Consider the following 230,686-nt stretch of genomic DNA (forward strand, 5'->3'; position numbering starts at 1 on the left):
GCAGGTTCCTAGGAACCTGCTCTTAGTTGTTTCAAATGTTCAAAGAAATCAGGATATGAAACTTTGATTGCTTCAGGTAATTCAAGCTGGACAGACCCCTCTGTAATGCAACCTGCGACTGCAAGCATCATTCCAATACGGTGATCACCTAAACTTGAAACCTGTCCACCATGGAGGCTTGTAGGGCCTTCTATAACCATTCCATCTGGTGTTCCTGTTACAGATGCTCCCAACGTTTGTAATGCTTCAACGACTGCATCGATACGGTTTGTTTCTTTTACTTTTAATTCTTCCGCATTTCGAATAACCGTTTTTCCATTAGCCTGCGTAGCAAGTAAAGCAATAACTGGAAGCTCATCAATCAATCTAGGGATCATCTCCCCTTCGATCGTTGTTCCCGAAAGATCGCTAGTACTAATTGTTAAATCAGCCACTTCTTCCTGATTCACAACCCGCTTGTTTTTAATGGACAAAGAAGCTCCCATCTGTTCAAGAACATCTAATATACCTGATCTTGTCTCGTTAATCCCTACGTTTAATAGGGTTAAGGTGCTATTAGGAACGATTGCTCCTGCTACTAGGAAAAATGCAGCTGAGGAGATATCACCTGGTACTTCTACATTTGTAGCGGTTAGATGCTGTCCCCCTTCAACGCTGACAGATAAACCGTCTCTCTTCACTTTGACACCAAAACTTTCTAACATATTTTCAGTGTGGTTTCGTGAACGATGAGTTTCTGTAACCGTTGTAACGCCATCAGCTTGAAGACCCGCAAGAAGAATACCTGATTTCACTTGGGCACTCGCTACAGGTGAATCATATGTAATACCACTAAGATTACCGCCTCTAATCGCTATCGGAGCAAACGTGCCATTCTCTCTCCCATCAATTGCTGCACCCATTTGGCTTAATGGAACTGTTACGCGATTCATTGGTCGCTTTGCAATTGACTCATCTCCAGCTAATACAGAATGAAATGGTCTTCCAGCGAGTAAGCCCATCATTAAACGAAAGGTCGTTCCAGAATTCCCTACGTCGAGAAGCTCTGATGGCTCACGAAGACCTTCGATACCTTTCCCTTCTACCACTACTGAAGCTCCGTCTTGTTCAATCTGAACACCCATTTGTTTAAAGCAAGAAATCGTACTTAAACAATCTGCCCCAGGAAGAAAATTTGTAATTCGAGTTGTACCTTTTGCAATGGAACCAAACATAATGGCACGATGAGAAATTGATTTATCTCCAGGAATTGTAACTGTTCCTTTAAGACTTTGTGCTTGCACAATCGTTTCCATAGTCACTTACTCCTTATTTATCATCTACATACGTATCGAAGTCATGATCAAGGACCACTTTTGCATTGTCACGGTCTTTTTCTGAGCGAAAACTCACTCTAAGAACACCCATAATATCTTCTCGTGTCTCGATGATTCGAATATTTGTTATTGAAATTTCTTCAGTTGCAAGTTTTTGTGTAACGCTAGCGATGACACCAGGCTGGTCTTGAACGTCGAGAAACAAATCATAAAAAGCAGGGATAGCTCCTCTAGATCGAACAGGTAACCCATCTCGAAAGTCCTTAGCGTCTGAGAAGTAATCGTAAATACGATCTCCGTCTTCTTTTTTAATATAACCTTGAATTCGATCTAACTCGAGCTTCAAGTCTTCAGTCATCTGCAGTAAGACAGATTTGTTTCTTAGAAGAATATCACGCCACATCACAGGACTAGCTGATGCTATACGGGTAATATCCCGAAACCCTCCTGCCGCAAACCTCGCTACATTATAGCTCTGATTATTATTTCGATCACTAACAAAGTTAACCAGACTTGCTGCTAATATGTGAGGGAAATGACTAATTAATCCTACTAAATAATCGTGCTCTTCAGCGTCTAATTCAACAAATGTAGCATTAGTTGAACTTAGTAATGCTATTAGAGCATCTAATTTTGATTTGTTGACCGATTCATCAGGTGTCAAAATATAAAAAGCATTCTCAAACAAATGTGATTTTGCTGCTGTTACGCCGGTTTTGTGAGAACCAGCCATTGGGTGACCACCGATAAAGGTAACGGAAGGACTTAAGATTTTTTTAGCATGAGTTACAATCGAATGCTTCGTGCTACCCACGTCAGAAATAATCACATTGCTCTTCAAATTGATTTTGGCTAATTGTTCTAAAATTTGTTCTGTTTGAACAACCGGGGCAGCAATCATAATAAAATCAGCGGTTTGAACGGCTTCTTCAAGCGAAGAAGCCGTTTGATCTACAACCCGAAGTGCCATAGCTAGATCCAACTGATTCTGGTTTACATCATACCCCGTAATGACAGCATCGTGATGCCCTGCTTTTATGGCTAGAGCAATTGACCCTCCTATTAATCCAAGGCCAATAACCGCAACATGTTTACTCATGACTGTTCCTTTCTCTTTTCATCAAGAAATTGAGAAAGACAGCTAATGATTTCTTTGTTTTGCTCCTCTGATCCAACTGTTATTCTAGCTGAAGTTGGAAAACCAAGCGCAGAACCAGAACGGACGATGTATCCTTGTTTCATCAAGTATTCAAACACTTCGTCTGCAGGTATACCAAAATCAATTAATACAAAGTTCCCTTGAGAAGGATAAATGGATAAATCGTATTGCTCACAAAAAGCATAATAAAGCTCTCTGCCTTTTTCATTTTCTATTCGACACATATCAATAAACTGCTGATCCTTGAGAGCAGCAATTGCCGCAGCTTGCGCCACACGTGAAGTGTTAAACGGCTCTCGTGAAGGTTCAATTGAGGCGATTACTTCCGGGTTAGCTACTCCATAACCGACGCGAAGAGCAGCAATCCCATATGCTTTAGAAAACGTTCGTAAAACTACAAGGTTTTTATACTCTGAGAGCGCTGATAGCGTATCAGGAAAATTCTTCGCAGTAACATATTCTTTGTAAGCCTCATCCATGACAACTAGAACGTGATCTGGAACCTTTTTCAAAAATGAAAATAGTTCTTCTTCTGGAATATGCTCTCCTGTAGGGTTATTTGGTGAACACACCCAAATGATGCGCGTATTCTCATCAATGGCTTTTAGCATCTCTTCTAGTTGATGCTTTCCTTCAGTCAGTGGAACCTCACGAATTTCTGCATCTTCAATAACTGCGTTATGGCGATATTGCGGAAAAGTTGGTGTAGCCATCACTGTATTAGTTCCTTTTTCAAGATAAGTTCTGCAAAGGATTTGAACGACTTCGTCTGATCCATTACCGAAAACAAGCTGATCTTCATTTACATTAAGATGCTTTGCTACCTCAGTCCGAAGAGAAGCTGCATAGCCATCTGGATAAATGTGTAATTGCGACAGTTCCTTTTCAATGGCTTCTTTCACTGTTTGGGAGGAACCATATGGATTCTCGTTTGAAGCGAGTTTAATTACTTGTTTGAGACCAAGCTCTTTTTTTACTTCCTCAATTGGCTTACCTGGCTTGTAAGGGGTTAACCCTTTCATTTGTCTTTTTGGAATCATGCCTGCACCTCACGAATGGATTTTCACTTTCCCATATGGAGAAATCAAATTTCGTACATATGCCCGAATTTGATCTATCCCTTCTTTCTGGGATGCTTCTTTCTTCAACACTTCCACTTGTTCCTCAACTTGACGAATAATCGCACTACCAACAATAACGCCATCACAGTGCTCTTTTAGCTTTTCAACTTGTTCAGGAGCCGAGACTCCAAAGCCAACCGCAACTGGAATCATACTATGCTCTTTCACTCGATCGAGAAATGTAAAGACTGAGGAATGAAAGTCAGTCCTCGTTCCCGTAACACCGAGTGACGAGACGCAATAAAGAAATCCAGTAGCTTCTTTCGAAATGGCCTGCAGTCTTTTATCTGAAGTTGTTGGCGCAACAAGAGAAATCAGCGCAGTCTCATTAGCATTGCAACTTTCTCTCCACTCTTCACTTTCTTCAAAAGGAAGATCTGGAACTAATAGTCCGTCAATATCATTTTCTCGCACTAAAGCGAAGAAGCGTTCTTCTCCTAATTGTAACAAAAGATTGTAATAAGTAAATATCACAACTGGAATTTCAAGTCCTTTTTCTCGCATTTGTTTCACGAGACCCATCGCTTTCTCAAGGCTCATTCCGTGTTCTAATGCACGTAGTGACGCACGCTGAATCACTGGACCATCTGCTAGAGGATCAGAATATGGAATACCGAGTTCAATTGCATTAGCTCCTTCTTCTTGAAGCATCAATGCTAAATTAATAGTCGTTTCTTCTGTTGGATCACCAGCTACAACAAAAGGTATGAATAGATCGTTTCGTCCATCTACATGTTTCTCAAATCGTTTATTCATTAACGTCACCTCCAAGATGTTCCATTATCGTGTGCACATCCTTATCTCCTCTTCCTGAGAGGCATACAAGAATAACTTCATTTTCGTTCATGTCTGGCGCTTGCTTAATTGCTTCAGATAGCGCATGAGCACTTTCAATCGCCGGAATGATACCTTCCTCTTCAGATAGAACTTTTAATGCATCAAGTGCTTCATTATCAGTAATTCCTGTATATGTCACGCGACCCGTTTCATTTAAATAGGCATGCTCAGGTCCAATTCCAGGATAATCGAGTCCGGCAGAAATTGAATGTGGCTCTTGAATTTGTCCCGTTTCGTTTTGCAATAAGTAAGTAATTGAGCCATGAATAACACCGAGACGACCTTCAGAGAGCGTTGCGGCGTGTTCTCCAGTATGAATTCCCTTACCGGCAGCTTCTACGCCAATCAAGCGAACATCATCTTTAAGAAATGGATAGAACATGCCCATTGCATTACTACCACCTCCAACACAAGCGATTACCTTATCGGGTAATACTTCCATTTGTTCGCGTGATTCATCACCGATCACGCGCTGGAAATCCCTTACCATTTTCGGGTAAGGATGCGGGCCAACTACAGAACCAATTAAATAGAACGTATCTTCCACATTTGCTACCCAGTACCGAATCGCTTCATTCGTCGCATCTTTTAATGTTTTGCTACCAGAAGAGACTGGGACAACTTCAGCACCGAGAAGCTTCATTCTGAACACATTCAATTCCTGACGTCTAATATCCTCTTCTCCCATAAACACTTTACATTCTAATCCAAATCGAGCGGCTACAGTTGCAGCTGCAACACCATGCTGGCCAGCACCTGTTTCAGCAACAATTTTTTCTTTCCCCATACGAACGGCAAGAAGAGCCTGTCCAATTGCATTATTTAATTTATGTGCCCCTGTATGGTTAAGATCTTCACGCTTCAAATAAATTTGTGCCCCGCCAAGTCTTTTTGACAAGTTTTCTGCATGTGTAATCGGCGTTGGTCGACCTGAATATTTTTTCAGTTCCTGATGAAAACTCGTCATAAATTGTTCGTCTGCCATTGCTTCGTTTAGCGATTGTTCTAATTCTTCTAACGCATACATCGCTGTTTCCGGAACATATTTACCGCCGTATCTTCCATATCTACCGCGTTGATCAGGTACAGTTGTTGACATTGTTATCCCAGCCTTTCGATTATGGTGTTCATTTTCGTTTTATCTTTCCTATCATCGGTTTCGATTCCACTTGATACATCTATTCCATCTGGATGGTAGCTTATCAATTCTTGAACATTATCTGGCTTTACTCCACCTGCTACAAATAAAGGCACCCTTTGCTCAGCCGCTTCAGCCTGATATGACGGGATAGAATCCCAATCAAATCGTTTTCCGGTTCCTCCCCATTGTCCAGGTAGTTTGGTGTCAACGATATATCCATCAGCGATACCTTCGTACCGTTTCATTTCATCTAGAGATCTTTTGCCATGATGAATCACTTTCCAAATCGTTTTCCCTGTCATTTGTTTAATCTTGGCCGCGAAAGCTGGTGTTTCATTACCATGGAGTTGGAGAATATCAAGCGGTACTTCACTTACCGTTTGCGCTAACTCTTCTAATTCCGGGTTCACAAACACCCCTACAATTTTCGTATCATTCAGCGGTGGATAATCACTTAACCAACCTTTAACTTGTTCATCCGTAACGCGACGTACGCTATTTGCAAAAATAAATCCTGCATATGGGACACCGCTCACTCTTACGCTCTCCCAATCCTCTAACGAGCGATTACCGCACAGCTTAAGTTCAGGCTTTCTCATGAACTGTTTCACCAAACAAATGCTTAATTCCCTTTTCATAAGTACCATCTCTCATAAGGGCCTCACCTACTAGTACGGCTTTCGCTCCCGCACTTTTCACGTCTTTAATATCCTCGTAAGTTGATATGCCGCTTTCGCTAATCATCAATGTTGACTGAGGAATATACTGGCTGAGTGAGTGTGTTTGTTTAGTAGACGTTTCAAATGTTGCGAGATTCCGATTGTTAATTCCTATGACTTCTGGAGTAAAGTGATCAGTAAGCGCTTCAAGCTCTTCTTTGGAATGTACTTCAACAAGGCATTCTAATCCTAAATTTGAAGCATAATCATAAAATTCCTTGGTCTTTGTTGCGCCAAGCGCTCGCACAATTAATAGAATAGCATCTGCACCAATACGTTTACTCTCTTCAATTTGTCTTTTATCAATAATAAAGTCTTTCCGTAAAACCGGTAAAGACACGTGCTTTTTAACTTCTATTAGGAAGGAATTTGCCCCCATAAAGAATGACTCATCCGTTAAAACAGAAATGGCATCCGCTCCTGCTTTTTCATAAGCTTTAGCTACTTCTACAGGATCAAAGTTGGCGTTGATAATACCTTTTGAAGGAGAGGCTTTTTTTACTTCTGCAATCAATCCTAATTCATGGGTTGGCTTACGCAAACTTCCTACAAATGAAACATTTGTCACTTTTTCATCATCCGGCATAATAAACCGTTCCATCTCTTCGTGCTTCACTTTTATAATTTGATCAAGCATGAACATTCAACTCCTTGTTTGCGCTTAATGCATTTAGTTGCTTTCGACCAGTTCCATTCGTAATGGCTTCTTTAGCCATCTGCACACCTTCTTTAATAGTTGAACACGCTCCTGCAAGGTAGAGAGCTGCTCCAGCATTATAGAGAACAATTCCAGTGCTAGCTTCATTTCCTTCATCGTTAAAAATTCGTTCAATTAAACTCGCACTTTCTTTTGAAGTGTTGACCACTAAATCCTGAGCGTTACCTGTTGATAGACCAACTTCTTCTGGTGTGCGGCGATAAGTCATGATCTCACCATTTCTTAATTCGACAAAATCAGTGTAAGTTGAAATAGAACACTCATCGATTCCTTCCCCACCAGTCACCAGTAAAGCGCGTTTTGTTCCTAGACGCTTTAATGCTTTCGCCATTTTCAATGCTTTGTCATGACTATAAACACCAATTAGCTGTGACTGACTACCGGCTGGATTTGCTAGCGGCCCCAGGCTATTAAAAACCGTTCTAAAACCAATCGCTTTTCGAGCACTTACAGCGTGCTTCATAGCTACATGGTAATTCGGAGCAAATAGGAAACACATGTTTCTTTCCTTCAGAGTTGCAACAGCTTCGCTACGACTTGATTGTGTAGGGATACCGAGCTCATCAAGAACATCTGCGCTACCACTCTTAGAGGAAACAGCTTTATTACCGTGTTTCGCAACTTTGACACCCAGACTAGATACGAGTATGGCTGAAGCAGTTGAAATATTGAAGGTAGAGTGGCCGTCCCCTCCTGTACCACAAGTATCGATTAGCGGCAGTCCGCCATGATCAAGCTGAACAACATGGTTTCGAAGGGAGCGAACAAACCCAGTCAATTCATCAACCGTTTCTCCCCTCATTTGGAGAATGGTTAGGAAGCTAGCAATTTGTGCATCATTCGCTCTTCCTTCCATAATAACATCCATGACCTGTTCTGCTATGGATTCAGCCAGCGTGTGCCCCTCCATCATTCTGCTTAATTGTTCTTTAAACATTTAGCTGCTCCTCCTTTTTGTCGAAAATGGCTTCCGCTACCTGAATCGCTTTAATAAGAGCACTCGCCTTATTTCGCGTCTCTTCCCATTCGCTCTCAGGTACGGAATCAGCTACGATCCCTGCTCCTGCTTGCACGTATGCTGTACCGTCTTTGATCACCATTGTTCGAATGGCGATACATGAATCAACATTGCCATCAAATCCTATATATCCAATAGCTCCTGAATAAATGGATCGCGAAGTTGGTTCAAGCTCGTTCAATATTTGCATCGCCCTTACTTTTGGCGCACCAGAAACTGTACCTGCAGGAAAGGAGGCTACTACCGCATCTAAACTAGTAAATCGAGGTGCCAAAACACCTGTTACTTTAGAAATAATGTGCATCACATGAGAGAAGCGTCCAATGTCCATTAACTGTGGTACTGAAACACTTCCGTATTCCGCTACTCTCCCAACGTCATTTCTTGCAAGATCGACGAGCATATAGTGTTCTGCTCGTTCCTTCTCATCTTCAAGCAACTCTTCAGCGAGCTCATTATCTTCTTGAGCTGTTTTTCCACGTTTTCTCGTCCCTGCTATTGGATCGATCTCAATTTTCCCATCTTGTACCTGAACTAATTTCTCAGGTGAACTACCGATGATTTCTACATCGTTCATTTTTAAATAAAACATATATGGTGATGGGTTAATAACTCGGAGAACTCGATAAAGATCTAATCCTCCAATGGTGACATCTTTTTCAAACCTTTGAGATAATACCGCCTGGAAGACATCCCCTTCTTCAATATAAGATTTTATTTTATTAACATCATTTAAAAATTGCTGCTTTTCATAGTTCGATTTAATTTCAGAGAAATCCACCTCATGTGAAGCATCTTCAGGAAGAAGCATCACTTCACCTTGATTAGGCTTTGATGCAAGAGAGACAAGTTCTTCCATAATCGAAAAAGCATCGGTATAAACTCGTTCAACATCTAAAGCCTCTTTTACCCTGGCGTGATGACAAACTGTTAATCGCTTTAAATGATGATCATAGATTAATAAATTCTCACAAACCATAAAATGAACTAACGGCATATCTTCGTCCCGGTCAGGATGAACTGGAATCTTGTCAAATTGACTAACGGCATCATAGCCAATATAGCCAACAGCTCCACCATAAAAAGGGAAGTCGTGATCTGGTAGCTTAGGATTTAAATATTCAAATAGCGCTTTTACTCCTGACTGGAAATCATTTCGTTGAAGGATTCTATTCCCATCCACATCATTAACAGAGAAAACACCTTTTTGTTCAACCAGGGAATAGACTGGATCTACTCCTATAAATGAATAGCGTGACCAGCTTGACTCTTGATCACTACTCTCTAATAGAAAGCTTGCTCGTTTACCTATATTTTGAAAAATCTGAATGGGTGTTGTCGTATCAAGGAAATACGACTTCATTAATGGGATCATCCCGTAAGTTTCGGAATCCCTTTGAAAAGAAGAATAATTTGAAGTCAACTTTCTCACCTCTCCATTGTTAGTCATGGAGAATGGAAAAGCTGAGTAATCCGAGGATAAAAATGTGGTATAACAAAGAACAGACTGTAATTGTCTGAATGTTACCAATATCGAAAAAGGGTATAATAAACCCCCCTAATAACCTCAGGGGGTGTATAAACGTATCCCTCTAAGCTCTCCTCAACTCAACTATCCTATTCTCTGCTCTCTCAACTCGTAATACCTAATCGTGCCTCTGCTCTAAAACTTATTTCTATCCTAGTATGATGAATCTCATTTGTCAACTCGCAAGATCTGGACGAAGTGACACAGCTTTCCCTAAGTAAATGTGATTAATTTCATCCTGGTCAATTGTAGTATTCACCGTCATTAACAGTCGAATACACATCGGTAACGCTCCTTGAACAGGGATTTCTGATGAGCAAAGCAACGGAACGTTAGACCACCCTTTAAATGCTCGAACTGCTTCTGCAGGGAATACAGCATCTAAATCCCCAGTCATCGTAAACTGAATGGACGCCACCATAGCAGGATCTATTTTATTATGTTCGATTAGTTGTTCTAGTAATGTCGTCGTTGCATGAATAATTTCATCTTTTTCATTAAGGTTAACTGTCGTTGCTCCTCTAATCCCGCGAATCAATGTGCTCCACTCCCTTCCATACTAGCTCGAAGCAGTTCAAGGGCAGATTCATCGTCTATCATCACCTTAACAGGCTGACCGATCTTCTTTAATAAAACAAATTGTAATGTTTTGTTTTCCGCTTTTTTGTCTTTCTTCATCCGGCCAACTAATTGGTGAATACTAAGCTCATTCGGAACTACAGTAGGAAGACCGATATCTTGAAACCATTTCGTTATTTCATCCATACGAAACGTTGTTTGAAAATATTCCTCACTTAATTTGAGGGCATAGATCATTCCGATAGCAACCGCTTCTCCGTGTGTCATTTTTCCATATCCAAGCTCTGATTCAATCGCGTGACCTAGTGTATGACCAAAATTCAAGTAAGCTCTGATTCCTTGTTCGCGCTCATCTTCCTTCACAATTGCGCCTTTGACACTAATACCCTTCTTGATAATGAATTGAAGCTCTTCATCTGTGTATTCCTGAACTTTCTTTCCTCTATCCATTAGCCATTGTAAAAACGATTCATCATGTATGAGCGCATGCTTGATCACTTCACTAAATCCTGAACGCCATTCGCGATCTGGAAGGGTTCTTAGACACTCCGTATCAAAAATAACGGCTGACGGCTGATGAAAGGCACCAATTAAATTCTTACCTACTTCATGGTTAATTCCTGTTTTCCCACCAACGCTTGAGTCATGAGCTAGTAACGTAGTTGGAATCTGAATAAATTCAATTCCTCTCATGTATGTAGCGGCAGCAAAGCCGGCTAGATCACCTACTACCCCACCACCAAGAGCGATGATGCAGGCTTTTCGATCCAACTCAGCTTTAAGTAATGCCGTCATTACCTCATGGTACATAGCGAAAGATTTCGATTCTTCTCCAGAAGGAACAACGAAAGTCCGGATATTCTCATGTCCTTGAATTGAAGATAAATATTTTGCTTCAACTGCTTCATCTGTAATAATGAAAAAACTTGAATAAGAAGCGTAATCAATCAGATCTCTCCATTTGTTTCGAATCCCAGTTCCAATATGAACAGAATAACATCCCCCATTTGTATCAATCGTTATACTGTCCATCCTTAAAACTCCCGGCTATATGTCCTGAAGCGTTCAAGCGCATCTGCAATTTCTTCAATACGATCATGACCAAACTTATCAAGAATTGAACACGCTACTTCCCATGCGACAACATTCTCAGCAACAACGCTTGCGGCTGGAACCGCACAGCTATCAGATCGTTCTATACTCGCTTGGAATGGCTCTTTTGAATCGATATCTACACTTTGCAGTGGTTTGTATAATGTTGGAATAGGTTTCATAACCCCTTTCACAACGATAGGCATACCGGTTGTCATACCACCTTCAAAACCACCAAGGCGATTAGTTTTACGTGTGTATCCCTCTTCCTCAGACCATTGAATTTCATCATGGACTTCACTTCCAGGAATTTTTGCTGCATCAAAACCTATTCCAAATTCAACACCTTTGAATGCATTAATACTCATAACAGCTCCAGCAATTTTCGAATCAAGCTTTCGATCATAGTGAACATGACTTCCAAGACCTACAGGCAATCCTTCTACGATAACTTCGACGATTCCACCAATTGAGTCGCCATTTTTCTTTGCATCATCAATTGCTTCCATCATTTTCTGACCAGCTACTTCATCAAGACTTCGAACAGGCGATTCTTCTGAAACACGCTGAATTTCTTCAAGAGACATACCACCATCGTATTGACTCTCAATTCCTCCAATCATGCGCACGTGCCCAGCCACCTTAATACCAAGTGTCTTAAGTAGTTTTTTAGCTACAGCTCCAGCAGCAACTCTTACTGTTGTTTCTCTAGCAGATGATCGTTCTAACACGTTTCTCATATCTCGATGATTGTATTTAATAGCGCCGTTTAAATCTGCATGACCAGGTCGCGGACGTGAGATTTGACGCTTCATGTTTTCTTCTTGTTCTTTTGTTAATGGTTCAGCACCCATGTAATTTTTCCAATGTGTCCAGTCTTTATTTTCTACGACAAGTGCAACTGGAGCACCAGTTGATTTCGCGTGACGAACACCACTTAGAATTTGAACCTGATCCTTCTCAATTTGCATACGGCGACCTCTCCCGTATCCAAGTTGGCGCCTCGCAAGTTCTGTATTAATATCTTCTGCTACTAGCTCAAGACCAGAAGGAAGTCCTTCAAGTATTGTCGTTAGCTGTGGTCCGTGTGATTCTCCTGCTGTTAAGTATCTCATCTCTATCTCCTCCATTTTGCTTTGGCGCTTTTACGTACTACTATATCACACCATCTAAAATTCGTGTAATTATTTTTAACTTTTTCAATAATGGTTGGGCATATCCTAACATAATTCAACTAAAAAAACACAATTTTTTTATTCTTCCTCTCTGTTAAGACCCCCTATTTACTACTACTGTTAACCACGTTATGTTTATGGTTAAAAGCGATACTTGATTGCCTCATGAGCCATATTTCGTTACAGTTGACGGTATAGTTTAACTTAAGGAAGTGTACAGATGGAAATTACAAACCTAACCGCTCAATCCATGGCCAAAAAAATAATGACAAAAGAACTTTCACCTGTTGAAGTAGTGCAAAGTCATCTTGAACGAATAAAACAATTAAATCCTAAATTCAACTTATTTATCACTATTTTCGAAGAAGAAGCTTTAAAAGAAGCAAAAGGAGCTGAGGAAGAGCTGATGAAAAGTGGTGTGCGTGGTCCTTTACACGGAATCCCAATCGCCCTTAAAGACCTCACCCCCGTAACTGGTCGCCTTACTACCTTTGGCTCTCCAATCTTTAAAGATCACATTGCCCAATCAGAACCAACGATAGTTAAAAGGATTCGTGATGCTGGTGCAATCATCATTGGAAAAACGAACACTCCTGAATTTGGACATAAAGGTACGACAGATAACCTTTTAGCTGGGCCAGCAAAAAATCCGTGGGATTCATCTAGAACGGCCGGTGGCTCTAGTGGTGGATCTGCTGCTGCAGTAGCAAGCAAATGCGTTCCGTTGGCAGAGGGAAGTGACGGTGGCGGATCGATTCGAATTCCTTCGAGTCTTAATGGCATTATCGGCCTCAAACCAACATTTGGCCGCATTCCATTCGATAGTTCACCGATCAATCGCTTCGGAACCACACAGCCTTTTGTACATTATGGTCCAATGGCGAGATCTACCGAAGACGCGGCATTACTTCTATCGGTTATGGAAGGTTACGAACCAAATGACCCTTACTCTGTTCCAGTACCAGAAAGTAACCTACAACAAGAAATGCAACTGGGAGTGAAAGGAAAGAAATTTGCCTATACAGAGGATTTCGGGTTATACCCGTATGACCCAATTATTCTAGGCCCAATTGAAGAAGCTATTTCCATATTACGTGATCAAGGGGCTATAGTAGAAAAAATTCCCTTCCAATTTGAGATGAAATTAGAAGAATTAATTTCTTTCTTTAATAAAATGTGGTTTGCGGGGTTAGCGTCTGCTTACGGATCCCTTTACGACCGTTTCCCATCTCAATTTAGCTCATCTGTCTCTGACATGATTGAAGCAGGCAGAAAGCTCAGTGCAGTAGAATTGAGAGAAACTGAAATGAAGAGAACACAAGTGTGGAACATCATCCAAAAAGAACTTAATCGTTTTGATGCCATACTCTCTCCTGTAGTTGGGGTAACCGCTTTTTCACACCAGATCGAAGGACCGGATCGTATTAACGGAAAAGCATCCGCCCCTATCTCTGACTGGATGATGACACAGCTTTATAATTGTACCGGGCACCCGGCTATATCAATACCCGTTGGTTTAGCACATTCCGGCTTACCAGTAGGTCTTCAAGCGGCATCTAAGAAATTTAACGATAGTTTATTGCTTCGAATTGCCCATACTATTGAAATCGAAAAAGGTTTCCAATTTCCAAACTTATAACTCAAGATTTCATGTAATAAAAGAATCCGGACTAGTTGTCCGGATTCTTTATATAAGCGCTTTCATTTTGTTGTAAAAAATCAAACCCACTTTGAGATCGTTTTCGCATACTCATTTAGTTCATTTTCATTAAAAAATAAAGCGATTTCTCTTTCAGCACTTTCTGGAGAATCTGAACCGTGAATGACATTCATACTTACTTGCACTCCATGGTCACCACGTATCGTTCCTGGACTTGCATCTTTCGGATTGGTTGCCCCCATCATTGTACGTGCTGTTGAGATGACGTTCTCACCTTCCCAAACCATCGCAAAGACAGGACCTGATGTAATGAAATCTACTAGTTCGCCGAAGAATGGACGCTCTTTATGTTCGCCATAGTGAGTTTCTGCAAGGTCTTTTGAAACCGTCATCAATTTTGCTCCCACTAAATTAAAGCCTTTATTCTCGAAGCGTGATACAATCCCACCAATTAAATTACGTTGAACCCCGTCAGGTTTTACCATTAGAAATGTTTTCTCCACAAAAATCTCCTCACTTTCAACACTTTATATGTATAGGGCAGAAAGCATTTTTCTGCCCTTCAAAATTCTATCAAATATTCGCAAAAATAACAACATTTCCTTTTTAATGTTTCCGTTTGCCTATATATTCTGCGATTTGTCTAAGTGAGGTTCTAGCAGAATGCGAAGGTAATTGATCCAATTCATGAAACGCCTTTTGAAGATAGCGATCACTAATGTCCCGTGCGTGCTCAATACCTCCAGAAGACTTTACAATGCTTATGACTTGATTGACTTGCTCCTGAGAAGCATAGAGTTCTTCTGAGAACACATTCATGATTTCTTCCTTGTTACCTTGATTCATGGCATAAAGCACCGGTAACGTAATATTCCCCTGTAATAAATCGCCACCAGCGGGCTTTCCAAGCTGCTTAACCGTTCCTGTGTAGTCCAAAATATCATCCGTGATTTGATAGGACATTCCTACGTAATAACCGAACTTTTTAAGATGAAGCTGTTCTGCTTTCGAAGCACCTGCTGCTACCGCACCAAGTTCACAAGAGGTAGCAATAAGTAGAGCGGTTTTCCGCTTGATTCTCCGAAAATAATCTCGTACATTTTGATTCCAGTTAAATTGATCACGAATTTGTTCAATTTCACCTATGCTCATCTCAAGAATCGCAGTAGATAAAATGGTATTGGCAGCTGGTTCTTTCAATTCTGTAACGAGCTCAATCGCTCGTGCAAAAATATAGTCACCAGTATACATCGCCACACGATTATCCCATTTGGCTTTAATCGTTTTAGCCCCTCTTCTCATTTCTGCATCATCGATCACATCGTCATGTACGAGAGAAGCCATATGAATAAGTTCAAGTGCCACTGCCACATTCTTCATAAGTGGCAAATTATAATCCCCGAATTTACCTGAGAGCAAAACGAAAACAGGACGGATTCGTTTCCCTCCAGCTTTTAATAGGTGGTTAGAAGCATCCCGGAGAACAGGATGGTGAGCATCTACCGTTTGCTCCAGTTCGGATTCAATAAAAGATAAATCTTTTTTTAAAGAAGCGTATATCGTTTTTAATTTCATGAGATCCACCTTACTGATTTTCACAAAATATCTGTTCTCTTTTTATGGTTTGATTGGCTTAAATCCTCTATGCATCGCTGCAACACCACCTGAGTATGGCTTTATGTCTACACGGCTAAATCCATTTTGAAAGAAAAGATGCTTTAATTCATCGCGTCCAGGGAATGTGCTTGCTGATTCCTGTAACCATGAATACTCTTCGTAACTCTTCGCAAAAACTTTACCTAGCACCGGCATTACGTGTTTAAAGTAACCATAATATACCTGTCTGAATACTGGAATCGTTGGTTGACTTGTCTCTAGACAAACCACCTGACCACCCGGTTTTACTACCCGAAACATTTCTTTAATAACTTGATTGTAATCCGGTACATTACGGAGTCCAAAGCCAATTGTCACATAGTCAAAGGAATTATCTTCAAAAGGGAGATTCATCGCATTTCCATGAAGAAGTGTAACATTATCTTTTTTCTTTTCCTTGACTTTCACTTGACCTACTTCAAGCATATTTTCGCTAAAATCAAGTCCAATTGCCGTTCCGCTTTTACCGACGGCATCTGCCATAGCCAGTGTCCAGTCTGCAGTACCACAGCAAACGTCTAAAGCTGTTGTTCCCTTCTGAACGTCCATCAGTCGCATTGTATCTTTACGCCATGCTTTATGACGTTGAAAACTAATCACAGAATTCATGACATCATATCGCTTTGATATGGTTTGAAATACGTCGTGAACGCGTTCTTCTTTAGATGAAGCCATTCTTTATCCCTCTTCCGCCATTTTCTTTTCCTGTATGCCCAGTAAACCCCAATTATATTCAAATCGCTTCTGAAACAGATGATGAAGCTCTGAATGGTTATGAAGTAGCTGATCCATCTCTTTCTTCGCATGTGAAATATAAGAGTCCAGTACAATTTTCACTTTAGAAACTTGATTGGTTGTAAGCTTCGCATCTTTAACCGATAGAAGCGTAGCAGCAATCTTATAAAGGACATCGGACCCAGATTGAATGAGCCCCTTCTTACGTTCAACTAGAAGACGGTTCATATAAAAATAGTGAGTTCCAAAATTGCTCCAGTTATTTAAACCATAATGTTCAGCAACTTTCCGAACTAATATAGACTCAATCGTCTTTATGTTATCAAAGACAGATTCAATTGATGTATAGTCCGTTTGATAAAAAGCCATCTTTGCCTCATTTATTTCCTGAATGGCCTCTGAAAGAGTACGAATCAGACCATTATCTCCCCACTTAGAAAGAATATGATAATACATGCTACTAAAATAGTCACCAGCAAGCACCGTTAGCTGACGATTTTTTCGTTCACTTTCGTTCTCAATATTATCGAGTGAGATTAATTCATGCGTATCAAGTGCAATCTGCACAAGCATGATGGACAGGAGCGTATCCTGCTTTCTTTTATGTTCGAGCTTCGCTTGTTCTAATATGCCATAGAACACATATAGCTTCTCTTCATCAATAACTGGAAAATCAATAAATCGAAGCAAATATGAATGGGATAGGCGAGACTGAAGCATGTCTCGAACTCCTGCTATTTTTTTATGTGTACTTTCTTTCGGATTTGTCATATCCCATACCCCTTACATGTCTTCCAATTAGAAAAGTGAGCCAGCCGCGTCTTTTTGCGAAAGCTTACGTTTTCCATATACTTTATTTTGTCGGTTTTTTCATTGTTAAAGTATAAATTATGTATTCATTCCTAGTATAGCACAATAACCCTCTAGCTAAAACGAACGGCTAAGGTTTTGAAATGAAAGAAAAGCAGGTTATAATGTCCTGCTTTACTCTTCCGTACTTATTTCACCATGTTCTGTTTGAATGACAGCTTTTCCTCTCACCTTAACCGCAGATGTATGCTCCGTGAATTGAGCAATCATAACTTCGCCTTTATCTAGTTTCTCTGAATGATGAAATCTTGTATCAGATCCACGCGTCAACCCAATAACGTTCACACCATTTTCAAGTGCTTTAATTACAAAAAAATCGTTGCTATCACTCTTCATATCGATCACTCCGCTTAAAAGGATTAGCCCTTGATCAAACCAAGTACTTCAGATCGTGCAGCAGCGTCATTTTCAAACACGCCTCTTACTGCTGATGTAACGGTTGATGAACCAGGCTTCTTAACGCCTCTCATAGTCATACACATGTGTTCTGCCTCAACTACGACCATAACACCATGTGGATCTAATGTATCTACCATCGAATTTGCTATCGTAGATGTAATTCGCTCTTGAAGCTGTGGACGTTTCGTTACAGATTCAACAGCTCTTGCTAGCTTACTAAGTCCTGTTACCTTCCCGCCTTTTGGAATATAGGCAACATGCGCTTTTCCGAAGAAAGGAACAAGATGGTGCTCGCAAGTTGAGTAAAAAGGTATATCTTTAACTAGAACAAGCTCCTCGTGGTCTTCTCCAAAAATAGTCTGAAAATGCTCTTTTGGATCTTGATGCAGCCCCTGAAAGATTTCTTCGTACATTCTTGCTACACGTTTTGGAGTATCCAACAATCCTTCACGCTCAGGATCTTCACCGATCGCTTCAAGGATCATTTTCACTGCTTCTTGTATTTTTTCATGATTAACTTCGTACATTGTTCTTACTCCTCCATTCAGGGCCTTTATTACCTATCAAGATTCTAGCACATGGAGAAAAAGTTAGCAAAAAAGAAGAGCCGCAGAATGTGCGACTCTTCTTGGCCCTATGTATTTCTTACTTCACTGCATCCTTAAGGGCTTTACCAGGTTTAAATGCAGGAACCTTACTTGCAGCGATTTCGATTTCTTCGCCAGTTTGAGGGTTACGCCCTTTACGAGCAGAACGCTCACGGACTTCAAAGTTACCAAAACCAATTAGTTGAACTTTGTCACCCTCTTGCAAGGATTGCATAATGTTATCAAAAACTGAGTCAACAGCTTTTGTCGCTTCTTTTTTAGAAAGCTCTGCAGATTCTGCAACAGCATTGATTAGATCTGTCTTGTTCATTCTGTTCACCTCCTCTCAAGAGAGATGGATAAATACATTCATTTACTTAATGACCAATATTTATACGTTGCAATGCACGTTTAGTACGTTTGCAAGCCCTATATTATACGAAGATGCGAAAGAATTCAATACGTTTAGCTCGATTTCAACGATTTTTCAATGTTTTTTACCTATTATCTGCTAAATGAGCGTTTTGTAAACGCTCTAAAGGTGACTTTTCTATTGTCTGTTAATTCAAGCAATTCAACACTTTAGATGGACAAATGTTAGATATACTCAAGAGTTGCTAACTCAGCATAACAACTCACTAAAATAGATAATACCCCTATTCTCGGTTTTTCTAAACCACTTAACGTAAAAAACCGACTCCAGGTATTGGAGTCGGTTTTGTTATAATATAATCGCAATTAAACCGCCGGATCCTTCGTTAATAATGCGTTCGAGCGTTTCTTTTAATTTATAACGAGCATTTTCAGGCATTAAACCAAGTTTTGCCTGAATCCCCTCTCTCACGATAGAATTCAGGGAACGACCGAAAATATCTGAATTCCATATTGAAAGCGGATCTTCTTCAAAATCTTGCATTAAATAACGAACAAGCTCTTCGCTCTGCTTTTCCGTTCCAATGATAGGTGCGAACTCCGATTCTACGTCTACTTTAATCATATGAATAGATGGGGCAACTGCTTTCAACCTGACACCAAACCTTGACCCTTGACGAATGATTTCAGGCTCATCGAGGCTCATATCTTCAATCGCTGGCGCTGCAATACCATAGCCAGTTTGTTTAACCATCCGAAGAGCGTCTGAGACGTGATCATACTCAGCTTTTGCAAATGCAAACTCCTGCATAAGTTGGAGGAGATGATCCTTTCCTCGAATTTCAACACCAACAACCTCTTTTAGAATTTGATCGTATAAATCTTCTGGAGCATAAAGATCAATTTCCGCTATTCCTTGCCCCATTTCAATTCCTGCTAAACGAGCATCCTGAATAAATTCAAATTCCTCAAACTGACCTACGACACGATCAACATCCCTTAGACGCTTAATATCTTTCACAGTCTCTCTAACGGATTCTTCATAACTCTGTCGCAACCAATGATCTTGGTGGAGAACCATTACCCAACTTGGTAAGTTCACATTAACTTCTAGAACTGGAAATTCGTAAAGCACTTCTCTCATGACATTGTTAATATCATGCTCCGTCATAGTCTCTACGCTAAGAGAAATAACAGGAATATCATATTTATTACAAAGGTCTCCTCTTAATGCCTCCGTTTGTGGATGGTGTGGGTGGGCAGAATTGACAATCATAATAAATGGCTTACCTACTTCTTTTAATTCCTCCACGACTCTTTCCTCAGATTCAAGGTAGTCGTGTCTTGGGATCTCCCCAATGGATCCATCAGTCGTTATCACGACGCCAAGCGTGGAATGTTCTTGAATTACTTTTCTTGTACCAATTTCAGCTGCTTCTTGAAACGGTATCGGCTCTTCATACCATGGTGTATTGATCATTCTTGGCCCATCTTCATCTTCGTATCCCTTAGCACCAGGCACTGCATATCCGACGCAATCGACAAGTCTAACATTAACATCAAGACCATCTTCCACATGAATTTGAACGGCGTGATTTGGTACAAATTTAGGCTCAGTCGTCATAATGGTACGGCCAGCAGAACTTTGGGGTAGTTCATCCAGTGCCCTCGTTCGATCAGAATCACTTTCCATATTGGGCAGGACGATTAGTTCCATGAACTTTTTAATAAATGTTGATTTCCCTGTTCGAACAGAACCTACGACTCCAAGGTATATATCTCCCCCTGTACGCTCTGCGATATCTTTGAAGATATCTACTCTCTCCACGTGATCGCCTCCTGAATTCCGCCTCATTGGACGAAATGATTCACTCCAGACCGCAGACTTTCTTGAACACTACCATTCTATGATGTTGTCCAATAAATATGACAGTTCACAGTAAAAGGATTTGATGCTTTAAGTAAACTTTTCGTCCTCTATTGAATAAGCCCATAAAAAAGTCCCTCCTCTTTTTAATAGTTGTATTGCTAAAGAGGAGGGAAAATACCTATTTCACTAAAAAAACAGCTTTATCATTTTCAATTGTATACGCAACAGAAGCAACAGGAACATAAAACGAATTGTCTGCTAACAAATCTCGGATATCATCGCCCTTTTCATAGCTGTGATCTGGATTACTTTCGATTGCCTTCGTAAGGTCGCTAGAGTAATTAATATGTACATCACCTTTTTCATCTAAGAAAAATGGAAGTTGCTCATTTGTAAATGGACTTTTAACAGTCGGCTCTTCATCCATCCCCATCGCATCATAATCGATGGAATACCGGTCTTTTGCAAGAACATCTTTGAATGGTGGATAGTTCTTTTTCCTTCTATAATCATTAATACGTAGCTGAAGATCTTTTACTTTTTCAATAGTGACTAAATCAATTAATCTTACTGTAGGCTCTTCTTCTACATGGATAAGTACATATTGAAATACCCCACCACTTTCAAATGAATTCCCAGGTGCTTGCTGTAAGAAAGCGGGCACTAATTTCTTGAAGTCAACTGGATACTTCTGATAGATTGGTGTTTCCTGATCTCTTGTTTTGATAGGAAGAATGGACTTATTTTCTTGGAATTGCTCTACTGCTGTTTGAACAGATTGAATTTGGTCTGTATAAGGAATTTGATTCTCGTTTTTTTGACTCTCTGGATACAGGCATCCTGACAGTAGAGTAACAAGGCATGTCCATAATACAGCTTTAGTAGCTAAACGTTTCATTACACTCATTCCTTAGTTAGAAATTTACTCATTTAGTTAGTAGGTCCAGTAAACACGACGAGAAGCATGAGCACCCCCGCAACGAACATACACATATATGCAAAAGTTGACACAAGCACTCGGAAAATACCTTTAAGCTTCGTGCGACTTAACATGATCGCCATAACCGCTATAAACATTAGTCCTAGTGCCGAAAGTGCTACCCACATCTTAATTAACGCTGGTGACATTTTAATCCCCCTAATATGACAAATCTAGTTTGCACTGCCCACCATTATATCAAATCTTTACTCCATTTACCTCTAAAGGTTTCAACAATTCAATGGTTCTACTTAATTAAAGCTCTTCAAAACATTCCAGCGTACTTCATTTAAAAGGTAACGCTTCCATAAATGACAAATAAAAAGCTGAAGAAAGGGGCTTTTCTTCAGCTTTGACTATTCTAATTTCTTAAAGAAGTATGCTTCTGCACATTGATGGTTCATTATTAGTATATGGTCTTACATCGAAGGCGGTATCGTTGATTAGCCTAAGTTTCTACTAATTTCTTTATTTTTGACTGAAAATTTTTGCAATAGCAGACAAATCGAACGGCATATTCTTATTTACGATTGCCTTTACGATTCGATCTTCTTTTTCTTTTGTGACATTTACGTTAGCAACGCGTGCAACATTCGCAATTAATTTACGCACTGTTTTCTCATCAGTAAAATCTGCTCCCTGAACGGAATTAGCTAACTTAAAAATGTCTTCCTTTTTCACATTGGTTTTCTTTTCTATGTTATCGAACAGATCGCTCACGCAGTTTCCTCCTTACCATTAACGTTCAACATAGTGTATGCAAGGAGGAATACTTCGTGCTTCGCCTATTTAGAGTTCTTTTGGATTCAATTCAAAACGGTCCGCAAGCAATGACGTTAGATCTTCTGTTTCATGAGTTCGAAGCCTACCCATCAGTTGATCTACACCATCTTTCGCATCTTTGTTATTAAATAGCACTTCAAATAACACAGATGTTATAGGCATTTCTACGTTCTGTTTTTGTGCAAGATAATAAGCAGCCTTCGTAGTCCGAACACCTTCTACTACCATCCCCATATTTTCGAGAACCTCATCTAGATTATTTCCTTTTCCGAGAAGATTTCCGGCTCTCCAGTTACGACTATGTACACTTGTACACGTAACTACAAGGTCACCTATACCTGTCAATCCCATAAAGGTAAGTGGATTTGCACCCATAGCTGCACCAAGGCGAGCAATTTCAGCTAAGCCTCTTGTGATGAGGGCAGCTTTCGCATTATCACCATAGCCGAGGCCATCAGATAAACCTGCCCCTAGAGCAATGATATTCTTTAATGCACCACCAAGCTCAACACCAATGATGTCATGATTGGTATATACTCTAAAATTCGAGTTAATGAAAAGATCCTGAACATACTCAGCTTGAGTCATTGATTTAGAAGAGGCCGTTACTGTCGTCGGGTGACGAAGACTCACTTCTTCTGCATGACTCGGCCCAGATAAAACGACAACCGATTTTCTTAAATCCTCTGGGATTTCTTCTTCAATTACCTCTGAAATACGCTTGGATGTTTCTGGTTCAATTCCCTTACTAGCATGAATGAGCGTAACCGGTGTTGATAGGTATGTCTTAAGTTCAGGAAGAACCTCTCTAAGCGCTTTAGTTGGTGTAACCAGTAAGATAGCTTCAGCCTCTTTCACGCTCTCTTCAAGGGAACTGGTAGCCCTAATCCCCTCAGGTAATTCTATACCAGGAAGGTACTTCTCATTCGTATGCTTCTCATTCACTTCATTTGCAAGATCTGTTCTTCTTGCCCATAATGTCACATCATGTTGATTATCTGCTAGTACAATTGCAAGGGCTGTCCCCCAGCTCCCTGCACCTACAACTGATATTTTCGCCATTGAACTTCCTCCTTACTGCTCGACCTTTTGACCGAGCTTGCTTTCAGTACCAGAGAACAGTCGCTTTACATTTGTTCGATGTCTCCAGACAGAAAGAATCGCTAGAATCGTCCCTAACAAAATATATGAAGCTGGATTCCCTCCAAGTAAGAAAATAAACGCTGGAGTTAATACTACAAAAATCAATGAACCAAGAGAAACAAATCTCGTTACTACAATAGCAATAATAGCGATGATACCAGCATAAAGTGCTGGAAAAAACGCAATTGTTGCGAATACTCCTATCGTAGTAGCAACGCCTTTCCCTCCGCGGAATCCAAAAAAGATTGGCCAGTTATGACCTAAGATAGCACAAATTCCCGCAAGGAAAGGAACGATTGGTTCACTAGTGAACCAATACCCTAACCAGACGGCAAGTATGCCTTTTATTACATCAAGTGCAAGAACAGCAATCGCTGGGCCAGTCCCTAGCACTCGAAGTGTATTTGTCGCTCCTGCATTGCCACTTCCGTGATCTCTAATATCTATTTTCTTCACGACTTTTGCAATTAAATAACTAAAACTAATTGATCCTAGCAAGTAAGCAGCAATGCAAATCAGGATCGCGATCATCTCATTTCCCCCTTTGTATTAGCAAGGTTCCCCCGAATGAAACAAGCTTAATTATTCGCTTTTTCTACGTGCAAGAATTCGTAAAGGAGTCCCCTGGAAACCAAATGTTTCACGAATACGATTCTCTAAAAAGCGTTTGTAAGAGAAATGAAGCAGTTCCGGATCATTAACAAATAATACGATGGTAGGCGGCTTAACAGCCACTTGCGTCGCATAGTTAATTTTCAAGCGCTTCCCATTGTCTGTTGGTGTTGGATTCATTGCAACGGAATCCATAATTAATTCATTCAAAACATTCGTTTTCACACGAAGGGCATGGTTATCAGCTACAGTGTTAACAACTGGTAACAATGTATGAAGACGTTGCTTTGTTTTGGCAGATAAGAACACAATCGGTGCATAGCTAAGGAATAAGAAATGATCACGAATTTTTTGTTCAAATTCTCTCATCGTCTTATCGTTTTTCTCAACTGCGTCCCATTTGTTTACGACAATAACAATGGCTTTACCAGCTTCATGAGCATACCCCGCCACTTTTTTGTCTTGCTCGATAATGCCTTCTTCTCCATCAATCACAACTAAAACGACGTCAGATCGTTCAATCCCACGCATTGCACGAAGAACGCTGTACTTCTCAGTCGTTTCATAAATTTTTCCACGCTTTCTCATGCCAGCAGTATCAATAATGACATAATCCTGTTCATCACGAGTAAACATGGAGTCAATAGCATCGCGAGTTGTACCAGCAATATCACTTACAATCACTCGCTCTTCTCCTAAAATCGTATTAACAAGCGATGATTTTCCAACATTCGGACGACCAATTAATGAGAATTTAATCGTTCCTTCGTCATATTCTTCTTCTGCTACTTCAGGGAATGATTTAAAGACTTCATCTAAAAGATCACCTAATCCAAGACCATGTGAACCTGAAATACCAAATGGAGTTCCAAATCCTAAAGCATAGAAATCATAAATCAACGTTTGCTGTTCAGGATTATCTACTTTATTTACAGCTAATACAACAGGTTTATTGGAACGATAAAGAATTTTTGCAACCTCTTCATCCGCATTCGAGATGCCATCTCTTCCGTTAACCATGAAAATAATAACGTCCGCCTCGTCTATTGCAATTTCTGCCTGATAACGAATTTGAGAAAGAAATGGTTCGTCACCTATTTCAATACCACCTGTATCTATGATATTAAATTCACGATTCAGCCATTCACCTTTGCTATAAATACGATCTCTTGTTACTCCTGGAGTATCTTCTACAATCGATACTCTTTCTCCTACTATACGATTAAAAATGGTCGATTTCCCAACATTCGGTCGACCTACTATTGCGACAACTGGTTTTGTCATTTTATGCACGCCCTTTCTAAAAGACTATCTAAGCTTGAAACCAGAAAGTCGTGGACAAACTTTCCAGGAGTTCATTGTAAAAAACCCTCCTCTATAAGAAGGGCATAGTCTTCGATAGCTTTTATATCTTATCAAAAAAGCAACCAATGAACAACAGACGATCAAATGAAACTTGGTAACTTCTCTTCGAAAACTTGCTAATGCTTCACAATAATATAAACACCATTGCTCAATTTATGAGCAATTCCATCTAGTATAGCTTCAAGATCAGCGGCTACGCCGTCCATTTCATCTTGAGATTCACATACAAACACATTCGCTCCTACGGGGGCCTGTGCTAATGATAGTGTAACAGTTGCAAGTATCGCTTTCTCAATAGTCATGATGAGTCACTTCCTTTTTTCTTCGTTTCCGTAGGCATCCTTATCGCATTTTCAAGAGTTGGTACTTGAGAAATGACTTTCATGGCAAGATCCACGCTTTTATTTTGAGGTAGAATAAAAACTCCAATTCGACCATCGTCCAAATCTCGTTTAATTAATGGTACTAATGCAGGCGTTCCTGAATCCCGGTATACTCCAAGAGATATAGCAAGGTCATGAAGGATGGCTTGTCTTTGTCCGAGGTTACCAATCGTCATTCGCGCATCAAAATTCTTTGGAGAAATCGTAAATCCAAGTCCATGTTCTAAAATTTCTTTTTGTCTCGCTGGTATGCCAATATTCATAATATAGATGTTATCAACGTATAGCCCTGCACCTTCAAATTTAACTTCTTTTTGTTCAATATTCGCAATTTTTCCGAGTTTACTTCCAGTCATGTATTTTTTGGCTACTAAAAAAGCAAGAAATGCAGCAACTAATCCAGCCCAAACATTTATTGCAAGATAAGCAAATGACGTGACAAATGAAATGAAAATGACTAAATAATTTCTCCCTTCAAAGGTTACAGCTATTCCTTCTATATAGGACGCTCCACGAGGGACAAGCTCTAGTGAATCCATTTCAGTTAATGTTTTTCTTTCCATATTGCGTACTTCCCGAAATTGCGATGCAGCTAGGGTTAGGAATGTCACCGCTGTAAATTCTTGCTCCATAATTGATGGAACGACGAGAGCCCCGAGTGAAGCTGCAATAAAACCAAGCGCGAGATGTATAATCATACCATGTGGATAAGTAGGGTATTGCCTATAATCTGTTCGAAACATATAAATTCTCGCAAGCGTACCAGCTATCACGCCAAATACAATTGGTATTGTATACTCATTCATGAATATCCCCGTCTTTCTTGATGTTTTTTGACAGTTTTCTCTAGAAGAACTGTTAATTTCACAAAGGAGGACCAGATCCATGTTGCCATAATCGAAATGGCCATTACATCGAAGGAAGCTAACTCGCCAGCAGTTCGCTCAAAACCCATTCCTCGAAAAATCATTGTTAAGATAACCTCACCATGAACGATACTAAGAATTAATAACGAACATCTCTCTGCAAAACCATTCAGTGTTAGATGAATAATAATAAAAAGAATTGCGGCAACCGACCACTTCGTATACAAGTAAGTAAAAACAGGATCATATATGGCAAATAACTGAATCGAAGTATAAGCTGCTGTTAACATAATGAGTAATATCATGGCGTATACCGTTCTTACACCGTTCTTTATCCAGAGGAGATATCCACAAACATAGGCAAGCAATAGTAAAACAGCTACAGAAAAACCCATCAGGATGACGGTTTTATTCACGACACATATTGCCACTAACATTAAGAACGCTGACCCAGTCCTTTCTAAAGATGGCTTTTGAAAAAAGACTGTGATGACAACTCCCATCCATACAAACCAAATAAAAATCGCCCCATCCACTCCGTTACCTCCTCTCATTATGATCAGTATGGGACGTTTTCATGAGAGATAGACTTAAAAAAAGTAAATGAATAACTTTCGAAGCTTTTTTTCATGATAAGAAAAGGTTCAGTTGAAGGGAGGCTAAATGATGGGAAAAGATCGACAGGAAAGAAAACTTAAGAAATCGAAACGAGTAGAGTCTGATCGTGATCAGTCGCTTTCGCATAATGGAGCAGCAATGCTTGAAGGACCAGACCAAGCTCGAAAACGAAATGGACAGGATTAATACGTTTCCTTCTATCTAAAAAATCAAAAAAATCCTCTCTGCATGAATGCAGAGAGGATTTCATTTACTTATTTGTACTTTTTAAGCTGATCACCGATCATATCTCCAAGAGAGAATGGCGAGTTGCCGTCACTTTCTTTTTGATATTCTTCAACTTCATTTGATACTTGTTCAGTTTCGAGGACTTTGATGCTTAATGAGATTCTCTTTTCATCAAGATTAACATCCAAAATCTTCACTCGAACTGTTTCTCCCTCTGAAAGAACTTCTTGAGGAGTTCCTATATGCTTGTTCGAGATTTCTGAAATATGAACAAGCCCTTCTACACCCGGAGCAACTTCTACGAATGCACCGAAGCTAACTAAACGCTTCACTGTGCCTTCGATTTCATCTCCAGTACTAAGTTTTCCTTTTACTTCTTCCCACGGTCCCGGGAGTGTTTCTTTAATGGATAGTGAAATACGTTCGTTGTCACGATCAACAGAAAGAATTTTAACATTCACTTGTTGACCTTCTGTTACAACTTCAGATGGGGTTTCAACACGATGATGAGCCATCTGTGAAATATGAACGAGGCCATCCACTCCACCGATATCTACAAAAGCACCGAAATCGGTTAAACGTTGAACTGTCCCTTCGACAACTTGTCCTGCTTGAAGAGATGCTAGCGTTTCTTGTTTCTTATGATCCGCCTCTTGCTCAAGAACAGCACGATGTGACAGGATCACTTTTGCTTTCTCTGGATCAAATTCCACAATCTTAACGCTCAGGTTTTTGCCTTTGTAATCTGAGAAATCTTCAACATAATGTCTTTCTACAAGAGAAGCCGGGATAAATCCGCGAACACCAAGGTCAACCACAAGGCCGCCCTTAACTACGTCTGCAATTTCAACATCAAATGCAACGGAGTTTTCATACTTCTCCTGTAGAGCATCCCAGGCTTGATCAGCTTCGACTGCTTTCTTAGAAAGCACTAGCTCATCTTCAGAAACTTTGATTACTTTAACTTCTATTTCATCACCTTCTGAGAGCACGTCGCTAACCTTTTCGACGTGAAGGCTTGACAGTTCGCTGATTGGCAGCACTCCATCAACTTTAAAACCTACATCTACTGATGCATGTTTTTCTTCAACCTTGGAGATCTTACCTGTCACCACTTCTCCGATTTCGAATGATTTGAACTCAGTCATTTCCTGATTCATCTCTTCACCCATTGACAAACTCCTCCTTCAATCCAAAAGAAATAAAACTTTTCGATATGATTTATAAAAGTCTTCCACTTATAGCGAAAGAAATTTATTGAAAAGTTAAGCACCCTTTCCTCTAACTTTCACTAAAAATGACGGATTTGTCAAGTATCCTGACACATTTATTTAAATTTTTTAACAATATCGAATTATTTATGATGAATTTCAATAAGATCTTGAATTTCTTTCATGATAGCTTGAGTGGCTTTTTTAGCTGCTCCCTGTTCTTCACGAAGCGGCGATAAGTCAACTGGTTTTCCGTACACGATTTTCAAGCGGCCAAACGGTTTATAAGATCCTTTAATTGCGCACGGTACGACCATCACTTCTGGACGTAATGCAAAAAAACCTGCTCCAGAAAGCCCCTCGCCTAATTCGCCATCTTTGCTTCTCGTACCTTCCGGAAACAAGCCGACAACACCGCCATCTTTCAAAAATTTCATTCCACTTCTTAGAGCTTGTTTATCACTCATTCCTCGTTTTACCGGAAAAGCCCCAACCTTATGAATCAATTTACCTAGTACCGGAATGGTAAACAATTCTGATTTAGCCATAAAATGAACATCTCTAGGAAACATGGCACCTACTAGCGGCGGATCAAGGTTATTAATATGATTTGAGCAAAGAAGAATCCCTTTGTCTTTGGGTATATTCTCACGACCAACAACTGTTACACGATTGAATACCTTGAAATAAAAATGAAATAAGCCTTTTCCTACTCCGTATAAGCTCACTTGATCATGCCCTTTCTTTTGCTAATTGTAAAATTTGGTCCACTACTTCAGAAATTGTCATCTTCGTAGTATCAATTTCTATGGCATCGTCCGCTTTTACAAGAGGGGCTACTTCTCGCTCAGTGTCACGCTTATCTCTTAAAGCAATCTCATCCTTGATACGGTCATAATCCGCTTCAGTCCCGTTTCCAATAAGTTCATTATATCGTCGCGTGGCTCTTTCTTCTACAGAAGCACTTAAGAATACTTTAAGCTCTGACTCAGGAAGAACGTGTGTACCGATATCACGTCCATCCATTACAACGCCTCCACGATCAGCTAACATCTTTTGTCTCTTTACCATTTCTAATCTTACTTCACTTTGTCTTGCTACAAAGGAAACATTGTTCGTGACAGCATAAGAACGTATATCTGTTGTTACGTCCATGTTATCAACCAAGACAAGCTGTTCACTTTCACCAACTTGTAGGTCGATCACTGTATCATCTAGAAGGGCTTTAAGAAGAGGACCATTCTCTAAATCAATGTCCTTCTCAATAGCTTTATACGTTAATGCACGATACATTGCGCCTGTATCAATATAAAGGAAAGATAGGTTATCTGCTACTTTTCTTGCAACTGTACTCTTACCGGCCCCTGCTGGACCGTCAATTGCTATATTTATTCGCTTGTTCATATTATTATTGCCTCCAAATTCCATTCATCCATCCGAATTAGATCATATAAATGACAATTTAACGTACAAAAAAAGCAGGAGAACCTGCTTTCCTCAGTACGACCAAAATGTCATATTTATCATAACACAAGACATTTTATCGGTCTATTCACTATTGGCGTCTAATCAGGGGAGGCATATCCTTTAGCACACCTTCATAATAAATCGCTTTGCTTAGATAGATACGAAACTCTTCTTGAGTTAGAAGAACTTGAGAAATAATAAGAAAAACAAATTGAATGACGATGAGTTTTATTAATAATTGTTCCATTCTCGCCATACATTCGCTCCTCTCATAGGGTATCGTAATTCATTTCGGTACCGTCCATTTTTTCAACTCTTTCTTCTCTTTCGTTAGATGCGTTAATAAAAATGCGATACGTTTCATTATCAATCGTACCCATAAACTCATAGCATAATACTTCTTCTCCAAGATCGTTTTGAATGACACCTAATCCTTCTTCCATTATTTGAACATTTGGATTCACTTGTTCTAACGCTTGATCCCTGGAAATAGTTGGGGAGTCCAAAGTTCTTTCATGGTGATTTGTTAAATACTCTAAGGATTCATAGCCGGAAATATCACCATTATCAAGCGCAACTTTAATATGAACAGCATCTGGATAAATTAAAACGTCTTCCTGATTGTATACAAAAGTAAATACACCTACTCGATCATATTGACTACTTTCTGAAATGCTCATATTTGTTATATCATGCTCTTTTAGAAATGCTCTTGCTCGATCAGCGGCTTCATTTAGACTAAGCTTCTGATCTCCTATTTTTCTATCCATCAAAATCCAGATTGGTTTTGCCCCTTTTTTTGTAACATCTAGATTGATACTAGATTTCGAATCTGGCTCTTCAATTGATAAACTATAGGCTTTGTATTTTGACTTCTCCCCAGTAGTCGTTATATCAATGCTTGCTTTAGGATCAAGATCCAGAAAGTCAATTACATGTTCCTTTGCTTCTTTTTCAGTCAGTTTTTTCCCGACTATATTTTTGTCCAGGTTTTCTTTCTTTTCATTTAATTGAGTAATCTCAGGTCCCCAGTTTACTTCACTATACCCTTCCACTTGTTTATCAACTGTTTTAAATCCATCAATAATCGTGTTATCTTCAGCCTGTGTTTCTGAAGCTAGAGCAAGCTCCACATCCATCCAACGTAAGTTATGATCAATGACCATCGCCTGCACTTTTCTCAGTTCATTTTTAATATCTGTAGAATGACTATGCAATTCCTTCAATGTTTTATATTCTTCATCTGACAGAGGGTTTTCATCAAGATCACGTACAGCTACACGATAACTAAATGAACCTATGTTTGTTAAAAATTCTTCCGTTTTATTAAAAGGCATTAGCGTTAGCGGGAGTTGTCCAACATCATTTTGAGCTTCAGACGTTAAACGCCATACCTCTGCAAGGGCAGGTGATAGACTGCCACGGGAGTTCATCGCCAATGTCGACCCTATCTTCTCCTCTAGTGCATCCATATGAAAGTTTAAGTCATGGAAAGCACGCTGATACGTGTTTTCCGCATTAATTAACACGGCATTTTTTTCTTGATGTTCCTTGTACCCCCAGTAGCTAGTTCCAGCAACGCCTACTGCGAGCGCACCAATTAAAATCGAACGAATCATTTTAACCACCTCCACTATTCACAGAATATATGCTTACCAATTTGTTTGATTTGCGGCCTTGTCCAAATCCATCCAGAAGTTGCCGTGTTTGGATTGAAATAATACAATGCTTCCCCAGTTGGGTCCCATCCGTTTATTGCATCAATCACAGCTTCTTTCGCTCTTTCATTTGGAGTAAGCCATATTTGTCCATCTGAGACGGCCGTAAAAGCTCTCGGTTCAAAAATCACTCCTGAAACTGTGTTTGGAAATGAAGCACTTTGAACACGGTTTAGTATGACCGCGGCTACCGCAACCTGACCTTCGTAAGGTTCCCCCCTTGACTCACCATAGACTGCGTTTGCAAGCAGCTTAATGTCGTTCTGGGAATAACCGGACGGCACGTTTTTCGCCTGAGTAGTTGAGTCTTTTGGCTTATTCGTTTGATTATTTTGATTTGATTGTGAAACATTAGGACTTTTGCCACTATTCACCTGCTGTTGAATGGAAGGATCATACTTCGTAGACTTGTTTAACTTTGCTTTCATTTCAGGACCAACTAGTCCATCAACATCCATTCCAAATTCATACTGAAAGTTTCTAACCGCCCAATAAGTCCCCCATCCAAATACGCCGTCAATTGAGCCTGTATAGAACCCTATATGCTTTAAGCGTGCTTGAAGTTCAATGACATCATTGCCTGTTGCACCCTTCTGGATGATTTGGTTAGAAAATGCATCTGCTCGATTCTCCATATCAAATACCATGACAAGCGGTGCACAGACCAGACCAATTATTAGAGGGATTTTTAGAATAAGAACTGTCTTTCTCATGATGTGGACCTCCCTGATCATTCTGTTTTCATAGGTGTAGTTTTTGTATCAGAAGGTATTTTATACAAAACAAAAAAGATGCCTTTTCGGCATCTTTCAAACTGTTATCATATTGGCATGTTTTCTTTCGTTTCCATTAATTCTGCTTGATTAAGGTTTGCAGCCTTGATTTTCCTTACACCTATAAACCATAGAACAAGCACAAATGGAATCATTAAATAGATGGTATTGCTGTTCACCTGAAGAACTAAATAATTATATGTTCCGTGAAACAAAAATGGAACGAAAAGAGATAGAGAAATCCACTTTCCAATCTTATTTTGCAATGAGAATTTTCCCCTTCCAAGATAAGAACCCATAATTAAGCCAAATAAAGCGTGGCTTGAAACAGGAAGAAGCGCTCTCCACCATGCTTCTTGAATGCCATATGCAAAAAGATAAAAGACATTTTCAACAGATGCAAATCCTAGTGAGATAGCAACACCATAAACAATCCCATCATAAAACTCATGAAACTCTATATGGATGTATACAGTAAAATAGAAAATAAACCATTTTAGAAATTCTTCAAGCAGTCCAGACATCAAGTACGCTTGACTGAATGGTGATTGCAAGAAGTTTTCGACCTCAAAACCATGCTGAATCACCATTACTGGAAATACTAGCATAGCACCAAACACAAAACTTCGTACAACCGGGCCTATTGGCTCAGATTCATACTGATGTTGTTTCAAATAAAAAAAACAAAGAAGCGCAATGCCTGGTGCTATTCCAGCAGTTATTGCTGCTAACATAGGCTTTCCCCATTTCTATCCTGAACCTCATTTTTAAGCAGGATCAGTCATACCTATACTTTTATAATCGTATCATGTTACTTTATGTAAGGAAACAATTATTAGGAAAACAATGAGGTGACGCAATGAGCAAGCTATTGATCATTCATACCGGAGGAACTATCGCTATGGAGGAAAATAAGAACTCTGGTGCTGTTAGCCCAGGTAAAGAAAATCCTCTAAATGCAACACTGAGCGAATTACTAATTGGAAATGACGTTATTATTGATGATTACATTAACATTCCCTCCCCCCATATGACACCTGAGGTCATGTTTACAATTGCGGAAAGGATTGAAACTAGAATCAAACAAGAACACATCAGCGGAGTGGTCATAACGCATGGAACCGACACACTAGAAGAGACGGCTTACCTTCTAGATCTTGTTCTGCAAACAGATCTGCCTGTCGTCGTAACAGGTGCGATGCGCTCAAGCAATGAGCTTGGCTCTGATGGACCTTATAATCTTCTCTCATCCATAAAAGTAGCTTCTTGCCATGAAGCAAAAGGAAAAGGCGTGCTTGTTGTGTTGAACGATGAAATACATACGGCAAAAAATGTGACAAAAACGCATACGAGTAATGTTTCAACTTTTCAAAGTCCTCAATATGGCCCTATCGGGATCGTAACAAAACAACGTGTCTTCTTTCACCATACTTTAACGATGAGAGACCGCTATCATATTTCTGGACTAACGAAAAATGTCATGCTTCTAAAGGCTTATGCAGGGATGGATTCACAGCTACTATTTGCTGCTGGAGAAATTGGCATTAATGGCATCGTAATAGAAGCGCTTGGACAGGGGAATTTACCACCGGATATGATGGAGGGAATCAAACATCTAAGAGAAAAAGGAATCGCCATCGTCATGGTTTCTAGGTGTTTTAATGGCATTGTACAAGATGTTTATGGTTATAAAGGCGGTGGCAAGCATTTAAAAGAACATGGAGTAATTTTCTCTAACGGATTAAATGGACAAAAAGCGCGTTTGAAATTACTCGTTGCACTCGAAGCAACAGAAGACCCCAAGGAATTACACAATTTCTTTTTACGATGATGAAACAGAGACCTTCCTTGATTGTTAAAAGCACAAAAACCTACCTTAATTGGTAGGTTTTTGTGCTTTTCCTATAATTGACTGAGCTATTAATGCACCGTGTAGCCTGCCATTCTCAATAAAGATCTCATTGGCGTTATTTCCAGCGGCAATCACGCCAGCAATATAACAATTCTCTACATTTGTCTCCATCGTATCTTGATCAAAAGCAGGTCGCCCGCTTTGTTGATCGATTTCTATACCGATTTTTGTCAAAAATGAATGATCAGGATGATAACCGGTCATTGCGAATACAAAATCATTCGGTATGCTCTTCTGTTCACCCTTCACTTCATATACGACTTCTTTTTCTTTCACTTCCACTAATGAAGCATTAAACTCCATTGTCACTTTCTTATTTCTAACGAGAGCTTCAAATTCCGGTAAAATCCATGGTTTTACACTTTTTGAATATTCCGCTCCTCTATAAAGAATCGTAACCCTTGCCCCAGCTTTTTCAAGCTCTAATGCTGCGTCAACTGCTGAGTTTTTACCGCCTATCACTACAATATCCTGGTCAAAATAAGGGTGCGGCTCTTTAAAGTAGTGCAAAACCTTATCGAGGTCTTCTCCTTTAACACCCATAAAGTTAGGACTATCATAATATCCTGTTGCAATGATTAAATGCTGTGCGCGGTATGTTATTTTTTTGGATTCGTGCACTTTCTCCGTTTCAATAATAAATGCACCATTCTCCTTTGTTATCAAATTTGCTTTTTCAAAGGAATGAATACGAAGATCTTTTCTTTTAGCAACGTCCCGATAATAAGCAAGGGCCTGATTTCGTTTTGGCTTCCGCTCTTCAATTATGAAAGGTACTTCACCAATTTCAAGCTTTTCACTTGAACTAAAAAATGTTTGATGCGTTGGATAATGATAAATAGCATTCACGATATTTCCTTTTTCGATAATTAGAGGATCGTATCCCTCATTCATTAATTCAATTGCCGCAGACATTCCACAAGGACCTGCGCCAATGACAACCACTTGTTCTTCTCTCATCTCACTCACTCCCGAACCTATCCATAAGAAATGGAACATTTCTTTTTATTATTCTACTCTTTGCAATAGAAAAATTCCCTACCTGAATGATAGGGAATTTTCATCGGATTGGCAACTATTTATATCCATCCTCTAAATCTAGAGGCTTCAGCCATTTTACGCACGCCGACCATATATGCTGATAGTCTCATATCAACGCGACGCGTTTCAGAAGTTCGGTAAATTGAATTAAAAGCGTTTACCATTACTTTTTCAAGCTTCGCTTCTACCTCTTCTTCTGTCCAGTAGTAACCCTGGTTGTTTTGTACCCACTCAAAATAAGATACCGTTACACCACCAGAACTTGCAAGAACATCTGGTACGAGTAAAATACCACGATCCGTTAAAATTTTTGTAGCTTCAATCGTTGTAGGACCGTTCGCTGCTTCCACAACAATACTTGCTTTAATTTGATGTGCGTTGTCTTCCGTAATTTGATTCTCAATAGCAGCTGGAACAAGAATATCACATTCAAGTTCAAGAAGCTCCTTGTTGCTAATTGTTTCTTTAAAGAGCTTTGTAACTGTTCCAAAACTATCACGTCGGTCTAATAAGTAGTCAATGTCAAGACCTTCAGGATCATGAAGAGCTCCATATGCATCTGATATTCCTACAATCTTAGCACCCGCATCGTGCATGAATTTCGCTAGAAAACTACCCGCATTTCCAAAACCTTGAATAACGACACGTGCACCTTCTATTTTGATATCCTTTTTCTTAGCAGCTTCGCGAATACAAATGGTAACGCCTTTCGCGGTGGCGGATTCACGACCATGAGAACCACCTAATACGAGAGGTTTACCAGTAATAAATCCAGGAGAATCAAATTCTCTAATTCGACTATACTCATCCATCATCCAGGCCATAATTTGAGAGTTCGTAAATACATCTGGTGCAGGTATATCTTTTGTTGGACCTACAATTTGACTAATTGCTCTTACATACCCTCGACTCAATCGTTCTAGTTCTCTAAAAGACATCTCACGCGGATCACAAATAATTCCACCTTTACCTCCTCCATAAGGAAGATCTACAATCCCTGCTTTAAGGCTCATCCAAACAGATAGCGCTTTAACTTCTGTTTCTGTCACATCTGGATGGAAGCGAACCCCACCTTTAGTGGGTCCAACAGAATCATTGTGCTGCGCACGATACCCAGTGAATATTTTTATAGAACCATCATCCATTCGAATTGGAATCCGAACTGTCATTAATCTCATTGGTTCCTTTAATAGTTCATAAACTTCGCTCGGATAGCCTAATTTGTCCAGCGCTTCGTGAATGACTGATTGCGTCGACTCTAATACGTTCCGTTTCTTCTTATTTCCTTGTCCATTATCTGTTTCGTTTTTGTCGACCATTGCTTTACCTCCCATTACTGTGCACTTACTCTGCTGTTTTTGTACTTTTTAGGCTAAATGAAGCATAGCCTATTCGATTTTAATTGTTAAAGTTCATATGTTGTTTATAGAATGTTCCATTGCTCTGCTTTCAAAACATAGTATACACGTTTAGGTAAGCTATGAGAAGGCATTCATGCTACATTTATGCAAATTGTTCCATAGTAATGAAAACGCTTACCAAGTAAGGGCGTAGTCATGTCAATTAAAAAGAAGACCTCACAATTTGTGAGGTCTCTCCTTTTACTATTTTTTTAATCCTAATTGAATAAGGTTTTCAATCATCTGTTCATAGGAATATCCAATCTCTTTAGCCGCGTCAGGAAACAAGCTTGTCGGTGTCATACCTGGCAATGTATTTACTTCGAGAAAAACAGGATTCGATCCATCATTCGGCACAATATAGTCTACTCGAGAATACGTCTCACAACCAAGCAGTTCATGTGCCACTATCGACTGCTCTTGGATAAGTGTCGTATAATCAGACGATATACGTGCAGGGACAATATGCTCGCTTCCCCCTTCAGAATACTTCGATTCATAATCATAGTATTCATTTTTCGGAACAATCTCTACGACTGGAAGTGGCTTAACATCACCTTTAGCTCCCATTACGGCAACAGTCACTTCTGTGCCAGAAATAAATTCCTCAAGGATTACAGTATCATCAAATCGAAATGCCTCTTCAATCCCCTGCTGAAGCTCTGCTTCGTTCTTAGCAATTGTTAAGCCTATCGTTGAGCCCTCACTGTTTGGTTTTACAACAACTGGATATCCAAAAGGTAATTCCAAAGAACGGTGGTCATGCGATTTATGAAGAACGAAATCTTGAGCAAGGCGAATGCCTGAATCTCTTAGTACTTTCTTACTTTTTGCTTTGTCCATCGCAACGGCAGATCCAAGTACTCCGGATCCTACATAAGGAATTTGTAGCATATCGAGTAAACCTTGAATTCTACCATCTTCCCCATACTTACCATGAAGACCAATAAAAACAATGTCTACATCAAGTTCCATTACTTCAGCTAAGCGATCTGGATGGAAGTCAATTCCAACTACTTCATGACCGTTATTTTTTAGAGCTCTCATAATTCCTTTTCCGCTAGATAAAGAAACTTCTCTTTCTGCAGAGGTTCCTCCATAAAGTACTCCAACTTTCATTCTTTATACCTCCTGGGCTACATTTATGTATGTCATTATATTCGATAGTTAATCGAGTGGAACTAATCAAAACTTCTCTCATCATACCATGTTTTTCGAACACTATGTTATCCCTAATGACCATCGATAAATAATATTATTGGAAAAAAGTCTTTTACTTTTTGTATACTGGCAGTAATCTTATTTATGAAAGGAAATGCCCTTATGTCTCAAACATTTATGTTTGTCTTCGCTCACCCTGATGATGAGAGCTTTACTTGCGGAGGAACATTATTAGAGTTAGCGAACAAAAAAGATATTAAAACCGTTTTATATAGTGCAACACCTGGTGACGCTGGTAAATGCGGCGAACCAGCTATTTGTCGCCCCGAAGAACTCGCATCCGTTCGACGGAAAGAACTTGAAAAAGCTTCTAAGCTACTTGGCATCGATGAATTATATATCGGTGAATATCAGGACGGGAAGTTAAATTCTTTGCCTCCAAATGTGCTTAAAAATGATGTAATCAACCGAATCAAAGAAGTTAAACCTGACGTTGTCATCACCTTTCCACCCCATGGATTATCAGGGCATCCTGACCACAAAGCGATTCAAGCTGCAACGCTCCAGGCAGTACAAGAAACAAACATTGTGAAGGAATTATACTACACTACCTTCCCACAGTCATTAGCTGATGAAACAGGCCATCCTGCTTTTTCTGACCCTGATGATTCGATTACATTGATGAAATCATTCTCAAGTGACCATATAAATCCCGTAAGAGAAGCTCTTCTTGCGCATCGAACGCAACACCTCTCCGTTGAAAGAGCTTTTCCAACCATATATAATCAAGAGGGTTTCATGAAATACAACAATAAAGAATATTTCATTAAAGCGTGGGAAAACGCCGAATCTTCATCTAAATCCCTGCTCACCTAAAAAAACCTCCTTTGGGAGGTTTTTTCGTGTTCAAGAAAGCAATAACTGAATCATTTCGAATGTTAAGAATCAAATTGGAATGATACAGATAGCCTCCAGAACCTTATTTGAAATAATGATTTAACTGCTCGATTGCAGTTGTCTTCATAATCTGTTTGCCGTATTCCATCACCCGGTAGCTTGTAATTGTGGAAGGATTCCCAAATTCAGCCAGTAAAGCGACTAGAGAATCTAATTCATACTCTGCAAATTCCTCTTCATCAAACTTAAGATAAAAATGGTTTTGATAGGAATAAAGTGTTCCTCCTTGTATACCCACATTGATCAATCTTTTCGAAAGACCAATCACATCTTCAAAAGAACGAAACTCATAGAAAACTTCATCGCTTTCATCAAGGGTCACTTGCATTTCAATATACTCATCGTTGTAGTCCTCTTCAAATTCACTCTCACCGGAACCTTTTGTGACAATGACTACCATTCCCTGAGCAGGAAGTGAAAATACTTCTACAGCGATAGGACCATCGACTTTAAATCCAAGTTCATCATCAGCTTCCATGATCATCTCACGAAAAAGCCTATGAACTTTCGGTACGTCCTGCCAGAGCTCTTCTTTCGTAATTCCACGCTCATTTAAATCGTCATAAGTTAGAAATATTTTTATTTTATCATATGCTAAACGTTCAAGACGCATCTAATTCCCCCCTACCGTCTGTCACCCGCAAATCCTTTATTCATACTATATGTGATAATACAAAGATGGTTCTTGGTTGACGATATTCTTCTAGTTTACACTGTCAAAGGAAGCTTAGACAAGTCATGTCCACTTTCAACTAAGTAGTAAGCTTTTGAATTTTATCTTTGATCCAGGCATCCCATTCTTCTTTATTATTTCCAACTAAAAACGGTTCGTAAGCCTGTCTCTTTTCATCACGTAAATGTCCAATAGCTGAACCACCAACTCCAATGGTTAATTCAGAGAAACGTTGGTTCAATCGATCAATCATACCTAGACACCTTGGTAAATTCGTCATCAACGTGCATGATAGAAACAGAATTTTGGGGTCAGTATCTTCTACGACGATCTCAATATCCTCTTCTGGTATGCTCGATCCGAGGTAAATGACTTCGAACCCTTTCCGTCTAAGATACAGAGTGAAAATTAATAATCCAAGCTCATGGTATTCACCAGTTGAGCAAACAGCCATTACTTTTGGGAGGTACCCATCGACAGGAAGCGTATGGAAAATCATACCGATTCTAGAACGAAGGAAAGCGGTAGTAAAATGCTCATGCGCTATTGTTATTTTGTCATTTTCCCATAGGTCTCCAACCCTCACAAGTAGTTTAGCCAATATATCATGAACAACTTTATCTATACTGAAGACAGAGAAAGCCTGGTTCAACAAATCTTGCGCTTTATTCTCATCAAAAGCTAAAAGGGCTTCAAGGATTTCATCAGCTAAGATTTGAGCCCTATCCTGAACCATATCAGTGCCCATACTATCTGTATCTGATGAATCATTTCCATTCTCAAGCAATTCAACGGCCTGACTAATTGTAAAGCCTTGCGTTGTTTTTTGGACCAGCCATTTTAATATTGACATATGCTCTTCCGAATAAAGACGATGACCAGCTTCATTTCTTATTGGAGAAATAATATTATAACGCCTTTCCCATGCCCTCAAGGTCCCGGGTTGAATACCTAATTTTTTCGAGACCGCTTTAATATTATACTTACCTGCAGACATAGTCATCTTCCCCTCTAATACAGCCATTATCACACCTAGTATAAAGGGTGAATGATGTTTGTGTAAACTTTGTATAAGCGTCGCTTTGTTTTTTTGTATTTATTTCCTTTTTAATATAAAAATATGTGACTCAGCTGGCGCCATCAATCTTAACGGTAAAGTTGTAGTGCCATATCCATTGCTGATTACTACGGTTGTCCCATTAATATTCTTAATTCCACCTTTTTCTCTTATCCCCCATCCAAACAGTCGAATCTGACCTCCATGAGTATGTCCGGATAAAATCAATTGAATCCCACTCTCTTCTGGCCAACCTTGTTTAATGTCCGGGTTATGACTAACCAGGATCTTAAGGTCTTCTGACGCTCCATTAAGCGCTTCCTGAAGTGAAGCGTTTTCTGTTGAAAGGTCATCAATTCCTAATAAACTTATTCCATCATTATTTTTCATTACCGTTTCTGCCTGGTTTTTTAAGATGTGGATTCCGTGATCAACTAGAATTTTTTGTAGCTTTGCAGGATTTTCTTCATAATCGTTATTCCCCCAAACGAAATAACAAGGGGCGAGAGCGCTAAGATTCCTCATGTTTTTAGCAACCTTATCAAAAGATACCCCTTTTTCCATAACGTCTCCACCTATTATTACAATATCAACCTGATCTCTCACCTTTTCTAAAATTTTCTCAGAAACCAATCGATTGTGTAAATCTGAAATGAAAAAAATCCGAAATGATTCAAAGCTTTTTGGTAGTTGTTTAATGTAAAGTTCCTTCGTGTGGACTCGATTTAGATGAGCTTCAACCCACATATAAATTAATAACAGTACACCTGCCAAAAAGATCCCAATGATATAGTTCATGTTTCATTGCTCCTCTGAAAGCGTTTCACTTCTCTTGCAGCCCTTATATTAGCAGACAAACCACCATATATAAATGCCATCACGAGGGAAGCTAGAGATAACCACTTATTATTTTGAAACAATACCCAGTATACGCCAATTAACAAACTAGCTTCAATGCAGAACGTTATAAGGTGAGCTTTGTTTTTGATTCCGAATGCAAGAAAGCTCTCTACATGCTCCCTGATTACTCTTGCCACGACTAAAAATCCAAATAAAAAACAAATCGCCCCAAAACCATAGCGCGCACTGTTTAACATTAAATCAGTGAAGGTCATACTTTTTAAATTCAAGTTACTTTCAGCTAAATACAGTAAACAAAATATTGTCATAACCCTTATCAAGAGAAGCGGCATAGTAAAACCCCCCACTCTAACGTATGTAAGAGTAGGAGGCTTTATGGGTACTAATCTCTCATACTTCTTTAATATCGAGTACTTTAAATCCATTCTGTTCAAGTTTTGCAATAAATTGATCGATATTTTCTTTTTTCTCGATCTTCATTACAATCCTTCGTACATTTTGGTTTGACTCGTCAAAAGTAGAGAGGGAAATAATATTTTCATGAAAACTCTTTGCTATTTTAGCTAGTCTTGCAATTCTTCCCTCTGTTTCAGAAGATGCAAAGGCAATTCGAATTCCCGGCTTTCTCATACCAAAAGCACTTTGGAATTGATCAAGTATATCTGATCTAGTAATGATTCCAATGAAATCTTCCTTTTGATCAACCACGGCTACAAGTGGTGCATTTTTTGCTAAAAGGAGCGTATTCTCAAACACTTCCTCCTGATCAACCGTAACATTTTTTTGGAAAGCAATATCCCCTGCATTGGTTTCCTTAAGAAACATTTCTTTATCTGTTGCATCACTTTTGAAAAACGCTTTGTAAATGCGATTAAAAGTAACGATACCAACATATTTCGTTCCCTGGATAACGGGGACACCATCAATTTCACGTTCCTTCAATAATTTCAGGGTTTCATCCAACTTTGTGTCATGATTCACATAAACAGTTTCTCTAATTGGTTTCATTGCACTACGTACATACACTGCTATCACCTCTTTGTAAGATCATTACTCTTAATTAATACCACATTTCAAAGATAATATCCTTCTAATTGAGAAATTCATGTGATATTGAGGCGATTTCTTCCGTAAATTGGGCTTTTTAATTGCTTGAAGATTCAGTCTTTTTGAGGTAAGATTAAAGCATAACCAGACCAATTGGGACGGAAACAATAAAACGGAGATGATGGATCTATGATAAACAAACTTAAAACCAAATCATTGTTACGTAATGAAGATTTGGATTTCAACCGTCGTTTAGGTATGCCCGTAGAAGTTTTCTGCCCAAAACTTAAAGATACTGTTGCCTTCGGAAAAATTGAAATGTTTGCAGAAGATGCGCTTTCTATTAACGGAAATCATTTCCAAATTGAACAATATTTATTTTTCGGTTGTCCTGAACAAAGATAAAGTTCACTTGTAATAAAGGTTAATTCCATGTTGATCTTTCAAATACTTAAAAACAGCATGACGATTTTGCCACTGTAATTGTCCTTCAAACAGTTCATCACTTCGGTCTAATATCTCCAATCTTAAAGATTCAAATTCTTCCTCGGCCTTTTTGCATTTTTTTGCAATCTTTCTTAATTGAAAATATGCTACTATACTCAAACTAACCATCAACATAAAAAATGGCATCAATGACGGGGAGAACCCATTTACAAATAAAGATGAGTTCTTTTCTAGCTCGTACCAGAATAGGCCGCCTATACCTAAAAGTAAACATGAAAGAACATACCCATAAAATTGAGATTTTCCATTAAACTGTATTTCAGCATTTTTTCTTTCCACTAACTCTTCTAACAAAACGTTTGTCATTTTAGATTGTGGCTGTGGAAGATTCCATTGTTTGAACGCATCCACTCTAGTCCCCCCTTTTATAGAAACTAGTTTATGCAACATATACGCCAGATAATACAGGGGGGCATTGAATAAGGAAAACATATTAAGAAAAATAAGAATATAAAAGAAATATGGCAACCATGCTTATAAATAGCAGCGCGAGCACTCGGATTAGCGCAAGAGATGGAAGTTCATTCTCTTCACTACCTTTGCTTCGTGACTGCTTTTTTTGTTTTTCCTTTTTCCGATGGAATTCCTTCCTAGAGGGTAGCGGACGATCGTTTTTCATAAGACTCACCTTTCATGATGTAGTTACTCACAGACGTGTTTTCCTTTTTATCAAACAACCCATAATAAAATCAATAAAAAAATGAGCTGACATCGTGACAAGAACATTACCTGTCACCTCATATGAAATGCCTAGCAAAAAACTGATTCCTACAACAGATGTGAATAATACTGGCTTAGCAAGATACCTAACATGTATCATTGCAAATAATACACTTGAAAGTATTAGTCCGAAGTGTGTTTGAATGACTCCTCGAAACATCAGTTCCTCACTAAAAGATATAAGAAATGACAAAAAGAAAATATGATGCACAGAAAGCTTGGAAAATATCCGTTCGTTAATCCCTCCATCATCTAATTTCTCATCCGGAAGAGATTTCATCAAAAGAAGATCAGCTAGAACAACGAGTAAGCCTGCACCACCTCCTAGGTAGACTATGTCACTCCAATTAAATTCTACAATTTTAGGAAGAAACCATACCTCCCCAAATAGAAAAGCTCCCAGTACAAAGGCTAGAATAAGCATGATCGCCTGTGTTAAGTAAACATTTAATACCAGCTCACGATCAGTTAATTGTTTTACTATTTCAGCCTGTCGGTTTCTCACTGGTATCCTCCCCGCCCACTGTCAGCATCCGTTTCAGTTCAGCATCCCAGTCAAATTCTTCTTGTGGTGAGGAATCACTGTGATCATGACTAGCCGCATAATCTTCAAGGTTTAAACCACAATAATCACAACATGGGTTAATAATATGATTCGTTTCACCGAACCTAGCTAATAAACCTTTTCTTCGACACTGCTCTTCTTCTAACCAGCTTTTGAATCCAAACCACTTAACAAGTTTTTCTTTACGCCGGATTTCTGTTTCATCTATTATTTTCATTAAAGTAGAATCGACCTCAAAAGAGCGAATAACTTTATCCTCTATCACTCCTTCAACTTCTAGACGGTGGAACAAATAACGCCACGCCGTTTCATTCAACCCAAACTTCGCGCCTTCATTTTCTATTTGGCTACTTGAATATGTTTCACCTGATCGGCTAGATAAGTCTCTCATAACTTCTTTAATTTGCACCTCTTTAGGCAGTTCTCCATCAATAAATGAAAGGGGTAGAAATTCATCTTCTTCTGTATACAAGTGAATAGCTATCGCTTGATTTTGATCCCTTCCCGCTCGACCAATTTCTTGCAAATAGCTTTCGATTGTAGCTGGGGGATGAAAATGAATCACAAATCGAATGTTGCTCTTGTTAATGCCCATTCCAAAAGCATTTGTCGAGCAAACAATGGATAGCTCATCATTTAGAAACTGCTGCTGTATTAATAACCGATCTTCCTGCTCCATTCCTGCGTGATAAGATGCTACGGTTTTCACGTCATCATTTAATTCTTTTGCAATTCTATCTGCCCAGTTCCTGCTTGAGAAATAGATGATTCCAGGCCCTTCTAACTCATTAGCATACCGCTTTAACGCTTGGATTTTCGTTTCAAGTGAAGGCAATTTATCTAGCTTAATAGCAATGTTAGGTCGATCGACGCTGTGTATATGAATAGCGGGTATCTTCATGTGCAATTGATCCATAACATCATTCCGCACTTCATCTGTAGCTGTAGCTGTTAACGCAAGAACCGGAGGTTTACCAAGCTTGTCTCTAATCACACCAAGTTTTAAATAGTCTGTTCGAAAATCATGGCCCCATTGAGAAATACAATGTGCTTCATCCACGACCATTAACCCTAAATCCAATTGAGTTAAAGCATCTTGCACAAACTTATTTTGAAGAATTTCTGGTGATACGTAAATAAAGGTGTAACGCGATAAGTTTTTTAGAATCGAGATTCGTTTCTCAAAGGGAAGAAAACCATTTAACGCAACGACTCGCTTTTCTCCTTGTGCTTTTAATTGCTGTACTTGATCTTCCATTAACGATATGAGAGGCGAAACAATAAGAATATGTGCCAGGCCTGCATATGCTGGAAGTTGATAACATAGCGATTTACCTGCACCTGTAGGAAGCATTGCAAAAACGTCTTTTCCTTCTAGCACATCCAAGATGATTTCCTGCTGTCCTTGACGAAATTCGCGGTATCCAAAATGCTTGTATAACAAGTCTGTTAAAGCCATTAAATCCCTTCCTTACAAAGTGTTAATCGGATTTCAAAGTATGAATAATTATCATCTAAATACTGTTTGATTGTTTTTAAACGCTGACTGTTTAATTTCTCGCTCGCTAATCGTATTTCCCTCTGTGCATCTTGAGATACAAAAGGATCAATTGAGAAGCCAGGTACATTTATTGCAATTTCTACGAGGTGATCCTCGATCGTGCTTCTCTTTAATCGACGCCTTTGAGCTATTTGTTCAAGTGACACTCCCGATTGAAGAAAGGTATACGTCTGCCTCGTTGAAGACGTCAACGGCCACTCGCCCTCATACCCTTTCGCCACTGTTCCCAATATAGGGAATTTAAGAGGATTATTTTGAATATACGTTAGAAAAGCATGAATTACATTCTGAAATTGTACTGTAGCTTCTTCCACACTAATCTTGTTCGATGTACTCATTTGAGCAAAAGTAAGTCCTGTCCTTCCTTTACCACTTAGCCGATTGACAAATAATGCCGCATGATGTGATGGGAGTTGGAGTAAAATAGCTGATATTTCTTTGTACAAATCATTTGCTAAAATGGCTCGCTGTTCTTTCACGCTTGGAAAGTGAAGCCTGACCCAGTTTTGAATATTCTCTTCTTTGCTTATAGGATAAAAATTCATGTTTCCATGGATTGAATAAGATAGCGTTTGAACGTATAAACTAAGCCGCTGCCAGAATAAATCACTAATAGAATGATACTTCCATCCTTCTAAGTATGTGGGAATAGGATTATCTACCAGGAAAGCGCCCAATTTTTCTTTGCCTTTTAATGTGACCTTAAAACCATTATGTTGGTTAGGCTCAATCAATTTAACTTTTTGAAGCTTAGCGGAATGATCTACGAGTTGAGATCGTTTGATTTGATTCAAAACACCAAAAAAATTTGAAACGTTAAATAGTTTTGCATCCTGAATCGTTTGTGAAGATTTTTTCCCAGTAAGGAGATGGAAAACGGCTGATAGTGAACGCTCTCCTCTAAAACGGTCAAAAATATATAATAGCACACCATCTAAATATTGCATGTATCAATCACCCAATTCCTTCTTCTTTATATTGTATCAAATTTTTTCATCTGTTTACTTATTTTAAAACCGGGTAACATTCAATTAGGCGGTAATAAAAGGATTAAACTATTGAAAAGTCAAGGCGCGACCTTTACAATAAGGTTATTAAATACTTTCATTTACGCATAAAATGACGATGAAAGGCATATAGAAGTATTGAATAGGAGGTTAAATCATGGCTAAGTATACTATTGTAGATAAAGACACATGTATTGCTTGTGGTGCCTGCGGCGCCGCTGCACCTGATATTTATGATTACGACGACGAAGGTATCGCATTTGTAACCCTCGATGACAACGAAGGTATCGTTGAAATTCCAGATGTACTTCATGAAGATATGATGGATGCGTTTGAAGGCTGTCCTACTGATTCTATTAAGATTGCTGATGAGTCATTTGACGGAGACGCTACAAAATTCGAATAATAAAGAATGGAATCCCCGGTTTAAATACCGGGGATTTTTTATTTTCGCATCTTTTTCACTAAAAAATGTTCCTAATGAAATTGACACTTTAGTGCTTTCATGATAAAAAGTAAGTTATTAAGTTTTCTAAAAAATGAGAAGAGAGAGACAAAGGGAGTGGAGAAGTTGGCTTACGTTTTAGTAACTGATGGTATTAAAGAAGATGGCTTACAGCCGCTTTTAAATGAAAGCACGATAACATGTGACATTGGATCATTAAATGACTTCAATGATCGTCTGGATCGGTATGAAGCCCTGCTTGTAAGAAGCGCGACAAAAGTAACAGCAGAAGTGCTCGATCTAATGCCTTCGCTTAAGATTGTTGCAAGAGCAGGTGTCGGTGTTGATAACATCGATATTGATGCCGCAACGAAACGAGGCGTCATTGTAGTTAATGCACCTGATGGCAATACTATCTCAACAACAGAACATACTTTTGCTATGATGGCTTCACTCGTTCGAAATATACCTCAGGGAACATCGTCATTGAAAAATGGACAATGGATGAGAAAACAGTATGTCGGAACAGAGTTAAGTGGAAAAACCCTTGGTATTGTAGGAATGGGACGTATCGGTACAGAGCTTTCTAGACGCTCTAGAGCGTTTGGTATGGATGTCGTCGTATTTGATCCATTCCTAACAAATGATCGAGCGGAAAAACTCGATGTAGAGTCCGTTGATTTGGATCAGCTGCTTCAAACGGCAGATATTATCACTGTTCATACTCCTTTAACTGATAAAACACGTGGACTCTTAAATAAAGAAACGCTAGCAAAAACTAAAAAAGGTGTTTTCTTAATTAACTGTGCTCGTGGAGGAATTATTGATGAAGAATCACTCATTCCTTACCTCGAATCAGGTCACATTGGCGGCGTAGCACTTGATGTGTTTGTGGCAGAACCACCAGAGGCTGACCACCCTCTCTTAAGCTTTGATCAAGTTATTGCAACTCCACACCTTGGGGCTTCTACAAAAGAAGCTCAACTTAATGTTGCTGCACAGGTAGCAGACGAAGTACTACACTTCCTGAAAGAGAAACCAATTCGAAATGCGATCAACCTCCCTGGTTTTTCAAAAGAAGAATACGAAAAAATCAAACCATATTACGAACTAACTCGTAAGATGGGAAGTATACTCTCACAATGTATGAAATCAGCAGTAAATCTCGTAGAAGTCACTTATGCCGGAAAGCTAACTGAATTAGATACAGCAATCTTGACAAGGAATTTAATGGCTTCCTTCCTTAAATCAAGACTGGACACTACCGTTAATGAAGTAAACGCCCCTTCTATCGCAAGAGAAAGAGGGATCACTTACGGTGAGAAACATAGTTCTGAAACACAGGGATACTCAAATCTTATTTCTGTAACAGTAAAAGGGGATAAAGAGGCCTTCTCACTTCAAGGAACATATATTAAAGAATATGGAGATCGCATTACTCAGTTAAATGGATTTGATATTGACTTCCATCCTCAAGGTCACCTGCTCTATATTCAGCACAATGACCGTCCTGGTGTCATTGGAAACGTAGGAAAGGTTCTAGGGGAACATAAGATTAACATCGCCACCATGCAAGTTGGAAGAAAGACAGCAGGTGGGGAAGCGATTATGATGTTATCTTTTGATAATGCATTACCAAAAAATATTGAAGAAACTCTCGAAGAAGTGCAAGATATCGTAAAAGTAGAACAAATCGGCGGAGTTTAATTCATCTAAAAAGGAACGGGAGCAATTAGCTCCCGTTCTTTTTTTGTTGCATTTTTATCCCTCTGATTTGTGCGCCCATTTGAGCAACAACTTATCTTCACTCACCTATATTTATAACGATATCGACTTCCGCTCTCCTTTTTCGAACGTCATTAATTTAGAATATCCAACTGATTTAGCAAGCTCAACTGCCTTATCATAGTCTGCACCAACGTCTCCCGGAACGTGCGCATCTGATGAGAGGACAATTGGAATATCTTTTTCGTAACACATTTTAAGAAGTTCAGGATCAGGATACAATTCTCCTACTGGCTTACGCAACCCCGCTGTACTAATTTCCACGCATGTTTTGGAATGAGATAAAGCATTTGTCGCTCGGTCATATTGTTCAAGTAGAAAATCACGGCTTTCAGGTTTGTATTTAAATATCTTTACAAGGTCGAGATGACCTACGATATCAAACAAATTTGATTCTGCCAGTGTGACAACTTGATCAAAATATTTGCGGTAAACCGTATTAATATCACGTTCATCCCAAAGATGACGATATTCTGCTAGATCAATCCCAAAGTCTTCAACCCAATGAATGGATCCAATGACATAATCAAATCGATAGCTAGAAATAAAATCTTTCATTTCTTGATGTTTACCTGGGGTATAATCCATTTCAATGGACATCTTAACGTCCATCCCCTGTTTTTCCGCTTCCTGAAAAAGACGAACGTAATCATCCATGTTGTACCATCTTCTTTCGTTAACCCACGGATTGCTTAAAATATTTTCTGTTTCATAAAAATGATAAGCATGTTCGGAAATCCCAAAATGGCTTACATTTTTGCGCTTTGCTTCTTCAACAAACTGAGATAAATAATCAAGAGTTAATGTACCTTTTTCTAAGTGATTGTGATAGTCAGTATACATAGCTTCAGCTCCTTTTATCGAACTAGTTTGACTCTTCCACTTGTTATTGTAACGCATTAACGGGAAACAAGGATACCTATTCGTTACTCTTTTTCTTCGGTATAAAATGTCACAAATCAAAACAAAGAGCTTCCGGTTAATTCGGAAACTCTTTGAGTATATCGACGGAGTGCCTGTCACTCTTTCCCTTTATCAGGTATATAGAAAGAAAACGTTGTTCCTTCTCCGCTCTTGCTGTGAACGGAAATGTGGCCATGGTGAGATTCCACAATGTTACGAGCAATGGCAAGCCCTAGACCCGTACCTGACCTTCCTCTTGTACGAGCTTTGTCGGCTTTGTAGAAACGCTCAAACACGAATGGAAGATCATCTTCAGGAATGCCAGAACCAGTATCTTTCACATCGAACTGAACGCCTTTCTCAAGGGAAGTAATTAATAATCTTACTTCCCCTCCTCCTGGTGTATGTCTCACAGCGTTGTCTATTAAATTCGTTAATACCTGTTCAATTCTATCAGGATCAATCTTTAACATTCTTTCATCATTTGAAACATGGAAATTTAATTCCACTTGTCGATCTCGAGCAAGTCCGGAAAATTTCCTTACTATTCTTTGTCCAAAATCTTGCATATGAATACTGCTATAATGCAATTCGTTGTGACCGGCTTCCATTCTAGCTAAATCGAGCAGTTCATTCACTAGCCTTCCCATCCGCAAGGATTCATCGTAAATGATTTGAGCGACCTCTTTCTTTTCCTCGTCACTACTTGCGATATCATCTACGATCGCTTCACTATATCCTTGGAGCATCGCAATTGGGGTTCTAAGCTCATGAGACACATTCGCGATAAAATCCTTCCTAAGCTTATCCAAACGACGTTCTTCTGTCATATCCCTAAAGACAGCAACCGCTCCCCGAATAGCAGATTGGTTATAAAGTGGCGTCATTACAACAACCCAGCTCCGCCCCTGTAGTTCAACTTCTGTTAACTGTTCCCGCTCAAGTGTTACAACAAGACTAAACAATTCATTGATATCCTCAGGTACTTCATTACCAGGCTTTTCTTCCATTCCCTGCTCGTAATACCAGGCTTTCAAAAAACGTTCAGCAGGGGGATTCGTGCTTAATATGGCACCAGTTTTATCAAAGGTAATAACGCCATCCGCCATACTGCTTAAAATACTAGAAAGCTGTTCCTTCTCTTGATTCAACGCTGTAACATAGTTATTGAGTTGGCGCCCCATACGGTTAAACGCAACAGAAAGTTCGCCAATTTCATCGTGGGTCACCATCGGAACTTTTGTATCGAACTTCCCTTTTGCAACCTCTGTAGCTGCTTCTCTCATTTTCAGAAGTGGAGCGGTAATACGAGTAGATAAGAAGAAGGCAAAGATTGTCGTTAAAACAATGGCAATCCCGGCAGCTATGTAAATTAAATTTCTAGCCTGACTCGTTGTCTTTGCTATAACGTCAAGGGATTGGTAAAGAAATACCTCTCCGTTATCTTCTCCATCAAGTTCCATGGGCACACCGACGATTAGAAGTTCATTATGCGATGCGGCCGCTTCATCTGTAACGAAATCTCCCTTTTTAACAACCGTTTCCCGATCAGTAAATACCCCTTTTAAGATGGGGTCTTTTTTAAACACATCCAATGACAGCTCTGGTAACCCATGGGCATTGGGCGAATACCTACTATCCCCCTGGCTGTCATTTTCAACGATCATAACCCTAGTAGGATAAAAATCTGTGATTTCCCAGGCTGTGTCAAGCGCCTGCTCTCGATCATCATATCGTTCAATAACAGAAGCCACTTTATTAGCGAGTCGCTCCATTTGCTCTGCTTCTTTTTCAACATGAAAGTCTTCAAAAAATTGAAGCAATAGAATTGTTAAGATGGATAGCACAAATGCTACAAGTAAGATGATTGTAAGCCACAGCTTACCAACAACGCTTCTCCAAATCATTATTCTTTAACTGCCTCGAATTTATAACCCACTCCCCATACTGTTGAAATCATTGCAGCAGCATTTGGTGATACTTTATTTAGCTTCTCTCTTAGTCTCTTCACGTGCGTATCAACTGTTCGGAGATCTCCAAAAAATTCATAATTCCAGACATCTTTTAACAGCTCTTCTCTCGAAAACACTTTATCTGGAGCTTTTGCAAGATAATACAATAGCTCATATTCTTTCGGTGTTAAATTAATAATTTGTTCCTCCGCTAACACCCTATGAGCGTCATGATCGATTGTTAAATACGGAAATACAATTACGTTTTTAGTTGTGGTTTCGGTTTGTAAAAATTTCGTCGTCGATGATCTTCTTAAAAGTGCTTTAACGCGAAGAACGACTTCTCTTGGACTAAATGGTTTTGTAATATAGTCATCAGCCCCTACTTCAAACCCCTGTACGCGATTAGCTTCTTCCCCTTTTGCTGTAAGCATGATCACAGGAGTGGCTTTTTGTTCACGCATTTGCTGACAAACTTCTGTACCATCCATTCCCGGAAGCATTAAATCAAGTAAAATAAGATCGAAATCATCCTCAATTGCCATTTCCAGGGCTTGTTCTCCATTTTCAGCTTCTTCTATTTCATAATTCTCTCTCTCAAGGTACATGCGCAATAGCTTTCTAATACGCTCTTCATCATCTACTACTAATATTCGTGCATCTTTTTCCAAGAAGATTCCCTCCTACATGAGCTCATGTGTTCTATTCTACCATGCCTATAGCAATCCAGACCAGTGATGAGAAACCGCATTCACCTCTCACCTTATAAGAAAACCTTCACAAATCGTGAAGGTTTTCGAAGTTATGCATAAGAATGAAGTCCAGAAATAACAAGGTTGACGACAACAAGGTTGAGCATAATGATGACAAAACCTACTACAGCAAGCCAGGCTGATTTCTCACCTTGCCATCCTCTTGAAAGACGAAGGTGAAGATATGCAGCATAAAAAAGGAATGTAACAAGAGCCCATACCTCTTTTGGATCCCAACCCCAGAAGCGTGTCCAAGCAGCCTGCGCCCAGATCATGGCGAAAATAAGTGCTCCTAATGTAAACACTGGGAAACCAATCGCTACTGCACGGTACTGTATTTCATCTACCAATTCTTCATTCACATTTTTAAGTGCTGGTTGAATGGCAGCTCCAATTCGTTTCCTTAAAATTAATCGGACCAGACCATACAAGATCAGACCACCAAATATCGACCAGATTAACGTATTTAACTTATGTGCAGCTTTTTCCCCTTTCATCCATCCGGGTGCTTCAAAAAGAGGTCCAAATTCATTTCCACTAACATATTGGCCGCCTGTCGGCCCTGCTATGGCTGGCAATGTATAATCCACTGTTATCTGCTGCTCATTTTGATCAACAAATTGATAAGTAGAAGAATACCCAGCAGCTTCAAATCCAAGTGATAGGACAACAAATGCAATCGTGCTAATGAGAGAGTACATGACAAACTCAAGCCAGAAAGTTGATTTGCTCGCTTTAGATTGATTGACTGTTTTAACTAGATAAACAAGTCCTGCTGCAAAGCTAATGGATAGAATCCCCTCCCCAAGAGCAGCTGTTGTAACATGAATTTTGAGCCAGTTACTTTGTAAAGCTGGAATAAGTGGCTGAATATCTGATGGGAATACACTTGCATAAGCAATCACAATAATTGCAACAGGCATTGCAAATACTCCGATAACATTGCTCTTATATATCAGATAAATGATTAAGAAAGCGAATACCATCGCCATCCCAAAGAATGTTGTAAATTCAAACAAGTTACTAACTGGTGCATGCCCTGCAGCAATCCACCTTGTAATAAAATAGCTCAGCTGAAAAAGAAATCCCACTGTGGAAAGAGCAAATCCCCACAACCCCCATTTTTTTGAATGGGTCACTTCATCCGACTTTCTCCACTTCTTACCAAACAAAGAAATAGCGAATACAATACTTGCTGCAAAGTAGATAAAGAAAGCAACATAAAGCAAGTTACTGCTTAATTGAGCCATCTTATCTTGCCTCCTTTCGTGCTAAACATCTATTTCTTTTCTTCCGACTGATCAAGTGGCATATCCAGACCAGTCTCTTTTGTAATGCTTTCTAGCTCTCGTTTCAAACCATACCAGTTTTTATTCGTGTGACAGGATAACCACATTTCGTCATTCCCTTTTCGAATCCAAATTCTTCGATGGTTCCAATACATCCCTTGAATAACACCAATCATGAAGATTGCGCCGCCGATCGCTAAAATCCATAATGTATTGTCTTTCCTTACGACTAAACCGGAAACATTTTTTGTATCTACATTTTGAAACGACATTTTGTAATCATTTTCTCCAAGAGGCTCTAAGTTCTGCTTAATCGCAACAAAAGCTACTTCTCCGTCAGGATGTTCTGGAGAAACCATATTAAGTATAAATGCAGGATTATTCGGAACTTTAGATTTAGTTGTTGGCTCACCCTTGTCATTAAATTCAAAATCTGGGAAGTAGTCCATTACTTCAACGCTGTAGCCGTTTTCAAGGTTGTATTCTTTCTCAGGATTATAAAGATCAATAGTAAGGTCACCTATAGACTCTCCGGACTCTTTATTGTCCATAGTAAATGACATCTTCTGAAGTTCATTCAATTTATAATCTACCTGGTAAATGGCATACCCTTCAAACTTAAGCGGTTTATTAACTTGAATCGGATGTTCTTTCACTTTCTCAAGTTCTGGATCCGTCCCAGCTACTCTTTCACCAACCTGCTTGTATAAAATAGCATCCGTTTGATAGTTCTTTGCCACGACTGCTTGTCCAGACTCTTCAATCGCATCTTTAAATTTCTCATCTTCATTATCATAAGTTTCTAGAATAAAACCATCACTTTTTAAATAATAGGCTTCTTCCGTCCCTTTGATCTTCTCTGTTTCACCTTCTCTTAACCAGAGCACCTCATCGACATACATTCCAGGGAAAAAGCGGAGCATTCCGCCGATGAGAAAGAGAATGAGTCCGATATGATTTACGTAAGGTCCCCATCTGGAGAAGCGATTTTTCTCAGCAAATAAATGACCATTTTCTTCTTTAACATTGTACCTTTTATTTTCTAATGCTTGTTTAATGCCGTTTAAGTCAGGCGAATCATGGCTGATTTCCGTCTTACCAAAATACTTCTGGCGCTTCATGAAACTTTCATGGCGAATGACTCGCTGCTTCTTTAATGAGCGATAAAGCGGGACAAACCGATCGAGACTGGCTACAATGAGCGAAAGTCCCAATGCGGCAATTAATAACATATACCACCATGAGCCGTATAAGTTATGAAAACCCAGGTCATAATACAATTGACCAAGTACGCCGTATTGTTCCTTGTAATAAACTGTCGGGTCTGACAGCGGTGGTATGTACATTTCTTGAGGGAAAATAGTGCCTATCGCTGAAGCTACTAGCAACAAGACGATGATCCAGATTCCGACCTTAACAGATGAGAAGAAATTCCAGATCTTATCGATGATCGTCGTTTTGTACGTTTGAGACCTCCGTGCACTTCCCTCGTATCTCATATTAAGCAGTTTCTTAGATTCTAAATCTCCTTGAAGCGGTTTACCACATACTTCGCATATCTCAGTTCCATAAGGGTTCACATGTCCGCATTCACAGGTGATGTTATTGTTGCTCATTGGAACACCCCATTACGGTTGGATTTGCTTCATATAGCTATCAATTACTTCCTCTGAAAGGCTGGCTTCCGTTTTTTGAACGACCTTGCCATTCTTGTCAATTAAAAAGGTTACTGGAATTGGCCCAACTCCATAGTGATTAGTTACATCATTGCTTTTATCAAGCAACACCGGAAAACTAAGGTTATACCGATCAGCAAAGCTTTCGGCAGTCAATTTAGGTTCCGAAACATTTACTGCAAGTATTTCGACGCCTTTTTCTTTGTATTCTTTATACTTCTTGTCCATCGCTGGCATCTCATCTTTACAAGGCTCGCAATAGGTTGCCCAAAAATTCAGAAAGACGCCTTTCCCTCTGTAGTCCTCAAGCTCTACTTCATTTCCGTCTAAATCCGTTAAAATAAAGTTTGGCGCTTGATCTCCGGCCTGTACGATTCCGCTTTCATTTGCAAAAAAGTTTGTATAGAACGTATAGCCGACTGCTATAAAGACGATAGTCAATATAACAGTCCGCACGATCAGCCGGTTTTTCTTTTTCATTCAACCAACTCCAATCAAACAAAGCAATACTACTCTCACTATAACGTGTCGATAAGGGGTCACCTTATCGTTTTTTTGAATTTTGTGTGACAGCTTGGTTACGAAGCTGCTTCACTTCGTAAGGTTTTAGCTCACGATAATCTCCAGGATTCATTCCAGTCAACTCAAGAAAACCATATCGTTCTCTCTTTAACTTTTGCACAGGGTAACCTAATGTTTCGAACATACGGCGTACCTGGCGATTCTTACCTTCATGAATGGTCAATTCTACAATTGATTTTCCTTTTTGTTTATCAACGGATAGAATTCTAGCTCGTGCTTTCGAAGTCTTTCCGTCTTCTAGCTGCACACCTCGCTCAAGCTTTTGAATGGTCTCTTTATTCATTAAGCCTTTCACTTTAGCAACGTACACTTTGTCTACATGATAACTTGGGTGCATCAGCTTATTCGCAAAATCACCATCATTCGTTAAGAGCAAAACACCTGACGTATCGTAATCAAGTCGTCCAACAGGAAAAACCCGTTCTTCGATTTCATGGAAATAATCGGTGACAGCCTTTCTTCCTTTATCATCTTCTACTGTTGAAATGACGCCTGTTGGTTTATAAAACAAAAAATAAACCGGCTCTTCACGTTCTACCGGAATCCCGTTTACTTCAATTTTACAGCGCTCAGACACCTTTGTACCGAGTTCAGTTACGACTTTGCCGTTAACTTTCACTCTACCTTCTTCAATCAATGTTTCTGCTTTTCGTCTGGACGTTACTCCAGCTTGAGCAATTACTTTTTGCAAACGTTCCATCAAATTCACCTCACTAAAACATCATACTCTTGTCACAGTCAAACCTCAAGCACAGATTCATTCTATCATTTATTATGCTCAAACAGGAATGTTCCAAACATTCCGTTACAATAAAAAAAGCCATCGAATAAGATGGCTTCTATCCAAATACGAGAGTGACAAATATAATCGCTGCTGCCATCCCGACTAAATCTGCTAACAATCCAACTTTAAGAGCATTTCCCATTCGTTTGATGCCAATCGCCCCAAAGTAAACCGTAATGACATAAAGCGTCGTATCTGTACTTCCTTGCATGGTAGAGGCTAGCCTCCCAATAAAGGAATCTGGCCCATATGTGCTAATAATATCCGTTGTCATCGCAAGCGCACCGGTACCAGAAATCGGGCGAATGAGAGCCAAAGGAACGATTTCTGTAGGTACCCCAATCGCTTCTAGTGGTACTCTTAATAATCCACTAAGAAAGGCCATTGCACCAGATGCTCGAAAAACAGAAATCGCTACCATCATGCCTACCAAATAAGGAACGATCGAAACTGCAATAGAAAGCCCTTCTTTACCTCCTTCTACAAAGGTTTCATAAGTTGGTACTCTTTTCCACGTTCCGTACGCAAGAATAAACCCGATCAATAAAGGGATAATCCAGATCGATGCATTCACAGAGATCCTCCCCTTTTGCTTCTTCGATAGAAAAACCGATCAATGAAGAGAGCTCCAATTGTAGAACATGCTGTAGCAGCAATTGTTGTACCAACAATTTCCGTTGGTGAAACTGATCCATATTTCATCCGAATAGCTATAACACTAGTTGGGATGAGAGTTAAACTTGATGTATTGAGCGCTAGGAGGGTAATCATTGACCTTGTTGCATTATCTTTCATATCATTGAGCTTTTTTAACTCTTCCATTGCCTTTATCCCCATTGGCGTAGCTGCATTTCCAAGGCCGAACATATTCGCCATCATGTTCGAGAGAATATATCCCATTGCAGGATGATCAGGGGGAACTTCCGGAAACAGCTTCCGAGCTATCGGTTTAAATCCTCTTCCCAAAAGGTCTAACAGTCCTGCTTTCTGAGCAATCTTCATCAATCCAAGCCAGAAAATAAGAACACTTAACAACCCTATACAAACAGCTATCGCTTCTTCAGCCCCAGTAAATATTGCTTTATTGACCTCTTCCATCGTTCCATTAATTAGAGCAAATAGAATACCAATGAGAAATAAGCCAGCCCAGATGAGATTAACCATTCGGCTCACGTCCGATATCTAATGAAAATAACCCTTTAAAAAATCCCCATAATCCTTTTTCCTTTTTTTCAACGGAGTCAAAAGTAATTGGTGCTTTCACAATTGTCTTGTTATTTAGTTTTACAACATACATTCCAACAGGATCATCTGTTGACCCCATTTCATCCCACTTACTTTCATCTGGAGGTTCTACAAGTTGGATGGTGGAATCAATTTGATCTCTTTCTTCTGAGGTTAAAGGATAGGAAAGATCTCGATTCAATCTCACATTGCCTTTGTAAGGTTCATCCTTCACATCTTTAATAATCCCTTTAGGCTCAAGTAGAGTCAGCTCATAGTTACTATAACCCCAATTAAACATCGAAATATGATCATTCCAATCATCAGGCGCATCTAAGGTAACAGCAATAAGAGTCATACCATCACGTTCAGCAGTAGAAACGAGTGTACGCTTAGCTCGCTTTGTGTATCCCGTTTTCCCACCAGTGGAATCAGAGTATAAACTAGTTAACAGCTTATTTTTATTACGCCATACATAATCCCAATCCTCTGTCGCATTGGGTGCCTTATGTACTTTAGTACTTGAAATAATACGGTAAGTGTCATTATCCATGGCGTACTGTGTTAGGATAGCCATGTCATAAGCTGTCGATAGATGATTCTCATGATCATCAAGTCCATGAGGATTCATAAATATTGTGTGCGACATCCCAATTTCTTCTGCTTTCTGGTTCATCAATGTAACAAAGCCTTCTAAACTGCCTCCAACTTCTTCAGCAATTGCCACAGCAGCATCATTACCAGAACGAAGCATTAAACCGTATACCAAATTTTCAAGTTTTATTTTCTCTCCTTCTTTTAAATAGAGAGAGGAACCTTCTGTCCCAGCAGCGTTTCCACTGATTTTTACTGTTTCATTCATCTTACCTGACTCAATCGCAATGATCGCAGTCATAATTTTTGTGATACTCGCTATTCGTCTTTGTGTATAGGCATCTTTTTCGTAAAGAACTCTTCCTGTTTCTTGTTCAATTAGTATGGCACTTCTCGCTGAGACGCCTACTCCCTCTGCTACTACACCTCTTGGAATCATGAGAAACAACAGAGCAGCAATTAAAATAAAGACGCCAATTTTTGTCTTAAGCGATTTCATCATGACAGCCACGTCCCTTAAGCTCTATATTTGTACAAGTCTATGAGCAAGAGACGCAGTATATGTCTTTCATTCCTTTTCGGCATTCGGAAACATCACGGGATAATTGGTCGACTCTTTTAACGCTTTCTCTTCAGCGGGAATACGAACTCTCAGAAGTAATACTGCATTTAGCACGGTAAAAACAATCGCAGTGAAGTAAGAGGAGAAAATAAGTGGCAAAGAGAGAATTTCTAGTGCCACAATTAAATAGTTAGGGTGTTTCAAAAATCGGTAAGGACCCTTTTTTACAACATCTGCATCTTGTAGGACGATTATTTTTGTATTCCAAAAGCGGCCCAGACTTCTAATTGTCCAGACTCGAAGGCATTGAGCCAAAAGAAACACAAACAGCATAACAGACCAGACGAAGGAGAGAGTGAAACCTCGTAAAATCGCTTCAATCGCTACTGCGAAAAGAAAGAAAATGTGTAGCAGCACAATGTATTTATAATGATTTTTTCCAACTTCTCTTGCTCCCTGCTCTTTCATCCACTTTTCATTTTTTTTAGCTATATATAGTTCAATTAATCTTTGAAACACAAGAAGGATAAAAACCCCAGTAAATATTAGCCCCATTTTTTATGCTCCTTTTTTCCATTCTAGCAGCAGCAGTTCTGAACAAAAACCAGGTCCGAGAGCTGCCATTAATCCAAGATGTCCATGTTTACACCCATTTCTCAAAAACTGGTCTAGTACGTAAATAACGGTAACTGAACTCATATTTCCATATTCTTTTAATACATTTCTCGATACTGCAGTCATCGACTTATCGAATCCGAGAGCTTCTTCATATGCTGTTAATACTTTTGTTCCTCCTGGGTGGGCAATAAAATAATCTATTTCTTGCGTGGTCTTCTCTTGAATAGAGAGGAATTCCAGAACATTAGGTTCAAGCCAACTTGACACAATCGCGGGAATAGACTTAGAGAACACTACGTGCAAGCCTTCGTTGCTAACTTCCCATCCCATCACATCTTCTGAATCTCTCATTAATGTGGAGCGTGTGGCGACGATGCCTGGAATGCTCGGCAAGGTTGAACGCCTAAGAAGAGATGAAGTCTCACCTGTCAAAAGTACAGCTGATATCCCATCAGCAAAAAGTGCTGTTCCAATAAGGTTGCTCTTGGAAAAGTCACCATGTTGAAAAGTAAGACTACACAGCTCAACATTCACTACTAGAACAGCTTGATCAGGATGGGCAAGACAATAATCATTCGCTCTTGCAATACCTGCAGCACCACCTGCACAACCAAGTCCCCAGATGGGGATCCGTTTTGTATGTGGAGAGAATGGTAGGACATTCATAATTCTAGCCTCTATACTCGGTGTAGAAATACCTGTTGTTGACACAAAAAATATTGCATCGATATCTCTACAATCAATCATTTCATTTAAGTAAAAGGGATTGTTCAGACAGTCCAATATTGCTTCTTTAGCGTATTCAACAGAAAGAGAAACGTATTTTTCGTTTTTTTCTTCAAATGTTGGGCCACTACTATACCATTCTAGTGGCATAGCGAAATATCTTTTATCTATTTCAGCACTTTGAAAAACAGGTAGCAGACGATCTATATTTTTAAAATGTGGACCAAATTGCCTTTTAGCAAAAGTCGCAGCTTCTGTTTGTAGAAGACAATGAGAGGGTAAAGATTTTCCGATCGATAGTATCATTGATCTGAGCTCCTATTCCTACTCTTTTCAATTAGTGTTCGAAGTTTATTTCATTTTTATTCTAGAACCGTTAATAACTAGAAAAGAATGGAAGATTCACTCATTTGAGCCAAAAATGATACATCAATATATGCGAACATAGTCAAAGCATAAAAAAGATGCCTCAGTATGGAGGCATCTTTTCTTTGTTTGAATGTAAATACGTACCTGTTGTTTTTATCTCATGGATGATCGCGAGAAGCTCTTGTAAATCCGCCTTCTTAAGCGGATCAACAAACTCATTTTCACTACTAATATACAAACGTTTTCGATTCGGATAAGATGAAAGGAGATTCAGTGCGATTGCTTCGTGAATGGGGGTCTCATAATCCCAAAATTCTTTAATGGCAGTTTCTGCAAAAACACCAGGATATAAAACATGAAATCGCTTTACCTTTCCATTCTCCTCATACGTTATTGTAGAACGAACGAATGAATCTTCAGGGGAGTTTGCACGATCTTTTTGAAGCTCCTCGAAAGCAACATGAGTTAACCGCATCGATTGTCCTCCTTCATCATGATCGAACTTAGCATCTACTCAGAGATTTCCTGAAACTTCTCAAAAAACAAGTCTGCTTCCTCATCTTCCTTATCTTCTGTCCCATCAGGTAAAGGGGGTAGATCCTTGATTGAGCTTAAACCAAAATGAAATAGAAACTCTCTAGTTGTTCCATATAAAATCGCTCTTCCAGCTTTTTCGGCTCTGCCCGCTTCTTTAATGAGCAATTTACTCATTAAAGTTTGTAAAGGCTTATCCGTTTTAACACCGCGAATTTCTTCTATTTCTACCCTTGTTATTGGTTGCTTGTAGGCGACGATCGCAAGTGTTTCAAGAGCTGCCTGCGATAAAGTATGATTACCTGGTGTCGCTACTAGTTTTTCGATATAGGGAGCATTTTTAGCATTTGTAGTGAGCTGATAGCCACCACCAATAAAACTAATTTTAAAACCGCGATCTTTTTCATTGTATTCATCCTGCAAATCACTTATTGCACTTAGAAGGGTGTCTTCTTCCAATGAGATGGTTTCACAAAGATCTTTCACTGTGATCCCTTCATCACCAACTACAAATAGAAGACTTTCGATAATGCTTTTTATTTCTTCGTTTGTCACACTGATGCCTTCCCTTCTCGTTCAAAAATCATAATTTCGCCAAAGTTTTTATCTTGTTCACAAGCCACATCTCTCGTTTTCATTAACTCAAGGACTGCAAGAAACGTCACAATCATATGCCCACGATCCTCTTCACTAAAAAGATCACTAAAACGCGTCTTTCCACTTCCTCGTAGCTGGTTCCGAATAGCGTTCATTCGATCTTCAATAGGAACATCTTCACTTTGAATCCGTGTACGCTTTGGTTTCTTTTCCTTTACACGTCTGGACATTTTTTGAAATGCCGCAAGCATATCATACAATGTAACGTCGCCAATGGAGGTTTGACTATCCTCATGACTAAATTCACTAGTATCCACAGGTGGCCGAGCATAAATAAGGCTTCGACTACTTTCTTTTTCCTTTAAATCATTCGCAGCCTCTTTAAACCTTCGATACTCAACAAGACGTTGAACGAGTTCATCACGGGGATCATCTTCAAACTCAGGGTCCTGTTCGAAAATTTCTTCTTCTTTTTGAGGAAGAAGCATTTTGCTTTTTATCGCAAGCAACGTCGCAGCCATAACAAGATATTCACTTGCCACATCAAGTTCTAACTCTTGCATTGTATGGACAAACGTTAAGTATTGATCTGTAATTTGCGAGACTGGAATATCATAAATATCCACTTCGTACTTATTTATAAGGTGGAGCAAAAGATCCAATGGACCTTCAAATGCATCAACCTTTACACTGTATTGCTTCATTTTCCATCTTCCTTTATCCAAGTCCATCTAGTATTCCGATTATATCACATTTACAATAGGGGCTTACAGCAATGCAAGAAAACCATCCGGTTCATTTTTAACGTAAATTGATTTCCATTGATCGTTAACAGTTTGATAGCATCCTGACGACTGATCGCTATTTTGATCCATAAGAGCACTCGCTTTATCCATTTAACACACATGTGCTACACTACTAAAAGAAATGGAGGAATCAGCATGTATTCAAAAGCCTATATTGATTATTTGGCTCATTTCCATGGACTTCGTGATTATTTTGAATGCCATGAAATCCTCGAAGAACATTGGAAAGAGGATCCGCGTGGAAGTCGTAAACTTCATTGGGTAGGTCTTATCCAAATTGCTGTTGGCCTCTACCACCATCGACGCGGTAATTTCACAGGGGCAAAGAGAATGATTGCTAATGCCATACGCATTTCCAAAAGCGAAAGTGAAGAACTCGATAAATTAGCGATAAATATTGATCAACTTTCTAAAAACCTATCAAAAGAGTTACAACTCATCAACAATCACTCTCCATACCAGGGATTTGATATTCCTCTCACAAGCTCCACCCTTCAAACGGCTTGTGAAGAAAGATGTCGTGAACTTGAATGTACTTATGGTAGTAAAAGCGATCTTTCGAATATAGAACTTATCCATCGTCATACGAGACGTGATCGATCAGATGTAATTGAAGAAAGAAAACAACAATTTGAAATAAAACAACAGAAAAGGAACGGCTAAGCCGTTCCTTTTCTTTGCATCTTACTTCATATTTTCTTCCAAGTGACACCTTTCAAAAAATGTCCCCGTATATTCATTACCCTTAATAGATATTTCATCACTTAGCATTTCTCGAAGTGCTTCAACCATTTGTTTTCCAATTCCTTGATGGCGATGGGAAGGATTAACGCTAATATCCTTTAACTCTACTTCGTTGTCGTTTACCCATTCAATTCCGAGCAATCCAATAATATCTTCTTCTTTCCAAAGAAAAAGCTGCAAAGAATCCATATCCTCATAGTCTTTAATCGATTGTTGCAGTTTCTTAATATCTTTTTCGTTCGGCATGAAGCTTAATAGCCCCATGGCTATTTTCTCATGAGCTTTCTTATAACGAATTAGCATGATTATCCCTCATTAAAGTAATTCTTGGCTTTCCGTTTAATAACTTATTCTAAAATCAATTAGAATGTTAAAATGATTCGACGAACAAGCTCAGCTAGCATGATAATGACAATGATCACACAGACCTAAGAATCAACCATTTTCTTTCTCTCTTCTTGGCTTTACGATTCCAAACTCTTTTGCCCTTCATCGCATACCATACTCATCATAGCCAAAAATGAACTGATAATCAACCTTCAAATGATTTTGATAAATTAGCCATTTCAATTGCTGCCGTTGCAGCATCCCAGCCCTTGTTACCAGCCTTAGTACCTGCACGTTCAACAGCTTGTTCAATGGTATTTGTGGTTAATACTCCAAAAATAACAGGTACACCCGTCTGCATCGTTAAATTCGCCACGCCTTTAGAAACTTCTCCACACACATAATCAAAGTGTGGTGTCGCCCCGCGAATAACCGTACCAAGCGTAACAATTGCATCATATTTTCCCGTTTCAACCATTTTCTTTGCGGCAAAGGGAATTTCAAATGCTCCAGGAACCCATGCTACATCAATGTTTTCTACGGACAAGCCATGACGCTTCAATGCGTCTTCAGCACCTCCAAGTAACTTACTTGTAATAAATTCATTAAATCTTCCTACTACTATACCCACTTTTAACCCAGATCCAACCAAGTTTCCTTCAAATGTTTGTCCCATTATTAATATCCTCCTATTTTCATACGTAAATTTTTAGAAATGAAGCATGTGTCCTAGCTTGCTATGTTTTGTTTTTAGGTACTTTTCATTCTCTTTTCGAGAAGCCATCTGAAGAGGTAGCCTAGATGCTACTTCAAGACCATAACCTGTTAACCCAGCTATTTTACGAGGATTGTTTGTCAGAAGGTTCATTTTAGAAACACCAAGGTCTCTCAAAATCTGTGCCCCTATTCCATAATCCCTTAAATCAGGCTTAAATCCAAGCTTCTCATTCGCTTCAACTGTGTCGTAGCCCTGTTCTTGCAGTTTATAGGCTTTCATTTTATTAAGAAGCCCGATACCTCTTCCTTCCTGGCGCATATACAAAAGCACTCCATGACCTTCCTCTTCAATTTGTGCCAATGCAGCATGTAGTTGTGGACCACAGTCACATCGAAAAGATCCAAACACATCACCAGTTAAGCATTCAGAGTGAACTCGCACAAGAGTTGGTTGATCTGGTAAGATTTCTCCTTTAATCAAAGCTACGTGCTCTTTCTGATCAAGAATGTTCGAATACCCTACCGCTCTAAAAGAACCAAACTCAGTCGGAAGTTCTATTTCTACTTCTTTTCGAACAAGAACATCTTTACGGTTACGATATTGGATCAGATCTTTAATCGTAATCATTTTCAAATCATACTCTTCAGCAATTTCCTTTAGATCAGGAACGCGCGCCATTTCACCGTCTTCTTTCATAATTTCACAAATAACACCAGCCGGGGCAGAGCCAGAGAGTCGTGCCAAATCGACTGCCGCTTCCGTATGACCTGCTCTTCTAAGGACCCCTCCATCCTTAGCAATCAATGGGAAAATATGACCTGGTCGATTAAAGTCTGAAGGTTTAGCATCCGGGTTAATTAAGTATTGAATTGTAGATGCTCTTTCAGCTGCCGAAATTCCTGTAGTTGTACTTTTGTGGTCGACACTCACTGTAAACGCTGTACCATGAGAATCTGTGTTATGATCTACCATTGGACTCAACTTCAGTTCATTTGCACGCTCTTCCGTAATCGGCGTGCAAACAAGGCCTCTTCCTTTTGTAATCATGAAATTGATTGTTTCAGGTGTGACTTTATCGGCTAAAGCGATAAAATCCCCTTCATTCTCCCTGTCTTCATCATCACAAACGATCACCACCCGGCCTTGCATTAAATCATAAATCGCTTCTTCTATTGTATGGAACATATACGATGACCCTCCTGATAGTACCATTATTTAAATCCATGATCTTCAAAAAACTGACTCCCAAGTGAAGCAGTAGGTTCGGGTTTTGAACCGCTTCTTTGCTCCAAGTACTTCATAATGTATTTACCAAGCATATCGCATTCTATATTCACTGTATCTCCCACTCTTTTTCTCCCAAGCACCGTTTCCTCTACGGTATGGGGAATAAGAGATATAGTAAGAGAGTGCTCCCCTATTCCAAAGACCGTAAGACTAGTACCATCAACAGAAACTGAGCCTTTTTCAATAAAGTAAATTAAAAGGTTTCGCGGAATCGAGATGTCATAATAAACAGCATTATCGATTTGTTCTACACGAGTAATTTTCCCCACACCATCAACATGTCCAGAAACAAAATGACCACCAAAGCGTCCATTTGCGGACATAGCTCTCTCAAGATTCACCGATGAGTTTGGCCCTAGCTGACGAAGACTGCTTGCACGAAATGTTTCAGGCATAATATCTACGGTAAAAGAAGAGTCTGTATACGTCGTAACAGTTAAGCACACGCCGTTTATCGAAATGCTATCTCCTAAATGAACGTCTTTTAAAATAGTCGACGCCGCAATTTGCATTGCAATGGATTCTCCTGATTGTTGAACACTTTCAACTCTTCCGATTTCTTCCACAATACCTGTAAACATTAAGAAAGCCTCCTTGATGAAATAATTCGAATATCATTTCCAATTTGTTCTACGCTATCCACTTGTAAATCGATCGCTTCATTCATCGTTTTAAAACCTGCACCTCCGAAAGCCGTAGGAGATTGACTCCCACCAATTAGCTTCGGCGCAATGTATGTAATAACTTGTTGAAAAGAGCGTGATTCAAGAAAGCTACCGTGTATTTCTGAACCACCTTCAACAAATACTGATGTAATTTCTCGTTCCCCTAAAAGGTCAAGAACTTTATCCATTGGGAGCAGTGGATCTGTGACAGCGATGATTTGGACATGTTTTGGGAAAGATCGCTTATTTTTTAGCGCAGCTCGTTTTGTTGTAATGATCCATGTTTCTGCATTCTCATCACTTATTACTTTAGCGTCAGAAGGCATCCTCAATTGACGATCTAACACGATTCTAATCGGCGATAGCCCTTCACCGAAACGAGTCGTTAGTGATGGGTCATCAGAGAGGACGGTTCCAATACCTACAAGAATGGCATCATGTTGATGACGATAGGCATGAACATCTTTTCTCGAGTCTTCCCCCGTAATCCATTTACTATCACCTGAATGAGTTGCTATTTTGCCATCAAGCGTTGTAGCAGCTTTCAACGTTACAAATGGTCTTTTTTGTGTAATGTAATGGAAAAACATCCGGTTTAGCTGTAAGGCTTCTTCTTCCATAAGCCCAATATGGACAGCTATGCCTGCTTTCTTTAGTTTAGTCACACCATTTCCTGCGACCAGGGGATTCGGATCTTGACTTGCAATAAATACCTCTTTGACTCCTGCTTGAATTAAAGCATCAGCACAAGGAGGCGTCTTTCCATGATGACTACATGGCTCTAGTGTCACATAGGCAGTACTCCCACTTGCTCGATTGCCCGCCATCTTGAGTGCTTGAATTTCGGCATGGCCTTCTCCAGCCTTTAAATGAGCTCCCATCCCTACGATACGCCCACTATTAACAATGACAGCTCCTACGGAGGGATTCGGACGCGTTTGACCTATCGTACTTCTAGCTAAATCGATCGCTGTTTTCATAAAATCCGTATGATTCATCGTATTTACTCCTGTTCCACTCTCCATTATTGGTTGAGAAGGAGAACAAAAAAAGCCTCCCAAAACACAGCTGTCCCGGGAGGCAAAAGTATATGCCAAATAAGCCTTTTGAATCTATGATTCAAAAGGAAATTGGTCACTTTTATTCCTTCTCCCATCCAGACTATACTGTCGGTTCTGGTTTCTCACCAGATCCACCGTTTGCTTACGCAACCGGGTCACGGACTTAGCTAGCATAAGCTAGTCATCACCGCCGGTTGGGATTTTCACCCGACCCCGAAGGAAAGTATTAAGTTTTTAAGAGTCTGATCTATTCTTCGTCCCAGACTTTTACTTCTTTCATTACGTCACCCTGTTTAACGCGAAGGACCGTATCCATTCCTTCTGTTACTTGACCAAAAACGGTATGAACGCCGTCTAGATGAGGCTGAGGTTCATGAACTAGGAAAAACTGACTGCCGCCCGTGTTTTTACCAGCATGTGCCATAGACAATGAGCCTGCTACGTGCTTATGAGGGTTACCTTCTGTTTCACAGTCAATTGTATATCCTGGTCCACCCATTCCAGAACCTGTAGGATCTCCACCTTGAGCAACAAAACCAGGGATTACACGGTGAAAATTCACACCGTTGTAGAAACCTTCATTTGCAAGCTTCTCAAAGTTAGCAACAGTGTTAGGTGCTGCTTCTGGATAAAATTCAATTTCAATAACTTCTCCATTTTCAAATGCAATTGTTCCTTTTTTCATAAATAAATCCTCCTGCACTAACAATTTTCTTAAAAGCTCTTTCATTATAGCACAGACTGAAGCTGTTCCATATCATTTATGCTTTTCAACTATTATTTTGATATAATCGCTTGTTTTAATGGCAAATCATGTCGAACTAAATCCTCGTATGACTCTCTCTCAACAACAAGGTTGGCCTCACCATTTTCAACAAAGACAACAGCTGGTCTTGGTAATCTATTGTAGTTATTTGCCATGGAATAACCATATGCCCCCGTTGAAAAAACAGCCATCGTATCACCAGCAATCGCTCGCTGTAACTGGCAATCCCAAATTAACATATCACCTGATTCACAACACTTTCCTGCTACAGAGTATAGGTGGTCTTTTGCTTCATTCATTCGATTTGCTATTGTGGCTTCATATTTTGCCTGATAGAGAGCAGGGCGTAAATTATCCGTCATCCCTCCATCTACAGCGAGGTAACGTCGCAACTCTGGAACATTTTTGTGTGAACCAACCGTATATAACGTCATTCCAGCTTCTCCTACTAGTGAACGACCAGGTTCAATCCAGATCTCAGGCATGTTCATTTGCCCTGTTACCTGATTTCTGATTGTTTCAATCATAGCTTCGATGTAGTTCCCTACTGGTAATGGGTGATCTTCACTCGTATATCGGATTCCAAATCCTCCACCAAGGTTAAGGACTTCAGGCTCAAAACCATAGGCATCATACCATGTTGTAAGATAGCTATAAATCTTTTCAATAGCCATTACAAAACCATTTGTTTCAAAAATTTGTGAGCCTATATGACAATGAAGTCCAAGAAGATGAACAGCACTCATTTTTGTTACATCCAATATCGCGCGTTCTACCTGACCACTCTGTAAATCAAAACCAAATTTAGAATCTTCTTGGCCTGTTAAAATATAATCATGCGTATGTGCTTCAATACCTGGTGTTATACGCAACAGCACATTAGCTTTCACATTTTTTTCTTCTGCAATTTGCTCAAGGAGAGATAATTCGTAAAAATTATCAACAACGAAGCAACCTATTTCTGCATCAAGCGCCATTCTAATTTCAGATTCACTTTTGTTATTTCCATGAAAATGAATACGCTCCACGGGGAAACCTGCCTTCAAAGCAGTATAAAGCTCTCCACCGGATACAACATCCAAACTTAATCCTTCTTCTTCTGCAAGTTGGATCATTGCCATACATGAAAAGGCCTTACTAGCATAAGCTACTTGATAGTTTACATTCTCACGTTCAAAGGCACTTCGAAACGCCCTTGCTTTGTCTCGAATCATAGCCACATCATAAACATATAACGCAGTGCCAAATTTTTTTCCTAATTGGACCGTATCGATCCCTCCAACTGTTAAATGCCCCTCTTCTGAAACTGCAGATGTACCGTATAAATTCACAATCATTTCTCCCCTCTCGCTTATATAAATGCGAGCTCCCTCCACACAATAAGAAAAACAGCCAACTTTATAGATAGGCTGTTTTCTCCGTATCCTCACGAGTTGGATTAGCTCACCACTGAAAGAAATTCATCCTCCAGTGACAGTCTGCAACTTATTCAGCAGCAGCCCAGCAAGAAAAGGATGGGTCCTTTCTCACTTCGGCAAATTGACCTTTCTGATATCGTCTTCGCATTCCATTCTATGCTCAGATATCTTACTCATTCGTTTTGCGCCTCTATCCCCATTACGTTCAATGAGGTCTATTCAATTAAGAAATAAATTATCATACTTTTTAAGATTCGGCAAGTGGTTTGTCCGGCTGCTTCGTTTCATTCTGGGGCTCTGTAATACTTGGACGCAATTTTGTCAAAGGAACAGAAACGCGAATTAGCACTTGAATAAACGCTTTTGCATTAAAAGGAATGAATGGCCATAAATAAGGTGTATTTAATGGCTTTAAGGCGACTAGGAAGAGAATAATAGCTGTCACGCCTATTATATATCCTGGAACTCTGAAGAAAAAGACAAGGAAAAGTAGTAATAATCTAACTAGTTTGTTCGCTATTGATAACTCATAACTTGGCGTTGCGTAAGAACCTATAGCCGCAATAGAAACATACAGAATAACTTCTGGAACAAATAATCCTACATCGATGGCAATTTGACCAATTAATACAGCCGCAATTAAACCCATCGCTGTAGAAAGCGGGGTAGGCGTATGAATGGCGGCCATTCTCAGTGTTTCGATCCCAATTTCTGCAAGAATGATTTGAATAAATATCGGCACATTCGTTTCATCATTTGGCCCAATAAAATCAATCGATTTAGGCAACAACCCAGGTTCATATACCGCCAATAACCACAGGGGAAGTAACAATAGCGCTGCTAGCATTCCTCCAAAGCGGACCCATCTCAAGAATGCACCTGGTAATGGAGCTTCCCTGTATTCTTCTGCATGTTGAACATGGTGGAAAAAGGTTGTTGGCGTAATAATAACACTCGGAGAAGTATCGACGATAATCAAGACATGCCCTTCTAACAAATGGGATGCGGCTACATCTGGCCTTTCCGTATATCGTACAAGTGGAAAAGGATTTCCCGCCTGATGCACTAAAAACTCTTCAACAGTTTTATCAGCCATAGGAATACCATCAATATTAATTTCTTTTAGTTTTTTCTTAATGATTTCAACTAAGTTTGGGTTAGCTACATCCTGAATATAAGTGATACACACATCCGTTTTGGAACGCTCTCCGACTTGAAATATTTCATTACGCAAACGACCATCTCTAATACGCCTTCTAGTAAGTGCAGTATTCTCAATAATATTTTCTGTGAAACCGTCTCTAGAACCTCTGATCACTTTCTCAGTGTCTGGCTCTTGAGGCGTTCTACCTGGATACTTTCGAACATCAATAATGTAAGCAATCTCTTCGCCTTCCATAAATACAGCGATCAGTCCAGAAAGAACTTGATCGACGACCTCATCGAACGTCTCTACTTTTGTTACTTGCTGATGGGGTAAATGATTATGGATAACTTGCTCGAATTTAACGGTCAAGCGATGATGATCATCTAATTCCATCAATTCACGCATGATTTCAACAATGATTGATGTATCACATAAACCAGTACAATAATAGAATTGTATTTCTTTATTCAAAATCTTGAGTTTACGTACACCTACGTCAAAACTTTCCCCAATGCCAATTGATTTTTTCAAGAAGTCTTCATTTTCTTTTAATTTTTTAAATATTTTTTGTTTGTTATTCATTTTTGTTGTCATAGAAACCGCTCCTTTCAAGCAGAATTTGAACGGCTTTCAATGTTATAGGCGACCCAACCTCCGGATCATCAAGCCCAGACATTTTACCTATATCACCGACACCTATAATAATTGGGACATTCAGTTTATCTAAAATAGATACAGTATCCCCATCTATTCTCCCAGCTTCCATATCAGCAAATCCATTCTTATCAACACCGAAATGCGTTAATTCACCATCCCTGTCGATGGAAACATCTACTCTCGTCCATTCAGAGAAGTGTGTTCTCGAGGCAACTGCAATCGCACCAAGTAGTTCAACATCTTCATCCTCAGCCACAGCCTGCATCGCTAGTTCTCCATAACCTTCACCCGGAAAACCACTGTCATCAAACATTACAAAGATTGGATCATGTGGAGCTTCTTTAATTAGGGAAACAATTTCATAACCAGCAAGCGGGGTTGGATTTCCTGCTGATTGGCTAATGCATCTCCCGCCAATATCCGAAGCCACTTTTTCAATTGCTTTTTGCGCGTAAAGATCTCCATCAGTAACGAAAATAACCCGCCGCTTGTTCAATTCATTCACCCCTTTGGCTTGAATATAATGGCTATGATAAATCCGAAAACAATAGCTGATGAAATTCCAGCTGAAGTTAACTGAAATATCCCCATTGCAATGCCTATAAATCCATGTTCCTCTCCTTGCTGCATCGCCCCATGTAGCAAGGAATGCCCAAAGCTCGTAATTGGGACTGTCGCACCTGCTCCTGCGAATTCAATCAGTCGATCGTATATACCAAAACCGTCAAGAATCGCTCCAGTCACCACAAAAGATGACATTACATGAGCAGGCGTTAATCTAAAAATATCGAGCAATAACTGACCAACAACACAAATGGCTCCTCCTACTGCAAAAGCAATGAAGTATTCCACTATTCCTCACCTCCAACTCGCTCAAAAACCACTGCATGAGCGATAGCAGGCATACTTTCTTTCTGTTGCACCATAACGGGGCTATGCAAGCATCCTGTAGCAGTAACTAGAATTTTTGAATACTTCCCTTGTTTTAGAAGCTCAATGAGATGACCATACGTAACAACCGCCGAACAGGCACACCCGCTTCCACCTGCGAATACTTCCTTCTGATCAGGTCGATAGATCATTAACCCACAGTCATTATGATTATTAGTAATGTCAAACCCTTTCTCAAGCAATAAATCACGAACAATCGGAGAACCAACTGCAGATAGATCTCCAGTAACAATTAAGTCATAATCTGAAGGTTTTACATTTAGGTCCTCAAAATGTGTGGCCAATGTATCTGCTGCCGCTGGCGCCATCGCACTCCCCATATCAAACGGATCCTTGATTCCCCAGTCAACTACTCTTCCAATCGTTGCCGCAGAGATTTGAATGTCCGATAACTCCTGACTAACTAACGCAGCTCCAGCACCAGTTACAGTTGATGTCGCAGTACCAGGTTTCTGACCTCCATATTCTGTTGGATAACGGAACTGTCTTTCAGCAGTTGCATTATGGCTACTCACTCCAGCAATAGCCCTCTCAGCAAAACCACCATCAACTAGAGAAGATGCAATCGCTAGGGATTCCATGGATGTCGAGCATGCTCCAAAAACACCTAGAAAAGGAATATGATTAGACCTTGCTGTATAAGTTGCGCTTACGATTTGATTTAATAGATCACCCGCTACAAAAACATCAACTTGATCAGGAGCTAATTCTTTTTTCTTCAAACAACTCATTACTGCATCTTCTAACAATTTTCTTTCAGCAAGCTCCCAATTTGCCTGATTACAATGAAGGTTAGCATAGGTCACATCAAACGAATTTCCAAATGGACCTTCTGCTTCCTTTGGGCCTGTTGCTGTACCTACTGATTGTAAATAAACATTTGAAAAACTCCATGTTTGCTTTCCTGATTTCATACAGGTTCTCTCCTTATATCAGGGCTTTAAAAACCATTCTGACCATCCCTACAATGTAAGCCGCAACGACGCCAAACACGATGACTGAGCCAGCAAGTTTAAACATATTGGTTGCTATACCAAGTACAATCCCTTCGCTTTTATGCTCGAGAGCAGCACTAGTAATCGAATTAGCGAAGCCTGTAACTGGTACAGCTGAACCTGCTCCCGCAAATTGACCAAGCCTGTCATACCAACCGAAAGCCGTTAATAAAGCTGCGATCAATATGAGAGTGGCTACAGTCGGGTTTCCAGCATTTTCTTTAGAAAAATCAAAGACATTGATATAGAAATTCTGAACACCTTGCCCGAACATACAAATAAACCCGCCTACAACAAACGCTTTTATGCAGTTGAAAAAATACGGCGGCTTTGGCTGATACTCTTTAATGTTCTGACTATACTTTTCCTGATCGTTTAATGATTTTTTCATTACTTGATCCCTCCATCCACAAAAATTGTCCAATGAAACAATGATCCGAATACTTTACCAAGTACTATAGCCATTAGTAAAACCAAAATTTTATCTATAAACCCAATCCGTTTCGTTAATATTGGCAAGACATTAAGTACTTCTGTTAATGCTGCTGCTAACATCCCAATAAATATACCTGCACCGAGTCCAATTGGGATCACTACAAATTTGGGCAGGCCAAGAGTTGGATTTCTTAACGATAACCAACTTGCCACTACAGCACCTACAATGATCCCCCATTCATAAAAACGAATGAGGTGTAACGTTTTGGACAATTGAGTGAGCCTGGGGATAATGCCAAGAACTGAAAGAAATGCAACAAATCCAGCCCCAACCGCAATCCCTTCAGCAAATCCGATTAACATCACTAAGAGAAATTGAGCATTCATGGTTTCGAATTTCCGTTTTCTTCGTTCTCATGAACGATTACATATTGATCAAGGTCCTGTTGATAATTAAACATTTCCACTTCAAGTGGGCTAGGTTCTTCGTTAAACCGCTTTTTGAAAAGATGGTTAAAGAACAGGACCATCCCAATTCCAAGTCCAAATGAGTATGGTACTTGTAGAAGCAGTGGTTTTGGATTGTCGATTCCAGTCACAATTTTATATATTTGCTGATGAACCTCTCTCATACTGACGTCTTCATGAAAATTCATAATAGCGAGGGCCGCACCAATAAATAATAAAAACCAGATAAGAACAAAATAAACGGGTGCTAATTTCTTCTTTGGATACTGAACTTCTACAATCGTTTGTGTAGGACCGACTACTTGAATCTCAACGTTTTCCATTTCGCTATGGATGGACATAATGACTTTCATAACATCGATTACGACTAAGTTCTTATCCTCTTTCGTCACATGGTAAATCTGGATATTCTCCACCTTACTACAACAAGAATCTTCTCCTATGAGCTGAGCAATATCACCAATCAATAACTTCTTATTAGGTGGTACTTTCTTTTTTTGCCTAAGTCGAAGATATATTATCTGACTATCCATGATCCTCCACCTCCTTATTCAAGGGGCATATTGGTTATAGTATGTTTCTACCAAATGACTCTCATTCTTTAGCAACCTAAGTACCATTAATTCCCTAGAAGTTTGGGTCCTTTTTATATCATCCATTCATTAATCTTAGTGATAGCTCTATTATTATTCTGGTAAAAAAATCCTTTCCAAACAAAAAAGAACAGAATGAGCTATTTGCTCATCTGTTCTTTAATTTGTTTTAATATTTTCTTTTCAAGTCTCGATACTTGAACTTGAGAAATCCCCAGTCTTTCTGCCACTTCAGACTGAGTTTGATCTTTATAATACCTTAAATAAACAATTAGTCTCTCACGATTATCAAGATACTGCAATGCTTCCTTAAGGGCTAATTTATCAAACCAAGCACTATCTGTATGATCGGCAATTTGGTCGAGTAAAGTGATAGGATCTCCATCGTTTTCATAAACCGTTTCATGAATAGAAGTTGGTGCCCTTACAGCTTCTTGTGCCATGACAACTTCTTCCGGCGTGACTTCTATTCGTTCTGCAATTTCATTAATTGTCGGCGTTCTGCCGAGCGTTTTCGATAACTCATCCTTCGCTTTCCTAACTTTATTGCCGGTTTCTTTAAGGGATCGACTCACTTTCACTGTTCCATCATCTCTAATGAAGCGCTGAATTTCCCCGATAATCATTGGTACCGCATAGGTGGAGAATTTCACATCGTAACTTAGATCGAACTTATCCACGGATTTTAACAAACCAATACAACCGATCTGAAACAGGTCATCCGCTTCATACCCTCTATTTAGAAATCGCTGCACAACGGACCAGACGAGACGCATATTCTTTTGAACAATGAGGTCTCTGGCTCCCTGGTCCCCATTCTGGCTTTGTTTAATCAATTCCTTCACTTCATCAGGCTTCAGTTGCGACTGCTTCCCTTTTCTAACCTCCACGTCCATATGCAGGTCCCCTTAATTACATAGCGCTTTATTTTTTGATAGATACTTCATTAAGTGAATGGTCGTACCCTGGCCACTTGCAGACTCCACTTTGACCTCATCCATAAAATTCTCCATAATTGTAAAGCCCATCCCTGATCGTTCTAGTTCAGGCTTTGTTGTAAACAAAGGTTGTCTTGCTTCCTCAAGGTCAAGAATTCCCATTCCATGGTCACGAATGGTTAAATTGACCGTGTCGTCATTTAACTCGACCGAAATGTAAACCTTCTCTTCAGAATTTTGCTCATATCCATGAATAATGGCATTTGTAACAGCTTCCGATACAACTGTCTTGATTTCAGTAAGTTCATCAACAGTTGGATCGAGCTGCGCAATAAAAGCTGCTACAGTTACACGAGCAAATGATTCATTTTGACTGAGCGCAGAGAACTCGATATCCATACGATTCCTCATTATGCCACCCCCAAAGTAGCGAGGGCATGCTGCTCATCAGCCTCAAGCCTCACAATTTTAAAGAGACCTGACATTTCAAATAATCTCTTAACAGGTGGAGAGATTGAACATACGACCATTTCTCCTCCAAAACTCTTCACTTTATTGTACCGCCCTAGAATAACACCGAGACCTGAACTATCCATGAATGAAAGACCTTCTAGACTTAGCACAATATGTTCAATTTTACGCTCTTCAATAATCGAATCTACCCTGTCTCTTAGTTCTTCTGATGTATGATGATCCAACTCTCCATCAAGACGAATCAAAAGAACGGGATGGCGCACTTCAAGATTGATCGAAAGACTCACGTCACATTCCTCCTCATGTTTGCTTGTGAGTTTTTTCTCTCTTTACAGGGTTAATTCCTTCTTCGTGACAAAACTAGTGAGATTTCGATGAAAGAGGTGATCACTTGACAGTTTGAGTAGGCGCTTTGGCGAACTGTGCAGCTGTTCGTTTCATCAGCTGCCACCAGGAAGCTTTTTGAATGTCTTTGGCTGCAATAACCGGAGATGTAGCTGTCACATGACCATCTATTTTCACAGACAACTCACCTACCTCTTCCCCTTTCTTAACAGGTGTTTCTATATTCTTATTGACTTTGATGCTTGTTGTAATTTTACCGTTTTCTTGCCCTTTCTTAAGAAGAACGGAAACTCGCTCAGAAGTTACAACAGACATGGTAGGTTGATCTCCTTTATTTACCTTTACTTCTTTCACGATGTTGTTTCGATCGAATAACTTATGTGTTTTATATTGAGAAAATGCATAATCAAACAGTTTAGTAATATCTGCATTACGTACTTTTGGAGATGGAGCACCCATTACAACGGCCACCACTCGCATGTCATCTCTTTTCGCCGTTGCCGTAAGACAATACTTTGCTTCACTTGTAAATCCTGTCTTCAACCCATCTACACCAGGATAAAATTTAACAAGCTTATTAGTGTTAACGAGCCAGAATTTCTTATCTGTATCCTGCCTCAGGTAGTCTTCATATAATCCAGTATATTTTGTAATCAATTCATATTTAAGAAGCTCTTTAGCCATAAGGGCCATATCATTTGCAGTGGAATAATGACCTTCCGCTGGTAATCCAGTAGGATTTACAAAATGAGTGTTTTTGAGTCCCATTGATTTTGCTTTTGCATTCATCGAATTAACAAATTCTTCTTCCGAACCAGCGATCGCTTCAGCCATTGCTACCGAAGCATCATTACCGGAAGCAATTGCAATACCTTTTAACATATCGTTAACCGTCATTTCTTCCCCTGCCTCAAGAAAAATCTGTGAACCACCCATCGAAGCAGCATATTCACTTGCTCTAACTTTCTGATCGAGGCTTATTTTTCCACTTTCAATCGCTTCCATAATTAAGATCATGGTCATGATTTTAGTCATACTTGCAGGAGGAAGCTTTTTATCACTATCTTTTTCAAACAATACTTCACCTGTATCTCGCTCAATCAAAATAGCGGAAGAAGAATTCTCTGCGATTTTTAGCTTTGCTTCTTCTGCATGCGCAAAAGAAGGAACAATAAGAGTTACTCCCAGCAAGAAGGCGAGCGCTGTTGCAACAACTTTCATTGGTGATCCCTCCATTCTTAGTATTACAAGGATTTCCAACATCTTGGAAAAATATACGAATTCTATATCCTCTATTGATAATCGCATTCAATCTCCTTAAATCTTTTCACGGATGTATACACATGGACATGTTAATGAAGTAGTTGATTATTGCCTTAATTACGCTCTGAGATGAAGATGTCACGTGAATGAGCCAAAAAGATAAGCTCACATAGCTAAACACATAAAAAAAAGAAGCCTCCCAAAAGAGACTTCTCAAGATACTATCTTTTTTTATTAGTTAATAACTTTATAAATTAGCTGTGGCTTTTCAGCAGCTTGCTTAGAAAGAGTATAAGCTTCATTAATTTTATCGATTGAGTTCTGAACGTCTTCTTCATCACTGTGAAGAACAACTAGTGCTTCGCCTTTCTCCACTTTATCGCCGACTTTTTTCTTCAGGGTGATCCCAACACCGTGATTAATTTGATCGTCTTTTGTCGCTCTTCCTGCACCAAGATACATAGCAGCAACACCAACAGATTCAGCATCAATTTCTGTTACATACCCATCTTGATGTGCCGAAACTTCAATATCATGCTTTGCCTGTGGAAGTTTAGAAAGATCATCAATGACGGATACATCCCCACCTTGAGCTTGAACGAGCGTTCTAAATGATTCAAACGCTTTTCCATTTTGAAGATTCTCTTCAAGTGTTTTATACGCCGTCTCAAAGTCATCGAAAGCACCAGCTATCACTGTCATATGTGAAGCAAGTTCTAGAGAAAGCAGGCGAAGATCCTCGATATTTTCTCCTTGAAGAACCTGACAAGCTTCTCGAACTTCATTTGCATTTCCTACTTCAAAACCAAGCGGCTGACTCATATCACTAATAACTGCCACAGTGTTTCGTCCAAGGTTGTTTCCGATGTTAACCATTTCTTTAGCAAGAGCTTCTGAGTCTTCAAGCTTCTTCATGAAAGCACCGGATCCGGTTTTGACATCAAGAACAATACCATCTGCTCCAGAAGCAAGCTTTTTACTCATGATAGATCCTGCGATCAATGGAATGGAATCCACAGTAGCTGTTACATCACGAAGCGCGTATAATTTTTTATCTGCTGGAGCGAGGTTCCCTGTCTGACCAGCTACAGAAAGTTTATGTGTATTCACATTATTCACAAATTCTTCTTTGGTCATCTCAATGTGGAATCCTTTAATAGACTCCAGCTTATCTAAAGTTCCACCGGTATGACCTAAACCTCGGCCAGACATTTTTGCAACTGGTACACCTACAGAAGCAACCAATGGACCAACGATAAAGGTTGTCTTATCCCCTACTCCTCCAGTTGAATGCTTGTCCACTTTATGACCCTCTATAGCAGATAGATCGATTGTTTCTCCAGACTCTACCATTGCTTGGGTAAGCATAGCTGTTTCATTAGACTTCATCCCATTAAAATAAATCGCCATCATTAAAGCTGACGCCTGGTAATCAGGGATGTCCCCCTTTGTATATCCTTCAATAAAGAAATTAATTTCTTCTTTTGTCAATTCATTTCCATTACGTTTTTTTTGAATAACATCAACCATTCTCATTCGAATAGCTCTCCCTTCTACTTTAACCCATTTTACTTACAATTGTTTTAACTAAAAGAAGGAAGTTTGCCTTTACCTTCTCTGTTGTTTCAATTACTTCGTCGTGGTGAAGTGGTTGATCCAGAATTCCGGCAGCCATATTTGAAATACAAGAGATACCAAGTACATCCATGCCCGCATGTCTGGCAATGATAACTTCTGGTACAGTTGACATTCCAACGGCGTCTCCACCTAGCGTTCTTAGCATTCTAACTTCTGCTGGGGTTTCATAAGTTGGTCCAGTATTTCCGACATATACTCCAGATTGTAGTTTCATTCCAAGTTCTGTTGCCGTATCTTGTGCTAAACGTTGAAGATCCATTGAATAAGCGGTAGACATATCCGGGAAACGTGGTCCAAACTCATTGCTATTTGGTCCAATTAATGGATTTGTTCCGAAGTTATTAATATGATCAGCAATAACCATTAAATCTCCAGGTTGGAACTCTTCATTTATACCACCTGCAGCATTCGTTACGATTACTTTAAGAATCCCAAGTTCTTTCATCACTCGAACGGGGAATGTTACTTTATCCATTGAATATCCTTCATAAAAGTGAAAACGCCCCTGCATGGCTGCTACTGCTTTTCCATTTAACGTTCCGAATACAAATTGTCCAGCGTGCCCTTCTACTGTTGAGACGGGAAAATTCGGAATGTCACTATAGGGGATTTGAACTGGGTTTTCAATTTCTTCAGCCAGTACACCAAGACCAGAACCTAAGATCAGCCCGATTTCTGGACGAAACTCTCCAACTTGACTTTGTATATAGGATGATGCATCTTGAATTTCTTGTTTAATTGTCATTTTCGTTCCTCCTCTTGATTCTTAAAGCTTTTTAAGAAAGCTTGTCCCGTGTTTTGGTAACGTTACATCAAAATTATCCGCAATAGTTGCTCCAATATCAGCAAATGTGTCACGAATACCGAGATCTACCGCTTCTTTTATCCCTTTATGGTAGGCAAGTAATGGAACATATTCACGTGTATGATCTGTTCCATGATGAATTGGATCATTCCCATGATCAGCTGTGATCAATAACAAATCATCTTCTTCCATTCGATCGAGAACTTCCTTTAATCTCTCGTCATACTCTTCTAGCGCTTCACCATAGCCTTGTGGGTCTCTTCTATGCCCATATAATGCATCAAAGTCCACGAGGTTCAGGAAGCTGATTCCTTCAAATTGCATTTGTTGAGTTTCAAGCAACTTATCCATACCGTCCATATTTGATTTCGTACGAAGAGACTTTGTTACACCTTCTTCGTCATAAATATCTGAAATCTTTCCGATTGCAATAACGTCTTTCTCATTGTCTTTTAATTCATTCATAACCGTATGTCCAAACGGCTTAAGCGCATAATCATGGCGATTGGAAGTGCGTTTAAAGTCGCCTGGCTCTCCTAGAAATGGTCTTGCGATTACTCGTCCAACCATATATTCTTCTGCTTTTGTCATTTCTCTTGCAATCTCACAAATATGATAAAGCTCATCCAATGGAACAACATCTTCATGGGCCGCAATTTGAAGAACTGAATCTGCAGAAGTATAAACAATAAGTGCACCGGTCTTTACGTGCTCTTCACCAAGTTCTACAAGAATTTCTGTCCCTGAAGCAGGTTTATTTCCAATGATTTTTCTTCCAGTTCTGCTTTCAAGCTCGGAGATGAGATCGTCAGGAAATCCATTAGGGAAGGTTCTAAAAGGCTGTTCTATGTGAAGGCCCATAATTTCCCAATGACCAGTCATCGTGTCTTTCCCATTCGAAGCTTCCATCATTTTAGTATAATGTGCCATTGGCTTATCTGCTTTACTAACCCCATTAAGTTCCCGAATGTTGCCAAGACCCAATTTCTCCATATTTGGCATCTTCAAACCATTCATATGATCTGCGATATGACCTAGAGTATCTGCACCTAGGTCGTCAAATTGATCAGCATCAGGAGCCTCACCAATACCCACCGAATCCATTACAACCAAAAATACTCTCTTAAATCGTTTTGTCATTATGATCCTCCTCATTCAATGTCTATCTATTGTTACTATTCCCTTCAAAAACAAAAAAACTCACGCATGAATGCGTTTACGAAAGCAGAAAAAAGAAAAAATCTGGCCAATGACCAGATCTCTTTCTGGAGAAAGCCTCCTATTAGGCCCTTGGATGGTAAGTTGAATAAATATCCTTCAACCTCGCTTTAGTTACATGTGTATAGATCTGTGTTGTTGAAATATCTGCATGTCCGAGAAGCTCCTGTACTGCTCTAAGGTCCGCTCCATTTTCAAGTAAGTGTGTTGCAAATGAATGTCTAAGTGTATGGGGGGTAAGAGGTTTTAAAATGTTAGCTTTCAATGCAAGCTTTTTAAGAATTTTCCAGAAACCTTGTCTCGATAGGCTTTCACCACGATGATTCAAGAAAAGCATTTCGTTTTTATTCTTCTTCATTAATCGCCCTCTACCTTCATCCAAATAAATGGTTAAGGCATCTCTTGCCATCTTACCTAAAGGCACAATTCGTTCTTTATTCCCCTTACCAATCGTTCGAATAAAACCCATTGTTAAATGAACATCTTCCATTTTCAAATCAATGAGTTCACTCACACGCAAACCTGTTGCATACAATACTTCAAGCATAGCGCGATCGCGTTTACCAAAAGGAGTCGAATAATCGGGTGCCTCTAGCAGCTGCTCTACTTCAGTTGTTGACAAAATCTTAGGTAGTTTCCGCTCTGTTTTTGGTGTTTCAATATGTACAGAGGGATCTTGATCCACTGCCTTTTCTCTAAGTAAAAATTGATGAAAGGCACGAATAGAAGCAATGTTTCGAGCAATTGTAGTAGATGCTTTTCCACTGTCTCTTAGCGTATAGAGATAATTAACAATATGCACACGTCGCACTTCATCCAAAGTGGAAATGTTCTCATTTTCTTTTATGTGTTTTAGATATTGAGCGAGATCTCGCCTGTATGCATCGAGAGTATTTTTGGACAGGCTCCGCTCAACTATCAAATAGTGCAAAAAATCCTGTACCTGATCTTCCATTGTAAACGCTCCTTATTCACCTGTCTGGTAAAACAAATTGAGCCTTTCAAGGAAAGTGTGTTGAATACCCGATTCCATTTGAACGACTTTCACTGCTTTTCCTTGTGGCACATCATACCGATGATAATTCTGGTACTCTTGATTTACCCAGAGAATGCCAAAGTAAAACAGTAATGTACAACCTGTGAACAGTAAGAAAACTTTCATTGTATCTAAAACAAGCAATAAACCCCTTCTCAAACTAACGCACCTCCATCTCTAGTAAAAGATATGCCAGGGATAGAGAATTTTATACATCGTTAGGAGATACAGGTTCTTAAATGTCTTCTATTACAATTATGAATGATTAACGGCTTGCTCCGGCTGTTCTTTATCTTCCTGTCCTTGACAACGGTGACAGATCCCATGAAATGTAAGGCGATGATCTTTAATTTTAAAGTTCCAATCATTCTCAACTACCTTTTCTACATCACCAAGTAAATCATCTTGTATTTCATCTACTGCACCACACTCAATACAAACCAAGTGATGGTGAAAATGGGCAGCGCCTTCTTGCCTGAGGTCAAACCTTGAAACACCGTCACCAAAATTAATTTTATCAACGATTTTCAATTCAGCTAATAACTCAAGCGTTCGATATACAGTTGCTAATCCAATTTCAGGAGATTTTTCTTTTACTAAAAGATACACATCTTCAGCGCTTAAATGGTCTTCTTCGTTCTCAAGAAGTACCCGCACGGTTGCTTCTCGCTGGGGCGTTAACTTATAGCTTTGAGAATGAAGATGTTTCTTAATTCGATCGATTCTGCTTTCCATGTCCCATTTCCCTCCCTCGATCGATGCCATTTTCATTATAAGCAGTAGGGAAATCGGTGTCAAATTAAAATCATTATCAACCTAATGTTGTAATGATTTTAATTTGATAATGAATATAATTTACTTCATTTCCACTACGGCCTTTATCAATCCTGGTGATAAATAAGCTTCAAACCATGCTGCTAGACAAAGAAAACTTAGCGCACATATAACTAGTCCTGAAAACCTTAAGAATGGAGGAAGAATCGGTTCTATTCTGCGTTTCATAAATAATTGCCTCATCAGTCGAAGCGAAAAAGTTAGAGAAGCCGTTGCAACGATCACCATCGCGGGTACCGCTATAATATTCTGTGGAAAGACTGAAACAAATGCCAATAAGAAGCCTTTCCAGCTCATTTGATTCACAAGAAAACCTACTGTAAAACCAACAACTATCCCTTTTAGAAAGAGCATAATTAGTACAATTGGAAGACCAATAATCGTAAGTCCTAGAAGCCACATCAAACCAATATATTTGGCATAATGAGTTAAGCTTTGATGAAACATTTCAGATGATGTTGCGAACTGTCCATCTGATACCTGTCCAAAAAAACGCCCCAAGTATACAGCAAGATCTTCTTTTTGAGTGAAGCTTAGACTATTGACTATAACGGCTCCGAATACAATGCCCATGAGGAACAATACGGCAATAAATGTGTAAAGAGATAAATGATCTGATAGATGAGTTGATATCATTTGCTTCAGATGTCGGCTACGATTCATACGATTTCCTCCTTCATACGACCTTTGGTAAAGTCTATGAAATGGATTTTGAACGTATGACTGATCGATAGATTATCTCTTTTGGTTTACAACTTTACCGTATGTTCCACCCCCACCTTGTTCTAAAGTAAGCTGCCCATTCCTTGAAAGGACGATCATATGAGCGAGTGACTCTCCCACAACGCCGGTCAGATCACTCTCAGTCACCCGGTGAAGAATATTCATCTCCGTACTAAAAGAATCTAATAGACGCTCGAAAGTTTTTGGTCCAACCCCTGGTAGAAAGTCTAGAGGAACGTGATGTACATATGGAGGACGAACAGGGCACGTCGACGCTGAACTCAATTCTTGAATTCGATTCGCCACCCCTTTTATAATCTTCTTACTTCCGCATGAATCGCAAACCAACTGATTAACTGGAGAATTACATTTAGAGCATATGGTCTCATAATATTTACCTAATTTTGGGTCCAATCCAAAATTCGCTGCAATTTTCCGGTCATATTTGCCTTGTAATGCCTTTTTCCACTCAAGAAATGTGGGTTGTTTTAAATATAAGCATTGATATTCTCGAGCTATTTTTTGTGTGGAATGTGCGTCTGAATTCGTCAAAAATGGGTAACGATGAAGTTCTTCAATTTGGTCTGCCATCTGTGTGTTAGAAGAAAGACCTAATTCAATTCCATCAATATTGTTTAGGTCAAAAACTTCGCTTATTGACTGATGGACTCCCTTCCCAAATAGGCTCTTAAATGGTGTGAATATATGGGCAGGTATAAATAAACCATCAAGCTCTTTTGCCTTTTCTTGAATGACCTCCGCTCTTTCATATATGCGTTGAGAACTTAGAGTAATGTTCGTCATTCTAGCTCTTAGCCAATCTGAAAAATGTTTCATTTTTGTTAAATCAGGCAAATAAACTAGTACATGAATAGGACCCTGACAATTCTCATCATAGATTTCGATTTCTGTACCTAAAATGAGAGTGAGAGATTCAAACCGAATTCCACCCTCACTCAATTCATAACATTCACCCTTCTCCAAATAATCTTCTATCTCTTTCATAACTTCAGGAACGTGGCAATCGATCACGCCAACCATATCAAGCCCTTTTCTTGCACTAGCTTCATTAAGGATATGAGATAGTGTTAACGTTTTTGAACCAGTTATCTTAACAGGTTTGTTCGTTCTAGTTCTCCCGATATGAATATGAAAATCTGCATAACATGATTTCATGTAATCACTTCAATTTCATTTGTAAATACATGAGAGCATAAGCGGTTTTAGCATCATGAATTTCCTGGCTTTCTACCATCTTTTCCATTTCTTCTATTGTTAAATGAAGAACATCAAGAAACTCATCTTCATCAGCCGATTGTTCTCCTTTTTTCTCTAATCCCTTTGCTACGTATAAATGAACAAGTTCATTTGCAAAACCAGGTGATGTGTAAAATGAAATCACTTTTTCAAGTGAGTCACACGTATATCCTGTCTCTTCTTCTAATTCACGAACTGCTGTAACTTCAGGTTTCTCCCCTGGTTCAAGTTTCCCAGCTGGGATTTCCACGATAGCTTTATCAAGGGCTTTACGATATTGTCTGACAGCTAAAATTTTATGATCCGACGTCTCTGCAATAACCGCAACAGCACCAGGATGATCAATTAATTCACGCTTGCTTTGTTTCCCATTTGGTAACTCAACATCTTCCACTCGTAAGTCAATAATTCGACCTTCGTAAATCGTTTCTGAATGCAAGGTCTTTTCATATAAATGGTCCATTTGTTCATCATCTCCTGGTTCTAAAAATTCAAATCGATACATAAAGTCTATCACATGAGACAGATAATAGGGAAAAGACTAAAACCATTAATGTATCGAACTATTTAGGAGGTTCTGTTTATGAAAGTCTATATTCAGCCAAACGGTGTCACAATGGTAGGAAAACCAAAGCAGATTCAATTAATGATTAGACATTATATGAATCATTATGAAACGATTGAAGAATGGATTCAGGCTCCTGCTGTTCGAACTAAAGCACACCTAAGGTTAATACAATAAGAAAACAACAAGAAGAGGCTGGGACAAAACCCGATAAATTAAAAAAAGAGTGGCCCGCGAACAACGTAGTTGTTCGCGGGCCACTCTTTTTATGTTTTTCATCTCATTTTAATAAGAAAATAAGGACACCATCTGATAAAATTAAAGTTACCACACAATAACCATCGGAGGTGCCCTTATGTTTAAAGAGTATAACATGAATCAAGTGATTTTACCTATGGATTTAGGAATGAAACTTCAAGAAAATGATATTGCCTATGCCGTTCACGACCTGGTCGAACAGATTCCAGATGAAGCTTTCTCACGTTTTTTACGCGATACAGGATGTCCCTCTTATCATCCACGTATGATGATGAAAGTGATTCTATGTGCGTACACGCAATCGGTTTTTTCAGGAAGAAAGATTGAAGCCCTTCTTTACGATAGCGTTCGCATGATGTGGTTGTCTCAAGGTTATGAACCGAGTTACCGTACGATCAATCGCTTCCGTGTCCATCCCGAAGCTATGGAGCTTCTTCGCGAGTGCTTCGTTCAGTTTCGATGTCATTTGGTTAAAGAAGAGGCGATTGATCAGGAAGCGATTTTTATTGATGGAACCAAAATTGAGGCGAACGCCAATAAATTTACGTTTGTTTGGCGCAAGTCTGTTGAAAGGTATAGTGCCAGTCTGATCGAAAAATCGAACCAAATGTATGATGAGTTGGTTGAAAACGAAATCATTCCTGAGATCAAGCGAGAAAATCCGGAACAACTCTCCATTGAAGAGCTTTTAAAAATCGAAGAAAAGCTGGAAGATAAGGTGGAGGAATTGAGTGAGAAGATTGACGCCAGTGAAGAGGTAAACGAGCGAAAAAAACTTCGGTCCGAGCGAAAAGGGCCGAAGCAATCCCTCAAGCAGTTGAAAGATATCGTAGGGCGCAAACAGAAATACGAGACCGACATGGCCATTTTCGAAGAACGCAACAGTTATTCGAAGACTGATCACGATGCCACTTTCATGCGCATGAAAGAAGATCACATGAAAAACGGGCAATTAAAAGCTGGTTACAATCTCCAAATTGCGACAGAAGGACAATATACGCTCGCTTACGATATCTTTCCAAACCCGACGGATACACGTACATTACGTCCCTTTCTCGACCATATCGAGAACGACTTTTTTACACTCCCTGACTATATCGTCGCCGATGCCGGTTATGGAAGCGAAGAAAATTATAAGGATATTTTGAAGAATCGTGAGCGCAAGCCACTGATAACATACAGTACCTATCGCACCGAGAAAAAGAAGCGTTTCAAGCAGAATGAATTCAACACAGCCAACTGGGCCTACAACGAGGAAAGGGATTCGTTCATATGTCCGAACGGACAACAGTTGATGTTCCGTCACCTCTCTCATCGCACCGATCGTGGAGGTTTCACACGGGAATTCAGGGTTTATGAATGTGATGACTGTTCAGATTGTCCTCTTCGTTCGCAGTGTACCAAAGCGCAGGAAGGGAACAATCGAAAGATCTATTATAATGCCCAATGGGAAGAGCAAAAGAAAATCATTCGAGAACTGCTTTCAGAAGAAAAAACGGGAAAAATCTACGGTCAACGGAAAATTGACGTAGAACCAGTTTTTGGATTTCTGAAGGCTAATTTGGGTTTTACTCGAATGTCCGTTAGGGGCAAAGAAAAAGTCAAAAATGAATTAGGCTTTGCGCTCATGGCGGTGAACTTGAGAAAGTACACCGCCAAGATTACCGACAAAGCTAAAAAGAATAGGAACAAACACGCCAAAAAAGGTCCCGTTCATCAAAAACCGATGAACGGGACCTTTTTTTCAGTAATTTAGGCTATTTATGTCCCAGCCTCTTCTTGTTTAACGAATCTCCGTTTTGAAAATATTTTTCATTTGCTCAAGGAATACGTTATGATGCTCGGTAAACGTTGCCATACACGATGAATGCGCAACTGTTCTAAATCCTCTTGCGTAAGCACCATAAGCAGTTAGAAAATCGCAAATATCTGTACATACTCCTGCTAGATGAACAGTTTCTACGCGACGTGATTTGAGTATTTCTTCCAGAGTCGTTCCATAAAATGCATCATATTCTGGCTTAGGAACAAACGTGACATTCGGAAGCTTCTTATTGGATTCATACCACTGCTGTAATTCACCATATAACTTCTGTCCCCACGTTCCTCTTACATTATGTACGGGCCAGATATTAAAGTGATCATCCTCTTCTTCATGCTCATCCATACAAATCACAACTTCCTTGCCTTCCTCAATAAACGTTGTGGCAAGTGAAATAATGCTAGGAACAATCTCCTGTCCCTTCTTGCCTGAAGTAAGTCCTCCCTCATCATGAACAAAATCATTGCTCATATCAATAATTAAAAGCGCTTCTGTTGCCATTCTACCGCCTCCCATTATGTTTACTATAGCAGGTGTGTTATCAGGTAACAAGACATCGTAATCAGCATATGATTGGCATGAATCCTCCTATCACGATACACTTAATACAGGTTAAAAATGGGAGGTATGGAATGCAATGAAAACCAATCAACTCGGAAGCTCAAAACTGAACGTTAGCGAAATTGGATTAGGTACTATGTCACTTGGCACTGATCGAGAGAAAGGTATTTCGCTTATTCATGAGGCAATTGATAACGGCGTTACATTTATCGATACAGCTGATTTGTATGACTTCGGTCTAAATGAAGAAATAGTAGGAGAAGCCCTTCGTGATCGACGGGATTCAGTCGTACTTGCTACGAAAGCAGGGAACCACTGGGAAGAAGGAAAAGAAGGCTGGTACTGGGATCCATCAAAAAAACATATTAAATCAGCACTAAAAGCTAGTTTAAAACGATTGAAAACAGATCACATTGATCTCTTTCAGCTACACGGTGGTACAATCGAGGACCCATTCGATGAAACCATTGAAGCTTTTGAAGAATTAAAACAAGAAGGATTAATTATCGAATATGGTATTTCAAGTATACGGCCAAATGTCATCCGAGAGTTTGTAAAAAAATCTTCTATCGCATCAGTTATGATGCAATACAGCATTCTTGATCGTAGACCCGAAGAAGAAATTCTAGATTATTTGCATGAAAACAACATCAGTGTCATTGCTAGGGGACCGCTTGCTAAAGGCATGTTAACTGATCAATATGAGGAAAAAGTAAAAGAAGACGGATTTCTCGACCATTCTAAATTCGACGTTCTTGAAACTGTTAAGCAAATTTCTGAAATAAAAGGGGATAAGCGCAATTTAACTCAAACGTCACTAAAATATGCTCTTGCTCATCCCGCTGTAGCTACAGTAATTCCTGGAGCTAGTCGCAGTGAGCAACTTCTCGCAAATATTACAGCACAAAATGCTCCAGACTTAACACCTGATGAAGTTCAGAAAATACGTGACGTTTCAAAAGTGAATGTGTACGATAAGCATCGGTAATTAAATAAAGAGCGCAGTCAAATGACTGCGCTCTTTCCTTCTCTTTTCATAAATTAAAAGGCATCTAATATTGGATCGCTAATAATAATATCCGGTTCTGTTGAAGCTTGAATTTGCTCAATGCTATAGCCAATGGCAACTTCTTTTAACACAAGCCCTTCATCCGCTATGTCAAAAACAGCCCGATCCGTAATGATTCGATTAACAACGCCTTGACCTGTTAGGGGGAGGGTACAAGAATTCAAAATTTTCGGATCTCCGTTTTTGTTCACATGATCCATAATGACAACAATCCTTTTCGCCCCATGCACAAGATCCATGGCCCCCCCCATACCTTTAATCATCTTTCCAGGTATCATCCAATTAGCGAGGTTACCATCTTTTGAGACTTCCATTCCGCCTAGTATTGCAACATCAATATGTCCTCCACGAATCATCGCAAAAGACTCTGCACTATCAAAATAGGATGCTCCTTGCATCGCTGTAACTGTTTCTTTCCCGGCGTTAATAAGATCAGGATCAACTTCACCTTCAGTTGGATAAGGTCCGATTCCAAGAAGGCCATTTTCCGATTGAAGCACTATTTTTTTGCCTTCTGGTATATAGTTAGCTACCATCGTAGGCATTCCAATTCCTAGATTCACATAAAAGCCATCCAGAATTTCTTTTTCAGCACGTCTTGCAATCTTTTCACGAACTGCTGCTTTATCTACTTTCACCATTATGATCCTCCTATCGCGTTGTTAATCGCTCAATCTTCTTTTCCTGATCACCCACAATAACCTTTTGAATATAAATACTTGGAGTATGAATTTGATCAGGGGATAACTCTCCTACACCTACTAATTCCTCTACCTCAGCTATGGTCACTTTACCTGCTGCAGCAATCATAGGATTAAAATTACGTGCCGTTTTGTTATAGACCAAGTTCCCCATTATGTCCCCTTTCCACGCACGAACAAATGAGAAATCTGCCTGAATGGCTTCTTCAAGCAAGTACTCTTTACCATTGAATACTCTGACTTCTTTTCCTTCTGCTATCGGTGTTCCCACGCCAGCTGGAGTATAGAACGCTGGAATGCCAGCACCGCCTGCCCTTATTCTCTCTGCTAGCGTTCCTTGAGGAATGAGCTCAACTTCTAATTCACCGGATAACACCTGTCTTTCAAATTCTTTATTTTCTCCAACATAGGAACCTACCATTTTTTTTATTTGTCTGTTTTTAAGGAGCAATCCCAGGCCCCAGTCATCAACTCCACAGTTGTTCGATATGACTGTTAAGTCCTTTGTTCCTTTCTCTTTTAATGCAAGAATTAAATTTTCTGGTATACCTACAAGGCCAAACCCACCAACTAGAATCGTTGCTCCATCTTGAATGTCTTGTACGGCTTCTTCAAACGTATCAAGTACTGGCTTCATTTATTTAAACCTCCATATCTTTTTTAAGTTCGTTCAACGATTGTTGCTACGCCCTGTCCTCCACCAATGCAAAGTGTAGCCAGACCAAACCGCTCATTTCTACGTTTCATTTCATGTAGTAGAGTAACTAGAATTCGAGTGCCACTTGCGCCAATCGGATGACCAAGTGCAATAGCCCCACCGTTTACGTTTAAGATTTCTTTATTAAAATCAAGATCTCTTCCAACGGCAAGAGACTGTGCAGCAAAAGCCTCATTTGCTTCTACAAGATTCATTTGGCTCATAGAAAGCCCCGCACGTTCAAGTGCTTTCTTCGTAGCAGGAACTGGACCTAACCCCATTACGCTTGGATCTACACCTCCACTTGCATTTGAGCGAATAACAGCAAGGTATTCTATTCCAAGCTCATCAGCCTTTTCTTTACTCATTAAAACAACAGCGGCTGCGCCATCGTTAATACCAGAAGCGTTTCCTGCCGTAACCCCACCGTTTTTCTTAAAAGCTGGGCGTAACTTTGCAAGTTTATCAGCCGTTGTTCCTGGTTTAACGTATTCATCGGTATCAAATAAAAGAGGGTCACCTTTTCGCTGCGGAATAGAAACCGGGAGAATCTCTTCTTTAAAACGCCCCTCTTCAATTGCAGCCTGTGCTTTTTGTTGACTCCATGCAGCAAATTCATCCATTTCTTCTCTTGTTAGCTGATAATGATCGCACAGGTTCTCAGCAGTAACACCCATATGATAATCGTTAAATGCGCACCATAATCCATCTTGAATCATGCTATCCACCATCTTTTGGTCACCCATTCGTAAGCCTTCTCGTGCTCCGTTTAATAAATAAGGTGCCTGACTCATGTTCTCCATCCCACCAGCGACAACAATATCTTGATCGCCAAGCATAATAGATTGAGCTCCTAGATGAACGGTTTTCAATCCTGAACCACATACTTTATTGATTGTCATCGCAGGAGTTGAAACTGGGATTCCCGCTTTAATCGCAGCCTGACGTGCAGGATTTTGTCCGAGACCCGCTTGTAGAACGTTTCCCATAATGACTTCTTCCACCTGATCTATTGATAAGTCAGCTTTTTCGATCGCTCCCTTAATGACAGCGGCCCCAAGTTCTGTAGCTGATATAGATTTTAGTGAACCATTAAATGAACCTACCGGCGTTCTGACAGCGCTTACAATTACAACATCTCGACTCATTTCGATTTCCTCCTTATGTATCTATGACTCTCTTCTACATAATTCTTACTTAATTCAAAAAACTCCTTCCTCCAAGCGAGAATTTCCATTATTCAAACGATTATCTTGCAAGACTTCCGATCCTTTGTTTTAATTAAAGATAGCGCTTACAAAGAAAGGTGATGAATGTTTTGCTACCACAACATGCAACAATCATTGAAGTTGGTCCAAGAGATGGACTTCAAAATGAACTAAATCAGATCAAAACAAATGATAAAATCCGTTTCATCAAAGCCTTAAAAACAGCCGGAATGAAAGAAATGGAGATTACCTCATTCGTATCACCTAAATGGGTTCCCCAAATGAAAGATGCCAGTGAAATAGTAAGTACTTGCCTTGACGGTACAAGAAACTTCGTTTTAGCCCCTAACCGTAAAGGGGTCGAGAGGATTAAAGAAACGAACGTGAAATCGATAGCACTTTTTGCTGGTGTTAGTAACTCCTTTAATCAAAAGAATAGCAATAAAGAGACAAAGGATCTACTCAATGAGCTAATTCCTTTAGTCAAAGAATTAAAAGCAGAAGGTTATTTCGTTCGTGCATGCATCTCTACTGCTTTCTATTGTCCATATGAAGGAAAAATAAAAGTAAATGATGCGGTTGACGTTTGCCGTCAATTTGTTGATGCAGGCGTAGATGAATTAAGCGTAGCAGATACTAACGGAATGGCCACTCCTGATGAATCACACAACCTTTTTAGCCAACTTGTAAAAGAATTACCGTCAACATTGTTAACAGCTCATTTCCACGATACAAGGGGTATGGCACTTGCTAACATCTATGCATGTCTCCAAGCTGGAATTTCAAGATTTGATACGTCAGTAGGCGGACTTGGCGGCTGCCCTTTCGCCAAAGGAGCGACAGGCAACGTTGCAACAGAAAGTGTTGTCTATATGTTGGAGAGAATGGGTATCAAAACAGGTATTGATCTAGAAAAACTAATGAGAGCTATTGATGGGATTGAGCCTCACCTATCAAGACCCATCCTAACACCTTATCGAACGTTATATAATAAAGAAAAGGAAGCTTCCCTAAAGTAGTCATAAAAAAATTATGGTAAACTAAATAAAATAAGCACACAGACGTGTGCTTATTTTATCCTTTTACTATAGTTAAAATAATACTATAGATTAGAGCTAGAATTAGTCCACCGATAACCGTAATTCGATCCATCTTTTGACCTTTAAATAAATTCAAAACTCCCTTTACGATCATAAATACTACGAAAAAAATAACAAAATACATCAAAAACGTCACTCTAGTAAATCCCCCTAATCGTTATCCTTTGTTTATATATCGCATTCTCGGGTTAATGATTTCACTATCACTTATAAGCATAAAACACTGGTGTTTCGGAAGAAAATCAATTTTCATTTCTTTATCAAAAAACACTTTATATTGTTTCTGAATCAATACAGGTCTGAAATTTGACTCAAGCGTCATATTAAAATCACCCTGAGCGGAATCATTTACTAATTGCGTAACACCGTTCACTACACACCCGCAATCTTCGATGTCATAATGTAACTTCATATAACCCTCAGAATCATGTTCTAATTTCTCGATCGCTTGATCTGTGAAAGTCACTCTCATGTTATCTCTCCTCTCCACTATCTTCTATAATAACGTCTATAAACTCAATAGCCCAGTCACACCACTCAATCCAGGTTTTCATCTGACGCCTACCGTATTCAAGCGTAAGGTATTCCCCCAGACGATCTTTCTCTATTCTATGATCAACTGCATTTACTTCTTTCCAGCTGTTCATATGATCAAGCACCATTTGGTGATGCTCTTTACTCTCTTTTAGGAATTGGATCGCTTCTTCTTTTGGAATAAGATGAAATAAAGAAACACGCATCAATTGTTCGTTTTTCATTTTTGGTGGGTCTACAGTATGATGAGCAAGCCATTCAATGAGAAGACGGTATCCTTTATCTTCAATAGAATAGATCTTTTTATCTGGAAGATCTAACTGCGGAACAATTTCAAAGCTTACTAGCTTCTCTTTCTCCATCTTTCCAAGTTCACGATAAATTTGTGTATGATGCGCAGACCAAAAATGGATCATCGTTTCTCTAAATTGTTGTGTTAGTTCATATCCGGTTGATGGTTTCTTTGTGAGTAATCCAAGAAGAGCATATCGTAAAGCCATATCATCATTTCCTTTTCAGCAATTTGCTTCTTCTCCATTATAAACGTCTTTACAATATCTTTGCACATTTGAAGTTGCAAATCCACATTTGACAATTAATTTGAATTTTATTTTATCAGAAATGACAAGAAAAACCACCGCCGATCATATGCTTATACATTGCTTAAGATGAAATCTGATAAAATACCGGACAAATCAAAAAAGCAGGCTGTCTATTTAGACTGCCTGCTTTTTCAATGGTTTAAACTATTCTTTCGTATTGATATTTAGTAATCCTTCCGCTGTTTTTCGTGTCTCGTTGCCAAAAGAATCTTTCACTTTCACTTCGATCTCAGCACCTTCAGCCACCACATTCGAAGTAGCTGTCCAGTAACCGACATAATGCCCTTCTGATACTTCCATCATTGGAAATTCAGTCATACTTGAAGGCATCATCGTTGGATTCACTAGCGGCATACGAATTGAGAAAGTAGCCTTTATTCCTGGAGAGCTATCGAATTCAATTTTCACTGATTCTCCCGCTTGAAGATCTTTATTTTGATCTGGTTTTAATTGATTAATGACCAATTCTTCTTGCTGGGAATAAACTTTGATCGACTTTTTCGTTTTATTTCCTGCTTTGTCTTTCGCCACTACTTTTATAATGTTCTCACCTTGCTCGAGAAGCATCCGATGTGAAAATGCACCATTTTCTACTTTCGCTTTCGTTCCGTTAACTTTTACCCAAGCAAGATTATCATCATGAACGTCACCTTTAACTGTTACGGATCCTTTATTTGTTTTCCAGTCATCTTTAGGAGATGTGATCGTTAATTCCGGTTTTGTTTGATCTAAAGTAACCATAACAGTATCAGATTCTTCCGTCATCCCACGATCAGTCGATGCACGAGCTGTTAACTGATTTTCACCATTGCTCAATTGGATTTCTGTTGTAAAATCACCTTCTTCATTAGAAGTTGTAACAGCTTCTTCTTCGCCATTTTTCATAACATGAACGTCTGTCATTGGTGCCGTTTCACCGTCAACTTCAATGCTATTCTTGTTTGTATACGAACCGTCTTTTGGAGATGTAATCATTGGTGCTGTTAGTTCATAATCCACGACTGCACGGATCATATAGTTCCCTTCTTCTTCAGGAGCCTTCGACCATGCGCCGCTAACATATTGAAAGCTTCGGTCGACATATTCTCCGTCTTCATCTGTTGCAAGACCCGGAGCATTTGGATTGGCATCCGCTTGAATATAAGTGAGATAAAAATCACCTTCTACGATCACTCCTTGATCAGACAGATCAACCATCGTCCATTCGCCATTTCGAAGAGCAGTCGCGTCAATTGGACCAGCGAGTTTCTTACCTGGTGCTCCATCCGGACCTGATGCATCATGAATTTCGACTTTAAAATTTGTGCCGCCTGGATTTGGCCATTCCGTATTCCAGAATCTAAATAACCCTCCAGTCACAAGCGCACGTTCTTGACCTTCTGCTAGCGACATTTTCACAGCCCAACCGTTCCCAGCATCATAGAACGCTCTTGCGTTTTCAGCAGTACCATCGTCATACCCGATTTCCCCTGCATATCCGATGAATGGGGAAAGATCAGCATTCTGTACAACGGTCTCGTTCGCTTCCACAGTGACGTTAAATGTATCGCTATAGTAACCGGCCGCAAGAACTTTTAACGTATACTCCCCTTCATAACCTGTTAATGAATAATGTCCTTCTTCATCCGTTTGCACGGGTGCTATAGCAGCATCTTCTACTAATAAAACAGTTGCATCTTGGATTGGCTCTCCTGTTTCACTATTCGTGACTGTTCCTTCGATTTCTCCCTCTGGTATCGCTTCTAATGTGAAGTCAGCTTCTGTCACTTCATCATCTACGATCGTCACTTCCTGAGTCTCTGACTGGTAGCCATATGCTTCTGCAACAGCTGTATAGTCCCCTGCTGCATGAGTCATGGAATAGCTTCCATCTTCCAAGTTCGTTGTTGCAGAGCGCCCTGTCTCAAGAATAGACACTTCTGCTTGAAGCGGCAGAGCTTGAGGTGTAGGTGATGGTTTCTCTTTAACTGGATTTGCAACAAGCGGTGAAGGTTTTAACTTGTCAGGATTAACTTTTTCTTTCGCTTTGGCACTAGCAGATTTTTCTTCAGGCTGAACAGAAACTTTCGCGCTCTTTTTCTTAGCGGCGACTTCCATCGGCTCTGCTGATAAACTTACATCGTCAATATACCAGCCCTGCTTCATCACGCTACCATCCGTCTCGACGTGGAAAGCTAAATAAATCCGCTGATTTTCATAGGCTGATAGATCAACCTCTTCACTCACCCATTCATCAGAAAGATTATTATACTCCGCAAGAGCTTCCCAATTTTCCTGATCGGTTGAAACGAAGAGATGACCATAATCATAGTTTCTTTCTAGTTCATACCATTGATTGAATTGAAGATAAGCTTCACCTTCTGGTAAATCGATAGGAGGCATCATCAGCGTCATGTTAGCACTGTTGTCATAAGCTCCATCAAGGTTGGTTCCATAAACCTTTTCTCCAGAGTAAGCTTCAGGACCAACCGTTGGCGTCCCCCGCTCCCATGAATTATTTTCTCCCCAGCTCATCCATCCAGCTGGCTCTGATTCAAAGTCCGTTTCGTATCCTGTTGAGATACCAGGGATAATTTCTACCTGATATTCGTCCGTTGTGACAACATGTCCACCATAGTCTTCGATTTTAAACCTGTAACTAACGGAAGGTTCACTGACGGCGTCACCTGGGATAATAGCTTGATAGGATCCAGAAAGATAGTTCCCATCAATTCTTGTTGCTTCAGTTGACGTCCACTCTCCGTTATGATCATATTCAAGCTCTACACTCGTTACGCTCACATTATCTGTCGCTGTGACGGTAAGAGGAAATTCCATCTGAGCATAAGCTTCTGCAGGAGCATCGTGTTGATACGTGGGCTCTTCTTCATCGCTTCCTTCTTTCATCACATCACCCTCTAATGTACCGAGCCCACTCATAACAGAAGAAACAGCGTCAAATGCATTCACTAATCCATAACCGTAACCATTATTCGGAGAATCTGGGAATTCATCGTCTGTAAGTGGTGTGACGGTGTTTAAAAAGATGTCTTCTATATCATCAACCGTCAACGATGGATCTGCTTGACGAAGGAGAGCAGCGATCGCTGATACGTGTGGCCCAGCCATCGACGTACCATTCCACCCTCCTTCATAGCTACTCCCTGGTACCGCAGAACGGATATTAACTCCAGGAGCTGAAACGTCAGGTTTTATTTCATCATATGGGGATGGTCCCTGTAGAGAGAAACTTCCAAGAGCATCATTGATATCTGTAGCTCCCGTAGCAAATGACTCAGGATAATTTGCTGGTGTTGCGATTGACTCCGGACCTCCGGGATTAAATAGTGTTGTATTACCCGCAGAAAATTCTGGGAATATATCTGCATTTCGCCAATTTTGAACCATTGGGCGATACCATTCGTCAAGCCCAGGTCCGCCTCCCCAAGAATTGTTCACGACATCAGGAGCCTTCTCAGGGTGTGGATTGCCTTCTGCATCCTTAGGAGCAATAATCCATTCTCCTGCTTCAAGAAGATCGATATCTGTTCCACCGTCTTCGCTAAAAGCTTTTACCGCTATCCATTTTGCCCCAGGAGCGACGCCAATCTCATTCGAACCATCCGGTTCAGCGCCAACCATAGTTCCCATTGTATGAGTCCCATGTGCGAGATCATCATATGGGGCGGCTTCTCCGCTTACAGCGTCAAACCAGTTAAATTCATGATCTACTCCTTCAGAACTATATCCTCGATACTGTTCCATAAGAGCGGGATGATCCCACTGAACACCGGTATCAATGTTAGCGATCACCGTCCCTGCCCCATCAATTCCCATATCCCATACTTCAGGAGCACCTACTCGATCAATATTCCACTCAATTGAGTTCGTATCTGCAGTCGTTTTAGCCTTAGTTTTCGTTTTATCTGGAATTGGCTGAATCTGCCTGATCTCGTTAGGAAGTATTTTATCCACTTCAGGAAATGATGCTAGTTGGTTCATCACTTTTTTTGTTGCTGTTACTGCCATACCGTTTACGATGTAAAATGATTTTATGTCTTCTGCATTGCCTTTTTTCTCTTGTTGTTCTAAGTATGTGGACACAGAGTGTTGTGTTTCAATAGACGTAGCTCTTAACGCATTAACAACAGCTGATCGCTTAGTGATTTCAGCTTGAAAGGAAGTTAAGTTGTTTTTCTTAGCCTTTTCTTCAGCTTCTTTCGCAACCTTTGTCGTATCAGCTTGTTCTGCAAATTTAATCAAGAACGTTACTTTTTCGTTCTTCTCAAATGCTTTCGCTACCTTCTGATCAACGCGTTTCACTTCATCATTCATGGATACAGAAGAATCACTTTTCGCGTTCACTTGCATCGCTGGTTGTATGAAGCTCGTGATGAGGAGAATAAAACAAGCAAAAAGAGCTACGATTTTACGTTTGCTTCGTTTTCTCAAATTTCTTCCTCCCTAATTATTAGTTTTGTGTTTACACTCTGCCCTCCTTTTGTATTGCCGGGTTCACTTAATATGCTATACCAGGATTTGTCACAACCCAAACAAAAATGACGAAATTTTCAGAAAATGATTCAATTCTCTCAAAGTACTTTTAATATAAAAAAATGACGATTGTCCTGCTTCTGAATCATTTTGATGAGTAATATCGTTTTTTAATAGTCTTTAGGGGTTAAGGACTATAGAAGCATCGATTCTTACTCAAGTAATTTACTTATGACAAAGTCCCTAAAATTCGCTTTTATATCTTTCGGATGTCAGCATAAAGGAGGAGTTTGTTCAAATAGCCTTTTATCGAAATGCCAAAAAAATTGAAAAGGCACTCCAATTTGTCATTTTTCGCTAGCAATCGTTTCGTCAACCCCTCTTTTTTCAGCACAAATATCCGACAGAATTTGCTCACCTCCACTCATAAAGTCGCGGTCTTTATGTATGAATTAATGAAGATTATACCTATATTTTTTATCAACAAACTACATTAGCTTATACTTTTGATTCTCGATTTTTGGCTCATTCGAGTGCAATTTAATCACAGAGCGTACATGAGCCAAAAATCAGCAACGTTCATTAACATCCTTTTTCAATAAAAAAACTCTCTTTCTTAAAGAAAGAGAGTTTTTTATGAAGAAGACCTCTTAAAGTCCTATTGTAATACACCTCTAAGTGGGGCGTTACTCAAACATTCGTCTTGTATGTGGTCATAAACTTTTGATCTATTCTATTTTTTAATTTCCATGAGAGAGGATGGTGAAGAACTATTCTCCCATATAACAGTAATCCCTGTTTTTGACCAGTAGAAAGAATCGATAAGTATGCATTCTTAGGTTGGAAACGCCGTCCATTCGCATCATTCAGAAACCCCTTAATGTTTGCCCAAAGGATATCTGATTGTCGCACGGCTACTACACCGGCTTTAGGAAGGTCCGGATACTGGCGGATAGAAGCACAATCTCCTGCCGCAAAAATGGCCGGATACTCCTTCACTTGTAGTGTATCTTCTACAAGTAAATAACCCGCTTCATCAACTGGTAATTGAGAAGTTCGAAATATACCTGGAGCTTTTGGTCCAGTTAACCATAGCACTTCATCATAAGCAATTTGATTACCAGTTGTTGTGATAATCTGACTTGACGTTACATTTGCCACTTTTTCTTGCAAATAAAGTGGCAAGCTTTTACCTTGCATAATTTGCTTGATTTTTTCCTGCGCTTTAGCAGAAGTATTTTCTAACAATGGTGAATGAGAAATTAATGCCACCGGTTTTTTATCCTCAAGTTTTCTTTTTGCAGTGAGAGCTAAAGCCATTTCAACACCTGCAGCGCCACCACCTACAACGACAGGGGTTTCTGCCGCCTGCATTGCCTTCGCGACTTCCTCGATACGATAGTTAGGTTTGATGCGGAGAGCATGCTTTCTAGCGCCAGGTACTTCAATTCCGGCTGTTAATGAGCCGATATCTACGGAAAGAACATCATATGAGAGAATATCGCCCTTTTCCGTTAACACAACTTTTGCTTTAGCATCTATAGATAACGCTGCACCCTCCGTAAAATGAATGCCTGCCGCTTTTGCTAATGTTGGAATATGTATTCGCATATCTTCTTTGTTATATAGCCCTTCAAGATAGCCTGAGAACATTCCAGAATAATATTGATACTCCGATGGAGAAATGAGTGTCACCTCATGCTCTCCATTTTCTTCCTGAAGTTTCTTCATTATGTGAAGATGAGCATGTCCCGCTCCAATTAACAACAGTTTCTTCAACCTTCTCCTCCTTTAATTCTTTATCGAACCCATTTAATGTATTTTTCTGACACCTTCGGAAGCCAACCATCAAATAATTTTTCTCTCCAGAATAAATCAGCGGCTTGATTTAGGATAGCACCTTTCGTTGGGTATGGGTGAATAACTGTAGAAATGTCTCCGATTTTATGACCATGTTCTTTCGCAAAAACAATTTCTTGCATCCAGCTTCCAGCATCTTCACCAACAGCATGAGCACCTAGAATATGCCCTTTCATGTCTGTAATGACCTTTAAAAGTCCATTTTTTTTGCGCTCAGCTATAAATCGATCGACATCTTCCGTACCAACCTTGAAAACGCGAATTTGATCGCCATGTTTCTCTTTCGCTTCTTTCTCAGTCATTCCAAGGTGAAAGACCTCAGGATCTATATAGGTAACCCATGGAACGTTCTCATAGTTTACTTTTCTCTTTAATCCAAACACTGCGTTTTGTACAATAAGTTTCCCTTCCATACCAGCTCCATGTGTAAAAGGAAAGGCACCATTCACATCACCAATTGCATAGATGTGGGATTGGCTAGATTGTAATGATGCATTAACTTTAATAAATCCATTGTCCTCATCTACTGAGGCCGCTTCTAAATTCAATTTATCTGTATTAGGCTTTCTACCAGTTGAAAACATAATCATTTCTGATTGGATAGTTTTCTCTTCGCCATTTTCTATATACGCCACAACTTTATAACCGTTTTCCTCTTTAATCTCTTTTACTTCTGCTTTAAAAATAAATGAAAGTTCTTTCTCCAATTCCTTCGTAGCAATTGGAATAATATCATGATCTTCTTTTTTCAAAATGGTCTCAGAGGTTTCTAATATAGTTACATTTGAGCCGAATCTTGAGAGAGATTGAGCAAGCTCAAGTCCAACAGGACCGCCACCTATAAAAACGATGCTTTCAGGCAAATGGTCTAAATTGAAAATTGATTCATTCGTAATATAAGAAACATGTTCCACTCCGTCAATTGGGGGAACTTTCGGGCTTGATCCTGTGGAAATCACAATACGTTTCCCTTTGATGGGGTTCTTGCCATCAATGAGGACTGTATGACTATCTTTAAATGAACCTTTGCCTCGATAAATATCTACCCCTAATTTCTCAAAGCGCTCATCACTATCAATTTCTTGAATTTCACTAATCGCTTCTTTCACGCGATCTATAGCACGACTAAAGAGCACTTCACCGCTCACCGTAAGGCCAAATTCTTTTGCCCCCTTGTAGACAGCATGAACTTCTTTAGCAGCTGTAATAAAAGCCTTTGATGGGACACACCCATAATGAAGACAGTCACCACCTAAACCTGGCTGATCATCGATTAAGGCCACATTGGCTCCCATATTGGCTGCACCAGATGCAGCAGTCAGTCCACCAGAACCCCCGCCTATTACAATTAGATCATATTCTATCATTCGTCCCATCTCCTCTATCCTAATATCCTTTTGGCTTCTGCTAGTCTTTGAAAAGCAGTGAATAGTTCAATTGCTACAAACGCTAGTGTCAAGATAACTAAAAAATTGTGAAACAAAATCATTGCTGTAAAGAGAAGAAAACCTTCTGTTCTCTCCGCAGCTCCCGCTTGATAATAGAATGATTTGATGCCTTTTTTCTCTGACACAGCACCTACTGTAAGGAAGATCGTCATGGCAAAAATGATGGAAGTACTTAATAATAACAAGGCCCACATCGCTTCAGGAAACCGAAAAGCAAGCCCTAATATGACACTAATTTCAACAACGCGATCAAAACTCACATCCAATACGGTGCCAAAAGGAGATGGCTTTGTTTTACGTGCCATTGTTCCATCAACAGCATCAAGAAAACCAGAAGCCCATAATACGATAACCGCCCAAACGTAATAATCAAAATAAATAAATATCCCCGATGAAATGCCAATAATGAATGAAATAACCGTTACTTGATTAGCTGTAAGACCTAATCGAAGCAGCGATTCTGAGGTCCGATCCATTAGAGGCTGAACATATTTCCTTGCATGAGTGTCAAGCACGACAGCACCGTCCTTATTTCAGTTCTTCTTCAACAGAAGGTCCGAATGCTTTTCTGCGAATATATAGACTTACGATAAGTAATAGTAGTAATACGGCAGCAGCAATAATGACCGATGATAAATTATTTGATAAAAAACTTGCCCCCAGAAAATTCAATGCAATGGCACCTGGTAACATCCCCAGCAGCGTTGCTAAATAGTATTTCCTCCGATTCACATTAGAAACCCCACAAACATAGCTAACTAAATCAAAATGAAGAAAAGGAACGAGACGTAACAAGAGTACATAAAGAAAACCCTTTTCTGATAATCGTTTCTCAAGGTTTTCTCCCTTCCGCTTCCATGATTTCGGTAGAATGTTCATTCCTAATTTTCTTGCTAATGAAAAGAAAAGAAGAGCTCCTGTTGAACCACCTACCACCGCTAGAACTGTACCAAGTAGAGGCCCGAATACTAAACCACCACTGATCGAAATGATCGATGTAGGAAAGAGCACAAAGGGTCTACCAATACAAATAAGCAAGAAAATGAGCGGAGCATAAAAGCCGAATGATGAAATCCAACCACGAATGTGAGAGGGTCTAAAATCAAATACATATTGATTAAGTAAGTAAATAACAATGATAAGTGCCGTCAACGATAATCCTTTTAGAAGTGTTTTAACAGTCATTGGGCAAGACCCCATTGATCTTTGGGATATTCTTTCATGTCTTCCCTCTTAGCACTTAATAGAACTTCTTGACCCGCAACTAAACGACTGTCTGACATGACAAGAATACTTCCCTGTTCCCAGGATATACGATAGCATTCTATGTTGTTTTTTACTGTAACCGCGCTTACCTTTCCTGAAACAAAGGTACAATCCTGGTTACTTTCTTTATCTTGCACAGAAATGGCTTTTAATTTACTAAGCGGAATAAACCCTTCTTCTAGAGCTAATCCTTCTCCAATAATTTTAGCGCTCTCCATAGATGAAGGATTCGTGACAACATCATAAGGATGACCGATTTGGATGAATCTCCCCTCATACATAACAGCAAGCCTATCACCCATTTCGATAGCTTCGTCACGGTCGTGAGTAATAAACAGTGAAGTAATCCCTTCTTCTTTTAATAAATCCTTCACCTCACTACGAAGTGATTCTCGTAGTGCAGCATCAAGTGAGCTAAACGGCTCATCTAATAAAAGAAGATCTGGTTTCAGCACAAGCGCTCTTGCAAGTGATACTCTCTGCTTTTGACCACCTGATAATTCATGAGGAAAGGTATCTTTCCATTTAGACAGCTTTACTTTATTTAACATTTGTTCAGCTTGCCTAACGCGTTCGTTTTTTGATACTTTTTTTCTTTTCAAACCATAAGTTACGTTTTCTAGTACTGTTAAATGAGGAAATAATAATGAATCCTGAAACATCAAAACGACCGAACGATCTTCTGGTTTCAGCCTTACAATTGATTTTTCTCTTAAGTAAATGTCTCCTTCATTTAGTGCTTCCAAACCAGCAATACACCTGAGGAGTGTACTCTTACCGCATCCTGATGGTCCTACTACTGTAAAATGCTCACCTTCTTCTAAATGAAACGAAAGGTTCTGCAAGATGGATGTATTTGAAAATTTCTTATGAAGGTTTCTGCATTGCAATAGCTGGTTCAAAACAATCTTCCTTTCAAACGCGATTAACAGCTCGAATAACCAGCCTCAACATAACTTCCACCAGGCCAATAAATAGAAGGGGTAGCAAAGCAAAAAGTATTGAAAATCCTGCAATAACTGCTTCATTCGAACTTGAAAAATAGGGATAATATAATAATGGGAGGGTGATCACTGTACCTCCCCCAATAATTGCTGTAAGCGCATATTGTCCTAAAGATATAACAAAAGTTAATAACATTAAGCTTCGAATACTTGGAAGTAATAAAGGTAGGGCTACTGTCAAAAAGCGCGTCAACGGACCGGCTCCTAGTACAGCAGCCTGCTCATTTAGACTACTTCCCATTCTCTCATAGCCTGCCCTCATGACACGAATGGCATAAGGTAGCGTAGGAATCAAATGAACAATGACAACGCCTATCATCTTATCTGCTAAGCCAAATTGTATCATCGTAAATTGAAGCCCCATTGCGAGTAAAATGCCAGGTATTAAAATAGGGGATAGCAATAGTCCCTCAATAATGGATTTTCCTTTAAACGTATAGTGAGAAAGAGCCCTGGCCGCTGGTATCGCGAGCAAAATATTTAATATTACAACTAGAAGAGCAATCTTGAACGTTGTAACAATTGATTCGATTAATGAAGGATCTTTCATAATGCTACGCCACGCATCCAAACTTAGTTCGTTTGGAAATAACGCAGGCCACCTCCACCCTTCGGAGACGCTTTTCATTCCTATTGTTACAAAAGGTAGGATGAATAAAATAATAAACAAAACAAACACGAAACTAGTTGCTAACTCTCTTTTCCCTAAACGCTTCAAAAATAACCTCATCTGTTTCTCCCCTTTATCATTCTAAGCCTATGTTTTTGCACAGCTCCGATTGAAAAGGTCGCAAGAAGAAGGGCGAGCACTCCTGGAAGAAGCATAGCAGAAAATGCAAGTGGTCGCTTGCTCCAATCCCCATCATAAAACCATTCGTACGCTCTAACTGGTAACATTTCTGGTCGTGTGACACCTAATAAATATGGGATTTCAAACGCAGAAGCAACAAATGCTAATAAGATTACTGCTGTTTCGATGAGAATCGGGAGTATCCAGGGTAGTTCAACGGTTTTAAAAACATCCCACTTACTTCCACCTAGCGTTCGAACGACTTCAGAATAGCGATGATCGATCTCATAATAAACAGGCAACAGCATGAGAATTACAAAAGGAACTTCCTTCCAGACATATGTTAAAATGATCCCCAACCCAAATTTCTCTTGAACAAGAACTAGAAAATTCCCTCGACTCTCTAATACTCCAATTTGATAAAGTAGAGAAGAGAACAGTCCACTTTGCGAGAAAAACAAAAATACTAAATAACCTGCAACAAAATGAGGAATTAACATCGGTATCCATACAAGTATCTTCAACGTTGAATCTTTAAATAACTCATATAACATTCTAGTCATTACTAATCCTATCACTAACGATAGTAAGGTGGACAGGACGGCAACTCGAAACGTTAATTTAAGGGAATGAAAAAAAGCATGATTACTAAAAAGTTCCGCGTATGTTGCAATAGTCCATTCCCCATCTATTGTTTGAAAACTTTGAGCTACCGCTGACCACATTCCATGCCCTACAAGTAGCAATGTAACCGCAATCGCAGGTAATAAATATAAACGTAATTTCCACTTATTGCTCAATAACCCGATTCGCCCATTCATTATTAATCCACTCCGTGTAACCTGTATCTAAGTCTGGTAGCTTATATTCATTTAAAACCTCTGTGGAAAGTACGCTTTCTCCCCGGTCAAGGTTACCAATAATCTTCTGATCCTCTTCACTCAATTTATCGAAATTTAATACCGTACCTTCCCCCCACATTGTAGGATCCATTTTAGCTATTTGAGCTTCTGGCGATTCAAGAAAATCAATAACTGTCATAGCTCCCTCTGGATTCGGACTATTAAATGGAATACTGAGATAGTGTGTATTTGAAACCGATCCAGGATCTTTTAGAACAAATGACTTCGTGCTTTCAGGAAACGTCCCATTTTCAATTAAACTTTCTGCTCTTGCTTCGTTAAAGCCCATAGTCATTAGGATTTCCCCCTGACTATAAAGCGTATCAAGTTTAGTCAATGATTCAGGATAAGTTTCACCATTACGCCAAAGATCAGACTTTATATCATCAAGATAGTTCCACACGTATTCTTCGGAATCTTTAATAATTTCTTTGTTAAATTCCTTTGCCAGAAGACCCGACTCTTCGCCTGAACCTTTTATGAGTAGGTGCTTCACGAACGTATTACCAGTAAAATCCGAAACGTTAGGATACGTAAACTTCCCAGGATTATCGTGAATCCACTGCTTTAACTCCTCAAGTGTACTTGGAGGTGTATCGATCTTGCTCGAATCGTAATGAAAAACATATTGAACATTTCCCCACGGAGCTTCTAATCCATCAATTTCCGTCCCTTGATCATATTCAGCATTCTGATCCTTTGATCCAATGTATTCTTGAAAATGAGGCAGCTTCTTTGAGAAAGAACCTAGTAATAAATCAGCATTCTTAGCATTTTTGAAGTTTGCGCCATTGATCCATATGACATCAATTGTACCTTTGTTTTTATTTGCTTTTTTCTCTGTTAAAAGTTTTTGCATAAATTCTTCGGTATTCATCGGCTGACGATTAAGCGTAATATCATACTCCTCTTTTAATCTTGGTGCTGCCCATTCATCAATGTACTGATTAATGCCTTCATCTCCTCCCCACATAAAGAGATTTACCTCTGTTCCATTAGAAGAGGATACGATTTCATCCCACTCCTTTGATAACACCTCTGTTTTACCAGTTTCATTGGTTTCACTATTCCCACATGCAACAATAAAAAGTAGCGTTGCGAAAATAAATGTAAACTTTCGCTTCATCTAATTTCCCCCTCATATAAACTATCCTAGCAACTGAAAGACATATTTGACGAACTTGATTGTGTTTCATAGTCAGGCATCATCTATTTTCCCATTATCAGTATACCTTTTTTATAAACATGATGCTGTAACGCTCCTTACATCTCAAACTTTATTAAAACCATTTCCTATAGCGTAAGTACGACAAGTTCATTGTCCTTTTCACGAAGAAAAGCAATAGCCACTTTGGCTATTGCTTTTCTAGCGGGTATGTTAGGCTACCCTATCATCTATTCCCTTAGCTTTTCTGCATTTTTCTACGAACAATTACGCCACTTGCAGCCATAGTTGCAAGAATGGCTGCAACAATCCATTCGATTGGCATTTGCTGTTCAGCTGTACCACCCATACCTGTTTTAGGCATACCAGTTGGCATAGCTTCCATAGCGAATTTGTCCGGGAATTGGTTTACGAAAGCACCAGAAAGTCCCTTTGCCGGCTTATACATATGAGCATAAGCTTCACGAACCGAATCATAAGCTGCATCGTAGTCTTCCGTAGTGTAGCTATCAAACGCAGATATTAATTGATTCACATGCATTTGTAAACCTTCAGATAATGGTCCCGCTTCTAATCTACCTTCAGTTGCTGTTTCAAGAAAACTTGAGAAGTCTGCACGATAGTCTTCCAGCGCTTTTAGTGCTTTTTCTTGAGCAGCTTCATCTTCAGCTCCTGTCGCTTGAACATATTCTACAAAGTTACCGATATGTCCAGACCACATTTCTTTAAATTGATTTCCTGCTTCTTCACCATATACAGAAGTTATCGCAGCAGCTAGATCATCCGTATTCTCGCTTAGTGCAGCTGCAGATGCATCAAAGTCTTCTGATCCGTCGATTCCGTTCTGCATTGTCATCATTGCAAGACCAGCATGTTCAGATAATAAATGACCTAATGTTGCACGAAGATCAGATGCTGGTGTTACGGCTTTTGTGTTCTCGAACTTGTCTGGGAACTGATCAGTAATGGCACCAGAGAATCCTTTAGCCACCATTTGCATGTGAGCAATCGCTTCACGTTCTTTCTCGTAAGCCATCTCATAATCACCTGCTACATAGCTATCAAATGAACCAATCAACTGATTAATGTGAGCTTGAAGTCCTTCAGACAATGTTTCAGCTTGAAGTCGTTCTCCTGTTGCATTTTCCAAGAAATTAGAGAAATCTTCTTTATAACCATCTAAGCTATCTAAAGCTTTTTGTTTTGCATCTTCATCTTCATTACCTGTTGCTTTCACATAGTCAACGAAGAAACCGATATGATTGCTCCAAATTTCATTAAATTCAGCTCCTGCTTCTTCACCATAAACGGATGTAATCGCAGCTGTAAGGTCTTCCGTGTTTTCACTTAAGGCACCAGCAGAAGCTTCAAAATCTGCAGAACCTTCAGCTCCTTTTCTCATTGTTTCTACTGCAAGATAAGCATGCTCACTTAGTAAATGGCCAAGATCAGCACGAAGATCAGCACCTGGTGTTTCTACTGTAGGCTTGTCCATTTGCTGGTCGTGGTCAGAGGCAAATGCTCCAGCAGTTGGTATTAAAAGTGAAAAGCTAAGCGGAACAATTAATAGTCCCTTTTTCCAATCGATCACTTTCTTTTTCATATTCTTGTTCGTATTCATTTTCAAATCCACTCCCCTTAATTTTGATTTACACTTAGCTAACGGAGGGAAGATCCATTTAGATCATTCTTTTTTAAAATTCTTCTCTTTTTTAATTACCAGAGAATAAAAAGTCAGCAAAACCCACACATACTAAGGTTCTGCTGACTTTCAAGTTTAAACTATTTTTTTATAGATATGATGATATTTAGAATGTGATAATAAACTACCTTTTCCTCAATCAATTCTATATGTGTTAATCACGCCCGCTTTTTTAAGAAAAATTAATCAAACTCTTTTTTCTCCCATTCATCTTCCGGTAGTCCCAAATCCTCTCCAGAAAACCTTTCTTCTTTAAATGGATCGGCATGGTTATGAAATCCGTTTTGTTCCCAAAAACCAGGTTTGTCTTCATTGATAAATTCTATACCTCTGATCCATTTAATACTTTTCCAGAAGTAAAGATGCGGTACAACTAACCTGAGAGGCCATCCGTGTTTTGCCGTTAATTTCTCTCCATCGACTGAGTGGGCAAGAATAACATTATCTCTCATTAAGTCAGTGAGGTGAATATTCGTTGTATAGTTATAGTCACCATGTAGCATAACATGGTTCGTTTTCGGTACTATCCCATATGCGTTCATAAAATCCTTAATCAAAACCCCTTCAAAAGTATTATCAAACCTAGACCACCTTGTGACACAGTGAATATCACACTTTACTTTCTTCTGTGGTAAGGCAAGTATGTCGCTATAGGAAATGATCACTTCCTTATCAATTTCTCCAAATACACTTAGGTTCCATGTCGACATCTCATACACAGGTACATCACCTTCATGTAGAATAGGGAACCTTTCTGTAAGTACTTGCCCCGGTGGCAGACGATCACCATACTTTTCACTTGCATCTGGAACTTTCATTTTGCGAATACGGTCAGCTTTTTTCAAATTCTTCACAACCCGTCTCTCATTTATTGAATCGTCTAAAAAAAACTCTTCCTAACTAATAAGGAAGAGTTCGCTTCAGAGCTCTTCCTTATCTCTCAGAGCATAGACTCTGCTGGATTTGGCACCTTGTCTATCAGGTTGCCGGGCATCAAAGGGCCAGTCCCTCCGCCTCTCTCAATAAGGAAATTAAAAATCTAATTTTGATTCATTCTATCGGTCTATTTAGTATTTTGCAATTATTGTTTTAAACGAGGTTTTTCTTCATTTCAACAAATTGAAATGCTCCCCCATTGGTTTGTTGCATAAACAGATGAGTGATTTGAAATCCAGCCCTTTGATACACTTTTATGGCTCGTTTATTAAATTCAGCTACTGCCATTCCAAAGGAAGTTGGACGATACAATTCAACTGCTTTTTGAAGGCCAGCCTCTAAAAAAGAAAAGCCTTCTCCTTTTCCAACATTATCGGGACACATTCCTAGGCCAATTTCTATATGGTTGTCTTCATGCACATGAAAACTAAAAAAACCAATAAGATGATCCCTATGGTAGACGCTCCAATAATTTTCATTGCTGGCTGCATCTTCCCGGAACTCTTTTAGATCTTCAAGATCCTCGTCCATATTATAAAATGAGTATAGCCCATCATAGTTCCACGAGATAATTCGCTCGACTTCTTCTTGACTTATTAACTTAAATTGATATACCAATACTCTCCCTCATTTCTGTGTGATTGAAAAGGAAAAGCCCCATGCTGGGAAATGCATGGGGCTCACACTTTATATTTTAAGGGGGGCAGGAACCGGGGAAGTCCCTGCAAAAATAGTGTAGCAAGTTCCAAGGGCATGATGATTGATTATGAGTTGTTTTTCACATTCTTTTAATAAATGAAAAGAAGCTGGACAACTATTTATAAACCATGATCGTTTGAAGTTCTCGAAATCCAATGTCTTTATAAATGTATTTCGCGAAGTTAGAGGAATACACATTCAAACGAATTTCCTCATATCCCTGTTCTTTGAAGTTTTCAATACTCGCTTGAACGAGCTGCTTAGAATACCCTTTCCCACGAAACTTTGGAAAAACAAATACATCATAAATGAACCCATGCTTGCTTTCTGTAAAATAATCCGTGTTTTCTCCAAGTAATACCCAGCCAGCAATTTCCCCTTCGTCGCGATAAATGAGGTGGTAACCACCTCGATCAAGAATGGATGATACAATTTCAAGTGCTTTCTCTTCTTTTACGATACCGGGATTTGTCGTTCCTTCATTAACAGATTGAATGGAATTCGACAAAATAAAATCTCTTTCTTCTATCGTCGCTCGTTCGATCACATAGTTTCCCTCCATCATCAAAATCATTCATTACTCGTTTATTCTTGATGCAAGAACCTTATTCCTCCCATAAGTAAGATGCATATTCTTACCAAATTTATTTTTTTGTTAAAGCATAGACGCATGTATCAGTTAGTTTACTGCCATCAATTGAGACATGGTCGTTTCGTAAAATAGCCTCAAGTTGAAACGATTGTTTCTCGGCAATTCGCCGACTTCGCCAATTTGTCGCATTACAACGAATTTCTAGCCTTCTAGCGTTTAGCTCTGAAAAGGCGTAATCTACAATGCCTTGGACCGCTTCAGACATATAGCCTTGACCAGCGTATCTAGAATCAATCCAATAACCGATTTCAAATTTACGAACGTTCCAATCTATTCGATGTAACCCTGAGGAACCGATAAAATCACCCGTCTGTTTATGGAAGAGTAATAGTCGAAGATCCTCCCGCTTTAAAAACGCTACGTGAGATTCGCGGATATTCGCTTCAACATCTTCTTCCGTTTGATCTATATGTGCGAAAGGCATCCAGGATTTAAGCTCTTCTAACGAGGCATCAATTGATTGATGAACCGAAGCACCATCCCCAGGTAGTGGAGAACGTATATGTAAACGGTCAGTGCTAAATTTATTTGGTATATCAAGTAAAATGGGTTCCATGGAACTATTCCTCCAACAACACTAAAAGATGTCAGAATTATATCATTAATGAGAAACCTGTCAAGTTATTGGTCTTTTCCGGCCAATGTCCCGCTACCATCTAATTGAAATCGAGAGACGAATTGACGGATCACTTCACGAGGATATGGTTTTCTTGCCCTCTCTTCAGGACTACTTGTACATATTGCTGCTACCTTAGGAATTTCTGCCGTCCTTTATCAATCCTCTCTCGCCTTTTCGATTGTTACCGCGGGGCAGCTTACTTACTTTTCATGGCATATGAAGCTTTTAAAGATAGCGGATCCGCAGCTAAACCCCTAAGTCAACCTAGCAGACCTTATTTTTCTTTATATCGAAAAGGGATTGTTATGAATATTTTAAATCCAAAAGTCTCTTTATTCTTTCTCGCCCTTCTTCCACAGTTTGTAAACCAGCAGGCGAATTCATCCGCTCTTCAAATGTTAATTTTAGAAGGGGTTTTCATTCTACAAGCCTTTCTTATCTTTAGTGCAATAAGCTTTTTTGCAGGAAAAATCGCATTCTATGTCGTAGAAAATCATGCCCTAGCTAGAAAATTCAATCTTGCAAAAGCTTTATTGCTTGCTTTAATTGGTCTTCAAATAGCCTTTAGCGATCAATAAAAAAGCAGCGCTTCTCATTAGAAAGCGCTGCTTTAATATTTTTTTAGTAAAATCTAAATTTACTGAGCTGTATAGCCACCATCAATTAGTAGGGCTTGACCTGTAATGCTCTTCGCTGCATCACTTGCGATAAACATTGAGTAATCAGCTATCTCTTTCACTTCAAGAAGTCTTCTTTGTGGTACAAGTGGATAGATTACTTCTTCTAGTACCTTTTCTAGCTCTACTCCGCGTTCTTTCGCTAGATCTTCCATCTGTCCTCTTACGAGTGGTGTATCAACATATCCTGGTGCCATGGCATTTACTGTAATACCGTGTTCCGCACCTTCAAGTGCAGAAACTTTTGTAAGGCCGATGACCCCATGCTTGGCACTATTGTAAGCCGCTTTCCCTGCGAAACCGATGACACCATTGATAGATGCCATGTTAATAATTCGCCCAAATCCTTGTTTCTTCATGATTGGAAATACATGCTTTGTTGCTATGAAAGGAGCTGTAAGCATAATATCCTGCATCATACGAAACTTCTCAGTTGGGAAGTTTTCTAATGCAGATACGTGCTGAAGTCCCGCATTATTTATTAACACGTCTAAGCGACCGTATTCTTCTACAGTACGGTCAATTGCTTGTTTAATTTCATCTTCATTAGTCACGTCTGCTTTAATACCAATAGCGTTATAACCTTTATCTCTTAGTTTCTGAGCAGCTTCTTCTGTTCCTTCTTCATTTATGTCAGATAGAACAACTTTTGCTCCATTCTCTGCGAACGTTTCACCAATTTCAAAACCAATACCTCTAGCTGCGCCTGTAATAAATACAGTCTTGTTGTTAACCATGAATATTTCCTCCTATTGTCAATCCTAAATTAAAATTATACTGTCACACCTCTCTATTCCCGCTCTACCTTTTAATAAACTAATCATTTTTGATTTATTTTCATAGCTCCCACTTCAAGTCACTTCATTAAGGATTAGTTAGCCTATATTTAGATGTATTGATTTCTGGTTTATTCGAATGAAAGCTTAGTTTCAATCGCCCCATCAACATTTTGCTCAACAAAAAATAACCCGGTGCGTTACTGCTCCAGGTTACGATTTGTATTAAAATGATCAGATGCTTCTTTATTCTTTATTGAGCCAAGTTCCTTCCCTAATATCAATAGTGACTGGTTAATTCTCCATATATAATAGAGGTCATTTACAAACTTTTTCAAATTTACATCTGCATATTCAACTTTTTCTGAAAGACCTTCAATATGCTCTCTTTCTTTATTTAAACTATACATCGTTAACCCTGTTTCACCTTTTAATAGTTTAAGTAATGTATGGACATTATGTTTAATCACTTCATTAACCTCGAAAAGTGTGTTCTCTGATCCTTCTATGATAGTTGAACGGTTATTTCGATTTGTCGAAGCCAATAGATGTTTAGCAAAATAATTAATCGCTGTTAGTACAGTTAACCAGCGTTCAATCCCTGATCGGGCAAGAATAGCAGGTCGATTACGAAGCGGCCTCGCATCTTCAACGATTTTTCGCATTTGTTCATCAATACCAAACGCCTGATTTGTAAAATTAAAATTCTTTTCAGTATGTGAAAAGGATTCAAGATAATCCGACACATACTCATTTAATTTATTAAGAAAATCTTCCGCAGTATCTGCAACCTTTTCACGTGTAGTTTTAGGATAGATCACTGCTGCCGCTAGAAAGCCAATGAATGCTCCTGCTAACGTATCAAACACGCGAGCTATTAGAATCTGTTCTGTAATCCCACCTAGGATAAAATCGTACATAATTGCGATTAGCATTGTCATCCAAAACATCATCATCGCATACGAAATGGATAGCAAATAAAACGCCATAAAGATACAGCAAAATAATGCAATTAACTCTAAGACAAGCCTTCCTTCAAGAAGATGCGCCAGGCCAAAACCTGCAACCGCGCCGAAAATAGTTCCCAGTGACCGTTGAAAAGCTTTTTGTAACGTCATTCCAACGGTATCCGTTCCTAAAAGTACTACAAATGCAGAGAGGAGAACCCAGTACTGGTGAGTAGGTGAAAGAAAATAACCTAAGAAAATAGCCACTGCGCCTGCTACGATAGCTTGGAGCGCCTTCTTTGTAGCTGCTCTTGGTTGATTTGATTTTTCACTTTCTTGAACATTTTCTTTCTTTACTTCTTCTGGATCGTCTAATCGAACTTGTTCTTCAATATTTGCCATCCGTCTAGCTCCGAGTTCGTTTGAACTTTCAATAAGATGATTGGCAATCGACTCTATTCTCCTAATTAACCATAACCAATCTTTATTTTGATGATTAGATATTCGTAATTCGATCAGCTGATTTTTTAATTCTTTGATAACGGTCTGTGTTTGCTTTAAGTTTCCAACGATATCGTGGCTTCGTAACACCTCAGCGTCTCTAATGGATTCAACGACTTTATATAGCAATTTTCTCACTTCATTATGTTCAAGTGCATGAAGTTCTTTCATTCTTTTAACTGCTGGGTAAAGTGTTTCAATTAACATTTCTGCATCAAAGACGTACATTCTAAGTTGCTCAGCGTCTATACCACTCCAGACTTCTCCTGGATCAGTCGTTGTTAATTGGCTTGAAATAACCTGTGCATACTCATTAAGTTTTCTTACATCTCGCTTTAATAACAAGGCTCTATAGCGATTCGGAGTCGGATCTGCAATGGCATCAAGTACGAGATCTAGCGTTAGATTTGTTTGAATATGAAACGACTTCATACTTCGACTGAGCTGTCTTTTAGGACGATTTCTGAACAGAATAAAGTGATAAAGATACGAGTATGCTCCCCCGACAACAATTCCGAGGATAAAACCGAGCAAATCGGATGGTTGAAGTTTCAATAAGGTTGAAAAATAGATTGATAAAAAAGCAATCATAAATAGTCCAAAATATCGAAAACCATAATGTTGTAAGTAGTAAGCAAAAAAGATCACAAGTAAAAACAAACCATCCGTAACAAATGGAATAGAACTAAGCAATGTTCGAAGTGTTAGCCAAATTATACTAGAAATAACTAACAAAAGGGCAGTGATTTTTTTCTTTTTATCTGTGTCATCATTCACAAGCAATAATGATAAAAGACTTACCACCCCAGCAAGAATAGCTGGGGTAAATGATATTCCAAGTACTGTGGTCAACCACAGCATTGTCATGACGGAAGAAAAAACGCTAATCGTTATTCTTGCTGCTTGATGTAACCTAGTCCTGCCGGGGTCTGTAGCAGCCAAACGAGACCACCAGCTTTGTATGATTGTTTTCTCGTTTTTAGTCCACATACATTAATAATAGCGAAATTTGATTCATTCTGCCAACATTGCGTATTCCATCCCTGCTTTTATTTGATCGGAAGTTAATGTTAGACCGCTCATATTGCTTATCTTCTTTTCCTCGGTATCTAGCTCTATTTAAAAAACCTTTGGAGAATGTTCTCCAAAGGTTTTATTTTAAACCGTTTTTAGATCTTTTTTGGACTTGGCTTTCTTATCCGTACTACGTTGCTTTCTTGGTACTTCTTCATTAAATGATTTAATCATTCCCCAGCACGTAAATAACAGAATAATTGTAAGTGGGAAAGCACTAACGATTATAGCCGTCTGCATACTTTCAAGTCCACCCGTAATCATTAGAACGATTGCTGATGCTGATAACAAAAATCCCCAGGTGAATTTCACATAGTTCGGAGGATTCAAACTTCCATTTGTTGTTTGCATTCCAAGCACAAATGTAGCTGAATCAGCAGATGTAATAAAGAATGTAGAGATTAACAATAGTGTAACGATAGTTAAAATACCACCGAGCGGAAGTTGTTCGTATAAGAAAAATAACCCCGTCTCAAGGCTTTGACCTGCTATATCTGTTCCTTGAGTAAAATCAAAGAAAATACCAGATCCTCCAAATACGCCAAACCAAAAGGCACAAACGACTGTTGGTACAACTGTTACGGCTATCATAAACTCTCTAATCGTTCTTCCTTTCGAGACCCTTGCAATAAATGTCCCAACAAAAGGAGACCAGGCAATCCACCATGCCCAATAAAAGATTGTCCAATCTTGAATCCACGTTTCACTTTCTGCATTCATTGGAGCAAGTCTCATGCCCATAGCAAATATATTTTGAACGTATTCTCCGAAAGTAGTGACAAATAAATCTAACACAAATTTTGTTGGTCCGAGAATGACAAACATGATAAGCAATAATACAGCAAGCGCCATATTAGCATTACTTAAATACCTTATCCCCCTCTTTATTCCTGTTCCTGCTGAAACAGTAAAAAGAACAGTGATAATCGCAATAATAATTAATTGAATTGTGAAATTATTAGGTATGTTTGTTAAATAACTTAAACCACCGTTAATTTGTTGAGCCCCAAGCCCTAGAGAAGCGGCAACGCCAAATATTGTCGCAAATACTGCAATAATATCTACTGTAATCCCGATAGGGCCTTTCACTTTATCTCCTAATAGTGGATAAAGCGTTGCGCTCATTAATCCCGGCGCCCCTTTTCTAAATTTATAATAAGCTAGCGCTAAAGCGATGGTTGCGTATATAGCCCATGCATGGAATCCCCAATGTAAATATGTATATCGAAGGGAAAGGTGCGCGGCTTCAACCGTTCCTCCTTCACCATATGGCGGGGTAGAAAAGTGGGACATTGGTTCTGATACACCAAAGAACAATAGCCCTATTCCCATCCCGGCGCTAAAGAGCATAGCAAACCAGGTGAGCCTGCTATATTCAGGCTTATCTGTATCCTTTCCTAGCTTGATATGCCCAAACCGACTAAAAATCAAATAAATTGCAAATATTAAAAAGAAAGTTGCGGCAAGCTGATAAAACCAACCAAATTGATCTAAGAAGAAATTTTGGGATACCGTCATAACCTGATTAAGGTTATCTGGCATCAGCACCCCCCAACCAACGAAGACAATCGCAATAGCGATTCCTATCCAAAAAACGTTAGTAACTTTGTTCATTCTCTCCACTCCTACATTTATTATGTGGACCTCAAAAATATTTTAAAATAATAACCACATCGTTACTAATCATAAGCAAAACCGAACTTATTTTCAAATTTTTATAAGAATTTAGTATAATATACCCCATACTCCTTTACTAAAAACCCTTTCATATATTGTATTTGTTTTACGTTATATTCTATAATTCAGCCGTTCTCTATTATTATATAAAAAAAAGAGACGTATTTTACGTCTCTGCTTTTTGTGTTCTATAAACCTGAACTTAATATAATTTTCCCTTTAGGCGTTTCACTTGTATTGTCCGGTTCAAGGGTAATCGCGACAGCATCCCAGTCGTGCTCACCTTCATAATCTACCTGATAAGCTACCTCACCTTTTCCTTCCTGATTCGGAACAAAAGAGCCTGCGCGGTATGGTTTTTCATCTTCAAGTAACCAAACTTGATACACTTGATCACCTTGAACTCCTGATACATCGTTCACTTGTACCACTAAATTCATTTTACCATCTTCGTTCATAAGCGCTGCAGATCCTGCTGAAGCTTCTGCTTCAGTTGGCTGTAGTTGTACAGCTTTGATGAGAGATGAAATTTGTTCTGAATTATCTATCTCGCCATCAGATTCGTTTATATACGTATACAAATTTCCACCAAGGGAGAGAAAAAGTGCTGCTGCTAATGCGGGCGCTACCCACTTCCTCTGTCTTGATTTTCTTTCTGTCTGCAGATCTATTACTGTATTACTTTGTTTCTCTTCCGGATTTTCGACTTCATTGTTACCTACTTCTTCAGCATCGCTCTCAAACACACTTGTCAAAACACGATCTTTCATGCCAGCGGGTGGTTTTTCTGGTATAGAGAGATAAGGAAGGTCACCTGTCAATTCTTCCAGCTCCTTTAACTCCTCTCTGCACTCTTCACAAGATAAAAGGTGAGTTTCGAACTGTTCTTTCTCTTCTTCTGATAAGGTTTCATTAAAATAGTCAAGTAGTTGCTCACAATTTGCTTTCATCTGAGACCCCTCCTTTCTCTCTGAGACTGGTATTTAAATGTTTGAGCGCTAGCCGAATTCGGCCTTTCACAGTACCCAGAGGGAGGTCGAACTCTTCAGAGATCTTTTTGTGCGTCATTCCTTTAAAATAGAACATTTCAATTATTTTCTGTTGCTCATCTTTAAGTTTTGATACAGCTGTACGAAGTATCTGTCCTCGCTCTTTCCATTCAACCTGATCTTCCACTGAAGATTCATCGCTATGAAGAGAGTCTCGTTCATCCAGTTCAAAATCTGGCTCTTTTGATTGCTTGCGGAGCAAATCAATTGCCGTATGCCGCGTCATTGTAAGGAGCCAAGAAGAGAATTTCCCTTTGTCAGCACTATACTCGGCCTTCCCTTTCCATAGCTTTATGAACACTTCTTGCATAACTTCTTCTGCAAGTCCTCCATCTTTTACAATTCGATATGAGAAAGAATATAACAACTTTTCATATCGATCGTAAAGAGATGAGAGAGCTTCTTTATCCTTTGCCTGCACCTTAACATACAGCTCGGCATCGTTAAGTTCTCTCATATCATTCTCCTTTTCATCGCAACTGACGCTAGCCTGAAGAGGCAGGAAGCTTATGTATAGCTAACGTTACTCAGTCTACTTTGGATGTGTTTTTCATAAAAAATCATCTTACCAATCCACGAAAGCGCTTTTAGTTTATAATGCCTCCCCTAAAACAAAAGCTGCAATTATACATAATGTCTGTCTCCAACACTTCTCTCAAGTATTGGATCCCTAAACCAAGGAGACTCATCACATCCAGACTTTCCCTAAAAAAGTTTTCTCCAAATCAGCTCCCTAAATAAACAGTTTACTGGCAGTTTTGACCAAAACTGATTTTAATACTTTCACTTTCATCTCCATGCTCCACTCAACTATTTAGCATAATTTGTTTCTAGATGAAAGTATATCATAATTGTATTCTTTCCCAATGAATACACCCTCTACCTTAAAAGCTTTTCCTACCAATTCTCCTCAGTTTGATTTCACGAAACTTTTCACATGCTTCTTGTTCCTGTATGATAGGTTGGAGTAAATATTGAAGAGGTGACTTATGATGAGTAATAAAGTAGCGCTAATCACAGGCGGAACAAGAGGTATCGGTAAAGCAATAGCACGAAAATTTGCTTCCGAAGGCTACAACCTTGTTCTCAACTTTATGAGAAAGAAGAAAGATGCGGAACAAACAAAACAAGAATTAGAAAGCGAATATGGCATTACAGTACATATCGTTAAAGCAAATGTTGGTGAAGTGAAGCAAATCACTTCTTTATTTCATGAAACAGAAGAAACATTTGGTCGACTTGATGTATTTGTTAACAATGCCGCTTCAGGTGTTTTAAGACCTCTAATGGAAATAGAAGAAAGTCATTGGGATTGGACACAGAACATCAATGCTAAAGCATATCTATTTGCTGCACAAGAAGCCGCTAAAATCATGGAGAAAAATGGTGGAGGAGCGATTGTAGCCCTATCAAGTCTTGGATCAATCAGGGCACTTCCAAATTATGTTGCTGTTGGCGTATCTAAAGCATCCGTAGAAGCGATTACTCGCTATCTCGCTGTTGAATTATCACCAAAAGGAATTGTCGTGAACGCTGTTTCTGGTGGCGCTGTGGATACGGACGCACTTAAACATTTTCCAAACAGAGAAGAATTATTAGAATCTGCTAAGGAAAGAAATCCAGCTGGACGCCTTGTAGAGCCTACAGATATGGCAGATGCCGCTTATTTCTTAACAACTCCAGCAGCACGTATGATTCGTGGGCAAACGATTATTGTCGATGGTGGCTTATCTTTGCTAGGGGAATAAATGTAAAGCACGACCGCGGTATTTTCTGCTGTCGTGCTTTATTTTGTCGCCTTCTCAATAACGACAAGCTAAAATATTATTCCTCGCTGTATGAAACATGCTCTTTTACTTACATAAAATCAAAAAAGTACCGAATTACATGAAAGTAAACAGGTGATGTGTATGCAAGACTATCCACTCTATTTAAGTAATTTCCCTCCAAAGCTTTCATTCTTCGATCGTCACCAAGTAAGAGGTCCCTTTTCAGCACGGAAATTGTTAGACTACCAAGAAAGCCAGCGACGCTGATTAGTACTCCTGATAAAACTCCAAACAACGTACCAAAAGGGGTTAAATAAGGAAATAACGTATAGGCTAGTGCTGTTGTAACGATAATTGCGCATAAAAATCCTTCTAAGGTAAGATAAGGATTGGAGGATGGAACGACTTTACGCTTGCCTACATAAAGAGAAATGATGTAATGAACTGCATCATTTACCTGAGTTAGTAATACAAGAAATAACACTAAATTGGCTCCATAAATTGGGCTAGCTATTTGGAAATAGGCAAGGTGGCTTAGACCAAAAACCATTAGCATTAAACCCCATTGAGTCGAACTAACTGATCTTAGAAAACCTAGCGTCCCTTTTCCTATAATACGTGGAAGCGGTAGCAATAAGAAAACATAAACTGGTATAAACACAATGAACATTCCATACCAATCGATTAGGACCCAATAGAATTGGAGTGGGATAGCGACATAGGACCATAGAAAAATCCTTCTATCAGCTTTCCGAGTTTTCATCATTGAGTAATATTCTTTTAATGCGAAAAAGCTTAATATCATTAAAGAAAACAAGGAAACAATTGGGTTAAATAGTGTGGCAAGACAAAAAACAACAAACATGCCCCACCACGTTTTTACTTTTAACGATAGTCCCGTAAAGTCCTTGTTTGGCTGCTTATTCTTCGCAACAAGAAAAACAGCCTGTGCAAATAAAAGACCTATTAAAATAGTTGCCAATATCCATATTGTGCTTTCCAGAAGAGGTACCTCCTTATCAATCTATTTATGTATAATGAGAGTAAACGTCAAATGTATAAGGATGCCATGATGAGTCAAAAAATATATATTTTACTTTCTGATACCGGTACGCTCTTTACAAAATCGATTAAAAAATATACTAAAGCTCCTTACAATCATGCATCACTTGCCTTCGATGAAGAATTAAATGATATGTATAGCTTTGGAAGAAAAAAACCTGGCAATCCTCTAAATGGTGGATTTGTGAAAGAGGATGTCCTAACGGGAACATACCGTCGATACCCCAAGACGACATGTGTGATCTATGAACTCAACGTAACAGAACGTGATGTGCACAAAATGAAGCGCTTGCTAAAGATATTCATTCGAAACAAACAGCGATTTTTGTACAATATTCTCGGCGTTCTGGGGGTTTCAATAAATGAACCTATTGAGTTTAGTAATTCTTATTTTTGTTCTCAATTTGTTGCTGAAGTTCTTCATCGTTCCGGCATTCAACTTTGGGACAAGCTTCCAGCACTTGTCACTCCAGATGATTTTCGCAAATGCGAAAGGCTGTTACTAATTTACGAAGGGAAACTTTTTGATTATGAACCTATTAGAAAGCAGTTTCATAAATTCTGACGTGTATATTTAGTATGACTTTTATGGTGTTTTTTCACAATAAATGAATAAAACGTGGACAGATCCCCTTAGAATCTGTCCACGTTTGGAACGATCATTAAGCTGTAAACGTTTCTGTTAGAACAGGAACGATTTGTTTCTTACGAGAAACAACGCCTTCAAGTACAGCAAGGTTTTCAATTAATGTGACATCAAAAGCCTTCTCGACTTTATTTGCTTGTTTACCTAGTGCTAAAGCCGTTGAGTTATTTGTAAGAATGTCCGTTACAACAAGTAAGAAAAGATCAAGACCCTTAGCTTCGATCGTTTTCCTCATTTCCTCTTCAACCACATCCTGACGAGCAAGAACATCGAGAGTATCAACAACGTTAACTTGAGCTACTTCCACTTTAGAATCTCCCATACCAAATTCTTTCGCATCAAGAGAGATCAGTTCAGCAGGCGTTTTACTGCTCATATCCGCCCCAGCCTTAAGCATTTCAAGACCATATGTTTCGGCATTTACCCCCGCTATTTCAGCAAGTTCGCTAGCCGCAGCTATATCTTCCTCCGTACATGTTGGTGATTTGAAAAGAAGAGAGTCAGAAATGATCGCAGAAAGCATAAGACCAGCTATGTTTTTATCAACCTGAACATTCTTCTCTTTGTATAACTTATTTAGAATCGTTGCTGTACAACCAACCGGCTCTGCTCTGTAATAAACAGGATCAGCTGTTTCGAAGTTCGCAATGCGATGATGATCAATCACTTCTAGAATCCGAACATTTTCAATATCCTCAGCACTCTGTTGACGTTCGTTGTGGTCCACAAGAATAACCTCATTTGTTTCATTCGAAACGGTTTGAACCATTCGTGGAGCTTCCACATTAAATTGATCTAATGCGTATTGTGTTTCTCCATTGACTGCACCAAGGCGGACTGCCTCTACATTCATGCCAAGCTTCCTTTTTAAATCGGCATAAACGAGAGCAGAAGTGATCGTATCCGTATCAGGATTTTTATGTCCGAAAATCAATACTTTTTCCATAGTTAGACTCCTTTTAGATGAAAAGATTTATGTACTCAATACATATTGTAAAGATCTCTTACCGTAAACTCAACAGCATTTTGTATTCTTTAAATAAGAAAAAGTAAGGAAACCGATTCTTTCGCATAAAGAATCGGTCACCTTATTATTATAGAGATCCTATTGACTGAGTAATCAAGCTATCCCCACAAATCAAATCGAAAGATCGGCGAATCGTATTTTGCTTCATTAGTGTAGACACGATAACCTCAGCTACATCATCACGTGGAATCGATCCACGTCCTAGATTCTCAGCGATTGACACCTTGCCAGTTCCTTCTTCGTTTAAAAGACCACCTGGGCGCACAATAGTATAGTCCAATGAACTTGCTTCTAACGCTTTATCAGCGTAATGTTTTGCAGCGTAGTATGGCAATAATGCCTCACTCCAATTTTCTCTGTTGTGTGCTTGAAGTGCACTCAACATCACATAACGCTTAATGCCAAGTTTTTCAGCTGCTTCGATCGTTTTTACTGCTCCATCTAGATCTACTAATAATGTTTTATCTGATCCAGTACTTCCACCAGAACCAGCAGCAAAAATAACGGCGTCGCTCCCTTTCATAGCCTCAGAAATGGTATCGACTGAGTCTTCAAGACTCGCTACTACTGATTCAATTCCGCGGTTTGCTAATTCATCCGCCTGTTCTTTCTTTCGGACCATCGCCTTTAAGGAATGGTCTTTGTTATTATCAAGTAGATTAACAACTTTCTGACCTACCTGGCCGTTTGCTCCAATAACCAATACATTCATGAGTAAACTCTCCTTTTGGATTGTCTATCCATATTATTTCAAAATCAATTCTTAATCTCAACTAACCTGCTTGATTGTTCAATTGCGTTGACGCTTTCCTGCTATCTCTCTTCATAGAAAATACCGCGGCAGCAAGTGAAAGTAAAATAAAGGCACTTCCAACAGTGGCATTCATTTCAACTGAACTGTTTTCAATGACAAAAGCTCCAACCGAGGAGCCCAGTGCAATTCCGAGGTGAAGAGCAGAATTATTCAGGCTTTGTTGAATATCAGATGATTCTGGCGCAAGTTCAATTAAATAGCTTTGTTGTGCAGGTGTGATCCCCCAGCTCAGCATACTCCAAATTACCATTATGATAAGAAAGACCGGAAAGGAGAAAGTTGAAAAGGGAATAATAAACATTGCAACAGCAAAAACCATAATCGATATAAGTATTGTTGGTCTTGTTCCAAATCGATCTGAAGCCATTCCACCTAGTCCGCCCCCGGCAACTGCAGCCACTCCAAAGATCAGATAAACAATACTTACCCAACTTCCTGATAATCCAAGCGTTGTTTTGAGAAACGGCGTTAGATATCCATAAAGAGTTAGGTGACCTGTTAAAAACATTAAGGATGTTAACTGTGCTGAAAATACACGGCTATCTTTCAGGGTTTGTAGCTGTTTTCGAAGTGGAATCGCGGGTTTAGGCTGAATCTTCTCCATAAACAAGGTAACTCCCACCATTGATAACAGTGTGAGAACTAGGATTAAAATAAAAGGCGCTTTCCATCCGAAAGCATTTCCAAGCATTAATCCAATTGGCACTCCCAAAACTAGAGAAGCGCTAATCCCCATAAATACAACCCCTATAGCTCTTGCGCGATATTCCTGTTTTACTATATTTGAAGCAATAGTGACACATAGCACAACAAGAAGAGAACCACTTGCCGCCGAGATGATTCTCGCAGTCATTAACAGACTAAACGTTGTACTAATGACTGCGATTAGATTTCCTATTAAAAAAATAACGAGTGAGAATAGCATCAATTTTTTCCGTTCTATCTTTGCAGTTACAGAAAGTAGAACTGGACCCATTAATGCAAATACGATAGAGAAAACACTAATTAATAAACCTGTCTTCCCTAAACTTATTTGAAGATCTTCTGCTACAAGATCAAGAATTCCTCCTATAATTAATTCCACCATTCCTACTACAAATGAAACAATCGTAAGTAAGTAAACACGTTTATTCATTACCTCTTGCACCTCTCTTATTAAGTTACCACTAAAAGAGTAACTCTTTTTAGGATGGAAGGCAATAGGTAAATGAAGGACGCTTTTGACTGGTCAGTTGATGTGCTATCATTATAGAAAAGATTAGATGAAGCAAGGAGAATCGATAAATGCTGCAAGAGTTTGGATTTACTCAATATGAAAGTCAAGTCTATGAAGCACTGATTACAATAGATGAAGCACTGGATGCCACGGCTATTGTAAAACGTTCTGGTGTCCCTCGTTCCAAGGTTTATGACGTTATCCGTCGTATGATTGAGAAAGGGATGGTGTTAGAATCAACCACTGAGAAAAAAAGACTTTATACCGCTCTTCCAATTGATTCAGCGATTACCAAGCTTAAAAGTGATTTCAACGAAAATATTACACAATTAAAATCAATTCAAACTCGTAAGAAGCAAGCAGATGATCGCGTTTGGACACTTAAAGAAGATCAGTCGATTCATTCCCTTGTCTCAGAGTTACTTCAACAATCATCGAGCTCTATTATCTTTTCGGGCTGGGCCGATGATATCGAGCAACACCTCTCCTTGCTTGCGGAAAAAGAAGCTGAAGGCGTTATCGTTGAATTACATTCAATTGGAGAGATAGATTCTAATCTTAAAAATGTAACAACTTTAATTCCCGACAGCGCTCACCAAAAGTTAGAGCGGAGTCGTATTGTTATTGTAGATAATGAGGACGTTCTATTTGCCGGAATTGAAGATACAAGCTGGCAGGCCATTCACACCAAATCACGACCACTAGTTACCTTTTTCACAGAGTTCTTCTATCATGATATTGCATTAACTGAAATTACAAGAAAATTTGGGTCTTCAATGATGGAAGATCCTCATTTAAGAGAGCTATTATTGAAATTACGTTATTAGCCACGCTTATCTTTTTATCATTTTAACTTACATTAGTAGAAAAGTTCCCGCGCTATCCTATATGATCTTTATAAAGAATCTCAATTGTTAGAAGGTATATTAGCTTATATGATAACCCCCCCAAATTTTCAGCTATTCTATTGGATATCCAACAACTTTCATTAACTTACTGTTAACAAAAAACACCCTTCTCCTTTGGAAGGGTGTTACAGATAACACTTATTTCGCTTTAAGTATTTCCTCATTTTTCTTTCCTAACTTCATTTCCAATTCTTCTCTCAGAAGCGCCATTCCTTCTGGACTAAGAACAATGTTTCCATTTCCAAATGTTTGATTTTCGTCTAATATCTCTCCAGTAACCATACATGCCATATCTGCCTGATACTTTTGTAAGACCACCCTGTTTTCACTTGTGAAGATTTCAATTGGATCTTTCACGTTAATATCTAAAGTTCGTCGGAGTTCTTTTGGAATGACAATTCGGCCTAGTTCATCAATTTTTCTAACAACACCAGTACTCTTCATTCTCATTCCTCCCTTTCGTTTTAGCGAACAAGCGATGGTTTCTTTAATCATAATACCGCCGATCGTATTATGCAATACATATTGTGCCAAAATTCTGCAAATTTACATTTTATTTTATCATTTGGTAGATTTCTCGTGTATTGAAAAAGAAAATCAGTGAACAGAAACAGAATTTCAACATACCCTACTGATCTTATTGAAAGTTATTTAAAATGAGACCTATTCTTCCGCTCCACCTTATCGTTAACTTAAAACGTTATCTTGAAATACTCCCTTTCACTGACCTTCACACTTCATGCGTATTAAATAGTTGCAAAAACCATAGTTTAGAGGGTAAACTAATAATGTTTAGAGGGTAAACTAGTGGAGGAATGGTAAATGAATAAGAAGTTATGTGAAGCCGTTGAGCTTTTCGAAGAAGTAATCATGTATGGAACAGAACGAATTATTCGTTCTTTTGAGCATCAACTATTTGAAGAATATTCTTCAGAGCAGCTTCAGATGCTTCAAATTATTTCTAAATCAGGTCGTATTTCACCTGGGAAGCTCGCTTCTTTACAAGGCGTTCACAAAAGCGCTATTTCAAACCGTTATAAAAAACTTGAGATGAAAGGACTTGTGGTCACAGTTGATTCCGAAGAGGACCTAAGAGGGAAATCGATTACGCTTACTGAAAAAGGAAATGACGTAGTCGACTTATTTGATAAAGTGATCTATGAACATGTCGAGAATATTGTTTTAAACGATTTTCATGAAGAGGAAATCGACGAATTCCTTCGTATTTTCCGCAAGTTAAGTTCAATTTTAAAAGCAGAAGGAGATGCAAAATGAGACAAATTTTAAAATTCAAATGGCCAATTGCCATTGCACTTATTGCTCTAACAGCCGTACTATTTGTTTTATCCCCTAACCTTACGAAACAGGCTGAAGATGCTGGAACCTTTCAATTACCTGAAAATGCAGATTCGAAAATAGCCGCAGACATTCTTGAGGAAGCTGGTGCGGGCGATGAAACCATTTCACTTGTCTTTACCTTCAATGAACCAGTAAATGAGGACTCTAAAGAAAAAGTTTCTTCAATTGCAAAAGAAATTGCTGAAGAAGGTTCACTCATAAAAGAAGTACTTGATCCATTTGAAAGTGAAGAGATGTCTGATCAACTTGTTTCAGATGACGAACAAACCATTCTTCTTCCCATTACAGTCGATGGAACAGACGATGAAGTGAATGAACTCGCCAATCATATTCGTCAGGATCTAATTCCAGACAATACGACCGCTTACCTTACAGGTGAATCCATTATTAATCACGATGTGAATGAAAGTGCTCAAAAAGGACTTGAACGTACTGAAATCATTACTGTTGTGTTGATTTTCGTTCTACTATTGGCCGTTTTTCGTTCGATTACAACCCCTTTCATTCCTTTACTTGCAGTAGGGGTTACGTATCTCTTAAGTCAATCAATCGTAGCCTTTTTAATTGATTGGATCGGCTTTCCTGTATCCAACTATACTCAGATTTTTCTCGTTGCCGTCCTGTTCGGGATTGGAACAGACTATTGTATCCTCCTCTTAAGCAGGTATAAAGAAGAATTAACTGAAGGGCATTCTGTAGAAGATGCGATTGTGAATACGTACAAAACAGCAGGCCGTACCTTATTAATTAGTGGATTAGCTGTATTCATCGGTTTCGCAGCGATTGGCTTTGCAGACTTCCCGATATTTAAATCAGCTGTTGGGGTTGCTGTAGGAATCGCGATTCTTATGCTCGTCCTCTTTACGCTTGTGCCATTCTTTATGGCCTTATTAAAAGATAAGTTGTTCTGGCCTTCAAAGAAATCAGCGTCCCACAAAGATAGTAAACTGTGGACTTCGTTCGGTCGTTTCTCTATTAACAAGCCCATTTGGTCTATGCTCGTTGTCGCTGTTATTATGGTTCCACTACTTTTCACTTACGACGATCAACTGTCGTTTAATACAGTAAACGAGATTGGTAGTGACTATGAATCTGTTAAAGGACTAGATGCAATTGAGGAAGGGTTCGGCCAAGGTGATTCACTTCCGGTTAAAGTGATCATTCAGCAGGATCAAGATATTGTTACAGAAGATTATCTTCCTTATATCGAAACAATTAGTAAAGAAATTGAGAAAAATGATAACGTTGATTCCGTTAGGTCCATTACAAGACCAGCAGGAGATGTGATTGATGATCTTTATGTTGATTCACAACTTGCACAAGTTGGGGATGGGCTCAACGAAGCAACGAATGGCATCGATGATGTTCAAAACGGCCTAACCGAAGTTCAAAATGGATTGGATAGTATTAGTAACCAAATTCCTTCTAGCAGTAATGCTGGTGGACTTGAAGAAGCCGTAAGTGGACTGGGGCAAATTAACGATCAACTTGGCTCTATTTCCGCAGGGCTTCAACAATCGCAAAATGTTGCTGCTGCTTCCGAACAGCTTGGGCAGGTGCAACAACAGCTCGGACAAATCCAACAGGGCCTCGCTGGCGCCTCTTCGGATCTACAAGGTCAGGCTGGTCAGGCGTCTGAGCTAAGCGGTGGCATTACTGAACTATCTAAAGGTGTGGGTTCATCCATTGATGGTCTTGATGAAATAAAGAACGGCTTACAAGATGCTGCAGACATCGTGACCGATATGGGTAATTCGAAAGCTCTTCGGGATACAGGTGTATTTATTCCAGATGGAACCCTTGAAGACGAAGAATTTGAGCCTGCCATCGATCGCTATGCCTTCGATGAACAAAAAGCGGTAACACTTGAAGTTATTTTAAAGAAAGATCCTTATTCTACGGAAGCTATTGATACTGTAAGAGAAATTAAAGAAACAGTATCACGAACGATTGACGGTACGCCGCTTGAAGATGCAACTGTCGCTTATAACGGCGTAGCAAGTATTAACAGTGACCTATCTGACATTTCAACAAGTGATTTTACTAGAACAGTCATTATCATGCTTGTCGGTTTGTTTATTATTCTAACAATCCTTTTCCGCTCCATGATCATGCCACTTGTTATGATTGGTTCGCTGTTACTCACATACTTTACGTCAATGGCGATATCGGAGTTAATCTTTATTAACCTACTAGGCTATGATGGCATCACATGGGCAGTTCCATTCTTTGGATTTGTAATGTTAATTGCACTAGGTGTCGACTACTCCATCTTCCTACTCGACCGTTTTAACGAAGAAGCTTCCATTGGGATTAGGGAAGCAATGCATCGCTCTATGGCAAAAATGGGTACGGTAGTCATCACGGCCGCTATTATCCTAGCCGGTACATTCGGGGCCATGATGCCTTCAGGCGTTCTTAGCTTAATGCAAATTGCGACCATTGTCATTACTGGCTTACTTCTTTACGGCCTAATCGTTCTACCACTTCTAATTCCTGCTGTTGTTGTCTCATTCGGTAAAGGAATTTGGTGGCCTTTTAAACCTAAAAAATAATCATTCACATTTTCATCGATCAAAAAGGCTCAGAGCGTATCGCTCTGAGCCTTTTAAATAGAAGCAACATTGTGTATCACTACTTAATCTACATAACACCCTATTTCAATTCCATAATATTCAAAATATAGTCTCTCAAAAATAGAAATCATCCTATAAAAACAGCTATTATAACTCATGCCTTCGACTGTCCACACTGTCGCGAGTACGGTATGACAATATCCCCACAAAAAGAGTCGCTCTAGATTCAAGTTCAGTTCATTTGTTAAAATTTCTATCCGCTTTTTCGTTACTTCATAAACCCCTTTATCAGGAAGACGATTTAAAAGAAATTGGATCAAATCATACTCTACTTCACCGATTAATCCCTTTGGATCAATCGCAACCCAATCTCCCTGTTCTGATGCCAGTACATTATAATGATGAAAGTCTCCATGAAGCAACTTATATTGAGCGATTGTTTGATTCAGCTTAGCAAAAATGCTTAGTGCATTTACGAGAACATGTTGGGAAAGCGGACCGTATCCTTTCTCATTACGATTGACCGTATCTCGAAGCTCCTCTTCCCTTGCTCTCGTCGTTTGAATTCGAGTGTTTCTTGGAGCAGGAAAGGATAGCCTTCTAACAACTTGCGCTGCTAAATAACAGGCTGTTTCGTCGTCCTCTATTTCAGCTAACGTATATCCAGGTGACAATTTCTCTAAAATGAGAATTCCTTTTCCTGGTTCATAGTCAAGAACTTGCACCATCCCCTGATGTTTAAATAAACGTAGTGATTCTAGCTCATTAAGAAAGTCAGCTCCTGGTATACAAATTTTCACCACTATTTCTTTTCCGTTCCTAAGCTTAGCAGGAGCAACATAATTAATAGAGAGACGGTAAGGTTTTTCCATTTTCATTGACCATTTTTCTTCACAGTAATGGATGATTCCAGGTAACTCCTGTAGCCATGCTTCTCCTTCTTCCTTAAAATAAAGACGAACCGATTGCACAAACTGCTTTTGAAACTTCACCTTGCACCTCCTATTCTTCACAATGATTCTAGTAAAGAAATAAAGTGAGATAAGCGATCAAAACGCCAATAAAGCCACACATCAAACTATATGGGATGTTTTTTAAGACGATTTTATATGGATTCATTTTTAATCCAACTGAAGTGAGTGTAACAATAAGCCCATAAGGAGCCGAAGGAACGGTAGCAATCGCGCTACTTGCAAGCAGGAGGGTTAACGTCACAGAAGGAAAAGTGTTTAATAATAGTTCACTTACCCCACCAAAGATTCCCATTGTTGCAATGGGATGGACACCTAATAGTGTCATGATAAGAAAAGTTGCCTGAATGAAAAGCATGATAAAAACTTGATGCCCTTCTAATGCCACAAGAGGGTCCTGTAAATACCGTAAGTACGGAGAACCATTTAACGTTTCTGTAAAAAAAGAGAGTGTTAGTAGTAAGACAATAAAATTATGTAAATGATTGGTTTGTCTTTTCCAAGTTGGCCAGCCAATTTTAAGGAAGCTTCTTTTTCGTTTCAGGAGTACCGCCCAAATGTAAGCAAACGGGAACAGAGCGATCGTTACAGCAAACAAAAAGTTAAACTGAACAACATTGGTTAAAAATACAACAACGACTAAGAACAGTACAAGCGCCAGAATAAATTGAATTAACTTCTTCCGACTCCCTCTTCTCAAATTCGTAGAAGCCCCAGTTTCTTCAACGACTTCGTTTCGAAAGATGATTTTTCCAATACTCGAATCGATCGCAAAACCAAGAAAAGCAATAAGTAACATCCATGGTAATACTTCTAAATAATTGGCATTCGTAATGAAAATTGAAGTAGCTAACAATATTTCTAACGGACTCCATAACAGAGCAAGTGAGTATCCTCTCAAAGTAGACCTTGCTATAAAGCTATTTCTAACGTTTGTGTTAGCATTCTTCAACTGTTTTTTTAATAGGTCTTGAGAAATGGTAGCGGACGATAGATTTAAAAATGCAGCGAGAGAAACCATAGTCGCTTCTCCACGCACATATAATTCTCCCATCCCTTTCACATTGCCACCAAGTAACGTTTGTAGTAGCTTATTATATCTCCCCGCTTTAACAACGGTATTCATCCATGGAAGCATCGATATAAGAAAAAGCAATCCTATATTCCCCGCAAAAAAGGAGGGGATTTTTGTGATAGACTCATTGCTAGATAAGTAGAAAACTGCCCCCGCGGATAGAAGGATGATGCCAAGTATTTTAAATACACGATCGGCTTCCTTAAAATTAATGACAATCATTACAATTGCAAACAAGCCAATTACGGTATAAAGGGAAGAATTAGACCAGAAAAGGTAAATCACATCCAATAGAAAAACAAATAAATAAAATACATACAAATACTGAGTAAAATTACGGTTCCACATGATATTCTCCTATCCAATAGCGAACGGCAAAAGGTTAAGTTCGTCTACTTCCCTGTTGTTTGGTTGCTGTTCTTATCCTATCGATAACAGCTGGAATTTTCAAGAATTTAGAAGGTTTCAACCGCTAAGAGTTTTATGTCTCATCATTTACATCTCCATTTGAGAGAGATTTACACTCACTCTCTTTCAAGCACTCTTAGCAAAAAAAAGTACCGCCCGATTTAACGGACGGTACAAAAGGGGGAAAATTATGTTAGTTTGAATTTACCCCTTCTCCAAATACCTAAACCTCTTTTTTAAAAAATCCTTACTATTATTTTTTTCGTTCGAAGTTAGCCTGTTTAATGAACTCCTGTGTTTCAGGGTGCTTAAGCATGAGCAATAACTCTTTTTCACCAACAAAACGTAACTGATCAATTTCCTTATCAAGCGGACTAAGATCCTGTTCATCCCCCTCGTACTCATAGTGAAACATGGTGGTAACCTGGTTGTGATAGCCAATTTTATTTTGAACCTCAGCTGGAAATTCAAATGTGATCGATTCATCAAACTTTTTCATCAGCTTGTATTTTATTGATCCAGTTTCCTCTAGCAATTCTCTTCTAATCGAAGCTTCAACGTCTCTATCCTCGTCTTCTACTCCACCTTTAACGAAATCCCACGTTTCACCCTGAGACTCTTGTCCCGCTTTGGTATTCAGCTTTGTTTTATGAACGATCAAAAAACGGTGCTTATACGTTACGATAGCCCCCACAGCCTGTCTTGTTCTCATAACCACATCACTCCAAGCTAGTTTGTCGCATATTCACTCTCATCTGGCCTATGACCATTCTTTAACTCTCGCATTGTGAAACCAAAATCCATTTGAAGATGAGGGTAATCTTTGAAGCTACTCCAATCGCCTCCCCATTCAAAACCAAGGTCTTTCGCCATAGCAACAACCTCCATCCAATCTGACTTCCCGTTGCCATTATCGTCTCGCTCCATATCCCAAACGACGTCACCATCATCTAACTTTAATGCAAAATCAATTGCTAGTCCGTAGTTATGATAGGAACCGCCGCCCGCTACGTTCGTCACCACCTGGCCCCCAGTAGAACGTCCCTTTTCATAAAGAGCATCCTGTTCTTCTTTCGTTCGATGCCCAGCAGTTATCACAATTTCTATTCCAGCTTCAGCAGCTCGATTCATCAACGCCTTTTTTGCTTCATTAACCTTTGGGTGAAGATCAGTTGGTAAGGGCACATCCTTCTTTATGAATTGTCTTTCAAGATCATCACTTATATAGATACAAAAGATACCGACTCCTATTATAAAAAGGAAGGTTATAAGTTTTTTCGATCGTCGTTTCATAACAAAACCTCCCACATTACTAATCTTGTCATTTGATCATAACATAGCAATCTGACATAGGTTAATACGGACGTTCGCTTCATGAAGCGACTTGTCTGTAATACCTGCGCCACAAGGAAGATTTTCTTTAACAAGCTGTTTTGCTAAAGAAATAATGGTTTGTAAGCTGCTCAACTTTTTGCCTTCTTCACATTTTTTTGGGTTTTCGATCCATTCGATAAACAAATGTCCTCTTCTGCTCTTCATCATTTTTTAGGCCTGTTTGCTTACGTTAATTTTTGGTAAACTTTAGTAGTGTATAATAATGGAAGGAGCGAGGATATGAACCGAATTATGGTAATGGGATCTTCCGGCGGGGCGGGTAAATCCACCTTCGCCCGTCGGCTTGGTGAAATTCTAGATCTGAAAGTTTTTCATCTTGATACCCTTTTCTGGAAGCCCAATTGGGTGGAAACTAGTCTTGACGAATTCCGTGATACCCAGGAAAAGATTGCTATGACTGAAAAATGGATCATGGAAGGGAATTATAGCAATTCTTACGATATTCGGGTTGCACGAGCTGATACGATTATTTACTTAGATGTTCCGAGATTGCTTTGCATTTACAGGGTGCTAAAACGATGGGTCACTCATATCGGGCAAACTCGTCCTGATATGGGCAAAGGGTGTAAAGAGAAAGTGGATTGGTCTTTTTTAACTTTCATTTGGACGACCTATTATCCTCGTAAAGAAAAAATGAGAAGTAGATTCGAACAGTTAGAACAAACTTCCCCCGATAAAACCATAATACATTTAAAAAACAAAGCAGATATCGCTAATTTTCTTCATGAACTTCATTCAAAGCATACAATTTTGTCATAAGCCATGATAAGATAAGGTGCAGTATGTTTGAATTGGAAGTTTCCTGTTCAAAATGAATATAGAAAGACTATTGAAGCACATGGAGGCATTATGCTAACTTTTGAAGAAAAATTAGAAATTATTGAATCATCCTTTCCTGAACTGACACGAAAAGACGTTTCTCTTGGACGTGTGAATTTTCACTATGAAGAAGCGGTTATTGATAAGAAAAATGTTGTTTATCATCTTCACCCTAATGGCAACGGCTATGTATTTGGTGACCTTATTGAAGGGTATCCATTAGATGAAAGAGGAATGGTTAATATCCGTGATTTCTCAAGCAACGAGCTTCGTAAAATCATAGGCGAATCCATTCAATCACTTTCTGTTCTTCCTGGTTCAGATATTGAGATCCAAGTTTGGGTAAACGATGAAGATCAAACTCTGGAATTAATGTATGAGCCTGAGCTCGAACTATGGAATGTTTATGCTGGAGATATCCTTGATGGTACATTCCCTTCTCGTAACGAAGCGATCCAATATCTTGATGAAGAAGGATTTACTAGAAAGTAAACCTTAAGCGCCTGCCACCTTTTAAAGGTGGCAGGCTTTTCCTATTATCAATCTATCGGTTTATAAAACCCCGTGGATTTCCCTGTAAACCCACACGCTTCATAAAAAAGGTGTGCAGACTTCCTTTCATCCCGATTCCCACTATTTAAGACGATGGTTGAGGCACCCTTTTCACGAGCTAGATTTTCTGCTTCCAAAAGCAGAGTCTTCCCAACTCCCTGCTGCCGGTAATCTTTTGCCGTTACCATTGTAATAATTCTTGCAACAAGAATATTAGCAACATAAGATCGTTCATAATGCATTCCAAGCAGTCCAATCAAAGACTCCTGTTTTTCACTTACAAGCGTGACGTACAAAGGATCTGACAAAATTGGTTTTAGACGCTCCGTCACTTCGCAGACAGAGGTCTCATACCCCATTTCTGAAAGCAAATAAGTAAGCCATTCCTCATCACCTTTTCTAGCCCTTCTAATGTTCATCGTGCTTTCTCTCCTCGTAAGTCTTCATAATGATATCTTTTTGAAACCTGTTTTTGTGAAAATAATAATAAAAGCGGCACAATTAAAATAAGTAAGCTCACTACCCCTATCCATCCCAAACCGTCCCATAGGATACCAACGCCCGAACTACCTGCTGCTACTCCGGCATAGTAACTAATCAAATAAAAACTAGATGCCCCACTCTTATGATGCTCTGCCGTCTTTGCAACAGAAGCTGATGCCATCGAATGAGAAATAAAAAACCCTGCACAAATAACGCAAAGCCCAATCATTACCACAATCAGTTCTTGATATAGTGTAATGGCAACTCCTAACGTTAATAATAAGAGGCCCGTTACCATCGTGCGCCGTAAGCCAATACGAGATGAAATTCGTCCTGCAATTGGTGGTGAAACTACTCCGAGAATATACGCAAAATAAGCAAGGGAGATCCATTTTAACGAAAGAGAAAATGGATCTTGTTTAAGGAAGAAAGGCAAATATGTCCACACGCCCGTAAAGATCACTTGAATGAGAAAGCCAAGCGTAAATAGCGATAAGAGCCGACGATCTCTTAAATGTACAAACATTCCTTTCATATCCTTTATAACACTGCTATTCCCCCCCTTAAAAAAGCGAGAGGGCGGCAGAAGCCAATAAAAGCAAATGATCGCTATAATAGCAAACCCTGCAAGGATGATAAAACTTACTTGCCAACTATATAAGTCAGTCAAATATCCTGTTGCGACTCGTCCACTAAGTCCCCCCATTGCATTGCTCGCAATAAAAATGCTCGTAGCAAGTCCTACGTTACTTGGAGTTACTTCATCTGCAAGATAAGCCATCGCCGATGCCGGTATACCTGCAAGAAAGAATCCCTCAATACACCGAATAATAAGCAGAAGAAGGAATGAATTCATAAACGGCATTATTAGTAATGAACTAAGGACAAAAAGGAGCGATATTTTCATCACTACTGTTCGCCCATAGCGGTCTGAAACAAAGCCAAGTATAAGAAGTCCTGGTATCATCGTGATGACGGGCATGGACATAAGTAAGCTTGACGTTGTTGCCGTTAAATGAAATTCACTTGCAAATATTGGAAGCAATGGTTGAAAAGCATAAAGTGCCGAAAAGACTAATAATGCTCCACATCCAAGACTAACCGCCGCTCGCCAGAAACCCGCATCTTTTGATGTATATGGCTGATTGTTATTTAGAACAACTGACACTTGATCATCACCTTCAATTTTCTATCTTACTTTTATTTTAACTGATTGGGAATTTGAGTGAGATCAATTCCCCACACCACTGGCATATAAAAATAAATCGCCAGTGTAATAATGACGACAGATGTTAGGTTTAGCCAGAAACCTGCTCTCGCCATATCTGGGATTTTTAAATAGCCTGACCCGAATACAACGGCGTTCGGAGGGGTTGCAACCGGAAGCATAAAAGCACAGCTTGACGCAATTCCTGCCCCAATCATTAGAGCATAAGGATGAACTCCGATCGCGGATGATAGAGACGCCATGATTGGAAACATCATTGTCGCCGTCGCCGTATTTGATGTAATCTCCGTTAAGAAAATAACAAGCGATGTGACAAGTAGTAAAATGACGAACAGATGGATGCCTTCAAGAACCGTTAATTGCTCCCCAATCCAATTCGCAAGTCCTGATTCCTGAAAGCCAGAAGCAATGGCGAGTCCAGCTCCAAATAATAGAAGAATTCCCCATGGTAATCCTTTTGCTGTATCCCAATCTAAAAGAAAGGCACCTTTTTTCGAAGGGGCAGGTATAAGAAAAAGTAATAGCGCTGCAGTCATCGCGATGACAGTGTCATTTATATTCGGATTAAGCTCACTTAAAACAAAGGAACGGCTAATCCAGGCAACCGCAGTGAAAGAAAAAACTACCATAATGACCTTTTCTTCCATAGACATTTTCCCAAGATCCGCTTTCTCCTTATTAATCACCTCTTTCCCGCCTGGCAGCTCTTTAACATTCATCGGAAATGCCATTTTCACAAGGTAATACCAGCAGCCGAATAAAAGAAGAACAGTTAAAGGTACGCCAAACATCATCCAGCGGGCAAATGAAATCTCGATGCCATATAGCTCATTGACCACCGCTGCAAAGATGGTATTAGGAGGTGTTCCAATCAATGTTGCTAAACCACCAATTGAGGCACTGTACGCGATGCCAAGCATAATGGCTTTTCCAAAATTAAATTGCGGAATCCCTTCTTCTTGTTTCATATCAAGCTGCTCGGATACTTGATAAATCACCGCCAGCCCAATTGGCACCATCATCATAGCCGTTGCCGTGTTTGAGATCCACATTGATAAAAAGCCTGTTGCAATCATAAAGCCAAGTACAATTCTCTCTGTACTTGTTCCTATTGCTGATATAATGAAAAGAGCAATTCGTTTATGTAAATGCCACTTCTGCATTGTAAGCGCGATCAAAAAACCACCCATAAAGAGAAAAATGGTGTTATCGCCATAAGCTGATGCTGTTAAATCACCTTTTAGTCCGCCCGTTAGTGGAAATAAAATTAATGGTAAAAGAGACGTCGCCGGTATCGGAATGGCTTCTGTAATCCACCACGTTGCAATCCACGCCGTACTTGCTAAGATGGCCAAACCTGCTTCTGAAAGACCATTTGGATTAAAAAACAACATTATGCTAAGAAAAAGGACCGGTCCGAGGATCAACCCCGTCAGTTTCCTTTTATCATAAGCAGGATCTGGTCCAGATGCATAACCTGGATTTTTTTGAGAACTTTTTGAAGGGATTTCCGGCGTGTGTGAAGAAGCGAATGTTAAGAGATCTTTTGCTCGATCATGTTCTTTCCATAATTGGTTCCAAAGGTGTTGTTCCATAGTCATACCTCCTATCGTTCATTAAACTATAGTGTAGAATTCGCTCGCCACATCTGTCAATAAATTCACAATTTTGGTACTTTATTACTCTCTTTCAAGAAAGGACTTTTGATTCGTTTTTCCATTTCCATACAAGTAATTCATTTCAACCCCCTTAAATTTCCATTTGGGGCGAAAATTATAAGTTGATGATATGTTTTTTATAATTCAAAATAAATAAACTCAATGATTAAATGTAAGAATAGATACACAATCCACAACAAGTTGCTCAAAATCGATCCAGGGGGTATATGATGAGAAAGATACAACAGACTACTATTAATTCGGTTGTGAAATACGGACAAACAAAGCTTCCAAAATCAGCTAATACAGAATGTCCAGAATGCGGAAGCGATGCTTCATTTCAACTGAAGTTCGATTATCAAATTAATCAGGCTGTGTTCTCCACGCTTTCTCGCTGCTCTATTTGTAAAGAAGCTGTGCTTTTCATACTCATTAAAACGTCCCATAATGATCGCGGAGAAGAAGTTGAGCTATTCGTGCATCAAACCTCTTTTACACGAGAGCCGCTCGGCAGACTGACTAGCACAGCTAGATTACCCGATGACCTTGAGCGTGTTTATCGCTCAGCAGTGAATGTACATAACATGAAGGATTGGACCGCAACGGCTGTAATGGCTAATCGTGTTCTTGAGAGCATTACAGGTAGTTTTCTATCTGAAAATGAGCTAGGACAGCCACTTTCTAAACAGCTAGAAACACTTGCTAAACAGATTGATTTAGAAGAACCAATTGTAAAACTAGGACACCTACTAGGCAAAGGTAGTAATTTAAATAACCTCCTTTGTCTTGAGAAAGCTACAAGCGAAGAAACGGCCAACTTAATTATCGACTTACTAGATTCACTTATTGAATACTTGTACATTCTTCCTCAACGAATTGTGCATCTTCAAAAACAAATCGAAGGATAATAAAAAAAGCAGGTAGCTCAAATTAATATGTACCCTGTGTAAAGGACAGTTTAAAAAAGACTAGGCAACATTAAGAAGATGATTCCTGTATTGAACAGGGGTCATCTTTTTTAAGTTCCACTGACATCTATCCAGGTTGTAATACATCATATAACTCTTAACTTCACGTTTTAATTCGATTAGTGTTTGACAAGGTTTTATTGAGGCTTCGTCTTTAAAGTGACCAAAGAAAGATTCCTGTGGGGCATTATCCCAACAGTTTCCTCTTCTAGACATAGACTGATCTAAACCGTATTTCTTTAGCTGTTTTTGGTAGGTAGGGTGAGTATAGTGAAAGCCTTGATCAGAATGAATAAAGGCATTCGCATCTAGTTTTGCTTTACGGTTGTTTTTAAGTTTTACTAACGTATCTGTCGCTAGATCGAGCGTAATTCGGTCAGACACATGATAAGCTAGGATCTCATTCGTAGAGCCGTCCTTTATGGTAGATAGATACGCTTTCTTCTTATTTCCATAAAACAAATAGGTAATGTCAGTTAGAAGTACTTTCCCTGGGATGCCTTGTTTGAAGTTTCGCTCAAGTTTGTTTGGTACAACGCTGTGCTCTTTCGTTGCTTTCGCCATACGACGATAGGGATTCGCTCTTCTGATCGGACATACGATTCCGTATTTTTTCATGATTCTGCGTATGCGTTTTAAGTTATAGGTTATTTGATACTGGTTAGCTAGCGTCATCTTGATTTGACGTGCCCCTTTTTTTCGCTTTTTAAAGGCATAGGCTTTTAGGATCCAGTCTTTTAAAACTTGGTCTCGCGCCTCGTTTTCTGTTCGACGCTTTCGAGCACCTTCAGTGAAATAACGATAATAACCAGATCGTGAGACACCCACTACGGAACATAAGTATCGGACCATATTTTTAAGTTGATACTCATGGATGATATGGCGGATTAATTCAAACTTGAGAGAAGCAGCTAATTTTATCTCTTTTTTCCCATCCCCTTTTCCATCATTTCGAGCTTTTTTAGGAGATCATTCTCTGCTTTTAATAGGTTATTTTGAGCTTCTAAACGTTTGTATTTTTCCTCTAAAGACAGTTCCTTATCTTTGGATCTTCCGGAGCTTTCTTTACGAGTGTCAGTAAGTCCATTAATCCCTTTGTTTTTATAACCCTGTCTCCACCTTCTCGCGGCAGAATGTACTCTTTCGTGTCCGAGAGTATCGACATCAAATCCATTTTCTTTAAAAATCTGACTCGGTAGTTTTCCTTTTTCATACTCCGTAATGAATATTCGCTTAAATTCATCACTGTATGTGATTCCTTTTTCACTAACTGATTTCACAAATTTATTAGAGGCAAGTGTTTTGACATCTTCCTCTGAGAATACTTTCTTACTCATTAATAATCATTTCCCATCGTAGAATTTGTCCTCATTATACATAAAAGTACCCTATAGGGCAGACTTTTTTTAAGTGTCTACTCTATAGGGTACATATTAAATTGAGCTACCTGTTTTTTAAATGCTCATATCAAATTTTAATTCAAGATTCTGTTTACTATCACTTTAGCCCTTTTTCGAAATAGAAGGATAGTTGATGAAAATCGCAATAATTCCTGCAATAGCAATGAGGATTGGATAAATTGAATACGGTAGTAGAGCGAGTGGCGAAATCGACGCAAGACCTGCTACTGCAAGCACCTGTGCCCCATATGGGAGCATGCCCTGTATACTACCTGAGAAAATATCAAGAATACTAGCAGACTTTCGTGGGTCTACCCCATATTCTTCGGAAATGTTTTTCGCAAGTGGCCCCCCCATTATGATCGAAATGGTGTTGTTAGCTGTTGATAAATCAAGCACGCTTGCGAGACCGGCGATACCAAACTCTGCTCCTCTACGAGAAGTTACTTTGCTCAGGATTTTGTCCAATACGTATTGTATTCCTCCGTTATGCTTAATGACTTCAATCATCCCTCCGATGACGAGAGCAATCATGGCAAGGTCTTCCATCCCTTTTATGCCCTCTGTAACCGTGGAGATCAGTTCACTCATTCCAAATGTTCCGTTATATAAACCTACAATCCCAGCAAATAAGGTACCACTTACAAGTACAATAAGAACATTAACACCAGCGATCGCTGCGATCAGTACACCTAAATAAGGGATAATTGTAACGAAATCAAATGCGTGTTCTCCTCCAACCGTTGCTTGCTCTCCCATCGTTAAAGCACCATAAATAATGGCTGTTACAATAGCAGCTGGCAAGACTATAAAAAAGTTTACTTTGAATTTATCTTTCATTTGCGTATTTTGTGTGCGTACTGCCGCAATCGTAGTATCTGAAATCATAGAAAGATTGTCACCAAACATTGCCCCACCTATGACCGCTGATAAAGCCAGTGCCGGGGCAACTCCGGTTTGCTCTGCAATTCCAATTCCAATGGGAGCAAGTGCTACAATCGTTCCCATCGATGTACCCATCGAAATAGAAATAAAACAGCCAATGACAAACAAACCTACGATTAAAAGATTAGCCGGTAGAATTGATATACCTAAATTAACAATCGAATCTACTGCTCCAATTTTTTCAGCTGTTCCGGCAAACGCCCCAGCCAGTAAAAAGACCAAAATCATTAATATGATATTCGTATTACCTGCTCCACGACAAAACACTTCCACTTTTTTCATAAAGCTTTCTTTTCGATTCATCGAAAGAGCTACGCCCGCCGCAATTAGAGAAGCGAGAATAACAGGCATACTATAAAAGTCCTTTGTTATGATAGCTGTACCAATAAAAAGCACAATAAATATTCCAAGGGGAAGTAAAGCCAGGCCGTTCCCCTTTATTTCTTTCTCCATTATTCATGTCTCCTTCATCTTTTATTCTGTCTCAATAAAAAAAGCCCACTTCAAGAGAAGAAGGCTTTTGCACTTATCTCTCAAGATTTCTCTTGCTGGAAGCAGCACCTTTCTGATGATCAGAGGTTGCTGAAGCTTCTTTGGGCCAGGTCCCTCCACTTCTCTTAATAAGAAATATACAATTATTAATGAGCGCATGCTTCATTTTACTTTTTCATAACGAGCTTTACTTTATCACGCATTATTCTGATGAGTCAACTTTGATTAACTGCATCAAAATAAACTCCTCATCCTTTAAGGAGTTTACCTGATTAACTAGTCTGGTTCAAGCTTTGTATGACTACCAATTTTTGCAATAGATCAATCTTTATTTTCCTAAAAACCACTCAATATCCTTCATAATCGATTCCGGTTTTTCTTCTGGTAGAAGGTGACCGGTTTTTTCATAGATGATCAGTTTAGCATTTGGGAGATCCTTACTGAGACGCTTCCCAATTTTCAACGGCACAACTCTGTCATTTTCTCCCCATATTAGTAGGCTAGGTGTATGAATTTGATTTAGTTCAACTTCTGACAAATCTCCTTCGCGATCTCGAATCATCCTAACTAATGACCGAAAGATACCCTCATTGAAGAAAGGTTGGATATATCCATCCATCATTTCTTCATCGATAAGGGAAGGATCATAAACACAATTAAGCAAATTTCCTCTAACACCTTTTCGATAAAGCCACCTTTTCAAGTATACCGAGAAAAAAGGTAAGTACGATGTATACACTAGACTCTGTTTAGCCTTTTCAAGATATCCTGAACTGCACAGTAAAATATTCTTACTAACGAGATCATCTTTCATAGCCGAGGCTCTCATTGCTACTTGCCCACCCATAGAATGGCCGATCATAACAGTATGATCAATTGAAAGCCTTTCTAAAAGTTCAACCACCACTTCCGCATAATTATGATAAGAGTGGACAAAACGATTAGACTTTTCACTTTTTCCGAACGGAGGAAGATCAATGGCAACAACAGTATATGCCTTTGTTAATAATGGTATCAATCTTCTGAAGCTGAAGCTCGACGATAGAAAACCGTGAAGAAGCGTTAATACTGGCCGATCGACGGCTGTGTCATTTCTATAGTATTCATAGTGAATATCAATTCCTTTGATCTTTTCCGTATTTTGTTTAAGATTTTGAGCTAATAGCATCTTTCATCTCACTCCGGATTTTGAATTCATCTGATCTGATTCACCCTTCGTTTCTAACCAGACAGGATGGTCTCACTTATTCAGGTTTGACTTTATAATTATTTTACCCCAATCCTGAAATGAAAAACTTTTTTTACATCCGAGAGGATACTCCATTTTTTTCATTCTAACTCTACGTGCACAAGGTCCAGCAGCTTTATCGTTGTCCTTTTTTCATTATGGTCAATAATACGCAGTTCTTTCGTAAGTGGATCTACATAGTCCACATATCCAAAGAGAGTTTTCGTTTCTCCCCCACTAAAGTGTTGAAAACAAAGCGAGTTGTGATTGGCCATTGCTTCACATATTGTTTCATTCATTTCCGCCATTCTTTGTTCATCAAGTACCGGCTTTTCACTTTTTTTCTCTTCGGTTTTCCAATCTCTTAGCTCTTTCACATGCTCAGGTAACATCATTGACGTCCATTTTATATTTCCGCGATCACGAATCACGCTTCTTCCCCCTTCTATGCTTTATGACCACCCACAAGTTTACTTCTATGCAGTGCCGTACCGGCCTTTGTGTATGAAACGGCACGAAGCAGCGCATCTGAGCCATATTTCTCACGGATCGAATCCATCACATATCCGAGATCCCGCTGCTTTGGGCGTGACGCGTTAAATAAGTCCAACTGCACTTCTTCATCATTGCAAATATTTGAAAGGGTAATGGAAATCTTACGAACCGTTTTTCTTCCAAAGAACTCCTCAAATAACTGAAGACATACATTGTATATTTCGAGCGTAATAGCAGTCGGGCTGTGGATACTCCTTGAACGGTGAAAGCCACCCCCGCCTTCTTCTTTACTATAACCAATCCCAAGGCTAATCGTACGCCCTGCCTTCCGGGCTTTTCTCGCACGTCTTGCAACTTCTTCACTCATCTCAAGAATGACGTGTTGAATGTCTTTTTCGTCATGGTAATCTCGCAACAAAATTTGGCTTTTCCCATAGCTAATCTGTCCCTGCATAATCGGCGCACCCATTTCAGAAAGATCGATGCCCCACGCATGATGATAGAGCTGATTTCCCATAATACCGAATTTTTCTTCTAGTAGATGTAGCGGGTAATGCGCAAGCTGCTTTACATTCATAATCCCCATTCGATTTAACGTTCGCTCGACACGCGATCCGATACCCCACATTTGACTTAGCGGGGAAAGCGGCCAGAGTTTTTTAGGAATATCTTCATAAGTCCATTCTGCAATCCCTTTTTCTTTCGCTTCCAGATCGAGACAAAGCTTTGCCATTAAAAGATTTGGGCCAATCCCTATGGCACATGGTAATCCGAATGTCTCTCTTATTTCATTTCTGATCTTGTGAGCTACTTCAAATTTGTTCCCCCAAAGTCGTTCTGTCCCATCAACCTGCAAAAACGATTCATCAACGCTATACGTATGGATACATTCTGATGGTACATAACGATGAAAAAGCCTCGTTATTTCCATTGATTGTTTTAAATATGAAGACATTCTCGCATTAACGATATGAATGTTTTTATTATTTGGAATTTCAAATAGTCTGCTCCCTGTTCGTATTCCAAATTCCTTCTTTAGTGCCGGAGACGCTGCTAGCACAACACTTCCCTGTCGCTCGGTATCACCAACAACCGCGAGATAGCATGTAAGTGGATCAAGCCCCATCTCTACTGCTGAACAACTTGCATAAAAACTTTTCATATCAATACATAGGATTGTTTTCTTTGGAAATTTAGAATAATCCATTTGTATCCCCCCTTCTCCTAATCAAAAGAACGTTTGTTCCCTTTATATATACCCGTATTTTAACCGAATATACGTTCTCTTTACAATAAGTACTTTCTTCCAATCATAAAACGATTCACTTAGCATCACCCTTTTTTCTAAAGTAACGAAAAGTACCGGAAGAAGAGTAACAATGAACTTAACGATATTCACTCCAAAGTTAGTCATCAGAGCACATACGTATTGGAGATCCTACACTTGTTCCATTAACAGATAGGGAAGTAGAAATACTCGCGCATCAATCTCTAAACGCACAGAAAAAGAACCAGGATATGCCGTTTCATATGGTCATTAACGCCATTATTTATTAGCACACCACCTCCTGAGTCTAAAGAACCAATACCTTTTTTTAAAATAACAGGTATATCTCCCTATAACTCTATCCAAAAGGATAGGTCTTAACTATCAAAATAGTTTAAATAGTTTGAATACTAAATCTTTTATGGTAATGTTAGCTCATCTTAATCACGAGGGGGATATAGAATGGGAAAGAAAAAAAATTTACTTTCAATCGGTTTATCAGTGGGGCTCGTTAGTACCATGCTCGCACCATCCTCAACATTTGCAGCAGCAGATACGAATATGAATAAAGAAACAGGAACACCTACTTTTGTTTCAGGAAAACTAACAAAAGCAAGCTCTCAAAATGCCAATCAAGTACTATTTGATTACTTGAACGAACAGAAAAACCTGTACAAGTTTAGTGGATCTTCCGCTAAGGATTCCTTTAAAATCCTATCAAAAGAAAAGGACGATCTTGGTTTTACGGTTTTTCGATTACAACAACTTCATGAAGGAACACCTGTTTATGGTTCAACTCAAACGGCTCATGTTGATGAAAGTGGTATTTTAACAGCCGTATCAGGTACAGTTATTCCAGACCTTGGGTCGAAGAAAGAGCTTAAAAAAGCAACAAAATTCAAGAAACAGGACGCCGTTAAAAAAGCAGAAGAAGATCTCGGTTTTTCACCAGCCTATGAACAAAAACCCGAATCCAACCTTGTCGTCTATACTGAAGGAGAGTCTGCAACGTATGCTTACCATGTGACCTTGAACTTCCTCTCGCCTGAACCGGGTAACTGGCAATACATAATTGATGCAACAAGTGGTGAAGTTCTAACAAGCTTCAATGCTCTACACGAAGCAAAAAAAGAAGGAGTCGGCAAGCCAGGTGGTGGTGATAATGTTACCGGAACAATTAAGACGGCAAGTGGAACTGGTGTACTTGGTGATCAAAAAACGTTCAATACGCTACTTTCCTCTTCAACTTATTACTTGAAAGACACTACGCGAGGTGGCGGAATCTTAACATATGATGCGGCAAATCGCACAAAACTGCCAGGCTCTTTATGGGCAGATTCGGATAACTCCTTTAACGCAAGCTATGACGCGGCTGCAGTCGACGCTCACTACTATGCAGGAGCGACGTATGATTATTATAAAGATGTCTTCAACCGAGATAGTTATGACGGAAACGGTTCACCACTAAAGTCCACCGTACATTACGGACGCAACTACAATAATGCGTTCTGGAACGGAAGCCAAATGGTCTATGGTGATGGAGATGGCTCAACTTTTGTATCCCTTTCAGGTGGTGAAGATGTTGTTGCTCATGAATTGACACACGCTGTCACTGATACAACAGCTGACTTAATTTATCAAAATGAATCAGGAGCACTGAATGAATCCATGTCTGATGTATTCGGAACGCTTGTAGAATACTACGACAGCAATAACCCTGACTGGTTAATCGGAGAAGATATTTATACACCAGGTACATCCGGGGATGCTCTTCGTTCAATGTCAGACCCATCCCAATTCGGAGACCCTGATCATTACTCTGTCCGCTATACTGGTTCTCAAGATAATGGCGGCGTTCATATCAACAGCGGCATCATGAACAAAGCAGCTTATCTGCTGAGTGAAGGCGGTACATTCTATGGGGTAACCGTATCAGGAATTGGAAAAGACAAACTCGGCGCTATTTACTACCGCACCCTTACGCAATACTTAACCGCTTCTTCAAACTTTAGTCAGATGAGATCAGCAGCAGTACAAGCTGCCACTGATCTTTATGGAAGCGGAAGCTCAGAAGTTCAATCTGTAAAACAGGCTTTTAATGCAGTTGGAGTTCAATAGAAAGAAGTTAGGCAGGCAGCCAATGGCTACCTGTCTTTTCGTTATGTCAGGGTTTTATAAGTATTCAAACGGGTAAAAGGGTGCTAGACCTTAAAAGGAGGAAGGAGGAAGGACAAATGGGAATTTTCAAAGAGGATACGCTTAAGCATGAACATGTTCTCATTACCGGAGCCACGGGTGGTATTGGATATGAAACCGCAAAGGCCGCCGTAAAAGCCGGTGCTACGATTACGATAACCGGAAGAAATAAAGATAAATTAACTCAGCTGAAGCAGGAGTGCGAAGAGTTAGTAACGGAAGCAACGGTTGCTGTTCTTCCTGCTGATTTAAACAATGAGAAAGATCGTTCTACTCTTATCGAAAGTGCTATTAAATATAACGGAAGCATCACAGGGTTAGTTAACTCAGCAGGAATTGGCGGCGGCGATACGCTTGATCAATTAGAAGAAGAAGATCTTCGCAAAGTAATGGAGCTAAATTATACCTCGACTGTTTTACTGACTCAACTTGTGTATAAGCGAATGCGTGAGGATAAGAAGAAAGGGGCGATTGTAAACCTCTCTTCTCTCTCAGGTCTTAGAGGAACTTTTGGTAACACGGCCTATAGCGCTTCAAAGTTTGCTATAACTGGCTTCACGCAGTCGTTTGCCCACGAGGCTATCCGTGATGGAATTAGAGTTAACGCAGTATGTCCCGGCTTCGTTGATACAGAAATGGGCCGAAACAGTATTGCTTCTAAAGGGGAGAGACAGAATAAAAGCTTTGAGGAAGAATTAAAGGCTGTAGAAGCAGCAATGCCATCTGGAAGAATTACGCAGCCTGAAGAAGTCGCCAATAGCATCATTTACCTTCTCTCAAATGCGTCAGAAAACATTATTGGCGAATCGCTCAAAATTTCAGGTGGAAGCGTTATGCGCTAGGTGCTTTGGAGAAATTACCTACAAATCAAAAATGACTCATGCTTGAAGAAAGCATGAGTCATTTTTGATTGGAGCATTCACAAAGCCATTAAGTAATACTCGCGTAGATACAAGTATCTGTTATCTGTGTTCCGTCGATCGACATATCTTCGTTTTTGAGAGTTCCTTCGAAATCATAGTCCAATCGTTCTGGAATCGCACGACTTCGCTCGTTTTCTCGATCGCATCTAATCTCGACCCTTCTGCACTTCAAGTCCTGATGCGCATATTCAGTAAGTTTCTGAACGGCCTCAGTCATATAGCCATGACCACTTTGCTTAGTAGCCACCCAATACCCAATTTCAAGCTTTGGAACATCCCATTCAATGTTATGAAACCCAGTGGATCCAACAAACTCATTTGTTTCTTTCAAAAACACCAGGAACCTTAAACTTTCACGCTTTAGGAATTTAATATGCGCCTCTCGTGTATTAATCTCTGTATCCTCAGGAGTCGGCGTTTCTCTAGCAAAGCCAAGCCAGGGCCTCAGTTCACTTATAGAAGATTGAATGGCTTGATTAACTATTTTACCATCCCCGTATTCAGGCATTCTTAACATTAATCGTTCTGTTTCAAGTACTGTTTCAATTTCCATTAAGATTGGATTCATTTCTATCCCTCCGACGTAAGTAAAGACATTCCCTCAAAAAAGAAGGAAATTTACAAATAAGCTGGAACAAGCGATTAACTTTTCACCTTCAACTAGAATTTGAACCGCCAATCAAGGAGATTAGCGGTTCAAATGAGAGCAGAATAATGGAAATTGAGCTAACTATACTACTTTAGGATTTTTCCCAAAACGGTTTTCTTCCACATCACTATCTAAGCAAGTGAAGACCAGAATGACAATACTACCAATTAGAGGAATAAGTCCAATGAGCACCCACCAACCGCTTCTTCCAGTGTCATGCAATCTACGCACAGTTACAGCTAGCGAAGGTAAAATAATGAACAATGAATAAATACTTGTCAAAAATGGGGAAATATCAGCTAGAGACTCTACTATCGTTAAGACAATAGAAAAAATAACATTAAAAAGAGTAAACATCCAATATTCTTTACGCCTTGCTCTTCCTTGGAAATTCACATAATTCTTTAATACTTTCAAATACCAGTTCATACTGCTTCTCCTTTAGCGAATAAGTTTAGTAGATTAGTACCTTTTTCATACAAAACAGTATAACATAAAGGCTAACAATATTAGGTAAACAAATCAATAATTGGATATAAAATCTGCTAATTAACTTCTCTTCTCAAAATACTCATTCTAACCCGGTCGACATACTTTCCTTCTCTATACCGATCCTCGCGCAATATCCCTTCTTCAACAAAGCCACACTGCTTGTAAGACTTAATTGCTTTATCATTATCCACTTCTACTCTTAGCCAGATCTTATTTAAACTAAGCTCCGTAAACCCTAAATGAAGCATAGCTTTTAAGGCGCTCATCCCATAGCCTTTCCCCCAATAGCGTTTATCACCTATGGCAATACCTAGCTCTGCATGACCGTTTAACTGATCAATATTCTTTAAGTCTACCCAGCCAATATGTTGACCTTCACCAGTTACAATAGCTCTTTGCTCATACCCGTTCTTTCGAGTGATGCACATTTGAATCCAGTTCATTGTTTCTTCTCGTGTAAAAGGAGGATATTTCGCCGGCATATTCAGATGCTTCGTTACGTCTCGATCCAGGCACCATTGATAGCGATCTTCCACATCTAATAGAGATAGTTCTCTAATCGTAACAAAAGGTAAGGTTTTTGTTTTCATATTCTGCTCTCCTACTTGATCGATTTTAGTGGTGCATTTCTCCCGTTGCAGAAACTTTAATCTTTACTCCCAATAACAAGCCTGAAGGTAGGGAAAACAAGTTACCATTGGCTCGGCTGGACCATACTTTATGAAGAACCAAAGAATGAAGTAATAAGACAGCATTACCCGATTCTTTTTAGAGACCCCTTTTACCTCCTCAGATTATCTTCACTCTGTGTGAAGTTTTTTTCTATCTCCTTCACAACCGATTGATAATAAGAGACTTCATGTGGCACAAAATGAAGTTTATTGATTTTTTCATTCACGTTTATTCTCTCTTCATCGTCATTCAAGCAAAATCCTTTTACATCCACTTCATCCCGCTCTCCCAACCAAAGGTCATAAAATTGATCAAAATCAGCTTGTACGATTCCAGAAACTTCTTCTTTTTGAAGTTTAAACTTCTCCAATGGCTGATTACACTCATAGAGGAAGATATTCGCGATTTCATTATCAAAAAAGTGGTCTTTTTTAATCGAAGCTTTTATGACCTTTAGTGGGGTCAATTCATTATAGGAAACACCAATTCCGAGCTCTTCCTCGACTTCCCTCACTCCGTCTTCAACAGACTCATCAGCCATTAAGTGACCAGCCGCTGTGATGTCATACAGCCCTGGAAAATCCTTTTTCCGATCACTTCGAAGCTGAAAGTAAATCTTTCTAACACCATTTTCGATCCGCACAAACCAGCATTGAAAAACCTCATGCCAGTAACCTTCTCTATGTACCTCTTCTCGAGATGCGTTGCCGATCGCTTCTCTATTCTCATTAAATATCCTCACTAGTTCACTTTTCATTTTACACCCTCGCTTTTTATCTTTAGCTGGATAGATAAACTTCTATTCCAGTAAAATCCTCTTCCTTATTTTAGCATTATTACTATTGACTACAATTATTATTTCATCAACGTTTCCATTCACATATCTAATAAGCTAGATTATTCCGAAACTTCTCTACTGTATTAATCGTATAAATGGAGGAGGGGGTGATGATTAGTATGAATCAATTATTTTTTTCGGATAACTTTTTTTCGGCAGGAAGAACAGACATCTACAATAGCGATCGCGAGACGGTAGGGGCACTTAACCTTAGAAGCGCGTTCTCTTCTAAAGTCGAAATAGAAGACGTCAATGGAGACGTTACTATGGAGGGAGCCTTTACGTTTTTCGCTAACAAATGGATAGTTAGAAGAAAAAATGGCGATGAACTCGGTTACGTGAAAATGTCTTTTACTTTTCTATCAAAGAAATTCCATTATTTCAAAGACGGTAAGAAATTCACTATAACGTCACCTGCATTTTCAAAAGCATACAGCATAACCGATGACTCCAATCGTGAGATAGCTACTTTTCAAAGAACAAATAGCTATTTTGAATCAGCGAATTATGAACTTAAGAATATGTCAAGTAACCTTTTAGCAGAAGAGTTGATTTCAATTATTATGGGCGTGAACGCCTTTCAAAAAAATGTTAGTGCAGCCGGAGCAGCTACTTAGCCAATAGGAAGTAAAGAAAGGGGAAATCACGATAGTCAGCTAAAATCCAAATAATCATCACTGTAGCAGGCATATTGTTTCTCTCTACGAAAGAAAGAGTGGCTCTTTCTAATGAAAACACCACTAGTGCCTATATTTTCATCATACTCGATCCACTTAACCTTAGGCAGGGGCAAATGAACGAACGGCTTCTAGAAAAGAAAACCTAAAAAAGAAGAGCACTTTAAAAGCGCTCTTCAAACAACTCATTATTTTTGATCAAAAAACTTACCCGCCACTTTTTCAACCACGCCTGGAGCAGTATGATAAAGTTTTGCTCCTACGTTCATCCAGCCTGGGAGATTGACTTCTCGTCGACCTTTTTCAATAGCTGCTATGATTTCCTTTGATACCTTCTCTGAAGATAACATCATTTTTTCAACATTTTTAATATAAGTCCCACTACTATCGGCTGTCTCAAAAAAGCTTGTATTAATTGGACCTGGGTTAACTGTAGTAACAAAGATGTTATGTTCCTTCATTTCCATTCTTAAACTATTCGAAAAGCCAAGCACAGCATGCTTGGAAGCAGAATAACCGGAGGATTTTGGAGTAGCAAGTTTACCTGCCTGTGATGCTACGTTAACAATGTGTCCCTGTCTTTTTGCAATCATCCGAGGCAGCACATGAGATGTAAAGCGCATCAGTCCCAATACGTTCACATCAAACATTGCTTCAATATCTTTCATATCTGCATCTACAAAAGCATCGAATTTCCCAAATCCCGCATTATTAATTAATACATCTATAGGTGGCATTTCCTTCAGCAAAGAAGGCAATAGTTGATCAACCCGCTTACGGTCACCTACATCCAGGCTCCATACAGCTGGAGGGTATGCTCCACTTTCTTCGATTTGCTTCTTAACGTCCATTAATTTATCTTCGGAACGAGCAACGAGGATGAGTTTAGCGCCTTTTCTAGCTAAGTCAACAGCCAGCTGTCGTCCTATACCGCTTGACGCTCCGGTGATCAAGATTACTTTGTTTTTTAATTTCTTCATTAGTTCCTCCTCTTACAGCTTATACCGATAATAAGTTTGTTCTTTATCCTTTATTTTGACGATGACATTTTCCGACTCTAAATAATCTAAGTGACCAATTGTCTCTGAAAGTGTCAGGCCCACTTGCTTCTTATAAACACCTGGAAATAATTCCTTACATACTTCGAAAGCAGTTAGCGGCTGTTTTTGCAAGAGCAACGCTACTTTATCAGAGCGTTCTTCTTGCTTCCTTAGGCGCTCCTTAATTAAATCATCCGGATTTAAAATAGGCTCTCCATGTCCCGTATATACATATTGCAAATGAGCATCTAACGTTTTCCGATAAGAATTACGCTGCTGAATGAGTGGTTTTGGACGCTCTGTTCCTTTTACATAGGGCGGTTCAAGAAGCGGATTAGATGAGATTTTCTTAATAAGATGATCGCCAGCGATCATCGTTCCTGTTTCCTTATGCCATAGAGAAATATGACTTTGTGCATGACCAGGAGTTTCCATGACCGTCCATTCTGAACATCCAGGGACGCCATCCCCTTCTGATAGATGGATATCGCACTTCGCTCGATCTGTAAAAGCAAGATAATCACGCGTGTCGCGAGCATGATCAAAATACTGATCAGCCACGCCCGCTTCTCGATAGATACTTGTCATAAATGTATCATTTTCTTTCAAAAAAGAATCGCTCATTTGAAGCCAGCGATCATTTTTCCAATGTCCAAGCACGCGTACTCCTCTTTCCATCATACCCCCAACCAGTCCAATGTGATCTGGATGATGATGAGTTAGTACTACTTGTTCAATATCCTCGAACGCATAACCATTATTTACCAACTGCTCATTGAGTTCTCGCTGTGCCTCAGGTGTTCGCGGACCTGTATCTACAAGCGTCAGCACATCTCCTTTTATTAAAAAACAATTAACAGGGCCAACTGCAAATGGTGTTGGTACCGTCATTGAAAGAACGTCAGCTTTCGTTATATTCAAATTACCCGCCACCTCTACTTTTCTTTCGTTGCATGAACTAACTCTATTCTACCGCTCTTCCCTCTATTTGTCATTATAGCAAGATAATTAAATTTGAATTTTCCGACAATAACTATTGACAATTATCCCTGTTCGTTGCATACTATGTAAAATTAGATTGAACGTATTGGCTTTGAACGGGACTAGTAAAAGACTAGATAAGTGTCAGAGAGAGGAATTCACCGGCTGAAAAATTCCTTCACTTCGCCTACTTTGAACCTGCCCCGGAGCCTGCTGTGAAAACACAGCCGCTTCCCACGTTACAGGGTACTTGAGGATATCGCTATGATATCAAATGAAGGTGGTACCACGGATAACGCCCATTCGTCCTTTAAATAAAGACGAATGGGCGTTTTTATATGGAAGGATGAGTAAGATGAAGAAACACACCATCGCATTCATAGGTGCCGGATCGATCACAGAAGCCATCATCGAAGGTATGATCAAAGAAAAATTTATTCATGCAAATCAAATTGTTGTGATGAACCGCTCAAACTTGGATCGCCTTGAAGAACTTAAAGACAAATACAATGTGCAAACTACACAGAACATAGAGCAGCTATTAAAGAACAATAAAGTAATCATCCTCGCCATGAAGCCTGCTGACGCAGAAACTGCCTTAAAAAATATTCAACCATATATTAATGAGAGCCATCTTATTATCTCTGTACTCGCCGGAATCACAACCTCTTATGTTGAGGAGGCTATTGGAACGTGCACACCTATCGTTCGAGCTATGCCTAACACATCAGCTATGATTGGATTATCCGCAACAGCGATTTCTCCAGGTCATTTCGCTAAGAAAGAGGACCTGTTATTTGCAGAAAACTTATTCCTTACAATCGGAAGTGTTGTACAGGTTACAGAAGATAAAATGAACGCTGTAACAGGGTTATCTGGTAGTGGCCCAGCTTATTTTTACTATATGGTTGAATGCATGGAAAAAGCTGCGATTCAAAATGGCCTAGACCCGGATACAGCACGCGAGCTGCTGCTTCAAACAATGAATGGAGCCGCAAACATGCTCCGTCGCACTAATCAATCTCCAACTTTATTAAGAGAAAAAATTACAAGTTCAGGAGGAACAACACAAGCTGGAATAACTTCTTTAAAGGAATATCAATTCGAAAGAGCAATATTGTCTTGTATTACGGACGCAACTAAAAAAGCAGAAGAGCTAGGAAAAGCGTTTGAGAAACAAAAATAACTAGCTTAACTAACCCGGACATTCGTACAATGTCCGGGCAAACAAAAATAGAGCGCCATTTTAATTACTTTAAAAGCCCCCTTTTTCTATTTAAACACTCTTCTTCTGAACAACTTCACACCTCTTTTTCAAGTGATATAAAGCCTCTTCACTGTCGAGTCCATTTGCAATAATTTTCATTGGCCCAAAATGAGTTGTTAACCGTCCCATACTTAATATACTTTTAGCATTTAATCGTCTTCCTTCAACTTCAACAATAATATAACTACTAAACTCATTCGCACTTTTGACAAAATCCATTAAAAAGGTCATCGTCACTTTACCTGTGATCAAAACGGTTTCTTTATATACCATTGCAACATCCTCCTTAATAATATATACAACCGTTTGCACATTTCTATATTGACACCCTCTTTGGGTATCCGCAAGTCTTATGGCACCTTTCCTTACACACTCATTGCGAACAATACATAACATACGTTAGGTATTCTAACATGTAATACATTTTCTTTTAACGCTTATGCTATAATCAAAGTAGATTGCCAGTTTAGAAGACTTCAATAGTATATGTAGCGGTAGCTGCATTATGAATATATCCACAGGGAGTGACTGGAGATGTCATATAAAGATAAAAAAGTTCTGCCAATCGGTTCAGTTAGTGAACTAACGGGACTATCTTTACGAAAAATCCGCTACTACGAAGAAAGAGGACTAATCTTGCCAGAACGATCTGGTGGCGGAACTCGAAAATTTTCATTTACGGATGTAGAGAAATTAATGGATATCGCCAATCAAATTGAAGATGGCATGCAAACATTTGAAATCAAAAAGCTATATAAAAAAGAAAAGCAGAAAGACAAAGATAAAATCAGAGATGAAATGATTCGTGGTCAATTAAATGCCGCTTTCAAAATGACGAAATAAACAAAACAGGCGACAATCGCCTGTTTTTTTCATATGAACTCGTTTAAAATATACGATGCCGGGTATACCAATAAAGCATAACGATATTTATTTTAAGGGGTTGTTCTAAATGAGTTTTCATTACACAGTTGAAACATCCAAAACAGTCGAACAGGCAGTCTCTGATTTAAGTACGGAACTTCAAACAGAAAAATTCGGTGTATTATGGGATTTCGATCTATCTGCTAAGTTACAAGAAAAAGGAATGGACTTTCATACACCTTATCGTGTTCTAGAAGTTTGCAATCCTAAAGAGGCTGAACGCGTTCTAAATGAAGACAAATTAGTTGGGTACTTTCTCCCATGTAAAATTGTTGTATATGAAGAAGATGGTCAAACTAAAATCGGAATGCCCAAGCCAACAACATTATTAAATTTAACGGGTGATGACAACTTAAGCGATATTGGCTCTGACATTGAGAAGCGCCTTGTTTCATGTATTGATAAAAGCAAATAGAATTACTGAACAAGAAGAGGCTGGGACATAAATAGCCTAAATTACTGAAAAAAAGGTCCCGTTCATCGGTTTTTGATGAACGGGACCTTTTTTGGCGTGTTTGTTCCTATTCTTTTTAGCTTTGTCGGTAATCATGGCGGTGTACTTTCTCAAGTTCACCGCCATGAGCGCAAAGCCTAATTCATTTTTGACTTTTTCTTTGCCCCTAACGGACATTCGAGTAAAACCCAAATTAGCCTTCAGAAATCCAAAAACTGGTTCTACGTCAATTTTCCGTTGACCGTAGATTTTTCCCGTTTTTTCTTCTGAAAGCAGTTCTCGAATGATTTTCTTTTGCTTTTCCCATTGGGCATTATAATAGATCTTGCGATTGTTCCCTTCCTGCGCTTTGGTACACTGCGAACGAAGAGGACAATCTGAACAGTCATCACATTCATAAACCCTGAATTCCCGTGTGAAACCTCCACGATCGGTTCGATGAGAGAGGTGACGGAACATCAACTGTTGTCCGTTCGGACATATGAACGAATCCCTTTCCTCGTTGTAGGCCCAGTTGGCTGTGTTGAATTCATTCTGCTTGAAACGCTTCTTTTTCTCGGTGCGATAGGTACTGTATGTTATCAGTGGCTTGCGCTCACGATTCTTCAAAACATCCTTATAATTTTCTTCGCTTCCATAACCGGCATCGGCGACGATATAGTCAGGGAGTGTAAAAAAGTCGTTCTCGATATGGTCGAGAAAGGGACGTAATGTACGTGTATCCGTCGGGTTTGGAAAGATATCGTAAGCGAGCGTATATTGTCCTTCTGTCGCAATTTGGAGATTGTAACCAGCTTTTAATTGACCGTTTTTCATGTGATCTTCTTTCATGCGCATGAAAGTGGCATCGTGATCAGTCTTCGAATAACTGTTGCGTTCTTCGAAAATGGCCATGTCGGTCTCGTATTTCTGTTTGCGCCCTACGATATCTTTCAACTGCTTGAGGGATTGCTTCGGCCCTTTTCGCTCGGACCGAAGTTTTTTTCGCTCGTTTACCTCTTCACTGGCGTCAATCTTCTCACTCAATTCCTCCACCTTATCTTCCAGCTTTTCTTCGATTTTTAAAAGCTCTTCAATGGAGAGTTGTTCCGGATTTTCTCGCTTGATCTCAGGAATAATTTCGTTTTCAACCAACTCATCATACATTTGGTTCGATTTTTCGATCAGACTGGCACTATACCTTTCAACAGACTTGCGCCAAACAAACGTAAATTTATTGGCGTTCGCCTCAATTTTGGTTCCATCAATAAAAATCGCTTCCTGATCAATCGCCTCTTCTTTAACCAAATGACATCGAAACTGAACGAAGCACTCGCGAAGAAGCTCCATAGCTTCGGGATGGACACGGAAGCGATTGATCGTACGGTAACTCGGTTCATAACCTTGAGACAACCACATCATGCGAACGCTATCGTAAAGAAGGGCTTCAATCTTTCTTCCTGAAAAAACCGATTGCGTGTACGCACATAGAATCACTTTCATCATCATACGTGGATGATAAGAGGGACATCCTGTATCGCGTAAAAAACGTGAGAAAGCTTCATCTGGAATCTGTTCGACCAGGTCGTGAACGGCATAGGCAATATCATTTTCTTGAAGTTTCATTCCTAAATCCATAGGTAAAATCACTTGATTCATGTTATACTCTTTAAACATAAGGGCACCTCCGATGGTTATTGTGTGGTAACTTTAATTTTATCAGATGGTGTCCTTATTTTCTTATTAAAATGAGATGAAAAACATAAAAAGAGTGGCCCGCGAACAACTACGTTGTTCGCGGGCCACTCTTTTTTTAATTTACCGGGTTTTGTCCCAGCCTCTTCTTGTTTTATTAACCATTGTCTCGCAGAGCTGGCTCATAGCGATAGACAGTTAAATCAACTTTTGAATTAGGAAGAAAGACAATTCCTTCTCCTTCAAGCAACATTTTCTGATCAATAGAACCTTCTTCTGTTTTGATACCAATTTCTCCTTTTGCGTTGATCACACGATGCCATGGGAGTTTATACTTCTGACTCATTGAATGGAGAATTCTAACCACTTGTCTTGCTCCTCTTGGACTTCCCGCACACTTTGCGATTTGTCCATATGTCATCACTTTACCAGATGGGATTTTACTAATAATCGAAACGACTTTCTCAGTAAATGACTCCAAATACTTCACCCTCTAATGTCACTTTCTATCCACTTATTATAACAAAACCGACGTAATTCCAAAAAATAAAAAGCGTTGTATAAAAAAATGTTCGTGCTAGAAACTAAGCTTAGTCCGCTATTGCAAAGGAGCTTAAATGTAATGGATAAGCGAATAATTGATTGGCCTACCTTTCTGGGTGCTTTAAGTTTATTACTGCTCGTTACCGTCCCACTTACTCTTTTTCCCGAGAGTGGAAAGGAATTCGTCAATAAAGCAAATGAGTTTGTTACAACCCAATTTGGTGTCCTTTATTTAATTGTCGGTCTCGGTATTTTTTTCTTTTTAATCTATGTGGCATTCAGTGATAATGGACGTGTGCGATTAGGTGAAGAAGGAGAACGTCCTGAATTCAATAATTTTTCTTGGGCAGGAATGCTATTCTGCGCAGGAATAGGATCAAGTATTTTATATTGGGGAACGATCGAATGGGCCTATTATTATCAAGGACCACCGTTTGGATTGGAGCCTGGAACAGAAGAAGCTATCCTTTGGGCAAGTACATACGGCATCTTCCACTGGGGACCAATCGCATGGGCGATCTACACCCTTCCTGCTCTTCCTATGGCTTATTTCTACTATGTTCGTAAAAAACCCGTTCTCAAAATAAGTGAAGCGACAAGACCGTTAATTGGAAACCTTGTTGATGGGCCTTTAGGGACTATTATTGATGTTCTATTCATGTTTGGACTTCTTGGCGGAGCAGGTACAACGCTTGCCCTTGGAACTCCTATGATCGCTGAGGGAATCGATGCTCTGACAGGTATTGGAGTAACAATGGGCTTAAAGACGATGATTCTTATACTGGTCACAGCCATTTTTGCCATTAGTGCCTACTCAGGTTTAAAGAAAGGAATTAAGGTGCTATCAGATATCAACTTAGTTCTCTCGATTTTTCTGCTTCTCTTTGTTTTAATAGTGGGTCCGACGCGGTTTCTCGTTGAAACGGCAACGAACAGCGTCGGATTATTGTTAGATAACTTCTTTCATATGAGTACATGGACAGAGCCATTCAATGCTCTTGGTCCATATGATAAAACTGGATTTCCAGAGAGTTGGACCGTCTTCTACTGGGCATGGTGGCTTGTTTACGCACCTTTTGTTGGGCTATTCGTTGCCAAGATTTCAAGAGGTCGATCTATTAAACAAATGATCCTTGGAACCATTAGTTACGGAACACTAGGAAGTTTATTATTCTTTGGTATCCTTGGAAATTATGGACTTCATATGCAGTTAACAGGTGAATTCGACGTCATTAAAGTACTCAATGATCAAGGAGCACCAAGAGCGATAATTGAAACAATTGCTCAGCTTCCCCTTTCATGGTTTATGATTCTCGTTTTTGTTGTGTTAGCGATCATCTTTCTTGCGACGACGTTTGATTCTAGCTCCTATATTCTCGCTTCCGTTGTCCAAAAAGAGGTAAAAGATGAACCCCTCCGTTGGAATCGACTCTTCTGGGCATTTGCTCTTTGCTTAATGCCACTGGTGCTGATGTTTGTTGGGGGACTTGGAACTCTCCAAACCGCAAGTATTGTCGGTGGGTTTCCCCTTCTATTTATCATGATTATGCTAGGTTGGTCGTTTATGCGTGCTTCAACAGCCGATATTAAAGCTTCAGAACACTATGAGCCTAAGACTTTTTCATTAAATTACAAAAAGATTTTACAGACAATTCGCCGTAAGAAAAATAAGCCGCAAAAAGGACCAGTTGATGCGCATTTTGAAGACGATAAAAAAGACAACTAACTTTTCGGCACCTGATTCAAACTAAAAACATGTTCTTGATTATTTTTCCATATCGAAATTCATATTGACACTTTCAGTTGGTCATGATAAAAATTGAATAACTCTATAATAATTGAACTGCTTTGAAGGAAATTAAGTAGCCACCTTTTCCCTATTGAAGAGAGCCGATGGTTGGTGAGAATCGGTATATAAAAGGACGTGAATTTCATTTCTGGAGCTTCTTTTGCAATCGCAAAAGACGGTGAAGATCGTTACACTATGAAGTGGTGAGTTCATCTCACAACCAGGGTGGTACCGCGATAACAATCGTCCCTACGGATAACGTAGGGACGATTTTTTTGTGGCATAACGTGATCAGCATTCAATACAAATTGAAAGGAGAAACAGCATGAGTCAAAACGAACAGTGGTCATCAAGACTTGGATTTATCCTAGCTGCAGCAGGTTCTGCCATCGGGCTTGGCGCAATTTGGAAATTCCCTTATACAGCAGGTCAGAACGGAGGCGGGGCTTTCTTTCTGATCTTCATCCTATTCACCTTAATTCTCGGTCTCCCTCTTTTGCTTGCAGAGTTCTCTATTGGAAGAACTGCTCAAAGTAATGCGGTAGATTCTTATAAAACCATTTCTCCTGAATCAAAATGGTATCGTGTAGGAATTTTGGGCATGATTACATCCTTCATCTTGTTATCCTTTTACAGTGTTATTGGGGGGTGGATTATTGCCTACCTGTATAAAGCAGTGACAGGAGAGCTAAATGGACTATCTTCAGATGAATACGCTCAGGTTTTTGGGACGACCATTTCGAATTCATTTATTAGCATATTCGCACAATTTATTTTTATTATATTAACAATTCTTGTTGTAGCAAGAGGTGTTGAAAAAGGAATTGAACAAGCAAGTAAAATTATGATGCCTGCATTATTTCTTCTCTTTATTATTCTTGTCATTCGTGCGGTAACGTTAGAAGGTTCGATGGACGGGATCTTATTCTTGCTTCAACCCGATTTCTCAAAAGTTACATCACAAACCATACTTGAAGCAATGGGGCAATCTTTCTTTACATTAAGTGTTGGTGTATCCGTTATGGTTACTTACAGTTCTTATTTACCAAAGACGCAAAGCTTACCACGCTCAGCGATCTCGATTGTCGCAATGAACATTTTCATTGTATTGCTTGCTGGTCTTGCGATCTTTCCTGCTGTATTTGCTTTCGATCTTGAAGCAGGCGCTGGTCCCGTTCTATTGTTCAATGTCCTTCCGACAGTCTTTGGGCAATTACCGTTCGGCATGCTCTTTTTCATTGCATTCTTAGTTCTTTTCTTATTTGCAGCATTAACCTCCGCCTTCTCTATGCTTGAAATCATTGTATCGGTGATATCAAAAGGCGATCTTAAGAAACGAAAAAAATGGGCATGGATTATCGGACTTGCGATCTTTGTTGTTGGAATTCCATCTGCCCTATCATACGGCGTTTTAAGCGACGCGACATTATTTAATAAAACGATTTTTGATTTAGCTGATTATGCAGTAAGTAACGTTTTGTTACCAATAGGAGCTTTGTTAATTTCACTATTTGTTCCATTAAAAATGAAGAAGTCAGCACTCTATGAGGAATTAAAACGTGGAAGTGGCTTGAAAAAAGGATTGTTTGAAACGTGGTATTTTCTTATTCGCTTCGTTGCACCTCTTCTTATTTTGTTCGTCATGTTAGATGTCCTTGGTATCTGGTAGTATGAGTAAAAGCCTCACCAATCTGGTGAGGCTTTCTTGTTATATCATAATCTGTTATTCAGCATCTTCCTCTTCACCAGGAGAAGCTGGTTTTGGTTCGTCTTTAAGATCAAAATAAGCTTCAAATAATCGTCTAGCTATGTCTTTATTTACTGATTCATTTCGATCACTACTTAAGCTAGGGACTACAACGGCTAAAGCAATTTCAGGGTCCTCATAAGGAGCATAGCCAACAAAGGTTAAATTAAAACCCTTAACCTGATTATCATTACCGAATGACACCTGAGCAGTCCCTGTTTTACCCGCATGAGTGAAATCTACTCCCTTAAAATACTTTGTCGCTGTACCATTGCTAGCATTCGTCACTCGCCATAAACCATTTTGCACTCGATTTATATCACTTTGACTCATTTGAATACGATTCATTACGTTTGTATCGAACTGATCCACGATAATATTGGATAACCCATCGACATTTGAAGCTTCATGAACTTCTTTTAAAAAGTGTGGTTGAATTCTTTTCCCATCATTTGCAATCGTTGAAATATACTGAGCCATCTGCAAGGGGGTATACGTATCAAACTGACCAATCATTAAATCCATTAAGTTACCAATTTGCTGAATGCCTCCATTGATTCCTGTTGTTTCAATTGGCATATCAATTCCCGTCTTATTACCTAATCCAAATTGATTGAAGTGATAACGAACAGCATTATAGCCATCTCGATTCCAAGGAATCCCGCTTGTGTCTGGAACATAATCAAACCCTGCTATCATCATAGCGATTCGGTACATATACACGTTGGAGGATCTCTCTAATGCTTCCACATCATTTACCCACCCTAAGTTTGCATATGACGCTTTCTTGGGGGTAGAAGGAATAGATATTGGAGTATCGAATAGAGTTGTCCCATGGCTAATCACACCCGTTTCATAACCCGTTAGGACGGACGCCCCTTTCACCGCTGATCCCATTTCATATGATTCTGAAAGGGTCCCATAGGAATACTCGATATACTCATTTTCTTTCGAGCTATATTTTGTTCCACCAAAGGCTAATACTTCACCCGTTTCTGGGTCCATTCCAATCGCATACGCACGATCAGCGTATGGGTTCCCACGCGCTCTAGCCTTTCTTAATTCCTCTTCAAGAATTGTTTCAAGCTTCTGCTGAAGATCTATATCTACTGTAAGAACGAGATCATTCCCTCTTTTTCCTGGAGTCACCTCAGGTTCACCTATTGGTTTGCCTGATTTATCCGTTACGTACTTCTTCATCGCTTTCTGCCCTCTTAATAAATCCTCATACTGCTTCTCAAGATAGCTGATGCCTACAAGATCATTATTGTCGTAGCCTTTCATTGTATAGGCATCTAAAGATTCTTTAGGGATTTGTCCTAGATTACCAAACATCGTCTCCATCGTTTCATCGTATGGATAGACACGTTCGGCATCTGGTGAGATATCAACTCCAGGAAGCTCTTCTAGGTTCTCGCTCACTTTTGCGATTTCTTCTCTCGTTAATCCTTTTTTAATTGCCTGAGAAGAAAGCGCATACCCAGTATCCATTTGTCTTTTAATTGCAGCTATTTTTAGTTCCTCTTGATCACTCGTTATCTCTTTAAGATCTTCTTCTTTAATCCGATCAATTTGCAATTGATATGCTTTTTTAGAATCAAGATCATTCCATTCTTCTTCCGATAACTTCTCCTTTGCCTTTTCTGGTCTCGTGATAATCCAAAAATCCTTTAAATCTCGTTCAGTCACTTTATCTGTATCCATTTCAATAAATGCTGCTAACTTACGAGCTACATCAAGTCTTTCCTGCTGTTTCGTGTTCTGATTTCGGATATACGTTAATGTAAACGTTGGTTCGTTATCAACAAGTACTCTTCCATATCGATCATACATCTTCCCTCTTGGTGCTGATGATTTCGCTGTCACATTTTCTGTTTGCTCTGAAATTCGCTCAAAATCCTCCCCTTGCACAATTTGGATCACACCAAGTCGTAAGATTAAAACAGAAAACAATAAAAAAACAAAAAGAAATAAGATATTCAGCCGAAATGGCACATGTGTTTTCTTCATTTTTTCTTTAATCATAAAGGCCCCCCCACGACATTTCCTTATCTTCCCAACTATCATAACATAGGTTTATTAGGACTTTTTTCCTTATTAGAAAATAAATACAATTTCATAACACCTAAAAAAAACGCTTACTTTCTCTATAGTTAGACGATTCAATACGTTTGAATGGTTCAATTTAAAGTGTAAAAGTAGCTATGTGTGATCAATTCAGACCTTTTTACGCTTGTTTCTCCGTAAAGACATAACAAAAGGAGCGTGTTTCGTTAACACACTCCTTTACGTATTTCTATTAAGATCTTATAGTATTGGCGAAAGCAAGCGTGAAATTGATTCTTTAAAACGTATCCAAAGCGAGCGTTCAAGATATCCCACTTCTGTTAGTTCCTCACTCTTCTTCATATCGTTTATGAAAATATTCTCCAGTTTCTTTGAGATTTCCTCATCATAGATAAAGGCATTTACTTCGAAATTAAGTCGAAAGCTACGAACATCAATATTTGCTGTTCCTACTGAAGATATTTCGCTATCAACCGCAATGGTTTTAGCGTGAATAAACCCGTTCTGGTAAATGTAAATTCTAGCTCCCGCTTTCAGTAATTCTCCCACATAAGAATAGGTTGCCCAGTATACAAACAAATGGTCAGGTTTGTTGGGAATCATTAACCTCACATCAACCCCGCTAAGAGCCGCTATACGTAAAGCATCTAACAGACTTGCATCTGGTATAAAGTAAGGGGTTTGAATGAATATGGTGCGTTTTGCTGATGTAATAAGTTTAATGTACCCATTTTTAATTTGTTCCCATTCTGAATCTGGTCCACTACTGACGACCTGCACACCTGCTTTTCCAATCGATTCGATAATAGGAAAGTAACAAGATTCATACCCTACTTTGTTCCGAGCAGCATGATTCCAATCTAAGAGGAACCGTGTTTGCATAGCGAGCGTTGCACTTCCTTCTATTCGTAGATGTGTATCACGCCAATACCCAAACTTCGGATTTAAACCTAAGTACTCATCACCAACATTAAACCCACCAACATAGCCAAGTTTCCCATCAATAATAACGAGCTTGCGGTGATTTCGGTAATTCAAGCGAGTATTGACATATGGAATTCGAGAAGGGAAAAACACCTCCACTTCTCCTCCCGCTGCAATTAAATCTCGGAAGAATCGCTTCCTTGTTTTTCTTGAACCCATCTCATCATAAAGAACACGTACCTTCACACCTTCTTGTGCCTTTCGAGTCAACTTTTCTACCAGTTTCCTACCAAGATCATCTTTTTGAAAAATATAGTATTGAAAGTGAATATGATCACTCGCACGACCAATATCCTCAATTAGTGCGTTGAATTTTTCTTCTCCATCTGTAAAAACGCTTATTGCATTATCCTGAGTAAGTACTGCGTCATCATTTACAAGATGCATATAAATAAGATCTTTATATCTGGAAATTTCTTCATGTCTAAATGGATAAATCCCACTTTTAATCTCACTAACTTGTTCCTCAATTAAATCCTCGATTCCTACTTTTTTAATATTATCCCAATCAAATAATCTTCTTCGACTAAGGTTTTGTCCAAAAACTAAATACATCACAAAACCAAGGAGCGGAATAAAAAGAAGGACCATTAGCCAGGCCCATGTGGCACCAGCATCCTTCCGTTCCAGGAAAATAACGAGCGCAGCAAAACCAAGATTTAGAACGAATAATATTCCTAATAAAATCGATATAATGTGCATAAATCATAACTCCTTTATTAACCACAATGACAAATTTTACTCTCTAATCCCTTAAGTTTACCTTATTTCTAAACTGTTATTAAGATTAATTGTGAAACAAGTGAATCCTTTCCATATTTCATCTCATTATTAAGTGATTTTATCCATTTTCTCTTGTTAGTTGAAACAAAAAAATATTGAATTTTATTACATAAAAGCTATTCCACTTCTTCTTTTTTCCAAGTAAAATAGAAGCAACAAATACAAGGAGGAGTTTAAATGAATGGTAAACCAATTCATTTCGATGGAAGCTCTGTTCCCTCTGTAACTTCAGCTAAGAATCAACCTCTTAAAATCACTGATGACGTTCGAAAATGTATCAGCTGCAATCCATTTCAACTGCCACCAACTAAATAATTCTTCATAAAAGCCTTGCTCATTTAGCAAGGCTTTTATGACTTTAACATTGATTTAATTACTATGAGGCAAATTCCTTGAATCAATCTTACGTCTGTTTTATAATTTGTCTTGAATTAAGAATAACTCAATTCGAGATAATCGGAACGAATAGGAAAGGAATGAATCTGTAATGGCAAAAGTTTTATACATCACTGCTCATCCACACGATGATACTCAATCTTATAGTATGGCAGTAGGTAAAGCATTTATAGAGACGTATAAGCAAGAAAATGAAAACGATGAGGTAATTCATATAGATCTTTATAGTGAGCATATTCCTCAAATCGATGCTGATGTGTTCAGCGGCTGGGGAAAATTGCAGTCAGGAAAAGGGTTTGAAGAACTATCAGCAAGTGAGCAAGAAAAAGTACAGCGTCTTAATGAATTAAGTGAAGAATTTATTGAAGCAGATAAATATGTATTCGTTACTCCACTCTGGAATTTCTCTTTCCCTCCAGTAATGAAAGCCTATTTTGACTCTGTATCTGTGGCTGGTAAAGCCTTTAAATATACTGAAAATGGCCCTGTAGGTCTTTTAACAGATAAAAAAGCCATTCATATCCAGGCACGTGGTGGCGTGTATTCTGAAGGTCCCGCTGCTGAAATGGAAATGGGTCATCGTTACTTCACAACGATGATGCAATTCTACGGTGTTCCAGAATACGAAGGACTCTTTGTAGAAGGTCATAATGCTATGCCAGATAAAGCAGAAGAAATTAAACAGGATGCTATTGCTCGTGCAAAAGACACTGCACATACATTCTAATCTCGATATTTATTCACGAAAACCAGCTGAAGAATTAATTTCAGCTGGTTTTTTTATACCTTCACATCATACCCCTGCTTTTCCACTACTTTCTGTATATCTGAGGTAGACACTTCATTTTTATCATAGGTTACTTTAGCATTTCCTTCCTTGAGATGAACTTCTACAGCCAAAACTCCATTCAATTCTAGTAAAGCAGTCCGAACGATCACCATACAATTTTCTCCAGTCATTCCTTTAATCTTCAAAGTTGTTTTTTCCACTCCTTGTTCACCCCTCCAGTTGTTAAGTTGACTCTATTCTTCCCCTATTCTTGTTAAAGTACTATGTCCAAAAATTCAAAGCTAGAACTTTCAATTATAGCAAAAGACAGCAGGGGAAATTCCCTAACTGTCTTTTTGAGCTGCGGCCCAGAATACCCACCAGATCAATAATGGTTGGAAAAGTAATCTCACCCATAATAATACTTGATTTGCTTCATCTTGCCCTGGAGCAGGTACGCCAGCAATTGCTGCATAAATATTTGCTGGAAAAATGGCGATTAAATATATGACCGTCCACAATCTAGCCTGTTTTCGTGTGGAAGGAACAAGTAGAAGAATCGCTAATACGATTTCTATGATTCCAGTTAAATAAATGAGGCCGAGTTTAAACGGAACCCAATCGGGTACCATTGCGGCAAAACCTTCACCCTGAAGAAAATGAGCAAATCCTGCAAAAATAAAGAAGAAAGCAAATAAGACGAGCGCTATCATCCGAATCGTTTTTTTCATAAATTATCTCCTTTTCACTTCGATTCTTTCATGATAGCAAACTCACCTTCATTTGTTGAAGGAAAACGCTTAGCGAAGCAGCTCCTTAATTGTATAAGGAAGCATTTCATGAAGCGTTTCAAAAGAATAGGTGAGTTCAAGGCGTTCTGTCCATTTATGCGCATCTTTACCCTTAGGGCCAAGGTTCATGACGGGAACTTTTAGCTGCTCTAAAGCTTCTAGAGGCAATTCGTATGATTGACCATATAACGGCATGTTGCTCATTAATGGTTGGATTGTTTCTTTCGTTCTTTCAAGCCCTACGAAGCTTAAATCAGAAAGTCCTGGAAAATAATGTTGAGGTTTCAGCGTCACCTTATGTTTAGTTGAACTATAAGCGACCACTCGCTGAATGGTTTCCTGAATAAAAGAATCATGCCTGGAAGATACAGCCGGATAAAATGGCGGATTATAAAAAAGGATAATCATCGGACCATCATCTTTACAAAGTGCGGCTAAATCAAAAACCATTCTTGTTGAAAGATCTCGATCGCCTAGATCTTTAAAATTGGCAGATATATAATCTTGCCGACGTTTAATTTCTGCCTCCCCAAACAGCATAACAGCACGTTGGTGCAGCTGCTCATAAGTCAGAACGTTAACCTTGAATGGTTCAGGGACATAGTTTTGGAGCATGGAGAACGCTGTAGCTTTCTCCAAATAGTGATTTTCAATGCGTTTGGCAGCAACTTTGACTGCCTCCATTAATTGATTTGTAATATGCTGAATGCTCCTCTCCATACCAAGAACATTGAAAAGAGTTACACCCACATGCGGAATCTGTACGGAGTATCCTTCTTTTAAATCCTTTTGCATTAAGTTAGTTGGCGGAGGTGTTACCTCCCCATCGACAACTTCACAAAAATCAGCGTTAAGCTCAAGCTCTCTTGTTACTTCAGCAGCCATGTAGTTAGCGTTCAATCCTGAGAACGGCTCACCAACGTGCGTTTCTTGACCGTAACAGAAAAAGCCAGGTAATAGCTTTCCAATTGATCCTGAATAAACATACAAGTTCTGGTCGCCAGGATAATTTGTAAAAACAGGTTCTGAATTTAAGCAGGCAGTATAAATTAAATCATGCTGTTTAGCCATTTCGACAAGTACAGGAACAGCTTCGATCATGCCAAGTGAATTCGCTTCTTCATCAGGAACGGTAAGGAATAAAATATTCCCATCAAATTCACCAAAATTTGCTTTTTCAAGCATACTCATTTGAAGGGCAATCCCAGCTTTCATATCCATGACACCACGCCCAAACATCCACTCGCCACTTGTAAGGTCGTTTTGAACTTCAACCGGCATTTTATCAATATTTTTGTATATTTCTTCTGTAAGATCATATGGACTAAAAGCTAGATTTTTGAATTGTCCGTAGTCTTCTATGTCTACCACATCAAAATGGCTAATTAAAATAACTGTTTTCTTAGACCGTCCTTTTTTAATAAGTCCTGTAACGAAAGAGCGACCATCACTTGTTGGATGAAGAGCGAGCATATTAGGATTGTCTTTGAAATAGTCCAAATCCTGAAGCTGAAGGTGAATATATTCAGCAAGTGCTACCTCCGGATATGATCCCGTTACACTCTGATGTTCAACTAGTCTGGATAGTAAGTACATTAAGGTTTCTTTCGTTTGCCATTTCCCCATCTCATCGCCCCCTCATATGTCTGTTATTTTTGCAAATCCAACCTGTTTTTGGTAGGTTTAATGGGAATAGACGGACTTTTATGAACTCTTTTTCCGTTTATCATATTTTATACATACTAAACCCGAAAAGACCAGCAGAAATGAGGGGAACAATGACAATTATATTCGCTCACAGAGGCGCAAGTAGACAATGCCCCGAGAACACAATAAGTGCTTATCAACGCGCTGTTCATCTTGGAGCAGGCGGAATTGAAATTGATATTCAGCTTTCAAAAGATGGGATCCCTGTCGTCATTCATGATCGAACGCTGAAAAGGACAACATCCGGAAAGGGGATTGTGACACAAACCACTCTCTCTGACCTCAAAAAACTTGATGCGGGAAGTTGGTTTTCTCCCGATTTTAAACATGAAAAAATCCCTTCGTTAGAAGAGGTTTTGTTATGGGCAGCAGACTACCCAGACGTTTGGTTAAACATTGAATTAAAATACTATCGAGAAGACGACGAACAGCTTGCCAAAGTGGCGATTCCACTCATTAAGAAATATCGCTCTGAGAAGAATACAATGATTTCTAGCTTTGAACACCATCGGCTGATAGATGTGCATAAGTTATGGCCAAAATTAGAAACAGCACCTCTTTATAAGGGGAATTTACATGAGCCATGGCATTATGCTAAGAAATTAAAAGCAAAAGCGATCCATCCGCAATTCAAATCAATCCATGCATCACTCGTAAAAGCAGTGCATTCACATGGCATTAAAATACGTCCTTACACGGTCAATGACGAAAAAGGACTCAGACAATTCCTCGATTGGGAAGTGGATGGAATTATGACAGACGTCCCAGACCTGGCGCTTAATATCATGCATAATAAACAAATTCCTCAACAAAAGAAATCATGGTGGAAAACTGTCTGGAGTGTAGTAACAAAGTAGATCAAGATTTGCGACATCTATTTTAAGACATGCTATACTTTTGGGGTCACGAAAGAAGTAATAAAGGAGCGATTGCATGTCTTCAGCATTATTTACACCATATACTATTAAAAATGTCACCTTCCCTAACCGGATTGTGATGAGTCCCATGTGCATGTATTCATGTGAAGCACAGGATGGTAAAGCCACAAACTTCCACTATATTCACTACACTTCCAGAGCTGTAGGAGGAACAGGCTTGATTTTCACAGAAGCAGCAGCCGTCACAGAACAAGGTCGTATTTCTCCACAAGATCTTGGAATCTGGAGTGATGACCATATCGAAGGATTAAAAAAAATTGTTCATCTTTCTCAAGAACAGGGATCAAAAGTTGGCATTCAACTTGCGCACGCAGGTCGAAAAGCCATTCTGGATGGACCGATTATTGCACCATCTTCCATTCCTTTCAATGAGGAGATGAAAACACCAGAAGAAATGACGGTCGAACAAATTAAGGAAACCATCGTTGCTTTTAGAAAAGGAGCGGAACGAGCGAAGGAAGCAGGATTCGATGTGATTGAACTACACGGCGCTCACGGATATTTAATCAATGAATTTCTATCCCCACTCACTAACAAACGTAAAGATGAATATGGCGGTTCAAAAGAAAACCGTTATCGTTTCTTAAAAGAAACCATTAATGAAGTAAACAAAGTTTGGGACGGACCACTATTCGTTCGAATTTCTGCTGAGGAATACCATGAAGAAGGTAATACAATGGAGGATTTCATTTATTTTTCTGACGAAATGAAAAAGCAAGGCGTCGATCTTGTTGATTGTAGTACTGGTGGAGTTGTTCCTGCGCGTATTCAAGCCTACCCAGGTTATCAAGTAAAGCATGCCGAACAAATCCGAAAGGAATCTAACATTGCGACTGGAGCCGTTGGATTAATTACCCATCCTCTTCAAGCAGAAGAAATCATTCAAAATGAACGCGCGGATCTTGTTTTACTCGCTAGAGAAATGTTAAGAGATCCTTATTGGGCTAGAACTGCCGCAGTTGAACTTGGAGGAGATTTAAAAGCTCCTAAACAATATGAACGTGGTTGGAACTAATGTGTTGAAATAAATATAGATAAAGCGAGCTCAAGTTGAGCTCGCTTTTCTTAATGGAATTTGTACCGATGTCTGGTCCTCCATTAAATCGGTATTTTCAAAGATATTTCTCGCTTCTTCCACCAGTCCGACAACATCAGATTCCTGGTAGCGAGAACTAATATGATTTAACAACAGTTTCTCCACCCGAGCATCCTTTGCAATTCGAGCTGCTTGCACTGTAGTGGAATGATAATACTCATACGCTAGTCTAGTGTTTGCCTCAGAAAAAGTAGCTTCATGAATCAAAACGTCAGCATTTCTGGCAAAATCAATGGTCTTTTCTGTAAATCTTGTATCGCCACAAACGACAATGTGCCTCCCTTTAATGGTTGGTCCTGTCACGTCACACGCATGAATCGTTTGCCCATTCTCCAGTTTAATTGAACTACCGCTTTTCAACTTTTGATAGATCGGTCCAGGCTGTACGCCGAGAGCCTTTAATTTTTCAACATTTAACGTACCTGCTTTATCCCTTTCTTCAATGCGATAACCAAAGCTATCGATTCCGTGCTCCAAAAGAGCAACCTTAATGGAAAAATGAGATTCATTCACTTGAATCCCGTCCTCTACTTCTACAATACGCAGCGGATAACGTAGGTAGGTACCACTAATCCGAATCGCTGTATCAATAAAATCAGCTAATCCTTTTGGACCGTATACAATCACCTCTGATTCTCCTCCCTGAAAGGAGCGACTTCCAAGGATGCCTGGTAATCCAAAAATGTGGTCTCCGTGCAAATGAGTAATAAAAATTTTTGTCATTTTACTAAGAGTAATGGATGAAATAAGAATTTGATGTTGTGTCGCTTCTCCACAATCAAACAACCATACTTCTCCAGAATCCAATCGCAGGGCTGCGGAACTGACGTTGCGTTTTGTGGAAGGAACACCGGCACCTGTCCCAAGAAATGTGATTTCCATCTTAATCCTCCTTTTCATCGTCTCTTTGTCGCAAACATTTCAATGATCAGCTACACTGTATGTATGAATTCTATATAGGAGCTGAATCTCATGTCTTCGAAAAATAGATTAATAATTGCATTGTTCCTATCTCATATCCTTTTATTCTTGTCTTTCTTTTTGTTAAATGACATCTTCTGGCCGCTCTTTACCGTATCTCTTCTCTTACTCGGTAGTTTTTCATTCCGTCATGTTAAATGGAGGAAACCTTCTTTCGCTCAACTCATAATCGGAATTGGAAGCGGTGGCTTGCTGTATCTTATTTTTTATGTGGGTAAAGTGATGATGCTCTACATACTCCCTCAATCGATTACTCAGGTTGAAGCACTCTATCAACTTGTATCGCCTGATCAAACCTGGCATTATTACAGCCTAATTCTTATCATTATTCCGGGAGAAGAACTGTTTTGGAGAGGATTTGTACAAACACAGCTAAGAACGATTCACATCAAGTATCCAATCTTACTAGCTGCTCTGCTTTATATGAGTGCACACATATATGCAGGCGCTTTTCTATTGCTAATAGCTGCTGTTTTAGCAGGAATTGTATGGGGATACCTGTATAACCGCACAGAAAATATGATCGTTCCGCTGCTTTCACACCTTGTTTTCGACTTATTTCTTCTAGTTTTCTTTCCGCTTCTCTAGTTTATACGAAAACTTTACTTCATGAAGGAGGTTCTTCACATGCTTTTTATACAGAAGAGCCTCTTTGTGATCTGGATGTTTCTCTCCATAGCGAACCTTCTCGTAAATTTTAACAATAAACTCTTTGTTTTCACGACTACCAGGAATCCTTCGCAACCATTCACTTAACGTTTCATCTTTTTGGCGACCATTACGATATTTGAAAGCTTTTATTTCAAGATCATAGAGCTGTTTTCTTATTTGATCAGAAGGTGGCTTTAATTGCTTCATTTGCTTACCTTTTTGTGAATACAATGTTTCACTTGTCGAAGTTGCAAACGATTTGACTTGAAAACGAGTAAGAGCCAACCTTTTCTTATACAAAACGATCACAACAATAACGAAGCAAATGAAAAGTAATGTATAGAAAATCATCTCTATCGGAATATCCATCCCTTGATTCAGAATTTTTTTATCGTTCATGATTTCTTGAGTCTCACTACTCGAGCTCGTCTGTAATAATTCCTGACCATCTTCAGTAAAGCGACCTTCAAGAAACGATGTTAACCAGTAAATCGGTAGACCAATAACATAACCTAGTCCGCTTATCGAATAAGAGATTGCTTTTACTATCGGTTCTTTCACCCAAATCAGGATACTAAACAGAACACTTGAAGCAGATAACAAAATGAAGATAAAGCTTATCGCCCACCTTGCCTGCTTCTTCCCTCCTGTTTTTCTAACTTCTACAGCGGCTCTACAAATAAGAAGCATCACAAACTGCACAAGAGGCAACAAAAAAATAACCTGTCGAAGCTCAGATGAATTACTAAATAAAAAGAATAGAAACGCCCCAATTAAACTCAAGAAAAATATGAGCGCATCATTACTTCGCTCGATTTCCCACATGTTTATATAACTCCGCCAGGCAATGACTATTGAAAGAAGAACCGTATATAGGAACGGAAAACCTAGCACTGCTACTCCCGCAAGAGTCGTCAAAACCATTAGCAGCAACATCCATGTAAACGAAATGTATGCTCGGTTTCGGGCGTAGACACCGAAAAATACTAAGCCTCCCCCTATAACCATGGTCAGAAAGGGAAATATCGGTGGAAAGGTTTTTTCATACAAATAAAAAAACGAAATGATAAGATACACAAACAACATGTCATAAACGTAATAAAGAATATGAGGGAGTTCCTTTCGTAAACTCATGACTCCTTCTTCCTCTCTAAATGGCTAAGATATGCGTCATCACCTGACATTTTCACTTCATAGCATTTATGTCCTTTCCTTTCTAATAGATGGTAAAACGCTGCTTCTTTGCTCTCTTGGATCGGTTCTCCTAATCGAATGATAACAGAACGATCTGTTATTCGCTTCCGCAGCCATGCACTCATTCGCTCAAAAGATAACAAAGGTCTCGTTTCGTCAATTCGAGCTAGCATTTCAAGCGCATTACTCAACTGAGCATTTCCCTCACCTGCTTCCAGTGTCATACATGGGGACGGTCCCTCTGGATCTAAATTGATATGTAATTCGAATGACACTCCTCTTTTGGTAGCAAGCTTGCAGAGAAAAGCAAGTTGACTAATATACGTCTCGATGTCTTTAGAGACCTGCCCAGGACTATTTTTCTTTTTAACAGATAAATCAAGAACAAATATCCACCTCAAATCAATCGAACGTTCGTATACTTTTGTTTTCAATTCTGAGGTTCTAGCTGTGGCTTTCCAATGAATGCGATTGAATGGGTCCGAACTTTCGTATTCCCTGGCACCTGCTGGAGATGAGAGGTTTTCATATAGCGAATGTTCATATGAATGGCTTCCCAATTCGAACATCGAAAGTTGCTCTACACCTTTCACCTCTAAAAGTTCGGGATATATCAGAATTTCTGTCTGAAATAAACTTTCAAGAATGGATAACTGTTTCCCCCATCCAAAGAGATCTTTAATCAAAAGCTCTACTTTTCTTATCCGAGTCACTCCTCTTTTATCTGCATAAATCGGAAAGGAAATGGTTTTCCTTTCCTTTTTACCAAGATAAAAAGGTATGGAATAAAATTGAAGGTATTTGGTATTTTGGACTAGATCAACGTTTGAAACATGCAGAATAGGCTCTAGAGAAAAATGGAGCTGACCATTCCATATCGGCAATTTCCCTGTATTGTTTAGTGTAAAAGAGAGGGTTTCTTGCTCCCCTTTGAAAAGCTTAATCGTTCGACGGTTATTTTCTAACTCAACTTGCTCACCTGCCTTTTTCAAGTACAGACGAGTAAAAAAGGTTAATAACAATAGCGCAATGGTGATTAAGAAAAGTTCAAAAGATTGAAAATAAAATGAGGAAAGAAGCACAATCCAGCTCAGGGCAAAAAATGAAGTTAGAAACAATGAAAGCCTAGTTGACGATCTCCACCTCATGTTGCTGATGTCCCTAACACTTCCACAGGCACTTCAATTTGAGTGAGAATTTCATTAAATACTTTTTGTTTCGTCATCCGCATGGATCCTTCCATCGTAAGTACAAGACGGTGACTAAGAACATAAGGAGCCACGAACTGGAGATCATCAGGAGTGACATATCGTCTCCCTTCTAAATACGCTTTTCCCTGTGCGGCTTTCATAAAGGCAATTGTGCCCCTTGGACTAACGCCAACACTTATGTACTCTGAATTTCTTGTGGCTTCCACAATATTAAGTAAATAATCTTCAATCACATCAGAAAGTTCAACTCGTTTTACTTCCTCTTGAAATGATTCAATCTCACCTTCTTCAAAAAGACACGTCAAATCATCAAATGGATTATGTAATCTCATCATTTGAATCATCTGTTTTTCTTCTTTCATGGTTGGGTATCCACTTTTCATTTGCATAAAGAAGCGATCCATTTGTGCTTCAGGTAATGAGAAGGTGCCCTGTGATTCTAATGGGTTCTGTGTCGCCATGACGATAAAAGGAGTAGGGAGCTTTAACGTTGTTCCTTCAATGGTTACTTGCTTCTCTTCCATAACTTCCAATAAACTCGACTGGGTTCTTGGAGTAGCTCGATTTATCTCATCTGCGAGTAATACATTCGTCATAACGGGTCCGGGTCGTAATTCAAAATCTTGTTTCTTAGGATTGAAAAATTGAATACCTGTGACGTCACCTGGAAGAACATCAGGAGTAAATTGTATTCTCTTAAATTCCCCTCCTAGTAAAACGGCCATTGACCGGGCAAGAAGTGTTTTCCCGGTACCTGGAACATCTTCTAATAAAACATTCCCATTATTCAACAATGAAATCACTACAAGTTCAATCGTTTTTTCTTTGCCGATCAGCACCTTTTGCATTTCTTGTTGAACAATCTTCATTTTTTCTACAATTTTCATTTTGTCAGCTCCCTTTCAGACCAGATGAAAAATAGGCTATTCTTTTTCTTTTTTATAATTCCAAAGAAAATCACGATCTAGACTCGTCCCACGTCTTTTCTCGTCTCGCAGTTTATGGCTTCCATCTTCGCCAAGCTGGTTCCCTTTTAGAAGAGCACTATCTCCGTATTTTGATCGGATAGATCCAATGGTTTTCTGTAAGCTATCTCTTCTTGAATCAGCTTCAAAAGAAAATAAATCAAGCTGAACAGTGGCTTCGTTTCGATCTACTAATTGCTGTCCAGTTATTCCGAGTAATCGAATTGGCTGCCCGGACCAGTTCTTTTCAAATAGTCGCTGAGCTGCATCTAAAATATCAGCAGATTGAGAAATCGGGTTTTGAAGCTTCTTGCTTCTGGTTACAGTTGTGCGATCATTGTAGCGAATCGTCAGCTGAATATTAAAGCTCAAAACATTTTTCTTACTCATACGCTTCGCGACCGAATCTGATAAATTAGTCAGCGCAGTATTAATACGATGATGATCAATGAGGTCCTCTGGAAAAGTGGTTGAATTCCCAACGCTTTTAAACTCATCTATGGCGTCAGGATCAACCGGACGGTCGTCCCTCCCATTTGCGCGGTCATGTAACCTTCTTCCGTTAATACCAAGCTTCATTTCAAGCTGCAGAGGATTCGCATGAGCAAGATCGTGAATGGTTTTAATATTGAGTTCATGCAATTTTCCCTTCGTTTTCTTGCCTACGCCATGCATTTCACCAACATCTAGCGGCCAGAGTAATTTATCTAGCTCTCTTTTACGAAGAATCGTTATACCTAAAGGCTTCTTCATATCAGAAGCCATTTTAGCCAAGAATTTATTAGGGGCAATTCCGATACTACAAGGAATACCAATTTCAGAATGAATCCGCTGTTGAATTTCCTTTGCAATAGCAACAGGACTTTTCTCACCACAATCTTCCGTAATATCTAAGTAACCTTCATCAATCGATACTGGCTGAACGAGTGGCGTGTAGGTTTCTAACAATTCGAATATTTGGAGGGAGGTTTGGCGATAAAGGGGAAAGTTAGGTGGCATGATGAGAAGTTCTGGACAGTACTTTTTCGCTTCCCATACCGGCATTGTTGTTTTCACACCTTTCTTTCTCGCTTCATAGCTACTCGTCACCACAATGCCTCGCCTTTCCTCAACATTCCCGGCAATCGCAAGAGGTTTTCCGCGAAGCTCAGGATTATGAGCAGCTTCAACTGACGCATAAAAACTGTTCATATCCACATGAAAAATAATTCTCCCTCTTCCCTTTGCACTCCTATCCATTCCACACATCTCCTTAAACCTAAATCGACTCCGTTCGAGTCTATTCGGGCGGTGCCTGTCACTAATAACTAACAAAAAGACAGGAGTGGCCCCCTGTCTTACGTCGTTTTAACTTGTTGTCTTTCAACCCATTTCACAAATTCATTTCCGTGAAAATGCTTATTGAACTCCAACTGAAATTGATACATTGCTTCAAGAAATTCAGCGTTTTCTTCTGATTTGGAGCGATATTCTTCAAGGTATTTCATAACGGAGTATGAATACTGGTCACTCGCTTCTACTTTCGTTAGTCCTTCTTCAGTCAAAGTAACGTATGATACGCGTCGATCATCCGTTTTCTTTTCAAGTTTAACGAACATTTTGTTTTTCAACCGCTTTAATACCTGCATAACGGTGGAGACATCCCATAAACCGATTTCCGATATTTTGGTTATCGTTACCTCTTCCTCAAAGTAAACAATCCACATGACATGTTGTTCAGCCTGAGTTAATCCAATCTCTCTTGCATTTTTTTGCCATTCATTTTCGAGAACTTTATATGTTCCGCGCATATAGTTCATTAGTTTATGAGTTTGAATAGAGTCCATCTTAACACCGCTTCCACTTCTTAAATTGTAATCATACGAATCTATTTTAACATAATATAGGAATCCTGCCACGAAGATGAGAACAACAAAAAAAGAACATTGTCTAAATTCGACAATGTTCTAAACAATGCTTTACTTACTATGCATTTGCAACTTCTTTAATAATAGATACAACGGCTTCAGAAACTTTCACTAATTCTTTAACCGGCATCCGTTCATTTGTCGTATGAATTTCTTCATAACCTACCGCAAGGTTAATTGTAGGGATACCGTGTCCAGCTATAACGTTTGCGTCACTTCCACCGCCACTAGTTAATAATTCTGGGGAACGACCAATCTTTTCCATAGCTTTTTTCGCTATTTCTACAACGTAATCACCATCGTTGAACTTAAATCCAGGGTACATGACCTTTATATCAAGATCAACGGAGCCTCCCATATCTGAAGCTGTTGTCTCAAATGCTTTCTTCATTTTTTCTACTTGAGCTTCCATTTTCTCTGGAACGAGCGAGCGTGCTTCTGCAAGAACTTCCACATAGTCGCATACAATGTTTGTTTGTGAGCCACCTTGAAAACGACCAATATTCGCTGTCGTTTCATTATCCAAACGTCCAAGAGGCATCTTAGCAATAGATTTTGCTGCCATCGTGATTGCAGAAACTCCCTTTTCAGGTGCTACTCCTGCATGAGCCGTTTTTCCATAAATAGTTGCCTTGATTTTTGCTTGAGTAGGAGCCGCTGTGATAATTTTACCAACTTCACCATCACTATCGAGAGCGTAGCCAAATTTGGCAATTAGCTTCTCTGGATCAAGAACTTTTGCACCTTGTAGCCCAGACTCTTCTCCAACAGTTATAATAAATTGGATCGTTCCATGCTCGATATTCTGTTCTTTTAATACACGAATAGCTTCAAACATCGCAGCTAGTCCAGTTTTGTCATCGGCACCAAGAATCGTTGTTCCATCCGATACAACATAACCATCTTTAATTGAAGGCTTAACTCCTTTTCCTGGGACAACTGTATCCATATGCGAAGTGAAGTAGATCGGATCTGCACTTTCGACGTTGCCTTTTAGTGTACAAATTAGGTTACCGGCTTCATGTTCCGTTTTTTCTGCTGCATCATCTTCTTCTACTTCCACACCAAGTGATGTGAACTTTTCTTTTAAAATGGCAGCTATTTTCTTTTCGTTTTTTGTTTCAGAATCAATTTGAACGAGTTCTAAAAACTCATCCACAAGTCTTTGTTCATTAATCATGATGTCGTGCCTCCTGTAATTCATTTTATAGCGGAATGTTACCATGCTTTTTCTTTGGACGTTCTTCTCGCTTATTTCTCATTAATTCCAGTGCTTCAATCAATTTCATTCTAGTCTCTCTCGGATCAATGACATCATCAACCATCCCGCGTGATGCGGCTATGTATGGATTAGCAAATTTCTCCCGATACTCTTCAATCTTTGAAGCGCGCGTTTCTTCGGGATTATCGCTCCCATTAATTTCTCTCGCAAAAATGACGTTTGCGGCTCCCTCTGGACCCATTACAGCTATCTCTGCATTCGGCCATGCATATACAAGGTCAGCTCCAATGGATTTCGAGTTTAGGGCAACATATGCTCCACCATAAGCTTTTCTTAAAATAACTGTAATTTTGGGAACCGTTGCTTCAGAATATGAATAAAGAATTTTTGCTCCGTGACGAATAATGCCACCATGTTCTTGCTTGATCCCAGGGAAAAATCCTGTAACATCCTCAAACGTGATCAATGGTATATTAAATGAATCACAGAATCGGATAAACCTTGAAAGCTTATCAGAAGAATCAATATCAAGTCCTCCTGCCATTACCTTAGGCTGATTGCAAATCATTCCAACTGTTTCTCCCTTGATTCTTGCAAAACCGATGACGATATTCTTCGCAAAATACTTTTGTACTTCTAAGAAAGAATCTTTATCAACCACTGAATCAATTACGGCTCTAACGTCATATGGCCTCGTGGAGTCAAATGGGACAATATCGGCAAGATCTGAACAAAAATCATCTCGTTCCGGACTTGCCACGATTGGCGTCTTCTCCTCGTTATTGGATGGTAAGTAAGTGATCAAATCGCGAACGTTTGCGAGAACTTCTTCCTCAGTTTTTCCTGTGAAGTGCGCATTTCCACTTTTAGAACGGTGAACTTTCGCACCGCCAAGATCTTCAGCAGAAATTTTCTCACGCGTAACCGTTTCGATTACTTTCGGACCAGTAATAAACATCTGACTCGTATCTTCTACCATAAAAACAAAATCAGTAATTGCTGGTGAATAAACAGCCCCACCTGCACATGGACCCATAATCACAGAAATTTGTGGGATCACTCCGGAATAGATCGAATTTCGATAGAAGATATGTCCGTACCCGTCCAATGATACCACACCTTCTTGAATTCTCGCACCTCCAGAGTCATTCAAACCAATGATTGGAGCACCATTACGAGCAGCAAGATCCATAACATGGGTTATTTTTTTGGCGTGCATTTCCCCTAATGCGCCACCAAACACAGTGAAATCTTGGGCAAAAACATAAATGGGACGACCATCTACTTTTCCATAACCTGTCACAACACCTTCTCCAGGTGCTTTTAAATCTCCCATTCCGAAGTCTTGAGAACGATGTTCAATGAACGAGTTCAACTCAACAAAGGTACCTGAGTCAACCAGCAAGTCAATTCGTTCCCTGGCGGTTAATTTACCTTTCTCGTGCTGCTTGTTAATCCGTTCATCACCACCGCCCATTTCAACTTCTCTTCTGCGATCATACAGTTCATTAATTTTATCGTACATGTCCATTATTCTGCCTCCTTCGTTCCCTTTTCACAAAGTTCGTATAGTACTCCTCCTGCTGATTTAGGATGCAGAAATGCAATGTTCGCTCCACCAGCTCCTTTAACAGGTGTTTCATGAATCAGCTTAACACCGTTTGAAGAAAGCTCTTTCAATCGTTCTTCAATCCTGTCATCAGCTAGAGCAATATGGTGAATACCCTCGCCTCTCTTCTTAATGAATATGGCCACTGGACTAGACTCACTCATTGGTTCGAGAAGTTCGATTCTCGACTCACCGATTTTCATAAAAGCGACTTTCACACCTTCAGAAGCGACTTCCTCAATCGCTTCAAGCTTCAAGTGAAGCTGATTCACATAAAAAGGTAGTGCTTCTTCAAGAGAAGAAACGGCAATCCCAATATGATCAATTTTCTTTGGTGGTTCTTTAACTGTTTGGTCAATTCCATCACGCTCATATACTGCTTTTTCAATAAAAATGGCTGTATCTTTTGTAGGTGTTCCAGGCGTGAAAACTTTTTGAATCCCTTTTGATTCAAGAAACGGAATGTCTTCCCATGGAATTACGCCCCCTCCCACTACAATAATATCCCCTGCACTGCGCTCTTCTAATAATGAAACAATCTCAGGGAATAATTCATTATGGGCCCCAGATAAACAAGATAGGCCAATTGCATCTACATCTTCTTGTACAGCAGCTGCAACGATTTGCTGTGGCGTCTGTCTTAACCCTGTGTAGATCACTTCCATTCCATAGTCTCGAAGGGCCTGCGCAATAACAAGAGCACCTCTATCGTGTCCGTCAAGACCTGGCTTCGCAATCAATACTCGAATCTTCTTCATATCGTTCAACTCCCAGTTTGTTTAGATTCCTGTGTACTCACCAAATTCTTCCCGAAGTACCCCGCAGATTTCGCCAACCGTGCAATAGTCTCTAACACAGTTAATAATAAGAGGCATTAAATTGCTAGTTCCTTTAGCTCCCATTCTCAATTCTTCCAACCGAGCGCTCACTCGATTCGGTTCTCTCGTTGAGCGCAGCGATTCAAGTTTCTCGATTTGTTTGCGCTGAAGCTCCGGATCAATACGATGTAATTCAGGCTTTGGTTCATCTTCTAGAGTATATTGATTCATTCCAACAACGACTTCTTCGCCGCTTTCGATTTTCTTTTGAGTTTCATAAGAAGCTTGATGAATTTCCCGCTGCATATAACCTTGCTCAACAGCTGAGACTGCACCACCTATATCATCAATCTTGCGAATATAATCAAACACATACTCTTCTAACTGATTAGTTAGTTTCTCAATAAAGAAAGAACCTCCTAGCGGATCAACCGTATCCGTAACACCACTTTCATTCGCGATAATTTGCTGCGTTCGAAGAGCAATCCGTGCTGAATCTTCTGTTGGTAACGCTAATGCTTCATCCTTTGCATTCGTATGCAAACTCTGGGTACCACCTAATACTGCTGCAAGCGCCTGAATGGTAACTCGAACGATATTGTTATCCGGTTGTTGGGCTGTTAGCGTTGATCCTGCTACTTGAGTGTGAAAACGTAGCTGAAGGCTTTTCGCTTTTTTAGCTCCATACCGTTCCTTCATAATCTTTGCCCAAATTCTTCTCGCAGCTCTGAACTTCGCAATTTCTTCAAGGAACTGATTGTGTCCGTTAAAGAAGAAGGCCAATCTTGGTGCAAAGTCATCGACCTTTAACCCAGTTTCAATGGCTGCGTCAACATAAGCGATTCCGTTAGCAATTGTAAAAGCTAGCTCTTGGGCCGCTGTCGATCCCGCTTCTCTTATGTGATAGCCTGATATACTAATCGTATTCCATCGCGGTACATGCTCAGCACAATAAGCGAAAATGTCTGTGATAAGTCTCATAGATGGTTTTGGTGGAAAAATATACGTGCCCCTGGCGATGTATTCTTTTAAAATATCATTTTGGATCGTTCCAGAAATTTGTGCCTGTGACACTCCCTGTTTTTCTGCAACGACAATATACATAGCAAGCAATACAGATGCTGGAGCATTAATGGTCATGGAAGTACTGACTTTATCAAGAGGGATATCTCGTAAAAGCGCTTCCATATCATTGAGTGAATCAATAGCAACACCCACTTTACCAACTTCACCTTTGGCCATCATATCGTCTGAATCATAGCCGATCTGTGTAGGAAGATCGAAGGCTACTGATAATCCAGTTTGACCTTGATCAAGTAAATATCTAAAGCGACGGTTGGTTTCCTCAGCTGATCCAAACCCCGCATACTGTCTCATTGTCCATGTTCTACCTCGGTACATCGTTGGTTGAATACCTCTTGTATATGGATATTGGCCTGGTAAGCCCAATTTCTCCATGTAGTTCTTATCCAAAGTTTCTGGATGTCCCAAACGGTCTATATCAATTCCAGAGCTCGTCTTAAACGCTTCTTTCTTCTCCGGAAACTTCTCAATTAGTTTTTCAGTTAGTTCTTTCCATTCCTTAAATTGAGTTTGAAAATCTTTCTTCTCTGTCTCCATCCCCATTCCTCCCTAGTTGTCTTGCTATAGAATTAATTCGAAATTTAGATGTCTAACTTATATCTAATTCTTCATTAAGTAAGCGTTTTCCTTCTAGAACTACAAAATTTGTCGATACTCGCTACCGTTTCATGAAGGATTGTCTTGTCCAATATAAGAAATCCATGTAAAATGACAATAGAATGTTTATTTTGGGAGGGACTCTCATGCCTCGTAAAGCCACAAAGATTGTTGTATATATTATGATTATCTCGATGCTTCTTAGTTTGTTTGCTGGAGCAACTGCGATGTTGTTTTGATAACGAATTGTTTTTAGCAAAAAAATCATTCTCAAATAAAGAAATAGTTTTTATCCTATACAAAGAAGAGGCTGTCAGCTGACAGCCTCTTCTTTGTATAAGCAATCTCTTTTAGTATCTATCATTATTCATAGCTATGAACGAAGTTAATTTTGGGCTCCTTTATGATCTAAAATAGCTTTATCCTTAGATAGGGCTCCAGATTCAACCCCAAGCTTATAAAAATCATTCTCACTCGTAGTAATCATGATTTTCGTTCCAATTGGAACGACCTCAAAAAGCGACTCAACCTCTTTATTTAAAAGACGTATGCAACCCGCCGTTATATATTCACCAATTGAATATGGACGATTAGTACCATGGACACCGTAAATCCGACCATTTGTGCCTTTTGCATCAAACCCAATCCATCTTGTACCAAGTGGATTGTCTTTCGCACCACCTTTTATGTTTTTCTTTCTGTAATAAGGGTCTTCGGCTTTTATAATGATTGTAAAAAGCCCTTCTGGTGTATCTTCTATACTTCGACCGGTCGCTACTGGTAAAACACGTTGAATTTCATTGTCATTAATGAAAGCAAGCTCATTTGTCATCTTGTTAACGATAAGAAACGGATCTCCGGCGTTAGGCTGATTACCGAATGGGAAAAGAATGGACACAGAGAGATATATCGATAGTAAGAAAGAAGTCATAGTCTAACACCCCTTTTAGTATCTATCATGCATCTATTTATTCAATTCATTCGGATTTTGAGAAAGCTCCCGGTTTAAAGTATCGTTTTAATAGCAAATATTGTTCGATTTCATTTAGAAAATATAGAAGAGCTGACCGCGTTTCAAATTCGTCTCGAGCAACAGGTAACGGCGAATTCCTAAATTCTTCTCTCATGGATTCAAGCTCTTCTAGAAAAAGATTCGCAGTATTTTGGGGTTTAACAGCTTCACTAAGCTTTTCCATAAAATCGGCAATTTTACGACCGTGAATATATGTTTGATCGAGTGAAGAAATAATCGGCAACACTCTCTCTAATATCGTAAATTGTTTTTCTCGCATTTTGAAATAAACATAGTACTTATCATCATCGCGAATCATATGATTTTCGATATCTTTAAGAGCTAAGTTCTTCGCATACTGAAGCAAATCACCTACTTCAATGATTTCTTTACCGTCCCAGTTGCTTTCACCTTCTCGAAGATAAACCGCGTATTCCATTAAGATCACAGAAAACTTCTCTTCAATTTGTTTTCTAATATTCAATAAATCTTTCTCAAGACTTGGCATATAGAGGTTAAATAGAAGAGCAACACCTATACCAATAACAATAATAGCTACTTCGTTCCATACAATGTCCCAGCTTACTTGATTAAAATTATAAATATGGAGAATGATAACTGAGCTTGTAATAACGCCTTCGGTTGCCTTGATGGCGACAACGGCTGGTATAAAGAAAAGCAACAATAGTTAGATGCTAAACGGTGTATATCCGATTCCTTCAAAAAATACAGCGCTAAACACAATTCCGAGTAAACAAGCTAGAAATCGTTCCCATGAACTTCGAAAAGACCGTTTAGTCGTCGGTTTTATACAAAGAATGGTAAGTATGCCAGCAGAAACGTAGTTATCAAGAGAAAACAATTGGGCGATTGTTATCGCAACACCAGTACCTATTGCCGTTTTTACCGTTCTATAACCAATTTTCACTTTCAATAAAGATACTTCCTTCCAAATATGACTTACTACTTTAATATCCTTCAATTATCAGAGTCTAAACCATTTTCGAATCGTTGAACAGCAAATTCTCTTTAAATAGCGCTTTCAAAAAAATATTTTCACAATAAAACCTTACATTCTATAGTTGTGATAGTCCGATTATATATCCAATTCAGACGCTTTATCTTATACTCAACAAAAAAAGTGAGCCATAGGCTCACTTCATAACACTTTTTCTAAGAATGCTTTTGCTCGATCTGTTTTTGGTTCATTGAAGAATACTGCAGGTTCACTTTCTTCCACAAGCTTTCCTCCATCAAGAAAAAGGATACGATCAGCTGCTTCTCTTGCAAAAGCCATTTCATGTGTAACAATCACCATAGTCATCCCTGATTGACCAAGATCCTTCATTACATCAAGAACTTCTTTTACCATTTCAGGATCGAGTGCAGAAGTCGGTTCATCAAACAACATATACTCAGGTTCCATAGCTAGGGCTCTAGCTATGGCTACACGTTGCTTTTGACCTCCAGAAAGCCGTTTCGGATATTCATTCGCCTTCATTGAAAGCCCAACTTGCAATAGGAGCTCATGTGCTTTTTTCTCAGCAGCCTCTCGCTTTAATCCTTTTACTTTCATTGGGGCATAAATAAGATTTTCCAATACTGTTTTATGAGGAAAAAGGTGAAAATGCTGGAACACCATCCCAATAGACTGACGTAACTCCATGACGTTTGTAGTGGGATCTGTTAATTTTTTATCATCTACCCAGATTGTTCCGGAGGTTGCATTTTCTAATTGATTCATACATCGAAGAAGAGTTGATTTACCAGATCCAGAAGGTCCAATAATTGCAACTACTTCTTCTTTTTGAATCGTTGTTTGAATATCAGTTAATACTTCAAGAGTTCCAAACTTCTTGTGTAAATTGTCTATTTTAATCACTCCGGCTCATTCTCCTTTCCACCATTTTTCCAACTAGAGTTAATATCATAACGAGTAAGTAATAAATGATCCCCGCAATAAGTAACGGCTCAAAATACTTGAACTTCTCTGCAGCCACTATTTGACTTCTTCTCATAATATCAAACACACCAATAACAGATACAATCGCTGATTCCTTCGTTAATGTAATAAATTCATTCATGAGTGCAGGTAAAATGTTTTTCATAGCCTGTGGTAGAATGATATCCTTCATCATCGGACGATAAGGTATACCTAATGCAGCAGCCGCTTCATTCTGTCCGCTGTCTACTGCACGAATTCCAGCCCGAATAATTTCGGAAATATATGCAGCTGAATTTAGACCAAATGAAAGGACACCGGCTTCAAAAGCTGAAATATCATAACCCGTTAGCTGAGGAGTTGCATGATAGAATAATAGTAGCTGTAAAATAAGTGGCGTTCCCCGGAAAACGGAAGTATAGGCATCAGCTATCCAAGTTAGAACCTTTACTCTACCAATTTTAAATAATGCGAGAACCGTACCAAGCACAAATCCTACTATTGCAGATACACTTACAAACTTTAACGTGACCAATATTCCTTGCAGGATGTAGGGAATATTAGGCACGAATTGGCTGAAATCCAAATCCATGCCTGATCATCCTTTCTTCTAAGGTGTTATTCTACAGTGTCTTGACCAAACCATTTCTCAATAAGCTCGTCCATCTTGCCATTTTCTTTCATTTCTTTAATTACTTCGTCAAATTCTTCAGTCAGTTCACTATCTTTTGGAAAAGCGACAGCTGACCCTGCTTCCTCGGTATTAGGAAGGTTCTCACCAGTTAAATCTTCATTACTTTCTAAGTAGCCCTTCGCTACCGTATCTTCAATAATAATGGCATCGTAACGTCCTGACTTAAGTTCTTGAATCAGTTCTGGAATTCGATTTAATGTGATAATCTCCATATTTATTCCACTGTCTTTTAGCTCATTCGCTTTATCTTCTTGAATCGATCCAAGCTGAACACCAACTTTTGCTCCGTTAAGGTCTTCTGGCTTTGACATTTTATTATCTGATAAAGAAACAACCATGTGATTAGCTGAATAATAAATTTCTGAGAAATCGACATTTTCCTTACGTTCATCTGTAGGCGTCATTCCTGCAAGAACGAAATCAACACGTTCACTACTTAGTGCTGTAATTAATCCGCTAAAATCCATATCTTTAATTTCCACATAATATCCCAACTCATCAGCGATGTAGTTTGCAATATCGACGTCAAAACCAATAATATCTTCTCCTTTTGCAGAATCAATGTATTCAAACGGCGGATAATCAGCTGAAGTTCCCATAATGAGCGTTTCTTCAGATGAACCTCCACTTTCTTCTTCGTTCGAATTTTCATTTGAAGATCCGCATGCAACTAGTGCCATCACCATGAATAATCCAACCATAACCATTAGCCAATTTTTCTTCATTTTAATTCCCCCTGATCAATGTATAATAATTCGTTTTTTTGTATATTGATTACTATAGCAGATAATAATTTAGATTTCTACATATTTATTCATATTATTTCATATAAATTAAAGTTGTTAAATTCGGTTTATTCTGTATTATTAAACAAAAAAACCTCTTGTTCCTTCTTAATTAAAGAAGCAGAAACTAATATTATATGCAAAAAAGCACCAGGCAAGTTTGCCTGGTGCTTTTGAGTAAATGAGTTCAATTTAACAATATTTATTAAATAAGTATTGTAGCATTCCAGATACTTCTTCAGGATCGCTACCTTCGATTTCATGACGTTCAACCATATTAATAATTTCTCCGTCTTTTAATATAGCAAACGATGGAGAAGATGGTGCAAAACCTTTGAAGTATGAACGTGCTGTTGCTGTAGCCTCTTTATCTTGACCTGCAAACACAGTTACAAGTTGATCTGGCACCTTCTCGTTTGTAATAGCCATTTTTGCAGCCGGTCGCGCAACCCCTCCTGCACATCCACATACAGAGTTTACCATCACAAGCGTTGTTCCTTTACTTGTCACAACCTCTTCTACTTCTTCAGAAGTTGTTAATTCTTTATATCCTGCTGCTTTGATTTCTTCACGAGCTGTTGCAACAACGTCGTTCATAAATAAATTAAAGTCCATAGACATTTTATATTCCTCCCTTTATCATGAAAGCTTCTCTCTTATTGTATCGCGAATCCCTATACTTTTCCAAGAAACGCTTTCAAACTTTATCAAAAAAAACAGCCATCCGAGTAGGGACGGCTGTATTTCTTAATAAACGGAAGTATTGTCTTTTGAAATCGTCTCTAGATTTTCTTTTACCCGAGCAAGAAACTTACCGCAAATCATGCCATCTAGAACTCTATGGTCAAGAGAAAGGCAAAGGTTAACCATATCACGAACAGCAATCATACCGTTGTTCATAACTACAGGACGCTTCACAATACTCTCAACTTGAAGAATGGCTGCTTGAGGATAGTTTATAATCCCCATGGATTGAACAGAGCCGAAAGACCCAGTGTTATTCACAGTGAATGTTCCACCCTGCATTTCTTCACCCTTCAATTTACCCGTTTTGGCTTTTTGAGCAAGCTCTTTCACTTCGCGAGCAATGCCTTTAATTGATTTTTCGTCTGCATTTTTAATAACAGGGACGAAAAGAGATTCATCTGTTCCTACAGCAATGGAAATATTAATATCTTTTTTCTGAACGATCTTATCGCCAGCCCACATTGAATTCATTTGAGGGAATTCTTTCAGAGCTTCTACGACAGCTTTAACAAAGAACGCAAAGAACGTTAAGCCATATCCTTCCTTCTTCTTAAAGTCATCTTTTATCCCATTTCGATATTCAACGAGATTCGTTACGTCAACTTCAATCATCGTCCATGCATGTGGCGCTTCATGCTTACTGCGAAGCATATTGTTGGCAATCGCACGACGAACACCAGTAACAGGAATTTCAATATCCCCTTCTGCTACAGGAACATCTGCTCCTTTTCCTTCAGAAGTTTCTTTCACTGGAGCTTTTGGAGCTTCTTTCTTCTCTTCCTTCTTGCTAACAGCTTTAGGTTCTTCTTTAGGTGCTGGCATTTCACCTGACTCAATCACCTTCTGGATATCTTTACGGGTAATACGCCCACCTTTACCAGAACCGCTTATTTGTTCAAGATCAAGATTGTTTTCCTGAGCCATACGGAGAACAGCTGGTGAATAACGACGTTTCATCGGCTGATCTACTTCTTCTTGATCTTTTTTATCTTCAGATATATTCTCTATCGCTTTTTGACCAGTAGATTCTTCTTGCTTTTCTTCTGATGCTCCACCTTCAATATCGATATAGCAAACCAGTTCGCCTACTTCAATCGTATCGCCTTCTGCAGCTACAAGCTCTTTAATTACGCCTGTATAAGATGATGGAACTTCCGCATTCACTTTATCAGTATTTACTTCCGCAATTGGATCGTACTTATTAACAGTATCGCCAACTTCAACTAGCCATTTCTCAATTGTACCTTCTGTGACACTCTCGCCCAACTGGGGCATGAGTATTTTTTCAACTGCCACTCTAATCCCTCCTATTCATCCCACGGTTTAAAATTCAGCTAATTCACGCATCGCTTTCTCGACTTTATCAGGATTTAACATGAAATATTTCTCCATCGGAGGAGAATACGGCATTGATGGGACATCAGGTCCTGCAAGGCGTTGAATTGGAGCGTCAAGATCAAAAAGACACTCTTCCGCAATAATCGCTGAAACTTCACTAATAATGCTTCCTTCTTTATTATCCTCTGTAACAAGAAGAACCTTTCCTGTCTTCTTCGCCGCTTCTACAATCGCTTCACGATCAAGCGGGTATACTGTTCGAAGATCAAGAACATGAGCAGAAATACCGTCTTTCTCAAGCTTCTCGGCTGCTTGAAGGGCAAAGTGAACGCTTAGACCGTATGTAATAACCGTGATATCGTCACCCTCACGCTTCACATCCGCTTTTCCTATGGGAAGCGTATACTCTTCTTCAGGCACCTGTCCTTTAATTAAACGATAAGCTCGTTTATGCTCAAAGAAAAGAACTGGATCGTCATCACGAATCGCTGCTTTTAGTAATCCTTTTGCATCGTAAGGAGTTGATGGCATAACAATTTTAAGTCCCGGTACATTAGCAAAAAGCGCTTCGACAGATTGCGAATGATAAAGAGCACCATGCACTCCACCACCATAAGGAGCACGAATGGTAATTGGACAGCTCCAATCATTGTTAGAACGATAACGAATTTTTGCCGCTTCTGATACGATTTGATTGACCGCAGGCATGATGAAATCAGCAAACTGCATTTCAGCTACAGGACGCATCCCATACATTGCAGCACCGATACCAACGCCCGCGATAGCAGACTCTGCAAGTGGAGTATCAATCACTCGTTGTTCTCCAAACTCATCATACAAACCATCAGTAGCGCGGAAAACTCCACCTCGTACCCCAACATCTTCACCTAATACAAAGACTTTCTTATCACGCTGCATTTCTTCTCTTAGGGCCTGGGTTATCGATTGAATATATGAAATAACTGGCATAATGGTTCCCCCTTACTCTGCGTATACATGCTTCATTGCATCTTCGGCAGGTGCATAATCCGCATTTTCTGCGTATTCTGTTGCTTCATCGACCTCTTTTTGAACACGGTCGTGAATTTCTTTTTCAATCTCATCTGTTAGAACGCCAACCTCTTTTAAATAAGCTGCAAAGGTAATGATCGCATCCTTTTTCTTAGCTTCTTCTACTTCCTCACGCGTACGATAGGCGCGATCGTCGTCATCACTTGAGTGAGGCGTTAAACGATAAGAAACTGTCTCAATCAATGTTGGACCATCACCGCGACGTCCTCTTTCAACTGCTTCTTTTGATGCTTCATATACAGCAAGTGGATCATTTCCATCAACAGTTACTCCTGGCATACCATAACCGATCGCACGGTCTGATACTTTCTCACAAGCTAACTGCTTAGAAACTGGTACTGAAATCGCATATTTATTGTTTTCACATACGAATAGAACTGGTAACTTATGAACACCAGCAAAGTTTGCTGCTTCATGGAAATCACCCTGGTTCGATGAACCTTCACCGAATGAGCAGAATGTGACAAGATCTTTCCCTTCCATACGCCCCGCAAGAGCAAATCCTACCGCATGTGGTACTTGCGTTGTTACTGGAGAAGACCCAGTAATGATATTATTCTTCTTCTGTCCGAAATGCCCAGGCATTTGACGACCTGCAGAGTTTGGATCTTCTGCTTTCGCAAATCCAGATAGCATAAGGTCTTTTGCAGTCATACCGAACGCAAGGACAACTCCCATATCACGATAATAAGGAGCGACAAAATCTTTTTCTGGATCCATTGCAAAGGCAGAGCCTACCTGTGCTGCCTCCTGCCCTTGACAAGAGATTACAAATGGAATTTTCCCAGCTCGGTTAAGTAACCACATGCGTTCATCAATTTTACGAGCCATTAACATTGTTTCAAACATTTCGAGCACTCTTTCATCAGAGAGACCTAATGCTTCATGACGATTTTCAGCCATAATGTTTTACCTCCTTATATAACCTTTATTAAGAATGAATTGCTTTTCCATCCACTGCAAGCGCAGCTTCACCAATTGCCTCGGATAATGTAGGGTGAGGATGGATTGTATGTGCCACTTCCCATGATGCAGCATCTAGTACTTTTGCAAGACCAGCTTCAGAAATCATATCTGTTACATGAGGACCAATCATATGTACGCCAAGGAGATCCTCGTTATCAGCATCAGCTACAATTTTCACAAAACCATCAGACTCCCCAAAAACAAGCGCCTTGCCAATCGCTTTAAAAGGGAATTTCCCAACCTTAACATTATGACCTTGTTCTTTTGCCTGATTTTCTGTCAAGCCTACACTTGCCATTTCTGGACTGCTGTAAATGCAGCTAGAAACCATTGTGTAATCAATTGGTTCAGGATTTTGATCCGCTAAATGTTCAACGGCGGTAATCCCTTCATGAGAAGCCACGTGAGCTAGCTGCATTCCTCCAATAACATCACCAATCGCATAAATATGAGATTCTTTCGTTTGGTAATATTCATTGGTCTGGATGACACCCTTGTCTACCTCGATCGTCGTGTTCTCAAGTCCAATGTTTTTCACATTTGCCTCACGCCCAACTGATACAAGCATTTTGTCAGCAGTAAATGTTTTGGTTTCCCCTTCATGCTCAGCATCAATGGAGACACCATTATCTATTGTAAGAGAATCACCCATCACCTTTGCTCCAGTGAAAAGCTTGATTCCTTTTTTCTTCATAAGCTTATGCGCTTCTTTAGAGATATCCTTGTCTTCTGTTGGTACGATCCGATCCGCATATTCTACAACCGTAACGTCTACACCAAAATCAACAAGCATTGAAGCCCATTCAATCCCGATTACGCCTCCGCCGACAATGATGATCGAAGATGGTAGACTTTCCATACGAAGCGCTTCATCAGAAGTCATAACATATTCGCCATCTATTTCAAGGCCTGGAAGCGTACGCGGTTTAGAACCAGTTGCAACAATAACGTTTTTGGGAATTAGCATTGCATTTTCTTCTCCGTTATTCATCTCGACTGAGACCGTACCAGGCATTGGAGAAAAGATAGATGGTCCAAGAATTCTACCAAAGCCCTCAAATACATCAATCTTCCCCTGCTTCATTAGGTGTTGAACACCTTTATGAAGTTGGTCAACGATACCTTGTTTACGTTCTTGAACTTTCTTAAAGTCTAGGGCAATTTCTTTAGCCATAACGCCAAACTCTTCACCGTGCTTAGCAGTAGCATACACTTCAGCACTTCGAAGCAATGCTTTACTAGGAATACATCCACGATGCAAACATGTTCCACCAAGTTCACGTTTTTCAACAATTGCCGTTTTGAGACCAAGTTGTGAAGCCCGTATAGCGGCTACATAGCCACCAGTACCTCCACCCATAATGACGAGATCATATTCTTCAGCCATTCAAATTCTCCTTTATAGAACAATTTATTCCCTTTTACAGTTAAGGTCGTAACAATCATATGAAAAAGTTAATAACCATTACATGACAGTCGATTCTACGGAAGAAACAGGGTATACTTTTGCCTTTTCTTCTTTTCTCAACACCCGTAATCCACCTTCAGCTAAAGCCTGGAGCTCATTTTCTCCAGGATGGACAATAACGTCAGCGATCCACTTAATCTGATCTGTTATTTGAGATACAAACTGCTTACCATATGCTAGTCCACCCGTTAATACAATCGCATCGACCTCTCCAGCAAGAACAGCGCTAGCAGCACCGATCTCTTTTGCTACTTGATATGCCATTGCGTCAAAAACGAGCTTTGCTCTCTCATCACCTTCACTGATTCGCCGCTCTACTTTCACAGCATCATTCGTCCCCAGATAACCAACGTAACCAGCTTGTCCAACGACCTTTTTCATAATTTCATCTGCATAGTATTCTCCGGAGAAGCACATAGATACTAATTCTCCTACCGGAACTGTACCGGCACGTTCAGGTGAGAAAGGACCTTCCCCATGCAAACCATTATTCACATCAATAACTTTCCCTTTATGATGCGCGCCTACCGTAATCCCTCCACCCATATGAGTTACGATAAGGTTCAACTCTTCGTATTTACTATTCAGTTGGGATGCAACTCTTCTAGCAACAGCCTTTTGGTTTAAGGCATGAAATATACTTTTGCGCTCTATTTCAGGCACTCCCGAAAGACGGGCCACATCTTGAAGCTCATCCACAACAACCGGATCTACAATAAAAGAAGGAATATTTAGCTGTTCAGCAATCTCAAAGGCAATAATTCCACCTAAATTTGAAGCGTGTTCACCTGAGAAACCGTTTCGAAGATCTTCGAGCATCATGTCATTGACTGAATACGTCCCCCCTTCAATGGGACGTAATAAACCACCACGGCCTACTACTGCCGATAACCTCGAAATGTTAATATCTTCTTCATCTAACGCTTCAAGAATAGTGTTTTTTCTGAATTCATACTGATCGATGATGGTTTTGTATTGATTAATCTCATCCGTATCGTGCCGTAATGATTTCTCAAATACGGCACGTTCATTATCAAAAACACCTATTTTAGTCGATGTTGATCCCGGGTTGATTACCAGAAGTCGATATTCTTTATCTGTCACTCGAAACCCTCCGTTTATCTGCGATGACCTAGAATGTGCTGAGAATTCATTAAGAATTGGCTTCTTGATTGCTTCATTTGCTCAATTCTTTCTTCAGCAAGGCGGTCAGCTGCTGCATAAGTAGGAATACCATCGCGTTTAGAGATTTCAATGACTTTCGCAATGGTGTCATAAATGCCATCAACACGTTTCATAGCGCGATCGCGATTATAACCATAAAGCTCATCAGCAACGTTAATAACGCCACCTGCGTTAATTACATAGTCCGGTGCATATACGATACCCATTTCGTGAATCTGATCACCATGAGACGTTTCGCGAAGCTGGTTGTTAGCCGCTCCTGCAATAACTTTTGCTTTAATTTTCCCTATAGTCTCGTCATTAATAATGGCACCAAGTGCACAAGGAGCGAAAATGTCGCACTCTACTTCGTAAATATCGTCCGGATCGACTGCTTTCGCTCCAAAATCAGCAACTGCACGATCAACAGATTCTTTGTTAATGTCAGTGACTACAAGTGAAGCTCCTTCTTCGTGAAGATGTTTGCAAAGGTTATATGCAACATTCCCAACTCCCTGAACTGCTACTGTTTTACCTTCTAACGAATCGGTACCGAATGCTTCTTTTGCAGCTGCCTTCATTCCAACATAAACACCGTATGCTGTTACAGGAGAAGGGTTACCAGAAGAACCAAATGCCGGTGAAATACCCGTTACATACTCTGTCTCTTCGTGGATCATATCCATATCTTGAACTGTTGTACCTACGTCTTCCGCAGTAATATAACGACCATTTAGACCCTGAATGTAACGACCGAACGCACGGAACATTGCTTCGTTTTTGTCTTTGCGAGGGTCACCAATAATAACAGTTTTTCCCCCTCCAAGATTCAAGCCAGCCGCAGCATTTTTGTAAGTCATCCCTTTTGCAAGACGAAGAGCATCTTCAAACGCCGCTTCTTCGGAAGCATATGTCCACATTCTTGTACCACCAAGAGCTGGTCCTAGTGTTGTATCATGAATGGCGATAATCGCTTTTAACCCTGAAGCTTTATCCTGACAAACTACCACTTGTTCGTAATCATATTTCTCCATATAAGTAAAAAGTTCCATTTAAATCTCCCTCTCTGTTTTCCTAAAAATTTATTTAGCTGAACTAACCGCAAGCGCGATACTATAAACTTTACTTTGTGCACTATCTGCTCGAGAAGTTAAAACAATTGGCGCCTTTGCACCTGCAATAACTCCACCAACTTTTGCATTTGCAAAATAAACGAGTGATTTATATAGTGCATTCCCCACTTCAATTGAAGGGACAAGAAGAATATCTGCTTTACCTGCAACTTCACTCTTTATCCCTTTATGCTCAGCTGCCTCGACAGAAATAGCATTATCTAGTGCAAGTGGTCCATCAATGATACAATCAGCAATTTGACCTCTATTATTCATTTGTGTAAGTGCTGATGCATCAAGCGTCGCCTGCATAGCAGGATTGACCACTTCTACTGCAGCAAGCGGTACAACTTTAGGTAATGTAACACCAATGCTTTTCGCAATATATACAGCGTTTTTAACAATTTCAACCTTTTGCGTTAAATCCGGGGCAATATTCATACCTGAGTCTGTCACGAAGATCAGGCGTTCGTATCCCTGAACGTCAAACGCAGCTATGTGAGAAAGTACTTTTCCTTTTCGTAACCCATATTCTTTATTTAAAACTTCTTTTAAAATAACCGAAGTGGAGACCATTCCTTTCATTAACACATCAGCTTCTCCATTTCTAACCGCCATAACAGCAGCTCTCGAAGCCTCCTGGTCTGATCGAGCCTGGACAACCTTGATAAATGTTGATTGAGATAATCCGTGATTATCTAGCATTTGCTCGATTTTGTTCTGATCTCCGTAAAGGATGAATGAAGCAAGTTGTTTGTCAATGGCTTTATGAACTGCTTCAATCACTTCTTGATCTGCCGCGGAGGCAAGCGCAACTGTTTTAGTCGGCTGTTCCGCTACCTTCTTCACAAGTTGATCTAGATTCATTGATGTCCCTCCTTTTACGCCATCATACTATTATGCAAGTTCCATGCCAATTCTCACTTGTTGACGCAACAAGGATTCGCGGTTATTGAACTATGCAATAATTCGCAACCCATGCAAATTATTGCATGCTAGATTTTTCAATTTCGTGTTTTTCCATTTTATAATACAAATTTCGAAGTGACACTCCTAACGCCTTTGCCGTGGCAGTTTTATTCCCACCGTAATGCTCAAGAGTTTGCTGAATCGTTTTCCTCTCAAATTCATCAACTAACTGGGATAGCATTTTGTCAGGGGTACGTTCTACCGACAATAAATCAGCGTCTTTCTTTTCGCTTAATAAGGACGGAAGATGTTCAAGGTCAATCATGGTTTCAGATGTATCCATATGAATAACAATTCTACCAAGTACATTTTCAAATTCTCTAACGTTTCCAGGCCAATCATAGCTTTTTAAATAATCAATAGCTGATGACGTAATCCCCTCAACGTTTCTTCCATAATCTTGGTTGATTTTTGTAAGAAGATGCTCAGCAAGTGAAGCAATATCTTCTTTGCGTTGCCTTAGTGGAGGGATTTGGATCGGTAAACGATTTAATCGATAGTATAAATCTTCCCTAAATGAACCATCGATTATTCTTTTTTCAAGTTTTGCATTGGTGGCTGCAATAATTCTTACATTGATGGAAACCGGCTTCGCTCCACCCACTCGAACAATTTCACGTTCCTGAAGAACGCGAAGAAGCTTCGCCTGTGTACCTAATGACACCTCTCCAATTTCATCAAGAAAAATACTTCCGCCATTCGCTTCTTCAAAAAGTCCTCGTTTCCCCCCTTGACGGGCACCTGAAAACGCACCGTCCTCATAGCCAAAAAGTTCACTTTCAAATAGTGATTCTGAAATAGCCGCACAGTTCACTCTAACAAACTTGTTGTACTTACGATCACTGGCATTATGTATGGCATGTGCAAATAGTTCTTTCCCAGTCCCGGATTCTCCACGGAGGAGCACGGTTGCTGGTGTAGAGGCTGCAAGCTTTGCTTGCTGGACAGAAAACGTCATTTCTTCTGATTTCCCTATAATATCTTCAAATGAATATTTCGCTTCAAGCGTTCGAATAATTTGTCTTGCTCTCTGCAGTTGACTATTCAATGAATGAAGTTCTGAAATATCGTGAATGACGCCTACACTGCCCTTCAATCTGCCATCGACAATAACCGGAGAAACATTAACAACAACTTCTCTCTTACTCGGTCCAACCTTCATCTGAACACCACGCACAGGCTTCCTGGTCCTTAATACACGCATATGCATGCTTTCACCTTCAGATATGTCTGTACTCGCCGGCTTGCCAATAACTTGGTCATGTTCAAGACCCGTTAACCTCGTATAAGCCGGATTGATCATTAGACCTTTCCCTTGTTCATCAACAACAGAAATCGCTTCATCAGATGATTGAATAATGGCTTCAAGCATTGACTGCACGCTTTTTAAATTAGTAACTTCTTGTGCCATTTGCTCAATAGCTGTCATGTCTTTAAAAACCGCTAATGCGCCAATTCGTCTGCCTTCATCATCAAACATCGGGATTCGTGTCGTAATAATTTTTTTCCCATTTGGAAGAAGCTGCTCTTGATTAATTTCCGGCTGGCCGGAAGATAAAACCCGAGGCAACATGCTAGAGGCCATGAGAGACCCAATTATTTTTCCACCAGCATGTGTTTTGGAAATTCCAGTAATTTTCTCAGCACTCCGATTAAATAACGTCACTTCTTCATTTATATTGACCGCAATCATACCGTCATGAGTAGAATCAAGAATAATTTCCTGCTGTTTTGATTGATGGCGTAAAGTGTCAATTAAATCTTCTTTTTCTTCAATTAACTTAAGGACGATGTTAGCAACTGAACCTGGAATCAATACAGTATGCTTCTCTCGCATGTCTCTAATCTCTTCAAAAACACTCTCATTTCCAGTAGCTTCAACAATGACATCGATTTCAAAACGCTTTAGTGCAACTTTCCAATTGTCAAAAACAGCAATGCCGCTTTGACGAGCTTTAAGAATACCAGGCGCATCTAAATTACAATCAACCATTGCAATAACATTCATCATTTCAGTCTCTTGTAAGATATCCAAAAGTGCTACCCCGCCTTTTCCGGCACCTACAATCATACATGTTCGCAAATATTCATCACCTGCATCCTATACATGCAATATATTTCATACCTATCATACATCTCTTTTCTTATTTTGACAAATCATGCATGGTTCACTTTTTTGACTATGTTAACTTATCGTGTTGATTATCCATTTAGTATTTCTCAATGCCGTTGTAACAAAATCCGGTACAAACACGCATAGACACTTTATTCAGAGTTCGCTACAATAACACTAGTGATGTCTAGAAAGGGTGCGCGGGTAATGAGGTTAATCGCTTTACTTATCGTATTAATACCAGGGATTTTAGGAGTAATCGGTATTAAATTAATGAGAGACGTTCTTTTCGGTGTACTTAACCCACCGTTCAATTCTCTTATTGTTCAATTCATTCTCGGTCTAGTCTTTCTTATAGCCGGTCTTTCTTTTGTCGGTGGGTTTATTTTCTATCGTGATCGTAAGCGAAATAAAGTGCAGCAGAAATTTTCTTCAAAGAAACAATAACAAAAAAACAAAGCCCTTTTGATTTCGGGCTTTGTTTTTCGTTATAAATTATTTAATAGTGCACTTTACCTGCTATGAGAATAATTATCCATATTGTGCTCAATGCGAAGCTTATCGGCAACCATCGCAATGAATTCACTATTTGTTGGTTTTGCTTTTGACATGCTTACTGTATAACCAAACAGATTGGAAATAGACTCCACATTCCCTCGACTCCATGCTACTTCGATTGCATGACGGATAGCCCGCTCAACTCTTGAAGAGGTTGTATTGAATTTCTTTGCGATATCTGGATACAAGACCTTCGTAATAGATCCAAGTAGTTCAATATCATTGTAAACCATCGTGATCGCTTCTCTCAAATACATGTAACCTTTAATATGTGCAGGAACTCCAATTTCATGAATAATACTAGTGATACTTGCATCAAGGTTTCTTGGTCTGTTTTCTCGTTGCGGGCGTTTGTATGATCCGCCATTTGTGGTAAACGTTGTTTTCTTACCACTTACCTGCCTCACATGGCTTGCCAAATTATCCATATCAAACGGCTTCAAAATAAAGTAGGATGCTCCAAGGTCCACAGCTTTTTTGGTTACATCCTCTTGTCCGAACGCAGTAAGCATAATAACGCTACAAGTGTAATTCATTTCACGTAAGCGTTCCAGAACTGCTAGGCCATCGAGATGAGGCATGATAATATCTAGAACAAGTACATCAGGCTCGTGATCTTCAAGCACTTCCAAGCACTCCTGACCATTGGAAGCGGTTCCGACTACCTCCATATCCTCCTGTCGTGACATATATTCCTCAATCAAATTAACTAATTCGCGATTATCATCAGCTAAACATACTTTTATTTTTTGCACGGTTCCGTCTCTCCTTCCACAAGTTTGGTTACCGTAGTATAGACATTCAACGGATTTGGTAAATTTCCTCTAAAATTTCTAAAAACTTTTAAAAACAATATTTATTCCACATAATTCTTAGCTATTCTTCAATTTACTACACGTTACTCTTTTTTCTGAATACTCTTTCAATTTTGTCGAATTTTCTTCATCCACAGTATATCATGGTTGAAAAACGAAAGAAAGCGAACAGTGAGCTTTTTTTAGCTCGCTGTTCGCTTCTCATGACGACTTTCTTCATAAATATTAATCCCAGCCTCTTCAAGCATCCATTCAATGTGAACACCATAGCCTGAAGTGGAATCATTGACGAACACATGCGTGACTGCACCGATTACTTTTCCCTCTTGAATAATCGGACTTCCACTCATTCCCTGTACAATTCCACCTGTTTCTTTTAATAGTTCAGAATCCGTTACCTTAATAACCATTCCTTTTGTAGCTGGAAACTTCTGTGGTATTGAACTGATCACTTCTACATCGTATTCTTTTACTTCACTACCTTTAACCACTGTTAATATTTTGGCAGGACCTTCCTTCACTTGGTGAGAAAGTGCAATAGGCATTGGTTGGTCATACATGCCTTTTTTGACTTCATCATTCATTTCTCCAAAGATTCCAAATGGACTGTTGCGCGTAATCGTTCCAAGCTTTTGGGCCGTATTAGAAAATCTAGCCAGCTTCTCACCTGGATGTCCATTGCTCCCTTTTTCAATAGAAGTGACAGATGATGGATAAATTTCTCCATGGTTCACTACAATTGGCTTTTTTGTATCCATATCAGATATAACGTGTCCGAGTGCACCATACTTCTTTGTATTAGGATGGTAAAATGTTAATGTTCCAACTCCAGCTGCAGAATCACGTATATATAATCCAATCCGGTATGATTCATTTTGTTTATCTTTCACCGGAATCAGCTTCTTACTTAATTCTTCATTTTCTCTCACGATTGTAACTTTTAGTGCATTACCGTCGCTACCGGCTTTCTTAACAATTGTTCCAATATCACTCATTTTCTTAACGGTCTGACCATTGATCTTAGTAATAATATCGCCAACTTGTATATCTGCTATTTCTCCCGGAGAACGATCTCCCTCATTTGTATGAATTAAATGGTGGCCAACTACTAACACCCCACGTGTGTTTAATTTAACACCTATAGACTGTCCTCCAGGTATAACCTTAAAATCAGGAAGAACTTTCACGCCAACTTTTTTGACCGGGAAATCGCCTACCGTTAAATCCAGAATATCAGAACCGCTTTTTTTGCCGTTTATCGTAAGGTTGCTTTGCTGCTGATCTAGGCTTGCCACTTCTGTACTTCCTAGCGAAGCAACAGCGGGTATTACAGATGAGATCCTAGTTTGATCTCCTTCGAACATGATAATCTCGTCTGGGATAGTTAAAAATAATTGTACTGGCTTTGAAAAACCAAGTGCAATTAAAAAACCAAGGAGAACTACGCCTAACAATTTACGAAACATCTCTATCTTCAATCCTTCACTCTCCTCGCTCTTGCTCACACCTCCAACATGGCTGTATCTATAATTTTGCCTTGAGTCGCGGTTATTATAACCTCTAAAAATGAAAATGCTACCCTGAGTTGGATAGCATTTCAAATCATGATTTTATTTGGTTCGCTTGATGCAATAATTCTCTCGCATGTTTCTTTGTTAGCTCTGTCATTTCAGCGCCAGATATCATTCTTCCAAGTTCTTCAATTTGTTCTTCATCACTTAAATTACCAACACTTGTCTTTGTTCGCCCTTCACCCGTTTCTTCTTTAGAAATATAAAGGTGATGGTCAGCCATTGCGGCAACCTGAGGAAGATGTGTAATAACAAGAACTTGTGAACCAGAAGAAAGGCGCTGAATCTTCTCAGCCATCGCTTGAGCAACTCTTCCACTAACACCTGTATCAACCTCATCAAAAATAATAGAGGTTATTCCCTGGTGTTTTGAAAAGATGGATTTTAACGCTAGCATTATACGTGATAATTCTCCGCCAGATGCTGTTTTTGAAAGCTCTTTAAGCGGCTCACCTGGATTTGTAGAGATCATGAAATCAATATCATCTTGTCCTGATCTGTGAAAGGATTCTTTTTTATTATTTAAGTCGTTAAAATGAATAGCAAATTCTGTCTTTCCCATATATAAATCTCTAAGTTCATGATGAATCGCCTCTACAAGATCACTGGCGACCTTTTTACGAAGTCTTGTAAGGTTTTCCGCTTCTACGGTCAGGTCCGCTTTAATACCTTTTAAATTGGATTCAAGCTCTTCTACGCGGTCTTCTCTATTTACAAGTTCATCGACTTCATCTTCAATAGAAGCAGCATATTCCAAAATTTCTTCTACCGATTCACCGTATTTCCTTTTGAGCACCTGTATTTCATTAAGACGCTCTTCTACAAAATCTAGACGAGCAGGATCAAATTCAAGTTGATCTCGATATGTATTTAACTTTCCAGCCGTTTCTTCAAGCAGATAAAATTGATTAGCTACTTCTTCGTGGTATCCTTGTAATTCCTCATCAAGATCAGTTACTGATTCAAGTTGCGCCATCGCAAGTCCTACCCAGTCTAATCCTTTATTATCTCCATGCAGAGAATGATAGACATCTTGAAGAGCAGAAAATAATTTCTCAAAATTGCCAAGACGTAGCTTCTCTTCCATTAATTCTTCATCTTCATTTGGAGATAATTCTGCTTTTGAAATTTCTTCAAGTTGGTATTGAATTAAATCTAATCTATGTGCCATTTGTTGTTCGTTTTCTGTCAGATTCTTCATCTGCTGCTGAATTTTCTTGTATCTTTGAAAAATGTCTCGATATTCCACTAACGCCGGACTAATAGCACGGTCACCAAATTGATCGAGCAACGTTAAATGTTTGTCTGATTGCATCAAATCTTGGTGTTCATGCTGCCCATGTATATCAATAAGTGTTTGACCAATTTCCCTTAAAATCCCGAGTGTGACTAACTTTCCATTGACTCGACAAATGCTCTTACCAGTATTTGAGATATCACGTCGCAATACGACCATATCATCAGTAAACTCAATCCCAACGTCCTCAAGTTTTTGAACTGTTGGATGCTCAGGTTCAATGTGAAACAACCCTTCGATTTCTGCTTTTTTTGTTCCATAACGAACGAATTCAGCAGAACCTCTCCCACCAACTAAAAGTCCAATGGCATCTATGATAATGGATTTACCTGCGCCCGTTTCTCCAGTAAGGACTGTTAATCCACGATCAAATGAAACGGTGATCGCTTCTATGATCGCAAAATTACGAATGGATAGTTCCGCTAACATATTCTCCCACCTTCAAAAGATCCTCTTTCATTTTCCTAAAGCATGTCAATAAAGCGTTGTGATAACATAGGTGCAGCATCAGCACTTTTGCAAATGATTAATATAGTATCATCTCCGCTAATGTTTCCCATGATTTCTTCCCAGTCTAAATTATCTATTAGCGCACCAATCGCATTCGCATTACCAGGAAGCGTTTTCATAACGATAAGATGATCCGCATGATCTATGCTAATAAATGCATCTGTTAATGTTCTCTTCAATTTCTGAAGTGGATTAAAGCGCTGATCTGCAGGAAGACTGTATTTGTATCTACCATCAATTGTTGGCACTTTAACAAGATGAAGTTCTTTAATATCCCGTGAAACAGTGGCTTGAGTTACATTAAAGCCAGCGCTCTTCAGGCAATACACAAGTTCATCTTGTGTTTCAACATCTTGATTGGCAATCATTTCACGAATTTTGATATGACGTTGTCCTTTATTCATTGTATAACCTCCAGAAGTTCCGGTAAGTAAAATCTGACAGCCTTATTATATAGCCACGCTTCTCTTTTGTATAGACCCTCATAAATATTCACTCGTAAAAAGATATTTTCTGGACTAAATACGAATAAACTTCTCTGGTACAGTGACGAACGAGAAAAAGGACACACAGCGTGTATCCTCTATAACTTTTGATGCGCTTCTTCTACAACTTCTTCAGGCGTAGGAATTGTTTCGTTAACCATATCCTGCTGCCAGCCCAAGTATAATAAAAATTCGATATTTCCTTCACCACCGGTTATTGGAGAAAAAGAGATGCCTTTGATCTGATAGCCTTCTTTAGTCGCGAAGTCCATCATTTCTTTTAGTACACGTAAGTGAATTTTTTTATCACGTACGATTCCTTTTTTCCCAACTTCTCCTCTTCCAGCTTCGAATTGAGGTTTTACAAGTGCAATCACTTCTCCATTTTCTTTTAAGATCTGCTTAAGAACTGGCAAAATCAATTTTAAGGAAATAAAGGAGACATCTATGGTGGCAAGATCTGGCAACCCCTGTTCAAAGTCTGCTTTCTCTGCATATCTAAAATTTGTTCTTTCTTTAACAACTACTCGGTCATCTACACGTAATTTCCAAGCTAATTGATTATAACCAACATCAAGTGCATACACGAGTGAAGCACCATTTTGCAGCGCGCAATCCGTAAACCCACCTGTAGATGAGCCGATATCCAATACAACTTTGTTTTCGGTGAGAAGAGAGAAGACGTTAATCGCCTTCTCAAGTTTTAAACCACCGCGTCCAACATAACGAAGCGTATCACCTTTTATTTGTAAACTAATGTCTTCTGCTACTTTCACACCCGGCTTGTCCATTCTTTCTGTTTCCGAAAATACAAGGCCAGCCATGATCGCTCTTTTTGCTTTTTCTCTTGTATCGATTAGTCCACGATTAACAAGGATTACATCAAGTCTTTCCTTCTTAGCCATTCTCTTTTATGCCCTCTTTTGTTTTGCTGGAATTATTTTCTTTGCTTTCGCAACAATATCATCTGGAGTTAAGCCGATTTCTTTTAATAGTTCATTGACACTGCCGTGTTCAATATATGCATCTGGTATGCCCATTCTTTGAATTGTACCGTGTTGATAACCGCTGTCATTCACATATTCAAGTATAGCACTACCAAATCCACCTTGAAGAATCGCTTCCTCCACTGTTAACATCGGAATTCCTTCTTGCATAAGTTCAGCCATCATTTTCTCATCAAGAGGCTTAATAAAACGAGCATTAATTACTCGAGCTGAGATGCCTTCTTGTTCAAGTTTCTCTGCAGCTTTCAAAAGGTCTTGAAGCGTAGGACCAAAAGAAAGGAGTGCGACATCTGTTCCTTCGCGAATCACTTCCCAAGTACCAATTGGAATTTCTTTTAAGTCTTTATCCATCTTCGTACCGATGCCATTTCCTCGCGGATACCGAACTGCAATCGGTCCTTGATTATACTTCATTCCAGTATTCACCATATGTTGCAATTCATTCTCATCTTTAGCCATCATTAAGACCATGTTCGGTAAATGACGAAGGAACGAGATATCGAATACTCCCTGATGTGTTTCCCCGTCTGCTCCGACAAGACCAGAACGATCAACTGCAAGAAATACGTTTAGATTCTGCCTGCACACGTCGTGAACAAGCTGATCATAGGCTCTTTGGAGAAACGTGGAGTAGATAGATAAGACAGGCTTCAGATTTTGTGTAGCAAGTCCTGCAGCCATCGTTGTAGCATGCTGTTCTGCAATTCCTACATCAAAAAGTCTTTCTGGAAATTGCTTTTCGAACGCTTCCCATTTTGAACCAACTGTCATAGCTGGCGTAATAACAGAAATGCGATCATCTTTTTCAGCGAGCTTCCGTACTGTTTCACTTACTACCTTACTGTAGCCTGGGGCAGCAACTTTCGGTTTAATCTGTTCACCAGCTTCGATTTTATAAGGACTGACACCGTGCCATACACCGATCTGATCGCTTTCAGCCGGTTGATAACCTTTTCCTTTTTTTGTTAACACGTGGATAAGGACAGGCCCTTTTGTTTTCTTAGCGTACTTAATATTCTCCATTAGAGCTTCAACGTCATGCCCATCTACTGGTCCAAGGTAGGTAAATCCAAGTTCTTCAAAGAAAATACCAGACACCAATAGATATTTTAGAGCATCTTTAACACGCTCAGCAGTCGATGCAAGCGCACCACCGAAAGCAGGGATTTTCTTAAGCAAATATTCAAGCTCTTCTTTCGCTTTATGATATTTACCTGCTGTACGAAGTTTTCCTAGAATATTATGAAGTGCTCCAACATTAGGAGCAATCGACATTTCGTTATCATTTAAAATCACTAGCATATCTTTCTGCTCATGACCAATATGGTTGAGCGCTTCTAAGGCCATTCCACCTGTTAATGCGCCATCCCCTATGATCGCGACAACACTCTCGTCGCTTCCTTTCATATCACGAGCAGCAGCCATACCCATCGCCGCAGATAATGATGTAGAACTATGACCAGTTTCCCAAACGTCATGCTCACTCTCATTTCGCTTAGGGAATCCACAAAGACCTTTGTATTTTCGCAAAGTATCAAATCTAGAAGCTCGTCCTGTCAGAATTTTATGAACGTATGCTTGGTGTCCTACATCCCAGATAAATTTATCTTTTGGACTATCATAAATTTTGTGAAGAACGATTGTCAGTTCAACCACACCAAGGTTAGGACCAAGATGTCCACCAGTTTCAGACAATTTATTAATTAAAAAACTTCTAACTTCTTCTGCAAGCTCGGTCATTTCATTGATATCATAATTTTTGAGAAACTTAGGATTCTCAATCTTTTCTAAATCCATGGGAATGTCCTCCCCTTCTTATTTCGATTTACGGTTTCCCTTTTTCTTTTTGGATTGGTTGCCTACCATTTTAATTTTAAATGTTTTTTCTACATAATATAAGAACCGACCTACTTGAAAAATGATTCCAGTAGAAAAATGGATCGCAAACGTTTTTCCGAGCGCTTTTCCTCCGACCGTCAACGCAGCTATGACGCTGGTAAATACTACTGATACTATATATTGAAACAAAGATCCATCGCTATGTCCAAGTTGAAGTGTTAATTGTACGACAACGGTTGCGGAGGCTGTACCACTTATAATACCCGAAATATCACCAATTACATCATTACAGAAGCTTGCTACGCGATCTGCGTTACGTGTAACAAAAATTGCATGCTTCGCCCCGGTTAGGCGTTCAGCAGCCATGGCGTGGAAGGGTACCTCATTTGCTGCTGTTGAAGCAACCCCAATTGTATCAAAGAAAATACCAATTAGAACGATTAATAATACTACAATCATACCAATTGCCCAAGATACACCACTTAATACTGCCGTCGATATAATTGAAAAAATAGCCGCTAACACAAGTGTGATAACGGCAATAGCTAAACTCCAGTTTATGGATTTTGATACGGAAGCTTTCATATCTACTCCTTGTCCATTATATAATTACATAAAAATAGGTATCCATCTGGCAGGAATTCATGGGGTCAGTTCGTTTCCCCCTGTTCCCTGTCAGTTGAACACCCCTTTACTCATATGTATTGAAGAGTGGTCACTTAAAGAGTAAAGACTGCGGCTTAGGTCCAGTAGGTTTTCCCAGATAGATACCTGAACGTCGCCATTCAGGCGGTTTCCCTTTATATCTATCTTAGCGTAGTCACCATGCGCTAGACTGGATTACCACTTAGTCCGCACTATAATCCCCTTTAAGTGTCACTCGGAACAGTCTAGGAGTTTTCCTCAACAGTTCCACACATTTCCTAGCCTCTTTTGCAGAGCAGATTTCATATGGGTGGTAGGAAAAAAGCGGCCGGCCGAGCTGCAAATTTCCAATAATCCATAATCCCCTCTAGCTCCACTCAAGGCAGGCTACGCTGTTCAACTGCGTTCCCATGCAGCTGCAACAGGTTCATACCCCAATTCATAGCAGGCAGCGTTAACCGCTCTACTACAAGAATGGGCCTCCGCGGAAGCAGGGTCAACGCCCACATGCCTTTGTGGATCGCCCTGCGACCTTAACTCCCAGCATCGACCCAAGTCTGGGCGACTCAAGCCAACACCAGGAACTTCATCGATGTGCCCTATGGCGGATTTTTAGGCCCGCCTTCAGAAATGGCGAACTGACTAGAATACTGCACCACTCAATCTTAACTTATTATACCACAGGTTATGATTATGCTCAATTATATGTTAATGATCACGCTCTACAATAAACTTTGCAATCGACCTTAATCTATTTTCCTTTATGTTAGCGGCAGAAAGGTGAGATAATCCCTCATCAAAATGATGCTTTAATTTTTCTTTAGCGCCCTTTAAGGACAGAAGCTTAGGATATGTGCTTTTCTCGTTATTCTCATCACTTCCTGGTTGTTTACCAATCTTGCCTTCATCTCCTTCAACATCAAGGATATCGTCACTTATTTGGAAAGATAACCCGATGTGCTCACCGAATGCTTGGAGATGTTCCCGTTGAAGTGGCGAAGCATTTCCAATAATCGCCCCTGCCATAATGGAAAACATAAGAAGCTTCCCAGTCTTATGATGATGAATATACTCAAGTTGTTCTAACGTTAATGCTTGTTTTTCACCATCCAAATCTGCCATTTGCCCCCCAACCATACCCGAAGGTCCAGCAGCATGAGACAATAACTTAATAAGCTCTACTTTTTGCTCGCTCGTTAAGTTGGAGTCTGCAATAAGTTCAAAGCTTTGGGTTAAAAGGGCATCACCAGCTAGAATAGCCGCCGCTTCGCCGAAAACGATGTGGTTTGTAGGTTTTCCTCGACGCAAATCATCATTGTCCATAGCGGGCAAATCATCATGAATTAGCGAATACGTATGAATCATTTCTACAGCACAGGCAATGGGAATTGCTTGATCAATCGATTCGCCAAATGCTTCTACAGTAGCAAGCATTAATATCGGGCGGATCCGCTTCCCTCCCGCATGAATCGAATACAACATCGCTTCTTTTAATGATTCTGGCATTTCAAGATGATTAATATATGAAGGCAGTTCTTGATCAAGCAGTTTTTTACACTCATTCATATAAGAGCTAAGATCTTGGATCACGCTTCATCCTCCTGCACAGAAAAACGCTTGATTTCACCGTTTTCCTCAACAATTTGATCCATTTTCCCTTCAACGGATTGTAGTTTTTCATGACAGATGTTTGATAAGTTCATCCCCTCTTGAAAGAGTGAAATAGCTTTTTCAAGAGGAACGTTTCCCTCTTCTAAGGCCCCTACGATTTGTTCTAACTTTTCCATTGCTTCTTCAAATGTGACGTTCTCATTTTTCTCCATTCGAATCACTCTCCTCTAATCCCCATACATGGCAATCAATTTTTCCATCTGTCATTTCAAGTTTAAGAACATCTCCAGGTTGGACCTGACTAACAGACTTAATGAGTTCTTCTTCTTTATATGCAAGACTATACCCCCGCTCCATTACTTTCAATGGGCTTAATGCATTCAATTTCCCAGCAGCAAGTGAGAAATCACGTTGTTTTCCAACTAAAACACGTTGCATTTCCTTATTCAAAGAATTCTTGAGCTCTACAAGCTCTTGACTCGCTTCTTTTAGAAGTTTTTGGGGGTGCTGCTTTTTTAATTGCTTATGGTTTCGATCGACTTGTTCTTTTGTATACGACAATAACCGCTTCATATTTCTCTGCAATCGCTCTACTTGCAAATCAAGCTCTTGTTCCTTTTGCTTCAATAGTTGATCTGGATAGCGAAAAGCATAAGACTTTTGGAGGTTTGACAGCCGATCTCGATCGGAGACAAGTTTTTCTTGCATTACTCTCATGAGTCTATGTACTCTTTGATCAACTCGCTCTTTCAATTCCACTACACTAGGGACTGCTAATTCAGCAGCACCAGTTGGTGTCGGCGCTCTTAAGTCAGCAACGAAATCCGCAATCGTAAAGTCCGTTTCATGGCCTACCGCAGAAATAATCGGTACGTGCGACCTAGCAATACTTCTTGCGACTTCTTCTTCATTAAATGCCCATAGTTCTTCAATAGATCCACCGCCACGCCCCACAATCAGCACATCAATCATTTTCATCGCATTCGCCATCTCTATGGCTTGAACAATCGATCCCTTAGCACGATTTCCCTGCACGAGAACGGGAAAAACCGTAATTCGCGCAGCTGGATACCGTCTTTTAATTGTCGTGAAAATATCTCGAATGGCCGCTCCAGTAGGGGAAGTAATAACGCCAATTTCTGTAGGATAGCGTGGAATTTGCTGTTTGAGGTTATCAGAAAACAATCCTTCAAATTCGAGTTTTCGTTTCAGCTCTTCGTAAGCTAAATAAAGATTACCAATTCCATCAGGCTGCATTTCTTTTGCGTAGAGCTGATATTGGCCATATGGCTCAAACACAGATATTTCTCCACGGATCAGTACTTTCATTCCGCTTTCGGGTTTGAATTTCATATGCCGATTATTTCCTGCAAACATGACAGCCTGAACACGTGATTTATCATCTTTAACTGTAAAGTAAAGATGTCCTCGATTGTGAAGCTTCACATTGGATAATTCGCCACGCAACCAGACATCTTGCAGTGCAGGTTCATTATCAATCATTCGCTTAACATGTCTCGTAAGCGCCGTTACCGAAATATAGCGATCCGCTTTCACAACTATCCCCTCCTACTTAAATTAGCTTTTTTGGATGATCTTAGAGAGGACACCATTCACAAAACGCCCTGATTCTTCTCCACCGAATAACTTCGCAAGTTCAACGGCTTCATTTAAACTAACGTTAACGGGTATATCATCTCTGACTACCATTTCATAAGAAGCCATGCGTAGTACTGAACGGTCAACATTTCCGATCCGATTAAATGTCCAGTTCACAAGATTTTCTTTAATGACTTCATCAATTTTTTCGAGGTTCTCAAGCGTTCCGAAGACAAGCTCAGATAGAAACTCGTCACCTTCTCCCTCATTTAAAACGTGTTGAAGAGCCTCACGTGGATCGGTGTCTGTTACATCTATTTGAAACAATACCTGGATGGCTTTTTCTCTTGCATGTCTTCTTTTCATTGCTATACTCCCTTTACGCTAATATTGCTATACCAATAAATAATAGCATACTGTAGAGGACAAATACAGGTTTTGCAATGTCCAATTGTTTTCACAAACAAAAAAGCAGGGGGACAATCCCCGCTGCTTATTCTTCGTTCTCTGGTTCTTTTTTATCAAATGTAATGCCTACAACACTCACGTTGACGGCACTGATTTCTAGAGCAGTCATTGTAAGAAGGGCCTGACGGATATTTTCCTGAACCTTCTCACATACTTCCGGAATGGATAAACCATAGCTTACCACCACATAGGCATCTAAGATGATCCCATCTTCATCAAGTTCCACCTTGACGCCTTTTCGATGATCCTTTCGCCCAAAGCGTTCTACAACACCAGAGGCGAAATTCCCTCTCATCTCTGCTACACCATCAACTTCAGAAGCTGCAATACTTCCAATGACTTCGATAACTTCAGGTGAAATCTCTACTTTTCCAAGACCAGTATCGTGCTCTTCCATTTCAAATGATTGAAGTTCATTCATTCTGAACACCTCACTTAGAATTCATTGATTGCTCTGTTAAATCATATTTCTCAAGAAACTTTGTATTGAAATCGCCGCTTACAAATTTCTCATGATTCATAAGGCGCATATGGAACGGAATAGTTGTTTTAACACCTTCAACGACAAATTCTCCTAGTGCTCGCTTCATTCTAGCGATAGCTTCTTCTCGAGTATCAGCATAAGTAATCAGCTTTGCAACCATTGAATCATAAAAAGGTAAAATATCATACCCTGGATAAACAGCTGAATCAACTCGAACTCCAAATCCACCCGGCGGCAGGTACATTTCAACCTTACCAGGGGACGGCATAAACTTTTTGTCAGGATCTTCTGCGTTGATACGGCACTCAATCGCCCATCCTTTAAACGTCACATCTTCTTGTTTGTATCGAAGTTCTTCATCAGAAGCTGCTCGGATTTGTTCCTTAATTAAGTCAATACCCGTTACCATCTCAGTCACAGGGTGCTCAACTTGAATGCGCGTATTCATTTCCATAAAATAAAAATTCCCTGTTGGCTCAAAAATAAACTCCACAGTTCCTGCACCAGAATATTGAACGGCTTGAGCAGCTCGCACTGCCGCATCTCCCATTTTCTTTCTAATTGTTGCGTCAAGAGCTGGAGAAGGGGTTTCTTCCACTAGCTTTTGTAAACGCCTTTGGATAGAACAATCACGCTCACCTAGATGGATCGCATTCCCATGATTATCTGCAAGGACTTGGATCTCTACATGTCGGAAGTCTTCAATAAACTTTTCAATGTAAACCCCAGGGTTTCCAAATGCGGTAGAGGCTTCTTGTTGCGTAATATTGATTCCTTTTACTAATTCATTCTCATCCTTAGCAATACGGATTCCTTTACCGCCACCGCCAGCAGTCGCTTTAATAATGACGGGGTAACCCATTTCGTTCGCAAGAGCTACTGCCTCGTCAGCATCTTTAATAATCCCTTCAGAGCCAGGTACAATCGGAACTCCAGCTTCCTTCATTGTCGTTCTAGCAACGTCTTTCGTGCCCATGCGATTAATGGCTTCAGGACTAGGACCAACAAACGTCACATTGCATTCTCTACAAAGTTCAGCAAAATCGGCATTTTCAGCTAGAAAACCATATCCGGGATGAATGGCGTCAACCCCTGTCACAGTAGCAATACTCATGATATTTGTAAAATTTAAATAGCTGTCTTTTGCTGCTGTGGGTCCGATACAATAAGCTTCATCAGCAAGTCTAACATGAAGCGCATCTTTATCTGCCTGGGAATATACGGCTACTGTTTCTATTCCGAGCTCTTCACAAGCTCGTATGATTCTTACTGCTATCTCTCCGCGGTTAGCTACTAGTAATTTCTTAATCTCCATCCTATCATCACCTATGCTTTCACTAAAAACAGAGGCTGTCCGTATTCAACCAGCTGACCATCTTCAACTAGCATTTCTACGATTTCTCCATTTACCTCTGCTTCTATTTCATTAAAAAGCTTCATTGCTTCAATGATGCAGACTACGCTATCTTCCGAAACTTTTTCTCCTGTTTTCACATAAAGATCTGACTCTGGATTTGGACGAGCATAGAACGTTCCCACCATTGGGGATTCTATCTTATGTAATGATTCATCCTGTTTCTCTTCTTTTGGTTCTTCAGTAGCTTGCTCTTTTGAAGAAGACGCCACTTGCTTCACTGGCTCAGGTGCCTGTTGTGCAACGGGCTGCTGTACAGGCTGCTGTACAGGTGCCTCAGCATATTGTACGTCGTTTTTCTTTAAAACAATTTTAGACCCATCATTTTCGTATTCGAATTCATCAATGCTTGATTGATCAATAAGTTTGATCAATTCGCGAATTTCTTGAACTTTTAACAAGACTTCCACTCCCTGTCATCTTTTTTCAAATTTAGTATTTAGGAGGTTTTTCTGTGCAGAAGACACGCTCCAACTTATAGCAATTATAGCATAATAAAGATGTGTATTAGTATCTCCAGCATTCCATCTAACAAATCAAACCTCAGAATTAAGACCATTATATAAAAGCAGGTCCTAAGCCTATTCATCATATCATATCTTCAGTTTACTTGGTAGAAGGCATCTTTGCACACCGCCCTATTATAAGGGTAACAAACACAGAAAACGTTTTCACCTATAAAATATTATGTGGATTATCTATGTACGCTTACTTTAAAAATTGGTGCTTTATCTACTTTTTTTTATTTGGCAATAACCCTTCATTCTGAACGAAACTTTTTTCACAATATTTTCAGAGCATAAATGGGTCAAAACAAAAAAGATGGAGTGAACTCCATCTTTACTTTGCTGCAGCCTGAAATTCAACCGCTATTCTATGGCCTTCTCCTAACTGTTCTTCTGCTAGTACCATAATGTTGTTGGCCTCTTCATTCGAGAGTTGATCTGCTTTAACAATAACTCTTACTTTATCATCATCTAGCGTATAAACTACCGCATCGCTATACCCTTCTGACTTTATCACATTTTCCAATACAGATTCTTTTTGAGATAATGCCATCAATTCTTGACGTTGCTCATGTGCCTCATTTCTAAGGTCAGCAGATGCTTCGCTTGCAATAACTGCCGTATAGTCTTCAATCGCTGCATCTCGTTGTTCTTGAATCTCAAGTCTTATGGATGCAAAACCTTCCTCACTTGAAACACTTGAAGAAACAGTATCTCCTTCTTCTGCGTTCGTTTCTTTTGCCTCTTCTCCCTTACTTTCCTCACCACTCTGCTCTTGATCCTGATCCCCTACAAACGCTACATTATCAGTTCCAGGAGTCATAATATAATAGGCTGATAAAACAATGATTAAACTTAACATCGTTAGTAACCACACTGTTTGCTTTTTCAAAACCATTTAGGATTCCCCCTTTAATTTTTTCGGAAGCACCATGACACGGTGACTCTTGACGTCTAGCAGTCTTGTTACTGCATCCACGATCATTTTCTTTACTTCCATATTCTCTGCTCCAACCGCTACCACTACAACTCCTCGTACGACAGGCTTCTTTGTACTAACAATGATAGGCTCCTGTCCGTTGTCATTTTGAATGACGACAACTTGTTCTTCACTTGACTGTTCTTCAATCTTTCTTGAACCTCCATCATTTGGAGATTCGTCCGTATATTTATCAGTAGAAGTGCTGTTTTTCTCAACGATTTTTTCTTCTGTAGAATCTAAATTTACAATAACTGTGGCATCAGAAACTCCTGCCACTTCATCTAAAGCTTCTTTCAGCTGTGTTTCGTATACATTCTCGTATTCAGCCATAGACGACGGATTGGACTTCTTTTGACTAAAGGTAGGTTCACTATCCTTTGAGCTCGCCTGCTCTAAAAACACTTCCTGGACTTGTTCAGGTGACTGGAAAAAGCTTCCGGAAAACATGAAGATAACGCCAATCCCCGCAGCAATAATCAAATATAATAACGGGATTCCCTTTTTCTTTTTAGGCTTCTTCAATTGATCAAGCCAGCTAGTTGGTTTTTCATCCACGTTCCCTACTCTCCTCCTTTCACCTGAACTCCGACTTGTTTTGGATACAGCTCCCACTCATCTGCAAGAAAGTATGCAACCTTACGAGAGAGAGTATCCGTTGCTTCGACCTCTTCCTCCTGAATATCAATTGATACGGATACAGCATCCACTTCCTGAACAGATTTTTCTGCTCCTGCTTCATTTACTGTTACTGCAATTTGATCAATATCCTTTTCCCCATCAAGATTCTTTAACTGAAGACTAACGCTTGTGATCTCGAGGTTAAACTGGTCCCTCAACTCCTTTTCTACCTGGCTTTTCATTTGGACAGCCATTTGTTCTTCAATATATGCAGCATTGGATGCTTGTATTTCACTTTTCTTTGATTCTATCTGATTTTCCATATTTGCATTTTGAGTTGAGTCAGTGAGCGTTACTGTTCGGAGCATGGCATCAAAGTCTTTAGTGAAAATCGTGAGTATAGGAGATAAAATAACCGCCATTAACATTAAACCTATAACCATCTTTACATAACGCTGCATATTTGAATTTGGCAACAATAGTTCTAGAACTGTTGCTAGAAGAATTAACACAATAATATTTGTAATCCAGCCTGTAATAATATCCACACGACACCTCCTAACGCACCATTAACGTAATATTGCCAGATGCTATAATAATCGTTACAGCAAGAAAGAACATCAATGAAACAATAGCAAGGGCCGCAAATATGAACAAAATGCTTTTTGATATAACATTTAGGGATTGAATAATTGGACCACCGCCCAATGGTTGAATCACCGCTGCAGCAATATTATAGATTAGTACTAGTGATAATACTTTTAGCGCCGGAAAAGCGCATATCATTAAGAGAATGACAACCCCAGCTAAGCCCACCGTGTTTTTTAATAGAACAGAGGCGCTTAACACCGTGTCGGTGGCATCTGTAAACATCCGACCAACGACTGGGATAAAGTTACCCGTTACAAATTTCGCAGCTCTTATCGTAACGCCATCCGCTACCGCAGTTGTCGCACCTTGTACTGAAATAACCCCTAAAAAAACCGCAAAGAAAACGCCAAGAGTTCCTATCGCTACATTTCGTAATAAATTAGAAAGCTGGGTAACCTTGTACTGCTCACTGATAGTACTTACAATAGCGAGGACCGCTGATAGAAAGAGCATTGGAAGTACAAACTTCTGAATAAGTAATCCACCAGTATTTACAAGAAATAAGACGATCGGATGAAAGAAAGCAACAGAAGCTACTCCACCCACAGATGCCATTAAAGCTAAAAGCAATGGAATTAATGCAAGTAAGAATCCCATCATGTTAGCTATAGCATCTTCTGTATACTGAATCGCAACATGAAAGCTATTTAGTGCCAGGATAATTAAAACCATATAAATAATGCCATACGCTACTGTACTAACTGCTTTATGTTCAAATGCATTTTGCATGTTCTGCAGAAGGATACTAAAGATTGTAAGAAGGATCAGACTCCCAAGAAGCTTTCCATGCACAAGCAGTTCATGGAAGAGAAACTTTAGTAGGCCAATAAAATACGCTTTTAAAGATATCTGCTTTTCTCCTTTAATGAATTCCATAAAGGAGCCTTTCTGACTTTCAGGTAAAAAACCCCCGTATTCTTCAATGACTTCATCCCAATAATCTTGTATTTCTTGTAAACCAAGCGTATTTAACTGCTTGTCTACAAATTGACTTGAAAGAGGCTCCTCTTCCCCTTTTGCCGCTACGGAAGATTCAAAAAACATAAGAGAAAAGCAGAGGAATAGCAGCATCAACAGCATTTTTTTCATGTGAGGCATGTCCCTCTCCCCCTCTTATGATGGTAATAATTTCAATACTGTTTCTATGATTAACGTTAAGATTGGAATTGCCATAGCAAGAATCAACAACTTACCAGCAAGTTCAATTTTCGATGCAATTGCGCCTTGACCCGCATCTCTTACAATTTGCGCACCGAATTCTGCTATATAAGCGATTCCGATAATTTTTAAAACCGTTTCCACATACACGATTTCAACATTCGCTTTTGCTGCAAGACTTTCAAGCATTCGAATAATGTGTTGAATTTCTCCTATTAAGTAGAGAAAAATTAAAGCGCCTGTGAAAACCGTAATCGTGAAGGCAAACACAGGCTTTTGCTCTTTGACCACAATAACTAGGAAGGTAGCGATTAATCCTAAGCCGACTATTTGTAAAATATCAATCGCAGTCACCCCCTACCCTTGAAAAAGGAAGACTCCTCGTATTTTCTGAAAAAGATCATCTATAATTGTAATGACCATATAAAGGACAACAATAAATCCTATTAAAGTGACCCAGTGCGCGTATTCCTCTTTTCCCATTTGCTTTAAGATTGTATGAAGCATGGCAACGATAATACCAATACCAGCTATTTGAAAAATCGTATTTACATCATGATTCATCTACGCTTCCTCCCAATGACTAAATCAAAAGTATGACAAGAAGAATACCGCCAAGTACACCAAGGCTTTTAAACATTCTTTCATATTTCATCTGATTATCTCTCGCTTCACTTTCTTCTCTCTCTAAGTGAATTAATGCCAGCTTCAGTTGCTTTTGCTCATGTTCTCGATCATGCTGACCAATGGTAGCGCCTAATTGCTTCATCACTTCTTTTTCCTCATTTTTAAAGGCAGTGTATTTCCAAACTTCCTCCATACTTTCGATCCATGCTTCATACGCAGTAGCATGGCCTGCCTTAAGCTTCCTCCTAAATGAATCAAAAAACCACGATACAGGATGACCAACCTGTCTACATATATGACTACAAGCAACGCTTAAAGGTGTCATTCCGTAAACAATCTCTGCTTCTAGTGACTGTAATGCCGCCTTCAACTGACGTAATTGGCGTGACCGTTCACTAACTGTCCTGGACCATTCCACACCTGCCCATGTGCTTGCCATAATGATGAGCACTGCACCTAGTAACTTCATGCTAGATCACCTTTTTACGTCGAATTTCCTTACCGGTTTTATCTTTAATCGCACTAATTGTTCCTGGACCATCTTCTCGCGACAGTTCGACGATACGATCAAAGCACCCCGACTTTAATAACCCCTGCATACTTGGCCTACGGTTTAAATCATCCAATTTCGTCCCATGGACTGTCACTACGAGATTAATCCCAGCATTTATTGCTTCGATAATCGCTTCACTGTCTTCTTTTCGTCCAATTTCATCTACAATCAGTATTTCTGGACTCATGGAGCGAATCATCATCATCATTCCTTCCGCTTTTGGACACGCGTCGAGTACATCAACACGGTCTCCCAATCGATGTTGAGGGATCCCCTGTACACATCCAGCTATTTCTGAGCGCTCATCGACAACGCCTACCTTTGCTGATGGAATCCTTCTTAATTCATCTCCTTCAGCCATAAGTCGAGTTAAATCACGAAGCATTGTCGTTTTACCAGACTGAGGTGGCCCTAATATAATCGTATTCATCCACCTTCCAGCATATAGATATGATACTAGCGGTATAGCTATTCCAAGCTTTTGCTTCGCAATTCTCACATTAAATGAAGCAATATCTCTAATGGCTTTGACATGTCCATTTAGTGTAATAACCTTCCCTGCGAGGCCTACACGATGCCCTCCCTCAATCGTTACAAAACCTTTTTTAAGTTCTTCTTCCAGAGCATAGAGAGAGTAGTGACTTAGCTTATTTATCATTTGTAGACCATCATCTTTTGAAATAAAATAGCCCTGGCCATTTAAGAGAGGAAAATCCGGCTTCCCGTTGATCATGATCTCAAGTGGACGGTTAATACGCATTCGAATTTCTTCAATCGTCGATCTTTCAACAATTGAATACTGATTCAAGATTTTTTGTACATTTTCCGGAAGCACGCGAAGAACTTCTTCCAAGAATGTCCCCCCTCTCTAAGCTTGTTTCTCCCTACACTACTATTCCTGCCTTGATTAAATTATGTCTCTACTAAATCTATGAAAGGGTTCCAATTAAAATAAAGGCAACCCCTATCATGATAAAAATAATTTTCATAATTGATAGATCACCTGCTAGACCAATCAACCCCACTGACATGGTAACTACTAAAATAATTGGACCAACTATAGCGAGAATGGCATTAATCATCATGGCTGTTCTTAGATCCTGAATAAAAAGAATGAGAATCGCTGCTGTAAGCTCAATCACACCAGAAAGTATTCGAAGCACTCCCATGACAAGAACGGAATGAATCATCTCTAGCCTCCCACAAATTGTTTGTACAACTTATGATGAATTTATGATTTTCAGAAGAAATTCGTAAATCATATAACTCATTTCATTATTGAGAAATCAGCTTCATAATGCACCTGAGGCAAATAGTATGTTAGCTAAATTGTTGCATTTAAAATATTGAACTTATTGGAGGAAAACAAAAAAACCACCCAGCGAAGGCTGGATGGTCATTTTGCTTTTAAACCATTTAATATAAATTGAACTGTCAGTTCAATCTCCTGCTCATCATCCCACTCACTCTCCGGCACCATAATATACCGTGCAAGAAAAAACCCGAGAACGGCTGTTATCGAAAGTCTGATCGCAGAGGAAGGCGGAATTTGGATTAATTCGCCTTTCTGTTGGAAGTGAACGATCACTTTTTCAAATCGATCAAACAAATCCTTCGCTACATGCTCGATAAATTGGGTACGAAGTTCTTCATGAAAAGGAATCTCCTGCATCAAAATTTTAACAATTGGTAAGTGCTTGTGTATGAACGCCTGTCTATTTTTTACAACAGCTCTCAAAAAATCCTCATAGTGCTCATAGTCTGGTTTTAATACTTTGTCTAAATCTTTCACGATGAAAGGGGCAACAAGATGGCTCATAACAGGTGTAACAATAGCGAGCAGCAAGTCTTTCTTTGTATTATAATGGCGAAATATTGTTCCTTCCGCTACACCAGCACGTCTCGCAATTTGACTTGTTGAGGAAGCGGAGAATCCTTTTTCCTGGAACATTTCAACTGCCGCTTTAACAATGCGTTTTTGTTTCTCAGTTAAATCTCCGGACTCGCTTACCTCTTCATCAAATAGCCATTCCATGCTGTCTTCTATCTTTTTCATAAACTCCCCCTGACTCTAAATGCGTCGGTGTTTTTTTAGTGCGTATATATTTAAAATCATAAAAGCGATTGAGAATCCAAATAAAATAAGTAAATCAATCCATATTTCTGTTATTCCCTGTCCTTTAATCATAACATTTCTAAGAGCTTCAGCTCCATAATACAAAGGAGTTAACGGACCAATCCAGCTTAAATAATTTGAAATCGTATCAAGATTAAATAACCCAGAAAAAAAGAGTTGCGGTACAACAACAAGTGGTATAAACTGAATCATTTGTAATTCATTCTTTGCAAATGATGAAAGTAAAGTTCCTAAAGTTAGGGCACTTAATGCTAGCATGAGTGTTATAAGTAGTACATAAAAGAAAGCGCCTTCCATTTTTAAATCAATCACATAAATACTATATAGGGCAATGATCGCTGATTGAAACATAGTAAATAATCCAAAGCCGATCACGTATCCAATTACAAGTTCCCACCTTTTAATAGGACTAGCTAAAACTCGTTCGAGCGTCCCCTGGGTTCTCTCTCTCAAGAAAGAAACTCCAGCAATTAAAAACACAAAAAAGAAAATAAAGAAACCAACTAGTACAGGACCAAAGTGATCAAATGAAGTCATGTCACTCGAGCCAAAAAGATAAGATACATCTAAATCCACTTCTTCGTTGTTTACCATAGAATTACTTCTAACAAGATTAATTACTGCTTGATTAATGGAGGGATCACTGCCCTCTAGATGTAGTTTCTTTTCCCCATTGCTGAAGTCAATGACTGCATCATAATCTTCTTTCAGTAGTGACTCAATGGTATCTTTTGACGTAACTTTTTTAACAATAGCATGCTCTTCTATTCTTTCGACGAGTTGCTCAGGTATATTTAGTGTGCCCACTTTCAACTCCAGGTCTTCCCCGTTAAACACTAGCGATAACATGGTTAAAATGATAATTGGTGCCACAATCATTAGGCCCATCGTTCGCTTATCATGAATGAACTGCCTCAATATACGTTTTACAACGGCTGTAATTCTCATTCCTTAACACCCCCATATGAAAGAAAAGCTTGCTCAATTGTCGTCGAATCTGTTTGCTTTTTCAATTCTTCTGGGGTTCCAACAGCAATCAACCGACCATCTCGAATCATCCCAAGCCTTGAACATCTATCAGCTTCATCCATTACATGAGTCGTAACGAGAATAAGCACGCCCTTTTGTCTCAGATTTTCAAACGTATCCCATATCTTTTGTCGCAAGGACGGATCTATGCCAACAGTCGGTTCATCAAGCAACAGAACTTCAGGGTCGTGCAATAAAGCGATAGCAAGTGATAAGCGACGCTTCATTCCTCCTGAGAAGTCTTCCACTCTTTTCTGAAGTTCTTTTTCTAAATCTACTAGCCTCATAGCAGATAAGATACGATCTTTTCGATCACGACGACTCACACCGCTAAGCGTTGCAAAGAATTCTAAATTCTCATAAGCGGATAGTTCACCATACAAAGCATCCGCTTGTGCCATATAGCCGATCCGCTTCATTATCTTTAAATCAGGCATTCGTTCACCTAATACTGTTACCTTTCCTTCTGAAGCCTCTTCAATACCACAGAGCAGTTTGACAAATGTCGTTTTTCCAGATCCTGATGGTCCTAGCAGACCGAAGATCTCACCTTCCTTAAGTGAAATGCTAATATTATCTAAGATCGTAGTCGTGCCAAATCGTTTTGTAACACTTGCTTGGATAGCATCTTTTTGCATATGATCCCTCCTAAAATGAGTGATTACTCACTTTATTATACCATCCATCGCTTTGTTGTAAAGTGAGTAATCACTCATTTTTATTTTTAAAAAAAACCGCTCAAACAGAGCGGTTTAAAAATGTTTATCCTCTTGATACATACTCCCCTTTAGAAGTATCGATAATTAAAACATCTCCCTGGTTAACGAAGAAAGGCACTTGAACAGTTAAACCTGTTTCAACAGTTGCAGGCTTAGTTCCACCGGAAGCTGTGTCCCCTTTAATACCAGGCTCAGTTTCAGTAACAACGAGTTCCACCGTATTCGGCAATTCAACTCCGATCGTTTCTTCACCATAAGTACGAATTGAAATTTCCATGTTTTCTTTTAGAAATTTAAGTTCATAACTAATTTGCTCTGCAGGAAGTTCAACTTGCTCATAAGTAGTAGTATCCATAAACGTATGCATGTCGGCACTTGCATAAAGATACTGCATTTTACGATTTTCAATATGAGCTTTTGCTACTTTTTCTCCTGCTCGGAAGGTTTTCTCTTGAATTCCACCAGTACGAAGGTTACGTAGCTTCGTTCTTACGAAAGCTGCTCCCTTACCAGGCTTCACATGCTGGAAGTCCATTACCGTCCAGATGCCATTATCCACTTCAATTGTAAGTCCAGTTTTTAAATCGTTAACAGAAATCATTAATAGTCCCTCACTTTCATTATTCGCCGAGGATCAGCAATTCCTTAGTAGAATGAGATAACGTCTCATTGCCAGTTTCAGTAATTACTGTATCATCTTCAATTCTTACTCCGCCTTTACCAGATAGGTAAATACCTGGTTCAACGGTTACTACCATACCTGGCTCTAATACTGTATCAGATTTGGTTGAAAGACTAGGTCCCTCATGTACTTCAAGACCAACCCCATGGCCTAGTGAGTGCCCAAAGTATTCTCCAAAGCCTTTAGAAGTAATTAAGTCACGTGATAGAGCATCTGCTTCTTTCCCGCTCATTCCAGGCTTAATTTGTTCCATCGCCTTTAATTGAGCTTCTAGGACAGTATGATAAACACCTTTAAGCTCTTCTCCAGGATCCCCAACAGCCACAGTACGTGTAATATCAGAACAGTACCCTTTATAATAAGCACCAAAATCAAGTGTTATCAGTTCGTTCTTTCCAATGATTTTATCACTTGCGACGCCGTGCGGAAGAGCTGAACGTATACCCGACGCAACTATAATATCAAATGAAGACGAGGTTGCGCCATTTTTTCTCATGAAAAACTCTAGTTCATTAGAAACGTCCAATTCAGTTAGACCCGTACGAATGTATGATGTAATATGTTGGAAAGCAGCGTCTGCTATTTCGGTTGCTTCTTTAAGAACCTTTAATTCACTCGAATCTTTAATCATACGATGTTTCTCAAGAATACCATTAATCGGTACAAGTGTACCGTCTACTTTATTCTCATATGCTTTAAAAACTTGATATGTAACCTGCGTTTCTTCAAAGCCAAGTTTTTTAACTCCTAGTTCATTCGCAAGCTTTGCTACTTCTCCAACAATCGGGCCTTTATGCTGCACAATATCAAACCCTTGTGCTTGCTCTCGTGCCTGATCCATATAGCGGAAATCTGTTACAAACTTCGCTTCTTTCTCAGTAATGAGAACAACACCTGAGCTACCTGTAAACTGGGAAATATATCTACGATTGCTTGCTGAAGTAATTAACATCGCATCTATATCATACTCTGTAAATGACTGACGTAGTTTCTCAATACGTTCCACTGTTTCGTCCCCCTTTAAAATGATGGCTATGTTAATGAACGTTGTTTATTATTGGCTCATATACGCTCTGTGACGACCAACCGTCTGAACAAATTTATTTGCTCGAAGCGATTGATCGTCACAGAGCGACCTTTCAATAGAGCTGAAAGGCAAGTGAAATGAAGATTTCACTCGAGTGAGCCAAAAATCGAGAATCAACAGTATAAGCTAACATAGCTAACTAAAATTATAGAAATGACCGCAATGCCAGTTCGTACCCATTCAAACCAAATCCTACCACTTGCCCTTCCGTTACTGGTGAAATAACAGATGTATGGCGAAAAGGTTCTCGCTTATGTACATTCGAGATGTGTACTTCCACAACCGGTACAGGAACACTTGCGATAGCATCTCGTATGGCGTAACTATAGTGAGTAAAAGCACCAGGATTTAAAATGATACCTGAAGCACTTTCTGCTTCGTGAATCCAGTCAATGATATCTCCCTCATGGTTTGATTGACGAAAAACAACAGCAGCGTCATTCTCACTAGCAAATTGTGTTAACCGTTGTTCAAGCGTCTCTAACGTGTCATTACCATAGATGCCGGGTTCACGCTTGCCAAGTCGATTTAAGTTAGGTCCATTTATTACGTAGAATGTTTTCATCCCGGTCTCCTTCATCACGATCTGACTTCTATATTAAATAGAAAAAAAAGAGAATGTTCCATGAACATTCTACCATAGCTTCATTTATTTGAATAGGAAGCGCCCTTCTGCTGGTTTTCATGATATTCAAAAGAAATCGAATACCCGATAAAGACGCCGTAAAGAAGATAAAGGCATATCGTAGTAATGACTGTGTTGCGATCAAGTTTCGTAATCGTTGGCAGATCGATGAACATTGGATTGAGTAAATAAAATACAATTATCCATAATACAATCCCATAAGCAAGTCCTGCAAGCATGTTATTTATTTTCACAAGCGTTACTTTGTACAAAAAAGCTACAAGTATGGATACAAGCCCAAGGGCAAGAATTCCAATCCACTGCCCTAGCTGTTCATTTTTCCATTCGCCAAGTGCCCATGGTGACAAAATGAGAGAGGGTGGTACCTTAGTAAATTTAAATAAGTATGTGAGATAACCAATTACACCCCAAAAAAGTCCTCCAGCAATCCCGATTGTAATAACTTTTGATGTAAAAGATAAAGGTTGCTCCTGCTTATTTTGTTCAAGTTGCTCATTCTCTTTACCATCTTTCTGCTTCTCTTTATCCATAACACTCACCTCCCCCTTAAGCATTCCCTGTTGATGATGGAATTATTTATTAGAAGAATTGTCTATTGAAAAGATTAAAATTGCCGGTGTTGGGGAAAATGATTATTACAATCTATTACCTAGAGGTTTTTGCCTATTTCTTGTAGAATGGTATAAAGTACAATTTGTTAGAGTTTGATCGCTTCAAAACATTCTACTTCATACAATAGGTTGGTGAGAGATATTGTCAGATACAAATAAGCCTGCTTATGGCGGGCAAGCGGTTGTTGAAGGTGTTATGTTTCAAGGGAAACATACGTCTGTAACCGCCATTCGGCGCAAGGATGATTCAATTGATTATTTAGAAGTTCCGAAGCAGCCGAAGCCTATCCGAACAAAGCTTAAGAAAATCCCATTCATACGTGGTGTTGTTGCGATTATCGACGCCAGTGGCAATGGAACTAAACATTTGAATTTTTCAAGTGAACGCTATGATGTGGACCCTTCGGAAGATGAGGAAGTGTTAGGTAAGGAAGAGCCTTCCAAAATAACGCTTTTATTAGGTGCAGCAGCCATAGGCGTTATCTCGTTTGCATTCGTAAAAACGATTTTCACTATATTACCCGCCTTAGCCGCAGCCTCACTTGAGTTTATATTTCCAGGGCACGTTGTACAGAACTTGATTGAGGGTTTCATTAAGCTCATTCTATTGCTTGGGTATATTTATTTTATTTCGTTAACCCCAATTGTAAAAAGAGTCTTTCAATATCATGGCGCTGAACATAAAGTCATCAACGCTTATGAAGCAGGACTTCCTATTACAATAGAGAATGTTCAAAAGCAATCGCGTCTTCATTATCGATGCGGAAGTAGCTTCATCCTTTTCACAGTATTCATTGGGGTATTTATTTATCTTCTTGTTCCTACTGATCCATTATGGGTAAGGTTACTCTATCGTGTTGCATTAATTCCGGTAGTTCTTGGAGTTTCATTCGAAGTTCTCCAATTAACGAATAAAGTTAGAGAAGTTCCTGTATTAAAAGTGCTTGGCTATCCTGGGTTATGGGTTCAGCTACTAACAACCAAAAACCCAGATGATAAACAAGTTGATGTTGCAATCCACTCATTTAATGAACTACTTTCTCGAGATAAACAACGAGAGGAAGACGATTCAAGCACAAAAGTTGTGTAAAGATGAACAGGAGGTGAATCATTTGTCGCGCCGTGTTGTTCAACCTCTAATTTATTTATTAATTGGCCTAGCAGCTATTGGTTTTGTTTGGAAAATGGTCACAGACCCTCAAGGACTTTTCATGCAACTTCTTATCACTGCTGCGATTGCTGCGATCATGATCTTCGTTGTCAGAAAGTTAATGGCTAGAAGAATGGGTCAACAATCAACTTCCTATCAAAAGGCCGCTAAACAATCAACCAAAATGAAAAAGAAAAAAGCTACACCAAGAAAAAATGCACCTCACCTTCGTGTCATTCCATCTAAACGTCTTTCTCCTAGAAAGCGCTCTTTACAGGAGGATCGAAAACAAAATCCTTTTACCGTAATCGAAGGACGTAAAGGAAAAAAGAAAAACAGAGCTCTCTTTTAACATGGTTCACTTGTTTTACCGATAAGATTGGGCTACTTAATAAAAAGTCATTGTCTTGAATGGAAAGCTCTTTCTATTTGGAAGTAACTAAACTAACATAAATTTAGAAAAGGTGGCTGATTTCATCAGCCACCTTTTCATGTAATAATGTCAGGCAATTTTCTCCACGTATTGAGAAATTGAGAAGTTCGCTCTTCTCCTAACAAGATTAGTTTCTTTTGACTTTGTCTCTCTAGTTTAAAAGCTGTCGTCAAATCATGATCCACAGGTATAAACACAATGTTCTTCGCTTTTTGTTCTTCAATATATCGCGCATCATGAGCCTGCTTCATTGTTTCAAATAATGCCTGATACATATCAACAGCATTTGTAATTTTATTTTCCGGAATGTGGTTAAAGTTTGCACTCAATTGAAAGCCTAATACAGGTCTTTGTGGCTTTTTATTTTCAGGAGGTTGGAATATCCATAGAGGGAAGTTACTTAAAATCCCGCCATCTACCATATAGTGCTTTTTACCATCAATGGAGTAGAGCGGTTGAGGTTTAAAGAAAAATGGTAAACTCGCACTCATCCTAACAGCTTTCGCGACAGAAAATCGCTCAGGTACGAAGCCGTACTGTGCTAAGTCATCAGGTATAACGACAAGCCTCCCTTTCGATATATCGGATACAATAATCTTTAGTGATCCCTCGGGTAAATCACCGAATGTTTCAATGCCTTTGTTTTTTAATAACTCCCCAACCCATAATTCTAGGTCCTTCCCAGAATAGAGTCCAAGATTCCAGTACAACATCAACCACCGTATCAACGGGAATGTATAACCTGAGTTTTTTTCGAGTAGTGTCGTTAGATCCGTATCGAGCAAGATCTTTTCTAATTCATTTCCTTTATAACCTGAAATAATCAAAGATGCAATTATAGCCCCAGCACTCGTGCCCGCTGTACGTTTAAATTCGAGGCCTTTTTTCTCAACGGCTTGAAGTGCTCCCACTAGCGCTATCCCTTTAACTCCGCCACCTGAAAAGACGCCATCAATGTACACACTCAAACCTCCTTCCCACCTTATTAAAGCCTAAGCTTTAACGGGGGAATTTAGTACAAAAAAAAGAAACAACCCGATTAAACTTCGGATTGTTCCTCGTGTGCTTCTTCATTTTTACGTTGCACTTCTCTAAGTTCATCCACTCGTACATTTGTCTCTTCAAAGTACTGGACAAGATCACCAATGCGATCGATAGCGTCCCAGCTTAGATGATGTTCAATACCCTCAACATCTTCGTATATATTCTCTTCGTTAACCCCGATAACACCTAGAAATTGTTCAAGCAAAGCATGGCGATCAACGAGTCGCTTTCCTAGCTTTTTCCCTTTTGGAGTAAGCATAAAGCCGCGATATTTTTCGTATACGACATATTTACCTTTATCTAATTTTTGAATCATTTTGGTTACCGAGGAGGGATGTACCTCTAATGCTTCCGCGATGTCTGATACGCGAGCATACCCTTTTCCGTCTATAAGTGCATAAATACGTTCAATATAATCTTCCATACTGGGAGTAGTGGCCATTGGATTCCCTCCATCTTTTATTCCATTTAAGCCAGTTAATAAAAGCATACACCATAGTATGGGCGGATACAAGGAAAGGTTCCATAAGCTTCTATTAACTGCATTAACTCAGTTCTAACACTCTTATGTAGAGCAGATATTATATCATATTTCATTTAATCGGTTTTGTAAATTAGTGGATAAAATACAAAGTCACTTGAACCCCCCAACAGCACTTGCGAAAAAATGCCCCTAATCTACGCACAAAAAGATGAAGGATAAACGTTTCCGTCTATCCTTCCCTTACATCAGTTAGCTATTAAAGTCCGCACTTCAGCTGTGCACCACAATTATCACAAGTATTGCATCCACCGATTTCCTTTACCTGACCCTTTCGACAAACAGGGCACGTATTACCTACTTCAGACCCGATTGTAACGTCTGTAGAGCGTAGATCTGTAATCGTGTCAACTAGTACTACTTGCTTCTTTTCTTGCATGCCATCTTCAAACTCAAGCTGTTCAAATGAATTTTCTTCTGCTTTAAGAGTTAGAACCTGAGAATCACGGCTACCATCTACATAAACGGTACCGCCTTTGGCTCCTCCATTATATAGACGCTCATAAACTGCTTCCACTTGTTTCACTGAATACCCTTTTGGAGCATTAACAGTTTTTGAAATCGAGCTATCAACCCAGCGTTGAATAACGCACTGAGTGTCAGCATGATCTTCTGGTGCGAGCTCCATTGCTGAAACGAACCATTCCGGAAGGTTTTCTGTATCAGCTTCTGGGTTTCTTTCAAAGTACTCTGCAAGAATATCTGCTTTTACTTCGATAAATTTACCCAGTCGTCCACTACGGTAATAAGAGAAAGAGAAGTAAGGCTCAAGACCGGTAGACACCCCTACCATCGTGCCAGTGCTACCAGTAGGCGCAACTGTTAGAAGATGTGAATTACGTATACCATAGTCCATAATGCTGTCGCGTAGGTCATTGGGCATTTGTTGCATATAACCTGTGTTAACAAATGCTTCACGTAATCTATTTGTCTCCGCAACTGTTTCACCCTCAAGGAAAGGGAAGCTTCC

General features: G+C 39.4%; 245 protein-coding genes, 1 pseudogene, 4 riboswitches and 1 other annotated feature (1 of these 251 cut by a window edge). Of the genes and pseudogenes, 38 read left to right on the forward strand and 208 right to left on the reverse strand.

Annotated features, from left to right (window positions below):
• Positions 1 to 8: 8 nt before the first annotated feature.
• The 12 genes from aroA to aroC all read right to left on the reverse strand — a co-directional run bounded on the left by aroA (position 9) and on the right by aroC (position 12,343).
• Complete coding sequence (gene aroA / locus AC0VYH_RS12980; protein WP_475365376.1) at positions 9 to 1,295, reverse strand: 3-phosphoshikimate 1-carboxyvinyltransferase; 1,287 nt, start codon at positions 1,293 to 1,295, stop codon at positions 9 to 11.
• A gap of 13 nt (positions 1,296 to 1,308) precedes the next feature.
• Positions 1,309 to 2,415 (reverse strand): prephenate dehydrogenase, encoded by a 1,107-nt coding sequence (locus AC0VYH_RS12985; RefSeq protein WP_430243068.1) that lies wholly within the window; start codon positions 2,413 to 2,415, stop codon positions 1,309 to 1,311.
• Positions 2,412 to 3,515, reverse strand: a complete 1,104-nt coding sequence (gene hisC / locus AC0VYH_RS12990) for a histidinol-phosphate transaminase (RefSeq protein WP_430243070.1) — start codon at positions 3,513 to 3,515, stop codon at positions 2,412 to 2,414. The genes AC0VYH_RS12985 and hisC overlap by 4 nt, the downstream gene beginning before the upstream one ends.
• 9 nt (positions 3,516 to 3,524) lie before the next feature.
• Positions 3,525 to 4,352 carry a tryptophan synthase subunit alpha gene (gene trpA / locus AC0VYH_RS12995; protein WP_194221919.1) on the reverse strand — a complete coding sequence of 276 codons (828 nt, stop codon included), beginning with the start codon at positions 4,350 to 4,352 and terminating at the stop codon, positions 3,525 to 3,527.
• Positions 4,345 to 5,532 carry a tryptophan synthase subunit beta gene (trpB, locus tag AC0VYH_RS13000; RefSeq protein WP_475372613.1) on the reverse strand — a complete coding sequence of 396 codons (1,188 nt, stop codon included), beginning with the start codon at positions 5,530 to 5,532 and terminating at the stop codon, positions 4,345 to 4,347. The genes trpA and trpB overlap by 8 nt, the downstream gene beginning before the upstream one ends.
• A gap of 2 nt (positions 5,533 to 5,534) precedes the next feature.
• Positions 5,535 to 6,173 (reverse strand): phosphoribosylanthranilate isomerase, encoded by a 639-nt coding sequence (locus AC0VYH_RS13005; RefSeq protein ID WP_194221921.1) that lies wholly within the window; start codon positions 6,171 to 6,173, stop codon positions 5,535 to 5,537.
• Positions 6,160 to 6,930, reverse strand: coding sequence for an indole-3-glycerol phosphate synthase TrpC (gene trpC / locus AC0VYH_RS13010; RefSeq protein ID WP_430243074.1), 771 nt, complete (start codon positions 6,928 to 6,930; stop codon positions 6,160 to 6,162). Before trpC ends, AC0VYH_RS13005 begins: the two co-directional genes overlap by 14 nt.
• The gene (gene trpD / locus AC0VYH_RS13015) at positions 6,923 to 7,948 is read right to left on the reverse strand and encodes an anthranilate phosphoribosyltransferase (RefSeq protein ID WP_475372614.1); all 1,026 of its coding nucleotides are present in this window, start codon (positions 7,946 to 7,948) and stop codon (positions 6,923 to 6,925) included. The genes trpC and trpD overlap by 8 nt, the downstream gene beginning before the upstream one ends.
• Entirely contained in the window at positions 7,941 to 9,392 is a 1,452-nt protein-coding gene (gene trpE, locus AC0VYH_RS13020) for an anthranilate synthase component I (RefSeq protein ID WP_242057404.1), read from the reverse strand. The genes trpD and trpE overlap by 8 nt, the downstream gene beginning before the upstream one ends.
• A gap of 340 nt (positions 9,393 to 9,732) precedes the next feature.
• The gene (aroH, locus tag AC0VYH_RS13025) at positions 9,733 to 10,095 is read right to left on the reverse strand and encodes a chorismate mutase (RefSeq protein WP_430246211.1); all 363 of its coding nucleotides are present in this window, start codon (positions 10,093 to 10,095) and stop codon (positions 9,733 to 9,735) included.
• The gene (aroB, locus tag AC0VYH_RS13030) at positions 10,092 to 11,168 is read right to left on the reverse strand and encodes a 3-dehydroquinate synthase (protein WP_430246209.1); all 1,077 of its coding nucleotides are present in this window, start codon (positions 11,166 to 11,168) and stop codon (positions 10,092 to 10,094) included. Before aroB ends, aroH begins: the two co-directional genes overlap by 4 nt.
• A 2-nt stretch (positions 11,169 to 11,170) precedes the next feature.
• Positions 11,171 to 12,343 carry a chorismate synthase gene (gene aroC, locus AC0VYH_RS13035; RefSeq protein WP_194221926.1) on the reverse strand — a complete coding sequence of 391 codons (1,173 nt, stop codon included), beginning with the start codon at positions 12,341 to 12,343 and terminating at the stop codon, positions 11,171 to 11,173.
• Positions 12,344 to 12,623: 280 nt separating this feature from the next.
• On the opposite strand from aroC, the gene AC0VYH_RS13040 reads away from it, so the two are divergent.
• Positions 12,624 to 14,042: an amidase gene (locus AC0VYH_RS13040; protein ID WP_475372615.1), complete on the forward strand. Its 1,419-nt coding sequence runs from the start codon at positions 12,624 to 12,626 to the stop codon at positions 14,040 to 14,042.
• 80 nt (positions 14,043 to 14,122) lie between these two features.
• Here the strand turns inward: AC0VYH_RS13040 and ndk are convergent, their stop codons facing one another.
• From ndk to AC0VYH_RS13125, 17 genes are all read right to left on the reverse strand, one after another.
• Entirely contained in the window at positions 14,123 to 14,566 is a 444-nt protein-coding gene (gene ndk / locus AC0VYH_RS13045) for a nucleoside-diphosphate kinase (RefSeq protein ID WP_194221928.1), read from the reverse strand.
• 103 nt (positions 14,567 to 14,669) lie between these two features.
• Complete coding sequence (hepT, locus tag AC0VYH_RS13050; protein WP_430246204.1) at positions 14,670 to 15,638, reverse strand: heptaprenyl diphosphate synthase component II; 969 nt, start codon at positions 15,636 to 15,638, stop codon at positions 14,670 to 14,672.
• Between the two features lie 42 nt (positions 15,639 to 15,680).
• Positions 15,681 to 16,394, reverse strand: coding sequence for a demethylmenaquinone methyltransferase (locus AC0VYH_RS13055; protein ID WP_430246202.1), 714 nt, complete (start codon positions 16,392 to 16,394; stop codon positions 15,681 to 15,683).
• Positions 16,395 to 16,397: 3 nt separating this feature from the next.
• On the reverse strand, positions 16,398 to 17,225 hold the full coding sequence (locus AC0VYH_RS13060) for a heptaprenyl diphosphate synthase component 1 (protein WP_430246200.1): 828 nt from the start codon (positions 17,223 to 17,225) through the stop codon (positions 16,398 to 16,400).
• Between the two features lie 213 nt (positions 17,226 to 17,438).
• Entirely contained in the window at positions 17,439 to 17,660 is a 222-nt protein-coding gene (gene mtrB, locus AC0VYH_RS13065; RefSeq protein WP_098443979.1) for a trp RNA-binding attenuation protein MtrB, read from the reverse strand.
• 23 nt (positions 17,661 to 17,683) lie between these two features.
• A complete protein-coding gene (folE, locus tag AC0VYH_RS13070; protein ID WP_194221932.1) occupies positions 17,684 to 18,250 on the reverse strand; it encodes a GTP cyclohydrolase I FolE in 567 nt (188 codons plus the stop codon).
• Between the two features lie 118 nt (positions 18,251 to 18,368).
• Positions 18,369 to 18,641, reverse strand: coding sequence for an HU family DNA-binding protein (locus tag AC0VYH_RS13075; RefSeq protein WP_048309232.1), 273 nt, complete (start codon positions 18,639 to 18,641; stop codon positions 18,369 to 18,371).
• A gap of 390 nt (positions 18,642 to 19,031) precedes the next feature.
• On the reverse strand, positions 19,032 to 20,510 hold the full coding sequence (spoIVA, locus tag AC0VYH_RS13080) for a stage IV sporulation protein A (protein ID WP_194221933.1): 1,479 nt from the start codon (positions 20,508 to 20,510) through the stop codon (positions 19,032 to 19,034).
• A gap of 220 nt (positions 20,511 to 20,730) precedes the next feature.
• Positions 20,731 to 21,450: a hypothetical protein gene (locus tag AC0VYH_RS13085; RefSeq protein WP_194221934.1), complete on the reverse strand. Its 720-nt coding sequence runs from the start codon at positions 21,448 to 21,450 to the stop codon at positions 20,731 to 20,733.
• Positions 21,451 to 21,482: 32 nt separating this feature from the next.
• Positions 21,483 to 21,680 carry a DUF2768 domain-containing protein gene (locus tag AC0VYH_RS13090; RefSeq protein ID WP_194221935.1) on the reverse strand — a complete coding sequence of 66 codons (198 nt, stop codon included), beginning with the start codon at positions 21,678 to 21,680 and terminating at the stop codon, positions 21,483 to 21,485.
• A gap of 319 nt (positions 21,681 to 21,999) precedes the next feature.
• Positions 22,000 to 22,251 carry a stage VI sporulation protein F gene (locus tag AC0VYH_RS13095; RefSeq protein WP_194221936.1) on the reverse strand — a complete coding sequence of 84 codons (252 nt, stop codon included), beginning with the start codon at positions 22,249 to 22,251 and terminating at the stop codon, positions 22,000 to 22,002.
• A 69-nt stretch (positions 22,252 to 22,320) separates the two neighbouring features.
• Positions 22,321 to 23,376, reverse strand: coding sequence for an NAD(P)H-dependent glycerol-3-phosphate dehydrogenase (locus AC0VYH_RS13100; protein WP_475365381.1), 1,056 nt, complete (start codon positions 23,374 to 23,376; stop codon positions 22,321 to 22,323).
• A gap of 12 nt (positions 23,377 to 23,388) precedes the next feature.
• A complete protein-coding gene (gene plsY / locus AC0VYH_RS13105; protein ID WP_283154049.1) occupies positions 23,389 to 23,988 on the reverse strand; it encodes a glycerol-3-phosphate 1-O-acyltransferase PlsY in 600 nt (199 codons plus the stop codon).
• 51 nt (positions 23,989 to 24,039) lie between these two features.
• On the reverse strand, positions 24,040 to 25,353 hold the full coding sequence (gene der / locus AC0VYH_RS13110) for a ribosome biogenesis GTPase Der (protein WP_430246194.1): 1,314 nt from the start codon (positions 25,351 to 25,353) through the stop codon (positions 24,040 to 24,042).
• Positions 25,354 to 25,550: 197 nt separating this feature from the next.
• Positions 25,551 to 25,736, reverse strand: coding sequence for a capping complex subunit for YIEGIA (locus tag AC0VYH_RS13115; RefSeq protein WP_226613787.1), 186 nt, complete (start codon positions 25,734 to 25,736; stop codon positions 25,551 to 25,553).
• A complete protein-coding gene (locus AC0VYH_RS13120) occupies positions 25,733 to 26,623 on the reverse strand; it encodes a YIEGIA family protein (protein ID WP_475365382.1) in 891 nt (296 codons plus the stop codon). Before AC0VYH_RS13120 ends, AC0VYH_RS13115 begins: the two co-directional genes overlap by 4 nt.
• Positions 26,620 to 27,219, reverse strand: coding sequence for a YphA family membrane protein (locus AC0VYH_RS13125; RefSeq protein WP_430246190.1), 600 nt, complete (start codon positions 27,217 to 27,219; stop codon positions 26,620 to 26,622). Before AC0VYH_RS13125 ends, AC0VYH_RS13120 begins: the two co-directional genes overlap by 4 nt.
• Positions 27,220 to 27,349: 130 nt before the next feature.
• Here AC0VYH_RS13125 and AC0VYH_RS13130 point away from each other — a divergent pair, with 130 nt between their 5' ends.
• On the forward strand, positions 27,350 to 27,487 hold the full coding sequence (locus AC0VYH_RS13130) for a YpzI family protein (RefSeq protein ID WP_430246187.1): 138 nt from the start codon (positions 27,350 to 27,352) through the stop codon (positions 27,485 to 27,487).
• A gap of 68 nt (positions 27,488 to 27,555) precedes the next feature.
• Here AC0VYH_RS13130 and rpsA read toward each other — a convergent pair whose 3' ends face one another.
• The 7 genes from rpsA to prsW form a co-directional block, all read right to left on the reverse strand.
• Positions 27,556 to 28,701 carry a 30S ribosomal protein S1 gene (gene rpsA, locus AC0VYH_RS13135; protein WP_226613796.1) on the reverse strand — a complete coding sequence of 382 codons (1,146 nt, stop codon included), beginning with the start codon at positions 28,699 to 28,701 and terminating at the stop codon, positions 27,556 to 27,558.
• Between the two features lie 182 nt (positions 28,702 to 28,883).
• Positions 28,884 to 29,468 carry a lysophospholipid acyltransferase family protein gene (locus AC0VYH_RS13140; RefSeq protein WP_430246185.1) on the reverse strand — a complete coding sequence of 195 codons (585 nt, stop codon included), beginning with the start codon at positions 29,466 to 29,468 and terminating at the stop codon, positions 28,884 to 28,886.
• A gap of 4 nt (positions 29,469 to 29,472) precedes the next feature.
• Positions 29,473 to 30,144, reverse strand: coding sequence for a (d)CMP kinase (gene cmk / locus AC0VYH_RS13145; protein ID WP_194221946.1), 672 nt, complete (start codon positions 30,142 to 30,144; stop codon positions 29,473 to 29,475).
• Positions 30,145 to 30,295: 151 nt separating this feature from the next.
• The gene (locus AC0VYH_RS13150; RefSeq protein ID WP_194221947.1) at positions 30,296 to 30,463 is read right to left on the reverse strand and encodes a DUF5359 family protein; all 168 of its coding nucleotides are present in this window, start codon (positions 30,461 to 30,463) and stop codon (positions 30,296 to 30,298) included.
• Positions 30,464 to 30,476: 13 nt separating this feature from the next.
• Entirely contained in the window at positions 30,477 to 31,826 is a 1,350-nt protein-coding gene (gene ypeB / locus AC0VYH_RS13155; protein WP_475365383.1) for a germination protein YpeB, read from the reverse strand.
• 14 nt (positions 31,827 to 31,840) lie between these two features.
• A complete protein-coding gene (sleB, locus tag AC0VYH_RS13160; protein WP_475367491.1) occupies positions 31,841 to 32,572 on the reverse strand; it encodes a spore cortex-lytic enzyme in 732 nt (243 codons plus the stop codon).
• A gap of 173 nt (positions 32,573 to 32,745) precedes the next feature.
• The gene (prsW, locus tag AC0VYH_RS13165) at positions 32,746 to 33,432 is read right to left on the reverse strand and encodes a glutamic-type intramembrane protease PrsW (RefSeq protein WP_475365384.1); all 687 of its coding nucleotides are present in this window, start codon (positions 33,430 to 33,432) and stop codon (positions 32,746 to 32,748) included.
• Positions 33,433 to 33,557: 125 nt separating this feature from the next.
• Between prsW and AC0VYH_RS13170 the strand changes: the two genes are divergently transcribed.
• Positions 33,558 to 34,529 (forward strand): asparaginase, encoded by a 972-nt coding sequence (locus tag AC0VYH_RS13170; protein WP_226613812.1) that lies wholly within the window; start codon positions 33,558 to 33,560, stop codon positions 34,527 to 34,529.
• 45 nt (positions 34,530 to 34,574) lie between these two features.
• On the opposite strand, the gene AC0VYH_RS13175 is transcribed toward AC0VYH_RS13170, so the two are convergent.
• From AC0VYH_RS13175 to AC0VYH_RS13185, 3 genes are all read right to left on the reverse strand, one after another.
• Positions 34,575 to 35,570 carry a YpdA family putative bacillithiol disulfide reductase gene (locus AC0VYH_RS13175; RefSeq protein ID WP_475365385.1) on the reverse strand — a complete coding sequence of 332 codons (996 nt, stop codon included), beginning with the start codon at positions 35,568 to 35,570 and terminating at the stop codon, positions 34,575 to 34,577.
• Positions 35,571 to 35,689: 119 nt separating this feature from the next.
• Positions 35,690 to 36,970 (reverse strand): Glu/Leu/Phe/Val family dehydrogenase, encoded by a 1,281-nt coding sequence (locus AC0VYH_RS13180; protein WP_475372616.1) that lies wholly within the window; start codon positions 36,968 to 36,970, stop codon positions 35,690 to 35,692.
• A 285-nt stretch (positions 36,971 to 37,255) separates the two neighbouring features.
• Positions 37,256 to 38,170, reverse strand: a complete 915-nt coding sequence (locus AC0VYH_RS13185; RefSeq protein ID WP_475365386.1) for a D-alanine--D-alanine ligase family protein — start codon at positions 38,168 to 38,170, stop codon at positions 37,256 to 37,258.
• A 204-nt stretch (positions 38,171 to 38,374) separates the two neighbouring features.
• Here AC0VYH_RS13185 and AC0VYH_RS13190 point away from each other — a divergent pair, with 204 nt between their 5' ends.
• Positions 38,375 to 39,088 (forward strand): PIG-L deacetylase family protein, encoded by a 714-nt coding sequence (locus AC0VYH_RS13190; RefSeq protein ID WP_194221955.1) that lies wholly within the window; start codon positions 38,375 to 38,377, stop codon positions 39,086 to 39,088.
• 103 nt (positions 39,089 to 39,191) lie between these two features.
• Here AC0VYH_RS13190 and AC0VYH_RS13195 read toward each other — a convergent pair whose 3' ends face one another.
• The 5 genes from AC0VYH_RS13195 to AC0VYH_RS13215 all read right to left on the reverse strand — a co-directional run bounded on the left by AC0VYH_RS13195 (position 39,192) and on the right by AC0VYH_RS13215 (position 42,786).
• The gene (locus AC0VYH_RS13195; protein ID WP_194221956.1) at positions 39,192 to 39,782 is read right to left on the reverse strand and encodes a genetic competence negative regulator; all 591 of its coding nucleotides are present in this window, start codon (positions 39,780 to 39,782) and stop codon (positions 39,192 to 39,194) included.
• Positions 39,783 to 39,921: 139 nt separating this feature from the next.
• Complete coding sequence (locus AC0VYH_RS13200) at positions 39,922 to 40,845, reverse strand: MerR family transcriptional regulator (RefSeq protein WP_194222323.1); 924 nt, start codon at positions 40,843 to 40,845, stop codon at positions 39,922 to 39,924.
• 93 nt (positions 40,846 to 40,938) lie between these two features.
• Positions 40,939 to 41,697 carry a metallophosphoesterase gene (locus AC0VYH_RS13205; RefSeq protein WP_430246174.1) on the reverse strand — a complete coding sequence of 253 codons (759 nt, stop codon included), beginning with the start codon at positions 41,695 to 41,697 and terminating at the stop codon, positions 40,939 to 40,941.
• Positions 41,694 to 42,092 (reverse strand): hypothetical protein, encoded by a 399-nt coding sequence (locus tag AC0VYH_RS13210; RefSeq protein ID WP_430246172.1) that lies wholly within the window; start codon positions 42,090 to 42,092, stop codon positions 41,694 to 41,696. Before AC0VYH_RS13210 ends, AC0VYH_RS13205 begins: the two co-directional genes overlap by 4 nt.
• A gap of 58 nt (positions 42,093 to 42,150) precedes the next feature.
• Complete coding sequence (locus AC0VYH_RS13215; protein ID WP_430246170.1) at positions 42,151 to 42,786, reverse strand: CBS domain-containing protein; 636 nt, start codon at positions 42,784 to 42,786, stop codon at positions 42,151 to 42,153.
• A gap of 210 nt (positions 42,787 to 42,996) precedes the next feature.
• Between AC0VYH_RS13215 and AC0VYH_RS13220 the strand changes: the two genes are divergently transcribed.
• Positions 42,997 to 43,212 carry a hypothetical protein gene (locus AC0VYH_RS13220; protein WP_226613832.1) on the forward strand — a complete coding sequence of 72 codons (216 nt, stop codon included), beginning with the start codon at positions 42,997 to 42,999 and terminating at the stop codon, positions 43,210 to 43,212.
• A gap of 3 nt (positions 43,213 to 43,215) precedes the next feature.
• Here the strand turns inward: AC0VYH_RS13220 and AC0VYH_RS13225 are convergent, their stop codons facing one another.
• The 5 genes from AC0VYH_RS13225 to AC0VYH_RS13245 all read right to left on the reverse strand — a co-directional run bounded on the left by AC0VYH_RS13225 (position 43,216) and on the right by AC0VYH_RS13245 (position 47,107).
• Positions 43,216 to 43,665 carry a DUF2663 family protein gene (locus AC0VYH_RS13225; protein WP_194221961.1) on the reverse strand — a complete coding sequence of 150 codons (450 nt, stop codon included), beginning with the start codon at positions 43,663 to 43,665 and terminating at the stop codon, positions 43,216 to 43,218.
• A gap of 82 nt (positions 43,666 to 43,747) precedes the next feature.
• The gene (locus tag AC0VYH_RS13230; RefSeq protein ID WP_475365388.1) at positions 43,748 to 43,933 is read right to left on the reverse strand and encodes a hypothetical protein; all 186 of its coding nucleotides are present in this window, start codon (positions 43,931 to 43,933) and stop codon (positions 43,748 to 43,750) included.
• Between the two features lie 27 nt (positions 43,934 to 43,960).
• On the reverse strand, positions 43,961 to 44,539 hold the full coding sequence (locus tag AC0VYH_RS13235; protein ID WP_475367680.1) for a CPBP family intramembrane glutamic endopeptidase: 579 nt from the start codon (positions 44,537 to 44,539) through the stop codon (positions 43,961 to 43,963).
• Positions 44,520 to 46,058 carry a RecQ family ATP-dependent DNA helicase gene (locus tag AC0VYH_RS13240; RefSeq protein WP_475367681.1) on the reverse strand — a complete coding sequence of 513 codons (1,539 nt, stop codon included), beginning with the start codon at positions 46,056 to 46,058 and terminating at the stop codon, positions 44,520 to 44,522. The genes AC0VYH_RS13235 and AC0VYH_RS13240 overlap by 20 nt, the downstream gene beginning before the upstream one ends.
• Positions 46,058 to 47,107, reverse strand: a complete 1,050-nt coding sequence (locus tag AC0VYH_RS13245) for a YpbB family protein (protein WP_475367682.1) — start codon at positions 47,105 to 47,107, stop codon at positions 46,058 to 46,060. The genes AC0VYH_RS13240 and AC0VYH_RS13245 overlap by 1 nt, the downstream gene beginning before the upstream one ends.
• A gap of 217 nt (positions 47,108 to 47,324) precedes the next feature.
• Between AC0VYH_RS13245 and AC0VYH_RS13250 the strand changes: the two genes are divergently transcribed.
• Both AC0VYH_RS13250 and serA read left to right on the forward strand, forming a co-directional pair.
• Positions 47,325 to 47,573 (forward strand): ferredoxin, encoded by a 249-nt coding sequence (locus AC0VYH_RS13250; RefSeq protein WP_194221965.1) that lies wholly within the window; start codon positions 47,325 to 47,327, stop codon positions 47,571 to 47,573.
• A gap of 165 nt (positions 47,574 to 47,738) precedes the next feature.
• Positions 47,739 to 49,319: a phosphoglycerate dehydrogenase gene (gene serA / locus AC0VYH_RS13255; RefSeq protein ID WP_475367683.1), complete on the forward strand. Its 1,581-nt coding sequence runs from the start codon at positions 47,739 to 47,741 to the stop codon at positions 49,317 to 49,319.
• A gap of 111 nt (positions 49,320 to 49,430) precedes the next feature.
• Here serA and AC0VYH_RS13260 read toward each other — a convergent pair whose 3' ends face one another.
• The 16 genes from AC0VYH_RS13260 to AC0VYH_RS13335 form a co-directional block, all read right to left on the reverse strand.
• Positions 49,431 to 50,240 (reverse strand): histidinol-phosphatase, encoded by an 810-nt coding sequence (locus AC0VYH_RS13260; RefSeq protein WP_194222325.1) that lies wholly within the window; start codon positions 50,238 to 50,240, stop codon positions 49,431 to 49,433.
• A gap of 176 nt (positions 50,241 to 50,416) precedes the next feature.
• Entirely contained in the window at positions 50,417 to 52,207 is a 1,791-nt protein-coding gene (locus tag AC0VYH_RS13265) for an ATP-binding protein (protein ID WP_430246158.1), read from the reverse strand.
• Complete coding sequence (locus tag AC0VYH_RS13270; RefSeq protein ID WP_194221968.1) at positions 52,207 to 52,923, reverse strand: response regulator transcription factor; 717 nt, start codon at positions 52,921 to 52,923, stop codon at positions 52,207 to 52,209. Before AC0VYH_RS13270 ends, AC0VYH_RS13265 begins: the two co-directional genes overlap by 1 nt.
• Before the next feature lie 131 nt (positions 52,924 to 53,054).
• A complete protein-coding gene (gene ccsB / locus AC0VYH_RS13275) occupies positions 53,055 to 54,254 on the reverse strand; it encodes a c-type cytochrome biogenesis protein CcsB (protein WP_475367684.1) in 1,200 nt (399 codons plus the stop codon).
• 29 nt (positions 54,255 to 54,283) lie between these two features.
• On the reverse strand, positions 54,284 to 55,909 hold the full coding sequence (gene resB / locus AC0VYH_RS13280) for a cytochrome c biogenesis protein ResB (RefSeq protein WP_430246153.1): 1,626 nt from the start codon (positions 55,907 to 55,909) through the stop codon (positions 54,284 to 54,286).
• A 12-nt stretch (positions 55,910 to 55,921) separates the two neighbouring features.
• Positions 55,922 to 56,449, reverse strand: a complete 528-nt coding sequence (resA, locus tag AC0VYH_RS13285; RefSeq protein ID WP_194221971.1) for a thiol-disulfide oxidoreductase ResA — start codon at positions 56,447 to 56,449, stop codon at positions 55,922 to 55,924.
• A gap of 64 nt (positions 56,450 to 56,513) precedes the next feature.
• Positions 56,514 to 57,251 carry a pseudouridine synthase gene (locus tag AC0VYH_RS13290; RefSeq protein WP_194221972.1) on the reverse strand — a complete coding sequence of 246 codons (738 nt, stop codon included), beginning with the start codon at positions 57,249 to 57,251 and terminating at the stop codon, positions 56,514 to 56,516.
• A 139-nt stretch (positions 57,252 to 57,390) separates the two neighbouring features.
• On the reverse strand, positions 57,391 to 57,909 hold the full coding sequence (locus AC0VYH_RS13295) for a spore maturation protein (protein WP_408962613.1): 519 nt from the start codon (positions 57,907 to 57,909) through the stop codon (positions 57,391 to 57,393).
• Positions 57,906 to 58,499 carry a nucleoside recognition domain-containing protein gene (locus AC0VYH_RS13300; RefSeq protein ID WP_430246150.1) on the reverse strand — a complete coding sequence of 198 codons (594 nt, stop codon included), beginning with the start codon at positions 58,497 to 58,499 and terminating at the stop codon, positions 57,906 to 57,908. The genes AC0VYH_RS13295 and AC0VYH_RS13300 overlap by 4 nt, the downstream gene beginning before the upstream one ends.
• Positions 58,492 to 59,652, reverse strand: coding sequence for a D-alanyl-D-alanine carboxypeptidase family protein (locus AC0VYH_RS13305; protein ID WP_475367492.1), 1,161 nt, complete (start codon positions 59,650 to 59,652; stop codon positions 58,492 to 58,494). The genes AC0VYH_RS13300 and AC0VYH_RS13305 overlap by 8 nt, the downstream gene beginning before the upstream one ends.
• Positions 59,653 to 59,721: 69 nt before the next feature.
• Positions 59,722 to 60,270 carry an isoprenylcysteine carboxyl methyltransferase family protein gene (locus AC0VYH_RS13310; RefSeq protein WP_430246148.1) on the reverse strand — a complete coding sequence of 183 codons (549 nt, stop codon included), beginning with the start codon at positions 60,268 to 60,270 and terminating at the stop codon, positions 59,722 to 59,724.
• A gap of 3 nt (positions 60,271 to 60,273) precedes the next feature.
• Positions 60,274 to 61,365 carry a type III polyketide synthase gene (locus AC0VYH_RS13315; protein WP_475372617.1) on the reverse strand — a complete coding sequence of 364 codons (1,092 nt, stop codon included), beginning with the start codon at positions 61,363 to 61,365 and terminating at the stop codon, positions 60,274 to 60,276.
• A 163-nt stretch (positions 61,366 to 61,528) separates the two neighbouring features.
• Positions 61,529 to 61,903, reverse strand: coding sequence for a hypothetical protein (locus AC0VYH_RS13320; RefSeq protein ID WP_430246144.1), 375 nt, complete (start codon positions 61,901 to 61,903; stop codon positions 61,529 to 61,531).
• Between the two features lie 35 nt (positions 61,904 to 61,938).
• Positions 61,939 to 62,517: an SMC-Scp complex subunit ScpB gene (gene scpB / locus AC0VYH_RS13325; RefSeq protein ID WP_194221978.1), complete on the reverse strand. Its 579-nt coding sequence runs from the start codon at positions 62,515 to 62,517 to the stop codon at positions 61,939 to 61,941.
• Complete coding sequence (locus AC0VYH_RS13330) at positions 62,514 to 63,263, reverse strand: segregation/condensation protein A (protein ID WP_303530902.1); 750 nt, start codon at positions 63,261 to 63,263, stop codon at positions 62,514 to 62,516. Before AC0VYH_RS13330 ends, scpB begins: the two co-directional genes overlap by 4 nt.
• 63 nt (positions 63,264 to 63,326) lie before the next feature.
• Positions 63,327 to 63,455 (reverse strand): hypothetical protein, encoded by a 129-nt coding sequence (locus AC0VYH_RS13335; protein ID WP_475365399.1) that lies wholly within the window; start codon positions 63,453 to 63,455, stop codon positions 63,327 to 63,329.
• Positions 63,456 to 63,500: 45 nt separating this feature from the next.
• Between AC0VYH_RS13335 and AC0VYH_RS13340 the strand changes: the two genes are divergently transcribed.
• Entirely contained in the window at positions 63,501 to 64,028 is a 528-nt protein-coding gene (locus AC0VYH_RS13340) for a DUF309 domain-containing protein (protein ID WP_475372618.1), read from the forward strand.
• A gap of 21 nt (positions 64,029 to 64,049) precedes the next feature.
• Here the strand turns inward: AC0VYH_RS13340 and AC0VYH_RS13345 are convergent, their stop codons facing one another.
• The 27 genes from AC0VYH_RS13345 to AC0VYH_RS13475 all read right to left on the reverse strand — a co-directional run bounded on the left by AC0VYH_RS13345 (position 64,050) and on the right by AC0VYH_RS13475 (position 86,591).
• Positions 64,050 to 64,412, reverse strand: coding sequence for a GNAT family N-acetyltransferase (locus tag AC0VYH_RS13345; protein ID WP_194221981.1), 363 nt, complete (start codon positions 64,410 to 64,412; stop codon positions 64,050 to 64,052).
• A gap of 229 nt (positions 64,413 to 64,641) precedes the next feature.
• Positions 64,642 to 65,112, reverse strand: a complete 471-nt coding sequence (gene ribH / locus AC0VYH_RS13350; protein ID WP_430246138.1) for a 6,7-dimethyl-8-ribityllumazine synthase — start codon at positions 65,110 to 65,112, stop codon at positions 64,642 to 64,644.
• A gap of 33 nt (positions 65,113 to 65,145) precedes the next feature.
• Entirely contained in the window at positions 65,146 to 66,339 is a 1,194-nt protein-coding gene (locus tag AC0VYH_RS13355; protein ID WP_475367686.1) for a bifunctional 3,4-dihydroxy-2-butanone-4-phosphate synthase/GTP cyclohydrolase II, read from the reverse strand.
• 26 nt (positions 66,340 to 66,365) lie between these two features.
• Entirely contained in the window at positions 66,366 to 67,022 is a 657-nt protein-coding gene (ribE, locus tag AC0VYH_RS13360; protein ID WP_475367687.1) for a riboflavin synthase, read from the reverse strand.
• Positions 67,022 to 68,104: a bifunctional diaminohydroxyphosphoribosylaminopyrimidine deaminase/5-amino-6-(5-phosphoribosylamino)uracil reductase RibD gene (gene ribD / locus AC0VYH_RS13365; RefSeq protein ID WP_430246135.1), complete on the reverse strand. Its 1,083-nt coding sequence runs from the start codon at positions 68,102 to 68,104 to the stop codon at positions 67,022 to 67,024. Before ribD ends, ribE begins: the two co-directional genes overlap by 1 nt.
• A 142-nt stretch (positions 68,105 to 68,246) precedes the next feature.
• Positions 68,247 to 68,392, reverse strand: a riboswitch (FMN riboswitch).
• 22 nt (positions 68,393 to 68,414) lie between these two features.
• Positions 68,415 to 68,852 carry a peptidylprolyl isomerase gene (locus AC0VYH_RS13370; protein WP_194221986.1) on the reverse strand — a complete coding sequence of 146 codons (438 nt, stop codon included), beginning with the start codon at positions 68,850 to 68,852 and terminating at the stop codon, positions 68,415 to 68,417.
• A 92-nt stretch (positions 68,853 to 68,944) separates the two neighbouring features.
• Complete coding sequence (gene lysA, locus AC0VYH_RS13375; RefSeq protein WP_475372619.1) at positions 68,945 to 70,270, reverse strand: diaminopimelate decarboxylase; 1,326 nt, start codon at positions 70,268 to 70,270, stop codon at positions 68,945 to 68,947.
• A 94-nt stretch (positions 70,271 to 70,364) separates the two neighbouring features.
• A riboswitch (Lysine riboswitch) is annotated at positions 70,365 to 70,552 on the reverse strand.
• 46 nt (positions 70,553 to 70,598) lie between these two features.
• On the reverse strand, positions 70,599 to 72,092 hold the full coding sequence (locus AC0VYH_RS13380) for a spore germination protein (protein ID WP_475367689.1): 1,494 nt from the start codon (positions 72,090 to 72,092) through the stop codon (positions 70,599 to 70,601).
• Positions 72,073 to 72,651, reverse strand: coding sequence for a stage V sporulation protein SpoVABEA (spoVAEA, locus tag AC0VYH_RS13385; protein ID WP_430246129.1), 579 nt, complete (start codon positions 72,649 to 72,651; stop codon positions 72,073 to 72,075). Before spoVAEA ends, AC0VYH_RS13380 begins: the two co-directional genes overlap by 20 nt.
• 5 nt (positions 72,652 to 72,656) lie before the next feature.
• The gene (gene spoVAE / locus AC0VYH_RS13390; RefSeq protein WP_226613903.1) at positions 72,657 to 73,007 is read right to left on the reverse strand and encodes a stage V sporulation protein AE; all 351 of its coding nucleotides are present in this window, start codon (positions 73,005 to 73,007) and stop codon (positions 72,657 to 72,659) included.
• Positions 73,007 to 74,020 (reverse strand): stage V sporulation protein AD, encoded by a 1,014-nt coding sequence (spoVAD, locus tag AC0VYH_RS13395; RefSeq protein ID WP_430246127.1) that lies wholly within the window; start codon positions 74,018 to 74,020, stop codon positions 73,007 to 73,009. The genes spoVAE and spoVAD overlap by 1 nt, the downstream gene beginning before the upstream one ends.
• 13 nt (positions 74,021 to 74,033) lie before the next feature.
• On the reverse strand, positions 74,034 to 74,492 hold the full coding sequence (spoVAC, locus tag AC0VYH_RS13400) for a stage V sporulation protein AC (RefSeq protein WP_430246125.1): 459 nt from the start codon (positions 74,490 to 74,492) through the stop codon (positions 74,034 to 74,036).
• Positions 74,492 to 74,923, reverse strand: coding sequence for a stage V sporulation protein AB (locus tag AC0VYH_RS13405; RefSeq protein WP_430246123.1), 432 nt, complete (start codon positions 74,921 to 74,923; stop codon positions 74,492 to 74,494). The genes spoVAC and AC0VYH_RS13405 overlap by 1 nt, the downstream gene beginning before the upstream one ends.
• The gene (locus tag AC0VYH_RS13410; protein WP_430246121.1) at positions 74,920 to 75,537 is read right to left on the reverse strand and encodes a stage V sporulation protein AA; all 618 of its coding nucleotides are present in this window, start codon (positions 75,535 to 75,537) and stop codon (positions 74,920 to 74,922) included. The genes AC0VYH_RS13405 and AC0VYH_RS13410 overlap by 4 nt, the downstream gene beginning before the upstream one ends.
• A 200-nt stretch (positions 75,538 to 75,737) precedes the next feature.
• Positions 75,738 to 76,493 carry an RNA polymerase sporulation sigma factor SigF gene (gene sigF / locus AC0VYH_RS13415; RefSeq protein ID WP_283154038.1) on the reverse strand — a complete coding sequence of 252 codons (756 nt, stop codon included), beginning with the start codon at positions 76,491 to 76,493 and terminating at the stop codon, positions 75,738 to 75,740.
• A 12-nt stretch (positions 76,494 to 76,505) separates the two neighbouring features.
• Positions 76,506 to 76,946, reverse strand: a complete 441-nt coding sequence (gene spoIIAB, locus AC0VYH_RS13420; RefSeq protein ID WP_430246119.1) for an anti-sigma F factor — start codon at positions 76,944 to 76,946, stop codon at positions 76,506 to 76,508.
• The gene (gene spoIIAA / locus AC0VYH_RS13425; RefSeq protein ID WP_430246117.1) at positions 76,946 to 77,296 is read right to left on the reverse strand and encodes an anti-sigma F factor antagonist; all 351 of its coding nucleotides are present in this window, start codon (positions 77,294 to 77,296) and stop codon (positions 76,946 to 76,948) included. Before spoIIAA ends, spoIIAB begins: the two co-directional genes overlap by 1 nt.
• A gap of 100 nt (positions 77,297 to 77,396) precedes the next feature.
• On the reverse strand, positions 77,397 to 78,575 hold the full coding sequence (locus tag AC0VYH_RS13430; protein WP_430246115.1) for a D-alanyl-D-alanine carboxypeptidase family protein: 1,179 nt from the start codon (positions 78,573 to 78,575) through the stop codon (positions 77,397 to 77,399).
• Positions 78,576 to 78,851: 276 nt separating this feature from the next.
• Positions 78,852 to 80,153 carry a pyrimidine-nucleoside phosphorylase gene (locus AC0VYH_RS13435; protein ID WP_430246113.1) on the reverse strand — a complete coding sequence of 434 codons (1,302 nt, stop codon included), beginning with the start codon at positions 80,151 to 80,153 and terminating at the stop codon, positions 78,852 to 78,854.
• Between the two features lie 22 nt (positions 80,154 to 80,175).
• The gene (locus AC0VYH_RS13440) at positions 80,176 to 81,000 is read right to left on the reverse strand and encodes a purine-nucleoside phosphorylase (protein ID WP_430246111.1); all 825 of its coding nucleotides are present in this window, start codon (positions 80,998 to 81,000) and stop codon (positions 80,176 to 80,178) included.
• A gap of 21 nt (positions 81,001 to 81,021) precedes the next feature.
• Positions 81,022 to 82,200: a phosphopentomutase gene (gene deoB, locus AC0VYH_RS13445; protein WP_475365403.1), complete on the reverse strand. Its 1,179-nt coding sequence runs from the start codon at positions 82,198 to 82,200 to the stop codon at positions 81,022 to 81,024.
• Between the two features lie 142 nt (positions 82,201 to 82,342).
• Positions 82,343 to 83,233 (reverse strand): site-specific tyrosine recombinase XerD, encoded by an 891-nt coding sequence (gene xerD, locus AC0VYH_RS13450; RefSeq protein ID WP_475372620.1) that lies wholly within the window; start codon positions 83,231 to 83,233, stop codon positions 82,343 to 82,345.
• 12 nt (positions 83,234 to 83,245) lie between these two features.
• A complete protein-coding gene (locus AC0VYH_RS13455) occupies positions 83,246 to 83,473 on the reverse strand; it encodes a YqzK family protein (protein WP_371018615.1) in 228 nt (75 codons plus the stop codon).
• Positions 83,474 to 83,569: 96 nt separating this feature from the next.
• Complete coding sequence (fur, locus tag AC0VYH_RS13460) at positions 83,570 to 84,049, reverse strand: ferric iron uptake transcriptional regulator (RefSeq protein WP_194222003.1); 480 nt, start codon at positions 84,047 to 84,049, stop codon at positions 83,570 to 83,572.
• 120 nt (positions 84,050 to 84,169) lie between these two features.
• Entirely contained in the window at positions 84,170 to 84,811 is a 642-nt protein-coding gene (gene spoIIM / locus AC0VYH_RS13465) for a stage II sporulation protein M (protein ID WP_194222004.1), read from the reverse strand.
• A 72-nt stretch (positions 84,812 to 84,883) separates the two neighbouring features.
• On the reverse strand, positions 84,884 to 86,047 hold the full coding sequence (locus AC0VYH_RS13470) for an endonuclease Q family protein (protein WP_194222005.1): 1,164 nt from the start codon (positions 86,045 to 86,047) through the stop codon (positions 84,884 to 84,886).
• Positions 86,048 to 86,051: 4 nt separating this feature from the next.
• On the reverse strand, positions 86,052 to 86,591 hold the full coding sequence (locus AC0VYH_RS13475; RefSeq protein ID WP_475373791.1) for an NUDIX hydrolase: 540 nt from the start codon (positions 86,589 to 86,591) through the stop codon (positions 86,052 to 86,054).
• Positions 86,592 to 86,711: 120 nt separating this feature from the next.
• Here AC0VYH_RS13475 and mciZ point away from each other — a divergent pair, with 120 nt between their 5' ends.
• The gene (gene mciZ, locus AC0VYH_RS13480) at positions 86,712 to 86,870 is read left to right on the forward strand and encodes a Z-ring formation inhibitor MciZ (protein ID WP_194222006.1); all 159 of its coding nucleotides are present in this window, start codon (positions 86,712 to 86,714) and stop codon (positions 86,868 to 86,870) included.
• A gap of 178 nt (positions 86,871 to 87,048) precedes the next feature.
• A complete protein-coding gene (locus AC0VYH_RS13485) occupies positions 87,049 to 88,707 on the forward strand; it encodes an IS1182 family transposase (RefSeq protein ID WP_430247159.1) in 1,659 nt (552 codons plus the stop codon).
• A 27-nt stretch (positions 88,708 to 88,734) separates the two neighbouring features.
• Here the strand turns inward: AC0VYH_RS13485 and AC0VYH_RS13490 are convergent, their stop codons facing one another.
• Positions 88,735 to 89,274 carry a cysteine hydrolase family protein gene (locus AC0VYH_RS13490; RefSeq protein ID WP_475372621.1) on the reverse strand — a complete coding sequence of 180 codons (540 nt, stop codon included), beginning with the start codon at positions 89,272 to 89,274 and terminating at the stop codon, positions 88,735 to 88,737.
• A gap of 136 nt (positions 89,275 to 89,410) precedes the next feature.
• Here AC0VYH_RS13490 and AC0VYH_RS13495 point away from each other — a divergent pair, with 136 nt between their 5' ends.
• Positions 89,411 to 90,322 (forward strand): aldo/keto reductase, encoded by a 912-nt coding sequence (locus AC0VYH_RS13495; RefSeq protein WP_430246103.1) that lies wholly within the window; start codon positions 89,411 to 89,413, stop codon positions 90,320 to 90,322.
• A 53-nt stretch (positions 90,323 to 90,375) separates the two neighbouring features.
• Here AC0VYH_RS13495 and AC0VYH_RS13500 read toward each other — a convergent pair whose 3' ends face one another.
• From AC0VYH_RS13500 to AC0VYH_RS13510, 3 genes are read right to left on the reverse strand one after another with little or no spacing between them, the layout of a single operon-like run.
• Positions 90,376 to 91,044, reverse strand: coding sequence for a CoA transferase subunit B (locus tag AC0VYH_RS13500; RefSeq protein ID WP_430246101.1), 669 nt, complete (start codon positions 91,042 to 91,044; stop codon positions 90,376 to 90,378).
• 10 nt (positions 91,045 to 91,054) lie between these two features.
• On the reverse strand, positions 91,055 to 91,741 hold the full coding sequence (locus AC0VYH_RS13505; RefSeq protein WP_430246099.1) for a CoA transferase subunit A: 687 nt from the start codon (positions 91,739 to 91,741) through the stop codon (positions 91,055 to 91,057).
• A 23-nt stretch (positions 91,742 to 91,764) separates the two neighbouring features.
• A complete protein-coding gene (locus tag AC0VYH_RS13510; protein ID WP_475372622.1) occupies positions 91,765 to 92,949 on the reverse strand; it encodes an acetyl-CoA C-acetyltransferase in 1,185 nt (394 codons plus the stop codon).
• Positions 92,950 to 93,110: 161 nt separating this feature from the next.
• Between AC0VYH_RS13510 and AC0VYH_RS13515 the strand changes: the two genes are divergently transcribed.
• Positions 93,111 to 94,028, forward strand: a complete 918-nt coding sequence (locus AC0VYH_RS13515) for a hydroxymethylglutaryl-CoA lyase (RefSeq protein WP_475369065.1) — start codon at positions 93,111 to 93,113, stop codon at positions 94,026 to 94,028.
• 55 nt (positions 94,029 to 94,083) lie between these two features.
• Here the strand turns inward: AC0VYH_RS13515 and AC0VYH_RS13520 are convergent, their stop codons facing one another.
• The 17 genes from AC0VYH_RS13520 to AC0VYH_RS13600 form a co-directional block, all read right to left on the reverse strand.
• Positions 94,084 to 94,245 carry a hypothetical protein gene (locus tag AC0VYH_RS13520; RefSeq protein WP_430246093.1) on the reverse strand — a complete coding sequence of 54 codons (162 nt, stop codon included), beginning with the start codon at positions 94,243 to 94,245 and terminating at the stop codon, positions 94,084 to 94,086.
• Positions 94,246 to 94,266: 21 nt separating this feature from the next.
• Positions 94,267 to 94,581, reverse strand: coding sequence for an iron-sulfur cluster biosynthesis family protein (locus AC0VYH_RS13525; protein WP_475372623.1), 315 nt, complete (start codon positions 94,579 to 94,581; stop codon positions 94,267 to 94,269).
• A 1-nt stretch (position 94,582) separates the two neighbouring features.
• Positions 94,583 to 95,143, reverse strand: coding sequence for a PadR family transcriptional regulator (locus tag AC0VYH_RS13530; protein WP_430246090.1), 561 nt, complete (start codon positions 95,141 to 95,143; stop codon positions 94,583 to 94,585).
• A 246-nt stretch (positions 95,144 to 95,389) separates the two neighbouring features.
• On the reverse strand, positions 95,390 to 99,676 hold the full coding sequence (locus AC0VYH_RS13535) for a S8 family serine peptidase (protein ID WP_475367691.1): 4,287 nt from the start codon (positions 99,674 to 99,676) through the stop codon (positions 95,390 to 95,392).
• Between the two features lie 732 nt (positions 99,677 to 100,408).
• A complete protein-coding gene (locus tag AC0VYH_RS13540; RefSeq protein ID WP_475367692.1) occupies positions 100,409 to 101,497 on the reverse strand; it encodes an FAD-dependent oxidoreductase in 1,089 nt (362 codons plus the stop codon).
• A gap of 20 nt (positions 101,498 to 101,517) precedes the next feature.
• Positions 101,518 to 102,945, reverse strand: a complete 1,428-nt coding sequence (locus tag AC0VYH_RS13545) for a dihydrolipoyl dehydrogenase family protein (protein ID WP_475367693.1) — start codon at positions 102,943 to 102,945, stop codon at positions 101,518 to 101,520.
• A 14-nt stretch (positions 102,946 to 102,959) separates the two neighbouring features.
• The gene (locus AC0VYH_RS13550) at positions 102,960 to 103,541 is read right to left on the reverse strand and encodes a CDP-alcohol phosphatidyltransferase family protein (protein WP_430246085.1); all 582 of its coding nucleotides are present in this window, start codon (positions 103,539 to 103,541) and stop codon (positions 102,960 to 102,962) included.
• Positions 103,542 to 103,554: 13 nt separating this feature from the next.
• Positions 103,555 to 104,211, reverse strand: coding sequence for a TVP38/TMEM64 family protein (locus tag AC0VYH_RS13555; protein ID WP_194222017.1), 657 nt, complete (start codon positions 104,209 to 104,211; stop codon positions 103,555 to 103,557).
• Positions 104,208 to 105,194: an ABC transporter ATP-binding protein gene (locus tag AC0VYH_RS13560; protein WP_430246083.1), complete on the reverse strand. Its 987-nt coding sequence runs from the start codon at positions 105,192 to 105,194 to the stop codon at positions 104,208 to 104,210. The genes AC0VYH_RS13555 and AC0VYH_RS13560 overlap by 4 nt, the downstream gene beginning before the upstream one ends.
• 13 nt (positions 105,195 to 105,207) lie before the next feature.
• On the reverse strand, positions 105,208 to 106,026 hold the full coding sequence (locus tag AC0VYH_RS13565) for an ABC transporter permease (protein ID WP_303530844.1): 819 nt from the start codon (positions 106,024 to 106,026) through the stop codon (positions 105,208 to 105,210).
• Positions 106,023 to 106,907: an ABC transporter permease gene (locus AC0VYH_RS13570; protein ID WP_430246081.1), complete on the reverse strand. Its 885-nt coding sequence runs from the start codon at positions 106,905 to 106,907 to the stop codon at positions 106,023 to 106,025. Before AC0VYH_RS13570 ends, AC0VYH_RS13565 begins: the two co-directional genes overlap by 4 nt.
• Positions 106,876 to 108,114: an ABC transporter substrate-binding protein gene (locus tag AC0VYH_RS13575; RefSeq protein WP_430246079.1), complete on the reverse strand. Its 1,239-nt coding sequence runs from the start codon at positions 108,112 to 108,114 to the stop codon at positions 106,876 to 106,878. Before AC0VYH_RS13575 ends, AC0VYH_RS13570 begins: the two co-directional genes overlap by 32 nt.
• Before the next feature lie 277 nt (positions 108,115 to 108,391).
• Positions 108,392 to 109,741, reverse strand: coding sequence for a copper amine oxidase (locus tag AC0VYH_RS13580; RefSeq protein ID WP_475369066.1), 1,350 nt, complete (start codon positions 109,739 to 109,741; stop codon positions 108,392 to 108,394).
• 296 nt (positions 109,742 to 110,037) lie between these two features.
• Positions 110,038 to 110,700: a sulfite oxidase-like oxidoreductase gene (locus AC0VYH_RS13585; RefSeq protein WP_430246213.1), complete on the reverse strand. Its 663-nt coding sequence runs from the start codon at positions 110,698 to 110,700 to the stop codon at positions 110,038 to 110,040.
• 85 nt (positions 110,701 to 110,785) lie between these two features.
• Positions 110,786 to 110,884: riboswitch (SAM riboswitch) on the reverse strand.
• A gap of 60 nt (positions 110,885 to 110,944) precedes the next feature.
• Positions 110,945 to 111,409 carry a GNAT family N-acetyltransferase gene (locus AC0VYH_RS13590; RefSeq protein WP_475372624.1) on the reverse strand — a complete coding sequence of 155 codons (465 nt, stop codon included), beginning with the start codon at positions 111,407 to 111,409 and terminating at the stop codon, positions 110,945 to 110,947.
• A gap of 196 nt (positions 111,410 to 111,605) precedes the next feature.
• The gene (locus AC0VYH_RS13595) at positions 111,606 to 112,037 is read right to left on the reverse strand and encodes a GNAT family N-acetyltransferase (protein ID WP_194222332.1); all 432 of its coding nucleotides are present in this window, start codon (positions 112,035 to 112,037) and stop codon (positions 111,606 to 111,608) included.
• A 97-nt stretch (positions 112,038 to 112,134) separates the two neighbouring features.
• Positions 112,135 to 112,698: a GNAT family N-acetyltransferase gene (locus AC0VYH_RS13600; protein WP_475372625.1), complete on the reverse strand. Its 564-nt coding sequence runs from the start codon at positions 112,696 to 112,698 to the stop codon at positions 112,135 to 112,137.
• A 122-nt stretch (positions 112,699 to 112,820) separates the two neighbouring features.
• Here AC0VYH_RS13600 and AC0VYH_RS13605 point away from each other — a divergent pair, with 122 nt between their 5' ends.
• Positions 112,821 to 113,339 carry a LysE family translocator gene (locus AC0VYH_RS13605; protein ID WP_475372626.1) on the forward strand — a complete coding sequence of 173 codons (519 nt, stop codon included), beginning with the start codon at positions 112,821 to 112,823 and terminating at the stop codon, positions 113,337 to 113,339.
• Positions 113,340 to 113,398: 59 nt separating this feature from the next.
• Here the strand turns inward: AC0VYH_RS13605 and AC0VYH_RS13610 are convergent, their stop codons facing one another.
• From AC0VYH_RS13610 to AC0VYH_RS13630, 5 genes are all read right to left on the reverse strand, one after another.
• A complete protein-coding gene (locus AC0VYH_RS13610) occupies positions 113,399 to 114,175 on the reverse strand; it encodes a 3-hydroxybutyrate dehydrogenase (protein WP_430246066.1) in 777 nt (258 codons plus the stop codon).
• Between the two features lie 239 nt (positions 114,176 to 114,414).
• On the reverse strand, positions 114,415 to 116,604 hold the full coding sequence (locus tag AC0VYH_RS13615; RefSeq protein ID WP_430246064.1) for an FUSC family protein: 2,190 nt from the start codon (positions 116,602 to 116,604) through the stop codon (positions 114,415 to 114,417).
• A gap of 216 nt (positions 116,605 to 116,820) precedes the next feature.
• Positions 116,821 to 118,350 (reverse strand): glycine betaine uptake BCCT transporter, encoded by a 1,530-nt coding sequence (locus AC0VYH_RS13620; RefSeq protein WP_475372627.1) that lies wholly within the window; start codon positions 118,348 to 118,350, stop codon positions 116,821 to 116,823.
• A gap of 251 nt (positions 118,351 to 118,601) precedes the next feature.
• Entirely contained in the window at positions 118,602 to 119,363 is a 762-nt protein-coding gene (locus AC0VYH_RS13625) for an anti-sigma factor (RefSeq protein WP_430246060.1), read from the reverse strand.
• A complete protein-coding gene (locus tag AC0VYH_RS13630; protein ID WP_194222029.1) occupies positions 119,347 to 119,919 on the reverse strand; it encodes an RNA polymerase sigma factor in 573 nt (190 codons plus the stop codon). Before AC0VYH_RS13630 ends, AC0VYH_RS13625 begins: the two co-directional genes overlap by 17 nt.
• A 532-nt stretch (positions 119,920 to 120,451) precedes the next feature.
• Between AC0VYH_RS13630 and fabL the strand changes: the two genes are divergently transcribed.
• Complete coding sequence (gene fabL, locus AC0VYH_RS13635) at positions 120,452 to 121,210, forward strand: enoyl-[acyl-carrier-protein] reductase FabL (protein ID WP_475372628.1); 759 nt, start codon at positions 120,452 to 120,454, stop codon at positions 121,208 to 121,210.
• Between the two features lie 109 nt (positions 121,211 to 121,319).
• On the opposite strand, the gene AC0VYH_RS13640 is transcribed toward fabL, so the two are convergent.
• Positions 121,320 to 122,204 carry a phosphatidate cytidylyltransferase gene (locus AC0VYH_RS13640; protein ID WP_475373792.1) on the reverse strand — a complete coding sequence of 295 codons (885 nt, stop codon included), beginning with the start codon at positions 122,202 to 122,204 and terminating at the stop codon, positions 121,320 to 121,322.
• 99 nt (positions 122,205 to 122,303) lie between these two features.
• Between AC0VYH_RS13640 and AC0VYH_RS13645 the strand changes: the two genes are divergently transcribed.
• Positions 122,304 to 122,858, forward strand: coding sequence for a hypothetical protein (locus AC0VYH_RS13645; protein WP_475372629.1), 555 nt, complete (start codon positions 122,304 to 122,306; stop codon positions 122,856 to 122,858).
• 97 nt (positions 122,859 to 122,955) lie between these two features.
• Here AC0VYH_RS13645 and AC0VYH_RS13650 read toward each other — a convergent pair whose 3' ends face one another.
• The 3 genes from AC0VYH_RS13650 to AC0VYH_RS13660 form a co-directional block, all read right to left on the reverse strand.
• Positions 122,956 to 123,885, reverse strand: a complete 930-nt coding sequence (locus AC0VYH_RS13650) for a manganese-dependent inorganic pyrophosphatase (RefSeq protein ID WP_475372630.1) — start codon at positions 123,883 to 123,885, stop codon at positions 122,956 to 122,958.
• Between the two features lie 148 nt (positions 123,886 to 124,033).
• The gene (locus AC0VYH_RS13655) at positions 124,034 to 124,678 is read right to left on the reverse strand and encodes an SDR family oxidoreductase (RefSeq protein WP_430246052.1); all 645 of its coding nucleotides are present in this window, start codon (positions 124,676 to 124,678) and stop codon (positions 124,034 to 124,036) included.
• 61 nt (positions 124,679 to 124,739) lie between these two features.
• Positions 124,740 to 125,915, reverse strand: a complete 1,176-nt coding sequence (locus tag AC0VYH_RS13660) for an MFS transporter (RefSeq protein ID WP_475372631.1) — start codon at positions 125,913 to 125,915, stop codon at positions 124,740 to 124,742.
• A gap of 149 nt (positions 125,916 to 126,064) precedes the next feature.
• On the opposite strand from AC0VYH_RS13660, the gene AC0VYH_RS13665 reads away from it, so the two are divergent.
• The gene (locus tag AC0VYH_RS13665; RefSeq protein ID WP_430246048.1) at positions 126,065 to 126,823 is read left to right on the forward strand and encodes a TrmB family transcriptional regulator; all 759 of its coding nucleotides are present in this window, start codon (positions 126,065 to 126,067) and stop codon (positions 126,821 to 126,823) included.
• A gap of 219 nt (positions 126,824 to 127,042) precedes the next feature.
• Here AC0VYH_RS13665 and AC0VYH_RS13670 read toward each other — a convergent pair whose 3' ends face one another.
• A complete protein-coding gene (locus AC0VYH_RS13670) occupies positions 127,043 to 127,348 on the reverse strand; it encodes an AbrB/MazE/SpoVT family DNA-binding domain-containing protein (protein ID WP_194222036.1) in 306 nt (101 codons plus the stop codon).
• A 378-nt stretch (positions 127,349 to 127,726) separates the two neighbouring features.
• Between AC0VYH_RS13670 and AC0VYH_RS13675 the strand changes: the two genes are divergently transcribed.
• Entirely contained in the window at positions 127,727 to 128,179 is a 453-nt protein-coding gene (locus AC0VYH_RS13675) for a MarR family winged helix-turn-helix transcriptional regulator (protein WP_430246046.1), read from the forward strand.
• Entirely contained in the window at positions 128,176 to 130,818 is a 2,643-nt protein-coding gene (locus AC0VYH_RS13680) for an MMPL family transporter (RefSeq protein WP_475372632.1), read from the forward strand. The genes AC0VYH_RS13675 and AC0VYH_RS13680 overlap by 4 nt, the downstream gene beginning before the upstream one ends.
• 83 nt (positions 130,819 to 130,901) lie before the next feature.
• Here the strand turns inward: AC0VYH_RS13680 and AC0VYH_RS13685 are convergent, their stop codons facing one another.
• The 5 genes from AC0VYH_RS13685 to AC0VYH_RS13705 form a co-directional block, all read right to left on the reverse strand.
• Positions 130,902 to 131,831 carry an aminoglycoside phosphotransferase family protein gene (locus AC0VYH_RS13685; RefSeq protein WP_475372633.1) on the reverse strand — a complete coding sequence of 310 codons (930 nt, stop codon included), beginning with the start codon at positions 131,829 to 131,831 and terminating at the stop codon, positions 130,902 to 130,904.
• Between the two features lie 28 nt (positions 131,832 to 131,859).
• Positions 131,860 to 133,233 carry a hypothetical protein gene (locus AC0VYH_RS13690; RefSeq protein ID WP_475365425.1) on the reverse strand — a complete coding sequence of 458 codons (1,374 nt, stop codon included), beginning with the start codon at positions 133,231 to 133,233 and terminating at the stop codon, positions 131,860 to 131,862.
• 313 nt (positions 133,234 to 133,546) lie between these two features.
• Positions 133,547 to 134,005 (reverse strand): NUDIX hydrolase, encoded by a 459-nt coding sequence (locus AC0VYH_RS13695; protein WP_430246036.1) that lies wholly within the window; start codon positions 134,003 to 134,005, stop codon positions 133,547 to 133,549.
• Between the two features lie 17 nt (positions 134,006 to 134,022).
• Positions 134,023 to 134,586: a M15 family metallopeptidase gene (locus AC0VYH_RS13700; RefSeq protein WP_475365427.1), complete on the reverse strand. Its 564-nt coding sequence runs from the start codon at positions 134,584 to 134,586 to the stop codon at positions 134,023 to 134,025.
• 36 nt (positions 134,587 to 134,622) lie between these two features.
• Positions 134,623 to 134,760: a hypothetical protein gene (locus AC0VYH_RS13705; protein ID WP_430246031.1), complete on the reverse strand. Its 138-nt coding sequence runs from the start codon at positions 134,758 to 134,760 to the stop codon at positions 134,623 to 134,625.
• Between the two features lie 147 nt (positions 134,761 to 134,907).
• On the opposite strand from AC0VYH_RS13705, the gene AC0VYH_RS13710 reads away from it, so the two are divergent.
• Both AC0VYH_RS13710 and AC0VYH_RS13715 read left to right on the forward strand, forming a co-directional pair.
• Positions 134,908 to 135,447 (forward strand): P-loop NTPase family protein, encoded by a 540-nt coding sequence (locus tag AC0VYH_RS13710; protein ID WP_475372634.1) that lies wholly within the window; start codon positions 134,908 to 134,910, stop codon positions 135,445 to 135,447.
• 90 nt (positions 135,448 to 135,537) lie between these two features.
• Positions 135,538 to 135,999, forward strand: a complete 462-nt coding sequence (locus tag AC0VYH_RS13715; protein ID WP_226615440.1) for a hypothetical protein — start codon at positions 135,538 to 135,540, stop codon at positions 135,997 to 135,999.
• A 47-nt stretch (positions 136,000 to 136,046) separates the two neighbouring features.
• Here the strand turns inward: AC0VYH_RS13715 and AC0VYH_RS13720 are convergent, their stop codons facing one another.
• Genes AC0VYH_RS13720 through AC0VYH_RS13730 form a run of 3 tightly spaced genes read right to left on the reverse strand, consistent with a single transcriptional unit; the run spans position 136,047 to position 139,365 of the window.
• Positions 136,047 to 136,478 carry a GNAT family N-acetyltransferase gene (locus AC0VYH_RS13720; RefSeq protein ID WP_430246024.1) on the reverse strand — a complete coding sequence of 144 codons (432 nt, stop codon included), beginning with the start codon at positions 136,476 to 136,478 and terminating at the stop codon, positions 136,047 to 136,049.
• Positions 136,475 to 137,710, reverse strand: coding sequence for an MFS transporter (locus tag AC0VYH_RS13725; RefSeq protein ID WP_475372635.1), 1,236 nt, complete (start codon positions 137,708 to 137,710; stop codon positions 136,475 to 136,477). The genes AC0VYH_RS13720 and AC0VYH_RS13725 overlap by 4 nt, the downstream gene beginning before the upstream one ends.
• 32 nt (positions 137,711 to 137,742) lie before the next feature.
• Positions 137,743 to 139,365, reverse strand: coding sequence for an SLC13 family permease (locus tag AC0VYH_RS13730; RefSeq protein WP_475372636.1), 1,623 nt, complete (start codon positions 139,363 to 139,365; stop codon positions 137,743 to 137,745).
• A 293-nt stretch (positions 139,366 to 139,658) separates the two neighbouring features.
• On the opposite strand from AC0VYH_RS13730, the gene AC0VYH_RS13735 reads away from it, so the two are divergent.
• Positions 139,659 to 140,336 carry a hypothetical protein gene (locus tag AC0VYH_RS13735; RefSeq protein ID WP_430246017.1) on the forward strand — a complete coding sequence of 226 codons (678 nt, stop codon included), beginning with the start codon at positions 139,659 to 139,661 and terminating at the stop codon, positions 140,334 to 140,336.
• Positions 140,337 to 140,396: 60 nt separating this feature from the next.
• On the opposite strand, the gene AC0VYH_RS13740 is transcribed toward AC0VYH_RS13735, so the two are convergent.
• From AC0VYH_RS13740 to AC0VYH_RS13760, 5 genes are all read right to left on the reverse strand, one after another.
• Positions 140,397 to 141,733 (reverse strand): IS3 family transposase gene (locus AC0VYH_RS13740; protein ID WP_430241928.1). Its coding sequence is split into 2 segments (ribosomal slippage): positions 140,397 to 141,349 and positions 141,349 to 141,733, totalling 1,338 coding nucleotides; the frame shifts between segments, so codons are not numbered across the junction.
• Positions 141,734 to 141,898: 165 nt separating this feature from the next.
• Entirely contained in the window at positions 141,899 to 143,194 is a 1,296-nt protein-coding gene (locus AC0VYH_RS13745) for a Na+/H+ antiporter NhaC family protein (RefSeq protein WP_475372637.1), read from the reverse strand.
• 70 nt (positions 143,195 to 143,264) lie between these two features.
• Positions 143,265 to 143,368, reverse strand: a riboswitch (SAM riboswitch).
• 193 nt (positions 143,369 to 143,561) lie between these two features.
• The gene (locus AC0VYH_RS13750; protein ID WP_430246015.1) at positions 143,562 to 144,401 is read right to left on the reverse strand and encodes an alpha/beta fold hydrolase; all 840 of its coding nucleotides are present in this window, start codon (positions 144,399 to 144,401) and stop codon (positions 143,562 to 143,564) included.
• A gap of 161 nt (positions 144,402 to 144,562) precedes the next feature.
• Complete coding sequence (locus tag AC0VYH_RS13755; RefSeq protein ID WP_475372638.1) at positions 144,563 to 144,892, reverse strand: YolD-like family protein; 330 nt, start codon at positions 144,890 to 144,892, stop codon at positions 144,563 to 144,565.
• Between the two features lie 14 nt (positions 144,893 to 144,906).
• Positions 144,907 to 146,163 carry a Y-family DNA polymerase gene (locus tag AC0VYH_RS13760; RefSeq protein ID WP_475372639.1) on the reverse strand — a complete coding sequence of 419 codons (1,257 nt, stop codon included), beginning with the start codon at positions 146,161 to 146,163 and terminating at the stop codon, positions 144,907 to 144,909.
• A gap of 522 nt (positions 146,164 to 146,685) precedes the next feature.
• Here AC0VYH_RS13760 and AC0VYH_RS13765 point away from each other — a divergent pair.
• On the forward strand, positions 146,686 to 148,341 hold the full coding sequence (locus tag AC0VYH_RS13765; RefSeq protein WP_475372640.1) for a M4 family metallopeptidase: 1,656 nt from the start codon (positions 146,686 to 146,688) through the stop codon (positions 148,339 to 148,341).
• A 116-nt stretch (positions 148,342 to 148,457) separates the two neighbouring features.
• Entirely contained in the window at positions 148,458 to 149,261 is an 804-nt protein-coding gene (locus AC0VYH_RS13770) for an SDR family NAD(P)-dependent oxidoreductase (RefSeq protein ID WP_475367711.1), read from the forward strand.
• A gap of 88 nt (positions 149,262 to 149,349) precedes the next feature.
• Here the strand turns inward: AC0VYH_RS13770 and AC0VYH_RS13775 are convergent, their stop codons facing one another.
• The 4 genes from AC0VYH_RS13775 to AC0VYH_RS13790 form a co-directional block, all read right to left on the reverse strand.
• The gene (locus tag AC0VYH_RS13775) at positions 149,350 to 149,910 is read right to left on the reverse strand and encodes a GNAT family N-acetyltransferase (RefSeq protein WP_430247158.1); all 561 of its coding nucleotides are present in this window, start codon (positions 149,908 to 149,910) and stop codon (positions 149,350 to 149,352) included.
• Between the two features lie 162 nt (positions 149,911 to 150,072).
• Positions 150,073 to 150,420, reverse strand: coding sequence for a DUF805 domain-containing protein (locus AC0VYH_RS13780; protein WP_430247157.1), 348 nt, complete (start codon positions 150,418 to 150,420; stop codon positions 150,073 to 150,075).
• A 116-nt stretch (positions 150,421 to 150,536) separates the two neighbouring features.
• Positions 150,537 to 151,073: a GNAT family N-acetyltransferase gene (locus AC0VYH_RS13785; protein ID WP_475367712.1), complete on the reverse strand. Its 537-nt coding sequence runs from the start codon at positions 151,071 to 151,073 to the stop codon at positions 150,537 to 150,539.
• A 191-nt stretch (positions 151,074 to 151,264) separates the two neighbouring features.
• Entirely contained in the window at positions 151,265 to 151,912 is a 648-nt protein-coding gene (locus tag AC0VYH_RS13790) for an NUDIX hydrolase (RefSeq protein ID WP_430247155.1), read from the reverse strand.
• Between the two features lie 200 nt (positions 151,913 to 152,112).
• Between AC0VYH_RS13790 and AC0VYH_RS13795 the strand changes: the two genes are divergently transcribed.
• Positions 152,113 to 152,610, forward strand: coding sequence for an LURP-one-related family protein (locus tag AC0VYH_RS13795; RefSeq protein WP_475367713.1), 498 nt, complete (start codon positions 152,113 to 152,115; stop codon positions 152,608 to 152,610).
• A 248-nt stretch (positions 152,611 to 152,858) separates the two neighbouring features.
• Here AC0VYH_RS13795 and AC0VYH_RS13800 read toward each other — a convergent pair whose 3' ends face one another.
• Both AC0VYH_RS13800 and AC0VYH_RS13805 read right to left on the reverse strand, forming a co-directional pair.
• Positions 152,859 to 153,650 (reverse strand): SDR family NAD(P)-dependent oxidoreductase, encoded by a 792-nt coding sequence (locus AC0VYH_RS13800; protein ID WP_475365435.1) that lies wholly within the window; start codon positions 153,648 to 153,650, stop codon positions 152,859 to 152,861.
• 12 nt (positions 153,651 to 153,662) lie between these two features.
• Positions 153,663 to 154,631 (reverse strand): MBL fold metallo-hydrolase, encoded by a 969-nt coding sequence (locus tag AC0VYH_RS13805; RefSeq protein ID WP_475367714.1) that lies wholly within the window; start codon positions 154,629 to 154,631, stop codon positions 153,663 to 153,665.
• 415 nt (positions 154,632 to 155,046) lie between these two features.
• On the opposite strand from AC0VYH_RS13805, the gene proC reads away from it, so the two are divergent.
• Positions 155,047 to 155,877: a pyrroline-5-carboxylate reductase gene (proC, locus tag AC0VYH_RS13810; RefSeq protein ID WP_475365437.1), complete on the forward strand. Its 831-nt coding sequence runs from the start codon at positions 155,047 to 155,049 to the stop codon at positions 155,875 to 155,877.
• A gap of 90 nt (positions 155,878 to 155,967) precedes the next feature.
• On the opposite strand, the gene AC0VYH_RS13815 is transcribed toward proC, so the two are convergent.
• Positions 155,968 to 156,231, reverse strand: a complete 264-nt coding sequence (locus tag AC0VYH_RS13815; RefSeq protein ID WP_194222062.1) for an HPr family phosphocarrier protein — start codon at positions 156,229 to 156,231, stop codon at positions 155,968 to 155,970.
• Between the two features lie 261 nt (positions 156,232 to 156,492).
• Between AC0VYH_RS13815 and AC0VYH_RS13820 the strand changes: the two genes are divergently transcribed.
• Entirely contained in the window at positions 156,493 to 156,801 is a 309-nt protein-coding gene (locus tag AC0VYH_RS13820; RefSeq protein ID WP_194222063.1) for a MerR family transcriptional regulator, read from the forward strand.
• Positions 156,802 to 156,910: 109 nt separating this feature from the next.
• The gene (locus AC0VYH_RS13825) at positions 156,911 to 157,297 is read left to right on the forward strand and encodes a DUF302 domain-containing protein (protein WP_194222064.1); all 387 of its coding nucleotides are present in this window, start codon (positions 156,911 to 156,913) and stop codon (positions 157,295 to 157,297) included.
• Positions 157,298 to 157,333: 36 nt separating this feature from the next.
• On the opposite strand, the gene AC0VYH_RS13830 is transcribed toward AC0VYH_RS13825, so the two are convergent.
• Positions 157,334 to 158,992 carry an IS1182 family transposase gene (locus AC0VYH_RS13830; RefSeq protein ID WP_475372641.1) on the reverse strand — a complete coding sequence of 553 codons (1,659 nt, stop codon included), beginning with the start codon at positions 158,990 to 158,992 and terminating at the stop codon, positions 157,334 to 157,336.
• Positions 158,993 to 159,167: 175 nt separating this feature from the next.
• Positions 159,168 to 159,491 carry an MGMT family protein gene (locus AC0VYH_RS13835; RefSeq protein WP_475365440.1) on the reverse strand — a complete coding sequence of 108 codons (324 nt, stop codon included), beginning with the start codon at positions 159,489 to 159,491 and terminating at the stop codon, positions 159,168 to 159,170.
• 141 nt (positions 159,492 to 159,632) lie between these two features.
• Here AC0VYH_RS13835 and AC0VYH_RS13840 point away from each other — a divergent pair, with 141 nt between their 5' ends.
• A complete protein-coding gene (locus tag AC0VYH_RS13840) occupies positions 159,633 to 161,279 on the forward strand; it encodes a BCCT family transporter (protein WP_475372642.1) in 1,647 nt (548 codons plus the stop codon).
• Positions 161,280 to 161,392: 113 nt separating this feature from the next.
• Positions 161,393 to 161,596, forward strand: a binding site (T-box leader).
• A 71-nt stretch (positions 161,597 to 161,667) separates the two neighbouring features.
• Positions 161,668 to 163,011 carry a sodium-dependent transporter gene (locus AC0VYH_RS13845; protein WP_475367716.1) on the forward strand — a complete coding sequence of 448 codons (1,344 nt, stop codon included), beginning with the start codon at positions 161,668 to 161,670 and terminating at the stop codon, positions 163,009 to 163,011.
• Positions 163,012 to 163,065: 54 nt separating this feature from the next.
• Here the strand turns inward: AC0VYH_RS13845 and AC0VYH_RS13850 are convergent, their stop codons facing one another.
• Both AC0VYH_RS13850 and cls read right to left on the reverse strand, forming a co-directional pair.
• On the reverse strand, positions 163,066 to 165,114 hold the full coding sequence (locus AC0VYH_RS13850) for a peptidoglycan D,D-transpeptidase FtsI family protein (RefSeq protein ID WP_475372643.1): 2,049 nt from the start codon (positions 165,112 to 165,114) through the stop codon (positions 163,066 to 163,068).
• A gap of 282 nt (positions 165,115 to 165,396) precedes the next feature.
• The gene (gene cls, locus AC0VYH_RS13855) at positions 165,397 to 166,842 is read right to left on the reverse strand and encodes a cardiolipin synthase (RefSeq protein WP_475372644.1); all 1,446 of its coding nucleotides are present in this window, start codon (positions 166,840 to 166,842) and stop codon (positions 165,397 to 165,399) included.
• Positions 166,843 to 167,100: 258 nt separating this feature from the next.
• Between cls and AC0VYH_RS13860 the strand changes: the two genes are divergently transcribed.
• Entirely contained in the window at positions 167,101 to 167,238 is a 138-nt protein-coding gene (locus AC0VYH_RS13860; protein ID WP_194222070.1) for a hypothetical protein, read from the forward strand.
• 172 nt (positions 167,239 to 167,410) lie between these two features.
• Entirely contained in the window at positions 167,411 to 168,046 is a 636-nt protein-coding gene (locus tag AC0VYH_RS13865; RefSeq protein ID WP_475372645.1) for an FMN-dependent NADH-azoreductase, read from the forward strand.
• A gap of 53 nt (positions 168,047 to 168,099) precedes the next feature.
• Here the strand turns inward: AC0VYH_RS13865 and AC0VYH_RS13870 are convergent, their stop codons facing one another.
• The 3 genes from AC0VYH_RS13870 to AC0VYH_RS13880 form a co-directional block, all read right to left on the reverse strand.
• Positions 168,100 to 168,309, reverse strand: coding sequence for a cation transporter (locus AC0VYH_RS13870; protein WP_430246947.1), 210 nt, complete (start codon positions 168,307 to 168,309; stop codon positions 168,100 to 168,102).
• Positions 168,310 to 168,432: 123 nt separating this feature from the next.
• Positions 168,433 to 168,819 carry a DoxX family protein gene (locus tag AC0VYH_RS13875; RefSeq protein WP_303530762.1) on the reverse strand — a complete coding sequence of 129 codons (387 nt, stop codon included), beginning with the start codon at positions 168,817 to 168,819 and terminating at the stop codon, positions 168,433 to 168,435.
• Positions 168,820 to 168,888: 69 nt separating this feature from the next.
• Positions 168,889 to 170,505: a M20/M25/M40 family metallo-hydrolase gene (locus AC0VYH_RS13880; protein WP_194222073.1), complete on the reverse strand. Its 1,617-nt coding sequence runs from the start codon at positions 170,503 to 170,505 to the stop codon at positions 168,889 to 168,891.
• 152 nt (positions 170,506 to 170,657) lie between these two features.
• Between AC0VYH_RS13880 and AC0VYH_RS13885 the strand changes: the two genes are divergently transcribed.
• A complete protein-coding gene (locus tag AC0VYH_RS13885) occupies positions 170,658 to 171,443 on the forward strand; it encodes a glycerophosphodiester phosphodiesterase (RefSeq protein WP_430246950.1) in 786 nt (261 codons plus the stop codon).
• Between the two features lie 76 nt (positions 171,444 to 171,519).
• Positions 171,520 to 172,539, forward strand: a complete 1,020-nt coding sequence (gene namA, locus AC0VYH_RS13890) for an NADPH dehydrogenase NamA (protein ID WP_475372646.1) — start codon at positions 171,520 to 171,522, stop codon at positions 172,537 to 172,539.
• Between the two features lie 30 nt (positions 172,540 to 172,569).
• On the opposite strand, the gene rnz is transcribed toward namA, so the two are convergent.
• On the reverse strand, positions 172,570 to 173,502 hold the full coding sequence (gene rnz / locus AC0VYH_RS13895; RefSeq protein ID WP_430246953.1) for a ribonuclease Z: 933 nt from the start codon (positions 173,500 to 173,502) through the stop codon (positions 172,570 to 172,572).
• A 90-nt stretch (positions 173,503 to 173,592) separates the two neighbouring features.
• On the opposite strand from rnz, the gene AC0VYH_RS13900 reads away from it, so the two are divergent.
• Complete coding sequence (locus AC0VYH_RS13900) at positions 173,593 to 174,189, forward strand: lysostaphin resistance A-like protein (RefSeq protein WP_475372647.1); 597 nt, start codon at positions 173,593 to 173,595, stop codon at positions 174,187 to 174,189.
• Here AC0VYH_RS13900 and AC0VYH_RS13905 read toward each other — a convergent pair.
• From AC0VYH_RS13905 to AC0VYH_RS13945, 9 genes are all read right to left on the reverse strand, one after another.
• Positions 174,166 to 175,176 (reverse strand): hypothetical protein, encoded by a 1,011-nt coding sequence (locus tag AC0VYH_RS13905; protein WP_475372648.1) that lies wholly within the window; start codon positions 175,174 to 175,176, stop codon positions 174,166 to 174,168. The two genes, AC0VYH_RS13900 and AC0VYH_RS13905, sit on opposite strands and share 24 nt — an antisense overlap.
• Positions 175,177 to 175,382: 206 nt before the next feature.
• Positions 175,383 to 176,594 carry a DUF58 domain-containing protein gene (locus AC0VYH_RS13910; RefSeq protein ID WP_475372649.1) on the reverse strand — a complete coding sequence of 404 codons (1,212 nt, stop codon included), beginning with the start codon at positions 176,592 to 176,594 and terminating at the stop codon, positions 175,383 to 175,385.
• Complete coding sequence (locus AC0VYH_RS13915; protein ID WP_430246957.1) at positions 176,591 to 177,544, reverse strand: AAA family ATPase; 954 nt, start codon at positions 177,542 to 177,544, stop codon at positions 176,591 to 176,593. The genes AC0VYH_RS13910 and AC0VYH_RS13915 overlap by 4 nt, the downstream gene beginning before the upstream one ends.
• Positions 177,545 to 177,580: 36 nt before the next feature.
• Positions 177,581 to 178,861 (reverse strand): DNA polymerase IV, encoded by a 1,281-nt coding sequence (locus AC0VYH_RS13920; RefSeq protein ID WP_194222081.1) that lies wholly within the window; start codon positions 178,859 to 178,861, stop codon positions 177,581 to 177,583.
• Positions 178,862 to 178,959: 98 nt separating this feature from the next.
• Complete coding sequence (locus AC0VYH_RS13925) at positions 178,960 to 179,448, reverse strand: transcriptional regulator, SarA/Rot family (RefSeq protein WP_430246958.1); 489 nt, start codon at positions 179,446 to 179,448, stop codon at positions 178,960 to 178,962.
• A 139-nt stretch (positions 179,449 to 179,587) separates the two neighbouring features.
• A complete protein-coding gene (locus AC0VYH_RS13930; protein ID WP_430246959.1) occupies positions 179,588 to 180,709 on the reverse strand; it encodes a M20/M25/M40 family metallo-hydrolase in 1,122 nt (373 codons plus the stop codon).
• Positions 180,710 to 180,734: 25 nt separating this feature from the next.
• A complete protein-coding gene (locus AC0VYH_RS13935) occupies positions 180,735 to 182,285 on the reverse strand; it encodes an acyl-CoA carboxylase subunit beta (RefSeq protein ID WP_303531129.1) in 1,551 nt (516 codons plus the stop codon).
• Positions 182,282 to 183,118: a methylmalonyl-CoA epimerase gene (gene mce / locus AC0VYH_RS13940; RefSeq protein ID WP_430246960.1), complete on the reverse strand. Its 837-nt coding sequence runs from the start codon at positions 183,116 to 183,118 to the stop codon at positions 182,282 to 182,284. The genes AC0VYH_RS13935 and mce overlap by 4 nt, the downstream gene beginning before the upstream one ends.
• 21 nt (positions 183,119 to 183,139) lie before the next feature.
• Complete coding sequence (locus tag AC0VYH_RS13945) at positions 183,140 to 184,798, reverse strand: acyl-CoA mutase large subunit family protein (protein ID WP_475372650.1); 1,659 nt, start codon at positions 184,796 to 184,798, stop codon at positions 183,140 to 183,142.
• A 206-nt stretch (positions 184,799 to 185,004) separates the two neighbouring features.
• Here AC0VYH_RS13945 and prli42 point away from each other — a divergent pair, with 206 nt between their 5' ends.
• A complete protein-coding gene (gene prli42, locus AC0VYH_RS13950) occupies positions 185,005 to 185,097 on the forward strand; it encodes a stressosome-associated protein Prli42 (protein ID WP_142329569.1) in 93 nt (30 codons plus the stop codon).
• 146 nt (positions 185,098 to 185,243) lie between these two features.
• Here the strand turns inward: prli42 and AC0VYH_RS13955 are convergent, their stop codons facing one another.
• The 15 genes and pseudogenes from AC0VYH_RS13955 to AC0VYH_RS14025 form a co-directional block, all read right to left on the reverse strand.
• Complete coding sequence (locus tag AC0VYH_RS13955) at positions 185,244 to 185,789, reverse strand: L,D-transpeptidase (RefSeq protein ID WP_430246962.1); 546 nt, start codon at positions 185,787 to 185,789, stop codon at positions 185,244 to 185,246.
• Between the two features lie 46 nt (positions 185,790 to 185,835).
• Positions 185,836 to 186,378, reverse strand: coding sequence for a hypothetical protein (locus AC0VYH_RS13960; protein WP_475373793.1), 543 nt, complete (start codon positions 186,376 to 186,378; stop codon positions 185,836 to 185,838).
• Between the two features lie 9 nt (positions 186,379 to 186,387).
• Positions 186,388 to 186,798 (reverse strand): annotated as a pseudogene (locus AC0VYH_RS13965) (aromatic acid exporter family protein); the annotation flags it as partial.
• Between the two features lie 231 nt (positions 186,799 to 187,029).
• Positions 187,030 to 187,752 carry an amino acid ABC transporter ATP-binding protein gene (locus AC0VYH_RS13970; protein WP_430246964.1) on the reverse strand — a complete coding sequence of 241 codons (723 nt, stop codon included), beginning with the start codon at positions 187,750 to 187,752 and terminating at the stop codon, positions 187,030 to 187,032.
• Positions 187,745 to 188,404, reverse strand: coding sequence for an amino acid ABC transporter permease (locus AC0VYH_RS13975; RefSeq protein ID WP_194222088.1), 660 nt, complete (start codon positions 188,402 to 188,404; stop codon positions 187,745 to 187,747). Before AC0VYH_RS13975 ends, AC0VYH_RS13970 begins: the two co-directional genes overlap by 8 nt.
• A gap of 26 nt (positions 188,405 to 188,430) precedes the next feature.
• Positions 188,431 to 189,231, reverse strand: a complete 801-nt coding sequence (locus tag AC0VYH_RS13980; RefSeq protein ID WP_475372651.1) for a transporter substrate-binding domain-containing protein — start codon at positions 189,229 to 189,231, stop codon at positions 188,431 to 188,433.
• A gap of 252 nt (positions 189,232 to 189,483) precedes the next feature.
• Positions 189,484 to 189,912, reverse strand: a complete 429-nt coding sequence (locus AC0VYH_RS13985) for a BrxA/BrxB family bacilliredoxin (RefSeq protein WP_226614125.1) — start codon at positions 189,910 to 189,912, stop codon at positions 189,484 to 189,486.
• A gap of 126 nt (positions 189,913 to 190,038) precedes the next feature.
• A complete protein-coding gene (locus AC0VYH_RS13990) occupies positions 190,039 to 191,334 on the reverse strand; it encodes a dihydrolipoamide acetyltransferase family protein (protein WP_430246966.1) in 1,296 nt (431 codons plus the stop codon).
• 27 nt (positions 191,335 to 191,361) lie between these two features.
• Positions 191,362 to 192,345 (reverse strand): alpha-ketoacid dehydrogenase subunit beta, encoded by a 984-nt coding sequence (locus AC0VYH_RS13995; protein ID WP_475365456.1) that lies wholly within the window; start codon positions 192,343 to 192,345, stop codon positions 191,362 to 191,364.
• A 12-nt stretch (positions 192,346 to 192,357) separates the two neighbouring features.
• Positions 192,358 to 193,350 (reverse strand): thiamine pyrophosphate-dependent dehydrogenase E1 component subunit alpha, encoded by a 993-nt coding sequence (locus AC0VYH_RS14000; protein WP_194222093.1) that lies wholly within the window; start codon positions 193,348 to 193,350, stop codon positions 192,358 to 192,360.
• Positions 193,351 to 193,378: 28 nt separating this feature from the next.
• Positions 193,379 to 194,800, reverse strand: coding sequence for a dihydrolipoyl dehydrogenase (gene lpdA / locus AC0VYH_RS14005; RefSeq protein ID WP_475365458.1), 1,422 nt, complete (start codon positions 194,798 to 194,800; stop codon positions 193,379 to 193,381).
• A 78-nt stretch (positions 194,801 to 194,878) separates the two neighbouring features.
• Positions 194,879 to 195,985: a butyrate kinase gene (buk, locus tag AC0VYH_RS14010; protein ID WP_475372652.1), complete on the reverse strand. Its 1,107-nt coding sequence runs from the start codon at positions 195,983 to 195,985 to the stop codon at positions 194,879 to 194,881.
• A gap of 14 nt (positions 195,986 to 195,999) precedes the next feature.
• Positions 196,000 to 197,097 (reverse strand): branched-chain amino acid dehydrogenase, encoded by a 1,098-nt coding sequence (gene bcd / locus AC0VYH_RS14015; protein ID WP_194222096.1) that lies wholly within the window; start codon positions 197,095 to 197,097, stop codon positions 196,000 to 196,002.
• Positions 197,098 to 197,127: 30 nt separating this feature from the next.
• Positions 197,128 to 198,024 (reverse strand): phosphate butyryltransferase, encoded by an 897-nt coding sequence (yqiS, locus tag AC0VYH_RS14020; protein ID WP_475367728.1) that lies wholly within the window; start codon positions 198,022 to 198,024, stop codon positions 197,128 to 197,130.
• Positions 198,025 to 198,142: 118 nt separating this feature from the next.
• A complete protein-coding gene (locus tag AC0VYH_RS14025; protein ID WP_475372653.1) occupies positions 198,143 to 200,209 on the reverse strand; it encodes a sigma 54-interacting transcriptional regulator in 2,067 nt (688 codons plus the stop codon).
• 237 nt (positions 200,210 to 200,446) lie between these two features.
• Here AC0VYH_RS14025 and AC0VYH_RS14030 point away from each other — a divergent pair, with 237 nt between their 5' ends.
• Positions 200,447 to 200,686, forward strand: a complete 240-nt coding sequence (locus tag AC0VYH_RS14030) for a DUF2627 domain-containing protein (protein ID WP_430244680.1) — start codon at positions 200,447 to 200,449, stop codon at positions 200,684 to 200,686.
• A 65-nt stretch (positions 200,687 to 200,751) separates the two neighbouring features.
• Here AC0VYH_RS14030 and spo0A read toward each other — a convergent pair whose 3' ends face one another.
• The 30 genes from spo0A to AC0VYH_RS14180 form a co-directional block, all read right to left on the reverse strand.
• Positions 200,752 to 201,552, reverse strand: coding sequence for a sporulation transcription factor Spo0A (gene spo0A / locus AC0VYH_RS14035; RefSeq protein WP_194222100.1), 801 nt, complete (start codon positions 201,550 to 201,552; stop codon positions 200,752 to 200,754).
• A gap of 242 nt (positions 201,553 to 201,794) precedes the next feature.
• Positions 201,795 to 203,090 (reverse strand): SpoIVB peptidase, encoded by a 1,296-nt coding sequence (gene spoIVB, locus AC0VYH_RS14040; RefSeq protein WP_475372654.1) that lies wholly within the window; start codon positions 203,088 to 203,090, stop codon positions 201,795 to 201,797.
• 124 nt (positions 203,091 to 203,214) lie between these two features.
• Complete coding sequence (gene recN / locus AC0VYH_RS14045; protein ID WP_194222101.1) at positions 203,215 to 204,909, reverse strand: DNA repair protein RecN; 1,695 nt, start codon at positions 204,907 to 204,909, stop codon at positions 203,215 to 203,217.
• Positions 204,910 to 204,944: 35 nt separating this feature from the next.
• Entirely contained in the window at positions 204,945 to 205,394 is a 450-nt protein-coding gene (gene ahrC, locus AC0VYH_RS14050) for a transcriptional regulator AhrC/ArgR (RefSeq protein WP_098444159.1), read from the reverse strand.
• A gap of 179 nt (positions 205,395 to 205,573) precedes the next feature.
• Positions 205,574 to 206,380, reverse strand: coding sequence for a TlyA family RNA methyltransferase (locus tag AC0VYH_RS14055; RefSeq protein WP_194222102.1), 807 nt, complete (start codon positions 206,378 to 206,380; stop codon positions 205,574 to 205,576).
• 6 nt (positions 206,381 to 206,386) lie between these two features.
• Positions 206,387 to 208,279 (reverse strand): 1-deoxy-D-xylulose-5-phosphate synthase, encoded by a 1,893-nt coding sequence (gene dxs / locus AC0VYH_RS14060; protein WP_194222103.1) that lies wholly within the window; start codon positions 208,277 to 208,279, stop codon positions 206,387 to 206,389.
• 18 nt (positions 208,280 to 208,297) lie between these two features.
• On the reverse strand, positions 208,298 to 208,906 hold the full coding sequence (locus AC0VYH_RS14065) for a CNNM metal transporter family protein (RefSeq protein WP_194222104.1): 609 nt from the start codon (positions 208,904 to 208,906) through the stop codon (positions 208,298 to 208,300).
• A gap of 768 nt (positions 208,907 to 209,674) precedes the next feature.
• Positions 209,675 to 210,556: a polyprenyl synthetase family protein gene (locus AC0VYH_RS14070; protein ID WP_242057410.1), complete on the reverse strand. Its 882-nt coding sequence runs from the start codon at positions 210,554 to 210,556 to the stop codon at positions 209,675 to 209,677.
• Positions 210,553 to 210,789: an exodeoxyribonuclease VII small subunit gene (locus AC0VYH_RS14075; protein WP_194222105.1), complete on the reverse strand. Its 237-nt coding sequence runs from the start codon at positions 210,787 to 210,789 to the stop codon at positions 210,553 to 210,555. Before AC0VYH_RS14075 ends, AC0VYH_RS14070 begins: the two co-directional genes overlap by 4 nt.
• A complete protein-coding gene (gene xseA, locus AC0VYH_RS14080; protein WP_194222106.1) occupies positions 210,776 to 212,134 on the reverse strand; it encodes an exodeoxyribonuclease VII large subunit in 1,359 nt (452 codons plus the stop codon). The genes AC0VYH_RS14075 and xseA overlap by 14 nt, the downstream gene beginning before the upstream one ends.
• A gap of 21 nt (positions 212,135 to 212,155) precedes the next feature.
• Positions 212,156 to 212,542, reverse strand: a complete 387-nt coding sequence (nusB, locus tag AC0VYH_RS14085; RefSeq protein ID WP_404681630.1) for a transcription antitermination factor NusB — start codon at positions 212,540 to 212,542, stop codon at positions 212,156 to 212,158.
• Between the two features lie 127 nt (positions 212,543 to 212,669).
• Positions 212,670 to 213,065 carry an Asp23/Gls24 family envelope stress response protein gene (locus tag AC0VYH_RS14090; protein WP_194222108.1) on the reverse strand — a complete coding sequence of 132 codons (396 nt, stop codon included), beginning with the start codon at positions 213,063 to 213,065 and terminating at the stop codon, positions 212,670 to 212,672.
• 10 nt (positions 213,066 to 213,075) lie between these two features.
• Positions 213,076 to 214,443, reverse strand: coding sequence for an acetyl-CoA carboxylase biotin carboxylase subunit (gene accC / locus AC0VYH_RS14095; RefSeq protein WP_194222109.1), 1,368 nt, complete (start codon positions 214,441 to 214,443; stop codon positions 213,076 to 213,078).
• 11 nt (positions 214,444 to 214,454) lie between these two features.
• Entirely contained in the window at positions 214,455 to 214,943 is a 489-nt protein-coding gene (gene accB / locus AC0VYH_RS14100; protein WP_194222110.1) for an acetyl-CoA carboxylase biotin carboxyl carrier protein, read from the reverse strand.
• A 439-nt stretch (positions 214,944 to 215,382) separates the two neighbouring features.
• Positions 215,383 to 215,946 carry a SpoIIIAH-like family protein gene (locus tag AC0VYH_RS14105; protein WP_475372655.1) on the reverse strand — a complete coding sequence of 188 codons (564 nt, stop codon included), beginning with the start codon at positions 215,944 to 215,946 and terminating at the stop codon, positions 215,383 to 215,385.
• A complete protein-coding gene (gene spoIIIAG, locus AC0VYH_RS14110) occupies positions 215,947 to 216,585 on the reverse strand; it encodes a stage III sporulation protein AG (RefSeq protein ID WP_475372656.1) in 639 nt (212 codons plus the stop codon). It abuts the gene before it with no gap.
• 5 nt (positions 216,586 to 216,590) lie between these two features.
• Entirely contained in the window at positions 216,591 to 217,196 is a 606-nt protein-coding gene (gene spoIIIAF / locus AC0VYH_RS14115; RefSeq protein WP_475367736.1) for a stage III sporulation protein AF, read from the reverse strand.
• A gap of 10 nt (positions 217,197 to 217,206) precedes the next feature.
• Positions 217,207 to 218,397 carry a stage III sporulation protein AE gene (gene spoIIIAE / locus AC0VYH_RS14120; protein WP_408962615.1) on the reverse strand — a complete coding sequence of 397 codons (1,191 nt, stop codon included), beginning with the start codon at positions 218,395 to 218,397 and terminating at the stop codon, positions 217,207 to 217,209.
• Between the two features lie 15 nt (positions 218,398 to 218,412).
• Positions 218,413 to 218,802, reverse strand: coding sequence for a stage III sporulation protein AD (gene spoIIIAD, locus AC0VYH_RS14125; protein WP_194222342.1), 390 nt, complete (start codon positions 218,800 to 218,802; stop codon positions 218,413 to 218,415).
• Positions 218,803 to 218,814: 12 nt separating this feature from the next.
• The gene (gene spoIIIAC / locus AC0VYH_RS14130) at positions 218,815 to 219,021 is read right to left on the reverse strand and encodes a stage III sporulation protein AC (protein ID WP_048308951.1); all 207 of its coding nucleotides are present in this window, start codon (positions 219,019 to 219,021) and stop codon (positions 218,815 to 218,817) included.
• A gap of 19 nt (positions 219,022 to 219,040) precedes the next feature.
• On the reverse strand, positions 219,041 to 219,553 hold the full coding sequence (spoIIIAB, locus tag AC0VYH_RS14135; protein WP_475372657.1) for a stage III sporulation protein SpoIIIAB: 513 nt from the start codon (positions 219,551 to 219,553) through the stop codon (positions 219,041 to 219,043).
• 1 nt (position 219,554) lies between these two features.
• The gene (gene spoIIIAA / locus AC0VYH_RS14140; RefSeq protein ID WP_194222115.1) at positions 219,555 to 220,490 is read right to left on the reverse strand and encodes a stage III sporulation protein AA; all 936 of its coding nucleotides are present in this window, start codon (positions 220,488 to 220,490) and stop codon (positions 219,555 to 219,557) included.
• 76 nt (positions 220,491 to 220,566) lie between these two features.
• Positions 220,567 to 220,827 carry a DUF2619 domain-containing protein gene (locus AC0VYH_RS14145; protein ID WP_194222116.1) on the reverse strand — a complete coding sequence of 87 codons (261 nt, stop codon included), beginning with the start codon at positions 220,825 to 220,827 and terminating at the stop codon, positions 220,567 to 220,569.
• A 206-nt stretch (positions 220,828 to 221,033) separates the two neighbouring features.
• Positions 221,034 to 221,693: a TetR/AcrR family transcriptional regulator gene (locus AC0VYH_RS14150; RefSeq protein ID WP_194222117.1), complete on the reverse strand. Its 660-nt coding sequence runs from the start codon at positions 221,691 to 221,693 to the stop codon at positions 221,034 to 221,036.
• A gap of 15 nt (positions 221,694 to 221,708) precedes the next feature.
• Positions 221,709 to 222,722 (reverse strand): ABC transporter permease, encoded by a 1,014-nt coding sequence (locus AC0VYH_RS14155; protein ID WP_475365466.1) that lies wholly within the window; start codon positions 222,720 to 222,722, stop codon positions 221,709 to 221,711.
• Entirely contained in the window at positions 222,719 to 223,441 is a 723-nt protein-coding gene (locus AC0VYH_RS14160) for an ABC transporter ATP-binding protein (protein WP_194222119.1), read from the reverse strand. Before AC0VYH_RS14160 ends, AC0VYH_RS14155 begins: the two co-directional genes overlap by 4 nt.
• Before the next feature lie 124 nt (positions 223,442 to 223,565).
• The gene (efp, locus tag AC0VYH_RS14165) at positions 223,566 to 224,123 is read right to left on the reverse strand and encodes an elongation factor P (RefSeq protein ID WP_194222120.1); all 558 of its coding nucleotides are present in this window, start codon (positions 224,121 to 224,123) and stop codon (positions 223,566 to 223,568) included.
• A gap of 19 nt (positions 224,124 to 224,142) precedes the next feature.
• Positions 224,143 to 225,210 (reverse strand): M24 family metallopeptidase, encoded by a 1,068-nt coding sequence (locus AC0VYH_RS14170; protein WP_194222121.1) that lies wholly within the window; start codon positions 225,208 to 225,210, stop codon positions 224,143 to 224,145.
• 226 nt (positions 225,211 to 225,436) lie between these two features.
• Positions 225,437 to 225,856: a type II 3-dehydroquinate dehydratase gene (gene aroQ / locus AC0VYH_RS14175; protein WP_194222122.1), complete on the reverse strand. Its 420-nt coding sequence runs from the start codon at positions 225,854 to 225,856 to the stop codon at positions 225,437 to 225,439.
• 80 nt (positions 225,857 to 225,936) lie between these two features.
• Complete coding sequence (locus AC0VYH_RS14180; protein ID WP_475372658.1) at positions 225,937 to 226,467, reverse strand: YqhR family membrane protein; 531 nt, start codon at positions 226,465 to 226,467, stop codon at positions 225,937 to 225,939.
• A 223-nt stretch (positions 226,468 to 226,690) separates the two neighbouring features.
• Between AC0VYH_RS14180 and AC0VYH_RS14185 the strand changes: the two genes are divergently transcribed.
• Positions 226,691 to 227,638, forward strand: coding sequence for a DUF1385 domain-containing protein (locus tag AC0VYH_RS14185; RefSeq protein WP_475372659.1), 948 nt, complete (start codon positions 226,691 to 226,693; stop codon positions 227,636 to 227,638).
• 22 nt (positions 227,639 to 227,660) lie between these two features.
• Positions 227,661 to 228,050, forward strand: a complete 390-nt coding sequence (locus AC0VYH_RS14190; RefSeq protein WP_194222125.1) for an SA1362 family protein — start codon at positions 227,661 to 227,663, stop codon at positions 228,048 to 228,050.
• Positions 228,051 to 228,187: 137 nt separating this feature from the next.
• On the opposite strand, the gene AC0VYH_RS14195 is transcribed toward AC0VYH_RS14190, so the two are convergent.
• From AC0VYH_RS14195 to AC0VYH_RS14205, 3 genes are all read right to left on the reverse strand, one after another.
• Positions 228,188 to 229,093 (reverse strand): patatin-like phospholipase family protein, encoded by a 906-nt coding sequence (locus AC0VYH_RS14195; RefSeq protein ID WP_475372660.1) that lies wholly within the window; start codon positions 229,091 to 229,093, stop codon positions 228,188 to 228,190.
• 77 nt (positions 229,094 to 229,170) lie between these two features.
• A complete protein-coding gene (mntR, locus tag AC0VYH_RS14200; RefSeq protein WP_194222127.1) occupies positions 229,171 to 229,617 on the reverse strand; it encodes a transcriptional regulator MntR in 447 nt (148 codons plus the stop codon).
• 298 nt (positions 229,618 to 229,915) lie between these two features.
• On the reverse strand, positions 229,916 to 230,686 hold the final stretch of the coding sequence (locus AC0VYH_RS14205) for a vitamin B12-dependent ribonucleotide reductase (protein WP_194222128.1). 1,794 nt of this gene lie beyond the right edge of the window; the window shows 771 of its 2,565 coding nt (coding positions 1,795-2,565); its start codon lies off the right edge, out of view; the stop codon is at positions 229,916 to 229,918.

Source organism: Anaerobacillus sp. QJM3NY_32, from assembly GCF_056173645.1.

What these genes read in the sequence shown, in the direction of transcription:
- aroA (WP_475365376.1), bottom strand. Translation starts at nt 1,295, where the DNA reads ATGGAAACGATTGTGCAAGCACAAAGTCTTAAAGGAACAGTTACAATT.
- AC0VYH_RS12985 (WP_430243068.1), bottom strand. Translation starts at nt 2,415, where the DNA reads ATGAGTAAACATGTTGCGGTTATTGGCCTTGGATTAATAGGAGGGTCA.
- hisC (WP_430243070.1), bottom strand. Translation starts at nt 3,515, where the DNA reads ATGATTCCAAAAAGACAAATGAAAGGGTTAACCCCTTACAAGCCAGGT.
- trpA (WP_194221919.1), bottom strand. Translation starts at nt 4,352, where the DNA reads ATGAATAAACGATTTGAGAAACATGTAGATGGACGAAACGATCTATTC.
- trpB (WP_475372613.1), bottom strand. Translation starts at nt 5,532, where the DNA reads ATGTCAACAACTGTACCTGATCAACGCGGTAGATATGGAAGATACGGC.
- AC0VYH_RS13005 (WP_194221921.1), bottom strand. Translation starts at nt 6,173, where the DNA reads ATGAGAAAGCCTGAACTTAAGCTGTGCGGTAATCGCTCGTTAGAGGAT.
- trpC (WP_430243074.1), bottom strand. Translation starts at nt 6,930, where the DNA reads ATGCTTGATCAAATTATAAAAGTGAAGCACGAAGAGATGGAACGGTTT.
- trpD (WP_475372614.1), bottom strand. Translation starts at nt 7,948, where the DNA reads ATGTTTAAAGAACAATTAAGCAGAATGATGGAGGGGCACACGCTGGCT.
- trpE (WP_242057404.1), bottom strand. Translation starts at nt 9,392, where the DNA reads ATGAAGTCGTATTTCCTTGATACGACAACACCCATTCAGATTTTTCAA.
- aroB (WP_430246209.1), bottom strand. Translation starts at nt 11,168, where the DNA reads ATGGACAGTATAACGATTGATACAAATGGGGGATGTTATTCTGTTCAT.
- aroC (WP_194221926.1), bottom strand. Translation starts at nt 12,343, where the DNA reads ATGAGATACTTAACAGCAGGAGAATCACACGGACCACAGCTAACGACA.
- AC0VYH_RS13040 (WP_475372615.1), top strand. Translation starts at nt 12,624, where the DNA reads ATGGAAATTACAAACCTAACCGCTCAATCCATGGCCAAAAAAATAATG.
- hepT (WP_430246204.1), bottom strand. Translation starts at nt 15,638, where the DNA reads ATGAAATTAAAAACGATATACGCTTCTTTAAAAAAAGATTTATCTTTT.
- AC0VYH_RS13055 (WP_430246202.1), bottom strand. Translation starts at nt 16,394, where the DNA reads ATGGCTTCATCTAAAGAAGAACGCGTTCACGACGTATTTCAAACCATA.
- AC0VYH_RS13060 (WP_430246200.1), bottom strand. Translation starts at nt 17,225, where the DNA reads ATGACAAATCCGAAAGAAAGTACACATAAAAAAATAGCAGGAGTTCGA.
- mtrB (WP_098443979.1), bottom strand. Translation starts at nt 17,660, where the DNA reads ATGAAGAGTGATAGCAACGATTTTTTTGTAATTAAAGCACTTGAAAAT.
- folE (WP_194221932.1), bottom strand. Translation starts at nt 18,250, where the DNA reads ATGTACGAAGTTAATCATGAAAAAATACAAGAAGCAGTGAAAATGATC.
- AC0VYH_RS13075 (WP_048309232.1), bottom strand. Translation starts at nt 18,641, where the DNA reads ATGAACAAGACAGATCTAATCAATGCTGTTGCAGAATCTGCAGAGCTT.
- AC0VYH_RS13085 (WP_194221934.1), bottom strand. Translation starts at nt 21,450, where the DNA reads ATGAAACGTTTAGCTACTAAAGCTGTATTATGGACATGCCTTGTTACT.
- AC0VYH_RS13090 (WP_194221935.1), bottom strand. Translation starts at nt 21,680, where the DNA reads ATGTCACCAGCGTTAATTAAGATGTGGGTAGCACTTTCGGCACTAGGA.
- AC0VYH_RS13100 (WP_475365381.1), bottom strand. Translation starts at nt 23,376, where the DNA reads ATGGCGAAAATATCAGTTGTAGGTGCAGGGAGCTGGGGGACAGCCCTT.
- plsY (WP_283154049.1), bottom strand. Translation starts at nt 23,988, where the DNA reads ATGATCGCGATCCTGATTTGCATTGCTGCTTACTTGCTAGGATCAATT.
- der (WP_430246194.1), bottom strand. Translation starts at nt 25,353, where the DNA reads ATGACAAAACCAGTTGTCGCAATAGTAGGTCGACCGAATGTTGGGAAA.
- AC0VYH_RS13115 (WP_226613787.1), bottom strand. Translation starts at nt 25,736, where the DNA reads ATGACTATTGAGAAAGCGATACTTGCAACTGTTACACTATCATTAGCA.
- AC0VYH_RS13120 (WP_475365382.1), bottom strand. Translation starts at nt 26,623, where the DNA reads ATGAATGAGTATACAATACCAATTGTATTTGGCGTGATAGCTGGTACG.
- AC0VYH_RS13130 (WP_430246187.1), top strand. Translation starts at nt 27,350, where the DNA reads ATGGGAAAAGATCGACAGGAAAGAAAACTTAAGAAATCGAAACGAGTA.
- rpsA (WP_226613796.1), bottom strand. Translation starts at nt 28,701, where the DNA reads ATGGGTGAAGAGATGAATCAGGAAATGACTGAGTTCAAATCATTCGAA.
- cmk (WP_194221946.1), bottom strand. Translation starts at nt 30,144, where the DNA reads ATGAACAAGCGAATAAATATAGCAATTGACGGTCCAGCAGGGGCCGGT.
- AC0VYH_RS13150 (WP_194221947.1), bottom strand. Translation starts at nt 30,463, where the DNA reads ATGGCGAGAATGGAACAATTATTAATAAAACTCATCGTCATTCAATTT.
- ypeB (WP_475365383.1), bottom strand. Translation starts at nt 31,826, where the DNA reads ATGATTCGTTCGATTTTAATTGGTGCGCTCGCAGTAGGCGTTGCTGGA.
- sleB (WP_475367491.1), bottom strand. Translation starts at nt 32,572, where the DNA reads ATGGTATTTGATATGGAGAATCGAGCAGATGCATTTTCTAACCAAATC.
- prsW (WP_475365384.1), bottom strand. Translation starts at nt 33,432, where the DNA reads ATGTTAGCAGCAATAACTGCTGGAATAGCACCAGGCATTGCGCTTCTT.
- AC0VYH_RS13170 (WP_226613812.1), top strand. Translation starts at nt 33,558, where the DNA reads ATGAGCAAGCTATTGATCATTCATACCGGAGGAACTATCGCTATGGAG.
- AC0VYH_RS13175 (WP_475365385.1), bottom strand. Translation starts at nt 35,570, where the DNA reads ATGAGAGAAGAACAAGTGGTTGTCATTGGCGCAGGTCCTTGTGGAATG.
- AC0VYH_RS13180 (WP_475372616.1), bottom strand. Translation starts at nt 36,970, where the DNA reads ATGGTCGACAAAAACGAAACAGATAATGGACAAGGAAATAAGAAGAAA.
- AC0VYH_RS13185 (WP_475365386.1), bottom strand. Translation starts at nt 38,170, where the DNA reads ATGAAAGTTGGAGTACTTTATGGAGGAACCTCTGCAGAAAGAGAAGTT.
- AC0VYH_RS13190 (WP_194221955.1), top strand. Translation starts at nt 38,375, where the DNA reads ATGTCTCAAACATTTATGTTTGTCTTCGCTCACCCTGATGATGAGAGC.
- AC0VYH_RS13195 (WP_194221956.1), bottom strand. Translation starts at nt 39,782, where the DNA reads ATGCGTCTTGAACGTTTAGCATATGATAAAATAAAAATATTTCTAACT.
- AC0VYH_RS13200 (WP_194222323.1), bottom strand. Translation starts at nt 40,845, where the DNA reads ATGACTATGTCTGCAGGTAAGTATAATATTAAAGCGGTCTCGAAAAAA.
- AC0VYH_RS13205 (WP_430246174.1), bottom strand. Translation starts at nt 41,697, where the DNA reads ATGAACTATATCATTGGGATCTTTTTGGCAGGTGTACTGTTATTAATT.
- AC0VYH_RS13210 (WP_430246172.1), bottom strand. Translation starts at nt 42,092, where the DNA reads ATGCCGCTTCTCTTGATAAGGGTTATGACAATATTTTGTTTACTGTAT.
- AC0VYH_RS13220 (WP_226613832.1), top strand. Translation starts at nt 42,997, where the DNA reads ATGATAAACAAACTTAAAACCAAATCATTGTTACGTAATGAAGATTTG.
- AC0VYH_RS13230 (WP_475365388.1), bottom strand. Translation starts at nt 43,933, where the DNA reads ATGAAAAACGATCGTCCGCTACCCTCTAGGAAGGAATTCCATCGGAAA.
- AC0VYH_RS13240 (WP_475367681.1), bottom strand. Translation starts at nt 46,058, where the DNA reads ATGGCTTTAACAGACTTGTTATACAAGCATTTTGGATACCGCGAATTT.
- AC0VYH_RS13245 (WP_475367682.1), bottom strand. Translation starts at nt 47,107, where the DNA reads ATGCAATATTTAGATGGTGTGCTATTATATATTTTTGACCGTTTTAGA.
- AC0VYH_RS13250 (WP_194221965.1), top strand. Translation starts at nt 47,325, where the DNA reads ATGGCTAAGTATACTATTGTAGATAAAGACACATGTATTGCTTGTGGT.
- AC0VYH_RS13260 (WP_194222325.1), bottom strand. Translation starts at nt 50,240, where the DNA reads ATGTATACTGACTATCACAATCACTTAGAAAAAGGTACATTAACTCTT.
- AC0VYH_RS13265 (WP_430246158.1), bottom strand. Translation starts at nt 52,207, where the DNA reads ATGATTTGGAGAAGCGTTGTTGGTAAGCTGTGGCTTACAATCATCTTA.
- ccsB (WP_475367684.1), bottom strand. Translation starts at nt 54,254, where the DNA reads ATGGCTCAATTAAGCAGTAACTTGCTTTATGTTGCTTTCTTTATCTAC.
- resB (WP_430246153.1), bottom strand. Translation starts at nt 55,909, where the DNA reads ATGAGCAACAATAACATCACCTGTGAATGCGGACATGTGAACCCTTAT.
- resA (WP_194221971.1), bottom strand. Translation starts at nt 56,449, where the DNA reads ATGAAAAAGAAAAACCGGCTGATCGTGCGGACTGTTATATTGACTATC.
- AC0VYH_RS13290 (WP_194221972.1), bottom strand. Translation starts at nt 57,251, where the DNA reads ATGGAACGTTTGCAAAAAGTAATTGCTCAAGCTGGAGTAACGTCCAGA.
- AC0VYH_RS13300 (WP_430246150.1), bottom strand. Translation starts at nt 58,499, where the DNA reads ATGGTTAATCTCATCTGGGCTGGCTTATTTCTCATTGGTATTCTATTT.
- AC0VYH_RS13305 (WP_475367492.1), bottom strand. Translation starts at nt 59,652, where the DNA reads ATGAAATCGCTTAAGACAAAAATTGGCGTCTTTATTTTAATTGCTGCT.
- AC0VYH_RS13310 (WP_430246148.1), bottom strand. Translation starts at nt 60,270, where the DNA reads ATGGGGCTAATATTTACTGGGGTTTTTATCCTTCTTGTGTTTCAAAGA.
- AC0VYH_RS13315 (WP_475372617.1), bottom strand. Translation starts at nt 61,365, where the DNA reads ATGATACTATCGATCGGAAAATCTTTACCCTCTCATTGTCTTCTACAA.
- AC0VYH_RS13320 (WP_430246144.1), bottom strand. Translation starts at nt 61,903, where the DNA reads ATGCGGTTAACTCATGTTGCTTTCGAGGAGCTTCAAAAAGATCGTGCA.
- AC0VYH_RS13330 (WP_303530902.1), bottom strand. Translation starts at nt 63,263, where the DNA reads ATGAAGCAATACAGTGTAAAGGTTGATGCATTTGAAGGTCCATTGGAT.
- AC0VYH_RS13335 (WP_475365399.1), bottom strand. Translation starts at nt 63,455, where the DNA reads ATGGATAAAGCGAGTGCTCTTATGGATCAAAATAGCGATCAGTCGTCA.
- AC0VYH_RS13340 (WP_475372618.1), top strand. Translation starts at nt 63,501, where the DNA reads ATGTATTCAAAAGCCTATATTGATTATTTGGCTCATTTCCATGGACTT.
- AC0VYH_RS13345 (WP_194221981.1), bottom strand. Translation starts at nt 64,412, where the DNA reads ATGCTAATTCGTTATAAGAAAGCTCATGAGAAAATAGCCATGGGGCTA.
- ribH (WP_430246138.1), bottom strand. Translation starts at nt 65,112, where the DNA reads ATGGGACAAACATTTGAAGGAAACTTGGTTGGATCTGGGTTAAAAGTG.
- AC0VYH_RS13355 (WP_475367686.1), bottom strand. Translation starts at nt 66,339, where the DNA reads ATGTTCCATACAATAGAAGAAGCGATTTATGATTTAATGCAAGGCCGG.
- ribE (WP_475367687.1), bottom strand. Translation starts at nt 67,022, where the DNA reads ATGTTTACAGGTATTGTGGAAGAAATCGGAAGAGTTGAAAGTGTTCAA.
- ribD (WP_430246135.1), bottom strand. Translation starts at nt 68,104, where the DNA reads ATGAATCATACGGATTTTATGAAAACAGCGATCGATTTAGCTAGAAGT.
- AC0VYH_RS13370 (WP_194221986.1), bottom strand. Translation starts at nt 68,852, where the DNA reads ATGAAAAAAGGAACAATTGCATTTGAAAATGGAGAAGTTATTGAAATT.
- lysA (WP_475372619.1), bottom strand. Translation starts at nt 70,270, where the DNA reads ATGATTGTGAATTTATACGGTACATCTGCAGTTTCAGAAGAGGGGCAT.
- AC0VYH_RS13380 (WP_475367689.1), bottom strand. Translation starts at nt 72,092, where the DNA reads ATGACAACAAAAATGAATAACAAACAAAAAATATTTAAAAAATTAAAA.
- spoVAD (WP_430246127.1), bottom strand. Translation starts at nt 74,020, where the DNA reads ATGAAATCAGGAAAGCAAACATGGAGTTTTTCAAATGTTTATTTACAA.
- spoVAC (WP_430246125.1), bottom strand. Translation starts at nt 74,492, where the DNA reads ATGAAAAAATCATTAAACGATCAGGAAAAGTATAGTCAGAACATTAAA.
- AC0VYH_RS13405 (WP_430246123.1), bottom strand. Translation starts at nt 74,923, where the DNA reads ATGAATGCTCAATTTCTCTTAGTGATGTTAATCGGATTTGCTGAAGGG.
- AC0VYH_RS13410 (WP_430246121.1), bottom strand. Translation starts at nt 75,537, where the DNA reads ATGGATAGTCAGATAATATATCTTCGACTTAGGCAAAAAAAGAAAGTA.
- sigF (WP_283154038.1), bottom strand. Translation starts at nt 76,493, where the DNA reads ATGGACGTGGAGGTTAGAAAAGGGAAGCAGTCGCAACTGAAGCCTGAT.
- spoIIAB (WP_430246119.1), bottom strand. Translation starts at nt 76,946, where the DNA reads ATGAGGAATCGTATGGATATCGAGTTCTCTGCGCTCAGTCAAAATGAA.
- AC0VYH_RS13430 (WP_430246115.1), bottom strand. Translation starts at nt 78,575, where the DNA reads ATGAAAGTTGTTGCAACAGCGCTCGCCTTCTTGCTGGGAGTAACTCTT.
- AC0VYH_RS13435 (WP_430246113.1), bottom strand. Translation starts at nt 80,153, where the DNA reads ATGAGAATGGTTGATGTTATTCAAAAAAAACGTAATGGAAATGAATTG.
- AC0VYH_RS13440 (WP_430246111.1), bottom strand. Translation starts at nt 81,000, where the DNA reads ATGACAATTAAACAAGAAATTCAAGATGCATCATCCTATATACAAAGT.
- deoB (WP_475365403.1), bottom strand. Translation starts at nt 82,200, where the DNA reads ATGACAAAACGATTTAAGAGAGTATTTTTGGTTGTAATGGATTCGGTG.
- xerD (WP_475372620.1), bottom strand. Translation starts at nt 83,233, where the DNA reads ATGGAAGATCAGGTACAGGATTTTTTGCACTATTTGATAGTTGAGCGG.
- fur (WP_194222003.1), bottom strand. Translation starts at nt 84,049, where the DNA reads ATGGAAAGCAGAATCGATCGAATTAAGAAACATCTTCATTCTCAAAGC.
- spoIIM (WP_194222004.1), bottom strand. Translation starts at nt 84,811, where the DNA reads ATGAATCGTAGCCGACATCTGAAGCAAATGATATCAACTCATCTATCA.
- AC0VYH_RS13470 (WP_194222005.1), bottom strand. Translation starts at nt 86,047, where the DNA reads ATGAAATCATGTTATGCAGATTTTCATATTCATATCGGGAGAACTAGA.
- AC0VYH_RS13475 (WP_475373791.1), bottom strand. Translation starts at nt 86,591, where the DNA reads ATGGACCATTTATATGAAAAGACCTTGCATTCAGAAACGATTTACGAA.
- mciZ (WP_194222006.1), top strand. Translation starts at nt 86,712, where the DNA reads ATGAAAGTCTATATTCAGCCAAACGGTGTCACAATGGTAGGAAAACCA.
- AC0VYH_RS13485 (WP_430247159.1), top strand. Translation starts at nt 87,049, where the DNA reads ATGTTTAAAGAGTATAACATGAATCAAGTGATTTTACCTATGGATTTA.
- AC0VYH_RS13490 (WP_475372621.1), bottom strand. Translation starts at nt 89,274, where the DNA reads ATGGCAACAGAAGCGCTTTTAATTATTGATATGAGCAATGATTTTGTT.
- AC0VYH_RS13495 (WP_430246103.1), top strand. Translation starts at nt 89,411, where the DNA reads ATGAAAACCAATCAACTCGGAAGCTCAAAACTGAACGTTAGCGAAATT.
- AC0VYH_RS13500 (WP_430246101.1), bottom strand. Translation starts at nt 91,044, where the DNA reads ATGGTGAAAGTAGATAAAGCAGCAGTTCGTGAAAAGATTGCAAGACGT.
- AC0VYH_RS13505 (WP_430246099.1), bottom strand. Translation starts at nt 91,741, where the DNA reads ATGAAGCCAGTACTTGATACGTTTGAAGAAGCCGTACAAGACATTCAA.
- AC0VYH_RS13510 (WP_475372622.1), bottom strand. Translation starts at nt 92,949, where the DNA reads ATGAGTCGAGATGTTGTAATTGTAAGCGCTGTCAGAACGCCGGTAGGT.
- AC0VYH_RS13515 (WP_475369065.1), top strand. Translation starts at nt 93,111, where the DNA reads ATGAATGTTTTGCTACCACAACATGCAACAATCATTGAAGTTGGTCCA.
- AC0VYH_RS13525 (WP_475372623.1), bottom strand. Translation starts at nt 94,581, where the DNA reads ATGAGAGTGACTTTCACAGATCAAGCGATCGAGAAATTAGAACATGAT.
- AC0VYH_RS13530 (WP_430246090.1), bottom strand. Translation starts at nt 95,143, where the DNA reads ATGGCTTTACGATATGCTCTTCTTGGATTACTCACAAAGAAACCATCA.
- AC0VYH_RS13545 (WP_475367693.1), bottom strand. Translation starts at nt 102,945, where the DNA reads ATGATAGAATATGATCTAATTGTAATAGGCGGGGGTTCTGGTGGACTG.
- AC0VYH_RS13555 (WP_194222017.1), bottom strand. Translation starts at nt 104,211, where the DNA reads ATGACTGTTAAAACACTTCTAAAAGGATTATCGTTGACGGCACTTATC.
- AC0VYH_RS13565 (WP_303530844.1), bottom strand. Translation starts at nt 106,026, where the DNA reads ATGAGGTTATTTTTGAAGCGTTTAGGGAAAAGAGAGTTAGCAACTAGT.
- AC0VYH_RS13570 (WP_430246081.1), bottom strand. Translation starts at nt 106,907, where the DNA reads ATGAATGGGCGAATCGGGTTATTGAGCAATAAGTGGAAATTACGTTTA.
- AC0VYH_RS13575 (WP_430246079.1), bottom strand. Translation starts at nt 108,114, where the DNA reads ATGAAGCGAAAGTTTACATTTATTTTCGCAACGCTACTTTTTATTGTT.
- AC0VYH_RS13600 (WP_475372625.1), bottom strand. Translation starts at nt 112,698, where the DNA reads ATGGAACCCATTTTACTTGATATACCAAATAAATTTAGCACTGACCGT.
- AC0VYH_RS13610 (WP_430246066.1), bottom strand. Translation starts at nt 114,175, where the DNA reads ATGGTTAACAACAAGACTGTATTTATTACAGGCGCAGCTAGAGGTATT.
- AC0VYH_RS13620 (WP_475372627.1), bottom strand. Translation starts at nt 118,350, where the DNA reads ATGAACAAAGTTACTAACGTTTTTTGGATAGGAATCGCTATTGCGATT.
- AC0VYH_RS13625 (WP_430246060.1), bottom strand. Translation starts at nt 119,363, where the DNA reads ATGAAAGCAAATTGTGAGCAACTACTTGACTATTTTAATGAAACCTTA.
- AC0VYH_RS13630 (WP_194222029.1), bottom strand. Translation starts at nt 119,919, where the DNA reads ATGAGAGAACTTAACGATGCCGAGCTGTATGTTAAGGTGCAGGCAAAG.
- fabL (WP_475372628.1), top strand. Translation starts at nt 120,452, where the DNA reads ATGATGAGTAATAAAGTAGCGCTAATCACAGGCGGAACAAGAGGTATC.
- AC0VYH_RS13645 (WP_475372629.1), top strand. Translation starts at nt 122,304, where the DNA reads ATGAGTCAAAAAATATATATTTTACTTTCTGATACCGGTACGCTCTTT.
- AC0VYH_RS13650 (WP_475372630.1), bottom strand. Translation starts at nt 123,885, where the DNA reads ATGGAAAAAGTATTGATTTTCGGACATAAAAATCCTGATACGGATACG.
- AC0VYH_RS13655 (WP_430246052.1), bottom strand. Translation starts at nt 124,678, where the DNA reads ATGAATGTATTGGTTATTGGAGCAAACGGCCAGGTAGGTCAGAAAGTT.
- AC0VYH_RS13660 (WP_475372631.1), bottom strand. Translation starts at nt 125,915, where the DNA reads ATGAATAAACGTGTTTACTTACTTACGATTGTTTCATTTGTAGTAGGA.
- AC0VYH_RS13665 (WP_430246048.1), top strand. Translation starts at nt 126,065, where the DNA reads ATGCTGCAAGAGTTTGGATTTACTCAATATGAAAGTCAAGTCTATGAA.
- AC0VYH_RS13670 (WP_194222036.1), bottom strand. Translation starts at nt 127,348, where the DNA reads ATGAAGAGTACTGGTGTTGTTAGAAAAATTGATGAACTAGGCCGAATT.
- AC0VYH_RS13675 (WP_430246046.1), top strand. Translation starts at nt 127,727, where the DNA reads ATGAATAAGAAGTTATGTGAAGCCGTTGAGCTTTTCGAAGAAGTAATC.
- AC0VYH_RS13680 (WP_475372632.1), top strand. Translation starts at nt 128,176, where the DNA reads ATGAGACAAATTTTAAAATTCAAATGGCCAATTGCCATTGCACTTATT.
- AC0VYH_RS13690 (WP_475365425.1), bottom strand. Translation starts at nt 133,233, where the DNA reads ATGTGGAACCGTAATTTTACTCAGTATTTGTATGTATTTTATTTATTT.
- AC0VYH_RS13695 (WP_430246036.1), bottom strand. Translation starts at nt 134,005, where the DNA reads ATGAGAACAAGACAGGCTGTGGGGGCTATCGTAACGTATAAGCACCGT.
- AC0VYH_RS13700 (WP_475365427.1), bottom strand. Translation starts at nt 134,586, where the DNA reads ATGAAACGACGATCGAAAAAACTTATAACCTTCCTTTTTATAATAGGA.
- AC0VYH_RS13710 (WP_475372634.1), top strand. Translation starts at nt 134,908, where the DNA reads ATGAACCGAATTATGGTAATGGGATCTTCCGGCGGGGCGGGTAAATCC.
- AC0VYH_RS13715 (WP_226615440.1), top strand. Translation starts at nt 135,538, where the DNA reads ATGCTAACTTTTGAAGAAAAATTAGAAATTATTGAATCATCCTTTCCT.
- AC0VYH_RS13720 (WP_430246024.1), bottom strand. Translation starts at nt 136,478, where the DNA reads ATGAACATTAGAAGGGCTAGAAAAGGTGATGAGGAATGGCTTACTTAT.
- AC0VYH_RS13730 (WP_475372636.1), bottom strand. Translation starts at nt 139,365, where the DNA reads ATGGAACAACACCTTTGGAACCAATTATGGAAAGAACATGATCGAGCA.
- AC0VYH_RS13735 (WP_430246017.1), top strand. Translation starts at nt 139,659, where the DNA reads ATGAGAAAGATACAACAGACTACTATTAATTCGGTTGTGAAATACGGA.
- AC0VYH_RS13745 (WP_475372637.1), bottom strand. Translation starts at nt 143,194, where the DNA reads ATGGAGAAAGAAATAAAGGGGAACGGCCTGGCTTTACTTCCCCTTGGA.
- AC0VYH_RS13750 (WP_430246015.1), bottom strand. Translation starts at nt 144,401, where the DNA reads ATGCTATTAGCTCAAAATCTTAAACAAAATACGGAAAAGATCAAAGGA.
- AC0VYH_RS13760 (WP_475372639.1), bottom strand. Translation starts at nt 146,163, where the DNA reads ATGGATTATTCTAAATTTCCAAAGAAAACAATCCTATGTATTGATATG.
- AC0VYH_RS13765 (WP_475372640.1), top strand. Translation starts at nt 146,686, where the DNA reads ATGGGAAAGAAAAAAAATTTACTTTCAATCGGTTTATCAGTGGGGCTC.
- AC0VYH_RS13770 (WP_475367711.1), top strand. Translation starts at nt 148,458, where the DNA reads ATGGGAATTTTCAAAGAGGATACGCTTAAGCATGAACATGTTCTCATT.
- AC0VYH_RS13775 (WP_430247158.1), bottom strand. Translation starts at nt 149,910, where the DNA reads ATGAATCCAATCTTAATGGAAATTGAAACAGTACTTGAAACAGAACGA.
- AC0VYH_RS13780 (WP_430247157.1), bottom strand. Translation starts at nt 150,420, where the DNA reads ATGAACTGGTATTTGAAAGTATTAAAGAATTATGTGAATTTCCAAGGA.
- AC0VYH_RS13785 (WP_475367712.1), bottom strand. Translation starts at nt 151,073, where the DNA reads ATGAAAACAAAAACCTTACCTTTTGTTACGATTAGAGAACTATCTCTA.
- AC0VYH_RS13790 (WP_430247155.1), bottom strand. Translation starts at nt 151,912, where the DNA reads ATGAAAAGTGAACTAGTGAGGATATTTAATGAGAATAGAGAAGCGATC.
- AC0VYH_RS13795 (WP_475367713.1), top strand. Translation starts at nt 152,113, where the DNA reads ATGAATCAATTATTTTTTTCGGATAACTTTTTTTCGGCAGGAAGAACA.
- AC0VYH_RS13800 (WP_475365435.1), bottom strand. Translation starts at nt 153,650, where the DNA reads ATGAAGAAATTAAAAAACAAAGTAATCTTGATCACCGGAGCGTCAAGC.
- proC (WP_475365437.1), top strand. Translation starts at nt 155,047, where the DNA reads ATGAAGAAACACACCATCGCATTCATAGGTGCCGGATCGATCACAGAA.
- AC0VYH_RS13815 (WP_194222062.1), bottom strand. Translation starts at nt 156,231, where the DNA reads ATGGTATATAAAGAAACCGTTTTGATCACAGGTAAAGTGACGATGACC.
- AC0VYH_RS13820 (WP_194222063.1), top strand. Translation starts at nt 156,493, where the DNA reads ATGTCATATAAAGATAAAAAAGTTCTGCCAATCGGTTCAGTTAGTGAA.
- AC0VYH_RS13825 (WP_194222064.1), top strand. Translation starts at nt 156,911, where the DNA reads ATGAGTTTTCATTACACAGTTGAAACATCCAAAACAGTCGAACAGGCA.
- AC0VYH_RS13830 (WP_475372641.1), bottom strand. Translation starts at nt 158,992, where the DNA reads ATGTTTAAAGAGTATAACATGAATCAAGTGATTTTACCTATGGATTTA.
- AC0VYH_RS13840 (WP_475372642.1), top strand. Translation starts at nt 159,633, where the DNA reads ATGGATAAGCGAATAATTGATTGGCCTACCTTTCTGGGTGCTTTAAGT.
- AC0VYH_RS13845 (WP_475367716.1), top strand. Translation starts at nt 161,668, where the DNA reads ATGAGTCAAAACGAACAGTGGTCATCAAGACTTGGATTTATCCTAGCT.
- AC0VYH_RS13850 (WP_475372643.1), bottom strand. Translation starts at nt 165,114, where the DNA reads ATGATTAAAGAAAAAATGAAGAAAACACATGTGCCATTTCGGCTGAAT.
- cls (WP_475372644.1), bottom strand. Translation starts at nt 166,842, where the DNA reads ATGCACATTATATCGATTTTATTAGGAATATTATTCGTTCTAAATCTT.
- AC0VYH_RS13860 (WP_194222070.1), top strand. Translation starts at nt 167,101, where the DNA reads ATGAATGGTAAACCAATTCATTTCGATGGAAGCTCTGTTCCCTCTGTA.
- AC0VYH_RS13865 (WP_475372645.1), top strand. Translation starts at nt 167,411, where the DNA reads ATGGCAAAAGTTTTATACATCACTGCTCATCCACACGATGATACTCAA.
- AC0VYH_RS13875 (WP_303530762.1), bottom strand. Translation starts at nt 168,819, where the DNA reads ATGAAAAAAACGATTCGGATGATAGCGCTCGTCTTATTTGCTTTCTTC.
- AC0VYH_RS13880 (WP_194222073.1), bottom strand. Translation starts at nt 170,505, where the DNA reads ATGGGGAAATGGCAAACGAAAGAAACCTTAATGTACTTACTATCCAGA.
- AC0VYH_RS13885 (WP_430246950.1), top strand. Translation starts at nt 170,658, where the DNA reads ATGACAATTATATTCGCTCACAGAGGCGCAAGTAGACAATGCCCCGAG.
- namA (WP_475372646.1), top strand. Translation starts at nt 171,520, where the DNA reads ATGTCTTCAGCATTATTTACACCATATACTATTAAAAATGTCACCTTC.
- rnz (WP_430246953.1), bottom strand. Translation starts at nt 173,502, where the DNA reads ATGGAAATCACATTTCTTGGGACAGGTGCCGGTGTTCCTTCCACAAAA.
- AC0VYH_RS13900 (WP_475372647.1), top strand. Translation starts at nt 173,593, where the DNA reads ATGTCTTCGAAAAATAGATTAATAATTGCATTGTTCCTATCTCATATC.
- AC0VYH_RS13905 (WP_475372648.1), bottom strand. Translation starts at nt 175,176, where the DNA reads ATGGTTTTGACGACTCTTGCGGGAGTAGCAGTGCTAGGTTTTCCGTTC.
- AC0VYH_RS13910 (WP_475372649.1), bottom strand. Translation starts at nt 176,594, where the DNA reads ATGAGGTGGAGATCGTCAACTAGGCTTTCATTGTTTCTAACTTCATTT.
- AC0VYH_RS13915 (WP_430246957.1), bottom strand. Translation starts at nt 177,544, where the DNA reads ATGAAAATTGTAGAAAAAATGAAGATTGTTCAACAAGAAATGCAAAAG.
- AC0VYH_RS13920 (WP_194222081.1), bottom strand. Translation starts at nt 178,861, where the DNA reads ATGGATAGGAGTGCAAAGGGAAGAGGGAGAATTATTTTTCATGTGGAT.
- AC0VYH_RS13925 (WP_430246958.1), bottom strand. Translation starts at nt 179,448, where the DNA reads ATGGACTCTATTCAAACTCATAAACTAATGAACTATATGCGCGGAACA.
- AC0VYH_RS13930 (WP_430246959.1), bottom strand. Translation starts at nt 180,709, where the DNA reads ATGATTAATGAACAAAGACTTGTGGATGAGTTTTTAGAACTCGTTCAA.
- mce (WP_430246960.1), bottom strand. Translation starts at nt 183,118, where the DNA reads ATGAAGAAGATTCGAGTATTGATTGCGAAGCCAGGTCTTGACGGACAC.
- AC0VYH_RS13945 (WP_475372650.1), bottom strand. Translation starts at nt 184,798, where the DNA reads ATGGAGACAGAGAAGAAAGATTTTCAAACTCAATTTAAGGAATGGAAA.
- prli42 (WP_142329569.1), top strand. Translation starts at nt 185,005, where the DNA reads ATGCCTCGTAAAGCCACAAAGATTGTTGTATATATTATGATTATCTCG.
- AC0VYH_RS13955 (WP_430246962.1), bottom strand. Translation starts at nt 185,789, where the DNA reads ATGACTTCTTTCTTACTATCGATATATCTCTCTGTGTCCATTCTTTTC.
- AC0VYH_RS13960 (WP_475373793.1), bottom strand. Translation starts at nt 186,378, where the DNA reads ATGCCAAGTCTTGAGAAAGATTTATTGAATATTAGAAAACAAATTGAA.
- AC0VYH_RS13975 (WP_194222088.1), bottom strand. Translation starts at nt 188,404, where the DNA reads ATGGATTTGGATTTCAGCCAATTCGTGCCTAATATTCCCTACATCCTG.
- AC0VYH_RS13980 (WP_475372651.1), bottom strand. Translation starts at nt 189,231, where the DNA reads ATGAAGAAAAATTGGCTAATGGTTATGGTTGGATTATTCATGGTGATG.
- AC0VYH_RS13985 (WP_226614125.1), bottom strand. Translation starts at nt 189,912, where the DNA reads ATGTCTATGGACTTTAATTTATTTATGAACGACGTTGTTGCAACAGCT.
- AC0VYH_RS13995 (WP_475365456.1), bottom strand. Translation starts at nt 192,345, where the DNA reads ATGCCAGTTATTTCATATATTCAATCGATAACCCAGGCCCTAAGAGAA.
- AC0VYH_RS14000 (WP_194222093.1), bottom strand. Translation starts at nt 193,350, where the DNA reads ATGGCTGAAAATCGTCATGAAGCATTAGGTCTCTCTGATGAAAGAGTG.
- lpdA (WP_475365458.1), bottom strand. Translation starts at nt 194,800, where the DNA reads ATGGCTGAAGAATATGATCTCGTCATTATGGGTGGAGGTACTGGTGGC.
- bcd (WP_194222096.1), bottom strand. Translation starts at nt 197,097, where the DNA reads ATGGAACTTTTTACTTATATGGAGAAATATGATTACGAACAAGTGGTA.
- yqiS (WP_475367728.1), bottom strand. Translation starts at nt 198,024, where the DNA reads ATGAATCTAGATCAACTTGTGAAGAAGGTAGCGGAACAGCCGACTAAA.
- AC0VYH_RS14030 (WP_430244680.1), top strand. Translation starts at nt 200,447, where the DNA reads ATGAGGTTAATCGCTTTACTTATCGTATTAATACCAGGGATTTTAGGA.
- recN (WP_194222101.1), bottom strand. Translation starts at nt 204,909, where the DNA reads ATGTTAGCGGAACTATCCATTCGTAATTTTGCGATCATAGAAGCGATC.
- ahrC (WP_098444159.1), bottom strand. Translation starts at nt 205,394, where the DNA reads ATGAATAAAGGACAACGTCATATCAAAATTCGTGAAATGATTGCCAAT.
- AC0VYH_RS14055 (WP_194222102.1), bottom strand. Translation starts at nt 206,380, where the DNA reads ATGGCTAAGAAGGAAAGACTTGATGTAATCCTTGTTAATCGTGGACTA.
- dxs (WP_194222103.1), bottom strand. Translation starts at nt 208,279, where the DNA reads ATGGATTTAGAAAAGATTGAGAATCCTAAGTTTCTCAAAAATTATGAT.
- AC0VYH_RS14065 (WP_194222104.1), bottom strand. Translation starts at nt 208,906, where the DNA reads ATGAAAGCTTCCGTATCAAAATCCATAAACTGGAGTTTAGCTATTGCC.
- AC0VYH_RS14075 (WP_194222105.1), bottom strand. Translation starts at nt 210,789, where the DNA reads ATGGAGAAAAATGAGAACGTCACATTTGAAGAAGCAATGGAAAAGTTA.
- nusB (WP_404681630.1), bottom strand. Translation starts at nt 212,542, where the DNA reads ATGAAAAGAAGACATGCAAGAGAAAAAGCCATCCAGGTATTGTTTCAA.
- AC0VYH_RS14090 (WP_194222108.1), bottom strand. Translation starts at nt 213,065, where the DNA reads ATGAATGAACTTCAATCATTTGAAATGGAAGAGCACGATACTGGTCTT.
- accC (WP_194222109.1), bottom strand. Translation starts at nt 214,443, where the DNA reads ATGGAGATTAAGAAATTACTAGTAGCTAACCGCGGAGAGATAGCAGTA.
- AC0VYH_RS14105 (WP_475372655.1), bottom strand. Translation starts at nt 215,946, where the DNA reads ATGGTTTTGAAAAAGCAAACAGTGTGGTTACTAACGATGTTAAGTTTA.
- spoIIIAE (WP_408962615.1), bottom strand. Translation starts at nt 218,397, where the DNA reads ATGCCTCACATGAAAAAAATGCTGTTGATGCTGCTATTCCTCTGCTTT.
- spoIIIAC (WP_048308951.1), bottom strand. Translation starts at nt 219,021, where the DNA reads ATGAATCATGATGTAAATACGATTTTTCAAATAGCTGGTATTGGTATT.
- spoIIIAB (WP_475372657.1), bottom strand. Translation starts at nt 219,553, where the DNA reads ATGAAGTTACTAGGTGCAGTGCTCATCATTATGGCAAGCACATGGGCA.
- AC0VYH_RS14145 (WP_194222116.1), bottom strand. Translation starts at nt 220,827, where the DNA reads ATGATTCATTCCGTTCTTGTCATGGGAGTGCTTCGAATACTTTCTGGT.
- AC0VYH_RS14150 (WP_194222117.1), bottom strand. Translation starts at nt 221,693, where the DNA reads ATGAAAAAGATAGAAGACAGCATGGAATGGCTATTTGATGAAGAGGTA.
- AC0VYH_RS14155 (WP_475365466.1), bottom strand. Translation starts at nt 222,722, where the DNA reads ATGAGAATTACAGCCGTTGTAAAACGTATATTGAGGCAGTTCATTCAT.
- AC0VYH_RS14160 (WP_194222119.1), bottom strand. Translation starts at nt 223,441, where the DNA reads ATGCAAAAAGATGCTATCCAAGCAAGTGTTACAAAACGATTTGGCACG.
- efp (WP_194222120.1), bottom strand. Translation starts at nt 224,123, where the DNA reads ATGATTTCTGTTAACGATTTAAAAACTGGACTTACAATTGAAGTGGAT.
- aroQ (WP_194222122.1), bottom strand. Translation starts at nt 225,856, where the DNA reads ATGAAAACATTCTACGTAATAAATGGACCTAACTTAAATCGACTTGGC.
- AC0VYH_RS14180 (WP_475372658.1), bottom strand. Translation starts at nt 226,467, where the DNA reads ATGGATAAAGAGAAGCAGAAAGATGGTAAAGAGAATGAGCAACTTGAA.
- mntR (WP_194222127.1), bottom strand. Translation starts at nt 229,617, where the DNA reads ATGGCCACTACTCCCAGTATGGAAGATTATATTGAACGTATTTATGCA.